Origin of the sequence: Winogradskyella psychrotolerans, assembly GCF_018860545.1 — a bacterium.
Lineage (GTDB): Bacteria > Bacteroidota > Bacteroidia > Flavobacteriales > Flavobacteriaceae > Winogradskyella > Winogradskyella psychrotolerans_A.
Map to the genome: position 1 here is coordinate 230,687 of NZ_JAHKPN010000002.1, position 209,967 is coordinate 440,653.

General features: G+C 33.9%; 186 protein-coding genes and 1 tRNA gene (1 of these 187 running past the window's edge). 89 read left to right on the forward strand and 98 right to left on the reverse strand.

Features of this window, described 5'->3' with window-relative positions:
• The 8 genes from KO515_RS00945 to KO515_RS00980 all read left to right on the forward strand — a co-directional run.
• Positions 1–274, forward strand: partial view of an MATE family efflux transporter gene (locus tag KO515_RS00945; RefSeq protein ID WP_215934502.1) — the 3' end only. Its footprint begins 1,031 nt before the window's first position; only the last 274 of its 1,305 coding nucleotides appear in the window; the start codon falls outside the window, past its left edge; its stop codon occupies positions 272–274.
• A gap of 14 nt (positions 275–288) precedes the next feature.
• Positions 289–1,197, forward strand: coding sequence for a sulfotransferase family protein (locus KO515_RS00950; protein WP_215934503.1), 909 nt, complete (start codon positions 289–291; stop codon positions 1,195–1,197).
• 6 nt (positions 1,198–1,203) lie between these two features.
• Positions 1,204–2,595, forward strand: coding sequence for an O-antigen ligase family protein (locus tag KO515_RS00955; RefSeq protein ID WP_215934504.1), 1,392 nt, complete (start codon positions 1,204–1,206; stop codon positions 2,593–2,595).
• A complete protein-coding gene (locus KO515_RS00960) occupies positions 2,582–3,385 on the forward strand; it encodes a glycosyltransferase (protein WP_215934505.1) in 804 nt (267 codons plus the stop codon). Before KO515_RS00955 ends, KO515_RS00960 begins: the two co-directional genes overlap by 14 nt.
• Positions 3,382–4,584: an O-antigen ligase family protein gene (locus KO515_RS00965; protein WP_215934506.1), complete on the forward strand. Its 1,203-nt coding sequence runs from the start codon at positions 3,382–3,384 to the stop codon at positions 4,582–4,584. The genes KO515_RS00960 and KO515_RS00965 overlap by 4 nt, the downstream gene beginning before the upstream one ends.
• The gene (locus KO515_RS00970) at positions 4,577–5,716 is read left to right on the forward strand and encodes a glycosyltransferase (RefSeq protein WP_215934507.1); all 1,140 of its coding nucleotides are present in this window, start codon (positions 4,577–4,579) and stop codon (positions 5,714–5,716) included. Before KO515_RS00965 ends, KO515_RS00970 begins: the two co-directional genes overlap by 8 nt.
• Positions 5,717–5,918: 202 nt before the next feature.
• On the forward strand, positions 5,919–7,265 hold the full coding sequence (locus KO515_RS00975) for an exopolysaccharide biosynthesis polyprenyl glycosylphosphotransferase (RefSeq protein WP_215934508.1): 1,347 nt from the start codon (positions 5,919–5,921) through the stop codon (positions 7,263–7,265).
• A 91-nt stretch (positions 7,266–7,356) separates the two neighbouring features.
• A complete protein-coding gene (locus KO515_RS00980) occupies positions 7,357–8,769 on the forward strand; it encodes an exopolysaccharide biosynthesis polyprenyl glycosylphosphotransferase (protein WP_215934509.1) in 1,413 nt (470 codons plus the stop codon).
• Here KO515_RS00980 and KO515_RS00985 read toward each other — a convergent pair.
• Together KO515_RS00985 and KO515_RS00990 are read right to left on the reverse strand one after the other, a co-directional pair.
• Complete coding sequence (locus KO515_RS00985; protein WP_215934510.1) at positions 8,766–9,926, reverse strand: glycosyltransferase family 4 protein; 1,161 nt, start codon at positions 9,924–9,926, stop codon at positions 8,766–8,768. The genes KO515_RS00980 and KO515_RS00985 overlap by 4 nt on opposite strands.
• A 7-nt stretch (positions 9,927–9,933) precedes the next feature.
• Entirely contained in the window at positions 9,934–11,244 is a 1,311-nt protein-coding gene (locus KO515_RS00990) for a phenylacetate--CoA ligase family protein (protein WP_215934675.1), read from the reverse strand.
• A 246-nt stretch (positions 11,245–11,490) separates the two neighbouring features.
• Here KO515_RS00990 and purD point away from each other — a divergent pair, with 246 nt between their 5' ends.
• Positions 11,491–12,762 carry a phosphoribosylamine--glycine ligase gene (purD, locus tag KO515_RS00995; RefSeq protein ID WP_215934511.1) on the forward strand — a complete coding sequence of 424 codons (1,272 nt, stop codon included), beginning with the start codon at positions 11,491–11,493 and terminating at the stop codon, positions 12,760–12,762.
• Positions 12,763–12,914: 152 nt separating this feature from the next.
• On the opposite strand, the gene KO515_RS01000 is transcribed toward purD, so the two are convergent.
• Entirely contained in the window at positions 12,915–13,142 is a 228-nt protein-coding gene (locus KO515_RS01000) for a DUF6341 family protein (RefSeq protein ID WP_215934512.1), read from the reverse strand.
• A gap of 69 nt (positions 13,143–13,211) precedes the next feature.
• On the opposite strand from KO515_RS01000, the gene KO515_RS01005 reads away from it, so the two are divergent.
• Positions 13,212–14,129 (forward strand): DUF6427 family protein, encoded by a 918-nt coding sequence (locus tag KO515_RS01005; protein WP_215934513.1) that lies wholly within the window; start codon positions 13,212–13,214, stop codon positions 14,127–14,129.
• On the opposite strand, the gene upp is transcribed toward KO515_RS01005, so the two are convergent.
• A complete protein-coding gene (upp, locus tag KO515_RS01010; RefSeq protein WP_215934514.1) occupies positions 14,118–14,777 on the reverse strand; it encodes a uracil phosphoribosyltransferase in 660 nt (219 codons plus the stop codon). The two genes, KO515_RS01005 and upp, sit on opposite strands and share 12 nt — an antisense overlap.
• 209 nt (positions 14,778–14,986) lie before the next feature.
• Here upp and KO515_RS01015 point away from each other — a divergent pair, with 209 nt between their 5' ends.
• Together KO515_RS01015 and KO515_RS01020 are read left to right on the forward strand one after the other, a co-directional pair.
• Positions 14,987–15,595 (forward strand): DUF4254 domain-containing protein, encoded by a 609-nt coding sequence (locus KO515_RS01015; protein ID WP_215934515.1) that lies wholly within the window; start codon positions 14,987–14,989, stop codon positions 15,593–15,595.
• A gap of 88 nt (positions 15,596–15,683) precedes the next feature.
• Positions 15,684–16,700, forward strand: coding sequence for a glycosyltransferase family 9 protein (locus KO515_RS01020; RefSeq protein WP_252723743.1), 1,017 nt, complete (start codon positions 15,684–15,686; stop codon positions 16,698–16,700).
• Positions 16,701–16,931: 231 nt separating this feature from the next.
• Here KO515_RS01020 and KO515_RS01025 read toward each other — a convergent pair whose 3' ends face one another.
• Positions 16,932–17,990: a ferredoxin--NADP reductase gene (locus KO515_RS01025; RefSeq protein ID WP_215934516.1), complete on the reverse strand. Its 1,059-nt coding sequence runs from the start codon at positions 17,988–17,990 to the stop codon at positions 16,932–16,934.
• A 140-nt stretch (positions 17,991–18,130) separates the two neighbouring features.
• Between KO515_RS01025 and KO515_RS01030 the strand changes: the two genes are divergently transcribed.
• From KO515_RS01030 to KO515_RS01140, 23 genes are all read left to right on the forward strand, one after another.
• Positions 18,131–18,463: a PadR family transcriptional regulator gene (locus tag KO515_RS01030; protein ID WP_215934517.1), complete on the forward strand. Its 333-nt coding sequence runs from the start codon at positions 18,131–18,133 to the stop codon at positions 18,461–18,463.
• A gap of 49 nt (positions 18,464–18,512) precedes the next feature.
• The gene (locus KO515_RS01035) at positions 18,513–19,160 is read left to right on the forward strand and encodes a hypothetical protein (protein ID WP_215934518.1); all 648 of its coding nucleotides are present in this window, start codon (positions 18,513–18,515) and stop codon (positions 19,158–19,160) included.
• A gap of 55 nt (positions 19,161–19,215) precedes the next feature.
• The gene (locus KO515_RS01040) at positions 19,216–19,905 is read left to right on the forward strand and encodes a hypothetical protein (RefSeq protein ID WP_215934519.1); all 690 of its coding nucleotides are present in this window, start codon (positions 19,216–19,218) and stop codon (positions 19,903–19,905) included.
• A gap of 51 nt (positions 19,906–19,956) precedes the next feature.
• Positions 19,957–21,435 (forward strand): DUF5687 family protein, encoded by a 1,479-nt coding sequence (locus tag KO515_RS01045; protein WP_215934520.1) that lies wholly within the window; start codon positions 19,957–19,959, stop codon positions 21,433–21,435.
• A gap of 22 nt (positions 21,436–21,457) precedes the next feature.
• A complete protein-coding gene (locus tag KO515_RS01050) occupies positions 21,458–22,180 on the forward strand; it encodes an ABC transporter ATP-binding protein (RefSeq protein ID WP_215934521.1) in 723 nt (240 codons plus the stop codon).
• A gap of 510 nt (positions 22,181–22,690) precedes the next feature.
• Complete coding sequence (locus tag KO515_RS01055) at positions 22,691–25,207, forward strand: tetratricopeptide repeat protein (protein ID WP_252723744.1); 2,517 nt, start codon at positions 22,691–22,693, stop codon at positions 25,205–25,207.
• 17 nt (positions 25,208–25,224) lie between these two features.
• Positions 25,225–25,659 (forward strand): bactofilin family protein, encoded by a 435-nt coding sequence (locus KO515_RS01060; RefSeq protein WP_178986365.1) that lies wholly within the window; start codon positions 25,225–25,227, stop codon positions 25,657–25,659.
• The gene (locus tag KO515_RS01065; protein WP_244954718.1) at positions 25,643–25,861 is read left to right on the forward strand and encodes an AtpZ/AtpI family protein; all 219 of its coding nucleotides are present in this window, start codon (positions 25,643–25,645) and stop codon (positions 25,859–25,861) included. Before KO515_RS01060 ends, KO515_RS01065 begins: the two co-directional genes overlap by 17 nt.
• Positions 25,854–26,246, forward strand: coding sequence for a DUF6168 family protein (locus tag KO515_RS01070; RefSeq protein WP_215934522.1), 393 nt, complete (start codon positions 25,854–25,856; stop codon positions 26,244–26,246). The genes KO515_RS01065 and KO515_RS01070 overlap by 8 nt, the downstream gene beginning before the upstream one ends.
• An 88-nt stretch (positions 26,247–26,334) precedes the next feature.
• Positions 26,335–27,510: a F0F1 ATP synthase subunit A gene (atpB, locus tag KO515_RS01075; RefSeq protein ID WP_215934523.1), complete on the forward strand. Its 1,176-nt coding sequence runs from the start codon at positions 26,335–26,337 to the stop codon at positions 27,508–27,510.
• 38 nt (positions 27,511–27,548) lie between these two features.
• Positions 27,549–27,749: an ATP synthase F0 subunit C gene (gene atpE / locus KO515_RS01080; RefSeq protein WP_020896353.1), complete on the forward strand. Its 201-nt coding sequence runs from the start codon at positions 27,549–27,551 to the stop codon at positions 27,747–27,749.
• Positions 27,750–27,847: 98 nt separating this feature from the next.
• Complete coding sequence (locus KO515_RS01085) at positions 27,848–28,348, forward strand: F0F1 ATP synthase subunit B (protein ID WP_215934524.1); 501 nt, start codon at positions 27,848–27,850, stop codon at positions 28,346–28,348.
• Positions 28,349–28,354: 6 nt separating this feature from the next.
• Entirely contained in the window at positions 28,355–28,891 is a 537-nt protein-coding gene (gene atpH / locus KO515_RS01090; protein ID WP_215934525.1) for an ATP synthase F1 subunit delta, read from the forward strand.
• A gap of 59 nt (positions 28,892–28,950) precedes the next feature.
• Positions 28,951–30,531 carry a F0F1 ATP synthase subunit alpha gene (gene atpA / locus KO515_RS01095; protein ID WP_215934526.1) on the forward strand — a complete coding sequence of 527 codons (1,581 nt, stop codon included), beginning with the start codon at positions 28,951–28,953 and terminating at the stop codon, positions 30,529–30,531.
• Positions 30,532–30,643: 112 nt separating this feature from the next.
• Entirely contained in the window at positions 30,644–31,504 is an 861-nt protein-coding gene (gene atpG, locus KO515_RS01100) for an ATP synthase F1 subunit gamma (protein WP_215934527.1), read from the forward strand.
• 291 nt (positions 31,505–31,795) lie between these two features.
• Positions 31,796–32,332: a hypothetical protein gene (locus KO515_RS01105; protein WP_215934528.1), complete on the forward strand. Its 537-nt coding sequence runs from the start codon at positions 31,796–31,798 to the stop codon at positions 32,330–32,332.
• A gap of 122 nt (positions 32,333–32,454) precedes the next feature.
• Positions 32,455–33,915: an oligosaccharide flippase family protein gene (locus KO515_RS01110; RefSeq protein ID WP_215934529.1), complete on the forward strand. Its 1,461-nt coding sequence runs from the start codon at positions 32,455–32,457 to the stop codon at positions 33,913–33,915.
• A gap of 32 nt (positions 33,916–33,947) precedes the next feature.
• Positions 33,948–34,382, forward strand: a complete 435-nt coding sequence (gene dut, locus KO515_RS01115) for a dUTP diphosphatase (protein ID WP_215934530.1) — start codon at positions 33,948–33,950, stop codon at positions 34,380–34,382.
• Positions 34,383–34,519: 137 nt separating this feature from the next.
• On the forward strand, positions 34,520–35,539 hold the full coding sequence (locus KO515_RS01120) for a sugar phosphate nucleotidyltransferase (protein ID WP_215934531.1): 1,020 nt from the start codon (positions 34,520–34,522) through the stop codon (positions 35,537–35,539).
• Positions 35,540–35,579: 40 nt separating this feature from the next.
• Positions 35,580–35,894, forward strand: coding sequence for an antibiotic biosynthesis monooxygenase family protein (locus tag KO515_RS01125; RefSeq protein ID WP_215934532.1), 315 nt, complete (start codon positions 35,580–35,582; stop codon positions 35,892–35,894).
• Positions 35,887–37,248, forward strand: a complete 1,362-nt coding sequence (locus tag KO515_RS01130) for a tetratricopeptide repeat protein (protein ID WP_354668259.1) — start codon at positions 35,887–35,889, stop codon at positions 37,246–37,248. The genes KO515_RS01125 and KO515_RS01130 overlap by 8 nt, the downstream gene beginning before the upstream one ends.
• Positions 37,249–37,251: 3 nt before the next feature.
• Entirely contained in the window at positions 37,252–38,043 is a 792-nt protein-coding gene (locus KO515_RS01135; protein WP_215934533.1) for a DUF4292 domain-containing protein, read from the forward strand.
• Positions 38,043–39,266 carry a murein hydrolase activator EnvC family protein gene (locus KO515_RS01140; RefSeq protein ID WP_215934534.1) on the forward strand — a complete coding sequence of 408 codons (1,224 nt, stop codon included), beginning with the start codon at positions 38,043–38,045 and terminating at the stop codon, positions 39,264–39,266. Before KO515_RS01135 ends, KO515_RS01140 begins: the two co-directional genes overlap by 1 nt.
• A 9-nt stretch (positions 39,267–39,275) precedes the next feature.
• On the opposite strand, the gene KO515_RS01145 is transcribed toward KO515_RS01140, so the two are convergent.
• Entirely contained in the window at positions 39,276–39,785 is a 510-nt protein-coding gene (locus KO515_RS01145) for an acyl-CoA thioesterase (protein ID WP_215934535.1), read from the reverse strand.
• A gap of 340 nt (positions 39,786–40,125) precedes the next feature.
• Positions 40,126–41,064, reverse strand: coding sequence for an SPOR domain-containing protein (locus KO515_RS01150; protein WP_215934536.1), 939 nt, complete (start codon positions 41,062–41,064; stop codon positions 40,126–40,128).
• A gap of 390 nt (positions 41,065–41,454) precedes the next feature.
• On the opposite strand from KO515_RS01150, the gene dprA reads away from it, so the two are divergent.
• From dprA to KO515_RS01170, 4 genes are all read left to right on the forward strand, one after another.
• Entirely contained in the window at positions 41,455–42,558 is a 1,104-nt protein-coding gene (gene dprA, locus KO515_RS01155; RefSeq protein ID WP_215934537.1) for a DNA-processing protein DprA, read from the forward strand.
• A gap of 353 nt (positions 42,559–42,911) precedes the next feature.
• Entirely contained in the window at positions 42,912–43,109 is a 198-nt protein-coding gene (locus KO515_RS01160) for a hypothetical protein (RefSeq protein WP_215934538.1), read from the forward strand.
• A gap of 202 nt (positions 43,110–43,311) precedes the next feature.
• The gene (locus KO515_RS01165; protein ID WP_215934539.1) at positions 43,312–46,569 is read left to right on the forward strand and encodes a T9SS type A sorting domain-containing protein; all 3,258 of its coding nucleotides are present in this window, start codon (positions 43,312–43,314) and stop codon (positions 46,567–46,569) included.
• 115 nt (positions 46,570–46,684) lie between these two features.
• Positions 46,685–49,876 (forward strand): T9SS type A sorting domain-containing protein, encoded by a 3,192-nt coding sequence (locus tag KO515_RS01170; protein WP_215934540.1) that lies wholly within the window; start codon positions 46,685–46,687, stop codon positions 49,874–49,876.
• Between the two features lie 88 nt (positions 49,877–49,964).
• Here the strand turns inward: KO515_RS01170 and trpS are convergent, their stop codons facing one another.
• Positions 49,965–50,933: a tryptophan--tRNA ligase gene (gene trpS, locus KO515_RS01175; RefSeq protein WP_215934541.1), complete on the reverse strand. Its 969-nt coding sequence runs from the start codon at positions 50,931–50,933 to the stop codon at positions 49,965–49,967.
• Positions 50,934–51,118: 185 nt separating this feature from the next.
• Here trpS and KO515_RS01180 point away from each other — a divergent pair, with 185 nt between their 5' ends.
• Positions 51,119–51,877 carry a lysophospholipid acyltransferase family protein gene (locus KO515_RS01180; protein ID WP_215934542.1) on the forward strand — a complete coding sequence of 253 codons (759 nt, stop codon included), beginning with the start codon at positions 51,119–51,121 and terminating at the stop codon, positions 51,875–51,877.
• A 56-nt stretch (positions 51,878–51,933) separates the two neighbouring features.
• Here the strand turns inward: KO515_RS01180 and KO515_RS01185 are convergent, their stop codons facing one another.
• The 6 genes from KO515_RS01185 to KO515_RS01210 form a co-directional block, all read right to left on the reverse strand.
• Positions 51,934–53,517 (reverse strand): hypothetical protein, encoded by a 1,584-nt coding sequence (locus KO515_RS01185; protein ID WP_215934543.1) that lies wholly within the window; start codon positions 53,515–53,517, stop codon positions 51,934–51,936.
• Position 53,518: 1 nt separating this feature from the next.
• Positions 53,519–54,064 (reverse strand): RNA polymerase sigma factor, encoded by a 546-nt coding sequence (locus KO515_RS01190; protein WP_215934544.1) that lies wholly within the window; start codon positions 54,062–54,064, stop codon positions 53,519–53,521.
• Between the two features lie 24 nt (positions 54,065–54,088).
• Positions 54,089–54,532 carry a hypothetical protein gene (locus KO515_RS01195; protein ID WP_215934545.1) on the reverse strand — a complete coding sequence of 148 codons (444 nt, stop codon included), beginning with the start codon at positions 54,530–54,532 and terminating at the stop codon, positions 54,089–54,091.
• A 145-nt stretch (positions 54,533–54,677) separates the two neighbouring features.
• The gene (gene recA, locus KO515_RS01200) at positions 54,678–55,682 is read right to left on the reverse strand and encodes a recombinase RecA (protein WP_215934546.1); all 1,005 of its coding nucleotides are present in this window, start codon (positions 55,680–55,682) and stop codon (positions 54,678–54,680) included.
• Between the two features lie 210 nt (positions 55,683–55,892).
• Positions 55,893–57,197 carry a hypothetical protein gene (locus KO515_RS01205; RefSeq protein ID WP_215934547.1) on the reverse strand — a complete coding sequence of 435 codons (1,305 nt, stop codon included), beginning with the start codon at positions 57,195–57,197 and terminating at the stop codon, positions 55,893–55,895.
• Positions 57,198–57,218: 21 nt separating this feature from the next.
• Positions 57,219–59,624, reverse strand: coding sequence for a TonB-dependent receptor (locus tag KO515_RS01210; RefSeq protein WP_215934548.1), 2,406 nt, complete (start codon positions 59,622–59,624; stop codon positions 57,219–57,221).
• Between the two features lie 675 nt (positions 59,625–60,299).
• Between KO515_RS01210 and trhO the strand changes: the two genes are divergently transcribed.
• The 9 genes from trhO to KO515_RS18850 all read left to right on the forward strand — a co-directional run bounded on the left by trhO (position 60,300) and on the right by KO515_RS18850 (position 68,989).
• Entirely contained in the window at positions 60,300–61,373 is a 1,074-nt protein-coding gene (gene trhO, locus KO515_RS01215; RefSeq protein ID WP_215934549.1) for an oxygen-dependent tRNA uridine(34) hydroxylase TrhO, read from the forward strand.
• A gap of 6 nt (positions 61,374–61,379) precedes the next feature.
• Positions 61,380–62,624, forward strand: a complete 1,245-nt coding sequence (locus KO515_RS01220; RefSeq protein WP_215934550.1) for a peptidase U32 family protein — start codon at positions 61,380–61,382, stop codon at positions 62,622–62,624.
• Entirely contained in the window at positions 62,624–62,854 is a 231-nt protein-coding gene (locus KO515_RS01225) for a ferredoxin (RefSeq protein ID WP_215934551.1), read from the forward strand. Before KO515_RS01220 ends, KO515_RS01225 begins: the two co-directional genes overlap by 1 nt.
• Before the next feature lie 159 nt (positions 62,855–63,013).
• Complete coding sequence (locus KO515_RS01230) at positions 63,014–64,231, forward strand: PSP1 domain-containing protein (protein WP_215934552.1); 1,218 nt, start codon at positions 63,014–63,016, stop codon at positions 64,229–64,231.
• On the forward strand, positions 64,215–64,718 hold the full coding sequence (locus KO515_RS01235) for a gliding motility lipoprotein GldH (RefSeq protein ID WP_215934553.1): 504 nt from the start codon (positions 64,215–64,217) through the stop codon (positions 64,716–64,718). The genes KO515_RS01230 and KO515_RS01235 overlap by 17 nt, the downstream gene beginning before the upstream one ends.
• 5 nt (positions 64,719–64,723) lie before the next feature.
• Complete coding sequence (locus KO515_RS01240) at positions 64,724–67,081, forward strand: penicillin-binding protein 1A (RefSeq protein WP_215934554.1); 2,358 nt, start codon at positions 64,724–64,726, stop codon at positions 67,079–67,081.
• Between the two features lie 92 nt (positions 67,082–67,173).
• A complete protein-coding gene (locus KO515_RS01245; protein WP_215934555.1) occupies positions 67,174–67,878 on the forward strand; it encodes a CoA transferase subunit A in 705 nt (234 codons plus the stop codon).
• Between the two features lie 91 nt (positions 67,879–67,969).
• Complete coding sequence (locus KO515_RS01250; RefSeq protein ID WP_215934556.1) at positions 67,970–68,623, forward strand: CoA transferase subunit B; 654 nt, start codon at positions 67,970–67,972, stop codon at positions 68,621–68,623.
• A 240-nt stretch (positions 68,624–68,863) separates the two neighbouring features.
• A complete protein-coding gene (locus KO515_RS18850; protein ID WP_289846256.1) occupies positions 68,864–68,989 on the forward strand; it encodes a hypothetical protein in 126 nt (41 codons plus the stop codon).
• Here KO515_RS18850 and KO515_RS01255 read toward each other — a convergent pair.
• Positions 68,984–70,675 (reverse strand): ABC transporter ATP-binding protein, encoded by a 1,692-nt coding sequence (locus tag KO515_RS01255; RefSeq protein WP_215934557.1) that lies wholly within the window; start codon positions 70,673–70,675, stop codon positions 68,984–68,986. The genes KO515_RS18850 and KO515_RS01255 overlap by 6 nt on opposite strands.
• Before the next feature lie 166 nt (positions 70,676–70,841).
• Here KO515_RS01255 and KO515_RS01260 point away from each other — a divergent pair, with 166 nt between their 5' ends.
• Entirely contained in the window at positions 70,842–74,837 is a 3,996-nt protein-coding gene (locus KO515_RS01260; protein ID WP_215934558.1) for an immunoglobulin-like domain-containing protein, read from the forward strand.
• 55 nt (positions 74,838–74,892) lie between these two features.
• On the opposite strand, the gene KO515_RS01265 is transcribed toward KO515_RS01260, so the two are convergent.
• The 6 genes from KO515_RS01265 to KO515_RS01290 all read right to left on the reverse strand — a co-directional run bounded on the left by KO515_RS01265 (position 74,893) and on the right by KO515_RS01290 (position 80,781).
• A complete protein-coding gene (locus KO515_RS01265; RefSeq protein ID WP_215934559.1) occupies positions 74,893–75,606 on the reverse strand; it encodes a 3'-5' exonuclease in 714 nt (237 codons plus the stop codon).
• 33 nt (positions 75,607–75,639) lie between these two features.
• Positions 75,640–77,409: a S41 family peptidase gene (locus tag KO515_RS01270; protein WP_215934560.1), complete on the reverse strand. Its 1,770-nt coding sequence runs from the start codon at positions 77,407–77,409 to the stop codon at positions 75,640–75,642.
• 78 nt (positions 77,410–77,487) lie between these two features.
• The gene (locus KO515_RS01275; RefSeq protein WP_215934561.1) at positions 77,488–78,633 is read right to left on the reverse strand and encodes a serine hydrolase domain-containing protein; all 1,146 of its coding nucleotides are present in this window, start codon (positions 78,631–78,633) and stop codon (positions 77,488–77,490) included.
• Positions 78,634–78,644: 11 nt separating this feature from the next.
• Entirely contained in the window at positions 78,645–79,166 is a 522-nt protein-coding gene (locus KO515_RS01280; protein WP_215934562.1) for a PaaI family thioesterase, read from the reverse strand.
• Entirely contained in the window at positions 79,166–79,654 is a 489-nt protein-coding gene (locus tag KO515_RS01285) for a methylated-DNA--[protein]-cysteine S-methyltransferase (RefSeq protein ID WP_215934563.1), read from the reverse strand. Before KO515_RS01285 ends, KO515_RS01280 begins: the two co-directional genes overlap by 1 nt.
• Positions 79,655–79,662: 8 nt before the next feature.
• The gene (locus KO515_RS01290; protein ID WP_215934564.1) at positions 79,663–80,781 is read right to left on the reverse strand and encodes a CNNM domain-containing protein; all 1,119 of its coding nucleotides are present in this window, start codon (positions 80,779–80,781) and stop codon (positions 79,663–79,665) included.
• 134 nt (positions 80,782–80,915) lie between these two features.
• Between KO515_RS01290 and KO515_RS01295 the strand changes: the two genes are divergently transcribed.
• Entirely contained in the window at positions 80,916–81,644 is a 729-nt protein-coding gene (locus tag KO515_RS01295) for a GLPGLI family protein (RefSeq protein ID WP_215934565.1), read from the forward strand.
• Positions 81,645–81,681: 37 nt separating this feature from the next.
• Here the strand turns inward: KO515_RS01295 and KO515_RS01300 are convergent, their stop codons facing one another.
• Positions 81,682–82,089 carry an Lrp/AsnC family transcriptional regulator gene (locus KO515_RS01300; RefSeq protein ID WP_215934566.1) on the reverse strand — a complete coding sequence of 136 codons (408 nt, stop codon included), beginning with the start codon at positions 82,087–82,089 and terminating at the stop codon, positions 81,682–81,684.
• Between the two features lie 86 nt (positions 82,090–82,175).
• Complete coding sequence (hemB, locus tag KO515_RS01305) at positions 82,176–83,168, reverse strand: porphobilinogen synthase (RefSeq protein ID WP_178986317.1); 993 nt, start codon at positions 83,166–83,168, stop codon at positions 82,176–82,178.
• A 132-nt stretch (positions 83,169–83,300) separates the two neighbouring features.
• On the opposite strand from hemB, the gene KO515_RS01310 reads away from it, so the two are divergent.
• Positions 83,301–85,937, forward strand: coding sequence for a DEAD/DEAH box helicase family protein (locus tag KO515_RS01310; protein ID WP_215934567.1), 2,637 nt, complete (start codon positions 83,301–83,303; stop codon positions 85,935–85,937).
• A 67-nt stretch (positions 85,938–86,004) separates the two neighbouring features.
• Here the strand turns inward: KO515_RS01310 and KO515_RS01315 are convergent, their stop codons facing one another.
• From KO515_RS01315 to hemA, 7 genes are all read right to left on the reverse strand, one after another.
• Positions 86,005–86,391, reverse strand: coding sequence for a YchJ family protein (locus tag KO515_RS01315; RefSeq protein ID WP_215934568.1), 387 nt, complete (start codon positions 86,389–86,391; stop codon positions 86,005–86,007).
• A gap of 47 nt (positions 86,392–86,438) precedes the next feature.
• Complete coding sequence (hemF, locus tag KO515_RS18760; RefSeq protein ID WP_252723756.1) at positions 86,439–87,341, reverse strand: oxygen-dependent coproporphyrinogen oxidase; 903 nt, start codon at positions 87,339–87,341, stop codon at positions 86,439–86,441.
• 655 nt (positions 87,342–87,996) lie between these two features.
• Positions 87,997–88,551, reverse strand: a complete 555-nt coding sequence (locus KO515_RS01325) for a GNAT family N-acetyltransferase (protein ID WP_215934570.1) — start codon at positions 88,549–88,551, stop codon at positions 87,997–87,999.
• Positions 88,551–89,321 carry an EI24 domain-containing protein gene (locus tag KO515_RS01330; protein WP_215934571.1) on the reverse strand — a complete coding sequence of 257 codons (771 nt, stop codon included), beginning with the start codon at positions 89,319–89,321 and terminating at the stop codon, positions 88,551–88,553. Before KO515_RS01330 ends, KO515_RS01325 begins: the two co-directional genes overlap by 1 nt.
• Positions 89,322–89,495: 174 nt before the next feature.
• A complete protein-coding gene (gene hemE / locus KO515_RS01335; RefSeq protein ID WP_215934572.1) occupies positions 89,496–90,527 on the reverse strand; it encodes a uroporphyrinogen decarboxylase in 1,032 nt (343 codons plus the stop codon).
• 117 nt (positions 90,528–90,644) lie between these two features.
• Entirely contained in the window at positions 90,645–92,225 is a 1,581-nt protein-coding gene (hemC, locus tag KO515_RS01340; protein ID WP_215934573.1) for a hydroxymethylbilane synthase, read from the reverse strand.
• Positions 92,218–93,465, reverse strand: coding sequence for a glutamyl-tRNA reductase (gene hemA / locus KO515_RS01345; protein WP_215934574.1), 1,248 nt, complete (start codon positions 93,463–93,465; stop codon positions 92,218–92,220). The genes hemC and hemA overlap by 8 nt, the downstream gene beginning before the upstream one ends.
• A gap of 209 nt (positions 93,466–93,674) precedes the next feature.
• On the opposite strand from hemA, the gene KO515_RS01350 reads away from it, so the two are divergent.
• Positions 93,675–94,574 (forward strand): helix-turn-helix transcriptional regulator, encoded by a 900-nt coding sequence (locus KO515_RS01350; RefSeq protein WP_215934575.1) that lies wholly within the window; start codon positions 93,675–93,677, stop codon positions 94,572–94,574.
• Here the strand turns inward: KO515_RS01350 and KO515_RS01355 are convergent.
• Complete coding sequence (locus KO515_RS01355; protein ID WP_215934576.1) at positions 94,571–98,089, reverse strand: TraB/GumN family protein; 3,519 nt, start codon at positions 98,087–98,089, stop codon at positions 94,571–94,573. The genes KO515_RS01350 and KO515_RS01355 overlap by 4 nt on opposite strands.
• A 254-nt stretch (positions 98,090–98,343) precedes the next feature.
• On the opposite strand from KO515_RS01355, the gene hemH reads away from it, so the two are divergent.
• The 6 genes from hemH (at position 98,344) to KO515_RS01385 (ending at position 105,118) form a co-directional block, all read left to right on the forward strand.
• Positions 98,344–99,378 carry a ferrochelatase gene (gene hemH / locus KO515_RS01360; protein WP_215934577.1) on the forward strand — a complete coding sequence of 345 codons (1,035 nt, stop codon included), beginning with the start codon at positions 98,344–98,346 and terminating at the stop codon, positions 99,376–99,378.
• Positions 99,378–100,727: an MATE family efflux transporter gene (locus tag KO515_RS01365; protein ID WP_215934578.1), complete on the forward strand. Its 1,350-nt coding sequence runs from the start codon at positions 99,378–99,380 to the stop codon at positions 100,725–100,727. The genes hemH and KO515_RS01365 overlap by 1 nt, the downstream gene beginning before the upstream one ends.
• 4 nt (positions 100,728–100,731) lie before the next feature.
• Positions 100,732–101,280 carry a CopD family protein gene (locus KO515_RS01370; protein WP_215934579.1) on the forward strand — a complete coding sequence of 183 codons (549 nt, stop codon included), beginning with the start codon at positions 100,732–100,734 and terminating at the stop codon, positions 101,278–101,280.
• 191 nt (positions 101,281–101,471) lie between these two features.
• The gene (locus KO515_RS01375; protein WP_215934679.1) at positions 101,472–102,881 is read left to right on the forward strand and encodes an ATP-binding protein; all 1,410 of its coding nucleotides are present in this window, start codon (positions 101,472–101,474) and stop codon (positions 102,879–102,881) included.
• 55 nt (positions 102,882–102,936) lie between these two features.
• Positions 102,937–103,719 (forward strand): enoyl-CoA hydratase/isomerase family protein, encoded by a 783-nt coding sequence (locus KO515_RS01380; protein ID WP_215934580.1) that lies wholly within the window; start codon positions 102,937–102,939, stop codon positions 103,717–103,719.
• 322 nt (positions 103,720–104,041) lie between these two features.
• Entirely contained in the window at positions 104,042–105,118 is a 1,077-nt protein-coding gene (locus KO515_RS01385) for a PA0069 family radical SAM protein (RefSeq protein ID WP_215934581.1), read from the forward strand.
• A 64-nt stretch (positions 105,119–105,182) separates the two neighbouring features.
• Here the strand turns inward: KO515_RS01385 and KO515_RS01390 are convergent, their stop codons facing one another.
• Both KO515_RS01390 and KO515_RS01395 read right to left on the reverse strand, forming a co-directional pair.
• On the reverse strand, positions 105,183–105,740 hold the full coding sequence (locus KO515_RS01390) for a hypothetical protein (RefSeq protein ID WP_215934582.1): 558 nt from the start codon (positions 105,738–105,740) through the stop codon (positions 105,183–105,185).
• Positions 105,741–106,232: 492 nt separating this feature from the next.
• Complete coding sequence (locus tag KO515_RS01395; RefSeq protein ID WP_215934583.1) at positions 106,233–106,787, reverse strand: hypothetical protein; 555 nt, start codon at positions 106,785–106,787, stop codon at positions 106,233–106,235.
• A gap of 274 nt (positions 106,788–107,061) precedes the next feature.
• On the opposite strand from KO515_RS01395, the gene KO515_RS01400 reads away from it, so the two are divergent.
• Both KO515_RS01400 and KO515_RS01405 read left to right on the forward strand, forming a co-directional pair.
• A complete protein-coding gene (locus KO515_RS01400; protein ID WP_215934584.1) occupies positions 107,062–107,940 on the forward strand; it encodes an AraC family transcriptional regulator in 879 nt (292 codons plus the stop codon).
• A gap of 16 nt (positions 107,941–107,956) precedes the next feature.
• A complete protein-coding gene (locus KO515_RS01405) occupies positions 107,957–108,130 on the forward strand; it encodes a hypothetical protein (RefSeq protein ID WP_215934585.1) in 174 nt (57 codons plus the stop codon).
• A gap of 6 nt (positions 108,131–108,136) precedes the next feature.
• Here KO515_RS01405 and KO515_RS01410 read toward each other — a convergent pair whose 3' ends face one another.
• The 5 genes from KO515_RS01410 to KO515_RS01430 all read right to left on the reverse strand — a co-directional run bounded on the left by KO515_RS01410 (position 108,137) and on the right by KO515_RS01430 (position 111,577).
• Positions 108,137–108,805 carry an HD domain-containing protein gene (locus KO515_RS01410; RefSeq protein WP_436800002.1) on the reverse strand — a complete coding sequence of 223 codons (669 nt, stop codon included), beginning with the start codon at positions 108,803–108,805 and terminating at the stop codon, positions 108,137–108,139.
• 3 nt (positions 108,806–108,808) lie between these two features.
• The gene (locus tag KO515_RS01415; protein ID WP_215934586.1) at positions 108,809–109,789 is read right to left on the reverse strand and encodes an acyl-ACP desaturase; all 981 of its coding nucleotides are present in this window, start codon (positions 109,787–109,789) and stop codon (positions 108,809–108,811) included.
• Between the two features lie 19 nt (positions 109,790–109,808).
• Complete coding sequence (locus tag KO515_RS01420; protein ID WP_215934587.1) at positions 109,809–110,546, reverse strand: lysophospholipid acyltransferase family protein; 738 nt, start codon at positions 110,544–110,546, stop codon at positions 109,809–109,811.
• An 80-nt stretch (positions 110,547–110,626) separates the two neighbouring features.
• Complete coding sequence (locus tag KO515_RS01425) at positions 110,627–111,037, reverse strand: BrxA/BrxB family bacilliredoxin (protein ID WP_215934588.1); 411 nt, start codon at positions 111,035–111,037, stop codon at positions 110,627–110,629.
• Positions 111,038–111,172: 135 nt separating this feature from the next.
• Positions 111,173–111,577: a hypothetical protein gene (locus tag KO515_RS01430; protein WP_215934589.1), complete on the reverse strand. Its 405-nt coding sequence runs from the start codon at positions 111,575–111,577 to the stop codon at positions 111,173–111,175.
• Between the two features lie 131 nt (positions 111,578–111,708).
• Here KO515_RS01430 and KO515_RS01435 point away from each other — a divergent pair, with 131 nt between their 5' ends.
• The 3 genes from KO515_RS01435 to KO515_RS01445 all read left to right on the forward strand — a co-directional run bounded on the left by KO515_RS01435 (position 111,709) and on the right by KO515_RS01445 (position 114,588).
• A complete protein-coding gene (locus KO515_RS01435) occupies positions 111,709–112,497 on the forward strand; it encodes a TerB family tellurite resistance protein (protein ID WP_215934590.1) in 789 nt (262 codons plus the stop codon).
• 94 nt (positions 112,498–112,591) lie between these two features.
• Positions 112,592–113,134, forward strand: a complete 543-nt coding sequence (locus tag KO515_RS01440; RefSeq protein WP_215934591.1) for an RNA polymerase sigma factor — start codon at positions 112,592–112,594, stop codon at positions 113,132–113,134.
• Positions 113,135–113,145: 11 nt separating this feature from the next.
• On the forward strand, positions 113,146–114,588 hold the full coding sequence (locus KO515_RS01445) for a hypothetical protein (protein WP_215934592.1): 1,443 nt from the start codon (positions 113,146–113,148) through the stop codon (positions 114,586–114,588).
• A 297-nt stretch (positions 114,589–114,885) separates the two neighbouring features.
• On the opposite strand, the gene KO515_RS01450 is transcribed toward KO515_RS01445, so the two are convergent.
• The 6 genes from KO515_RS01450 to KO515_RS01475 form a co-directional block, all read right to left on the reverse strand.
• Positions 114,886–116,046 carry a metal ABC transporter permease gene (locus KO515_RS01450; RefSeq protein ID WP_215934593.1) on the reverse strand — a complete coding sequence of 387 codons (1,161 nt, stop codon included), beginning with the start codon at positions 116,044–116,046 and terminating at the stop codon, positions 114,886–114,888.
• Positions 116,039–117,166, reverse strand: a complete 1,128-nt coding sequence (locus KO515_RS01455; RefSeq protein ID WP_215934681.1) for a metal ABC transporter permease — start codon at positions 117,164–117,166, stop codon at positions 116,039–116,041. The genes KO515_RS01450 and KO515_RS01455 overlap by 8 nt, the downstream gene beginning before the upstream one ends.
• Positions 117,167–117,295: 129 nt before the next feature.
• Positions 117,296–118,093 carry a metal ABC transporter ATP-binding protein gene (locus KO515_RS01460; RefSeq protein WP_252723746.1) on the reverse strand — a complete coding sequence of 266 codons (798 nt, stop codon included), beginning with the start codon at positions 118,091–118,093 and terminating at the stop codon, positions 117,296–117,298.
• 47 nt (positions 118,094–118,140) lie between these two features.
• The gene (locus KO515_RS01465; RefSeq protein ID WP_215934594.1) at positions 118,141–119,052 is read right to left on the reverse strand and encodes a metal ABC transporter solute-binding protein, Zn/Mn family; all 912 of its coding nucleotides are present in this window, start codon (positions 119,050–119,052) and stop codon (positions 118,141–118,143) included.
• 91 nt (positions 119,053–119,143) lie between these two features.
• Positions 119,144–119,614 carry a thioredoxin family protein gene (locus KO515_RS01470; RefSeq protein ID WP_215934595.1) on the reverse strand — a complete coding sequence of 157 codons (471 nt, stop codon included), beginning with the start codon at positions 119,612–119,614 and terminating at the stop codon, positions 119,144–119,146.
• A gap of 12 nt (positions 119,615–119,626) precedes the next feature.
• Entirely contained in the window at positions 119,627–121,981 is a 2,355-nt protein-coding gene (locus tag KO515_RS01475) for a TonB-dependent receptor (RefSeq protein WP_215934596.1), read from the reverse strand.
• Between the two features lie 102 nt (positions 121,982–122,083).
• Here KO515_RS01475 and KO515_RS01480 point away from each other — a divergent pair, with 102 nt between their 5' ends.
• Together KO515_RS01480 and KO515_RS01485 are read left to right on the forward strand one after the other, a co-directional pair.
• Positions 122,084–122,737, forward strand: coding sequence for a metal-dependent transcriptional regulator (locus KO515_RS01480; RefSeq protein WP_215934597.1), 654 nt, complete (start codon positions 122,084–122,086; stop codon positions 122,735–122,737).
• A 118-nt stretch (positions 122,738–122,855) separates the two neighbouring features.
• Positions 122,856–123,671 (forward strand): DUF6503 family protein, encoded by an 816-nt coding sequence (locus KO515_RS01485; RefSeq protein ID WP_215934598.1) that lies wholly within the window; start codon positions 122,856–122,858, stop codon positions 123,669–123,671.
• Between the two features lie 232 nt (positions 123,672–123,903).
• Here KO515_RS01485 and KO515_RS01490 read toward each other — a convergent pair whose 3' ends face one another.
• From KO515_RS01490 to KO515_RS01505, 4 genes are all read right to left on the reverse strand, one after another.
• Positions 123,904–124,044, reverse strand: coding sequence for a FeoB-associated Cys-rich membrane protein (locus KO515_RS01490; protein WP_215934599.1), 141 nt, complete (start codon positions 124,042–124,044; stop codon positions 123,904–123,906).
• A 49-nt stretch (positions 124,045–124,093) separates the two neighbouring features.
• A complete protein-coding gene (gene feoB, locus KO515_RS01495) occupies positions 124,094–126,193 on the reverse strand; it encodes a ferrous iron transport protein B (protein ID WP_215934600.1) in 2,100 nt (699 codons plus the stop codon).
• Positions 126,186–126,413 carry a FeoA family protein gene (locus tag KO515_RS01500; protein ID WP_215934601.1) on the reverse strand — a complete coding sequence of 76 codons (228 nt, stop codon included), beginning with the start codon at positions 126,411–126,413 and terminating at the stop codon, positions 126,186–126,188. The genes feoB and KO515_RS01500 overlap by 8 nt, the downstream gene beginning before the upstream one ends.
• A gap of 202 nt (positions 126,414–126,615) precedes the next feature.
• Positions 126,616–127,296, reverse strand: a complete 681-nt coding sequence (locus KO515_RS01505) for an SCO family protein (protein WP_215934602.1) — start codon at positions 127,294–127,296, stop codon at positions 126,616–126,618.
• Between the two features lie 84 nt (positions 127,297–127,380).
• Here KO515_RS01505 and KO515_RS01510 point away from each other — a divergent pair, with 84 nt between their 5' ends.
• The 9 genes from KO515_RS01510 to KO515_RS01550 all read left to right on the forward strand — a co-directional run bounded on the left by KO515_RS01510 (position 127,381) and on the right by KO515_RS01550 (position 139,215).
• Complete coding sequence (locus KO515_RS01510; protein ID WP_215934603.1) at positions 127,381–129,321, forward strand: M1 family aminopeptidase; 1,941 nt, start codon at positions 127,381–127,383, stop codon at positions 129,319–129,321.
• 94 nt (positions 129,322–129,415) lie between these two features.
• Positions 129,416–130,759 (forward strand): RIP metalloprotease RseP, encoded by a 1,344-nt coding sequence (gene rseP, locus KO515_RS01515; RefSeq protein ID WP_215934604.1) that lies wholly within the window; start codon positions 129,416–129,418, stop codon positions 130,757–130,759.
• Positions 130,760–130,852: 93 nt separating this feature from the next.
• A tRNA-Asn gene (locus tag KO515_RS01520) sits at positions 130,853–130,926 on the forward strand.
• Positions 130,927–131,108: 182 nt separating this feature from the next.
• Positions 131,109–131,408: a GIY-YIG nuclease family protein gene (locus KO515_RS01525; protein ID WP_178986275.1), complete on the forward strand. Its 300-nt coding sequence runs from the start codon at positions 131,109–131,111 to the stop codon at positions 131,406–131,408.
• A 238-nt stretch (positions 131,409–131,646) separates the two neighbouring features.
• Complete coding sequence (locus tag KO515_RS01530; RefSeq protein WP_215934605.1) at positions 131,647–132,621, forward strand: FecR family protein; 975 nt, start codon at positions 131,647–131,649, stop codon at positions 132,619–132,621.
• The gene (locus KO515_RS01535; RefSeq protein ID WP_215934606.1) at positions 132,611–133,192 is read left to right on the forward strand and encodes an RNA polymerase sigma factor; all 582 of its coding nucleotides are present in this window, start codon (positions 132,611–132,613) and stop codon (positions 133,190–133,192) included. The genes KO515_RS01530 and KO515_RS01535 overlap by 11 nt, the downstream gene beginning before the upstream one ends.
• A 90-nt stretch (positions 133,193–133,282) precedes the next feature.
• Entirely contained in the window at positions 133,283–136,441 is a 3,159-nt protein-coding gene (locus tag KO515_RS01540) for a SusC/RagA family TonB-linked outer membrane protein (RefSeq protein WP_215934607.1), read from the forward strand.
• An 11-nt stretch (positions 136,442–136,452) separates the two neighbouring features.
• Positions 136,453–137,862: a tetratricopeptide repeat protein gene (locus KO515_RS01545; protein ID WP_215934608.1), complete on the forward strand. Its 1,410-nt coding sequence runs from the start codon at positions 136,453–136,455 to the stop codon at positions 137,860–137,862.
• A gap of 9 nt (positions 137,863–137,871) precedes the next feature.
• Positions 137,872–139,215 (forward strand): alkaline phosphatase family protein, encoded by a 1,344-nt coding sequence (locus KO515_RS01550; protein ID WP_215934609.1) that lies wholly within the window; start codon positions 137,872–137,874, stop codon positions 139,213–139,215.
• Between the two features lie 88 nt (positions 139,216–139,303).
• Here the strand turns inward: KO515_RS01550 and KO515_RS01555 are convergent, their stop codons facing one another.
• Positions 139,304–140,257, reverse strand: a complete 954-nt coding sequence (locus tag KO515_RS01555; protein WP_215934610.1) for an NAD-dependent epimerase/dehydratase family protein — start codon at positions 140,255–140,257, stop codon at positions 139,304–139,306.
• Between the two features lie 170 nt (positions 140,258–140,427).
• Here KO515_RS01555 and KO515_RS01560 point away from each other — a divergent pair, with 170 nt between their 5' ends.
• Positions 140,428–140,955 (forward strand): hypothetical protein, encoded by a 528-nt coding sequence (locus tag KO515_RS01560; protein ID WP_215934611.1) that lies wholly within the window; start codon positions 140,428–140,430, stop codon positions 140,953–140,955.
• Positions 140,956–141,017: 62 nt separating this feature from the next.
• On the opposite strand, the gene KO515_RS01565 is transcribed toward KO515_RS01560, so the two are convergent.
• Both KO515_RS01565 and KO515_RS01570 read right to left on the reverse strand, forming a co-directional pair.
• Positions 141,018–141,734 carry a hypothetical protein gene (locus tag KO515_RS01565; RefSeq protein ID WP_215934612.1) on the reverse strand — a complete coding sequence of 239 codons (717 nt, stop codon included), beginning with the start codon at positions 141,732–141,734 and terminating at the stop codon, positions 141,018–141,020.
• Between the two features lie 93 nt (positions 141,735–141,827).
• Entirely contained in the window at positions 141,828–142,637 is an 810-nt protein-coding gene (locus tag KO515_RS01570) for an NAD(P)H-binding protein (protein WP_252723747.1), read from the reverse strand.
• A gap of 122 nt (positions 142,638–142,759) precedes the next feature.
• On the opposite strand from KO515_RS01570, the gene KO515_RS01575 reads away from it, so the two are divergent.
• Positions 142,760–143,245 carry a CBS domain-containing protein gene (locus tag KO515_RS01575; protein ID WP_215934613.1) on the forward strand — a complete coding sequence of 162 codons (486 nt, stop codon included), beginning with the start codon at positions 142,760–142,762 and terminating at the stop codon, positions 143,243–143,245.
• Here the strand turns inward: KO515_RS01575 and KO515_RS01580 are convergent.
• The 9 genes from KO515_RS01580 to KO515_RS01620 form a co-directional block, all read right to left on the reverse strand.
• Entirely contained in the window at positions 143,242–143,592 is a 351-nt protein-coding gene (locus KO515_RS01580; protein WP_215934614.1) for a hypothetical protein, read from the reverse strand. The two genes, KO515_RS01575 and KO515_RS01580, sit on opposite strands and share 4 nt — an antisense overlap.
• Before the next feature lie 40 nt (positions 143,593–143,632).
• Entirely contained in the window at positions 143,633–144,277 is a 645-nt protein-coding gene (locus KO515_RS01585; RefSeq protein ID WP_215934615.1) for a spermidine synthase, read from the reverse strand.
• A 29-nt stretch (positions 144,278–144,306) separates the two neighbouring features.
• A complete protein-coding gene (locus tag KO515_RS01590) occupies positions 144,307–144,579 on the reverse strand; it encodes a hypothetical protein (RefSeq protein ID WP_215934616.1) in 273 nt (90 codons plus the stop codon).
• A gap of 195 nt (positions 144,580–144,774) precedes the next feature.
• Positions 144,775–145,704, reverse strand: coding sequence for a hypothetical protein (locus tag KO515_RS01595; protein ID WP_215934617.1), 930 nt, complete (start codon positions 145,702–145,704; stop codon positions 144,775–144,777).
• 151 nt (positions 145,705–145,855) lie between these two features.
• Complete coding sequence (locus KO515_RS01600) at positions 145,856–146,392, reverse strand: Hcp family type VI secretion system effector (protein WP_215934618.1); 537 nt, start codon at positions 146,390–146,392, stop codon at positions 145,856–145,858.
• A 355-nt stretch (positions 146,393–146,747) separates the two neighbouring features.
• The gene (locus KO515_RS01605) at positions 146,748–147,461 is read right to left on the reverse strand and encodes a membrane or secreted protein (protein ID WP_215934619.1); all 714 of its coding nucleotides are present in this window, start codon (positions 147,459–147,461) and stop codon (positions 146,748–146,750) included.
• A gap of 237 nt (positions 147,462–147,698) precedes the next feature.
• Complete coding sequence (locus KO515_RS01610; RefSeq protein ID WP_215934620.1) at positions 147,699–148,181, reverse strand: hypothetical protein; 483 nt, start codon at positions 148,179–148,181, stop codon at positions 147,699–147,701.
• A 167-nt stretch (positions 148,182–148,348) separates the two neighbouring features.
• Positions 148,349–148,693 (reverse strand): hypothetical protein, encoded by a 345-nt coding sequence (locus tag KO515_RS01615; RefSeq protein WP_215934621.1) that lies wholly within the window; start codon positions 148,691–148,693, stop codon positions 148,349–148,351.
• 637 nt (positions 148,694–149,330) lie between these two features.
• On the reverse strand, positions 149,331–149,831 hold the full coding sequence (locus KO515_RS01620; protein ID WP_215934622.1) for a hypothetical protein: 501 nt from the start codon (positions 149,829–149,831) through the stop codon (positions 149,331–149,333).
• A gap of 225 nt (positions 149,832–150,056) precedes the next feature.
• On the opposite strand from KO515_RS01620, the gene KO515_RS01625 reads away from it, so the two are divergent.
• The gene (locus KO515_RS01625; RefSeq protein WP_215934623.1) at positions 150,057–150,392 is read left to right on the forward strand and encodes a single-stranded DNA-binding protein; all 336 of its coding nucleotides are present in this window, start codon (positions 150,057–150,059) and stop codon (positions 150,390–150,392) included.
• Between the two features lie 71 nt (positions 150,393–150,463).
• Here KO515_RS01625 and KO515_RS01630 read toward each other — a convergent pair whose 3' ends face one another.
• The 21 genes from KO515_RS01630 to metG form a co-directional block, all read right to left on the reverse strand.
• A complete protein-coding gene (locus KO515_RS01630; RefSeq protein ID WP_215934624.1) occupies positions 150,464–150,847 on the reverse strand; it encodes a cupredoxin domain-containing protein in 384 nt (127 codons plus the stop codon).
• Between the two features lie 31 nt (positions 150,848–150,878).
• The gene (locus KO515_RS01635) at positions 150,879–151,427 is read right to left on the reverse strand and encodes a carboxymuconolactone decarboxylase family protein (protein ID WP_215934625.1); all 549 of its coding nucleotides are present in this window, start codon (positions 151,425–151,427) and stop codon (positions 150,879–150,881) included.
• Positions 151,428–151,572: 145 nt separating this feature from the next.
• A complete protein-coding gene (locus KO515_RS01640) occupies positions 151,573–151,725 on the reverse strand; it encodes a hypothetical protein (RefSeq protein ID WP_215934626.1) in 153 nt (50 codons plus the stop codon).
• A gap of 90 nt (positions 151,726–151,815) precedes the next feature.
• A complete protein-coding gene (locus KO515_RS01645; protein WP_252723748.1) occupies positions 151,816–152,658 on the reverse strand; it encodes a helix-turn-helix domain-containing protein in 843 nt (280 codons plus the stop codon).
• A 307-nt stretch (positions 152,659–152,965) separates the two neighbouring features.
• Complete coding sequence (locus KO515_RS01650; RefSeq protein ID WP_215934627.1) at positions 152,966–153,736, reverse strand: 3-hydroxybutyrate dehydrogenase; 771 nt, start codon at positions 153,734–153,736, stop codon at positions 152,966–152,968.
• On the reverse strand, positions 153,729–154,511 hold the full coding sequence (locus tag KO515_RS01655) for an alpha/beta fold hydrolase (protein WP_215934628.1): 783 nt from the start codon (positions 154,509–154,511) through the stop codon (positions 153,729–153,731). Before KO515_RS01655 ends, KO515_RS01650 begins: the two co-directional genes overlap by 8 nt.
• 26 nt (positions 154,512–154,537) lie before the next feature.
• Entirely contained in the window at positions 154,538–157,015 is a 2,478-nt protein-coding gene (locus tag KO515_RS01660) for a TonB-dependent receptor (RefSeq protein ID WP_215934629.1), read from the reverse strand.
• 157 nt (positions 157,016–157,172) lie between these two features.
• Entirely contained in the window at positions 157,173–158,588 is a 1,416-nt protein-coding gene (locus tag KO515_RS01665; protein ID WP_215934630.1) for a hypothetical protein, read from the reverse strand.
• Entirely contained in the window at positions 158,585–159,454 is an 870-nt protein-coding gene (locus tag KO515_RS01670) for an alpha/beta fold hydrolase (protein ID WP_215934631.1), read from the reverse strand. Before KO515_RS01670 ends, KO515_RS01665 begins: the two co-directional genes overlap by 4 nt.
• Before the next feature lie 83 nt (positions 159,455–159,537).
• On the reverse strand, positions 159,538–161,043 hold the full coding sequence (locus KO515_RS01675) for a class I adenylate-forming enzyme family protein (protein ID WP_215934632.1): 1,506 nt from the start codon (positions 161,041–161,043) through the stop codon (positions 159,538–159,540).
• Complete coding sequence (locus tag KO515_RS01680; protein WP_215934633.1) at positions 161,018–162,529, reverse strand: sodium:solute symporter family transporter; 1,512 nt, start codon at positions 162,527–162,529, stop codon at positions 161,018–161,020. Before KO515_RS01680 ends, KO515_RS01675 begins: the two co-directional genes overlap by 26 nt.
• 188 nt (positions 162,530–162,717) lie before the next feature.
• Positions 162,718–163,278, reverse strand: a complete 561-nt coding sequence (locus KO515_RS01685; RefSeq protein ID WP_215934634.1) for an ASCH domain-containing protein — start codon at positions 163,276–163,278, stop codon at positions 162,718–162,720.
• Positions 163,279–163,703: 425 nt separating this feature from the next.
• A complete protein-coding gene (locus KO515_RS01690) occupies positions 163,704–164,402 on the reverse strand; it encodes a hypothetical protein (protein WP_215934635.1) in 699 nt (232 codons plus the stop codon).
• Between the two features lie 230 nt (positions 164,403–164,632).
• The gene (locus KO515_RS01695) at positions 164,633–165,151 is read right to left on the reverse strand and encodes a ferritin (RefSeq protein ID WP_215934636.1); all 519 of its coding nucleotides are present in this window, start codon (positions 165,149–165,151) and stop codon (positions 164,633–164,635) included.
• 73 nt (positions 165,152–165,224) lie between these two features.
• Positions 165,225–166,127: a histone deacetylase family protein gene (locus KO515_RS01700; protein WP_215934637.1), complete on the reverse strand. Its 903-nt coding sequence runs from the start codon at positions 166,125–166,127 to the stop codon at positions 165,225–165,227.
• A 16-nt stretch (positions 166,128–166,143) separates the two neighbouring features.
• Positions 166,144–168,552: a hypothetical protein gene (locus tag KO515_RS01705; protein ID WP_215934638.1), complete on the reverse strand. Its 2,409-nt coding sequence runs from the start codon at positions 168,550–168,552 to the stop codon at positions 166,144–166,146.
• 4 nt (positions 168,553–168,556) lie between these two features.
• Positions 168,557–170,950 carry a hypothetical protein gene (locus KO515_RS01710; RefSeq protein ID WP_215934639.1) on the reverse strand — a complete coding sequence of 798 codons (2,394 nt, stop codon included), beginning with the start codon at positions 170,948–170,950 and terminating at the stop codon, positions 168,557–168,559.
• A 105-nt stretch (positions 170,951–171,055) separates the two neighbouring features.
• The gene (locus KO515_RS01715) at positions 171,056–173,173 is read right to left on the reverse strand and encodes a Tex family protein (protein WP_215934685.1); all 2,118 of its coding nucleotides are present in this window, start codon (positions 173,171–173,173) and stop codon (positions 171,056–171,058) included.
• 86 nt (positions 173,174–173,259) lie between these two features.
• Complete coding sequence (locus KO515_RS01720; RefSeq protein WP_215934640.1) at positions 173,260–173,970, reverse strand: OmpA family protein; 711 nt, start codon at positions 173,968–173,970, stop codon at positions 173,260–173,262.
• Positions 173,971–173,973: 3 nt separating this feature from the next.
• Positions 173,974–174,444, reverse strand: coding sequence for a lipocalin family protein (locus KO515_RS01725; RefSeq protein WP_215934641.1), 471 nt, complete (start codon positions 174,442–174,444; stop codon positions 173,974–173,976).
• A gap of 156 nt (positions 174,445–174,600) precedes the next feature.
• A complete protein-coding gene (metG, locus tag KO515_RS01730) occupies positions 174,601–176,664 on the reverse strand; it encodes a methionine--tRNA ligase (protein ID WP_215934642.1) in 2,064 nt (687 codons plus the stop codon).
• A 76-nt stretch (positions 176,665–176,740) separates the two neighbouring features.
• Between metG and KO515_RS01735 the strand changes: the two genes are divergently transcribed.
• Positions 176,741–177,766, forward strand: a complete 1,026-nt coding sequence (locus KO515_RS01735; RefSeq protein WP_436800003.1) for a S66 peptidase family protein — start codon at positions 176,741–176,743, stop codon at positions 177,764–177,766.
• Here the strand turns inward: KO515_RS01735 and KO515_RS01740 are convergent.
• Together KO515_RS01740 and KO515_RS01745 are read right to left on the reverse strand one after the other, a co-directional pair.
• On the reverse strand, positions 177,758–178,111 hold the full coding sequence (locus KO515_RS01740; RefSeq protein ID WP_215934643.1) for a hypothetical protein: 354 nt from the start codon (positions 178,109–178,111) through the stop codon (positions 177,758–177,760). The genes KO515_RS01735 and KO515_RS01740 overlap by 9 nt on opposite strands.
• Positions 178,108–178,410: a hypothetical protein gene (locus KO515_RS01745; RefSeq protein ID WP_215934644.1), complete on the reverse strand. Its 303-nt coding sequence runs from the start codon at positions 178,408–178,410 to the stop codon at positions 178,108–178,110. The genes KO515_RS01740 and KO515_RS01745 overlap by 4 nt, the downstream gene beginning before the upstream one ends.
• Before the next feature lie 190 nt (positions 178,411–178,600).
• Here KO515_RS01745 and KO515_RS01750 point away from each other — a divergent pair, with 190 nt between their 5' ends.
• A complete protein-coding gene (locus KO515_RS01750) occupies positions 178,601–178,960 on the forward strand; it encodes a YraN family protein (RefSeq protein WP_215934645.1) in 360 nt (119 codons plus the stop codon).
• A 46-nt stretch (positions 178,961–179,006) separates the two neighbouring features.
• Positions 179,007–179,318 (forward strand): GIY-YIG nuclease family protein, encoded by a 312-nt coding sequence (locus KO515_RS01755; protein WP_215934646.1) that lies wholly within the window; start codon positions 179,007–179,009, stop codon positions 179,316–179,318.
• A gap of 45 nt (positions 179,319–179,363) precedes the next feature.
• On the opposite strand, the gene nadD is transcribed toward KO515_RS01755, so the two are convergent.
• The 3 genes from nadD to KO515_RS01770 form a co-directional block, all read right to left on the reverse strand.
• The gene (gene nadD, locus KO515_RS01760) at positions 179,364–179,942 is read right to left on the reverse strand and encodes a nicotinate (nicotinamide) nucleotide adenylyltransferase (protein WP_215934647.1); all 579 of its coding nucleotides are present in this window, start codon (positions 179,940–179,942) and stop codon (positions 179,364–179,366) included.
• 88 nt (positions 179,943–180,030) lie between these two features.
• The gene (gmk, locus tag KO515_RS01765) at positions 180,031–180,621 is read right to left on the reverse strand and encodes a guanylate kinase (RefSeq protein ID WP_215934648.1); all 591 of its coding nucleotides are present in this window, start codon (positions 180,619–180,621) and stop codon (positions 180,031–180,033) included.
• A gap of 53 nt (positions 180,622–180,674) precedes the next feature.
• The gene (locus KO515_RS01770; protein ID WP_215934649.1) at positions 180,675–181,532 is read right to left on the reverse strand and encodes a YicC/YloC family endoribonuclease; all 858 of its coding nucleotides are present in this window, start codon (positions 181,530–181,532) and stop codon (positions 180,675–180,677) included.
• Between the two features lie 133 nt (positions 181,533–181,665).
• Between KO515_RS01770 and KO515_RS01775 the strand changes: the two genes are divergently transcribed.
• Entirely contained in the window at positions 181,666–182,145 is a 480-nt protein-coding gene (locus KO515_RS01775) for an acyl-CoA thioesterase (RefSeq protein ID WP_252723750.1), read from the forward strand.
• Positions 182,146–182,147: 2 nt separating this feature from the next.
• Here KO515_RS01775 and KO515_RS01780 read toward each other — a convergent pair whose 3' ends face one another.
• From KO515_RS01780 to KO515_RS01790, 3 genes are read right to left on the reverse strand one after another with little or no spacing between them, the layout of a single operon-like run.
• Complete coding sequence (locus tag KO515_RS01780) at positions 182,148–183,284, reverse strand: peptidogalycan biosysnthesis protein (protein WP_215934651.1); 1,137 nt, start codon at positions 183,282–183,284, stop codon at positions 182,148–182,150.
• Between the two features lies 1 nt (position 183,285).
• A complete protein-coding gene (locus tag KO515_RS01785) occupies positions 183,286–184,179 on the reverse strand; it encodes a DMT family transporter (RefSeq protein ID WP_215934652.1) in 894 nt (297 codons plus the stop codon).
• Complete coding sequence (locus KO515_RS01790) at positions 184,172–184,525, reverse strand: arsenate reductase family protein (RefSeq protein WP_215934653.1); 354 nt, start codon at positions 184,523–184,525, stop codon at positions 184,172–184,174. Before KO515_RS01790 ends, KO515_RS01785 begins: the two co-directional genes overlap by 8 nt.
• Before the next feature lie 81 nt (positions 184,526–184,606).
• Between KO515_RS01790 and KO515_RS01795 the strand changes: the two genes are divergently transcribed.
• Positions 184,607–185,854 (forward strand): cation:proton antiporter, encoded by a 1,248-nt coding sequence (locus tag KO515_RS01795; protein WP_215934654.1) that lies wholly within the window; start codon positions 184,607–184,609, stop codon positions 185,852–185,854.
• Here KO515_RS01795 and KO515_RS18855 read toward each other — a convergent pair.
• The gene (locus KO515_RS18855) at positions 185,851–186,570 is read right to left on the reverse strand and encodes a DUF3298 and DUF4163 domain-containing protein (protein ID WP_215934655.1); all 720 of its coding nucleotides are present in this window, start codon (positions 186,568–186,570) and stop codon (positions 185,851–185,853) included. The two genes, KO515_RS01795 and KO515_RS18855, sit on opposite strands and share 4 nt — an antisense overlap.
• Positions 186,571–186,707: 137 nt before the next feature.
• Here KO515_RS18855 and KO515_RS01805 point away from each other — a divergent pair, with 137 nt between their 5' ends.
• Positions 186,708–187,853, forward strand: a complete 1,146-nt coding sequence (locus KO515_RS01805; RefSeq protein ID WP_215934656.1) for a cystathionine gamma-synthase — start codon at positions 186,708–186,710, stop codon at positions 187,851–187,853.
• Between the two features lie 77 nt (positions 187,854–187,930).
• Here the strand turns inward: KO515_RS01805 and KO515_RS01810 are convergent, their stop codons facing one another.
• Positions 187,931–188,716, reverse strand: coding sequence for a THC0290_0291 family protein (locus KO515_RS01810; RefSeq protein ID WP_215934657.1), 786 nt, complete (start codon positions 188,714–188,716; stop codon positions 187,931–187,933).
• Positions 188,717–189,030: 314 nt separating this feature from the next.
• Here KO515_RS01810 and gdhA point away from each other — a divergent pair, with 314 nt between their 5' ends.
• The 4 genes from gdhA to KO515_RS01830 all read left to right on the forward strand — a co-directional run bounded on the left by gdhA (position 189,031) and on the right by KO515_RS01830 (position 196,061).
• Positions 189,031–190,374 (forward strand): NADP-specific glutamate dehydrogenase, encoded by a 1,344-nt coding sequence (gene gdhA / locus KO515_RS01815; protein WP_215934658.1) that lies wholly within the window; start codon positions 189,031–189,033, stop codon positions 190,372–190,374.
• Between the two features lie 120 nt (positions 190,375–190,494).
• Positions 190,495–192,879: an ABC transporter substrate-binding protein gene (locus KO515_RS01820; protein WP_215934659.1), complete on the forward strand. Its 2,385-nt coding sequence runs from the start codon at positions 190,495–190,497 to the stop codon at positions 192,877–192,879.
• Positions 192,880–192,881: 2 nt separating this feature from the next.
• Positions 192,882–193,601, forward strand: a complete 720-nt coding sequence (gene recO, locus KO515_RS01825) for a DNA repair protein RecO (protein ID WP_215934660.1) — start codon at positions 192,882–192,884, stop codon at positions 193,599–193,601.
• A 24-nt stretch (positions 193,602–193,625) separates the two neighbouring features.
• Entirely contained in the window at positions 193,626–196,061 is a 2,436-nt protein-coding gene (locus KO515_RS01830) for a TonB-dependent receptor plug domain-containing protein (protein WP_215934661.1), read from the forward strand.
• Between the two features lie 360 nt (positions 196,062–196,421).
• Here KO515_RS01830 and KO515_RS01835 read toward each other — a convergent pair whose 3' ends face one another.
• Positions 196,422–202,010 (reverse strand): lamin tail domain-containing protein, encoded by a 5,589-nt coding sequence (locus KO515_RS01835; protein ID WP_215934662.1) that lies wholly within the window; start codon positions 202,008–202,010, stop codon positions 196,422–196,424.
• A gap of 266 nt (positions 202,011–202,276) precedes the next feature.
• On the opposite strand from KO515_RS01835, the gene KO515_RS01840 reads away from it, so the two are divergent.
• Positions 202,277–202,750 carry a regulatory protein RecX gene (locus tag KO515_RS01840; protein WP_215934663.1) on the forward strand — a complete coding sequence of 158 codons (474 nt, stop codon included), beginning with the start codon at positions 202,277–202,279 and terminating at the stop codon, positions 202,748–202,750.
• A 171-nt stretch (positions 202,751–202,921) separates the two neighbouring features.
• Here KO515_RS01840 and KO515_RS01845 read toward each other — a convergent pair whose 3' ends face one another.
• From KO515_RS01845 to KO515_RS01870, 6 genes are all read right to left on the reverse strand, one after another.
• Entirely contained in the window at positions 202,922–203,407 is a 486-nt protein-coding gene (locus KO515_RS01845) for a DUF6646 family protein (RefSeq protein WP_215934664.1), read from the reverse strand.
• A gap of 60 nt (positions 203,408–203,467) precedes the next feature.
• On the reverse strand, positions 203,468–204,328 hold the full coding sequence (locus tag KO515_RS01850; RefSeq protein WP_215934665.1) for a cupin-like domain-containing protein: 861 nt from the start codon (positions 204,326–204,328) through the stop codon (positions 203,468–203,470).
• 1,226 nt (positions 204,329–205,554) lie between these two features.
• Positions 205,555–206,025, reverse strand: coding sequence for a hypothetical protein (locus KO515_RS01855; protein ID WP_215934666.1), 471 nt, complete (start codon positions 206,023–206,025; stop codon positions 205,555–205,557).
• Positions 206,026–206,043: 18 nt separating this feature from the next.
• Positions 206,044–207,468, reverse strand: coding sequence for a flotillin family protein (locus KO515_RS01860; RefSeq protein ID WP_215934667.1), 1,425 nt, complete (start codon positions 207,466–207,468; stop codon positions 206,044–206,046).
• A 48-nt stretch (positions 207,469–207,516) separates the two neighbouring features.
• Positions 207,517–208,155 (reverse strand): hypothetical protein, encoded by a 639-nt coding sequence (locus KO515_RS01865; RefSeq protein ID WP_215934668.1) that lies wholly within the window; start codon positions 208,153–208,155, stop codon positions 207,517–207,519.
• A gap of 829 nt (positions 208,156–208,984) precedes the next feature.
• Positions 208,985–209,293, reverse strand: coding sequence for a GIY-YIG nuclease family protein (locus tag KO515_RS01870; protein WP_215934669.1), 309 nt, complete (start codon positions 209,291–209,293; stop codon positions 208,985–208,987).
• Between the last annotated feature and the right edge of the window lie 674 nt (positions 209,294–209,967).

Sequence of the window (209,967 nt, forward strand, 5' to 3'; positions counted from 1 at the left end):
CCAAATACCACTTTTAATCATTTTATTTGGACAGTTGTTTAACTCGTTATGTGGCCCTGTAGGAATCTATATGAACATGACAGGAAAACAGAATAAGTTACAAAGAATGCTTATTTTTGGCTTAATAATTAACGTTGTATTAAATATCATTTTTATTCCTAAATATGGTATGATCGGAGCAGCATCATCAACTGCATTTAGTATGATTTTGTGGAAATCTATGGCTGCGATTATAAGTTATAAGAATGATAAAGTGAAGACGTTTATATCTTAAAATTAAAACAACGAATGAGCCTACCTAATTTTATTGTTTCTGGTTTTCCTAAATGCGGATCTACAGCGCTACATTATTATTTAAATGAGCATCCTGAAATTTATATGCCAAAGCAGAAAGAATTGCATTTCTTTACCAATCATATTTTAGGTAAACAGAATCAAGGTCCTGGTGATAAAGAAATAAAAAAAACACAAATTAAGTCGCTTAAAGCTTATAAAACCTGTTATCAGAATGTTACAAATGAAGTCGCAATCGGAGACGCTTCGCCATCATATATAAATTATCCTTCTGAATTTGAAAAAATTAAAAAAGAGTTAGATAATCCTAAGATAATTATCTTGTTACGAGATCCCATCAAAAGAGCATATTCTAATTATTTGCATTTAGTGAGGGCACATAGAGAAACACTAAGTTTTTATGATGGCTTAATGGAAGAAAACAAACGTAAAGAATTAAGTTATTCAGATTTTTGGTACTACACCTTCAATTCGTTGTATTTTGATAAAATAAAAGCTGCTCAGGCTGTTTTTGATGATGTATTAATTATTACTCAAGAAGAGTTATCTAGTAACACCGAGTCTACAATACGTAATGTCTTTCAATTTTTAGGAGTCGATAGTAATTTTGAGCCTTCTAATTTAGACAAGAGATATAATCCGGGCGGTTCATATGAGAGTAATTTTATTACTAAGATGATCTTTAAAGAGAACAAACTTAAAACCGCAATTAAAAAGAATACACCAGTTCCAAAATGGGCTAAGCATTTAAAACAAAACATAATTAAAAAATTTAAGGTAGATACACCTGAAATTGATAATAAAACAGAGGAATACTTAATTGAAGTTTTTAAAGCAGACGTTAATAATTTAAAAACATTAAACGTAGATGTTTCAAAATGGAACTTTAAATATTTTCAATAACTTATAATGAAGCCAGTTACTAATTTAAGAAAAATAGCGCTATGGCTGTTTCTATTAGGCCTATTCTTTATACCATTTAATTCATTTGAAGGTTTTGGGATTTTAGGAGAATATGATAGAGACTCTTGCGTACTGTTTTTTTTATTGTCTTCTTTGTTTGTCTTCTTCACTGGTAAAATTAAAATACCGTATAAAAATTTAATTTTTCAACTATTAATTGTAATGATTGCTTGGTTTGTTATTTCCGTAGCATTTAATGGTTATGATTTAACTCAGTATTATTTTAAACACACCTCTGGGATTTCTCGCTTTGTTAGGCAGTTAATCGCTTTACTTATTTCAACTATTGTCCTTTTCATTACATTCTATAATATAATTGAAAATGCTGATTTAAAAGAAATTTTTTTTAAGGTTAGAAAGGTGTTTTCCTATTCTTTATTTATTGTTGTCGTTTATGGTAGTATTGAGTTTTTAATTGTGAAGTTGAAAATGGATGGCCTGCGGCCCACATTACATCTTTTTGATTATTTTCCTTTTACATCTGTAAATATTGATAAATGGACCAATCGTATTTCCTCCGTTACATTTGAGCCTCCAGCTTTAGCAACATATTTACTCAGTATTGCAGGTTGGATGTTTAGTTATATTCTTACAGGAAAAACATTTAAGCGTTTCATACCAGGCTTACTTGTTATTGTTTTTTCGTTTTTGTCAGAATCTAGAGCGGTATTTTTTATCATTATTGTACAGGCCTTTGTATTTGTTTTATATTTAATTAAAGACAGAAAATATAATAAACTCTTTGTCAAAATAGTACTAATATCAGTGTTTGCCGGCTCGGCAGTGCTGATCTTTTTTATGAGAACAACTGTAGATTATGTTTATAATGAATTCACTTCTTTTAAAATTGATGATGGTGTCCACTCTACATCAAATAAAACGCGGTTTGGTATTCAAATCGCTATGTTTGACGTTTTTTTAGAAAACCCAGTTGTAGGAGCAGGTTATGGGCTTCAGGCTTTTGAATCTAAAGATAAATACCCAGAATGGGCTACCGTAGACAATTGGGAGTTCAGGCTAAAACATTTAAACGAAGATCATGCTCCATTTCCTCCTGGTTTTAATTTGTATCTTAGAATATTGGCGGAAACAGGAATTATAGGGTTTATCATTTTAATTTTATTTCTAATTAGTATTTTGCTTTGGTGTTATAATAAAACATTTAAAAAGCAAAACGAGCACACTATTATCGCGCTTGTTATAACAATCTCTATGGTAGGTTTTGTTTTTAATTGGTTAAAAACAGATACATTTAGAGTTTATGCCTTCTGGTTATGCTTGGCATTTATAATGGTAATGATTAAATCAAACAAAAAGTTAATTAATGAATCAAAGTAGACTAATCCTCGTAATGGCGCATTACAATAACCCTAAAGGGTTAGAAGAGTCACTGGCATCAATAAATGAGCAAATAGATATAGATATTCTAGTTGTTGATGATGGAAGTGACTATAAGCCTAATGAAGACGCGTTATGCCAAATCTATAACTCTGGAAAAATTTACTTTGAGTACTTAAAAGAAAATAAAGGTGTCGGTGTTGCGGCCAATCTTGGATTAGACGTGGCGTTGAAAAAGAACTATGAGTTTATTGGTCGTTTTGATTGTGGAGATATCTTTATGAAAGATAAATGCTTTAAACAAATTAATTATTTAGATCAAAATAAGGAGGTAAAACTACTAGGCACTTGGGCAAATGTCATTGATGAACATGGAACATTTTTACACGAACTAAAGCATCCTACAGATTACGAAACGCTAAAGAAAAAAATGTATTTGAACAGTATGTTTTTAAACCCTTCAGTGATATTCTATTCTGAAATTTTAGAAAAAGTTGGTAATTATCCCTTTGAGTATCGAAGAGCCTCACAAGATTATGCGTTTTTTTTCAAAGCGCTAAAGCATTATAAGGTTGAAAACTATCCGGAGATATTAATGTATTATGTCTCTGACCCTAATTCTATTTCAACACAAAAAAGAAGGCTTCAAGTGTTAAATAGAATTCGTATCATTTTAGATAATTTTTATTTCGGTTTTTATCCAATTTATGGATTGTTTAGAAATATTCCGTTACTATTTGTATCAAGAAAACTGACAACCAAATTGAAGAAAAAATTCAAATTGAATTGAGATTACTACACAACATATATCACTATCTGTTTTATGCATTGGTATTTGTCATTCCGTTTGAAGATGATATTAGGGCGGTTCCAAATATTCTTATCGGAGTATTATTTGCCTTACTTCCCTTTGTAGATAAGCGGTTTATTAAAAGACTCCTAGCACACAAAATATATATTACAGCGATTGTAATTATACTTTTTATAGCGTTATCATCACTAATTATTGGTACAGTTTCGGAGGATCTGTACGTTATAAAAAAATTACTTATTACAGGCGCAGTATTAGTATTATCCCTTCCTGTAAAAGTGAACTTTAAGCTACTGTTAGTTTTTATACTATCGGTAACTTTAGGTAATTTTATTTCTATATTTAATCTCGTCAACTACACTTTAAGAGTGGAATCATTTGAAATTGCATCAGGGCAACATATCAATGATTTATTATTTATAGAACGTCTTTATTTTGGGTTCTTAAACTCCTTAAGCGTTGCTTTTTCTCTAAAAATATGGTCTAAAATACCTAAGAAATATAGGCTGTTTCTTACGGTTAATATGTTATTAAGTGCCTGCCTTTTGTTTTTAGTGGTGTCTAGAATGGCAATCATAACGGTTTTATTATTATTTATGATAAAAATTTTTTATGAAACAAGTTTAAGAAAATCACTGATAACAGTTACATTAATATGTGGTACGGTTGCGGCGTTTTTTTTATTCAACGATAATTTAGCGAAACGTTTTATGTATGTGGATAAGACAAATGATTTCTTCTATAAAATAAGAGAGTGGGAGCCAAGATATGTTATTTGGAATTGTGCGTTCTCGCAGGTAACTAGCCCCGAACACAAATTACTTATAGGTGATGGTTTTAATAAAACACAAGAAAATCTCAATAACTGCTATAGCCATTCAATGTCTAAAAAAGAACGTGTAGCCTATTTTTTAGACACACGATTTAATACTCATAATCAGTATTTAGATTTATTATTAAGTAAAGGAGTTATTGGTTTAGCCGTTTTTTTGTTTTTAATTTACAGTCTTGTAAGACTTAATAATAAGGATGTTAATCAACTAAATATTCTTCTAGTATTGGTTTTATTTGCTTTAATTGAAAATTTATTTCACAGACAAATAGGAGTATATTTGTTCGCGTTAATTTTAATTGTGTTAAGCCCAAATACATCAGAAGATAATTTATTAGATGAGTAAAAAAAAAATTGTACATATTCTTCATTCGGTAGGTGGTGTAGATACTTCTTTAAGAGTTTTAATAAAAGCTATCGACTCTTCAAAATTTGAGAATATTGTTATACATGGTACAAAAGATAATTCAAATTTTTTAGACGATACTAACAACTACGTAAAGGAGTACAAAATACCTATTGAGCGCGATATAAATGTTTTAAAAGATTTTAAATCTATTATTAAGGCTTATAAAATAATTAAAAAAGAAAAACCAGATCTCATTCATGCGCATAGCGCCAAAGGTGGATTAGTAGGCAATTCCATAGGGTTTATCTTAAATTCTATTAATGTTTTACATACTCCACAGGCGTATTCCTTTTTAAGTGCTAGTAATGGTCTTAAACGTCGTTTCTATGTGTTAATAGAACGAGTGCTTAAGAATAAAAAATCGATTTTATTGGCTTCATCTAATTCTGAATTGGAAAGAGGTATAAGCGAAATAAAATATAAGAAAACTAAAACTGCACTTTTTAATAATTGTATTTCTCCTATTACACTAGATTCTGAGTTTAGTGATATTTCACAATACAACCTGCCAGAGGAGTACATCTGTACTGTTGGAAGGCCATCATATCAAAAAAATATTGAGTTGATGGTTGAGGTATTAAAGGAGGTTAAAAAAGAAATTCCGAATGTTCATTTGGTCATAATGGGTATTGGAGTGGTAAGTCCGAATACAGAAAATGTAAAACAATTAATAAAAAGCTACGGTTTAGAGGCTAATACGACTTTGATAGAATGGACTGAACGCGAAAGAATTTTTCATATTGTTTCTAAATCAAAATTGTACATCACTACGGCCAGATACGAAGGACTACCTTATGCGGTAATTGAAAGTCTTGCCTTATCTAAATCAATAATCGCAACCGATTGTGATGGAAATAGAGATCTCGTTTTTGACGGAAAAAACGGATATTTAGTAGATGCAGAAGATATTAGTTTGATGAGTAAGAGAACCATAGAGCTCATAAAAAATGATTCTCAAAGATTGGAATTTGAGAAAAATTCACTTGAGATTTTCAATCAAAATTTTAACTTAGAAGGAAGTATTAAAAATCTAGAAGCCCTATATTTAAAATATTGTATAACGAGATAGATTCTATTTTTTCTTATGTTAGTTTATAACATTGAGACCATATAGATAATCGTATGTCTTTTGACTGAATAGTTCTGGTTCTTTCACTAATTTGTGTGTTCCTCTTAAGTTTTGAAATTTATACTCAATTTTATCCATATTACTTAGATTCAATTATATTTGCTTTAGAAACTTCAGTTGTTATATAGATTAGAGGATTATTATGAATGATAGATTTTATACACAATTACTACGACCTGTTCTGTATATTATCGATTTGCTGTTAGTTTGTTTGCTATTAGTTAAACTTTTAGCAGTAGATATCAATATAATAATTGCACCAATTCTTTTCTGGACGATACTTTCCTTGTTTTCACCTTTAAAAAATGGAAATAAAACTTTAAGAATTATAAGAATTATTTGTGTAACCTTAATCGTTAGAGTTTCTCTTTTTCTATTATTAATTCTATCGTATTTCTATATTATAGATTACAAAATAGGTGTTTTTAAAATAGTTAATTTTTACTTTTCCTTATTTTTTGTTCTCTCTCTTTGGAGAATACTCGCCTTTATTTTAATCAAGCGATACTTGCGTTATAAAGGCATTTATTATAATAATGTAATAATTATTGGTCACAATGATTCTACTAAAAAGCTAGAATATTTTTTTGAACATAATAAAGATCATAACTATAAATACAAAGGATTTTTTACGAATAAAGAGACAAAAAAGAAATTAGGAAATATATCAGAATCTTTCAATTATATTAAAGAGAATAAGATTGATGAAATATACTGTTCTGTAAAAGAATTGTCTGATGAGCAAATGACTGAATTGGTTTATTTTGCTGATAACAATTTAAAAACATTAAAGCTTATTCCTAATAACAAATATGTCTTTTCAAAAAAATTAAAGTTTGAAAATCACGACCTTATCCCAATATTTTCGTTAAGTAATATCCCTCTTAAGGATAACTTAAATATAATTATTAAAAGGACTTTTGATATTGCATTTTCGCTCTTGGTTATAATTGGGTTTCTGTCATGGTTTACACCACTAATTGCGTTATTAATATTATTTGAATCAAGAGGTGATGTTTTCTTTAGGCAATTAAGATATGGAGCCGATTTTAAGCTATTTGCCTGTTATAAATTTCGCTCAATGAGTGCCAATAAGGAGTCTGACAGTCTACAGGCATCTAAAAATGACATGAGAATAACTAGGGTTGGAAAGTTTATAAGAAAAACTAGTATTGACGAATTACCACAATTTTATAATGTATTGTTTGGAAGTATGTCCGTAGTAGGACCTAGACCTTTATTATTGAGTCACACTAATGATTATAAAAACAAAATAAACAAGTTTATGGTTAGGCATACCGTAAAACCTGGTATTACAGGGTTAGCTCAAGTTAGTGGATACAGAGGAAATATAGAAAAAGATTCTGATATGCATAATAGGGTTAAATATGATATTTTTTATATTGAAAACTGGTCTATGTTTTTAGATCTGAAAATTATTATTAAAACCGTTTTAAATGTTATTAAAGGAGAAGAAAAAGCCTATTAAATAATACTATTTATTCTTAAATTATGAACGCATTCCAAGTAAGTTTTCAATTATAAATCCACAAGCCCCTTTCTAAATAGATCAATAAAATATGGAATATATAAGAGGAAGATATTCATGGGTTTTAAGACCGTTTTTAATTATATATGATCTCTTTGTCATAAATTTTCTTGCATTTTACTTATTAAACTTTAATAGTCAAGAATTATACTTTTTCTCATATGAGTTGTTCAATAATAAAAATATATTATACTTATTATACTCCATCGTATTTTGGCTTTTATCAACCCATTTTTTAAAATTTTATAAAGTTTATCGATACACGTCTTTGTTAGATATTCTTTCTCTAATCATAAAGCAATTTGTTGTATATACCTTTTTAGTTTATGCCTTTGAAGGATTTTTTAGAAGTATTAACATAGAGGTTTCTGTGACATTAAATTATTTAGTTTATAGTTTTTTAGCCATTAGCTTTGTTAAGTTATTAAGCTATTACATTCTAAAATCTATTCGAGTATATTTAAAAGGAAACTTGAGGAATATTATTGTTATTGGTGATGGAGAAAGCGTTAACGCATTAAAGAAAATATTTCTAGAAAAGAAAGAACTAGGCTACAGTATAAAAGCTATTTTTAGTAAGTCGCTAGAAGAGAATAATTCTGGTTCTATAGAAGACAGTTTTGCTTATCTAGAAAGTAATAATGATAATATTGATGAGATTTATTGTTCAATTTCAGATTTAACAGAAAAAGAACTCAATGAGTATGTGAGGTATGCCAATGTTAATCATTGTAACATCAAATTTATTCCAAATACAAAAAAGCTAATAAACAAGCGCTACAAAACGGACTATTACAACTATATTCCAGTATTATCTATTCAAGAAGTTGCATTAAATAATGAAGTAAATAAAGTTTTTAAACGTGTATTTGATATTGTGTTTTCACTATTAATTATAGTTTTCTTATTACCATGGCTTTCAATTATTTTGTTTATTTTAATAAAATTAGAATCCAAAGGGCCATTATTTTATAAGCACCAAAGAACAGGAATAAATTATAAAGTATTTAATTGTTATAAATACAGATCATTGACCACAACCCAAGAATCTAAAGGGACTTATGTGAGTCAGAACGATACACGTGTCACTTCTATTGGTAAATTTATAAGAAGAACAAGTATTGATGAATTACCGCAATTTATAAACGTTTTAAAAGGAGAAATGTCTGTTGTTGGTCCAAGACCACATATGCTTACGTATACCGATGATTATTCTAAGAAAATTAGTAAGTATAACTTTATCTATAGACACAATGTTAAACCAGGCATAACCGGTTTAGCACAAATTAAAGGGTATAGAGGTGAAATTAAACGCGATAAGGATATTATCAATAGAGTGAAATACGATATTTTTTATATCGAAAATTGGTCACTTTTACTCGATTTGAAAATCATTGGTTTAACTATAATAAACGTTGTTAGAGGCGACGATAAAGCTTATTAAAGGATCTTTTTAAGCGACTCTAATTGTCTTTCAAAATCAAATTGAAGTCGAGCCGTATCTTGAATAGCTATTTTTAAGTCATAATTCAAGTCTTTGGCTGTTATTGATCTTAATGTGGTATTTAAATGCTTGTAGTTGCCTTCTCTTGCAACCCAACCTAGCTTGTTTTTCTCAATAACAGTTTCACCCTCACCTCCTCCAAAATAAAGCATTGGTAAGCCTAATTTTGCGTATTCAAATATTTTGGAAGGTACGGAGCCATAAATTCTATTTAACAACGGAATAATGGTCATATCATAGTTTAAAAGTACTTTATGTAGCTCATTCCTATTCACTCTGCCATGAAAATAAAGTGGTAAGTCTTTCTTAGAATTAATTAAATGTTTAATCGTTTCTTCTTCAGCACCAGAACCATAGATATGAAACTCAATAGCAGTATAATCAATTTCATTACAGAGTTTATATATACCTTGAGCTACGCCTAAAAGTCCGGCATAAACGAGCTTTACTCTACCATCAGACGATTCCTTTTTAGTGAGCTTTGGATACTCAATCTCAGGAAAATTTCTATATAGAAACATTTCAGGTTTTGTTGTAATAGTTTTAACATGAGTAAGAATTTCATTGCTTTGCCCTAAAATAAGATCTGCCTTTTTATAATTGAAAGCCTCCAGTTTCTTAAGCATTTTGTAGGCAAAACCTTCTTTTAAAGCTCCTAATTCTAAACCTGCACTTGGCCATAAATCGCTTACATTCAAAATTAATTTTCTTCTTTTAGATCTTAAAAAGAACATACATGTAAATGAGACTAATAGCGGAGGGGATTGAACTATTACTTTATCCGGAATTTTATTCCAAATAAAAAAACATATCAAACTAAAACTATAAGAAAGCATGGCTATTAAACGCAAAAATTTATTCTTAGAAACCGAAGCGTATATCCATAATCGATTAATTTTAATACCGTTTTCCTCGGTTTTAGCACTGAATTTCCCTTTGTAAGTTGCAAAAATTTTACCTGTCGGATAATTAGGGAGTGGAGTGACCACACTAACTTCATAGTCATTTTTTAAGCCTTCCGCCAAGTGATAAATGCGATTAGAGGCCGCACCAATCTCTGGTGGAAAATAACTGGTGATAATCATTAATTTCTTCAAGAATACTTTAGTTTAAATGAGATGTAAATTGTTTTAACTTCCCAGATTTTGAACGTCTAAGCTTTTCAACACGTCGAAAGTTAATTGTAATATGAGGTTCTAAATAACGGATGACTTCAGTCTTTATAATTGATTTTTTAACCTCAGAAAGTGCTGTTTTACTAACATAACTAATTATAAACGTATCTAAAAGAGATTGTTCAACAATAAATTCTGTAACATTACCATCATTTTCAATCACGCTTTTTGTAATGTAATAAAAGGTGAGTCCAGCGGCTTTCTTACCACTTGGTAAAATGACGATATCATTAGTTCGGCCTATCAGCTTTTTAAGAACAGGCTTCTTATAGGTGCTGTGTTCAGACAATATACCTATGTCGCCAATATCGTATCTTATAAAGGGATGTGCTTTATTGTAAAAAGAGGTCACAACAATTCTACCTTCTTCACCATAGGGTAAAACCGTATTATTTTTATCTAGAATTTCAACATACAAGGTTTCACTATTAACTTGCCATTCATCCTTTAGATTTTGAAAAGCAATTAAATCTAGTTCTGACGCTCCATATTCGTTCACTACAGGTACACCAAAATAAGTTTCCATAAGGGATTTATCATCATCAAATAACATTTCTGAAGTCACAATACAAACTTTTAAATTTGGGCAGATTTGAGTTAAAATCAAATCTTTTTGTTTTAAAAATTTAGCAAATTGAACTATTGAACTGGTGTAACCGTTGATGAAGTCAAATTCAGAGTTTTTAAATTTTGTCAAGGCATTTTCAAAAGCAGCATCACTCAAGTCAAACACCGAAAACCGAAATCGATTGCTAAAATAGTCCTTCAATCGTTCCTTATAATAGCCTTTTTTGTCTAAAGGAATCCCATAAAATCGGGCTTGTTTGGATGTGTTAAAGTCTATACCATACCAACCAAACCGGTTCATAATTTCTGCCCAAGTCAACGCATGGCACCATTTGTCTTTTGCAAAAATAAAAGGATCGCCAGAGCTTCCAGATGTTTTATTTATATAGACATTTTTAGGTGTAAATCCATCACTTAAGCGTTGTTCTAATGGTTGCTGTAAATGTTGTTTTGTAATAATTGGTACTGAATTCCAATCGTTGAGATCAATTGATTTTCCTAAGGTTTTATAAAAGGAGTTATGCTCTAAATGATACGTAATAATGGCTTTTTTCTGATCTTCAATATAAGTTTCAAACTCCAAATCATTTTTCGCTTGAATTTCAGCCAACGCCATTTTAGCCTTGTCAATATCAAAGCCATTTACTTTTAAGGTAAAATCGAATAATCGCAAAGTGTTTTTGCCTTTAAGGTTTCCGTAAATTAATTGTTTTTTAAACTTAAAACCAATTATTTTTGCAGAGAACTCATTTCGACTTTTAATTTTAATCCGAAAATTATGGCTTTTGTGTTCTAATGAAATCATTTTTTGATTGCATAGCCAAAAGTTACGGAAGCTAAAAATGGTAAAATTAGAATGCAAAATGTATGATTTGCAGGAAAAAGGAAAATTTGAGATGAGTTTTTAAAAATTTTAGACATGAATATTTTAGTACTTGGCTCAGGAGGAAGAGAACACACATTTGCATGGAAATTAGCACAAAGTGACCGATGTAAGGGACTTTTTGTAGCTCCAGGAAACTCAGGAACAAAAGCAATTGCAACGAACTTAAATATTGGTGTTACCGATTTTAAAGCCATTAAATCTGCGGTTTTAGAACATAAAATAGATTTGGTAGTCGTTGGGCCAGAAGATCCATTAGTACAAGGTATTCACGATTTCTTTTTACAAGATGAAGCCATAAAGGATGTTGGCGTTATTGGGCCACAGCAAGCTGCAGCAGAGCTGGAAGGCAGTAAAGAGTTTGCTAAAGAGTTTATGATGCGTCATAACATTCCTACAGCAGCTTATGAGAGCTTTACTAAAGCCAATGTAGAAGACGGTAACAAATTTTTAGAAACGTTAAAATCACCATACGTTTTAAAAGCTGATGGTTTAGCAGCAGGAAAAGGAGTGTTAATCCTAAATGATCTACAAGAAGCTAAAGATGAACTTAAAAGTATGTTGGTAGATGCTAAATTTGGTGACGCAAGTACCAAAGTGGTTATAGAAGAATTTTTAGACGGTATTGAACTGAGTTGTTTTGTATTAACTGATGGAAAAGATTATAAAATTCTACCAACAGCTAAAGATTATAAACGTATTGGAGAAGGAGATACAGGTTTAAATACAGGTGGAATGGGAGCGGTGTCACCGGTGCCATTTGCAACAAAAGAATTTTTAGATAAAATTGAAAATCAAGTTGTCATACCTACAGTTGAGGGTTTAAAAAAAGATAATTTACCATACATAGGTTTCATTTTTATTGGCCTTATTAAAGTGGGTGATGATCCCAAAGTAATTGAGTACAATGTTAGAATGGGTGATCCTGAAACTGAAGTCGTTTTACCAAGATTAAAAACGGATTTAGTTGCTGTTTTTGAAGCGATGGCGAACCAAACCTTGTCAGAAGTAAGTATTGAAATTGATGAACGCGCTGCAACAACGGTAATGTTGGTATCTGGTGGTTATCCTGAAGCTTACGAGAAAGGCAAAGAAATAACAGGATTAGAAAATATCACTGACTCGATCGCTTTTCATGCAGGTGCTGTTGAAAACGATGGGAAAATTATAACGTCTGGTGGGCGTGTAATAGCCATTACATCTTATGGCAATACGTACACTGAAGCCATAAAAAAATCTTATCAAAGTATAGAAAATCTACATTTTGATAAGATGTATTATCGTAAGGATATTGGTTTTGATTTATAAACTTGTCTAAACTTTTATTCACAATCTAGACGTTTGTTTTTTGTACACTAATAAAATTCAGTTGTCTTAACGTAGAAAACCACGTTGCTTACAAATGATAAACTAGTGTGCAAAATTTAAATTTCGCAGATGAAATAAAAAGTTAGAGACGTTTAAAGAAAAGAATGTGAAGATATACTCTTATCTTCTTCATTATTATCATTAAATTTTTGAAGCTGTAGCATCCAATACACAAATGCAACGATGCCAATAAACATAAATATCCACGACATAATATTAGCAGCAAACCAGCTTTCTAACTCTAATGCTTTAAGTGCATCAAATGGTGCAAATAACACGTTTACAAATAAATCCGCTATTCCGTTAAAGAAATCACTCATAACTTTATAAATTTACACCAATTCTAATTTTCGAATTGGGATTGAGCAGCAAAAATACAAAAAGAGTTAATGATTACAAGTATTTTTAATAAATCTAAGCCCATAAACTTCATAATTATTGCGGTATATGTTTCCCTCCTTTTTGTAATCACGAACTATAACGTACTTTTTTCGGAATTAAACACGTCTTTAGCAACACTTTTTAAATGGGGTATTACACTATTTCTGGTTTTTTTAATTGACTTTATTGTCTCTAAAAACAACTTGACACAACGAAATAGTTATGCTATAATGACCTTTGGTTTATTGTTTGGTTTGTTTCCAGAAGCAATGACACGTACCGATATTTTATTGGCTAACCTGTTTCTAATTTTTGCTTTAAGACGATTAATAAGCTTACATTCTAACCTTCATATTAAAAAAAAGTTGTTTGATGCAGCCTTCTGGATTGCTTTGGCTACCTTATTCTATTTCTGGGCGATTTTGTTTTTTGCTTTAGTGATTGTAGCATTAATATATCATTCTCAAAATGATTTTAAGAATGTTATTGTTCCTTTTATCGGGGCAGCAACAGTAATACTATTACTTTTAGTATATAATATTATTATGGATGATGTTTACCTAAAGCCCGCTAATTTTAAACGGTATGCAAGTTTAGATTTTACAGCTTATGACAGTAAAGCACATATTCTAAAACTCACAGTGCTGTTTACGTCGTATGTGTGGACGCTTGTTTACTTTTTTAAAAGTATTCCAGATAAAAATAAGAAATTAAAACCCTCATATTTTTTAATCGCTTGGGCTTCTATAATTGCTATTTTAGTGGCTATTATAGCTCCTACCAAAAACGGAAGTGAATTTCTGTTTTTATTTGCTCCGTTTTCAATAATAATGGCAAACTATATCGAAGTGATTTCAGAACGTTGGTTTAAGGAAGTTTTTGTAGCGCTTTTAGTCATTGCACCCATTGTGGGTTTATTGCTGTAGCTTATTACCAAAAGCTAAATCACCGGCATCACCTAATCCTGGAATGATATATCCTTTTTCGTTTAGGTTATCATCTACTGCGGCTATCCAAAGTTTAACATCTGCACCAAAAGCATTAGACACATAGTCAACACCTTCTTGAGCACCTATTATACTTACTAAATGAATCTCTTTGGGAGTGCCAAAGGGTTTTAAAGCTTCAAATGTCGCTACCATAGATTGTCCTGTGGCTAACATAGGGTCTGCTAATATTAATGTTTTACCTTCCAAACTAGGACATGCTAAATATTCGACTATAATTTCAAAACTTTCAGGATCATGTTTATGATGTCTGTAAGCCGAAATAAAAGCATTTTCTGCAGCATCAAAATAATTTAATAATCCATTATGAAGAGGAACACCTGCTCTTAAAATGGAGCATAACACAATATCATTGTGATGTAAAACGGTTTCAGAAGTTCCAAGTGGTGTTTCAACACTATGAGCTTCAAACTGGAGTGATTTACTTAATTCATAACCCATTATTTCACCGATACGTTCTATGTTTCTTCTAAAGCGCATACTGTCTTTTTGAATTATTTTATCTCTCAATTCAGACATATATGTATTTAAAATTGAGGGCGTCTCAGAAAGGTTGTGAATTTGCATAATATGGAATTTGGTTCAGCGGTTAAAGTTAATAATTCCTATTCTATTTTTAGTGGAACCAAGTATAAGATTTATTTTGAAATGTTAAGTTATAAAGATGAAAATCCCAAAAAGAATCACTGTTGTAGTGCCTAGAATATTTAAGTTGCTCTAAAGAATTTGAACTTAAATATTTCACGTACTTTTGTAAATAGTAAATCAATTTCATTATGTTTTCAGAAAAAGCAAACGCCATATTTCAAGAGGTGATTAAAACCTATAAAGTTTTAAATACCGTAGATCAGCCTTTTACAAATAAGTATGATAAAAACGAAGATCTTATCGCGCATTTATTATATAGAAAATCGTGGATAGATACTGTTCAGTGGGCTTACGAAGATATTATTAGAGATCCAAACATAGATCCAGTTGCCGCTTTAAAATTGAAACGAATGATTGACGCTTCTAATCAAGACAGAACAGATACAGTTGAATATATTGATAGTTATTTTTTAGATAAATATAAAGATGTCACTGTAAAACCGGATGCTAAAATCAACTCTGAAAGTCCTGCTTGGGCCATCGATCGATTATCAATTTTAGCACTAAAAATTTACCATATGCATCTCGAAACGGTTAGAGATGATGCTAGTGATGCACATAAAGCAGCTTGTCAAACAAAACTTAATGTTTTATTAGATCAACGTGTAGATTTAAGTACAGCAATTGATGATTTGTTGAATGATATTTCAAATGGAGACAAGTACATGAAAGTTTATAAACAAATGAAAATGTACAACGATGATGAATTAAATCCTGTTTTGAGAAGACAGAAATAACTTTTTTTAAATAACCTGTTGTGTTTACAAAGCTGATAAGACTTAGTAGGTTTTAAAAACCTTGCAGGTCTAAGTCTAGATTATTTAAATGCCAAAACCAAAACACATACTCGTCCTTAGGTTTTCTGCTATGGGAGACGTAGCAATGACAGTTCCTGTGTTGCGAGCACTAACAGCGCAATATCCCGAACTTAAAATAACAGTCGTTACAAGATCCTTTTTTAAACCCTTTTTTCAAGATTTAGAAAATGTAAGCGTTTATGAACCTGATTTTAAAGACAAGCATAAAGGTGTTTTAGGGCTTTATAAATTATCTAAAGAACTTAAAGCATTAAATTTTGATGCTGTAGCTGACCTGCATAATGTTCTACGTAGTAAAATTTTAAAGTTTTTTTTCTCGGGTAAAAAAATGGTGCAATTAGATAAAGGTCGAGCCGAAAAAAAGGCGCTTACGACTGGTCAATTATTTCAGCAATTAAAAACCACACACCAACGCTATGCTGATGTTTTTGACGCTTTAGGGTATTCGTTGGATATCTCTCAACCTACATTTCCTAGTCCTAAACCGTTATCAGAAAAATTTAATGTTTTTATTTCAAATAAAGACTTCAAAACTATTGGAATTGCACCTTTTGCCGCACATGAAAGTAAAATGTATCCTTTAGCTCAAATGGAACGTGTTATTGAAGCGCTTTCTAAACATTATAATATCATTTTATTCGGAGGAGGAGCAAAGGAAGTCGAGATTTTAAATCGACTTGAAACAAAGTTCAAAAACGTAACATCCGTAGCAGGAAAGTTAAATTTAGAAGAAGAACTACTTCTTATTTCAAATTTAGATCTCATGCTGGCTATGGATTCTGGTAATGCACACATGGCTGCCATGTTGGGTAAAAAAGTAATCACCATTTGGGGAGTAACGCATCCTTTTGCTGGTTTTGCACCTTTCAATCAGCCTATAGATTTTGCGCTTACCGCAGACAGAGAAAAATTTCCTTTAATACCAACATCTATTTACGGTAATAAATTTCCTGATGGTTACGAGAATGCAGCAAGTAGTGTTTCTGAAGTTGAAATCCTTTCGAAAATTGATGAAGTTATATAAAACTTCTCAATACAATTTTTCCGTGCCTCAATAATTACTCGAAGTGACATTATTTCTTTTAATCACTTTTCGTCAGATTGAGTGACATTCATTTTTTTAGAATTTCATATCGAGAACTTTTGATCATAAAAAGACCTTTCAGGTTTTTAAAACTTGAAAGGTCTAAGGTTTTTAAAATTTACGTAAAATGATGTTTAGATAAATAAGAATCCAATGATCCAAAAATCTAAATTAAACATCATCATAGTCCACAGCAATAGTAGCCGACGTAGGGTGTGCTTGGCAAGTCAAAATTAAACCTTCAGCAACTTCACTATCCGTTAAAATATTATTCTGACCCATTTCTGCTGTACCTTCCGTAACCTTCGCAATACAACTACTACAAATACCACCTTGACAAGAATAAGGCGCATCAATATCTTGTTTTAGTGCCGCATCAAGTATGGTTTGTTTTTGAGACATATTGAATTCAAATTCTTCTTCATCAACCACCACTTTAATTTTTGTTTCACCTGAAGGTAAATCAGTAGCAGTATCAGAACCCGCTTCAACAGGAGCTGTAAATAATTCAAACTTAATCGCTTTTTCCTTTACACCATTTTCGATTAAAACATCTTTAACGGTATGAATCATTTGTTCTGGACCACAGAGGTAGAAGTTTTCAATCGTAACTCCTTTGTATTTATTCTTTACGAAAAGGTTAACCGTGCTTTTTTCGATACGACCAAATAAAGCATCAGTTTCTTGTGATTGACTGTAAATAAAATGCGCATGAAAACGGTTATCATATTGTTTTTTTAATTGCAATAATTCTTCAATGAACATCGCATCAGCTAACGTTTTGTTACCATAAACTAAGATGAAATTACTAAACGGTTCTTCCTCTAAAAGAGTTTTAGCAATACTAAGCACTGGAGTAATTCCACTTCCGGCAACAAAGGCAGCAATCGTTCTAGTTTTGGCAGCATTAGCTTCAAATACAAAACGACCATTAGGTTCTGCAACTTCCAATACGTCACCTGCTTTTAAGGTAGTGTTGGCGTAAACAGAAAATATTCCACCTTCAACAGCTTTTATGGCAACAGTAACGTTTCCGCTATTTTGAGACGCACAGATAGAATAATCTCTACGAATGTCTTCGCCATTAATAGTAGTTTTTAAGGTAATATATTGTCCGGCTTTAAAGCTGAACTTTTCCTTAAGGTTTTCAGGGATATCAAAGGTAATGGCTACTGAACTGTCCGTTACTTTATCAATTGATTTTATAGTGAGTGAATGAAATTGTGACATTAAAAAATAATTTTTCGCAAAGATAACTAATCTTCTACAGACCTAGGAGATTTTTAAAAACTAGCAGATTTAAAATTTTAATAAAGCATCATACCTAAGTTTCTTATACATAAGAAAATTATGTATATATTTGTAATACAATGAGCAATTCAAAATTATATAAAGGGAGTTTAACAACTATTATTTTAAAGCTGTTAAATGAGCACGATAAAATGTATGGTTACGAAATTACCCAGCACGTAAAGGCATTAACAAAAGGTGAACTTAAAATCACAGAAGGTGCTTTATATCCGGCTTTACATAAGTTAGAAGCGGAAGGTTTGCTAGATGTTGAGGTCGCAAAAGTGGATAACCGGCTGCGTAAATATTATAAACTCACCGAAACCGGAACCAAAGAAACCGTCAACAAGCTTGAAGAATTAGCCGAGTATATCAAAACGATGCAAGCTCTAGTGAACCCTAAATTAGCATAAATACGTATCCTGCAAGGTTTCAAAAACCTTGTAGGTATTAAAATTTAAAATGAAACTAACCAAGGAAGACATACAATTTATTGATACGTATCTAGATAATTCTGATGTCGTTTTTGCCGATATTAGAATGGAAATGGTAGACCATGTGGCTTCAGACATCGAAGAACGAATGGCAGCTGGGGACACGAGAGGTTTTTATAATGTCTTTAAAGGTTATATGGTTGAGAATAAAGCCCAACTTTTAAAGGGTAATAAACAATTTTTAAAGTCTGCCGATAAGAAGATATGGAAGACTTTTTTAAAGGAGCTTAAAAATCCGATAACCCCTTTATTATTTTTAGTGTCTTGTATAGGATTTTATGTTCTATATCAAAACTTTACTTTAGAAACGTTTAGATGGTGTTTATCAATTGTCCCTTTAATTGGTTTAACAGGATTTATATTAACCTATGTAGTTTATCAAGGTGTCAAAGACAATAAAAGGTTCTCAGTGGTTGAACGCTTAGCATTTCCATTTTTAGCCTTCTACCAATTACCTAATATTTTTTTAATTAGAACAAGAGAATTAAAAGACACAAGTGATTTATTTTGGACAATTGGCGGTGCGAGTTTAGCGCTTACCTTAATGTTGGTATTGGTAATTATAAGTGTGAAACTGTTCTTGAGTTACGAAAAACGATTTAAAAATATTGCTTAAAATAGAAGTGGACCTGGCAGGTTTTAAAAACCTGCCAGGTCTAAAGTGAATTAAAATGAAACTAACCGCATCTCAAATACAAGACCTCTACGCCTTTACAAGACAACATTTTGTAGAGCACTATGACTTACAAACCGAACTTGTAGACCATTTAGCGAATGATATAGAAATGATGTGGAAGTCTGAACCTAAATTTTCATTTGAAGAAGCCAAAAACAAAGCCTTTAAAAAGTTTGGCATTTTTGGCTTTATGGATGCCATTGAGCAGAAACAAAAGGCCATGAATAAGCGTTACAGAGGTTATTTGTGGAATGAAATTAAAAAATGGTTTGAGATGCCACAAATCGTTGCAACGATAGCGTTGTATTTGTTTTTTTATATAACGTTTTCTTCAAAATTTACCGCCATCTTTTCCCTCATTTTTTACATTATAATTTCAGGGTGGTGTATTTATAAAAGCACACAATTAAACAGGCAATTTAGAAAACGAAAAGAAATCTCTAATAAAAAATGGATGTTAGAAGAGCTTATTTTTAAGCAAGCAGGTGGTGCATCTTTAATCTTTATGTCGCAACTCTATAATGTGTTTACAATTCCCGATAAGTTTGAAATTAACACCTTATTTTTATTTCTCTTTTCTTTAGCTTTTACCGTCTTAACATTAATAAATTATATCAGTTTAGAAGTGATTCCAAACAAAGCCGAAAAATTACTCAACGACACCTACCCAGAATTTAGTTTGTAACAAATTTCTGTTTTTTAATACCTATTACATAAACCAACCCATCATTACATTATGATAAAACATTTTCTCAATCTCGAATGGAAACAATATTTCCGTTCGTCTTATTGGCAGAAAAATATAGCGATTAACATCTTTATGGTGTTTTTTGCGCTTTATTTTATTGCTGTTTTTCTTGGATTAGGTATTGGCTTGTTCTTTTTATTGAAAGAAACTTTTCCAGATCAAGATCCATTTGTTATTGCGAATAGCTATCTGTTTTATTGGATTATTGGCGACTTATTAATGCGCTTCTTTTTGCAAAAGCTACCAGTAATGAGTGTAAAACCACTTTTAACGCTTCCAATTAAGCGATCAACCGTGGTGAATTATGTTTTAGGGAAATCAGCGCTTTCTTTTTTTAATTTTCTTCCCTTATTTGCAGTTATTCCTTTTAGTGTTGTACTTATTAATCAAGATTACGATACTGCTATGGTCCTCACTTGGATGCTGGCCATGATTATTACAGTGCTCATTATTAATTTCCTAAATTTTATAATTGAAGCCTTTTCAGCGGAATCAGAATTGTCATTTCTACCAATAATGGTAGTGGTCAGTGTTTTGTTTGGATTAAATTATTTTGAAGTTCTACCAATGACGTCGCTCATAGGTAGCGGATTTCTAGCCATTGCGAATCATCCCATTTTTATTCTAATTCCTATTGCAGTTTTAATCGGTTGTTATGTCTTTAACTATAAGACGTTAATAAAGAAACTGTATTTAGATAGCTCATTAAAATCGAAAGTTGCTGAGGTGAATGCTTCCGATTTATCATGGACTGAACGTTTTGGTGACATTGCACCATTTATGAAGCTCGATTTAAAATTAATCTGGAGAAACAAGCGTACAAAATCAATGACCTTTTTGTTATTAATAGGGGTGTTGTATGGATTGTTTTTCTATCCACAACCTATGTATAAAGAAATGACCTTTATGTCCGCTTTTATTGGGATATTTTCAACAGGATTTTTTCTAATCAATTTCGGACAATTCATTCCGGCTTGGGATAGTGGTTATTACAAACTGCTAATGAGTCAGAATATTAAATACGAACAGTATTTACGTTCTAAATTTATTTTAATGGTGATTAGTGTGGTGCTGCTTTTTGTATTAGGCATTCCGTATGTGTATTTCGGATATAAAATTTTAATAGCACATTTTGCTGCAGCCATTTATAATATTGGCGTTAATACGCACGTCATACTATGGGGAGGTTCTTTTAACCGTAAAAAGATAGAGTTAGATAAAAAAGCAGCCTTTAACTATCAAGGTACTGGTGCTGTGCAATGGTTAATTGGTATTCCGCTTATGTTAGTGCCTATGGGATTATTTGGATTGGTGAATTGGCTTGCTGGTTTTGCTGCAGCAATAGCTTTATTAATTGTTATCGGAGTTTTAGGCATTGTATTTCATAAAAAATTAATGAAAGGCATTACTCAAAAATATCTCAATTCAAAATACAAAATGATTGACGCTTTTAGTCAAGATAATTAATTAACCTTTAAGATTACACATCATGATATATACAAAAGACCTTTCAAAAACATATAACGGAACCACAGTTTTAAATATCGAAGAATTAACCATACCCAAAGGCCAAAGTTTTGGTTTGGTTGGGAATAATGGAGCAGGAAAAACAACGTACTTCAGTTTATTACTCGATTTAATAAAACCGACCACAGGAAACATTACTAGTAATAACGTTGTCGTAGATGAAAGTGAAGACTGGAAACCTTTTACATCGTCGTTTATTGACGAAAGCTTCCTCATAGGCTATTTAACGCCAGAAGAGTATTTCTATTTTATTGGAGAGCTTCGCGGACAAAATAAAGCCGATGTCGATAATTTAACATCAAAATTTGAAGATTTTTTCAATGGTGAAATCATAGGTAAGAAAAAATACCTGAGAGATTTAAGTAAAGGAAATCAAAAGAAAGCTGGTATTGTAGCGGCACTTATCGGAAATCCTGAAGTGATAATATTAGATGAACCCTTCGCTAACTTAGATCCTACAACACAAATTAGGTTAAAACAAATTATAAAAGATTTGGCCGAAAAACAAGGAGTTACCGTTTTAGTCTCTAGTCACGATTTAATGCATGTCACAGACGTTTGCGAGCGTATTGTTGTGTTAGAAAAAGGAAATGTGATTAAAGATTTAGAAACCAATCCTGCGACATTAAAAGAATTAGAAGCGCATTTTGGAAGTACAGCCATAACTTCTCAAGAAGAGGAATAAAAAATATAACAGATTTAAATCAGCGTAAGAACACTAAGAGGCTTGTTCCTATAACGTTCAATCCGAATGTATGGCTGTAAAGCGCTATTTATTTTACAAATAATTCTAATTGGCATGAAAATTATTTTCATGTCAATTTTTTTTATGCAATACTAAGCCTATGCGTTTCCGCGACTTCGCGTGAATATTAATTTTTTAATTCATCTAATAATCCCAAACAAACTACAATCAAGTCTTTATTCTTGATTCTAACAGCGAAGCGGTCTAATATCTTCTAAAATTCAGCCTCAAATTCAAAAAGATCCTTATTTTTACCACATAACACACTAAACAGGGTGTTTTTAAGTTATCTATAATACGATATTTCCATGTTAAATTGGATGTCAATCTAAATAGAACCAACGTTTGAAAACCTATTACAAAATCATATTGTCTCTATGTTGCGTGGTGATGCTTGCTCAAAGTTGTTCGCGTAAAAAGGATAAATTTATAAACCGAAAATTCCATGCTATGGGCACAAAATACAATGTGCTTTATAATGGAAATATTGCGTTAGAGCGCGGAAAAGATGGAGTAAATAATGAGTTTACAGAAAACTTCTGGGAACTTTTGCCTGTGGAGCGAATGAATGTATCCGAAGATATCTTTTTGCCAGGACAAACAAAAAATGCCGATTTTGAACGTGCCGAAGAAAAAGCGATAAAAGCAATTCAGGTGCATGGCATGAGTTTCGATGGAAAAGAAAAAAACACGCAGATAGATGAGGCGTATTTACTTTTAGGTCAAGCGCGTTATTTCGATCAGCGTTTTGTACCAGCAATGGCTGCCTTCAATAATATTTTGAATAAATACCCAACTAGCGATAAAATTAATCAGGTTAAAATCTGGCGCGAAAAAACAAGTATGCGTTTAGATAATGATGCAGGTGCTATAGAGAAACTCAAACGCTTATTAAGAGAAGAGGAAATTGAAGGGCAAGATTTAGCAGATGCTTCAGCAGCTTTGGCTCAAGCTTATCTTAACATAAAATCTAAAGACAGTGCAATAGCTCAGCTTACTATTGCGGCAGAAAACACTAAAGTTAAAAGAGAAAAAGCGCGTTACCATTTTATAAAAGGACAATTGTATAATGAATTTGGAAAAAAAGATAGTGCTAATTTAGAATTTGATGCTATTATAGACATGCACCGCCAAGTTCCAAGATCATTTTATATTAACGCACATATTGAGAAGTCAAATAATTTTGATGTTTTAGATGGTAATCAAATTGAGTTCGAAGAATACCTTACAGAACTCGAAGAGAATAGAGAAAACAGACCATTCCTAGATAAAATTTATTACCGGATTGCAGAGTATCATCGCAATAATACATCAGATAGCATTTCTGAAGTATATTATAATAAATCACTTAGGAAAACAACTTCAGATAAGTATTTAAGAGCGCTTAATTATGAAACTTTGGGGAACATGTACTTTGATAGAAATGTTTATAAAACTGCAGGAGCGTATTATGATAGTACAATGACCGCAATGGTCGTTAACACAAAGCCATACCGAATCATTAAAAAGAAGCGCGAGAATCTTGATGACGTTATATATTATGAAGGTATTGCGCAAACCAATGACAGTATTTTAAGAATGGTAAGTTTGCCAAAATCGGAACAATTAGCACTTTATACAAAACATGCAGAAGACCTTGAGGCAAAAGCTTTAGAAGCGCAAAAACAGAAAGAGGAGGAGTTAGAAAGACAAAAAAATCAGGCCACTCCAACGACAGGATTAGACCAAAATAATAAAACAGCTTCAAGAAGTTTAAGAACTCCACCAGGAACTTCTAGAGTAACTCCTTCTAGCGGCATAGGTAATAGTACGAGTAGTTTTTATTTTTATAATACCACCACTGTAGCATATGGTAAAAGTGAATTTATAAAACTTTGGGGAGAACGTAAACTTCAAGATAATTGGAAGTTTAATGACCAACGAGCATCTGTTGCAAATAACACAAAAGATGATACGTTAGTAGATAAAACGATTAAAGATAAACGTTTTGATCCAAAAACCTATTTAGCATCACTACCAACAAGTCAAAGTGAAATTGATAGCATCGCTACAGAACGAAACTATGCGTATTATCAATTAGGGATTATTTATAAAGAAAAATTTAAAGAGTATCAACTTGCAAAATCTAAACTAGAAAATCTTTTAGTAAACAATCCTGAGGACCGATTAATCTTGCCTTCAAAATATAATTTGTACCGTATTTATCTAGAATTAGGGCTAAGCCAAAAAGCAGAAGTAATGAAAGCTGCGATTATCCAAGGTTATCCTGAGTCGCGCTATGCTGAAATTCTATTAAATCCACAATCTGAATTATCTAAGGACGAAAACAGTCCTGAGGCCATTTATACCAAACTCTACGAACAATTTGAAAATGAAGAGTATGCTGGAGTAATTACAGGGGCAGAAGCACAGATTAAGCGATTTGAAGGAGATGATTTTGTCCCGAAGTTCGAAATTTTAAAGGCCTCTGCAAAAGGCCGACTTTATGGATTTGAAGCCTATAAGGAAGGGATTAACTATATTGCATTAACGTATGCTAACACTGAAGAAGGGAAGAAAGCGCAACAAATTTTAAAAGATGCTATTCCTGTTTTAGCAAAAAAGGAATTTGTTTCAGATGATACTGCCGATAAATTTAATGTTATATTTAAATTTGAGAACAATTCAGGTGAAGATATTGAAGCTTTTATAACGACTTTAAACGAAGAGGTGGCGAAAATAGAATACTTTGATCTTACGGTATCAAAAGATCTATACGATAAAAACACAACTTTTGTGGTAGTGCATGGTCTTAAAAGTATAAATGGAGCAAATGGATTTGGAGAATTGCTTAATTCGGGTGAAAAGGATAAACGAGGACGATTGTTAAAACCGAAAATCACCAAACCTTATTTTGCTATTTCATCACCTAACTATGCAATTATTCAACGACATAAAAACTTAAATTCGTATTTAGAGTTACAGTAATTTAAAACTATATTATCATGTTTTCTCCAGACAGAAAAAAACAAAAAGACCAATCAACTATGGAATCAACTACACAGCAAAATATTATAGCGCAAGGCACTAAAATTGTAGGTGACATTGCAAGCCAAGGCCCATTTAGAATTGACGGAACTGTTGAAGGTAACGTAAAGACTTCTGGTAAAGTGGTGGTAGGAAAATCAGGTTATATAAAAGGAACGTTGCAAGGTGAAAATGCAGATTTTGAAGGTAAATTTTCTGGTAAACTCATATTGTCTGGCACATTATCATTAAAATCTACAGCGCATATTGAAGGCGAAGTCCACATCACAAAATTAGCTGTAGAACCAGGTGCAACATTTAATGCGACCTGCAGTATGAAAGGCACTGTAAAGTCATTATCCGAGCCAGTTAAACAGCAATCTACACAAGCACAAAGTGTCCAAAGCAAATAAAGGGCCTAACAAGTTTATTAGGTTTACATCTGTTGCGTTTCAAATGGGGGGCACTATTTTTCTTGGAAATTATTTAGGACAATGGTTAGACGCAAAATATGATAAGGATTACTTAGAAACTACAATAACACTGCTTTCTGTCTTTCTATCCATGTATTTGGTAATTTCTCAAGTTATTAAAATGTCTAAAGAAGATGATTAAATCATTACTAAGCTATTTGGTATCCTTTGGGATATTATTTTTAATTATTCATTTTTCGCAAGCCTACCTTATTCGTCAGTCTGAAACTACTATTAGATTTAATTTGTGGGACACCAATGTTTTTTTTGCTGTAGCCTCATTATTAATATGTGTCCATTTTCAATTCTTCTCACTTGTTAAAAATTTAGAAACACAGTTGGGTTTTATTTATTTACCCACACTTTTTATCAAAGGTGTTCTGTTTTATTTGGCGTTTAAAGATTCTGTTTTCAATATTAACGTGTTAAGTATGCCAGAACGATTGAGCCTTTTAATTCCATTACTCTTATTCTTAGGACTAGAAGTTTATTTTATCGTTAAAATTCTATCAAAAATCGACAAATAAATAATAGCTATAAAAACATATTGTTATTTTAATAAATTACGTACTTTTGCACGGAATTTGAGAAGAGTATTTTTTAGAGTTTATTACAATGAAGATAGTTCAACGCAGTTTAAAATGTTTAGCAATAGCAATTTTGATGTTTTTACCAACATCTATTTTTGCATTTAATGCTGGTGAAGATGGTGGTCAAGTTTCTGGAAAACAGGAAGTAGAAGCCTATATTGTACATCACTTAAAAGACTCACACGATTTTAATTTATTTTCCTACACCGATGATTCTGGTGAACGTCAACATTTTGGTGTTGCTCTACCGGTAATACTTTGGTCTTCAGAAGGATTGGTGACTTTTATGTCTTCTGAGTTTCATCATGATGACAATGGGCACGTCATTGTTGAGAAAGACGGCCTAAAATTCACAAAGATCCATTCAAAAATTTACGAATTAGAGAAAGGTGCTACTGCGGTTAGTTTTGATGCAGATCACCATGCTACCAATGCATCTAAGGTGTTAGATTTTTCAATCACTAAAAGTGTTGTTGGTATCTTATTAATAGGTTTATTAATGTTATTCTGGTTTTCTAGATTAGCTAAACAATACAAGAAAAAACAAATTCCTACAGGTTTCGGACGTATTTTAGAACCTTTAGTGTTATATGTGCGTGATGAAATTGCGCGTCCAAATATTGGAGAAAAGCACTACCGTAAATTTACAGGCTACCTATTAACCGTATTTTTCTTTATATGGATATTAAACTTAGCAGGTTTAACGCCGTTAGGTTTTAATGTTACCGGTCAATTAGCTGTTACAGCATGTTTAGCAATCTTTACACTTATTATTTATACCGTAAGTGGTAACAAAGATTATTGGATGCACATCTTATGGATGCCAGGAGTACCAATTTTTGTAAAGCCAATATTAGCGGTAATCGAATTGGTAGGTGCGTTTATCATTAAGCCTTTTTCATTATTAGTACGTTTGTTTGCAAATATTTCTGCGGGTCACATTGTATTAATGAGTTTAATTGCTATTATGTTTACACTTAAAGAATCTTTAGGTGTTGTTGGTGCAACAAGTTTATCGTTTGTATTATCATTTTTCTTGTTACTAATTGAATTATTAGTAGCGTTTTTACAAGCGTATATTTTTACTATGCTTTCCGCTTTATTTATTGGTATGGCTGTAGCAGAACACGATCATGAGCATGAAGAGCATGCTCACGAAATTTCTTCAGATGTAGAAGATGTGAGAGGAGATTTTATTTAACAAGAATTTTTTTAATTTAATTATATATATCAATTTTTATGGAACCAGTAACTTACAATTTAATTGGAGCAGGATTAATCGTAATCGGAGCAGGTATTGGACTTGGTCAAATCGGTGGTAAAGCAATGGAAGGTATTGCTCGTCAACCAGAAGCGGCAGGAAAAATCCAAACAGCAATGATTATTGTTGCAGCACTTTTAGAAGGTTTAGCATTTGGTGCTTTATTCTTAGGAAAATAAGAACCGAATCAAAATTACAAAAACACTATCCTGTAACGGTTGGTTGCAGGACGTGTTTTTAAATTAAAAAAAGAATTAACACCTAATTAGTTAATAGGATGGAAACATTATTAAACGATTTTTCACCAGGATTATTTGTAGTCTCAACAATATTGATGTTGGCGCTAATAGCATTAATGGTGAAGTTTGCTTGGAAACCAATTTTGACGTCTTTAAATGAAAGAGAAGAAGGTATTCAAGGTGCTTTAGATGCAGCAGAAAAAGCAAAGCGTGAAATGGCTAATCTTCAGGCTGATAACCAAAAGTTATTGCAAGAAGCAAGATTAGAAAGAGAAACTATGCTTAAAGAAGCACGTGAGCTTAAAAGTAAGATGATTGCAGATGCTGAAGCACAAGCACAGTCACAAGCGAACAAAATGATTTCTCAAGCACAGGAAGCAATTGAAAGTGAAAAGAAAGCAGCTATGGCAGAATTAAAGAGTCATGTTGCAGGTTTATCTTTAGAAATTGCAGAAAAAGTAGTACGTAACGAATTATCTAACAAAGACAAGCAAGTAAAATTGATTGAGGATATGTTAGGTGAAGCAACTTTAAACTAATTAGTTATGTTAGGATCAAGAGCAGCCATAAGATATGCTAAAGCAGTTTTAAGTTTAGCAACAGATCAAAAATCTGAGGAAGCGGTAAGTGGTGATATGAAATTAATCACAGATACAATCGCCCAGAGTGAAGATTTAAGTCAAATGCTTCAAAGTCCTGTAGTAACATCTTCAGATAAGAAGGCTGTATTGTTAGCTGTATTCAAGGATACAAACGTTGCCACTACTAATTTAATAGATACGTTAATCGCAAATAAGAGATTACCATTATTAAATGATGTGGCATCAAGTTATATTTATTTATACGATGAGCAAAGAGGGAGCCAAGTAGCCACGGTTACAACGGCAATTCCTTTAACTGATGCGTTAAAAAGCAAAGTTTTAGCTAAAGTTAAAGAGCTGACAGGTAAAGATGCAGAATTAAAAAATATTATTGATGAAAGCATTTTAGGTGGTTTCATATTAAGAGTCGGGGATATTCAGTATAATGCTAGTATTTCAAACAAACTGAATACATTAAAAAAAGAATTTACATTAAATTAATAAGTTATACGTCGGTAGCTTTCTAAAAACTAACGACTAAAAACTAAAGACTAAATAAGATGGCAGAAGTAAATCCAGCTGAAATATCAGCAATCTTAAAACAACAACTTTCAGGTTTTGAAGCAGGTGCTTCATTAGATGAAGTGGGAACAGTATTAACTGTAGGTGATGGTATTGTACGTGCTTACGGATTAGCTAACACACAATATGGTGAATTAGTTGAATTTGAAGGTGGTGCAGAAGGTATCGTACTTAACCTTGAAGAAGATAACGTAGGTATTGTACTTTTAGGAACTTCAATAGGAATTAAAGAAGGTTCTACAGTAAAACGTACAGGACGTATCGCCTCTGTAAAAGTAGGAGAAGGTATTGTTGGTCGTGTTGTTGATACGTTAGGTAATCCAATTGATGGTAAAGGACCAATTGTTGGGGACACTTACGAGATGCCATTAGAGCGTAAAGCACCAGGGGTTATTTATAGAGAGCCTGTAACAGAACCATTACAAACAGGAATTAAAGCGATTGATGCTATGATTCCAGTGGGTAGAGGACAACGTGAGTTGGTTATTGGTGACCGTCAAACAGGTAAAACGGCTGTTTGTATTGATGCTATTTTAAATCAAAAAGAATTTTACGATGCAGGTGAGCCTGTATATTGTATATATGTTGCTGTAGGTCAAAAGGCTTCAACAGTAGCTTTAATTGCTAAAACTTTAGAAGAAAAAGGAGCTTTAGCATATACGACTATCGTAGCGGCGAACGCATCAGATCCTGCAGCAATGCAAGTATGGGCACCAATGACAGGAGCTTCTATTGGTGAGTATTTTAGAGATACAGGTAGACCAGCGTTAATTGTATTTGATGATTTATCAAAACAAGCTGTTGCCTACCGTGAGGTATCTTTATTATTAAGACGTCCACCGGGACGTGAAGCTTATCCTGGTGATGTATTTTATTTACACTCAAGATTATTAGAGCGTTCTGCAAAAATCATTAATAATGATGAGATTGCTAGAGAAATGAATGACCTTCCAGAGGTGTTGAAACCAATGGTAAAAGGTGGTGGTTCTTTAACAGCTTTACCAATTATTGAAACGCAAGCAGGTGACGTTTCAGCATATATCCCAACTAACGTAATTTCAATTACAGATGGTCAGATTTTCTTAGATGGTGATTTATTTAACTCTGGTGTTCGTCCAGCAATTAACGTAGGTATTTCTGTATCTCGTGTTGGTGGTAACGCGCAGATTAAATCTATGAAAAAAGTATCTGGTACATTAAAATTAGATCAAGCACAGTATCGTGAATTAGAAGCGTTTGCTAAGTTTGGTTCAGATTTAGATGCTGTAACTTTAAACGTAATTAATAAAGGTAAGCGTAACGTTGAAATTTTAAAACAAGCGCAGAACGATCCGTTTAAAGTAGAAGATCAGGTAGCAATCATTTATGCGGGTTCTAAGAACTTATTAAAAGATGTTCCTGTTGAGAAAGTAAAAGAATTTGAACGTGATTACATTGAGTTCTTAAATGCAAAGCATAGAGATACTCTAGATTTACTTAAAGCTGGTAAATTAACTGATGAGGTTATTGATACATTAACAAGTGTAGCAAAAGATCTTTCAGGAAAGTATAATTCATAAAGTTATAAGTTTAGAGTTATGAGTTAAAATTTAGCTTACTCATAACTCTAAATTTAAATTATTAAGCTAATGTCACTCAGCGCTTAGGCAAAGAGTCTTTATCATATAAAGAATGGCGAATTTAAAGGAAATTAGAAACAGAATATCATCAGTGTCTTCAACGATGCAGATTACTAGTGCCATGAAAATGGTATCTGCTGCTAAGTTAAAGAAGGCTCAAGATGCTATTACAGCAATGCGTCCTTATTCTAATAAGTTAACGGAATTGCTTCAGAGTTTAAGTGCAACTTTAGATGCAGATTCTGGAAGTAAGTATGCAGAGCAACGTGAAGTTAAAAATGTACTTATAGTTTCAGTGACTTCTAACAGAGGTTTATGTGGTGCGTTTAACTCGAACATTATTAAGCAAACAAATAACTTAATCAATAACGTTTACGCTACTAAAAACGTCTCTGTTATTGCTATTGGTAAAAAAGCTAATGATGCATTTGCGAAACAAAATAGAGTCATTGCAAACAAAAGTGATATTTATGACGATTTAACCTTTGACAATGTTGCTGAAATAGCTGAAATGCTAATGGAGAAATTCGTTTCTGGTGAATTTGATAAGATTGAGATTGTTTACAATCACTTTAAGAATGCTGCAACGCAAATTATATTGACAGAGCAATTCTTACCAATTGTACCTATTGAAAGTGACGATAATGTAACTTTAGATTACGTTTTTGAACCTTCTAAAGTAGAAATAGTTGAAGAGTTAATACCAAAGTCGTTAAAGACACAATTATATAAAGGTATTAGAGATTCTTTCGCTTCCGAGCATGGTGCACGTATGACAGCAATGCATAAGGCGACAGATAATGCGACAGAATTAAGAGATCAGCTTAAATTAACATATAACAAAGCAAGACAAGCAGCTATTACTAACGAAATCCTTGAGATTGTTGGTGGAGCAGAAGCTTTAAATAACTAACAAAACTGAATACACTGCTGTAGAATCTAGCTCGTGTATTGTAGTTCATAAATAGTAAAGCCTAACTTTAATGAGTTAGGTTTTTTTATGCTTTTATATTTCAAAATTTTTTCAACCTTCCTTTCTTTTAGATGTTCATCATATGATAAACTGGTGAAAATCAGTTTTAAATGCTTACTTTGTAAGTTTTTTCCTTCCATTTACATCATATTAACCGATTTATTTGTTTTTTAAAGTGTCTAATTTAGATATTTTTATATATTGCAGTCCCAAACCTTAACCTACTTTATAATGAAACTATTAAGAAAGTCGGCTTACGCCATTGTTTTTACTATTATTTGTGGTGCAACTAACCTTTGTGATGCCCAGAATAATAAGATTTCAACTACATTTCAAAAACAAGCTCCATTCGAAGTTAATTCTCCTTCTTTTCAAGAATGGTATGCAGGTATCAAAGTTGGTGGAACCGGAATTAACATATTCCTACCTATCACTGATGTTGCGCAAAATGTTGAAATCACCGAAATTTATTTTAGAAACCTAAAAGGTGACCTTATTAAAGTTAATGGGACCTACTCAGCACAGCTTAAGAATAATTCACCGTATTATACGTTTAAAAAATCTGAACCTACGGAGGATTATCCTTTTAAGCTAAAGGATACAGAATGTGTGGTAGCTTATACTGAAAATGGGCAATCAAAATATTTTAAGATTACCAATATTACTGAATTTGCAGGAACATATTATGAAAATGGACCACCTCCAATTTACGTAAAGGAAAATGCAACAGATCTTGTGTCTGTTGAGGACCAAGAAGTGGATAATTAGTAATTAAAATACGTTATATATTCAGCCTTGCCTAAAAAGCAAGGCTTTTTTATTTCTTTATTTCAACCAAGTCGATGGTTCATTAATATTTAATACTTTTGAAGTCTATAATTTAAGCAAGATTGAGCGGATTCAAATCACTTTTTAAACAAACATTTATTTACGGCTTAGCGACTGTGCTACCTAGAATGTTGAGTTTTATTTTAGTGCCACTTTATACGGATCCAGCAGTGCTTTCTGTGGAAGAATATGGTCGTGTATCATTCATATTTGCATATTTTGTATTGTTTAATGTTGTTTTGGCGTATGGTATGGAAACCGCATTCTTTAGGTTTTTTAATAAAGAAGAAAGTCAAGAGAACGTTACCAGCACATCTGCAATTTCATTAATAGTTAGTTCAATCGCATTATTAGGAATTGCTTTTCTATGTAGACATCAAATTTCAAGTCTCATCAATATAGAACTTCAGTATCTCAATTTAGTTTTTATCATTTTACTATTAGATGCTTTGGTAATTATTCCTTTTGCGTGGTTACGAGCTACGGCAAAACCAATGCGTTATGCCGTAATTAAAATATTAAATGTAGCTGTGAATTTAGGGCTCAATGTCTTTCTGTTATTATATTTAAAGGATTTAGCTGATGGTAATTCCGTTTTTAACGCGATCTATAAACCAGATTTTGAAATTAATTACATCTTCATCTCTAATGTCATTGCAAGCGGATTAACACTGCTTCTATTACTGCCATTTTACACCCAAATTACATTTAAGTTCAATACAGTTCTATGGAAAAAAATGATGCGTTATGCCATGCCTGTGCTTGTTGCTGGAATTGCCTATTCGGTCAACGAAACTTTTGATCGTATTTTATTAGAAAAATTATTACCAGCAGATATTGCTGACGAACAAGTTGGTATGTATTCTGCTTGTTATAAGCTAGCCTTATTTATGACGTTATTCGCTACAGCTTTTCGTTTAGGTATAGAGCCGTACTTTTTTAGCCATTCTAAAACAGATAATCCGCAAAAGAATTATGCGAGAATTTTAGAATATTTTGTAGCCTTTGGTGCTGTTATATTTTTAGCTGTCGTAGTATTTGCAGATGTTTTAAAACCTTTTATTATCCGGAGTGAAGCCTATTATGAAGCCATGTGGATTGTGCCTTTTATACTTCTAGCTAATTTTTGTTTAGGTATATATCATAACCTTTCAGTTTGGTATAAAATAACAGATCGGACTAAGTTTGGAGCTTATATCTCAATATTCGGTGCTATTACAACTTTAGTATTAAATTATGTGTTAATTCCTAAGATTGGTTTTAAAGGGTCGGCGATTGCAACACTTTCAGCCTATTTAATAATGATGTTATTGTCCTTTTATTACGGAAAAAAATACTATCCTATTCCTTATAATCTTAAAAAGATAGTCTTGTATTTTGGGCTTTCAACAATGTTTTCAATGTTGTACTTCTATGTTTTTAGAGGAAATTATGTTATTGGAATTGGTGCATTAATCGTATTTTTAACCCTTGTTTTTCAACTTGAAAAAAAGGAATTAAAACAATTATTAAAACGAAACTAACTTGTCATTTATACAGCGAACACATTTAATTCATGAAAATTAAAATAATAAACAAATCCAATCACGCTTTACCACATTATGAAACTATCGCATCAGCTGGTATGGATTTACGCGCTAACTTATCGGAATCTAGAATTTTAAAACCGTTAGAACGTAGTATTGTTGGTACTGGTTTATATATGGAATTACCGGTTGGAATTGAAGCACAAGTCAGACCAAGAAGTGGATTAGCCGCAAAAAAAGGAATTACCGTACTAAATGCACCAGGAACTATAGATGCTGATTATAGAGGAGAAATAGGTGTGATTTTAGTTAATCTTTCAAATGAAGATTTTGAAATTAACAATGGTGAACGTATTGCGCAACTAGTCATCGCCAAGCACGAGCGTGCCGAATGGGTAGACGTTATAGAATTATCTGATACCGATAGAGGAGAAGGTGGTTTTGGAAGCACGGGAGTCTCGTAGGAATTTCCTGCAAGGTTTTAAAAACCCTGTAGGTATTATTCGATTTTAGATTAAGTTATTTAATCGTAACCAAAAGCATAAATAAATTTTAACAGAATAGATTTCCGTTTTCACGGAAACGAAAAACAAATTTTTCGATGAAAATAATAGTACCAATGGCAGGTCGAGGATCGCGCCTTAGACCACATAGTTTAACTGTACCAAAACCTTTAATTCCTGTTGCAGGTCAACCAATAGTACATCGTTTAGTAAAGGATATCGCCAAAGTGTTAAAGCAACCGATTGAAGAAATTGCTTTTGTTTTAGGTGATCCAGCATTTTTTGGAGAAGATGTTGTAGAAAGTTTAACAGAACTTGCGGAAGGCTTAGGAGCAAAAGCGTCGATTTACAGACAAGATCAGCCTTTGGGAACAGGGCACGCGATTATGAGTGCAGAACCATCGCTTTCTGGACCTGCTGTAATTGCTTATGCAGATACATTGATTAGAGCTGAATTCGATTTAGATCCAACAGCGGATAGTGTGATTTGGACAAAATGTGTTGCCAATCCCGAAGCCTATGGTGTTGTAAAATTAAATACTGATCAAAACATAGTAGAATTAGTTGAAAAACCGGAAACCTTTGTAAGTGATCAAGCTGTTATAGGCATTTACTACTTTAAAGATGTTGCCGTTTTAAAAGAGAAATTACAAGAAGTTTTAGACGAAAACGTTATGAATGGTGGAGAATATCAAATCAATGATGGTATTAAACGCATGATGGCAGACGGAAAAATCTTTAAAACTGGAACCGTTGACGAGTGGATGGATTGTGGAAACAAAACCGTGACTTTAGAAACGAATGCTAAAATGTTAGGCTTCCTAACGGCAGATAAAGAAGAGCAATTAATTGACGACTCTGTTGTTTTAGAAAATTCAAAAGTGATTGAGCCGTGTTATATCGGAAAAGGAACAGTTTTGAAAAACACCACTGTTGGACCTAATGTTTCTATCGGAAAGGGTTGTGTATTAGAAAATTCAACCGTTAAAAATAGCTTAATACAAAACCAAACCATCATTAAAAACGCTAATTTAGACGAAGCTATGATTGGTAATCATGTAAAGTATAATGGTGAGTTTACTAAGATTAGTATTGGTGATTATACAACAATGGAATAGTTATTGACATCGCTAATCACAGTATTTAAATTAAGAAATTATGTACGTTGTATTGTATTCAATTGTCATAAAACCTGAGCAAGAAGACCAATTTATAGGAGCTTGGAAAGGGTTAACAACATTGATTTACAAATACGAAGGAAGTTTAGGATCGCGATTACATAAAAAAGATACGCTAAACTTTTTTGCTTATGCGCAATGGCCAGATAAAAATACGTTTGATAATGCTGGTGGAAATTTGCCAGAAGAAGCCAACGAGCTTAGGGACATTATGAAGGCATCTTGCGAAAAGTTTGAAGTGTTAGAAAAGTTTGAAATGATTGAAGACCTGTTAAAGCAACACCAAAGTGAATAAGAAATTTATTTTGATATTAGTTTTTATCTTCGGAATGATAATCGTTCCGCAGACGACCTATGCCCAAGTTGATTTCAATAAACGACCAGATGATGATTTAGGCAATGTGGAAGACGAATTTCAAGAACATTTCTTTGAAGCTTTAAAGCAAAAAGGCATTGAAAATTATGATCGTGCTGTAGAATCTCTTCATAAATGCTTAAATCTCGATAGTAAAAAACCGGTCATCTATTTTGAACTGGGTAAAAATTACAACAAGCTCAAAAACTTTGGTGCAGCAGAAGAACATCTTAAAAAAGCTATCGAAATGCAACCTGATAACGTTTGGTTTTTAGATGAACTTTACGATGTCTATTTTCAGCAAGATGATATTAAGAATGCCCTAAAGACTATTAAGCAATTGGTGAAATATCATCCTGATTACAAAGAGGATTTAGCGGCACTTTATGTTAGAGAAGAACGATATAAACAAGCCTTAGATTTACTAGATGAGTTAGATGCCGAATATGGTTTGAGCGAATCTAGAGATGCTATGCGAAATGATATTTATAGTGTTACAGGTAATGCCGATGATCGTATTGAAAACTTAGAACAGCGTATAGCAAACAATCCGAATAATGAGGATAATCATTTAAAGCTCATTTATAGATATAGTCAAACAGGCGATCAAAAAAATGCGTATAAAGCGGCTAAGAACTTATTAAAAGTAAAGCCAGATTCTAAATTTGTGCATTTAGCCTTGTATAAATTTTATCTACAAGATGATAAGGTGGATGAAGCCATCAGTTCTGTTAAAACAGTATTGACAAGTCCAGAAATCAATGCAGATGCTAAAGCCAAAGTCCTTAAAGATTTTGTGGCTTTCGTCGCTAAAAATCCTGAATACGAAACGGATCTTATCGATATTACTTCACTAATAGATGGTGATAAAGATGCGCAAACCCATAGTGAGTTAGGACAATATTATTTAAAAGCCGGAGATAAAGTTAAGGCGCTTACTAACTTTAAAGAAGCCTTAAAACAAAGTCCTAATGACTTTAAATTAATAAAAGATGTCTTACTACTTCAATTAGATATAAAGGATTACAATTCGGTTATAATAGACAGTGAGCGTGCTTTAGAATTATATCCTGCCCAACCAATTTTATATTTGGTAAATGCTGTGGCCCATAATAATTTGAACGCATCGAAGAAAGCTATTGATAGTTTAGAAATGGGATTAGATTTTTTAATAGACAATCCTAATATGGAAGCTGATTTTTATTCCGAATTAAGCATTGCCTACAAAGCCTTAAATAATATTAGTAAATCTGAGACGTTTGCTAAAAAGGCAAAAGCCTTAAAAGCCCAATAAATAATGAAGTTACCTCAAGTATATAAAAATTTTAAACTGACCCTATGTGTAATTTTTATAACATTAGCATTTAGTTGTGGTTCTACTAAAAGTATTATAGCTTCTGGTGAAGCAAGTGATAAACTTTCTGCAAAACAGGTGATTAAACAGCATCAAAAGAATGAAGTCAATTTTAAAACCATGAACGCTAGGGTTGCTATTGATCTCATTCAGGGTCAAAAGGAACAAGGCCATACCTTTAACTTACGAATGGAAAAAGATAAAGTAATTTGGTTAAGTGCTTCATTTGGTATGGCACGTATGATGATTACTCCAAATAAAGTGCGGTTTTATAATAAACTCGATAACGAATATTTTGATGGAGATTATAAACTATTGAGTGATGTTGTAGGTATAGATTTAGATTTCATGAAGGTACAAAACATTCTTTTAGGTCAAGCGATTTACGATCTTAACGACCAGCCTTATCAGGTTGCGGTTAATAATAATTCTTATGCTGTAAGTCCAAAAGATCAAAATGCATTGATAGAGTTGTTCTACCTAATTAATCCTTCACATTTTAAGATGGATAGTCTGCAAATGCAACAAACGCTGAAAAAAAGAATGCTTCAAGTAGATTATTCTTCTTATCAGAAAGTAGATAAGCAAATTATACCAGAAAACATTAGAATTATTGCAGTTGAAGATACTGATGAAGTTGCTATTACCATGGAATTTAAATCGGTATCTTTGAATGATGAAGTGCGTTTTCCGTTTAATATTCCTTCAGGTTATAAAGAAATTGAAATCAAATAATGACTAAAAATCGGTTATATATAATTTTAGTGATTGGGCTTTTAATGTCCAGTTTTTCACTTGTTGCTCAAAGCGATAGGCAAAAAGAATTAGAGGCGCAGCGTCAGCAAAAGTTAAGAGAGATTAAGCAAATTAATGCTTTATTATTTACTAAAAAGAAAGAGGAGAAATCGACCATTACGCTTATTGAAGATATTAATTACAGAGTCAATGTTAGAAAAAATTTAATTAGAATTACTAACGAACAAGCCAACTTATTAACGCGTGAAATCAACGCCAATCAGAAAGAAATAACCAGTCTGAGAACACAGCTACAAGAATTAAAAGATGATTATGCAGCAATGGTTGTAAAATCCTATAAAAGTAAGTCTGAACAAAGTAAAGTGATGTTTTTATTATCGTCTAGTAATTTTCAACAGGCCTATAAACGATTACAATATATAAGACAGTATAGAGAATATCAGAAAGAACAAGGTGAATCCATAAAGCTTAAAACTAAAGAATTACAGGAATTAAATATTCAGCTATCTAAACAAAAGGAAGATAAGCAGAAGCTAGTTGAAGAAAACCGGGTTGCTAAACGCGAACTAGAAGGCGAATTAAAGCAACGTGAAGTTTTAATGGCTTCTATTAAGACGGATATGGGCAAATTCGCGACTCAGATTAAACAAAAACAACGGGAAGCTGACCAATTGGATAAGGAGATCGATCGCTTAATTGCTGAAGCTATTGCGGCATCGAATAAAAAAGTTGGTAAAAAATCCTCTGCAGGAAAATTTGTCTTAACACCTGAAGCAAAAAAACTAGCCTCTAGTTTTGCTGCGAACAAAGGAAAATTGGGATGGCCAGTTGCACGAGGTGTTATTAAAGGTAAATTTGGTAAAACACGTTCTTTAACAGATAGTTCAGTGGAAGTTAATCATTCTGGTGTAAAAATAGCAACAGAGCAAAATGCAGAAGTCAGAGCGGTTTTTAATGGTGAAGTTTCTAAAATTCATCTAATGAAAAGAGGAAATCCAACCATTTTAATTAGGCATGGTGATTATATAACGATTTATCACAACCTCTCAAAGATTCATGTAAAGAAAGGAGATAAAATTACCACTGGTCAGGTTATTGGTGAGGTATTTACTAATAAAATATCAGGAGAAACCCTTCTGGATTTTAGAATTTACAAAAATAATCTAAAACTGAATCCAGAATCTTGGTTGGCACGCCAATAAATCAAAGGACTATTCAAAAAGCGCCTTTAACTCAGTAGCATCAGCAGGTTTCATTTTTCCGGCCAATACCAAACTCAATTGTTTACGACGTAAAGCCGCATCAAAACGTTGCTTCTCTAATTCTGTTTCGGGTACCAATTCAGGGACTCTTACAGGTTGTCCCATTTCATCCACAGCAACAAAGGTGTAAATCGCCTCATTAGCTTTAACACGGTCACCAGATTCTCTGTCTTCGATCCAGACATCCATATACACTTCCATAGAAGACGAAAATGCTCGAGATACTTTAGCTTCAATCATTACCACACTTCCTAAAGGAACAGCTCTGTTAAATGCAACATGATTTACGGTCGCTGTTACCACAATGCGTCTAGAGTGTCGTCTTGCGGAAATACTAGCAGCTCTATCCATACGGGCTAATAGTTCGCCACCAAATAAGTTGTTGAGTGGGTTCGTTTCGCTTGGTAATACCAAATCGGTACTAATGGTTTTAGATTGAAATGCGGTTCTAGAATGCATAAGAATTTTAAAATTTCTGCAAAGATAGAGCGATTTTAAGATGAAGTAGTATTATTATAAGTAAAAAGTAAAAAGTAAAAAGTAAAAAGTAAAAAGTAAAAAGTAAAAAGTAAAAAGTAAAAAGTGAAAAGTAAAAAGTGAAAAGTAAAAAGTAAAAAGTGAAAAGTGAAAAGTGAAAAAAGTCTTGGCGAAATATAATGAGAGATTAAACTATTTAAATTTTTAAATAACGTCTGTCTAATTATTTCTCTGTGAATCTACGTGTAAACTCCATGAATTTCTGTGTAATAATTCACGTTAAGCTAAACGCAAGCATTGGTAAAACTCGGATCTTAAAAGTCTATTTAAGCGTCTTAATCAACAACCAAGCATCACGATTATGCTCACGACGAATCTTAAAAAGTTCACTTTGGGCTTCTGCTCTAGTTTCAAAACTGCCATAAACTACTTCATGTAAACCATAACGATTCGCACCAATTTGACGTGCTTTAAAACCTTGTTCTCTTAATTGTTTGACTTTCTTTTCAGAATTTTCTTCTACTCTAAAGGCGCCAGCAACAATATGGTAATTACCACTTTGTTTTTCAACAGACAACGTTGCTGCAGGTAATGGGTTACTAATTATAAAAGTTGCTTCTTGCACTTTAGCATCAAGTTGCTCATTGGCTTGCTCTTGTGCTAGTTGGTTATGGTTTTCAATGGTATTATTATAATACGTTGCAGCTCCAAAACCACCTAAACCTAATAAAACAACTGCGGCAGCCGCATATTTAAACCAGTTACGATTAGATCGTTTTTCAGGGGTTAAAGCAATTGGTGCAGTCTCTTCTATAACTTCTACAGTTTCTTTGTAAACTTCGCGGGTAACGTCTGTTGAAGAAAAATGAGATAACCCAAAAGAATCTGTTAAATAGTTGATGTGGCTAGACGGATCAAATTGAATTTTACCATCTGCATTTAAAACCAACTCACCAATATTTTTAAATTGAATAGTTTCTCCTTCAACCAAATAGGATTTGATAGACTTTATTTGCTTAGAAACTTGACTTAACGCAGTCGCATAAGGTATTTTTTCAACCTCAGCAATGTAATTCGCCAATAGGCCATCATTTTGTTGTAATTGCTCGTTAAAAGACAAGGCTTTTTTCGGAGGGTAAAACGTATGGGTGGTCTCGTGTATTTTTGCCGAAACACGACGAGTTAAAAACGCTCCAAATTCTGGAACAGTAACACAATCGTATCGGTATAAAAGGTCGCTAATGTAAGTATCTAACTGCATATGAGAGCAAAGTTAAAAATTTTTATTTCTGAAAGAAGTGAAGTATCGTTTATTTATTAACATCAAATTAAATTTTTTTCTATGCCTTTGATTTTCTTTGAATTCAGAATTAATTTTATTGTAATTCTATACTTTTTTATCTAAAGCATAACTATCAAAATTTTCTATATGCTATTGGTGTGGATTGTCCTCTTGGGGGGCTTTAGGGGTGTTTTTGCATGAATATTATCTTTTTTATTTATAGTATGTCGATTGATTTTTCACGACAATTATTTTTCCATTCTAAGAATTATATTATTAATAGTGTCTTTAATAAAAGTCCAAATCATTCAGAATTAAATAATTATATTCGTAAACAGTGGAATTATTTTCTTAAGTACTTAGCGTTCAATGACAGATCAACAACTTATTTATGCATTAGCCTTGCAACATGTTCCAAAAATTGGGGCGACTACGGCCAAGAAACTTATTAATCATTGCGGATCGGCTGAAGCGGTTTTAAAAGAAAAGAAATCAAAGATTTTAAAAATTGATGGTATTGGAACCATTACAATTCAAGGCCTTTATGATAAAATTCATCTCGAAGAGGCACAGCAAGAATTGAAATTTATTAAAGATAATGATATTGCTGCTAATTACTTTACGGAAGAAACCTATCCAGAACGTTTAAAACATTGTATTGATGGTCCCATTGTATTATTTCAATCTGGAAACATCAAAATAAAGCAACAACGTATTATAAGTATTGTTGGAGCTCGAAAAATAACCACTAATGGTATTGCGTTTTGTGAAAAGTTAGTAGAAGCCTTATCTCCGTTTAATCCTATAATTGTGTCTGGGTTTGCATACGGAACCGATATTACCGCACAAAAAGCAGCTGTAAAACATAATCTCCAAACTATTGGTTGCTTAGCTCATGGTTTAAATCAAATATATCCTAAAGTGCATAAAAAGTATGTGGCTGATATAGAAAGACATGGTGGTTTTTATACGGATTTTTGGAGTACAGACAATTTTGACCGCAATAACTTTTTAAAGCGTAACCGAATTATTGCAGGACTAAGCGAAGCAACGATTGTTATAGAATCTGCGGAAAAAGGTGGGAGCTTAGTCACGGCAGATATTGCGAATTCCTATAATAGAGAAGTCTTTGCTGTACCAGGAAGAACTACGGATAGTCAGAGTATTGGTTGCAATAATTTAATAAAATTTCAGAAAGCTCATTTATTATCCAATCCTTTGGATGTCCCGTATATGCTAAATTGGGAATTAGAATCCAATAAAAAGCCAGTCATTCAGCAACAATTGTTTGTTGAACTTGAACCCGACGAAAAGATCATTTATAATTTTCTTAAAGAAAATAATAAAGAACTGTTAGATGTTATTGCCTTTCGTTGTGAAATGCCAACCTATAAAATAGCGGGTATTTTACTTAATATGGAATTAAAAGGTGTTGTGAGGCCTTTACCTGGCAAATTGTTTGAGGTGATTTAGTTAACACCTAAAATAAATTGTTCAAATCGTAGTAAGTTTTATTTGGTGTTAGTTGTTCATTTAAAGTATCGATGTTTACGAATGTTAAGTTTTAAATCAGTGTAATTGGCAACCTCTAGTCTTAAAAAGGAGTTCGAGATTCCATGTGTATTCACGACACTATTATGTGATTTTTATGTAGGAAATATTTAAAAAATTACACTTTGTCGAATATATTATGCTTTTTGTCGGATTTTTGTTTGGTTATTCCAATTACTTTCATCATATTTGTAGTCCCTCTATAATACATAAAATTAAAAAATACTGTTCTACCAATTGTGGTCGTATGGTTAAACTTAATAATGATCCTACTTATGAGGTTACAAACTACACCCATTCTGAAGCATTCCGATGCCTACCAGTTTTTTATCCAACACATAGCCCTATTATTTCAATGTCAGGTGCTGAAAGAGACTACTAATACGTTGTTTTTTGCACCGTTTATGAATAGTGGTACATTTCATCCTAACTTTAAGAAAATTGAGAATAGTGAAGCAACTGAACGGTCTTAAAAGGCACGATTTGTGTGTTTTACAGTGTCGCGAAGTGCATTTAAAAGGATATTAACGGCACATCAACTAATTTTTTTTGCGCATCCTATAAACTGCTGCACTTTTGCAGTGTTAAACCCAAATTTACACTGAATAGATATTATCATTAGACTTAGTCTTCATTAATTAATGTCTGTTCAAAAGAATTATAATAATATAACCTATGAATACAATTTTATCCTTCGTCTCATCTAAAAAAGTAATGACTACGCTCTTACTTTTATTAAGTGCTTTGTCTTTTTCGCAAGTTGTTACGGATATTTTTCCTACACGTGTAACAACAAGTAGTAATATTACTATTATTGGAACAGGCTTTTCTTCAGGAGATCAAAACAATATTACTATTACTGGAATTAGTATTAACTCTAAAGAGTTTGTTAGTGCTACCGAAATGAGATTTAAAGTTACTAGAACAGGTAGTAGCACAACAGGGCAACTTTCTGTAGGGGTATCGGGATATTCATATACTGTGCCAGATAGAAATATTGAATATGTTCAACCTACAAGTAAAACTGTAAGTTCAAACTCACAAAATAGAGTAAGAGAAGTTTATACGTCTTGGGATCAAAATGGAAATGGTGAGAATTTTTGGAAATCAGGTGATTTTTTAAGTAGTAATACATCGACATGGCCAAACGATAGCCATGAGTTGCTAGGTTTTAAAATGACATATGGAAGTGTAGATTATATTTTTTCTACTGGTGTTGATGATACGATGCTTGAAAGTAAATTAACAAGCTTAGGTGTAGATGGTGTTAATGTTATATATATGGCACAAGAATTTAAAGCGTATTCTACTAATGGGGTTAGTGGAACACCTAATAGTAACAACTTTATTGGAATGGCAGATCTAATAGACGGTTATTCTGGATCGATAAACTTTAATGATGCCGTTAGAAAAACAGTTTATGATGTTATTATTGATGGAGATAATGGTCTGGATTTAGGGACTGGTATTGCAAATTTTAATAATGATGCAGATATTAGATTTTACAGTGGTAATGGTAGTGAAGGAACAGCGGATGATGGCATCCCAGATTTAATAATAACTCAGATGGCTCAACCCGGAGGGACAGATGTTTATTATTATGCAGATGTTGAAGGTAATGTCGTTGGTAAACCAATTAAAGTGGCGTTTCAAAACTATGATTCGTTAAGGTTATTTGAGTGGTATGTAGATTTTTATAAAATGAACACTTCTACGAACTTTGACGCCTCTTTATCTACTGGTAATGGGTTTTCAAGCGGTGGACATAGAGGATATAGAATGGCTGCATTTCAGTTAGATGATTTTCAAATTGATGATACTAATATCTTATTGATAGATAATATTAATATGGGTGCTGGTGGTTCATCAGATATGTCTTTTATGGCCTATAACCAATCAGCTTTTGCAATTAAATCTCCAATAATTGATAAATCACCTGTGTCTCGTTTTATTTGTAGACTACCGTCTCCAAGTGATTCTAGTCTTACATTTAGTGTATTAGGAAGTGTTGATGAACCTACGGGATCTACATCTGAAGACATTAAATATGAGTGGTTTAAAAATCATACTAGTTTATCTGAAACAACAAGTTCATATACTATTAATGGAAGTTTAGACGTGTCAGATATAGAAAATGTAACATACAGGGTTAGAGTGTCTAATGACTTTGGTGCTGTAGACTTACCTTTTACCATTAGCGAAGGAGGAACACCAGCATATTGGAATGGTACAACTTGGGAGTTACCATCTGTATATACGCTTAATAGTATTACTGTAGATGATAGAGATAGAAGCTTAATCTTTTCTGAACATTACAGCAAATCTTCCGATTTAGTGGGCTGCGATTGTACAGTAACAGCAGGAAAGGATGTGGTAATTCCTTCTGATTCATCCATAACGCTTTTTAATTCCTTAACAGTTGAAGACGAAATTCCTGCAACAACAGTTGATGGTGAAACTACAGAGCTAATACCTGCTGGTACCTTTACTTTAGAGGATGATGCTAGTCTCGTACAAATTAATGATGTGGAGAATAGTGGCAACATTATAAAGAAAAGAACGGTTGATGGTACGACACTAAATGGGAATGATTATATCTATTGGTCATCTCCAGTTGAGGATGCACCATTCTCTTCGATTCCTGGAAACCTTATGTATGAATGGCATACTAATGATTCTAATAATATAACTGGAACTACTGGTAATTGGGCCAGTGCTAGTGGTACAATGTCTGTAGGTAGAGGCTATATTGCTCGTGTACCACAAGCTATCGATTATACAGCGACATTTAATGGTGTACCAAATAATGGAAATATTGAATGGGATGTGTATAAAACGAATACTGTTGGGTCTATGTCGACAGTGGAAATCGATTGGAATTTAATAGGAAATCCATATCCTTCTTCTATCAATGCTAAAAAATTCTTAGAGGATAATACTGATATAGAGGGTAGTGTGTATTTATGGACACATAATCGTGCTGCTACTAGTTCGGAAAGTGATCCTTTTTATGATGACTATGGCATAAATTATGGAGATCAATATGTGGCGTATAATGATTTAGGTTCTTCAAATCCTTCAGGTTTTAATGGATATATAGCTTCAGGGCAAGCCTTTTTTGTTCAGATTAATGCGGCTGTTAGAGGTGGTTCAGATTTTAATGTTACATTTTCTAATGATATGCGTTACGATGAAAACGAATTTGCTCATGATAATTCTCAATTTTACAGAAGCAGTTCAGAAGAAACTATAGCTTTAGAAAAACAGTTAGTTTGGCTGAGTTTAGCGAATGAAAACGATAAGGCAATTAGTACATTAGTAGGCTACGCAAGTGGAGCTACAGAAGGAAAAGACAGACTTTACGATGCTTACACTAATAATGAAGGGTTCAATTTATATTCTTTAATTACAGAAGAAGAAAAATTAGTGATACAAGGCCTTCCATTACCTTTTGTAGATACCAATACAGTGCCCTTAGGTATTGAATTAAATGCAAGTGGAATTTACAAAATTGCCATTGGTAAAGTAGAAGGAAACTTATTTGTAGAACAAGAACAAGGTATATATTTAGAAGATACGTATACAAACGTTATTCATGATTTAAGAACATCACCTTACAGTTTTACAGGTGAAGCCGGTGAGTTTAATGATCGTTTTATTTTAAGATATACACCATCTTCAACGCTTTCAATTTCTGAAGTTTCGGTAGCAGATACCTTTGCGTATATTAATAATGCAACCTTGCATCTTAAATCATCTAACCTTATTGAATCGGCAACGGTATACGATATGAATGGTAAACAAATTACCAATTATAACGTAGATAATCGTGATAATTCTTTTGATACAGAATTTAGATTCTCTAAAGGTGTATATATCGTCGCTATTACATTAGATAATGGTACTGTAGTCACAAAAAAGCTTATTAACTAAACTCTTTTTATTTAAATACCTCCCTAGGTTTAAATAGCATATTAATCATTTTATTAAAACCAACAGAATCTCTAAATAGCTTAGAGACAAGACTTTTATTTTTAAACCTTAACGTATGAACTTAAAAATTACTTTTAATTTAAAACCGCTTAACACACTCAAAATGACTGTTTTTGCGCTTTTTTTAACAGCTTCAGCCAATATATTTGGCCAAACTGTTACTGAGGCTTTTCCCTCAAGGATAACTACCAACTCTAAAATTACGGTGTTAGGAACCGATTTTACAGAGAGCACTTCTATTAGTATCAATGGTATCAACATCAATAGCAGTAGCATTACATTATTAAGTGATACTGAAATGTTATTCGCTATTTCACATACAGGATCGTCAGATGTTTCTGGTGAACTTGTTGTAGGTGGTGTATCTACAGGAATTAATATAGATTATATTAGTCCTTCTCACAAAACGCTTAAAAATGGAGAAACGAGTAACGTTACTAAAATTACCGAAATATTTACAACGTATAATGGGTTTTGGAGGTCGTCACAATGGAAAGCAGACCCTACTAATAACAGTTTAAAACCTAATACGAGTCATGATCTATTGGCGTTTACCTATAACGGAGTTACCTATTCTACAGGTGTAGATGATCAGGTGCTTACTGATAATGGAGTGACGTTTAGCACACAACTATTTTATGCGTATACAACTAATGGTGTTGATGGAACCACTTATGGATCTAACTATTTAGCTATGGCGGATTTAATAGATGGAGAAGTTAATGAAGGCACTGCTATTACGTCTGAAGAAATTTTAGGTACAACAATTTACGATGTTTTAATTGACGGAGTCAATGGTTTAGATATCGGTACAGGCGTTACTAATTTTAATGCCACTGCAGATGTTGAATTTTATAGTGCTGGTGGACAACTAGGTGCTTTAAATGATGATGTACCAGATTTTTTAATCTCACAAATAGCTATGGCAGGTAGCACAGATATTTATTATTATACAGATTCTGAAAAGAATGTTGTAGGAAGACCTGTGAAATTGACCATATTAGATGAAACTGATACGCAAGGTGATGCGTTATTAACACAGTGGAGATTGGATTTATATAATTTCACTAATGGTGTTAACTACGGTATAGCAACGCCGCAATCTAGAGCTTTTTCTAATAATGAGCAGCGTCCTTTACGAATGGTAGCTTTAAAATTTGAAGATTTTCAAATTACAGACACTAATATTACAGATATAAATAACGTGAATATGGTAGCCGGTGGTACAGCCGATCTTGGTTTCCTTGCCTATAATAGAGGGTCTTTTGATATAAAAACGCCTGTCTTTACGGAATATCCTGCTGCTAGGTACGTTTGTCAATTACCAAGTGAGTCTAGTATCTCATTTTCTGCTACTGCTACAGTTTCTGGTGGTGCCACTGGTGCACCTGAAGAAACGTTATCGTACCAATGGTTTAAGTATAGCGATCCTATTCCTGGAGCGACATCTAGTACGTACACGCTTCCTAATACTATTGATTCTGAAAGTTTAGGGATTTACAAATTAAAAGTTAGTAATTCGTATGGTGCCGTTGTAGTACCTGTAAGTCTTTCATTAGGTGGAACTCCTGTTTATTGGAATGGAACGGATTGGGAATTACCTCCAGTGTATCAAAATGCAGGCGTGGTCGTTGAACCACAAGATAGAGGTTTAGTATTTTCATCTAATTATAATGAAGTTGGAGATATAGAAGGGTGTGATTGTTTAGTGCCTTCTGGTAGTAATGTTACTATACCTTCAGGATCTACACTTAAACTTTATGGTGAAGTTACAGTGGAATCGGGTGGTTCATTAACATTTGAAGATAGCGCGAGTTTAATTCAAACTAAAATAGTATCAAGTAATGAAAATGTTGGTTCAATTAAAGTAAAACGTAATGTTACAGATCTACATGATAATGATTATGTATTGTGGTCTTCTCCTGTAGCTGGCTTTGATGTTTCTAATATCACATCCGAGTATACAACTGATGCTTTTAATTGGGGTGTTAATACGGCAAATTCTAATGGTATTTCTGGTGATTGGGCTCTAACTACTGGAGCAATGAATTCAGGTTTAGGATATGCTGTTAATGTACCAACGGAACTTGTTACAACAGGATTTACAACAACCTTTGTTGGAACGCCTAATAATGGAGATATTTCTGTAGATGTTTATAAATCAACAGGAAATCAGCCAAATCTAGAAGTGAGACATAGAAACCTTATTGGTAACCCATATCCTTCTGCGATAAGTGCAGAGCAGTTATTAACTGACAATACCTTATTAGAAGGTAATGTGAAAATATGGTCACATAATTCAGCAATTCCAAATGCAACAACACCATTAACGAGTTCTGCTTATCAAGCTTTAGATTACAACTATGCTGAGCAGTATGTAAGTTATAACTTTACAGGTGCTAATCCACCAGAAAGTACTAATGGATATATTGGTTCTGGACAAGGATTTTTTGTTCAAGTTGATGATAGTGCTTCAGAAGGTTCAGTAACGTTTACAAATGCGATGCGTTCTAACGATGATGATGTAGCATATGATAATTCTCAATTTTACAGATCAGAAGAATCGACTAATAATGATTTAGAAAAGCACCTCGTTTGGTTAAGCTTGATCGATGCTACGGATGTTTCTGCAAGTACTTTAGTTGGTTACGTAGAAGGAGCAACGATGGCAAAAGATAGACTTTTTGATGCCTATTCTGATGACAACTCAATGCGTATCTATTCTATAGTTGATAATGCAGAAATGGTTATTCAAGGGCGTTCGTTACCATTTGTAGATACTGATGTGGTGCCGTTAGGAATTGAATTGCCTGAAAGTGGTATTTTTAAAATAGCTATTGGCGATTTAGCAGGAACGGTTTTTGCAGGTGGTACACAAGGTATTTATCTTGAAGATACGGTTCTAAATACAGAACATGATTTAATAGCGTCTCCTTATTCTTTTTCTGGAGTTGAAGGAAAAATTAATGATAGATTTAACTTACGTTATACAACTACTTTATCCGTTGATGACGTTGCAATGTCTAATACTTTTGCTTATGTAAAGGATGGCACATTAAATGTAAGATCTGGTTCAGGTATTAAGGATGTTAAAGTCTATGATATAAACGGAAGACAAGTAAGTTCTTATGCGTCTAATGGACAGGACAATACGTTGAGTGAAAGCTTCAGGTTTTCTAAAGGAGTATATTTAGCAACGATTACTTTAGAAGGTAATGTAACTGTAACTAAGAAAATTATAAACTAAGGATTAATTTACTTAATCATTAAACTATAAAGACCTCTATTAAATTAATAGAGGTCTTTTTTTATTTAAAATTTTAAAAAGTAGCGAATTAATAACCCACTTTTTCTCTCACGCGTTTTAAAACAGCGTCAGCAACAAGCTTAGCTTTTACGGCACCTTTGGTTAAAGCAGCATCAACTTCTTCAAGATTATTCATATAATAATTGTAGCGTTCTCTTTGTTCAGAAAAACGTTCTAATACTAATTCATATAAGGCTTGTTTGGCGTGACCATAACCGTAATTGCCTCCTTCATAATTAGCTTTCATAGCTGCAATTTGAGCATCAGAAGCCAATAAACTATAAATTGCAAAACAGTTACAAGTCGCCCAATCTTTTGGTTCTTCAAGTGGCGTACTGTCCGTCTCAATAGACATTATTTTTTTACGCAGTTGTTTTTCAGGTAAAAAGATATTGATAAAATTCCCTCTACTCTTACTCATTTTTTCTCCATCAGTTCCAGGAATAAGCATGCCGTTTTCTTGTATCTTACCTTCAGGTAGTACAAAAGCATCTCCCATCTTCGCATGGAAACGAGATGCGACATCACGAGTCATTTCAATATGTTGTAATTGATCTTTTCCCACCGGAATAATTTCAGCATCATACAATAAGATATCTGCAGCCATAAGCATTGGATAGGTAAATAAACCTGCATTGACATCTTCTAAACGATCTGCTTTATCTTTAAAACCATGTGCTAATGTTAAGCGTTGGTATGGGAAGAAACAGCTTAAATACCACGATAATTCCGTAACTTGAGGAATATCACTTTGTCTATAAAACACTGTTTTTTCAATATCTAACCCGAAAGCAAGCCAAGTAGCAGCAACAGAATAGGTGTGGTTTCTTAATTCGTCTGCATCTTTAATTTGGGTTAGCGTGTGCAAATTTGCAATAAATAAAAACGATTCGTTTTTAGCATCATTTGCCATGTCTATTGCTGGTAAAATTGCTCCTAAGATGTTCCCTAAATGCGGTGTTCCTGTACTTTGTACTCCTGTTAGTATTCTTGCCATAATAATGCCTGCGAAAGCAGGTATCTCTTTAATTGCTCCTTAATTTTACGAAATTTCAAATTAAATTTAGTAATTGAAGTAAGCAGAAATCATTTTTAAATTAAACTTAAATTGTAAAGAACAAAGGTAAATTTTTTAGCAGAACTATTAGAAGTCATTTAATTTAATTAACTAGTTTTGGTGCTATGGCATTTTTAAAATATCCATTTTGGCTTTTATATCGTATTTGGTTCTACATTTTAGTTGCCATTCCGATTATAGTATTATTCCCTTTTTTGATTATTTCTATATCAAGAGAGCAATGGTATCCATACTTTTTTAGGTTGGCACGTATTTGGTCCAAGTTTATTTTAATAGGCATGGGTTTTGGATATAGGATTAAACGAGAAGACACGCCCGATCCTGAAAAGAGTTACATGTTTGTGGCCAATCACACCTCAATGGCAGATATTATGTTAATGTTAGTTGCCGTTAAAAACCCTTTTGTATTTGTAGGAAAACAAGAATTAGCTAAAATTCCACTATTTGGTTTCTTTTATAAGCGTACTTGTATTTTAGTTGATAGATCGAGTGCCAAGAGTAGGCAAGCTGTATTTTTGCGTGCGCAACGTCGCTTAAAACAAGGTGTAAGTATTTGTATTTTTCCGGAAGGAGGAGTGCCCGATGAACATATTTTATTAGACGAATTTAAAGATGGAGCATTTCGTTTGGCAATTAACCATCAAATTCCTGTAGTTCCAATTACATTTTACGATAATAAAAAACGATTTTCATACACATTTTTTAGTGGGAGTCCTGGTAAAATGCGAGCTAAAATTCATCAATTTTTACCAACAATAGGTTTGGAGACTGCAGATACAAAAGCTTTGAATGAAAAAGCGCGATTGATAATTTGGGATGAATTGACTCGTAATCAAATCACAAAAAAAAGCCACTCTAACTAGGAGTCGCTTTTAATCATTATGGCATTTTTATGGCGCATGGCACGCAATAACCTAACTTAAAATTTATAACTTAAACCAGTGTATAATCCAATAAAGAACGGTTTATAATCTCCTGTTGTATCATTGAATGTATTAATTTGATATTTAAATGTCGGTTCAAGATTTATATTCCATTGTCTTGAAAGTCTGTAATCCATTCCTAATCCAAAGTTGGCACTAAAACTAGTATCATTAATATTATTAGCTTCTCCAATTAATGCTGAACTTCCATCAATATCAGCATAAATTTCATTTTCACTTAAAAAGAAGGTACTAAATCCTCCAATAACATTAATTCCAAATTTAGTGTCTAATAATCTGTATTCTAATTCTAATGGGATTTCTATAAATCCAAAACGTTGATCGATGTTACCGGCAACTTTCGTATTAAATAACTCTGGAGTTGACGATCTATTCATCATTTTCGCACTCATAAGCGATATTTGTTCTTCTTCTGAGCTAAATGCAATATTACTAAATGAAGCATCTACTCCTCTAGCTGCAGTTACTGGACCTACAAAAGCAAACACATCTGAAGTGGTTTGATTAAGATTAACACGATTAACACCAGCTCTAATTTTTAGTTTTTTAGAAATCGCATAACTACCAGCTATACCATAACTCATATTAACGTCAGAGCTTTTAGAGTTTTCGTTAAATTGTTTGTCTAGTGAAGACCCTTGACCTAAGGAGTTAAAATAAACAGGCGCAACATTTGGGGCAATGCTCCACCTGCTTTGTTCATCTTCTTTTTCTTCTTCATCTATAGTGTCGTTATTTTCTGCAATAGCATTTTCAATGGTCTGTTGTTCTGGAATTTCAATAATTGAATTTTCAGATTCAACAGCATTTGTTTTGTTTATCTCAGATTTAGAAGTATCAGCGTTTAATTGTTTAGAACTTGTATGCTCGGCTACAGCTGCGCTTGTGTCTTCAATGCTCTTTTTAATAGCAGATTTTTGTTCTGCTTCAGATGCTAATTGTGTTTTGGCGTCTGTTTTTAAATTAGAGTTCGATGGTTGGCTTTGATTTGCAACCTTAGTATTATTGGCCTTATCAGCAATTTTTGACGATGTTTTTTCCTTTAGGGATGATTTTGTTTTGTCTTGATGCGTGTAATTAGCAATAGCGTTCGATCTTTCAGTGGTGCTATTAGGTGATGCTAATTGACGGGAAGGATAGTTTTTCTGAGATATTTCATCTTCAGAATCGTTTAAATTTGATTTTTCTTCAGCATCTAAATTAGAGTCAACAATTGTGGTCGTTTCATCTTTAGCTGTCTTAAGATCATTGTGATTCTTATCGGTTAATGTATTCGTGTTATCCTTTTCTCCCTTATTTTCTATAGCTTCAGTATTTACAATAGGAAAATCTTGAGAATTACCGTTGTCTGAATTGAAAACAGTAACACCCACAGTAAACAACAGAGCAATAGCCGCTGCTACACCTCCAATTTGCCACCAAAGTGCAATAACTCTACGCTTTTTCTTTTTATGAGGAAGACTTTCGTTTATACGATCCCAAAGTGCATCGTTAGGTGCAACTTCAAAATCCTTAAACTTTTCTTGAAAAAGTCTATCTATGTTTTTTTTATCACTCATTTTATAAACTCTGCGAATTTGAACTCGCGTTGTAGGTTTCTATCTTTTCTTTTAAAATCATTCTTGCTCGTGCTAGATTAGATTTTGAGGTGCCTGTTGAAATTTGAATCAGTTCACTAATTTCGACATGAGAATAGCCATCTAAAACATATAAATTGAATACCAATCTATACCTATCTGGTAATTCTTGAATGATTTTTAGTAAAAAATCAATAGTCACACTGTCTTCATTAATATCTACAGAAACATCTTCAATATTACCTTCATTAACAATATCATATACGCCAACATCTTCTCTGTAGCGTTGTAATGAAGTGTTAATGGCGATGCGTTTTAGCCAGCCTTCAAAAGAACCTTTATTATTATACTGTCCTATTTTATTAAAAACAGTTATAAATGCATCATGCAAATTATCTTCTGCTTCTGCATAATTTTTAGAGTACTTAAGACAAAGCGAAAATAATTTACTTGCGTATAGCTTGTATAATTGGCCTTGAGCTTGTACATCTTGTTCAATACAATTTTTTATGAGCTTGTCTAAACTCACATTAGTTATGGGATTAATTAATAATTAGTCTAATACTGTACTTTCAGGACCTTGTCTCTCACTTATAACAGGTACTTCTGCTAAGTAATACTGGTCTTCACCTTCATCATCATGGCCTTGATAAAACTTAAAAAGATACGTTTCTGTTCCGGTGACCATAAAATTTAAACTCACTGTAACGGACTCTTCTTCTTCAGTACAAGATGAATCTGAGTACACTGAGTTAATCACAGCAACTGTGCGCTCATTTCCGTTAATATCATATAAAAAATTATAGAATTGGTAGCACGTTGAAGGTCGGTTATAAGTAATCATTATCTCATAACTTTCACCATATACAAATTGATCTGGTATATCAATACTCTCTATGGGCATAACTTCTGTACCAACATAGCTATTATCCTCATCTACACTACATGACATAAGCGTTGTAAGAATAATAAAGACTAAAAGGGCATTTCTTTTCATGGGGTTTTTATTTCTATTTTATTCGCGGAACTCTGTTATTCTGCAAATAAAAATAATCAATCTCACCTTATAGATGCAGAAATAGTAAAAGGGTTGCGTCTAAAAACAAAAAAATCCTGATTTTATTCAGGATTTTTTTAGTTTACTATTTAGACTCTTTAATAATTGTCCTAACTTTTTCTTCTAGTTCGTCCATCAGATCAGGATTATCTTTAATAATCATCTTAACGGCATCACGACCTTGACCCAGTTTTGTATCACCGTAACTAAACCATGATCCACTCTTTTTAACAATGTCATGCTCTACAGCTAAGTCTAAAATTTCTCCGACTTTAGAAATACCTGCTCCGTACATAATGTCAAATTCTGCCAACCTAAAAGGTGGTGCCACTTTGTTTTTAACAACTTTAACTCTGGTTTTATTACCCATTACATTACTATCGCTATCTTTTATCTGTGTAGAACGTCTAATGTCTAAACGTACAGAAGCGTAGAATTTTAAGGCATTACCACCTGTAGTTGTTTCAGGGTTACCAAACATAACACCAATTTTTTCACGTAATTGGTTAATGAAAATTACGGTACAATTTGTTTTACTAATCGACGCTGTTAATTTTCTAAGGGCTTGAGACATTAAACGTGCGTGTAATCCCATTTTAGAATCTCCCATTTCACCTTCAATTTCACTTTTTGGTGTTAGGGCTGCAACTGAATCGACAACAACAATATCAATAGCTCCAGATCGAATTAAATTATCAGCAATTTCTAAAGCTTGTTCACCGTTATCTGGTTGAGAAATAATTAGATTGTCAATATCAACGTTTAACTTTTCAGCATAAAAACGATCAAAAGCATGTTCTGCATCAATAAATGCCGCAATACCACCTGCTTTTTGAGCTTCTGCAATCGCATGAAGTGTTAAGGTTGTTTTACCAGATGATTCTGGTCCGTAGATTTCGATGACACGTCCTCTTGGATAGCCACCTACGCCTAATGCAATATCTAATCCTAATGAGCCAGAAGGTATAGCTTCTACATCTACTACTGCCTGATCGCTCATTTTCATTACTGTTCCTTTTCCGTAAGCCTTGTCTAACTTGTCTAAAGTTAATTTTAGAGCTTTTAACTTTGCGTCTTTTTCACTACTCATATGTTCTGTTTTCTTAGAATTCCTTATTAATTATAATTCAAAAATACCACTTATTTTACTTAATAACATTTCTCTTCTCAAATTACTACAAATGCTAGTGATTTTTTTAAGTTTTAGAAACCGTTTCGTGTTATTTTGGAATAATTGGTTATATAAAAAGCCAGAATAATAATATATTCTGGCTTCATTTATTAAATCAATTAATTCGTTTTAGAAAAGTCCAATGTATGATGCATCGGTAGTTCCTGTTTCTAATACAGCACCTGTTGTAAAACCATCTGCACTTGTAGAACTAGGATCAAAAATGTAAACATTACCTACACCACCTAAAGATGCTAAAGCCATATACAATTTACCATCAATGACACTTGCCCATTGGTATTGACGCAACCATAAATCTAATGGAATATTCATTTTTACGGCTGTTTTGTTATATACATCGACGCGAACAATATCCCAATTAGAACTTGCACTATCTCCTAAATCTGTGTTTAAAACAGGGACATAACCAATGCCGTTTCCAACGTAAAACCATCCTGTATTTGCTTCTGCATTATGACCTAAAAGTGATTTTATATCAAATTTACTATAAGCGGTGTCATAAGCGCCATTACTTATTTTCATTATAGAGACATCTCCACTCGTAACGAGTTGGTAGGTATCTCCATTTTCGTCTTTATGTGCCACTGGAGTTCTGTAACCATTTGTAGATCCTTGTGCTAATGTAGATGTTATTGTTGTTTCGTTTTCTAAAGAAGGGTAGTCAACCACTAAGGTTTCAACGTTATCATAAATCATGGTGCCATTTTCACCTGTTAAAGCGTCATAAAATCGTTTAGCAACACCGTAATAAAGTTTACCGTTGGCAATTACCGGAGCATCAATTCTAAACGTATGAATACCTTCTGTAGACTCATCTTCATTATAAGGAAATGCAAACGATGCGTTTTCTAAAACGGTCATCGTACTTAAATCTACACGTGCTAATGTTACGGTCGCATTAGTTTTTACATAAGGAGACGTCTCATCTGTAGGATCTTCGTAGATGTTTTCTGTAGTGACGTTGTGCAACATTGCGTAGTTATCATCAATTTTTGTCCAACGTGGATACGCTGTGCCCATAACCGCTTGGATGTCGGTTGTTAAAAGTAGGTTATAGTTTTGTCCGTTGATATAATCATATTTTGCGATATCACCTCCACCATAATTTAAGTTGTAAACTGTTTCTCCGTCATCAGAGGTATATAATCTTGCCGTTCGTGTTGATGGAATTTCCTGACCATAACCATTAAAAGTAAATGTTTCGTTAGGGTCGTTTAATTCTTCAACAGTTACACCTTGTGTGTAGGTTTCTGATTCACCAGTAGGACTAGAACCAATGACTAAGTGGTAGGGTCTGTAAGCTGAATCTGAAGAGCCTGAAGATGGAGTATCATCTTCACTACATGAAAAGGAGCTTAGAGTTAAAGCCGATATACAGGCGATATTTAAAATAGATTTGATATTGAAGTTCATAATTTTTAAATTAAAGTTGTTTTATAAAATTGTAAATGAAAGTTTGCCATAAAACCCTCTTCCAGGTTTTTGAAGCGCGTAATTATCGAATATTTGATTGTTTAATATGTTTTTAACGTCGAAACTTAAAGTGACTTTATTTTTAGGAAACGTGTAAGCAAAACCGGCATCGAAAGAAACTTGTGTTGGTATTATCGTTTTTCCAGATCCACCAAGGACACTACTCCCTCTAAAAAATTCATGTACGTAGAGTAAGTTCGTATATGTAGACAATAGGGATCCTTTTTGAATGAGATTCTGTGTTTTATATTTTAAATTATAATTCATTGTAAAATACGGTGTGTTGGCCAGCCTTTCGTAACTTGGTGTTATTGGGTTGCCATCTACATCATATGTTACGTTATAATCTCTAGCATTGAAAAATGAGGTGTTTCCACTAAAGAATAGTTTTTCATTATAATTATAGTTTACTGTGAAATCAAAACCTTCTGTATAGATTTTACCGACATTAGAGTTCTCAAAAAACTCTTCATTACTTCCCGTAGGAAATTGCATAATTAAATCATCAGTATCTCTAATAAAGATATTGGATGTGACTCCAAACGTGTGTTTTTTGAATGTTATATTATCGTATGTAAAACCTAGATTATAATTATTGCTATGTTCTGGTTTTAGATTTACTGAAGCATTTACATTGGCAGCAACATTACCAAACACCTCATTGGCTTCAGGTAGGCGAATTGCTTTTTCGGCAGAACCAAACACGGTGAATTTGGGTGAAAACGTATATGAAATGGCTCCACCATAGCCGAAGTCGTTAGAATTGACGTTATTTTCTTCAATAATTATAGTAGAACTTGATGTGTTAGAACTTCGTGTGCGTAATTTAGAAGTTCTATCCATATAGTAGGATTTTGCAAAAACAGAAGTTCTTAATTTCTCGTCGAAGGCTTTATTTTCGAATGAAAGTGTCAAAATTGATTTTAAATACTCTCGCGTTTCCTTTAGCGCATTTTCAGCAGCAGGAAGCATGGGGTCATCAGAATCTCTGGTGAAGGTATTTAATAAATGATTTAACTGAATTATATTATTGTCATTGATGTTATAGGCTAAATTAGTACGTGCGTTAACTGTTTCGTCAATATCCTTTTGTAACGTTGGATCTCCAGCTTCTGCCCCTGATGCCCATACGTCAGGGTCGTTATAATAACTCGTAGGATAACCCAACCAACTATATTGCGTAGCAATGGTATCTATAGTTTTTCTATTTAACAGAGAATAAGATGCAAAAGCACTGACATCTAAATTTTTTACGATCCCTTTTTTAGCATAATCCAAACTATACATATTGGTATTTTGTTCGGTGAATCGATTACCATAAACAATTTCCATGGTAGCACCAGTTTGAATTTGTTGGTCCATGTTAGAGAGTAAAACCCCTGCTAAAAATTTATCTGCCCAACTGACATTAGTGTAGCCAAATTCAGCCTTACCTCCTTGAGATCTGTAGCGATCATGAAAACGTTTCGCTCGTATATAAACATCAGGTGTTCCTGCAGAAAGTGCTACTGCAACTTGGTCTCCCCAAACCTCATAATCGTTATCTGCATAGTTTACAAAGGCAGACCCTCGAGCTGTGAATCCGTTTTTGTTATTTCGGTAACCACCATTAATATCAGCTCTATAGGTTCCAAAAGAGCCTGCAGAAATAGACGCTTTTAGTTCATTTTTAGTAATACCATTTAATACAATGTTTATGGCTCCACCCATGGCATCATCTGATAAATGTGGAGGAACAACACCTTTATAAACTTCTATACGTTTAATTAATGAAGTCGGAATACTGTTTAAAGAAAAGGAAGGTCCAAAATTTCGGATGGGAACACCATCAATAAAAATCTTAACGGAATTCCCAGTCATTCCATTTAAATTGTAATGCGCATGAGATCCTAAACCACCAGATTGGCGTACTCTTACTCCAGCAGATTGGTCTAATAATTCGTTAACCTGAATTGATTGTACAGCAATCTCTTTGGTCTCTATAACATTAACAGCAAAACCTTTTTCTTCAATTTTTTGCTGAACTGTTTTAGATTTTACAAAGACTTCATCTAATGCTGCGACTTCTAATGTAACATTTACCTCTTTGTTTTTTGAATCTAGTGCTACGTTAACAGTTTTTGGTTGCTCATTTAAAGAGTAAAATGCAATAGTATAGTTTCCGTAGGGTATATCCTTAAAAGTAAAAGCCCCATTAATATTAGAGTTAGTTTCTTGTTTTACGTTGTTACCGTTAAGAACAATAAATGTAGACACCGCAGGTTCGTTAGAATCGTATTTTACCTTTCCGTAAAAATTTCCATTCTGACTAAAAGCTGAAACACTACATAAGAATAATATAAAAACAGAAAATATCTTGAATTGCAACACCTTTAAATTTTTGACAAAAATATCCTTATTTTTATTCATTCCAAATAAAAATAGAGTTTTTTGGAATAAGTTTTTTTTATGTCTGAATAAAAGTGAGTTATGGCCAAAAAAACCTATCATAATTAAATATTACAACACGGTTAAATGAAAATATTTACTCCATCATTTTTAAAATATATCAATTATTTCATGATGTTTTATACGTTGTATTCAAGTTTTAAATAATTTAGTATCATCATTTTATCATGTGTTTGAGATGCGAAACGTTATATAAAGATGAAAAGGAATTATATTTTTTCAGCTTTACGACGCAACCTTTTTACACTTTTTACATCTACTAAATGAAAAAGGAAATAATTGCTATGAAAAACGCTACAATCAACTCTGAAGTTAGCTTTAGAGTTGAGTAGCGAATTTTTTCAAAATGTTTAATTAAAATTAAAAAGGTTAGTAAGATATTAGGTGTTTCAGTTACCGTTTGTTTTCCCTCAGTAATTGTGAAGCCGATGTAGATTAACTTTTTAAGTTAAGTTTTAAGTTAGTAAGTTAATCTAAAAGCACTTTGATTTATCAAGGTGCTTTTTTGCGTTTATTTTGAAGCCTTTTCAGTAAAAACAATACCTTTGCAACTTATTATTTATTTAATTCTTTAACCTTAAAAATTAGTATAGCATGCAACTGTACAATAACTTAAGTGCTAAAGAAAGAGCAGAACTTATTGAGCAAGCGGGAAAAGAACGCTTAACCATCTCTTTCTACAAGTACGCCAAAATTAACAATACCGAAATTTTTAGAAATCACTTATTTCTTGCTTGGGACCAATTAGAGGTTCTAGGAAGAATTTATGTGGCAACTGAAGGGATTAATGCCCAATTGTCTGTGCCTGCAGAAAATTTTGAGCCTTTCAAAAATCATTTAGATACCATTTCGTTTTTAGAAAATGTAAGATTGAATATTGCCGTAGAGCACGATAATTTTGCCTTTTTAAAGTTGAAAGTAAAAGTGCGAAACAAAATAGTCGCAGACGGATTAAACGATGCGTCTTTTGATGTAACTAACAAAGGGGTTCACGTTAACGCTGAAAAGTTTAACGAACTCATAGAAGACCCAAATACTGTTTTGGTGGATATGAGAAACCATTACGAAAGTGAAATCGGTCATTTTAAAAATGCCGTAACGCCAGATGTGGATACTTTTAGAGAATCTTTAGATTTAATAGAAGAAGATTTAAGAGAACATAAAGAGGATAAGAAGTTAGTCATGTATTGTACTGGTGGCATCCGTTGTGAAAAAGCAAGTGCCTACTACAAGCACAAAGGTTTTAAAAACGTGTTTCAGTTGGAGGGTGGAATCATTAACTACGTGCGTCAAATTGAAGCTGAAGGTTTAGAGAATAAATTCTTAGGTAAGAATTTTGTCTTCGATGAAAGACGATCAGAGCGCATCAGTGATGATGTTATTGCTCATTGTCATCAATGTGGAGAGCCTGCAGATTTGCATACCAATTGTGCAAATGAAGCCTGTCATTTATTGTTTATTCAATGTGATTCGTGTAAAGAGAAAATGGAAAACTGTTGTTCTTCAAACTGTATGGAAATAAATAGACTGCCATACGAAGAGCAAAAAGCACTGCGAAAAGGACAGGGGAATAGTAATGATATTTTCAAAAAAGGACGTGCAGACCATTTGCCTTTTAAAAAGGACTTAAGAAACATCTTTGAGACTTTAAAAACTGACAAAATCTAAATTCCGATGCAAAACATTGAATTAATGGCACCTGCGGGGAATTTTGAATCCTTACAGGCGGCTTTAGATAATGGTGCAGATTCTGTTTATTTTGGTGTAGAGCAACTCAATATGAGAGCGAGAGCTTCGATTAATTTCACATTAGATGATTTACAAGAGATTGTAAAGCGTTGTGAAGCTAAAAACGTTCGTAGTTATCTGACTTTAAATACCATAATTTACGATCACGATTTATCAGTTGTAAAAACCTTAATAAAAAAGGCCAAAGAAGCTAATGTCACGGCTGTTATTGCTATGGATCAAGCGGTGATTGCTGTCGCTCGCGAACATGGAGTTGAGGTACATATTTCTACACAAATTAACATCACTAATATTGAAACGGTAAAATTCTACTCCCTTTTTGCCGATACGATGGTTTTAAGTAGAGAGTTGAGTTTACGCCAAGTAAAGCACATTACTGAGCAAATTGAAAAAGAACAAATAAAAGGCCCTTCTGGCAGATTGGTTGAAATTGAAATTTTCGGTCATGGTGCACTTTGCATGGCTGTTTCTGGTAAATGTTATCTGAGTTTACATTCTCATAATTCTTCAGCAAATAGAGGTGCTTGCAAACAAAATTGTAGAAAAAAATATAAGGTTATCGATCAGGAAACTGGTTTTGAAATGGAACTGGATAATGAATATATCATGTCTCCTAAAGATTTATGTACTATAGATTTTTTAGACGAAATTACAGATGCAGGAGTAAAAGTTTTAAAAATTGAAGGTCGTGGGAGAGCTCCAGAGTATGTGGCTAAAGTTATTAAATGTTATCGCGATGCTATTGATAGTGTTAAAAACGAAACCTATAGTAAAGACAAAGTGATTTCTTGGATGCAAGACCTAGAAAAAGTCTATAACAGAGGTTTTTGGAGTGGCTATTATCTAGGGCAAAAATTAGGCGAATGGAGTACAGGTTCGGGTTCTCATGCGGTACAGAAGAAAGTGTATTTAGGCAAAGGCACACATTTTTACCCTAAAGCGAAAATTGGAGAGTTTAAAATTGAAGCTTACGATATTACCGTTGGAGATACGATTTTAATCACGGGCCCAACGACAGGAGCTAAAGAAATGGAGGTTGTTGAAATGATGGCAAATGACGAAAAAACCAACAAAGGAACCAAAGGAGATTTGGTAACTATTCCTATGGATTTTAGAATTAGACCTTCGGATAAGCTCTATAAAATTGTTGAAAACAAAGTGGAAGCTTAATGGTGATTGTGACCTTACAACGGCAAAAATGTATTGGCTGTAACTACTGTGTAGAAATGGCACCTCATCAGTTTCAGATGTCAAAAAAAGATGGAAAAACGGTTTTATTAAATACGACAGAGAAGAAAGGTTTTTATACGTTAAAATCAAATGATTATGCCATATTAGAAGCTTGTGAAAATGCTTCAAAAGCGTGTCCTGTAAACATTATTTCCGTCAAGATTAATTAGTGAATAGCTACGTCATATTAATAGATTTACTGGTTATGGATAGCTCGGAATAACAAATGAGATTTTAGTAAACTCAGGAAATAATCTTATCTTTACTCATTAATTATTTACGAATCCTCTATTTAGACACTTAAGGTCTAAATTTAATATATAAATTTTATGGCTTGTAACAGTTGTTCAACTGGTAATGATGGCCAACCAAAAGGATGCAAAAACAATGGAACTTGTGGTACAGATAGCTGCAATAAACTCACTGTTTTTGATTGGTTAGCTAATATGTCGCTTCCTAACGGACAAGAACCATTTATTGGTGTCGAAGTACGTTTTAAGAATGGCAGAAAACACTATTATAGAAATACAGAAAACCTCACATTAAGCATTGGAGATATTGTGGCAACACAGGCTAAGTCTGGTCACGATATTGGTATGGTAACGCTAACCGGCGAATTGGTGCGTGTCCAAATGAAGCGCAAGAAAGTAAGACTTGATGACGCTGAAAATGTTTTAAAAATATACCGAAAAGCATCACAAAAAGATATTGATATTTGGTCAGAAGCTAGAGATAGAGAAGAACCAATGAAGGTGAAAGCACGTCAGTTTGCGATTGATTTAAAACTGAAAATGAAAATTTCAGATATCGAATTTCAAGGTGATGGAAGTAAAGCTACATTTTACTATACAGCAGAAGAACGCGTAGATTTTAGAGAGTTAATTAAAGTATTTGCACGCGAGTTTAGAACACGTATCGAAATGAAGCAAGTTGGCTTTAGACAAGAAGCTGCAAGACTTGGTGGTATTGGTTCTTGTGGTAGAGAATTATGTTGTTCTACTTGGTTAACAGATTTTAGATCGGTGAGCACTTCAGCTGCACGTTACCAACAATTATCTTTGAACCCTTTAAAATTAGCAGGACAATGTGGGAAACTAAAATGTTGTCTTAATTACGAGTTGGATTCTTATTTAGATGCACTGAAAGCGTTTCCTAAGTCAGATACTAAATTATATACAGAAAAAGGAAATGCGGTTTGTCAAAAAACCGATATTTTCAAAGGTTTGATGTGGTATGCTTATGAAGGGGAATGGATGAATTGGCACATTATCACTACCGAACAGGCTAATGAAATCATCTCAAAGAATAAGAAAAAAGAAAAAGTAGCAAGTCTCGAAATGTATGCAGTAGAGCATATCCAAGACACTAAAACCGAATTTGAGAACGTTGTAGGTCAAGATAGTTTAACGCGTTTCGATAATCCAAAGTCGAATAAGAAACGTAAAAACAATAAGAACAACCGAAATAATAACAAAAACAAATCTCGAAATCGCAATCGCAAACAAAATTCTAATACAAAGTCAAGGCCAAATGCTAAGAAAAATTAAAGGGCTATTTCTTGTAGTTGTCAGTTGTTTTCTGATTACAAATTGTGATTCTAATGCTGTTTTTGACACGTATAAATCAGTGCCAAACCAATGGCATAAAGATTCGATTGCAGCTTTTAATTTTAAAGCTCCAGACACTTTAAATAGTTATAATTTATATGTTAATTTAAGAAATACGGATGCGTATAAGTTTAATAATTTATTTCTTATTGTAGAGATGAATTATCCTAACGGAAAAGTTGTAAAAGATACGCTTGAATATAAAATGGCAGCACCAAATGGTGAACTTTTAGGTACAGGATTTTCAGATTTAAAAGAAAACAAATTGTGGTTTAGAGGTTATAAAGAGCCATTTGTTTTTAAAGAAGAAGGTGATTACACGGTTAATATTCAACATGCCATGCGAAATAATGGAGTTGTTAATGGTGTAGAAAATTTACAAGGTATAACAGATATTGGTTTTAGAGTAGAACAGGCTCAAAAATAGGGAACATGGCAAAAAAGAAGACAACGAAAGCTAAAACAGAAACGTTAGATTTTTCAAAATATGTACGATGGTTTTGGATCGTATTTTTAGGAGGTGTCCTAGCTTTTGTATTATTATTTCTATTCGCTTCGTGGGGATTTTTAGGAGAAATGCCTGATCATACGAAATTAGAAAATCCTGAGACTAATTTAGCAACCGAGATTATTTCTTCAGATGGTGAAACTTTAGGTAAATTCTATTTTGATGATAATAGAACACCTATTGGATTTAATGATTTGCCTAAAAACATTGTAGATGCTTTAGTCGCCACTGAAGATATTCGTTATTATGACCATTCAGGTATAGACGGTAGAGGAACATTAAGAGCTATTTTTAAATTAGGAAGTGGTGGTGGAGCCAGTACGGTTTCTCAACAACTAGCAAAGAATTTATTTACTAAGCAAGTGTCGTCAAACATTATTGAGCGTTTGTCTCAAAAAGTAAGGGAATGGGTCATTGCTATTCGTTTAGAGCGCCAATACACCAAGGAAGAAATTATAGCAATGTATTTCAATATTGTTGATTTCAATAATAATGCAGATGGCATAAGAAGTGCTTCTAGAATTTATTTTGGTAAAGAACCAAGAGATTTAGATATTAAAGAATCTGCAATGATTGTTGGAATGTTAAAAAACCCATCCTTGTATAATCCTAGATCTCATAAAAATCCAGTAGGAACAAGGAATAGACGTAACGTTGTCTTAGCTCAAATGTATAAATATGAGTATATATCGGAAGCCGTTAAAGATTCACTTCAAAAAACAGAATTAGATTTAAATTATTCACCAGAGTCGCATCGTGAAGGTATTGCCACCTATTTTAGAGAATACCTCAGAGGTTTTATGAAAGAATGGGCTAAGGATGAAGATAATAGAAAGCCAGATGGTAGTAAGTACGATTTATATACAGATGGACTTAAGATTTTCACGACCATAGATTCGCGTATGCAGCAATACGCAGAAGATGCGATAGGGCAACATATGCCTAGGTTACAAGCAGAATTTGATAACCAGAATACACCAGATCGCAACAAAACAGCACCATTTTTAGAACTCAGTACTTCTGAAATTAATAAATTATTGAAAGATGGTATGAGGCGTGGTGAGCGTTGGAGGATTCTTAAAAATCAAGGGAAATCTGATAAAGAGATTGAAGCCTCGTTCCAAGAGCCAACAGATATGACTGTTTTTAAATGGATAGATGGTAAACCGGGTGAAGTTGATACCGTTATGAAGCCTATAGATTCTATGCGTTACTATAAGTCATTTCTGCGTCCTGGTATGATGTCAATGGATCCACATACAGGTCATGTAAAAGCGTGGGTTGGTGGTATGAACTATAGACACTTTCAGTATGATATGGTGAAACAAGGGAAGCGTCAAGTCGGTTCTACTTTTAAACCCTTTGTTTATGCTACAGCAATAGATCAATTACAATTATCGCCTTGCGATGTATTTCCAAGAACACCAATTACTATTGAGGCTAATAAATTTGGAAATCCTGAACCTTGGACGACGAAAAACTCTGATGGTAAGTATTCTGGTGAGCAATCATTAAAAGATGCTTTGGCAAGTTCAACAAATACAATTACGGCGCGTTTAATGAATGAAGTTGGGCCACAACCTGTAGTTGAAATGGCACAAAAATTAGGAATAACCTCAGATATTTTACCAGTTCCAGCTATTGCTTTAGGTACAGCGGATATAAGTGTTTATGAGATGGTTGCGGCCTATTCTACGTTTGCTAATAAAGGTGTGTACAATAAACCCGTAATGGTGACACGTATTGAAGATAAGAATGGTACTATTCTATACCAATTTGCTCCGGACAGTAAAGACGTTTTAAGTGAAGAAGTTGCTTATGTTACTGTAAACCTTATGGAAGGTGTTACAAAAGCAGGTTCAGGAGCGCGACTAAGACATAATTCAGAATGGTTAAAAAACTCCGCCATGTATAAGGAAGTGATGACGGGTTATCCATATGAACTTACTAATCCAATTGCTGGTAAAACAGGAACCACACAAAATCAAAGTGATGGATGGTTTATGGGTATGGTACCCAACTTAGTAACTGGTGTTTGGGTTGGAGCAGAAGATAGAGCTGCACATTTTAGATCCATTACTTACGGACAAGGTGCTTCTGTGGCATTACCAATTTGGGGATTGTATATGAAAGCTTGTTATGCCGATAAAACTTTAAACGTGTCAACAAGCGAATTTGAGAAACCTTTGGACTTAACAATTGATGTGGACTGCACAGCTAAAGACGAAGGAGACATCACCGATGAATCGGATCCAGTTGAAAATATCGAATTTGATTTCTAAGAATCGTCAAAAGTCACACCCTTATTTTATGACTATTAATTATAGGTTTTGGACTTAGTTTTGTATTTTTCAAAAGCAAAATTATTCTAAATATGATTAATAAAAAAGTGGACAATATTTCTGAAGCCTTAAAAGGAGTCAGTGATAATATGACCTTTATGTTCGGTGGTTTTGGCCTCTCTGGAATTCCTGAGAATGCTATAGCAGACCTCGTAAAACGTAATATAAAAGGACTCACCTGTATCTCTAATAATGCAGGAGTCGATGATTTTGGTTTGGGCTTATTATTACACCAAAAGCAAATTAAAAAGATGGTCTCATCTTATGTTGGCGAAAACGATGAATTTGAACGTCAAATGCTTTCGGGAGAGTTAGATGTTGAGTTAATACCTCAAGGTACTTTAGCGGAGCGTTGTAGAGCTGCACAAGCCGGATTTCCTGCAATTTATACACCTGCTGGTTACGGGACAGAAGTTGCAGAAGGTAAAGAAACTCGAGAATTTGATGGAAAAATGTATGTTTTAGAACATGCCTTTAAAGCCGACTTTGCTTTTATAAAAGCATGGAAAGGTGATGCTGCAGGTAATTTAATCTTCAAAGGAACCGCTCGAAATTTTAACCCTGTAATGTGTGGAGCCGCAAAAATAACAGTTGCTGAGGTTGAAGAATTGGTGCCAGTTGGAGAATTAGATCCTAATCAAATTCATGTGCCAGGGATATTTGTACAACGTATATTTCAAGGTGAGACCTACGAAAAGCGAATTGAGCAACTAACGGTAAGACAAATGAGTACCTAGAATTTGTCATTCCTGTGAAAGCAGGAATCCACTACCAAAGATAAAGTTTTAATTAAATAGATTCCTGCGTACACAGGAATGACAGAAAAAGATGTTAGATAAAAACGGAATAGCAAAACGCATTGCAAAAGAAGTACAAGATGGTTACTATGTTAATTTAGGAATAGGTATTCCAACACTAGTAGCAAATTATGTAAGAGATGATATTGAAGTCGAATTTCAAAGTGAAAATGGAGTTTTAGGAATGGGGCCATTTCCTTTTGAAGGTGAAGAGGATGCCGATATTATTAATGCGGGAAAACAAACTATTACTACATTACCAGGAGCTTCGTTTTTTGATTCAGCCATGAGTTTTGCAATGATTAGAGGTCAACATGTTGATTTAACGATACTTGGAGCTATGGAAGTGTCAGAAAATGGTGATATAGCGAATTGGAAAATTCCAGGAAAAATGGTTAAAGGCATGGGAGGTGCTATGGATTTAGTGGCGAGTGCAGAGAATATTATTGTAGCTATGATGCATACCAACAGGGCAGGAGAATCTAAGTTGTTGAAAAACTGTTCTTTACCTCCAACGGGAGTGGGCTGTGTAAAGAAAATAGTAACAAACATGGCGGTTATAGAAGTGACACCAAAGGGGTTTAAACTTTTAGAACGTGCACCTGGAGTCTCTGTAGAAGACATCAAAAACGCGACTGAAGGAGACTTAATTATTGATGGTGATATTCCTGAAATGAAATTCTAAGGAACGTTATCATATAATTATTGAGCCGCTAATTTACAGCGGCTTTTTTGTGCGTAAATTCCTCATATAATGTGTTAAATGTTAAAAATAAGTGTATTTCATCGATTTATAATGTATTTAAGCAGATTAATTCAGAATATGTTTCATATTGCAGTACCCAAACAAACCTAATTTATTAACCTGATTTAACATAAACCGAAATTTACCTTTTTGCCCTAAATCTACCATGAATTACTGCTTATGAAAACTAAATCAAATCTACCAGAACCTACTTTAACTGAAGATCGCGGATTTTCAGCATTAGAAAACACTTTGGAGTTAGTCTCAAATGTTTTTAAACTAGCCAAAAGAGTATTCATGCTATAATCCTTTCGGAATAGCATGAATAAGCTTTTTTGTGTAAGCTTGCTTTGGAGACGCGTAAATGAGATCTGCATCTCCAATTTCTTCAATTTTGCCTTGATTCATTACGAGCAATTGATCTGCCATATATTTTACAACCGCCAAATCGTGTGAAATAAATATATAGGTAAATCCAAATTGTGCCTTTAAATCATTTAATAAGTTTAAAACTTGCGCTTGTACAGAAATGTCTAAAGCTGAAACCGATTCGTCACAAACTATAAGTTGAGGTTCTAAAGCAATTGTTCGTGCAATACCAACACGTTGACGTTGACCACCAGAAAACTCATGAGGATAGCGATCAAATGCAGAAGCATCCAGTCCCACTTTTTCTAAAATAGATATTACTTTTTCTTTTCGGGCTTTGTAAGAGGTTCCAATGTTATGAACAGTCATAGGTTCTAAAATAGCATTTCCAACAGTTAAACGCGGATTTAAAGAAGCGAAGGGATCCTGAAAAATAATCTGAATATCTTTTCGCATCGTCCGCATTTCAGAACAACTTAAATTAATAATATCTTTTCCCTTATATAAGATTTGTCCTGCTGTGGCTTTGTCTAATTGTAGAATGGCATTTCCTAAAGTTGATTTTCCACAGCCAGATTCTCCCACCAAACCCAAAGTTTCACCAGGAAACACTTTAAAACTTACACCATCCACAGCATTAAAGGGTTGGTCTTTTGTAAACCATCCCGTTTTTGAAAAATAGGTTTTTTGGACGTCTATAACTTCCAATAAAGGTGTCTGTTCATATAGTTTTTCGTGATTTTTTGCTCTTTCAGTATCAGAAATAATTGTTGTACTGACGTTATCAGTCATAAAATCCGAGATCGTTGGTAATTTTTTTAATCTAAATTCTGTTGAAGGTCGCGCTCCAATCAGCGCCTTGGTATAGTTATGTTTTGGATAATTAAAGATGGTATCCGTTGTGCCTTGTTCTACTATTTCACCCTGATACATAACTAAAACGCGATCGGCTAATTCGGAAACCAAAGACAAATCATGTGAAATAAATAAGATACTCATTTTTGTTTCGGTTTGAATGTTTTTGAGTAATTCTAAAATCTCTTTTTGAACGGTTACATCTAGTGCTGTGGTTGGCTCATCTGCAATCAATAGCTTTGGTTTACAAGCAATCGCCATAGCTATCATAACCCGTTGTTTTTGTCCACCGGAAATTTCATAAGGGTAAGCTTTAAAAATCCGTTCAGGATTAGGCAATTTTACTTTCTCGAAAAGTGATATAACTTCCGACTTCATTTCTGAATCCGTTAATTTGAAATGTTGTTTCAAGATTTCTTCAACTTGCTTACCGCAACGCATCGACGGATTTAAAGAACTCATAGGTTCTTGAAAAATCATCGCAATGTTATTCCCTCTAATCGTTTGAAATTCTTTTTCAGAAAGTCCAACAAGGTTTTTATCTTCAAATAAAATGGAGCCTGATGTAATTTTAGAAATCCGTTTAGGTAATAAACCCATTAAGGCTAATGAGGAAATGGATTTACCAGATCCAGATTCGCCAACGACTGCTACGATTTCATTTGGTTTGATATGAAATGAAATATTACGGATAATTTTTCTTTCCTTTTTCTCCTTATAAAAGGAAATGTGTAATCCTTCAACTTTTATTAAGTTTTCATTTGTCATATGTAAATGTAGTTATTTTCTTCAATAGTGCTGTGGTAAAACCGTAACTCTAGAAAAGTTGTTCACATTGTCGCGAAAACGTTTTCGTTAAATTGTGATATTAACAAAATTTTAATACTTTGAAGGAAATAAAAATAAGTTTAACCCCAAAAAATTAATAATAGGTATGAGAAAAAATTATTTTAATAGTGTTTGTGTAATGGTGTTTATGCTGTCAATTTTTACAGTGTATTCACAAACCGATCTTCAAAAAGAACAGATAACGAGTCGTTACGACAAACAAGCGATTCAAGAATTAAGCGAAAATTTTGATAAACAATCTAAAGCAGAAAAGGCTTTTGCTACGCAAATGGCATTAGTTAATGGTTGGCCACTTATAATTAAAACTGAAGATGCTTATATGGAACTTCAAAAAATTTCATCGGAAGGTCAACCTATTTATTACAGAACATTTAATGTTGCTGCTGCCAAGTCTACAAGAGCGAATCATTTAAATTCAGGTGGTTCTTTAGGCTTAAGTTTAGATGGTCAAAACATGGAAGCACATGTTTGGGATGGCGGTTTAGCACGTGCCTCGCATCAAGAATATGATGGAGCAGGAGGTAATAACAGGTTTTCAATTGGAGATGGAACTTCAACCTTAAACTATCATTCCGCACATGTTACAGGAACCATAATTGCATCTGGCGTCGTTGCTAATGCAAAGGGAATGGCACCTCAAGCGAGTGCTGTAGGTTACGAGTGGAATAATGACACATCTGAAGCAACTTCTGCGGCAGGAAATGGGATGCTTATTTCAAACCATTCTTACGGTTATGCAGCTCGAAATGCCTATGGTCAAGCACAACTACCGAGTTATTATTTTGGTGGTTATATAACAGATTCTAGAGATTGGGATGAAATTATGTATAATGCACCTTATTACTTAATGGTAGTTGCTGCAGGTAATGATGGTTCTGATAATTCTGCAAATAGTTCACCTTTAGATGGCAATACATCTTATGATAAGCTTTCTGGTCATGCAACTGCTAAAAACAATATGGTTGTTGCCAATGCTAATGATGCTAATATTGATGCTAGTGGAAACCTTGTAAGTGTCACCATAAATAGCAGTAGTAGTGAAGGACCAACGGATGATTACAGAATTAAACCAGATATTACAGGAAATGGAACTTCTGTATATTCTACATACGAATCAAGTGATACAGCATATGCTAGTATTACAGGTACGTCTATGGCATCACCAAATGTGGCTGGTTCTTTATTATTATTACAACAACATGCTAACAACATTAATGGAAGTTTCATGAGAGCTGCAACGTTGAAGGGTCTAGCACTTCACACTGCAGATGATGCTGGATCTAATGGACCTGATGCTGTTTTTGGTTGGGGTTTAATGAATAGTAAGCGTGCTGCTGAAGTAATTACAAATAATGGTAACGCATCTATAGTTGACGAGTTAACGTTATCTAATGGACAATCGTATCAAATCACTGTAGATTCTGATGGTATAAATGATTTGTATGCTTCAATTTCTTGGACAGATAGAGCTGGTACAGCATCAACATCTGTAAATTCTACAGCATCTAATTTGGTTAATGATTTAGATATAAGAGTTACTAAAAGCGGCACAACCTATACTCCTTGGAGATTAACAGGAGTGACTACAAACGGACAAGGTGATAATACTAAAGATCCTTATGAACGTGTCGATGTGGAAAATGCATCAGGAACGTACACGATTACCATAACGCACAAAGGCTCATTAACAGGTGGAAGTCAAAATTATTCATTAATTGTGACGGGTTTGTCAGCAACACCAGTAGTATGTAGCGCAACAACACCTACAGGATTATCAATTGATGGATTTGGGTCTTCCACAGCAACAGTATCTTGGGATGCTGTGTCAGGTGCGTCTTACGATTTTAGATATCGTGAAGTAGGAGCTTCTACATGGATTACATCTTCAGTTTCAGGAACAGCAACGTCTTTATCTGGTTTATCGCCAGAAACGTCTTATGAGGTTCAGGTCCGAAGTCAATGTGCAGATAGTTCTACATCAAGTTATACAAGTTCAGTAAACTTTACAACAACAGAAGTGCAACTCAATTATTGTACATCTACAAGCAGTAATGTGAATGATGAATACATTAGTGGAGTGCAATTAGGAACTATTAATAATACATCAGGAGCACAATTTTATTCAGATTTTACCAACCTTTCAACAAATTTAACTCAAGGTCAAAGTTATACAGTAACCGTGACGCCGACCTGGACAGGAACACAATATAACGAAGGGTATTCCGTATGGATTGATTATAACCACGATGGTGATTTCTCAGATTCTGGAGAACAAGTTTTGTCGCAAGCAGCAACACAAACCACTCCTGTTAGTGGAAGTTTTACAATTCCATCAGGAACCTATTCTGGAGCGACACGAATGCGTGTCTCTATGAGTTATAATGAAATTCCTACTTCATGTCAATCATTTACTTATGGTGAAGTTGAAGATTATACGGTTAATTTAATTGCTGGAACTGCAGACTCTACAGCACCAGTAATTACCTTAACAGGAGCATCAACCATTAATTTGGAAGTTGGTGATACTTATACTGAGTTGGGAGCAACAGCTACGGATAATATTGATGGTAATTTAACGTCTAGTATTGTTATAACGGGAACTGTGAATACTAATTCTGCCGGAACATATACTAAATATTATAATGTAAGTGATGCCGCAGGAAATGCTGCTACTCAGCTCACAAGAACTGTTATTGTCACACAGCCAGCGGATACCACTGCACCAGTAATTACGTTAACGGGAGCATCAACCATTAATTTAGAAGTTGGTGATACGTATAGTGAGTTAGGAGCAACTGCAAGCGATAATGTTGATGGTAATTTAACAGCAAGTATTGTTATTACAGGAACGGTGAATACAAGTTCTGCCGGAACATATACCAAATATTACAACGTAAGTGATGCCGCAGGAAATGCAGCAACACAACGCACTCGGTCTGTTGTGGTAACCCAACCATCTACAGGTGATTGTTCAGGTGGAATTTCAACGTTTCCATATTCTGAAGGTTTTGAAAATACTTTAGGATCTTGGTCTCAAGGTTCTGGTGATGATTTTGATTGGGCAACAGGAAGTGGAACTACTCCATCAAGTAATACAGGTCCTTCCAGTGCGGATTCTGGTTCCTATTATTTATTTATGGAATCGTCTTCTCCTAATTATTCGACAAAAAGAGCCATTTTGAACTCTCCTTGTTTTGATTTAGGAAGTGCATCTCAAGCGACGTTTACGTTTAAATATCATATGTATGGAGCTTCTTCAATGGGAAGTTTAGCTTTAGAATTAAGTACAGATAATGGAACATCGTGGACAAGCGTATGGAGTAAATCTGGAAATCAAGGAAATTCTTGGTTAACAGGTGGTGTAGATTTAGGATCTTACGTAGGATCTTCTATTCAATTACGTTTCAATGGCATTACAGGAACAACGTGGCAAGGAGATATGGCTATTGATGCTGTTGGTTTAACGACAGGTGGAGGCTCTGGTTTATGTTCTAATGTAGCATTGTCTATTACTTTTGATAATTACCCAGAAGAAACCGCTTGGAGTTTAATAGATGCATCAGGTAGCACAGTTGCTTCTGGTGGAACTTACGGTTCTCAGGCAGATGGTTCAACATTAAATATTAATGTGGGATGTTTAGCAGATGGCTGTTACGATTTTGTAATAACAGACGCTTACGGAGATGGCATTTGCTGTTCTTATGGAAATGGCTCCTATACTTTAACGAATTCTGATTCGGGAATAACATTAGCTTCTGGAGCATCATTTACAAGCTCTCAAACTACTAATTTCTGTTTAGGTAGTGCAGGAAATTCAGTATTAGATGTAAATCCTGGAGTCATTGCAGATAATCCTAATCAACATTTTAAAGTACATCCAAACCCTGTTAAACAAACACTTCATGTGGATTTAATTGGCTATGAGGCTCAAACTTTTGAAATTGTAAATATGTTAGGACAAGCCGTAGCAAAAGGACGATACACCTCAGTGATTGATGTGTCTCAATTTGATAGTGGTGTTTATATATTAAAATTAAATATTGGTGAGAAAACCAAAGTAAAGAGATTTGTTAAGGAGTAATATCTTAATGAATTAGTTAAAAAAGGAAAAGTCCAGATTTTAAATCTGGACTTTTTTATATATGTTTTATTTCATTATCATGAAGCAATTCATCTCCTCTTAATCTTAAGAAAATTTGAGCAACGGCAATCGTATCTTTTTCGCAATACACAACAATTCTGTCAATCTCTTTTTCTTTGTAGTACACACGATAGACTTCACTACCATCAATATCATCTTTTGGTGATGGAATGCCTAACACGTTAGTTAATAATTTTAAAGAGGTATAGGTTTTATAATCTCCGAATTTCCAAAGTTCTAAAGTATCGAGATGTGGCACTTCCCAAGGTTTTTTGCCGAATAAATTCAGTTTATACGGTAATTCTATGTTGTGGATAATCATACGTCTTGCGATGTATGGAAAATCGAATTCCTTACCATTATGCGCACACAGTAAATGTTTGTTTGAGCTAAAATGTGAAATCAATAAATTTTTAAAATCCTTTAATATCTTGATTTCATCTCCATAAAATGACGTGACTCTAAAGTTTCTAGATTCTCCTTGCATTTTAAAATAGCCTACAGAAATGCAAACAATTTTCCCGAACTCAGCCCAAATGCCTGCTCTGTCATAAAATTCTTCAGCCGTAAATTCTTCTTTACGTTGATAGCGCGATTTAGCATCCCAAAGCTCTTGTTTAGTTGTATCTAAATCAGAAAAGTTTTCTGTTTCTGGGACGGTTTCTATATCTAAGAATAGAATGTGTTCTAGGTTGAGTTTACTAATCATGTTCTATTTTCAACTAAAGTTAACATTTTTAAATTAATCTTTAATTGAATTTGGTGTGATTGTTTGTTTTTCAATGAGTTGTATGGCTTTTTCAAGCGCTTCATCACGTCCATTTTTAATACCTTCGATAGTTGGTTTTACTTCAATATCTGGAACGATACCTATGCGTTGTGTTTCTGAACCATCTGGATAAAGAACCCCAATGCCTGATATTGCAGTTGTTAACCCTCCAGGAAGCAATATAGCTGAGATATTACCATCTGCACCAGCCGTTGTGCTGCCAATTATGGTTGTTTTGTCTCCAGCTCTAAAGGCCATGGCCGTATATTCTGCTTGACTCTGAGATATTTCATTTACTAATACTATTACCTTTTGACCTTTGTAGGACCAACTTTTAGAAAGTCCAACTTTCAGATTGTCTTTATAATTAAATTCGCCTGGGTTATTTAAGTTGCCTTTTGTGAATTTTACAAAATCAGCCCTATTATTATTTAAGAAATTTCCTAATTCAAAAAGGACAAAAGTTGAAGGGTAATTTCTAATATCTACGACAATTCCTTTTAAATTTTGAAACTCTTCTTTTATAGATTCGATATCTTCTTGTGTGATATTTTGTAAGGTTATATAACCAATATCATTATTTACTTTTTTAAAACTTTTCTCAGTTCTTTTTTTGTACCAACTATAATATCCTTCAATACTATCTTTTTTATATAAATCTAGTTTTAAGTCCGAAGTTTTACCAGCGCGTTCAATTTTTAACTCTATACTGTTTTCTTTTGATCTCAAAATATTAAAACTAATATCTCGTAAACGCGTGGGTTGGTTAGATGCTGGATAGTAGGGATTCTTGTCTTTTACTACGTCATCAGTGTGTTTACCGTTAATATGCGTAATGATATCGCCTATTTTTAATTCGCTGGTTTTGTTTTCTGGGTCATTAAATAAATCATCTACAACGAGTTTGTTTTCTATGAATTTAACATGAATTGGTGCATAATAATCGCCTCGTTGTTCTTGTATTTTATTATTTCCACCCCAAAGATTAGCATGTGTGTCTTTAATATCTCCAATAATTTGAATGGCGGCTAGTTCATATTCTAACTCATTTTTAGCGTTGATGAATTTTGGGATGTATTCTGCCAAACAGGTGTCCCAATCCTTATCTGTTAAATGTCTGTAAGGAAAATAATAATTTATAATATTCCAATATCTAAAGAGTGATAATAGTCTAAAACCAGCATCTGGATAAGGCATATCTTCATAGATATCTTCATTTTTAAATTCTGGATTTCCAACACCAGGCTTCATAGCAATATAATAGTGTTCACCTTGATGTCTATTGCTTTGGATATATAGTAATTTTTCACTTAAATCTGTAGAAATATTAGTTGCTGTTATCCATTCTAAAGCCGGTTTTAAATGAGAGTCTTCAGAAGTTGGTTTGCATTTTCTACAGCGTTCTACCATTCCATAGCGCTCTATCCAAGATAAAAGTAAATTATCGCGTTCTATTGTTGTAATCACTTTTTGGTATTCAGGAAGAAACCTAAAAAGTTCATAATCCCAATTATAGTTTCCTTTTCCAATTTCGGGATGATAGTATTTTAAAAATCCCCAAACACGTCCTAAAAGCTCAAGGTTTTTTATTTGATTTTCATCCAAGGCATTGAAAGTAATAGCTGAACCTTTATCGAATTCAGTGTCTCTATTTAAGGTTTCAAGATCTACGTGGTGATTGCTTTGTGCAGTAATGTTTAGAAATGTAAATAGCAGGATAAGAGTAAAATAAAGTTGCTTCATGGTTGGTTGGTTGGTTTTACTCAAAAAAAGAAATAAAATTAGAGACCTATAACTAACTATTTGTTAAATAACATAATATTAAGACTTTAGATTTAGCATTGCATAGGCTTCATCTATATAAACATAAAAATCTTCAGGGAAAGAATTGATTGTTTCAGTACTTCTATGGTGGCCCAATCTCACCACCATCAAATTATCTTCCGGAATTACGATAACATACTGTCCTAAAATTCCTCGCATGGCAAACGTGTGTTTACCATGATAATCACTTATCCAGAAACCATACCCATAAGGCTGACCACTAAATCGAGATGTGGTCGCTGTGGCCACAAAAGTAGAATCTAGTAATTGCTTACCGTTCCATTTCCCATGATCTTTATAAAGCTTACCAAAGCGTGCAAAATCGCGGGCATTACTAGAAATACAACAAAAGGCTTTAGCTAGTTTGTTTTCATCATCATCTAATTGCCACAAGGCGTCATTTTCAGCGCCTAAGGGTTGCCAGAAACTTTCGGAGAGATACTGCGGTAATCGTTTTTTTGTTGCTTTTTGAATCACCATGCCTAGCAATTGCGTGCTGCCGCTTAAATATTCAAATTCTTTACCAGGTGTTTTTACCACCTTTTGATTTAATATTGTTTCAGCTAAGTCATCATCGTAATTCGCTCTTGCTGTAATAGAAAACGGACTTGTGTAAGACTCAACCCAATCTAAACCAGAAGCCATGGATGATAAGTCGCCAACGGTTGTTTTTGTACCTTCAAATTCTTTATAAAAATCACTAACAGGTTGGTCTAAATTTTTAATATAGCCCTCCATAATTGCCTTCCCAAGTAATGATGAGGTTATACTTTTAGCCATTGAAAATGAATTGGTTTTAGAAGCTTTATCGTAATTCTCAGCATACTGTTCGTAGTAAATACTGTCATTTTTTATAATGAGATAGGCAATAGTACCAAACGCGTCATTTGTTGTGTTTAGCCTATCTGTTGCATTTATAGTATTGTAATTTTTATGTAAAGGCCAAGCATCGATTGTTGTACCTTTTTTGATGGTATCATTTTCAAAATACGGATAATCATCAATAAATGCTGAAGAGTGTCCTGTAAAATAAACCACACGAACCCCTTTTAGAATGTAGTCGTAATCAAAAATATAAGAGGCAATTACAAGCACAGCAATAATTCCGATGAGCCATTTTAATAGTTTTTTGATAAATTTCATTGCGTTAGATGTTAATTATTTGCTTTGCGATTTTTTAGTTTTTCTTTATAAAAAGCTTTGTTGGCGATATAAATAGTCTTTTTAAAAGTAGCAATTATATGTTGTTTGTCGTCCACTAAATTCATGGTTTTAACAATATCAATTTCACTAGTTTCAATAACAGATTGTTTTATAGTGTCTATCTCTTCTTTTGTAAATATAAATTCGCCATAAATTGTAGTTTTACCTGGCCTTTTATAGCGTGCTTCAACAGATTTATCCCAAACTACATAATCATTACCCAGTATTTGAATGAGTTGAATCATGTAAATAGGATCTGTGGCGGACAACATGCTACCACCAAAAATGGAACCTGCATAATTGCGGTTTTTCCAACTAGGTTTTAATCTAATTTTTACAAAAAGAAAATCGTCACTAACCTCTATAAGTTTAGCAGTAGTTCTGCGGTACATTGGAGACCAGTTGAAACCATATTTGTATATCGTTGAGGTTTTAAAAAAACGTTTTAAAAATTCGGTTGCTATTTTATACATTAAAATAAGGATTGTTGTTTGCAAACACTTTCATGATTAAGCAACCATTGTTTTCTGTATAGGCCGCCAGCATAACCCGTAAGACTTCCGTTGCTACCGATGACTCTGTGACAAGGTACAATAATCCAAAGTGGATTTTTACCATTGGCACTTGCAGCCGCTCGTATGGCTTTTACATCTCCTAATTGTTTGGATAATTCTAAATACGAAATGGATTGTCCAAAAGGAATCGTTTCCAATTGCTTCCATACTTTTTTCTGAAATTTTGTGCCTTCAGGATTTAATTTTAAATTGAAAACTTTACGTGTTTCGTTGAAGTATTCTTTAAGCTGAGTGACACAATTGAGCAAGGCTTCAGGAATGGTGTCTACTAATTTTTCATGTGTATCTACTAGTGATACCGATGTAATGCCGTCTTCATTTCCGCTAATTTTTGCATATCCAAGAGGAGTTTCAATATAACAGATTTGTAGAATTGACTGTTCCAATATGAGATTTAGTTATCAGGATTATCATTTTCAATGATACCCAAACGTTTTGCTCTAGATTCCCAGCTTTTTCGGGCTAGTAATTGTAAGTCAGAGACATTATCACTCTCATCCATAATTTCGAGTCCAAGAAGGGTTTCTATGACATCCTCCATAGTGACTAAGCCACTCACTGTACCATACTCATCTACCACTAAAGCCAAATGATTACGACTTTCTATGAGTTGTTCAAATAGCGTCGGAATCGGTAAACTACGGTTCACAATAATGATACTTCGTTTTATATCAGATAACAGTTTAGAGCCATTTCCTAATGCCATTTCTTTAAAAACTTCAGCTTTTAAAACTAAGCCCGTAATATTGTCTGGATCATCTGTATAAACGGGAACTCTAGAAAACCGGATATTAGAATTGACTTTGAAAAATGCTTCAACCGTCATACTTTCGTTTTCAATTTTCATTACTGTACGCGGTGTCATAACGTCTTTGGCTTGTACTTCTTTGAAGCTAAGTAAGTTTTTAATAACTTTACTTTCATTTTCTTCAAATACACCTTCTTCCTGTGCTATTTCAGCCATGGCAGCAAAACTTTCTCTACTTAAAACACTACCATGTCCTTTGCCTCCAATAAGTTTTGTGGTGAGTTGGAGTATCCAGAGAATACCTGTCCATTTTAAAGGAAATATTAAAATATTTAAAGCTTTAGCTGTAAAATTTGATAATTGTCTCCAATACGTAGCTCCAACCGTTTTTGGGATAATTTCGGAAGCCACTAAAATTAGAATCGTCATAACTGTAGACACAACAGCTACCATAATATCTTCAGTAAATTCGAAACCTAAAATACTGCGTTTCGTTGTGCCATATAGCTCTGCATAAGCGACTTTAGCTTGCACCCCCACTAATATGGCTCCAACAGTGTGAGCAATAGTGTTTAAGGTAAGGATGGCTATTAGAGGACGATCGACATCTTGTTTTAATTCTTCTAATTCAGCAGCATAAGCTTTACCTTCTTTCTTTTTAATATTAAGAAAAGTTGGAGTAATACTTAAAAGCACAGCCTCTAAAATAGAACACAAAAATGAAAAGAAGATGGAAATGACAGCGTAAAAAATGAGTAAGCCCATTAATGTTTTGAAGTTTTTAGATGTACAAAGTTACGAAATGAATACTAATTTAAAGCTAGCTATTTTTTTAGTTATTACCAAGTTATGGTTGGTAAAGAAAAAGGACGTGTCAAAAAAAATTGTAAATTCGAATTATGAGAACTATATTTTTGATACTCGTCTTACTAGGGACTTACTGTTTATCAGCACAAATAAAGGGAAAAATAACATATCGTCTCGAAACCGTTAAAGATAGTGTAGAACAACCTTTTGAAAATCCTGAGAACACCGAAGCTCAAAATGAAGTCTATGCATTGATACATGATTCGCAACCCGTAGAAGGCTATTTGGTATTCAACGATAGTATTGCAATTTATAATGTAGAGCCTAAGGTTGATATTCCTGGATGGAATAATGGCAGTGATGGGCTCATTATTACACGAAGTAATATTAATTTGTCATGGATGATGGCTGGAGGTAGTTCAACCTATTACAATGATTGGAGTCGCGATTATAGTATTACTCAAAATGCGATAATGGGACCAACCAAACGAATCATAAAAAAACCAAAAGAATGGACTATTACAGAAGAATCTAAAGTTATAGATGGCTATACGTGTTATTTAGCAACCATAGATAAACGCAACGATAAGAAAGTAAAGGCATGGTTTACACCGGAAATCCCTGTAAAACATGGTCCAAGAGGTTTTAATGGATTGCCAGGTTTAATTATGGAAATTAAAGATGTGGTATTGCTATGGACAGTCGAAAAAATTGAATTTGATCACTTTGAAGCTGATGATATCATAGAGCCTATGGAAGGAGAATTACTAACGCAAGAAGAATATATAAAGTTTAGTGGTAACCCTTTTGGTGATAATTAAAGTATGTAAAGTTAATATTACTGGTTTTTAGAGATCACTAACTTTCTAAAATAATTCGAGTATTAGGAACTCCATACTGAGAAATGCGCTCCAACAAAGTCACTAAGTCTTTATTACTTTTAAAATAGGCTAAAATACACAGACTATCTTCTCCTGTAATGCGATCGCAACGTTGTACTTCGTCTAAGTATTTAATTTGATTATAGGCTGTTCTTAAAGTACTCGATTGATGGATTTTTAAATTGATATAAGCTTTGACTTGAATATCGAATTTTTCATGATTAAGTCGAAGGGAATACCCTAAAATAAACCCTTTATCTTCCAATTGTTTGACACGTTTTCCAACAGCAGGAGCCGATAGATCTACCGATTTTCCGATGGTTGCAAAAGACTCCCGTGCGTTGGCACTGAGTATTTTTATGATTTTCTCGTCAATAGCGTCCATGTTTCAATTCGGAATCAACTTTTTGGTATGTCAATTGATTCGGAATTAAATGTAATAAAATTATTTTGATTATTAACTATAATTGACTAACCATTAAGTAGTTTAACAACATCTTTAGCAAAATAAGAGGTGATGATATCCGCACCAGCGCGCTTAAAAGCCATCGTGGTTTCTAGCATTACCTGATCGTGATTTAGCCAACCTTTTTCTGCGGCTGCTTTTATCATGGCGTATTCACCAGAGACTTGATACACGGCTACAGGTACATCGACTTCATTTTTAATATCTCTTAAAATATCTAGATAGGACAGGCCTGGTTTAACCATGACAATATCGGCACCTTCTTCAATATCTATTAAGGTTTCTCTAACCGCTTCTATGCGGTTACCAAAATCCATTTGGTAGGTTTTTTTGTCTTTAGGGACATCAACTAAATCTACTGGTGCAGAATCAAGAGCGTCGCGAAAAGGACCATAAAACGAAGAGGCGTATTTTGCAGTATAAGCCATAATACCCGTATTTTTATAGCCTTCTTGTTCTAATAATTGACGAATTTGTAACGTTCTTCCATCGTTCATATCGCTAGGGGCTACAAAATCAGAACCTGCTTGAGCGTGTGTTAAGGCCATTTTTGCTAGCACTTCGGCCGATTCGTCATTAATAATCATCCCGTTTTGTACAATACCATCGTGACCAACGGAGGAATAAGGGTCGAGTGCAACATCCGTCATCACTATCATATCCGGACAAGCATTTTTTACCGTTTTAATAGCGCGTTGCATCAATCCATCTGGGTTTAATGCCTCTGTACCTTTATTATCTTTTAAATTATCCGGAACTTTTACAAAGAGTAATACCGCTTTTAAACCTAAGCTCCATAATTCTCTGACTTCATTTTCAAGTAAATCTAAACTGTACCTAAAATAGTTGGGCATAGACGGAATTTCATCTTTTACGCCCTTGCCTTCAACCACAAAAAGTGGCACTAAAAAATCATTTGGAGTAATGTAGTTTTCTCTAACTAAACTTCTTATAGCCGCGTTAGTTCTTAGTCTTCTATTTCTTCGTAATGGAAACATGTTTGTATGTTTTAGACTTGTTAGGCGTTGTGCTGAATTTAATTCAGTATCTAAAACCTGACAGGTTTTTATGTATGAGGATTATGATTACTTTTATCAAATACAAAGTTAACGATTTAAACCCATTTCTGAGTGCTCAAATCCCTAGATGATTTAGAATTTATTTTTCCATGGAGAAGCTATCAAGCGGAACTTTTAAAGCATTTTAGCACTCATATTGAAGATCATCATTTTCATGTTATTGCACCTCCTGGTTCTGGGAAAACCATCTTAGGATTAGAAATCGTTAGAAAATTAGGAAAGAAAACGTTAGTCCTTGCACCAACACTAACCATTAGAAATCAATGGGAAGACCGATTACAAAACTTTTTTACTGAGAATTGTGATTTTGAAGCCTATTCATTCGACATTAAAAAACCAAGCGATGTTACGTTTTCTACATATCAGTCGCTTCATGCGTTTTACAAAACCTTTGAAGATAAAAACGACTATTACCAATTCTTTAAAAAACACAATATTGAAACCTTAGTTTTAGATGAAGCCCATCATTTAAAAAATGCATGGTGGAACTGCCTCATGGACTTAAAACGTAATGCTGAGTTTTATATGGTTGCGCTCACGGCAACACCACCTTACGATAGCAGTAGAGCCGAAGTGTCTAAGTATTTCACGCTTTGTGGTGAAGTTGATGATGAAATTGCGGTGCCAGATTTGGTGCGTGAAGGCGATTTAAGTCCACATCAAGATTTTGTGTATCTCTCCAAACCTGAAGATTTAGAGATAAATTTTATCGTCGATTACAGACGGAATATTGCCGATTATAAAGATGAATTATTAAAGGATGATGCGTTTATCAACTTTTTAATTGAGCATCGTTTTTATAAAAGCCCGAATTGGCATTTGGATGAACTCTATGCAAATACCGACTATTTTTCTGCCATTCTTATATTTTTATATGCTTGTGGCTTTGAAATCGACCATCAAAAATTAGAAGTTTTAGGGTTTGAAAAACAAGAAATGATTCAGTTTCCTGAGCTCGATTTACATTGGTTGGGAATTTTATTTCAGAATCTATTAGTTTCCGATAGAGAACAATTAATTGAGCAGGAAAAGTACATTGCAACATTAGAAAAACGATTACGAAAACTCAATGTTTTTGAACGTAATTCGGTCGATTTTATTGGAGAACAGTTACTATATAAATCACTTTCAAATAGTCCGAGTAAATTAAAAAGTATTGTTAGCATTGTTAATGCTGAAAGGAAAACTCTAAAACGCGATTTGAGATGCGTAATTCTAACGGATTATATTCGGAAAGAATTCTTAACCATCAAAGAAGCTGAAATAGAAAACATAGACAAAATTGGTGTGCTTCCTATTTTTCAATATGTACGTCATTATTGCGATAAACCCGAAGAATTAGCGGTGCTTTCGGGCAGTATTGTTATCCTTCATCAATCTATTTTAGAGGCTTTTGAAGCGATTGAATCATTGGATAATTTTTCGTTTTCACCATTACAAATAGGCGATTCATTCTTACTAGTAACTTCAAAAGGTAAACCCAAAAATTCCATTGTCAGCATTATTACACAACTTTTTGAATCGGGACACATTAAAGTGCTCATTGGTACAAAATCCTTGTTGGGTGAGGGTTGGGATGCACCATCTATTAACAGTTTAATTTTGGCATCTTTTATTGGCTCGTTTGTATCGTCTAATCAAATGCGCGGACGCGCGATTAGAAAAGATGCCGATTCGCCCAACAAAACCGGAAACATTTGGCATTTGGCTTGTGTGGACCCAACGGCTTTAGATGGTGGAAAAGAGGTTGATACTTTAAAACGACGCTTTGAAGCGTTTGTAGGTGTTACCAATAGTACCATTCCTTTTATTTCAAATGGTTTTGAACGCTTAAATATTCCTGACGAAATTAATGTAGAATCGATAGAAACTTTAAATACTTCTACAATAAATCGTGCTACAAAACGAAACCTCATCACCGAAAAATGGAATAACGCAATCGGAAAAGGAACAAAGTTGACCAAAGAGGTCAAAATTTTACATTCAGGAAAACGACCTTTTAAAGCTCAAAAACAGATTTATTATTTTGATGCGCTTCGCTTTTTTGTAGTAGAACTATTATTTACCATGATGCTCTTTTATGTAGAATTTGTTTTACAAAGTTTCCATCTTATTTTACAACGCGGTGTTGTCTATTTTATTTATACACTTCTAGCTGGTTTCATTGGTGTCTTTGGTTATAAGTTGATTAAAGCTCTAAAGCTATTTATACGTCATGGTTACCTCTATAAAAAGATTGGTAAAATGGGATTAGCAATTCTTGACACTTTGAATGACTTAGGCTATATCACTTCAAATAGAAATGATATTCAGGTAAATTCCTATCTATTAAGAAAAGGTGATGTGGTTTGTAATTTGGTTGGTGCCAATGCGCTCGAAAATTCATTATTCGCCAAAGCTTTAAGTGAACTTTTAGAACCGATTGAATCGCCTAGATATTTAATTATAAAATCGAATCTTTTCAGAAAACGTTTAGATGTTGAAAATTTCTATCCTGTTCCAGAATTGTTTGGCGATAAAAAGGAAAATGCATTAGTATTTCAGAAGTATTGGAATTCTTACTTTGGAAAAACAAAACTCATATTTACACGTCGTATAGAAGGTCGGAAACTACTTTTAAAAGCACGATTGTTTCATGTGTATAATGCTTTTAAAGAGGTGACCAAGGAAGTTATGGTTTGGAAGTGATATTATGATTATCATGCAGACCTGCTAGTTTTTTAAAACCTGCAAGGTCAGGGCTTAGTTTTACTGTTTAGTCACTCAACCCTAAATAAAACCAATGCCCATTCTCTTTCACAAAGGCCGATTTTTCATGGATGACCTCTACGTTTCCATTTTCAAAAAAATAGGCGTTAAAGGTTACCGTGCCTTTATTGTCTATTTCCGTTCCGTTTGTGGTTTCTAAAACCTCTAGTCGTATCCATTGCACAGATTTTGCCCATTTTACAATGGCTTTTTTGTCTTTTGTTGGTCGTGTAGAACTGTGATGTGTTACCATTAAATAATCGCCATTGGCAAGGACAAAAGCGGAATATCTAGAACGCATCAGTTGTTCGGCTGTGTCTGTTTTTCCGTTGTTGCGATGGAAAACTTCGCAGCACTCTTGGTAGGTTTCGGTATTTCCGCAGTGGCAGTTCATTGTTGCTGTTTTTTAAGACCTGCTAGGTCTGAGATAGTGTGAACTGTTTATACCCAATCCACAGGGTTTTGTAAGACCTTAATCAGTTTTTCTTCTTCACTTCCAGTTTCTGGTTGATGGTCGTAAACCCATTGTACATGTGGTGGTAAACTCATTAAGATACTTTCTATGCGTCCATTGGTTTTGAGTCCGAATAAAGTGCCTTTATCGTGAACTAAATTAAATTCTACATAACGTCCTCTTCTGATTTCTTGCCAATCGCGTTGCGCTTTGGTGTAGTCTAGCGTTTTTCGTTTTTCAACAATTGGTACATAAGCTTCAAGGAAACTATCTCCAACTTCAGTGACGAAGTCGTACCAATTTTGCATGCTCATGTCGTCTGTAGCTTTACAATAATCGAAAAATAAACCGCCTAAACCACGACCTTCATTTCGATGAGCATTGTAAAAGTATTCATCGCAACGCGATTTGTATTTTGGGTAAAACTCAGGGTTATGTTTGTCGCAAGCCGTTTTGCACGTTTGATGAAAGTGTTTGGCATCATCTTCAAATAAATAGTAAGGCGTTAAATCTTGTCCACCACCAAACCATTGGTCAACAATGTTTCCGTCTTTATCATACATTTCAAAATAGCGCCAATTGGCATGTACTGTTGGCACCATCGGATTTGTAGGATGTAAGACTAAACTTAATCCACAAGCAAAGAAATCAGCGTCTTCTACACCAAAGTATTTTTGCATAGAATCTGGTAATTTGCCGTGAACACCAGAAATATTAACGCCTCCTTTTTCAAAAACATTTCCATGTTCTATAACGCGTGTTCTTCCGCCGCCACCTTCAGGGCGTTCCCAGATGTCTTCTTGGAATTTGGCTTTACCATCGATTTCCTCTAGTTTAGAAGTGATGGTGTCTTGTAATTGGTGGATGTAGTTGAAGAATTTGTCTTTCATTGAAGACCTAGCAGGTTTTTCAAACCTAGCAGGTCTAGAATCATCATCATATTCCATATTTAATTCTGTTGATGTTTTATTACTATGTGTTGACCTAAAATTTTCTAAAGTATCAAAAAGTTGAATGATATATAATTTTTTTCTACTGATTAATGTTTCTTTTTCAGAAAAGAATGATTTATATGAAGAAAACTTATAAGTTTGAAAATCTTCAACAATCTTATGATTTTCTGGATTTTTATGAATATATAAAATGAGTTGTTTCAGGTAATTTTCATCTTTAATTTGTTTTCTTTTAAAAGGGCGTTCAAACAAAGCGCCTGTTCTAAAATTCTGCTTATTATAGGCTTTAGTGTAAGCATTAAACAAATTTGAAAACGCTTGGTTGACTTCTTTGGTTTCTGAAGTCACTTCAATGGTGAAATGAAAATGATTGTTGAGTAGACAGTAGGCTAAAATATTAACTTTTGGGCTTAAATATTTAGATACTAATTTTAGAAAATAAGCCATATTATTTTCATCCTGAAAAATAGTTTCGCTATTGATTCCACGATTATAAATATGATAGTAATTTTCTTTTTTTAGTAATTCCATATTGTTAGAGGATTAGTCTTGTTTTGTGTAATGACCAGACCTGCTAGATTTGAAAAACCTGCTAGGTCTTAGTTGATTCACTTGGATTGTATAATTCATACAACTCCATATCCAAAGGCGCTTCTCCTGTTGGTGTAAACTCATTAATTAAAGTTTTAACCCATTTAAAATTAGTTTTCAAAGCCACTTTTACGCTTGGTAAATTGTCTTTATGTGCAATAATTTGAAGGGTTTCTAATCCTAAATTAGTAAAAGCGTAGCCCGATAAATGTTGAATTGCTTTAGAAGTTAATCCTTGCCCTTCAAACGGATAGCCAATGCAATAGGCAAATTCACCTTGTTTAGTGTCCCAATCGAGTTCTTTGATGTAAATGAGTCCTGCGAGTGCTCTTGTTTCGGAATGTTTTAAAGTGAATAAAAATTCTTCGTCATTTTCAAATTGCTTCACTTTTTGTTCTACAAACAATTGTGATAATGTTGGGGTAAGGTTTTGTTCTAAGGTTTTTGGGAAATAACGTTTTAAGCGGTCTTCGTTTGCGATTATGAAATTACAAACTTTCCAAGCATCGCCTTCGTGAATAGGATGAATCTCAAATGTATCAAATTTGGCAATCATTATACTGTGATGCTATTTTGATTCAAGAATCTTTCTTGTTCTAATAATTTCACGGTATTCACAGAAGAGGCTGTTACGCTTAAAGGTAAAACCAAAATAACACCAATAACCGGAATTAATAAAAACAACATAAAGACCATTCCATTTCCTATAGCAATGCCTTTATATCGTCCAACAAAATTGATGCTCTCTCTGTATTTAAAATGACGTTCTAAGGTGTAATCCATATTACCAAAACCCGCATAGTAGGATTGCACTAAGAATAATATTACAGATGAAGCGATGTTTCCAATTAATGGGATAAAATTTAAAAGTAAAATAGGAATCGTGACCAATAGTTCTTTGGCTAAATTCCGGATATTAATTCTTATCCCACGCCATAGCTGGTCTTTAAAGGATGTGTTTCTGTGATTGTGTTGTTCTATTCCTGTTAAATGTGCTTCGATTTTTTCTGAAACCGGACTCATAAATGGCGCGGATAATGCCATGATGATGTGTTTGTATAAAATTAAGCCGATGGCAATTACAACAATACCTCCTATAAACGTTGAGATGGTCGTAAAGGTTTCTTTTCCCCATTCCCAAAACCAAATTTTTGCAATAAATCGACCTATGTTATCAGATAATCCGTAAGCAGATAGACCAATTATAAATGCCGTTATAACACTAATGATTATAGGAATGGCAAAATATTTCCAAAGTTTTAATTTAGAAATTAAAGCGAAAGCTCCTGTGTAGGCTTGTATACCTTTTAATATGTTATTGATCATATTATTGTTTTTGATGATGATTACTTAAAAGACGCAAAAACAGGCTTTAAGTTACAATAATTGATTGTCTAAACTCATTATGCTTTAAAAGTTCATTTCAAAGCTAAGACTATTTAAACACTTTTTTTAAATGAGTAAGCCGGCTGACTTTGAGTTCCTTCCCAACTGGGGAGGCTAGGATGGGCTTTTATATTCTTTTACCGCATCAATAAATGCCTTAGCATTATCTAAAGGAATATTTGGTAAAATACCATGACCTAAATTAACGATGTATTTATCTTTTCCAAACTCATTAATCATTTGGGTCACCATCTTTTTAATCTCTTCTGGTGGCGAAAATAAACGCGTAGGGTCAAAATTACCTTGTAAAGTGATATTCCCACCAGTTAAGTAACGAGCGTTTCTTGCAGAGCATGTCCAATCGACTCCTAAAGCTGAAGCTCCAGATTTTGCCATCGAATCTAATGCAAACCAACACCCTTTTCCGAAGGCAATAACTGGTGCATCATCTTTTAAGGCATCAATAATTTGTTGAATATATTGCCATGAAAATTCTTGATAATCTACTGGTGATAACATACCTCCCCAAGAATCGAATACTTGTACAGCATTACAACCCGCTTTTACTTTTTCTTTAAGATAAGCAATAGTGGTATCTGTAATTTTTTGTAATAATTGATGTGCTGCAATTGGATTGGTGAAACAAAATTCTTTAGCTTTATCAAAGTTTTTAGACCCTTGACCTTGCACGCAATAACATAGAATTGTCCATGGTGAACCTGCGAAACCAATTAATGGAATCTCATCGTTTAGTTTTTCTTTAGTCGCTTTGATAGCTTCGTAAACATAGTTTAAAGCCTCTTTTACATCTGGAACAATGACGTTATCTACATCTTTTTGAGAACGAATAGGATTTGGTAAATAAGGTCCAAAATTAGGTTTCATCTGTACCTCAATATTCATCGCTTGAGGAATCACTAAAATATCTGAAAACAAAATAGCAGCATCCATGCCGTAACGACGAATCGGTTGAACTGTAATTTCACTTGCTAATTCTGGTGTTTGGCAACGTGTAAAGAAATCATATTTCGCTTTGATTTCCATAAACTCAGGTAAATAGCGACCTGCTTGACGCATCATCCAAACTGGTGGACGTTCTACAGTTTCACCTTTTAATGCTCTTAGGAATAAATCGTTCTTTATCATATTTCTGTCATTCCTGCGAAGGCAGGAATCTATTTAATTAGACTTTATTATTTTGGATTCCTGCCAACGCAGGAATGACAACAGTGGTGCTAACAGCTAAAGGCCAAAAGCCAACAACTATTCATAAAACGCATTCACCAGCTCCACAACACTCTCAACCAAAGGTACTTTAGCAACCCTCACCTCTTCAAAATACTTTCTAGCTTCTGTTGCTGTCGTTTCTCCAATACAAAATGCAATACCTTTTGCCTTATTCTGCTTTAAGAAACTTTGAACGGTAGAAGGACTATAAAACATAACTCCATCTAAGTCTCCTTCCACTTTTTTTGCGTCAAGCTTTGTTTCATAAGCTTCAACTTCGTTAACTTTAATATTGTTTTCAGATAAAATATCTGGAATAGTATCTAATCTCAAATTACTACAGAAATAGGTGGCTTCGGTACCATCCATGTATTCAGCCATGTGCTTGGCTAAATCTTTAGCGTATTGCTCGTAATGTTTTACTTTTCCAATACGTTTTTCAACCATGCGCTTAGTCTTTCGACCTACACAATAAATATTTTTGAATTGTAATTCTACAGCTGAAAAATTAGTAAGTAATGATTCTACAGTATTTTGACTCGTAATAATAACGTTCTCAATTTCGTTACGAATGATAGTTTTACTCAGTCGATTAGGATTAATTTTAATATCGTCATTACTTTCAGCGACAACATCATCATGAAACAACGCTTTCTGATCGTTAGTTAATTGTTTGGTAGAATAAATATTCGTGATTTTATCACCCTGTGTTAATTCGTCAATTAAGACTTTACCACCTTTTCCAATGATATAATCGGCACAGAATTCAGCAATGTTATGGTGACTTCCTAAAGCAGCAACTTTAGTAACTTCAATCTTTTTACTACCATCCTTACTTAAAAGAATACCTTTAAAATTAACTTCTTCCTCTTTGTTAATATAACATATGGCTCCGATAGGTGCTGTACAGCCACCTTCTAGGCGATTTAGGAATTCGCGCTCAATTGAGGTGCAAATTTGAGTAACTTCGTCATTAATTTCCGAAAGAATTGCTCTGGTCTCTTCATCGGATTCTAAAGCCGTAACCATAACAGCTCCTTGTGCTGGCGCAGGAATCATCCAACTTAAATTAATTGAATTTTCTGGTGTAAGGTTTAAACGCCCTAAACCTGCTCCTGCGAAAATGGCTCCATTCCAATCGTCGTTAGTTTCAAGTTTTTCTAATCTAGAATTCACGTTGCCGCGCAAACCAACAATGGTATGCGTTGGGTAACGGTTGAGCCATTGTGCGCGACGTCTTAAACTTCCGGTGGCAATGACGGCATCTCTAGCCGATAAAAATTCTTCATTATCTTTAAAAACCAAAGTGTCATTGATGTTGCCTCGTTTTAAAACAGCGCCTTGTACAATCCCTTTTGGTAAGACGGTTGGGACATCTTTAAGCGAATGCACCGCAATATCAATACTGCCTTTGAGCATGGCGATATCTAAGGTCTTCGTGAAAATTCCTGTGATACCTAGTTCGTACAAAGGTTTATCGAGAACTAAATCTCCTGTTGATTTTACAGGGACGAGAACGGTTTTGTGACCTAAATGTTCAAGTTGAGATTGAACAGTTTTTGCTTGCCACATAGCGAGCTGGCTGTCGCGTGTGCCAATGCGAATTATTTTAGACATTATCGGTAGTTTCTAACTGAAATATTTTTTTGATAAGCTCAATGCTTTCGTCGGAAGAATTACTGTCTTCTCTTAAGTGATGTGCAAACTGATTTGTGATTTTCTGAATCAAATTATTTGTAATCAATTCGGCTTGATCTTCATTAAAATCAGCCATTTTTTTACGTTGTGTATTGAATTCAGAATTTTTAAAATCTGTCAATTTATGTTTTATAGCCTGAATGGTTGGAACGAATTTCAAAGTATCTAACCAAGCATTAAATTCGGTTGTAATGTCTTCTATTATAGATTCGGCATCAGGAATAAATGCTTTTCGTTTTTCTAAAGTATCATCTGTGATTTTAGCTAAATCGTCTAAATGAACTAAAGTGATATTAGAAAGGTCTCTAATATCTTCGTTAACATTCTTTGGAATTGATAAATCTAAAACCAATAAAGGTTTTTCAGTTGAAATTAAAGACTTATATACCGTTGGGTTTTGTGCTCCTGTAGCCACAATAACGATATCTGAAGCATTAAGTTCTTCGGTTAAATTGTCGTAATCTTTTACAACTAGATTAAATTTACCAGCAACTTCTTCAGCTTTCGTTTTTGTTCTGTTTATTAAGGTAATATGAGAATTTTTAGTGTGTTTTACTAAATTCTCACAAGTATTTCTTCCTATTTTTCCTGTTCCGAAGAGTAGAATATTCTTTTCAGAAATGGTTTCTACGTTATTCATGATGTACTGAACAGAGGCAAAAGAAACCGATGTTGCGCCAGAAGATAATTCCGTTTCGTTTTTAATGCGCTTACTCGCTTGAATTACAGAATTCACTAAGCGCTCCGTAAATGAATTTAATAAACCGACTTTACGAGAGGCTTTCGCACCAAATTTAAGCTGACTTATAATTTCAAAATCGCCAAGAATCTGACTATCTAAACCAGAACCTACACGAAACATGTGGTTAATGGCGTCTTTGTTTTTATGTACGTAGGCCACCTCTCTAAATTCTTCAACCGTTCCTTTGGTGTTATCACATAAGAGCTGAATCAATTGAAAAGGGTGTTCTGCAAAACCGTAAAGTTCAGTTCTGTTACATGTAGAAATCGCCAATAGGCTTTCTACGCCATTTTGTTTCGCTTGAGACAAAACGTTTTGTTTTGCATCATCACTTAAACTAAAATGACCACGTACGCGCGCGTCAGCTTTTTTATAGCTGAGACCTATAGCGTAAAAATATTTGCTTCTGTTTGGCATGTGTTGCTTTACTCGTTTACCTGACTTAGGAAAGTAACAGCGCAAATGTAATTTTGATATTTATAAAAAAATAACGCTAGAAGAACTTTAAGTATCGATTGTGGTTTTTTCTAGTGCTTTTTCGGTGAAAGGTGATAAATATCATACTTTTGTAGAGAAATCAGGGCTTTTCATAGTCTTAGTTTAGAACCAATCTAAATAGTGTGGAAATGAAATCAGAAAATTCGGCTTTAAAAAGTAACGCTCAAGGTACTTTTGATGAAATTAATATTGAAGACGGTTTTATTGTATTAACCAGCAAAAATGATAGTGATCATACTAAAGTTATTGAGCGCGAGATTGATAGTAGTTATATTCAGTTTCATTTTTGTAGTAAAGGTTCTGCTGCTTTTATGTTTAATCAAGGTAATTATACCTTGAATATTGATGAGGAAACGTCTTTATTATTATACAATCCGCAACGTGATTTACCGATTCATTTAGAATTGAAACCACATTCTTGGTTGGTGTCTTTGGTAATTTCTATTAAAAAATTTCATGGTTTATTTTCTAACGACGCCAATTATGTCACCTTTTTAACTGATGATAATAAGGACAAAAAATATTACAAAGACGGCAAAATATCACCTTCAATGGCTGTGGTTTTAAATCAGCTCATCAGTTTTAATCTTAATAGTTCTATTAAATCCTTATACTTTAAAGGGAAAGCGTACGAATTATTAAGTCTGTTTTTTAACCGAAGTGAAGATGCCGATATTGAACAATGTCCTTATTTAGTAGATGAGGTTAATGTGGCGAAACTAAAAAAAGCAAAAGACATCATTATCGCTAATATGGCAGAACCACCAACGTTGCAAGAGTTAGCAGATGATATAGGTCTAAGTCTCAAAAAATTAAAAGAAGGGTTTAAGCAGATTTATGGCGATTCGGTTTTTAGTTTTCTATTCGATTATAAAATGGAAGTGGCACGTAAACTTTTAGAATCTGGCGATTATAATGTCAACGAAGTGGGACTAAAAGTAGGGTACAGCACAGGAAGCCATTTTATTGCGGCTTTTAAAAAGAAATTTGGGACGACGCCTAAAAAGTATATTACGGCTTCGAGTTAATAATCATAATACCCATCACCACCAGTTGGTGTTACACGTTGTCTATCCTTATAAATCGCTAGGTTAAGAATTTCAATATATTGCTCTTCTAGTTCTTTTGTCTTATCTACGACAGTACCATAACTTTCAGATTTAGAATAATAATCTACAACCACTTTATTTGGGTCTTTTGGTTTAATAAATGAGATGTAATGTAAGGCTTCAACTTTGCCAGAATACTCATCGTCTTTATCTATTTTAAAGAAATACATGACAGCGTTTTTGCCTTTATCGGTTACAAAATCGCGTTTAAAAAGAAACGCAATAGAGTCTTGTTCTTTTTCGAAATTAGCGTCAGATAAGAGTTTAGATTTGGCAAATTGTTGTTGATTGATATTCAGAGATTTTAAACTTTTTAAAAGTTTTGCGTCGTCTAATTCTTCTAAAACTAAATATTGATTTTCCTCATCGTCTAAGAGCTTTTCGTTTAGTCTAGCCGGAATTGGCTCTTTAGCTTTAGTTAGTAGAATGTAATATTTTACTAAGGCATTGACGTCATCGACACTCATTAGTTTTTCAAAAAAGTCTTGGGCAGTGCGTTCTTTTCTATATGGAAAAATTAGTCTTACATAAGTTGACAGGTTATGAGAATACGAATTATAACCATAATTATTATAGGTGCTTAAATTCCGCTTAATTTCCATTTTAGCATCATTGATCAGCTGATTTTTATATTTTTTATAGGTCTTTTGCTTTACTAATCCACTGTCTTTTACTTTGGCAAGTAAAGTGTAAAGTGGTTGTTTGTATTCTTGTATGGTGCTGTATTCTAATATCTTAGGGAATAATGAGGCTTTTAAATCCAAAGAATCTTTGCCTTTGTAATTATAGAACATGCTGCCAACACTTCCTAAAGGTAAATCGCGCTCCATTAATTCTAAAGCAATCGCGTAAGACTCCTTTGTATTAGAATCTAATAAGCCTTCTAAAATAGAAATTTGAGTTTGCGGATCGGAATAACTACCGTGATACAATTGCTTTAGAAATGGTAAATTATTGTTTAAATCAATGCTTATAAGTTGTTCTACGAGATACGATTTGATATCTAAACGGTCTTTGTCAAATTCAAAATCCTTCAGAATAGAAACAATGTCTTTAACATTATGCTTCTTAAATTTAATAAGGTCATAAGATTCTAATATAATACTATCTTTTGCTCTTAAGGCTTCAAAAAATTGATGGGTTTTATCGGTTAATACACTCTTGCCTAAAAGGGTGTCTTTTGGTGTGAATGACTCGTAAAATTCAGTCACAAATTGAGAAGGGCCACTTATGGAATCTATTAGCGCTTTCAGTTCAAAAAGAACTCCTTCTTTTAGAATGTTTTTGACCAAGACTTGCTTAGCACTTGAAGAATCTGTGTAACTAAAGCTATGCGTATAATTACCATCATCAGTTTTAGTGGAAGATCGATTGGCAATATGAAATGCTTTTTCTGTTTTGTAATAATGTGATTTATAATTTACTTTTTCTTCTAAATCGTTCCAAAGACTATCAACATTATGAAACATCTGTAAATCGTGAAACTTTGTTCTGTAGACAAAAATTTGCTCGTTAGCGTCAGTAGAATAAACCGTTTCATTCATCGTCTGTTCATAATCCTTCGCTTTTTTACCGTTATTGTAATTATAGTTGTACGGATTTGGTAAAGGTGCTTTACCACTGGTGTTAACAGAAAAATGTAAGGAGGTGTCAATCACTTTTTCAAAACCTGAATAATCCGTTTTATTAAATTTAAACGATTTGAAAAAGTCCGATTTGTCCGTAGCATTTGTACCAACATAACCTAACAAATAGTAGCTCCCATCTTTTACAATGGTTTTTAGATATAACCTTTTGTCAGTGTCTGCATCTAAAATAGCATTAGACTCATACGTTTTATAGTCGCCAGCTTTGAAACCTCCTTCGGCTTCAGTTAACTTGTAATTTTTGTATAAGGCATGATGAAAATATTTAGCCTCAAAACTATCTTCTTCTATATAGGTTATATCATTTAAAACAGCTTCTTCAAGAAAATAGTAGGCATCGTCTTTATAGCCTTCCAATAGCTTTTTTCCATAATTATTCATATTACTAGAAATGTAATATTTAGGAAAATTAACTTGAAATTTTTTCTCAGGAGACACAAATAATTGAGTTTCGTTAGAAGGTTCTTTTAGGGTTAATGAATTGAAGATTTTTGCTTCATGTTTTAGTACAAAATCACTACGTCCTGCAAATTTAATGACAATAATTTCTAATGGAGTTTGGTAGATATGATACTTCTGAAATTCTCCTTTTTTGGTTTTATTAACGATACTAATGCCAGGATAAGGAGTGGTTAATTCTTCTTTTTTAATGATATCACCAGGAATATCTTCGTATAGTAAATGGTCAATTTCTTTTAGTGTAATTGTTGCTTTTTCGTTAGGTAAATAGGCAAAACGACTAATTCTATTTAAAGTCAAATAGGCGCCATTGGTCATGTCTGGATCTAGATAATATTTTTGTCCTCCATAAGACAGTTCACGTAACTCATCGTAGGTATTGATGCTTAAAAATCCATCTGGAGTGCTGTGATTTTTAAGTGCTGGTGTAATAAAAAGACTATCGAGTTTTGTTTTCTCCGTTTTGCTATAATCGGTTTGCTCAGACGTTAACGCTTTTACAGTATAACCTCTTTTACGCAACATATTAATCATACCATGTTCACCAGGTAAGTGTGCTGCACCAACGCCTGCAAAAACGGATTTCGTTGGCATTAATTTTTCTAAAGACACCACCATATTTTCGTTACGGATATACAACATGTTTTCTCTAAAGAATTCTGTATTGACACCAGCACCAATAGAATCTAACAAGTCCAAATTTCGATCGCGATATAAGTTTTCTTGAATTAAATAGGCATTTTCTTTGGTATACAATTTTTGAACCCAAGGGTCTATTTCTTTTTTATTCGCATTATAAGCGGCTTTAGTGGTTAGGTATCGTGACTCTTCCAAATCTTCTAAAGCATATATGTTTTTATCGTTTTTCTTTCCTGCTTGAAAAATAAACATATCTAAATAGGTTTCTTCTTCAAAATTATCTGAAGCGCTACTTTTACGGTATAGATAAGCATTCACAGCATTATTATCCATACGAACGGAACCTCTAATCGCCATTTCTTCAGGATGGGTTAGTTTAAAAAGATTGGTATAGAAATCCTCGTTGTAATTGTTATAAGCGCCCATTTGGCCAACCATCATATCATAATTAAAACCTGGCCAAGTTGTCGGATCGGATTCTAAGGCAATACAATCGCTCTGATTTAAAGCTTTATAAAACACATCGTCTAATCTAAAAGCTACTTTTTTGCTCACGTGCATAGTGCCATATAGGTAGGATGGTTTTTCGAGACCATTTCCGGTAATTTTCCAAAGTAGACTCTGATATTGTTGCTGAGAAAAGGCAACTATGGTAAATAAAATAAGAAATAATGAGAAGTATTTTTTCATAAAAAAGTAATCAAGACTTGTAAAGTAATTTAAATCATTTAAACAGCTTTAAAGATTTTGTTAAACTCGATAAAAAGTAAGTCATAAAACTATTCAATTAGTGAGTATAACTTAAAAGTAACTAAAATATTTTAAGATACTAGAATAAATAAAAGCTATACAAACTCTTATGAGGTATTACAATTAGTATCGTATTTTTGTATTAGAAAAAGAAAAGCATAAATCTCTTTTAAGAGATACTGAAATAATTCAGCATGAAAGGAATTTTATTAGTTAATTTGGGCTCTCCAGATAGTCCAAGCCCTAAAGATGTTAAGAAGTATCTTGGTGAATTTTTAATGGACGAGCGTGTTATTGATGTGCCACTTTGGGCTAGAACATTATTAGTAAAAGGTATCATTTTAAATACGCGACCAAAGGCATCAGCAGCTGCTTACCAAAAAATTTGGTGGGAAGAAGGGTCGCCGTTAATTGTATTGTCTGAGCGCCTTCAAGGAAAAGTTCAAGAAAAGGTAGCATATCCTGTGGCATTAGCGATGCGTTATGGTAGCATGACCATTAAAAATGGATTACAAGAATTGGTGGATAAAGGTTGTACCGAAATAAAAACAATTCCGCTATATCCGCAATTTGCTATGGCTACCACAGAAACTATTGATGTTAAAGTGGATGAGTTGGTTGCTGAATATTTTCCCAATGTAAAAATTACTAGAACTCCAGCGTTTTATAACCGCGAAGATTACATCAATGTGCTCTCAAAAAGTATTGGTGAAACGTTGAATGATTTGGATTATGAACATGTTCTTTTTAGTTATCATGGAGTTCCTGAAAGACACATTCGTAAAAGTGATATTACCAATGGTAATTGTAAAATGAACGGTAAATGCTGCTTTAAAATGGGCAGTAAGCAACACGAATTTTGTTACCGTCACCAATGCGAAATTACAACTGTAAATGTGGCAAAAAAACTCGGTTTAAAAAATGGTACGTATTCCACAACGTTTCAATCTAGACTAGGTTTTGACCCATGGTTACAACCTTATACAGACCGAACAATTGAAAGAATGGGGAAGGCTGGCACCAAAAAAATGGCGATTGTAACACCTGCATTTGTAAGCGATTGTTTAGAAACTTTAGAAGAAATTGCAATGGAAGGTCAGGAAATTTTCCACGAAATGGGCGGAGAAGAATTTACTGTAATTCCTTGTCTTAACGAACGCGACGATTTTGCTGAGGTACTGGCCAATATTATTGAGGAATGGACAACTGATAAAACTACTGCCGTTTAATGGCTAATATATCGTCACAAGATTTAGGAAATCAGCCGATAGGAAAATTACTAATTAAGCAAGCCGTACCAGCATCTATTGGTATTTTGGTGATGTCGCTTAACATCTTGGTCGATACTATTTTTGTGGGTAATTGGATTGGTTCAACAGCTATTGCTGCAATAAACGTTGTATTACCGGTGTCGTTTTTTATTGCAGCACTTGGTATGGCTATTGGTATTGGTGGATCGTCCATAATTTCACGAGCATTAGGTGCAAACAATACTGTTAAAGCCTTAAAAACTTTTGGGAATCAGCTCACGTTAACTTTACTATTTACCGTCACATTTGCGGTTTTTGGATTAATTTATGTGGATACGTTAATTCCAGCATTCGGAGGGAAAGGTAATATTTTCGATCCTGCCAAAGTCTATTACGAAATCATTCTCTATGGTGTGCCCATCTTAGGCTTTGTAATGATGGGAAATAACGTGATTAGAGCAGAAGGGAAGCCAAAATTTGCGATGTATGCGATGCTTATTCCTTCTGTAGGAAACTTGGTATTAGATTATATTTTTATCAATATTTTAGATTACGGCATGGCTGGTGCAGCTTGGGCAACTACAGGGTCCTATGTGGTGGCCTTTTTATTTATAATGTGGTATTTCTTATCTGATAATTCGGAACTGAAAATCAATTTTTCGCATGTTAAATTAGAAAAATCAATTGTATCTGAGATCGCCTCACTTGGTTTCGTTACGTTAGCAAGACAAGCTGTTGTGAGTGTCACGTTTTTATTAGTGAATAATGCACTGTTTAATTTTGGTGGAGAAACGTCGGTTACCGCATACGCTATTGTAGGAAGAATGATGATGTTTGTGTTGTTTCCTGTATTTGGAATCACACAAGGCTTTATTCCTATAGCAGGTTTTAATTATGGGGCAGAAAAATACGGACGTGTAAAAGAATCCATTTATACAGCTATAAAATATGCGACGATTTTAGGAACAATAGTCTTTGTTGGTTTAATGTTTTTTCCTGAAATCATCACAAAATGGTTCACGAGTGATGCCGCTGTTATTAGAGCAACTCCAAGTAATATGCGATGGGCTTTTGCGGCTGTACCTATTTTGGCACTACAACTCATAGGAGCTGCTTATTTTCAAGCGGTAGGAAAAGCATTGCCAGCATTATTACTAACGCTTACAAGACAAGCAATCTTTTTTATTCCACTCATATATGTCTTACCTTTATATTTTGATGAATTAGGGATTTGGATGTCGTTTCCAATCTCAGATGTGTTATCAACTATTGTGACGGGTTATTTTTTGAAAAAGGAAATTGATAAAACTTTAATCGATAAAATTTAATCGTATGGAATATTACAATTACATAAAATCACTGCACCTTATTTTTGTGATTACATGGTTTGCTGGGTTGTTTTATATTCCAAGGTTGTTTGTGTATCAAATTGAAGCTTTTCATAAATCATCACCCGAAAAAGAAATTTTAGGCAAGCAATTAAAATTAATGGCAAAGCGTCTTTGGTTTATAATCACATGGCCTTCTGCAATTTTAGCAACCTTGTTTGCCATTTGTTTAATGATTTTAATGCCAAGTTGGTTTCAAATGGGATGGATGCATGTTAAATTGCTTTTCGTGTTTTTATTGTTTATTTATCATTATAAAACACATATGTATTTCAAACAACTTCAAAATGATGAGGTAAAAGTGACGTCTAGTTTTATGCGTATCTGGAATGAAGGGGCAACATTCATACTATTTGCTGTCGTTTTTTTAGTGATTCTTAAAAGTACAATCAATTGGATTTTTGGAATTATTGGTTTGGTCGTTTTAGGAATCTTAATTATGTTAGGTTTTAAATTGTATAAAAATATACGGGCTAAACATCCGGATGCTTAATAAAAAATTCTAATCCCAAATCCCAAATTCCAAAAAGAACGTAGTGTTATTTTGTTTTTTGTAATTTGAGATTTGTGCTTCGCACTTTTGGATTGATTATTGCTATATTTAAAACTTTAAATTCCGTTTCTAAGCACATTTAGATGATTATTAATAAACGCCTATCCTTAAGAGCTCGAATCAATTTAGCGATGATACTTTTAGTACTTGTCGCTTCCGTTTTAATCGCTGCTGTAACTATTTATCAATATAGCGAAGAGGCTAAGGAATATCATAAAGAACGTTTAGAGCGTAAAGAAAAGGCCATTAAACAGAGTATTGATTTTGTTATTGGTGAAACAACTTACCCTGTTACTACGGAGAATATTCCTTTAATTTTTAAAGATGAAATTTTTGAAATTGACGCTATCCATAATTTGCAAATCAACCTTTATGATTTAGATGGGAAGTTACTAAAAAGTTCAAAAAGAACCATTCATAGAGACACGACTAACCTTTGTTTGGATGTTGAAATATTAAATACACTTTCTAATACTTTAGAGCATCGTTATGTAGTGAAAAATAATGTAGCGGGACAAACGTTTCAATCGTCGTATAGCTATATAATGGATGAAAAATTTAAGACGCTAGCTATCTTAAATTTACCCTATCTAGAGAATGATGATTTTTTTAATAAAGAGCTAAAGGAATTTTTAAAGCGTTTGGCTTATGCGTATTTGGTATTGATTTTAGTCGCTATCGTAATCGCTTATTTTATATCTAAATACATCACCAAATCACTGAGAACTATTAGTGATAAGATGAATGAAACACGATTGGAAAAACGCAATAAAAAAATTCAGATAGGATCCTCAAGTGAAGAAATAGAAACTTTAGTGAATTCATACAATAGTATGATAGATGAGCTCGAAGCCAGTGCTGTCGTTTTAGCCACTAATGAACGCGAGCAAGCTTGGCGCGAAATGGCAAAACAAGTGGCGCACGAGATTAAGAATCCGTTAACACCAATGCGATTAACCGTTCAGAGTTTTCAGCGTAAGTTTAACCCTGAAGATGAAAAAATTTATGAAAAAGTAAATGAATATAGCAATACGTTGATTCAGCAAATCGATACCATGAGTTCTATTGCTTCTGCATTTTCAAACTTTGCGAAGATGCCAGCGCAGAAAAGTGAAAACCTCAATGTGGTACATATCGTAAAGTTGGCACTCGATATTTTTAATGAAGACTATATTGAATTCTATCCTGAAACCGAACAAATTATAGCCAAATTTGATAGAACACAGTTAATACGCGTGGTTACTAATTTGGTTAAAAATGGGATTCAAGCAATTCCAAGTGATGTTGAAAATCCTAAAATTGAAGTCCGTGTATTTAGTGAAGAAAATAATGTGAATATTACGATTAATGATAATGGTGCTGGAATAAATGAAGATACAAAAGATAAAATATTTGAGCCAAAATTCACTACTAAATCAAGTGGAATGGGACTAGGTTTGGCTATGGTAAAAAACATTGTGGAAACTTATAATGGAAGTATTACCTTTACAACACAATTAGGAAAAGGGACTATTTTTACGGTATCATTTCCTAAAAATTAATGAACTAATAATGTCACACTGAGCAGAGTCGAAGTGTATTTTAAAACATATAGTAATGAACTACGAAAACATACTTTCAGAATATTCTAACGGAATTACAACCATTACAATCAACAGACCAAAGAAATTAAATGCCTTAAATAAAGGGACTATCCAAGAGTTGCATGAGGCTTTTGAGGATGCAGATAGAGATGCAGATACTAAAGTAATCATTATTACAGGAAGTGGTGAAAAGGCTTTTGTAGCCGGAGCCGATATTAGCGAATTTGCCGATTTTAGCGTTGATGAAGGTGGGGAATTGGCAGCACAGGGTCATGAGATTTTATTTAATTTTGTTCAGAATTTAAGTACTCCAGTTATTGCCGCTGTTAATGGTTTTGCACTTGGTGGTGGCTTAGAATTGGCTATGGCTTGTCATTTTAGAGTGGCGAGTAGTAACGCTAAAATGGGATTGCCAGAAGTATCCTTAGGCGTTATTCCAGGTTATGGAGGGACACAACGTTTACCACAATTAGTAGGAAAGGGTAGAGCCATGGAAATGGTAATGACCGCAGGAATGATTGATGCTAACCAAGCTTTAAATTATGGTTTAGTTAATCATGTTGTAGAACAAGACGAATTACTACCATTAGCGGAGAAAATAGCGAGTAAAATTATGCGAAATTCTTCTGTAGCGATTGCCGAAGCAATTAAGTCCATTAATGCTAATTATGAGGATGGAGTTAATGGTTTTGAAATAGAAATAGAAGCTTTCGGAAACTGTTTTGGTACTGAAGATTTTGTAGAAGGAACCACTGCTTTTTTGGAAAAGCGTAAGGCGGATTTTCCAGGGAAATAGATGAATCCTATCTGACTACCGTATCTTTTGATAAGATTTTATATAGGTAATAAATCGGAGCTATTAAAATGAAGCTTGCTACTATAAGTGGACTCATTACAAGTAGTTGTATTTTAAATAATTGGTACATAATTTAAATAAATAATTTTTGTCAAAGTTATTGCGTATTGTAATGCTGAAAAACATAAATCTTACCTTATTACTACTCAAAATTGATATTGAAAAAAATCTTAAGTGTTATATCGTAGTTTGTGAATAATCATAATCATTAAAACTACAACCTGTAGCCACGCTCAGCCATTTTTCATATTAATTTTGGGGTATGATACATCCCAAATCCACAATTAAAGGTAGAGGTGCACAACAAAACACGCACAATCGTTTTTTTGAGTTGTCTTACGAAATGCGTGATGATTTTCTAGAGTTTTGCCATAAAGAAGGTGAAACTGTAGATAAAAACAAAACCCAGTATCGTAATGTATTTCCAAAGACAATTGTCAATAAGGTAGTAAGTCCAGATGTTGGTATGGCTTATTCTATGAATATGTACCAAGGTTGCGAACATGGTTGTATTTATTGTTACGCTAGAAATTCGCACGAATATTGGGGTTATAGTGCTGGCTTAGATTTTGAACGTAAAATATTGGTTAAAAAAGATGCTCCCAAATTATTAGAAGCCCATTTAAAAAAGAAAAGTTGGAATGCGCAGACTATTGTTATGTCTGGTAATACGGATTGTTACCAGCCAGCTGAACAGCAATTTGAACTTACAAGACAGTGCTTAGAAGTGTTTTTAAAGTACAAACATCCTGTCGGAATCATTACCAAGAATGCTTTAATCTTACGTGATATAGAGATTTTAAAAGCGCTCGCTAAAGAGGATTTAATCGCTGTAAATATTTCCATCACTTCACTTTCGGAAGATACTAGACGAATTTTAGAACCGAGAACTGCAACTATTAAAAAACGACTTCAAGTTGTAAAGGAGTTGAGTGATAGTGGGATTCCTGTTAATGTGATGTTGGCACCTATAATTCCTTCCATAAATAGTCATGAAATTCTACCCATGGCAAAGGCCGTTTCAGAAGCTGGAGCTTTAAGTATTGGGCATACTATAGTACGATTGAACGGAGCTATTGGAGAACTTTTTACGGATTGGATAAAAAAAACCTTACCAGATCGCGCCGATAAAGTATTGCGTCAAATTGAAAATTGCCATGGAGGCACACTTAACGAAAGTAGATATGGAGTTAGAATGCGTGGCGAAGGTCAAATTGCACAGCAGATTAATGATTTAGTAAAATTGGCACGTTTAAAATATTTTAAGAATAAAGCCATGCCAAAGCTAAACGTAAAACTTCATGAGCCTTTTAAAGATGGCCAAATGAAACTCTTTTAAACAAAAAAAAGTGGGCTCTCTACAACCCACTTTTAACTAAATAAACTAATAAATAAACAATAATCTAAATTTTAAAATTTTCGACAAACACACGATCGTTTGCTCTAATAATCGCGGTATAGTTGCCTTTAAGGTTTTGGTCTAATTTGTAAACTCGGTTTAATATATCTTCACCTTTAATAGTTTCAGAATGAATAAGTTCATCTTTAAAATATAGTTCAACCGTCATTTTGTTGGTATCAATCGCTAACTTAGAAATGATAATTTGAGAATTATTAGTTCTAAATACAGGCTTAAAAATCTTTTTGTTTGAAGTTTCTAAATAAGTAACTGAATGATCTTTTACTTGGATAGAATTAATTTCAATTTCAAAAGCCTTGTTTACTTCAACAGTATAGATACCATTTTCTAATTGTGAGAAATCATAAAGCGTTTCAATGTAACCGTTATAGTTAATAAGGCCATTATAAACAATTTCTCCAGAAGCGTTAGCTACTGAAATTTGATCTCCTTTACTCACCATTGCAGAAGAAGGTGTAGCGTCTAACGTTGCATTTGCATAACTTGTAGAGGCTCCTAACAATACTGCTAATACTAATATATTTCTAAATAATGTTTTCATAATTTTCTTTTTAATCATTTAAAAGCTGGAAATTTAATTTGGTTGGTAGCAATATTTGATAGCAATTTTTTATGCTCCAGCTTTAAACGATTTGATACTACAAATTTATAGCAGCTTTGTCTTTTGAAAAACAACGAAATTGGTCTATTTATATACAATATTAACCCAAAGGTTATTTGGGGTAATCTTATAGGTTAATATAGTATATATTATTGTTAATCTTCTATAGGTTTATCATATTCTCAATTTTGAGGGCTGAAAATCATAATATCTCAATGAATTAATGCCGACTATATAAATAAGATCTATAGGTGTGTAATTATATTCTTCTTGTCCATGAGGTTTACATTGTCAGTGTTATTATGTATGGCATTGCTAAGAAAGTTTAATCTGGATCTGTATACCTTATTTATATAATGACACTATTTTAAACAAAAAAAAAGTGGGCGCTAATGGCCCACTCTTAAGTCAAATATTTTCATTTAAAATAACTTATATTTTAAAGGTTTCAGTAAATACTCTACCGTTAGATTTAACTACTGCTGTGTATTCTCCTTTAACAGTATTATCGAATTTATATACTCTATTCAATATGTCGCTACCATTTGCCATTTCTGAATGAATTAATTCATTATCATAATAGAGCTCAATTTCCATTTTAGAATTGTTTAAAGCTATTTTGGAAATCATCAGTCTATTATTCTCAGTTCTAAATACTGGTTTGAAGATCTTTTCACTTTTTTTATTTAGAAAATTAACGTTGTGGTTTTTTACTTCTACAATGTTAACTTCAATTTCAAAAGCTTTTTCTACTTCTATAGTATAGATACCATCTTTTAGTTGCGAAAAATCGTAAAGATGACTAATATTTCCATCATAATTAATAAGACCGCTAAATACGACTTCTCCAACGGCATCAGTAACAGAGATTGAGTTTCCTTTTTTTACACTATTAAAAGTAGGTACTTCTAAAGATGCATTTGCGTAGCCTGTGCATGTTCCTAACATCACCGCTAATACTAAAATGTTTTTAAAGAATGTTTTCATAATGTTTCATTTTTTGTGGTTACACTGATATTTAAAATCTACGTCTCTTTAATTGTGGCGTAATATTCTTCTAAGTAACAGTTTAAATGATTTTACATTACAAAGATATAGTGGATGTTCTTTGTTAAAAACATGCATTTTGGCTAATTTATATACATAATTAACTTAATACGTCACTTTATTATTATATTAGGTTAAAATGATATATATTATTGGTAATCTGCTATAGGTTTTCAGATTTAATACATTTAACTTTGCATCTATTAATGATGTTATGAATACAAGAAAACCTACTTTAGAAAAGATAAGTCCTGAATTTGGTAGTTCAATATTAGTGCGAAAACACAAAATTGATGCTTATAAAGGAGAAAAAAAACCATTTTGGCATTTTCACCCAGAAATAGAATTGGTTTATGTCAATAAGGGACAAGGTAAACGCCATATTGGTAATCATTTATCTTATTTTAATAACAGCCAGCTTTTATTATTAGGCTCTAATTTGCCGCATAATGGTTTTACTGATCGTTTAACTATTAACGGTTCTGAAACTTTAGTGCAGTTTAAACCCGAATTTTTAGGTAATCATTTTTTTGATATTCCAGAAATGGAAGCGATTAATAAAATGTTTGAGCTTTCAAAAAAAGGAATTCTCTTTGGAGTTAAGACTAAACAGAAGTTGGGAAAGAAAATTGAAAAGCTAAATGAAAAAGAAGGCTTTAAAAAAATACTAATTTTATTAGAGGTCTTACACGGTTTAGCCAAATCAGAAGATTATACCATATTAAATGCCGATGGTTTTGCTTTTGAAACCGAACCACAAGATAGTGCTAAGATCGATGTGATTTTTAAACATGTTAACCAGAATTTTCAAGAGCATATTAGTTTAGATGAAATTGCAGACAAGGTGAGTATGACCGTCCCTGCATTTTGTCGCTACTTTAAAAAAGTGACGGGGAAAACATTTACAAAATTGGTTAATGAATACCGTATTGTACATGCTACTAAATTACTATCGGAAAGTCAGATGAGTATTGCGGATGTTAGTTTTGAGTGTGGCTTTAATAATTTTTCGCATTTCAATAAGCTATTTAAAGAATTTACAGGTAAGAGCGCCTCTAAATATAGAAGTGAGTTAAAATTAATGGTACAATAATTATAATTTAATTCTTATGGGTAAGAAAATAGATACTGCAATCCAATATTATTCTAAAAAAGGCCAGGACATTTTGGATATTGTCAATTCTAAAACAGATCTATCTGCTGATGAAATAATTCACTATGGTGAAGAGATGGCTGCTATTGAATATAAGTTGACGGCTTTAGAGGTAGCCAAAGAGAATTAATACATTTTATTTTTTGCCTTCCCATTCCGCAAAAAACTGGCTTAGAAAACCTTCCATATACTTATGGCGTTCTTCAGCAAGTCGTTGGCCTGTTTTGGTGTTCATCTGATCTTTAAGTAACAATAACTTTTCATAGAAGTGATTTATAGTCGGTGCTTCTGAGTTTTTGTATTCCGATTTTGTCATTTTAAGGTTAGGCTTTACTTCAGGATTATAAAGTGGCCTATTTTTAAATCCTCCATAATTAAAACAACGTGCAATACCTATGGCTCCAATTGCATCTAAGCGATCGGCATCTTGTACAACTTCCATTTCTTTAGATGTAAACGATGTATTTAAATCAAACGAGTTTTTAAAAGACATGTTATCAATAATCTGAGTCACATGCTCAATAATTTCGCTATCTACGTTGTGTTTTAATAAAAACTTACTCGCAATTTTAGAACCCAAAGCTTCATCTCCATTGTGAAATTTAGGATCCGCAATATCATGCAGTAGCGCTGCTAAAGAAACGATTGTGATATTTACAGGTTCATGTTTAGCAATGAGTAAACTATTTTTGTAAACACGTTCTATATGAAACCAATCATGACCACCTTCGGCACCCTTAAGTTCAGTTTTTACGAAATTAAGGGTGGCTTCAATAAGTTGAGCATCTGAAATTGTCATACTCATGTATTACGCAGGATCGACCCATTTAAATTGAAATGAATTTTCAGGAATTTTTATACGTTCAGACAAGCGATACATTCTAGGTGGTAATTTCATTAAGTAATCTCTTGCTTTCTCGGCTTCATCATTTAATCCTGTAATCTTATCAATTTCCCAACGGTCCAGTAATTTTTGTAAAATGTCAACATAATCATTAGAGGTATAAACTCCGATACGTTGTGCGGTATTAGAAAATTCTTCAAAAGCGGTACCAATACTTTCTCCAGATTCTCTTAAGAAATGTGCTGGCATCGCAATTTTTCGTTTCATCATATCGTAAAAAGCCATCATCATTTGGCTTGGGTCTACCGTAAAAATACGTTCTACAAACTCAGAGTAGGCGTGGTGGTGACGCATTTCATCACCCGAAATAATTTTACACATTTTAGCCAATTGCTTATTGCCTTTTTGTTTGGCAATTTTAGCAACACGATTATGAGAAATATAAGTAGCTAATTCTTGAAAGCTAGTGTATACAAAGTTTTTATAAGGATCTCTTCCGGTTCCGATATCAAAACCATCATTGATTAAATGCTGTGTGGTTCTTTCAATTTCTTTCATGTTCACACGCCCAGAGAGGTAAAGGTATTTATTAAGGACATCTCCATGTCGGTTTTCTTCACCAGTCCATTGTCGCACCCATTTAGACCATCCGTTGTTTTCAACTTGGTCTACGCCAACCACATCCATTAGCCAAGATTCGTAAGTAGGTAAAGCCTCTTCAGTAATCATATCACCAACTAATACGACCCAAAAATCATAAGGTAATTCTTTAGATAGCTCTCTAATTTCTCTAACATCTTCGTAAAAAGATTCTTTTGTAGAGTCTGGTAAGAAGTCTGTTGGTTGCCAAATGGTTTCAACAGGAATTAAATATTTTTGAATAAGTGCGTCAACATCTTTTTCAAGATGCTGCATCACTTCTAATCTTACATTTTTTAATGACATCTAAATGTTTTTTTGATGATTATTTCTCGATAGCTTCAACAATAGTTTCTTCAACATGTTGAATTAATTCGACCTTATCAGTAAAGTTAGTAATTTCTAAGGGCTTATGCACGGTAAATTTCATATGATTTCCTATTCCCATCGGGAAATTTCCGTAACGTAACATTTTCCAAGAGTTGTTTATAGTAATAGGAACGATGAGTGCAGAAGGGACTTTTTTTATAAGCATTTCCAAGCCTTTAGTTTTAAATGGTCTTGGTACTCCATCTTTACTTCGTGTGCCTTCTGGGAAGATCACAGCTGCTCGTTTTGTTTTTTCAATATAATCTCCAAATTTCATCATAGCAGATAACGATTGCCTCGGATTTTTTCGATCTATTAAAACAGAACCTCCATGACGTAAATTAAATGATATACTTGGAATGCCTTTTCCTAATTCTTGCTTTGAAACAAATTTAACATGATGTTTACGCAAATACCACATTATTGGTGATATGTCGTACATACTTTGGTGGTTAGAAACAATAATTAAAGGTCGGTCTGTACTGATTGTGTAAGGATTGTAAAATGAGATTCTGGTGCCTAAAAGATTAAGACAGCGCATAATAAAAAATTGAAGGCCATCGACACTAATTTTGAGTCCTTTATAGCCAAAGACATTAAAACTAACCCATTGAATAACATGAAATATTACCAAGGTTAACCCAAAGCATAAATAAAATATAACCGAAAGCGGATAGGCTAATAGTTTTCTCATGGAACAAAAATAATCAATGCAATTTAGGAACAAAAAAACCACGATAAAAATCGTGGTTTAAATACGTCATTTTTTAATTTTTAGCAGTACTCGTTATAAGCATCCTTAAGGTTCTCTGCAATTAATTCTGCAGGACGACCTTCAATATGGTGACGCTCTAACATGTGTACCAATTCTCCATCTTTAAATAAAGCCATACAAGGCGAGCTTGGAGGAAAAGGAACCATGTGTGCTCGCGCTGCATTAACAGCTTCTTTGTCTACACCTGCAAAAACAGTTACGATATGGTCTGGTTTTTTTGCATTGTCTAAACTTGTTCTAGCACCTGGTCTTGCATTTGCTGCTGCACAGCCACAAACCGAATTTACAACCACTAAAGTTGTACCTTCTTTTGCTAGTGCGTTTTCTACAGCTTCTGTTGTATGTAATTCTTCAAAACCTACGTTGGTTAAATCCTCACGCATTGGTTTTACTAATTCTGCTGGATACATATTTTTTATTTTAATTAATCTTAATTTGAAGTGCAAAGATAATGAAAAATAATAGCGCGTCTGCAGTAATCGGTTAGCAGTTTAAATGCGGTTATTGTGGTTTTCAATGGTGTTTAGAAATATTTTAAATTAAAGCTATTTACTCAATGTATATTTAAAACCGTCAGAAACCATACCTTCATCTAAAATCAGTTGATTAGTGGTTAAACTTATAATTCTTAAATCTGCATTATCAATAACTAAAGTCGTGTCGTTGGCAGTAATTAGCACGTCATAATTGTAGGTTCCTGATGGGTAACCACTATGTATTACACTAGCTGTGTTAGAATTGGTAATCGTAATTTCAGTGGGATCAGTATTAAAATTCCATGTAATTATTCCAGATTCAAAATTATCATCAACACCAGCAAAACCTCCAGAAACATTTACTAAAGACCAAGAACCGCTAAGTACTGGGTCTGAATTTTGCTGTGCATCGTCATTGCTGTTGCAACTTAATGTAAAAAGCAGTACGGCAAGAAAATAAAATGTAGATTTCATAATTTCACAGTTTTAGTTATACTCATAAGATACGATTTTATACAAAAGTTTGCTTACAAAACGTAACAAATTACAATTTCATCCCACTTACATATAGTATATTTACATCTTTATTATATCAAATATAAAATATGAGTTTTGCAAAATGGATTGGTGGTGCTTTAGGTTGGTCATTTGGTGGTCCAATTGGTGCTATTATAGGATTAGCTTTAGGTAGTTTTGTTGATAATTTAACAGATAGCGGTACACCATTAATTGGTGATCGGCAGGCAGGAAGACAACGCGATACCTATAGAAAAGTACCAAATTATAGTGAAAGAACCTCACGGGCACAAACACAGTCTGGTGATTTTGAAGTAAGTCTCTTAATTTTAGCGTCTATTGTTATTAAAGCCGATGGCAAACAAGACCAGCGTGAACTCGATTTTGTGCGTCAGCAATTTACTAATATGTATGGTAAGGATAGAGCTAATAAAGCTTTTGAATTGTTTAAGCGTATTACTAAACAAAATATTTCTACACGCCAAGTATGTTTGCAGATAAGGCAAATGATGGATCATGCATCACGTTTACAATTGCTTCACTTTTTATTCGGAATAGCAAAAGCGGATGGTTTGGTTACAGAAGACGAATTACGCCAGATTTATACCATTACTGGTTACTTGGGCATTAGTAATAGAGATTTTGAAAGTATTAAAGCCATGTTTTATAACAGTAGCGATAATTCGTATAAAATTTTAGAAATTGATAAATCGGTCTCTGATGCTGAGGTAAAAAAAGCCTACCGTTCAATGGCGAAGAAATACCATCCAGATCGTGTTGGGCATTTAGGTAAAGAGCATCGCGAAGGTGCCGAAGCTAAGTTTAGACAAGTGCAAGAAGCTTATGAGCATATTCAGAAGGAGCGAGGGTTTAAGTGATATTTAGTCGCAGTTTCTTACTGTTACGGCAAATTAATTGAAAAAATTTGGGTGACCTTTTTAGAAAAAGAACATTAATAAATAAACCACTCTTATGAGCGACGAAAAAATAATGTTACTTTTTAAAAACGGTCAACGTGATAAAGCGTTTAAAGAGTTGTACAAACTCTATCCTCGTATTGAAAAACTCATTCTTTCCAAAGGAGGCACAAAAACAGATGCTAATGATGTATTTCAGGAAGCATTAATAATTTTAAATAGAAATCTCGAAAAATTAGATTTTAAACTTACATCTTCATTTTATACTTATTTATATTCCGTATCTCGATTTGTTTGGAAAGACACTCAAAAACAATTTTCAAAACAAGAATTACACAATTTGCAAGGTGAAGAGGTCTCTATCCTTGATGCTGTTTTAGAAGAACAGAAATATCAATCTGCTGAACGTGCGTTTCGCGAATTAGGAGAACGATGTCAACGATTACTTCAACGGTTTTATCTCAAAAAAATGTCTTTTAAAGCCATTGCCGTGGCCATGCAATTTAAAAGCGAAAAAGCGGCAAAAAACCAAAAGTACAAATGCTTGCAAAAGGCCAAAGACATCTACAGAAATCAATTTAAAACGCTTCAATCTTAATTCGGGAAATCATGGAAAAATATATAGATTTAATTAATGCGTATTTGAATAAAACGCTTTCAGAGTCGGAGGTGTTAGAGTTTGAAAATAGGTTAAATGCAGATTTTGAATTTAATACTATTTACAATGAACATTTAATTTTTTTAAAGGGAATTGAAAGAATCCAAATAAAAGAAGAAATAAGAGAAGCTAAAAGTAGTTTTTTTCGATTTAAGTGGCTGAAGTCAGTTGGAAGTATAATAGGCGTTTTAATATTAGCTGTTCTTGTTTGGTCGTTATTTTTTAATAACCACATTCCTAAGGATGAACTTAGAGGGGTTTTGAATTCTGAAACAGAATTTGTTCAACATTTTGAAGTTTCTTCTGATAGTATAATCACAATAGAAGGAGAGGAGGGAACTCGATTGACAATAGATCCTAAGGATTTAGAATTTCCATCTAAGCAACCTTTAAAAGGTGAGGTGCTAACTATACAATTAATAGAATTAACTAATAAGCAAGATTTACTTATAGCGAATACCCAAACAATATCTAATGATGAGTGGTTGATTTCTGGAGGAGCATATAAGATTGATATAAAAGCAAATAATCAAACATTAGTTTTAAAAGAAGGAAAAACTATTGAAGCTAAGTTTCCTAAAAATACTCAAGAGGAAAATATGCAAGTATTTTATGGTGACAGAAATAAAAATGGTTATTTAAACTGGAATTTGAGCAATGTTCAACTTCAAAATGAAAAGCATTTCACTATATTTTGTAAGGATTCGATAGTTTTGGATGTCGAAATGACTAGTAGGTTTGGCGGTGTCGAAACGATGATGCATCTATTAGAGATAGATACTTTGGGTTTTTTAACTCAGGATGAATTAAATTCGAGATTTCCACAAATAGAAAGTTTTGGTAATCAGGTAGATACTGTAATCGTTCTTCAGGAATATATATATATTGAAACAATTGATTCATTTGCTGAATTATCGGCTCTTAGTATAGATGATTATAAAACTCTGATAAACCAAAGATATCTTACCAAGGCTGATTCTTTACAGTTGAAAAAGAATTACGAAAAGAGAGATTTATTTTATGAAGCAATTGAAATTTCAAAATTAGGCTGGATTAATATTGATCAATATTATAAGATGGAAGATAGAATAACTATAACTTTTGAAAATAATAAAGATGTCAATTTTAACACCTTTACAGAAGAAGCTTATTCTGAAAATTCAAAATGGCATGAAACCTATCTTATAGACAACGAAAACAACACCATTTTAAATGTTTATTCTAATTCTATTGAAATTCCTAGAGGAAAGCCATTTACGATTATTTCTTTTTGTGTAGTTGAAGATATCTTTTATGTAAGTCGTAAGACTATCAATTTTAACGAAGGTGAAACTGTTATCCTTAATTATAAAAAACGTAATAAGTCTCAAATAAAGTCTCTTTTACGCTTGTGAATTAACAATTGAGCGCATTCTCAAAATATGATTACTAGATGTTATATCTTAATAAAAACTAACTTTATGAGAATATATTGAGCTATTATCTACTCAATGCCTTTCTCCTTTTCTTTTTGCTTTTTTTCAATGTATCTAAAGTAGCGCTGGGTTTTGTATTTGTTATAGATAAAAACACATAGCACTATAAATCCTACGATGATTAATCCATTTTTTCCTGTAAAGTAATTGAGAAGTGCCATAGCTATTTACAATATTTAACCTCTGTCGTAAGTAAGGTTGAAATCTTTCATTGTTTTAGCCTCTAAATAAAAAGAAATCATCCTTCATATCTTCAATCTGCGCATCTTCGTTGGTCATAATATAGTCAATGGCCTTAGATGTGAATTCGTCCCCTTTTGTTGTTAAAGACACAATATTTTTTTCAATATGAATCATATTATTTTTTTGTGCTAAATCGAGAACGGTTTTAGCACGTACTTTTTGCCAATTGATATGTTCTCTTAGGTGATTAACATGGCGTTCTTCAAGTTCATCATGATTCTTTAAGTGTAATAAAAATGTCAATAAAGACACTTCGGTACGTTGTTGCTTTTCTCTATACATTACAGCGATAATACCTTTTGAAGGAGCAAATAAGTACACTACTAAAAATACCAATCCAAGAACAGATGTTATAGAGCCAGCAATAGACGCATCGAGCCAATGTGCTACCCAATAGCCAAAAATAGCACTAAAGATTCCGAACCCTATTGCTAAAGCAAGCATTTTCTTTAAATCGGTGGTGAGCAAATAAGCCGCAGCTGCAGGTGCAATCATTAAAGCGACTACTAAAATAGCACCAACGGCATCAAAGGCTCCCACAGTGGTTACTGACGATACAGACATTAATCCGTAATGGATAATGGCAGGTGAAAAACCAAGGGAAGCCGCTAAGCCTTTATCAAACGTACTGATTTTTAGCTCTTTAAAAAACAGGATTAAAAGTGCAACTGTAATTAACAAAATGGTGCCAACTACCCAAAGGGATTTTGGACCCACGTCAGCGCCTCCAATTAATAAGCGGTCAAAAGGAGCAAAGGCTAATTCGCCTAGCAAGACAGCATCGACATCCAAATGGACATCATTAGCGTTTTGAGCAATAAGAATCACACCTATACTGAACAATGCAGGAAATACCAATCCGATGGCGGTATCTTCTTTTACTAAGCCTGTTTTTTGAATGTATTCTACTAAAACTACCGTTATAATTCCGGTTAATGCCGCTAGAAGAATTAATAAAGGTGAATTTAAATCTTGTGTAATAAAAAATCCAACAACGATTCCTGGTAAGATAGAATGACTAATAGCATCGCTAATCATGGCCATTTTTCTGAGGACTAAAAACGTTCCTGGAATCGCACAAGCTACTGCAACTAAACTCGCAATCAATTGTATTTCAAGTTGTGCATTACTCATCTTCAGTAGATTGTTTAGTGTACAAATTAGCAGCCGCTTCAAAACCCGTTTTAGTTAAACTCCACATGTTTCCATTGAGATGCACGTAATCTTTATCTACTAATTTTTGAAGCGTCGATCGTGTATACCCTTGAAAATTATTTAAAAGTTTTATGGTGTGTGGATGCGAAATATTTTCATGAGTTTCGGCAATATGATGCATAAAGGCTAATGTTTTGTGCAATTCTAAATCACGTCTATTTTTTATAAAGCGAATTTGTTTAAACAACAAGCCACGACTAGGTGAAAATATAAATGAAAACACTACGAAAACTCCAGCTACTAATACAATCACTGGACCTGTAGATAAATTATCTTGACTCGCACTTATGGCTGTGCCAAATACGCCAGAAAAGGCTCCAAAAATAGCCGCTAAAAACACCATAGTAGATAAGCTATTTGTCCATTGCCTAGCTGCAGCAGCAGGTGCTAAAAGCATGGCGCTCATTAGAACTACACCAACCGTTTGAAGTCCTAAAACTATAGCCAATACAATAAATGTTGTAATGAGAATATCGATTAATTTGGTGTTAAAACCGAGTGTTTTGGTATAGTCGGCATCAAATAATAGGATTTTGAATTCTTTCCAAAAGGTGAGCATGACTAGTAAACAAATGCCTGTAACAATCGCCATAAGCCAAACATCACTTTCTACTAGCGTTGCAGCTTGTCCAAAAAGATATTTATCCAATCCTGCTTGGTTGGCATTGGGTTGCTTTTGGATAAAAGTCAATAATAGCATTCCAAAACCAAAAAATAAAGACAGAATTAAACCTAAAGCGGTATCTGATTTTAAATGGGTTTTGGTGACAATGCCTCTAATCCAAAACGTACCGATTAAACCACTGATTAATGCACCAATTAATAAGGTGTTGCTGTCCTTTGCACCTGTAATTAAAAAGGCAATGGCAATACCTGGTAAAGCCGCATGTGAAATAGCATCACCCAATAAACTCTGTTTTCTGAGTACCGCAAAACTACCTAACATTCCCGTTACAGCACCTAAAATTGCGGTTCCGAGTGTGATGGTTCTTAAAGTGTAGTCTGTGAAGACTAGTTTTATGTATTCTGTTATGTCCATAATTCCTGCGAAATGGGAATCTCCCATTGCGCAATAGTTTACTTTGCTTTGTCATTCCTGCGAATGCAGGAATCCACTTATAACTCTTTATTTCTTTTATTTAGATTCCTGCCTTCGCAGGAATGACAGCTACTCCTGTATACTCACTTTATAATTAATACCATAAGTCTTTGTCAGATTATCATCATTAAAAATATCTTTCACAGGTCCTGTGGCAATTTTTTTCACGTTTAAAAAGGTCACCCAATCAAAATATTCGGGTACGGTTTGTAAATCGTGATGGACTACAATTACGGTTTTACCGGCTTTTCGTAATTCTTTTAAAATGTTTATAATGGCAATTTCGGTTGTAGCATCAACTCCTTGAAACGGTTCATCCATAAAATAAATAGATGCGTTTTGTACTAAGGCTCTGGCCAAGAAAATACGTTGTTGTTGTCCACCAGAAAGTTGACTTATTTGTCGACTTTTAAAAGCTAACATACCGACTTTCTCTAAAGCTTCAAGTGATGCTTTTTTTTCTTTTTGCCCAGGACGCTTTATCCATCCTAAACTGCCGTAGGTTCCCATCATTACCACATCTAAAGCTGTTGTCGGGAAATCCCAATCTACGCTACCTTTTTGTGGTACGTATGCGACGAGTTGTCTTTGTTTTTCGTAAGGTTTGTCATAAATAGAAACACTACCAGCAATGGGTTTTAAAATGCCTAAAATAGATTTTATGAGTGTTGATTTTCCGGCGCCATTGGGGCCAACAATAGCCATAAGAACACCTTCAGGGATTTCTAAATCAATATCCCAAAGTACAGGTTTGTAGTTGTAGGCAACAGTCAGGTCGTCTACTTTTACGGCTATGACTCTTGCGGAAGCAGAAGTCTTGTCACTAGGACTACTGTGTTTTATATTTTCGTATGACTCGTTTTTCATTTTAGAATTGAACTAAGTTTCATGAGATTCCTGCTTTCGCAGGAATTTTATTTTAGTGCATTCACTATAGTATTCACATTATACTCAAACATCCCAATATAAGTACCTTCTACGGTTCCTGAACTTCCTAAGGCATCAGAATATAACGTGCCTCCGATTTTTACATCATGACCTTTAGATTTTACTGAGGCTTGTAAGGCTTCAATGGTCCGCTTAGGCACTGAACTTTCTATAAATATAGCTTTAATTTTTTTCTCAATAATGAATGCCGCTAATTTTTGAACATCTTGCACACCCGCTTCAGTGGCTGTGGATATGCCTTGTAAGCCAACAACCTCAAATCCGTAAGCTTTTCCGAAATAATTAAAGGCATCATGTGCTGTTACTAACACGCGTTTTTCTTCCGGAAGGGTTTCAATGGTTTGTTTTATTTTAGTTTGAAGCGTTTCTAATTTAACAAGGTAAGTGTTTTTATTTTTTTCAAATTTATCTGCATTTTCAGGATTCTTTTCCGATAGAATAGTGGCCGCTTTTTCTGCAAATTGCTTGAAGTAGTTAATGTCAAACCAAACATGTGGATCAAAATTGGAAGCAAAATATTCTGAACCAATAAGTGTGTTCTTATCTAAAGCATCTGCTAAGGCTATTGGTGTTTTTGTTTGGCTTTCCATTTTTTCAAAAACTTCTACCAGTTTTCCTTCCAAATGTAAACCGTTGTAAAAAATTATATCGGCGTTGACGAGCTTATTTACATCTCCTTCGCTGGCTTTGTATAGGTGTGGATCTACACCACTTCCCATTAAACCTTGTACGTTAACCATATCGCCTCCTATATTCTGTACCAAATCGGTAATCATGGTGGTTGTGGTTACAATATTTAGTTTGCCGTTACTTTTAGAAGCCTCTTTACAAGCTGTGAAAGTGAGGGTGATAGCTAATAAGAAAATTATTTTTTTCATATATCTAAATATTTATTACGAAAGTACTAAAAATTGAAATAATTAAGATTAACTTTTGAGTCAATTTGCATAACAGGAACAGTGTGCAAATTTAATTCAGCATTTCTAATAATTGCTTGGAGGTGTAGTAATTGTATATTTTCTGTTCAATTGCAAAATTGCGATTTAAGATTAAGGTTGCAGGAAGTGTAAAAGGTTCGTTTTCTTGTGAAGCTAAAAGCAATGGTAACTCATGTATACCATTCCGTTTGGTTTCTGCTTGTTTGTTGATGAACGTAACCCCATCAAAAACTATAGTATCTAACGATTCAACATTCATTTCAACAGCATAATAATTTTTGTTCAAGGTCTTAATAACTTCTTTTTTAGTAAAGACGTCACGCTCTAATTTTTTGCAATACACACACCATTCAGCATTAAAATATATGAATACTGGTTTCGGCTCTTGAGCGATTGCTTTTTCGAGTGCGGTCCATGTTTTCCACTGAATAGTGTCATCATGTTGTGATAAAACCGTTTGTGAAATGAGCAAAATGAATAGTACGGAAAGAACGTATTTCATGTTTAGATGTTTTTAAAAGTCGCCAAATTTAAGTCCAATAAAGAATGTTCTTGGTCGGTTAGGTCCATAAATATACGTAGAATCTCTTTCTGCACCACTGTCAAAATCACTCTGATAACTATCAAACATATTTTGAACACCTCCGCTTAATTCGATATGAAAATTCTCAATCGGATCAAAATGATAGGTCAGTTTTGTGGTCATGTCAAAAAACGATTCGGTATCAATTAAATCTACAAATCCAGATTCGCTAACCACAAGTGGAACAATCATTGAACCTGTATAATTTCCTGTGACATCTAATTTAAGTGATTCACTCATTTGCCAATTAGTAGTTAGAAATCCATAGGTGTTTGGTGATCTTACAAATTTATCAAGACTAACATCTTGTTCTTCTGGTATAGTGCCATCGGCTTCAAATAATACTTGATCTTCATTATATATTGATTTTTGTAACGTTACACCTGCTTGGAAAAATAATTCTGAACTTGGTGACACACTTAATTCTATATTGGTACCGGCTACATATGCTCCTGAGCCGTTTCTAGTTTCTTCTAAAATAGAGCCATTAGATAAAGAGGCGCCTGTGCTTACAATAGTAAATGGGTTTTCTAATGTCGTATAAAACCCTTCAACTAAAAGGTTGGTTTGTGTTTTATTGAAATCTTTGGTATAATCAAAAGACGCTGTATAAGCGTTTGAAAATTCACTTTCCAAATGGTTTGATAATATAACAAACCGTTGTTCTCCTCCAACAGAAGAAATATGAAGATCTTCATTAAACGCTTGTGGTGCTCTAAATCCTCTTGCATAGCCACCTCTAAATTTAAGTTGGTCAGTTATATTATAGAGTAGGGTAATTCTTGGACTTATTATAGTTTCTGAAACATCTGATGAACGCTCAATAGCTTCAATGGTATAATAACCATCTACATCTACATGATCTAAACGCGCTCCTATGAGTGCGGAAAATTTATCGGTGGGTTTCCATTCGTATTGACCGTATACCCCAAGACTCTTTACATTCTGATCTACAAGACGATTATATCCTATAATGGCATCTTCAGTGTCATTTAGTTGGTATTCTAAGCCAGCAGTCACACGATCTTTATTTTTAAACTGATGGTTAAATTTGGCACCTGCAACAAAAGCTACATCTTTGGTGTTTCCGAAAGCGCTATTGGCAGCTATAGAATCTTCTGCGGTTCTTCCGCCTCCGAGTCCACCGTAATAACTGCCTCTATCTGTGTGTTGCAACGAGGTGTAAACGCTTAATATTTTGGTGTGATCATCGTTAAATAGTTCATAATCTAAACCAGTAAAAATGGTGTTATGATCTAGTTCTTCTGTAACATCTGTAAACTGAGGTGATAATTCTAATTGGTCTCCACCACGCCTATATTCTCGGATTGCAGTAAAATCTAAGCCAATTTTACTATAATCATTCGGTCTTAAAAATGTTTTTAATCCCAATGAGTTATTTTTTAATTCTGTAATCTCACTAAAACCATCACCATTAGCGTCATAAGCATCGCGATCTCGGAATATGCCATATACAGTCACACCACTTTTTAAATCTTCACTAACAACGGAACCGTTGAGGTTAACATTACGATCTGCAGTTTTACCATCAATTAAGGCTAGAGATGTGCTAATTTCCCAGCTGTCAATAACGGGTTCTTTAGTGATAACATTAATGGTACCTGCAATAGCGTTAGAGCCAAATAATGCTGAGCCTCCGCTTCGGATAACCTCTACACGATCTATACTACTAACTGGGATTTGCTCTAGGCCATAAACACCATTTAGAGCACTAAATACAGGGCGACTATTCACCAAAATCTGTGTGTATTGGCCTTCTAAACCATTCATGCGTACTTGGGTGAAACCGCAGTTTTGGCAATTAGTTTCTACACGAACGCCAGGTTGGTAATTTAAACCGTCTGCTAGGGATATCGATTGTGTGGCATTAAAGAGTTTTGGACTTAATACTTTGACGATTACAGGAGCTTCTTTTTTACTAATTCTGTTTCTAGTCGCACTAACCACCACTTGGTCTAGGCCAAGTATATCTTCAACCATTTCAAAATTGATAGTTTGGTTAACACCTGCAGTTAAGGTCACTATTTTTTCTTGTGTTCGGTAGCCTTGCGATTTCACTACGAGTATAATCGTTCCTGAGGAAATGGTTATTTTATAAGCACCATTGTTGTCGGCATCTGTGCCTTTTGTGCCATCTTTTACGTAAACACTGGCGTAGGGAACAGGGTGTCCTTCAATGGTGATGTGTCCGGAAATAGTACTTGTGTCATTTTGTGCAGACATTAAAGTGACCATAAATACACTTAAGAGGGTGAAGTATTTCATGTCGTTTAAAATATTATTTAGTGTTATGTAACTTATAATTTAGACAAAACTAAAAATATGTTTTTAATAAAAAAAATATATCTTTACATAAATTAAAAACTTGTGACTTTAGCAGAAGAAAATTATCTAAAAGCCATTTATCATTTAGAGCAGCAATTTCCAAAAGGTGTATCTACTAACGCCCTTGCTGAGGAAATGAAAACTAAAGCGTCGTCGGCAACCGATATGGTTAAAAAGTTAGCAGAAAAAGACATGTTGACACATATTCCTTATCAAGGTGCAACGCTATCTGAAGCTGGTCGTGGTTATGCTGTAAAAGTGATTAGACGTCATCGCTTATGGGAAGTGTTTTTAGTAGAAAAGCTAAATTTTTCATGGGATGAGGTGCATGAAGTTGCAGAGCACTTAGAGCATATTAATTCAGATAAGTTAATTGACGAACTCGATGCCTTTTTAGAATTTCCAATTTATGATCCTCATGGAGATCCCATTCCAGATAAGCAAGGTCATTTTAAGCATATTGAAAAAATAGTATTAGCAAAAGCAGAGGTTGGGTCTACTTACAAATGTGTAGGAGTTGATGATACGTCCTCTAAGTTTTTAAAATATTTAGATAGTAATGCTATTGGGCTTGGTACTATAATGACGATCAAACACAAAGAGCCTTTTGATAACTCTATAAAAATTGCTTTAGAACATTCAGAAATGGTGGTATCTCAAAGTGTGGCTAAAAACCTGTATTTAAAGAAGGTTTAGTGGTTTGCGTGTTCAAATCTTCCTGAAATGCTAAAATTATCTTAAAATAGTGAGGTCTCAGCGCTTAGGTTCTTTTTACGCTCTAATTTTGATGGTGTTCTAATTTAATAAAAATTCTATGGTGTCCCGTATATTTAAGTCTAGTTTGGTTTGTGCGTTACTTTTAACGCTGGCTACAAGTTGTAAAAGTGAAAAGAAAGAAACGATTGAAGTTGAAACTTCTGAACCTACTACGATTGAATCTAAAGAACTAACCTTAGTTGAAACTATTGAAAAGGCTTATCATAAAGATCTCTTTTTAGCTAAAGACGCTATAGAATTAGATATGGTTATCAGTTTTGGTGGTAAGGAGCGCTTAGATGCTAAAATGACGTATTTAACAAATTCAACCAAAGGAAAAATTGAGTTGAAAGATGGTACGTTTATTTATTACGATGGTGATAAGGTATTTCACTCTCCGGATTTTAAAAATGAAAAAGCGGTTCGTTTTGATGCCTACACTTGGATGTATTTCTTATTGTTTCATACTAAGATGTCAGATCCAGGAACTATTTGGACGACTATGGAAGCTCAAGAACTTAGAGATAAAACGTATAATGCTCAACGCTTAACGTTTGAAGCCAATACGGGTGATGCGCCAGATGATTGGTATATTGTTTACAGCGACCCTGAAACACATATGATGGATTATGTGGCTTATATTGTTACCGTAAACAAATCTACTGAAGCAGCCGAAGCCGATCCACACGCTATTGGTTATTCAAATTATAAAATGATTGATGGCTTACCAATTGCTCATAATTGGGAGTTTTATGAATGGTCTAAAACTGAAGGTATAGGAAAAGTAATTGGTGAAGCAACTATAAAAAATGTAAAATTTATAACTCCAGAGACTGATACCTTTACAATTCCTGAAGGTTTTGTTGAAAAATAGACTCCCTATTTTAAACTCTATTTATTTTGAATAAAGGCTTTTAATGCAAATAAGAGTATAAGTTCTATGCCTACGTAGAAAATACCATGGACGATTGTTAGATTAAACATCGTAATGAGCACTATTGCAGACAAAAAAAGTGCTGAGCAAACGATTATGCCACTTAAGACATCTTTTAGAAAAGAGGATTGATTTGATTTATAATCAAAATAGAAGGCAATTAAAATAACTATTAGTGACATCCGCAGCCATCATCACCTCCGCAAGCCTTTGTGGATTTCTTCTTAGCAGGTAAGAAATATTTCTTCGCCAAGAAGAATACGGCTAAACCTACTGAAGTAAAAACTAATATGTTTTGAATAATAGTATTCATAGATTATTTTCAGACCTAATTGGTATTTAAAACTTGTAAAGTCTAGATTTTAGATTAAAATTTGATACGCTACTAAAGCTACAATATACGCAAAAGCACTCATAATTACTAATTGATACAACGGCCATTTCCACGAATTGGTTTCTTTTTTTACAATAGCTAGGGTGCTCATACATTGCATGGCAAAGGCATAAAATAAGAGTAACGAAATTCCAGAGGCGAAATTAAATAATGGACCTCCAAGAATTGGGTTGACTTCGCCTGCCATTCTGTTTTTTATGGTTTCTTCCTCGTCACTTCCTACACTATAAATGGTGGCTAAGGTGCCAACAAACACTTCACGTGCAGCGAAAGAACTTACTATGGCAATACCAATTTTCCAGTCGTAACCTAAAGGTCTAATGGCTGGTTCAATAGCATGACCTGCAATACCAATAAAGGAATGTTCTAATTTGTGAGATTCTATTTTTTGGTTTAATTCATCTTCAGATAAATTTTCAGAAGCGTATTGTGCTGTAATTATGCTTTCGGCATTATTAAAATTATCACCTGGCCCGTAAGAAGCTAAAAACCATAGTACAATTGAAATCGCTAAGATTATTTTACCAGCACCAAAGACAAAAGCTTTTGTTTTTTCTAAAACAGTTAGGGCAACATTTTTTAATAAGGGTAATTTATAGTTAGGCATTTCTACGACAAAGAAACTTTTGCTTTTAATTTTAAGCACTTTGTTTAAAATCCATGCCGAGCCTACAGCAGTTCCAAAACCAATTAAATACAAAAGCATTAAGGTTAAGGCTTGGTAACTTAAACCAAAAATGCGTCCTTCAGGTATAACCAAAGCAATTATAATAAGGTACACAGGTAATCTAGCTGCACACGTTGTAAAAGGCGTCACTAAAATAGTGATGAGGCGTTCTTTCCAGCTTTCAATATTACGCGTTGCCATAATTGCCGGAATCGCACACGCTGTACCAGAGATTAAAGGCACAACACTTTTGCCGCTCAAGCCAAATCGCCGCATAATACGATCCATTAGAAACACAACACGACTCATGTAGCCGCTCTCTTCTAATATTGAAATAAACAGAAATAAAAAGGCTATTTGAGGAATAAAAATAACAATACCACCTAGTCCGGAGATTATACCCTCAGCCAGTAGGTTTGTAAAGGCTCCTTCTGGTAAGGTGTTTTTTGTCCACTCACTTAATGAGGCAAATGAACTATCTATAAAATCCATTGGAATACTGGACCAATCGTAAATAGCTTGAAAAATTAGTAACAGAATGAGACCAAAAATCAAATAACCCCAAACTTTATGCGTTAGAATTCGGTCTAGTTTTATACGTAAATCTTTAGCCGCTTTTAGATCAATTGTTTGACCTACTTTTAAGGTTTCATTTATAAATTGATACCGCTTAATCGTTTCCTTCTGCTGCAGTCGTTTTAAATCTGCGTTAGATTTGGTTTTAAAGTCTTCGACGGCTTCAAATGTTTTTCGGTCTGTTTTTCCGAAGTTGACATCTTGAGTAATCACTAACCATAGCTTATATAATAACTGATTAGGAAATGCTTTACGTAAGTTGTCAAAATAGGCTTTATCAATAGATGAAGCCTCTAAGCATGGTTCTGTAGAAAGCTCTTTATAGTGTGTAATTAATTCCTTGAGCTCTTGGATACCTTTGTTTTTTCGGGTACTTATTAAAGCAATTTTGGTTTTTAATTCTTGTTCTAAATGATCGATATCTAATGAAATGCCTTTGTAAGCCATTCTATCAGACATATTAATGACTAGGATAGTTGGAATCTGTAAATCTTTAATTTGCGTGAATAGTAAAAGATTCCGCTTTAAATTTTCAACATCACTAACAACAATAGCAAGATCTGGATAATCTTTATCCGTTTTGTTGAGTAATAATTCAATAACGACATTTTCGTCTAAAGACGAGGCATTTAAACTATACGTACCTGGTAGATCAATGATATGCGCTTTTACTCCACGAGGTAATTTGCAAATCCCTTCTTTCTTTTCAACCGTAATACCAGGATAATTACCAACTTTTTGGTTTAATCCAGTGAGGGCATTAAAGACAGATGTTTTTCCTGTATTGGGATTTCCAATTAACGCAACGTTGATTTGCTTACTCATGCGCAGTTTCAATTAAAATATGAATTGCCGTTTCTTTTCTAATCGCTAAATGAGAACCATTAATATTAAGATACATGGGGTCTGCAAATGGAGCCACTTGCACGAGCTCTACTGCATTACCAGGTAAACAGCCCATTTCTAGGAGTTTTAAAGGGATGTGAATAGAAGATACATCAGTGATAATACCTTGTTGCCCACGTTTTAGATCTGCTAATGTCAACTTTTCGCTTATTTAGAATTGTTTTAAAGAAGCAAAAGTAATGGAAATTTATTAGCTTAAAAAGTAAGATAATAGATATTTAGTTTTGCGGGGTTTTTCTAAGAAAAGAAAGTTAGAGTTTAGAGATGAGAGACGAAAAGAAAATGTGGTTAACAATTAAAACTTGAACATTTTACTTCAAACTGATTACTGATCACTAACCTCACTTACCATCAAAATATTTTAAAGTCTCTATATCTTTTAATATTTGCTCAATATCTTCAGGATTGGTACCATCGTAAAAGCCTCTAATTTGACGTTTTTTATCAATCAGCATAAAGTTTTCGGTATGAATCATATCAAATTGATCACCATTACCATCTGTTTTCACAGCTAAGTAACTCTTTCTGGCAAGTTCGTAGATGTCTTTTTTGTCTCCTGTAACCAAGTTCCATTTTCGATCTATTACTCCTTTTTCTTTAGCGTATTTTTTTAGTTGCTCCACACTATCGATTACTGGGGTTACAGAATGCGACAATAACATTACATCGTCATCATTAATAATTTCTTTTTGAATTTGCGCCATATGATCTGTCATGATTGGGCAAATGGTTTGGCAGGTGGTAAAAAAGAAATCTGCTACATAGATTTTATCTTTGTAAGTATCTTGTGTTACGGTCTCTCCGTTCTGATTGGTTAAACTAAAGTCCGCAATCTTATGGTATTTTAATTGGTGTTGAATGGTACTATCTACAAGTTCTTCGCTTACCATACCAGGCTGGTAAATAGGAAGTGGTTGTTTAACATTTAAGACGTTATAAATGATAGTTATGATGATTACACAAAGTATAAAAAAGAATATTCCGAAATTTTTATAGCCTTTAAAAAATGAAAGAAATGACATTCTGTAAGTGTTAACGATAGTTGAATGGCAAAAATACGACTGAATCTCAATAAAAGCTTTATTTTTAACATTAAAAGAGGTGCAATGAAACAATTTCTAACGAGTATATTCTTAATTTTTGTTATACAAATAAATGCTCAAGACTACAACGAGACGTTAAATGCCATTCGTGCTTCTGAAGCGAACTCTGCATTACAGCAAATAATGAATAGCCAAAATGCTAATACAGGAAATTATGACGTTAAATACCATCGTCTTGAATTGAATGTAGATCCTTCAGTAGCCGAAATATCTGGTGATATTACTACATATTTTGAAGCCAAAGAAGCCATGGCGGAAATTACTTTTGATTTGGCAGATAATTTGACGGTGTCTCAAGTTTTGCAACGCGGTAATAGTTTAAGTTATAGTCAAAATTCGGATGATGAATTGGTCATTACATTGCCTGTTACGCAGATGGAAGGAGTGTTAGATTCCCTTACCGTAAGTTATTCAGGTAATCCGGTGAGTTCTGGTTTTGGTTCTTTTGAACAGACCACTCATGGTAGTGATAATGATCCTATAGTTTGGACACTTTCGGAACCATATGGAGCAAAAGGTTGGTGGCCATGTAAGCAAGATTTAATTGATAAGATTGATGCTATAGATGTCTATATTAGGACTCCTCAATTGAATCCATTGAACAAACCTTACGTTGCTGTCTCTAATGGTTTAGAACAGAGTCAGACGGTCATAGGTACTGAGAAGGTTACACATTTTAAACACAATCATCCTATTCCAGCTTATTTAATAGCCATTGCTGTTACTAATTACGATGTATATTCACATGAAGTGCCAAATAATGGAAACCCTTTTGATATTGTAAATTATGTCTATCCAGAAGATATTGTTACAGCTCAAGCAAGCACAGGTATTACTGTAGATATTATGAATCTCTTCACGGATTTGTTTGAGGAATATCCGTTTTCAGACGAAAAATATGGTCATGCCCAATTTGGTTGGGGTGGAGGTATGGAGCATACTACCGTTTCGTTTATGGGGTCCTATAGCAGAGCTCTAATAGCTCACGAGTTAGCACACCAATGGTTCGGTAATAAAATAACTTGTGGTAGTTGGAAGGATATTTGGTTAAATGAGGGGTTTGCTACGTATTTAGCTGGTTTGGTGATTGAAGATCTCGATGGAGAGGACAGTTTTAAATCTTGGAGACAGCAGACGGTTGCTAATATTACGTCTCAAACAGGTGGTGCAGTATATTTAACAGACCAAGATACTACAAATGTTAATCGGATTTTTAGTAGTCGTTTAAGTTATAATAAAGGAGCTATGGTATTGCATCAATTACGACGAAAACTTGGTGATGTCGATTTTTATCAAGGTCTACAAGATTATTTAGAGACGCCAGAATTAGCTTTCAATTATGCGAAAACTCAAGATTTTATAGATGTGATGGAATTATCTACAGGACAGAATTTAGACGAATTTTTTAACGATTGGATCTATAACGAAGGTTATCCAAGCTATAATGTGAACTGGAATCAAGATGAAACCCAATTGCAACTTATGGTGTCTCAAAGTCAAAGTGATGCCTCTGTTTCCTTTTTTGAAACTCTTTTGCCCATTAGGATTTTGGGAACTTTGGGAGAATCATTAGATGTTGTTTTAGATCATACAGTTAACAATGAGCAATTTTTAGAAACCGTAAATTTTACAGTACAAGAGGTGTTAGTTGATCCTGATTATCATTTAATTTCGAAAAATAATGTAGCAACTTTAAGTACTTCTGATCTCGATTTTAATTCTGAAATAATTATATATCCCAATCCAACAACTTCGGTAATAAACATTATAAAACCTGAATTTATAGAGGTTAAAATGATTAAAATTTATAATAGTTTAGGTCAAGTATTAATGCAACAAGATTGGGCGGCTGAAGTGGATTTAAAAACCTTGGCATCAGGTGTATTGTTCGTTCAAATTCAAACAGAAGACACGATTATTAATAAAAGAATTATAAAAAACTAGACAGGTTAACGTTTTAACGTAATGCTAAGTTTTTTTAAATATGTGTTTGATATAAATATCTTACTTTTGCAAATCGAAATTTGAAAATGATTACATGGAATTTGTTATAAAAATATCGCAGTTTTTACTTAGTTTATCCTTACTTATTGTATTGCACGAGTTAGGACATTTTGTGCCAGCAAAGCTTTTTAAGACTAAAGTCGAAAAATTTTACCTCTTTTTTGATGTGAAGTTTTCGCTTTTCAAAAAGAAAATAGGAGAAACAGAATACGGTATTGGTTGGTTGCCCCTTGGAGGTTATGTAAAAATCGCCGGAATGATTGACGAAAGTATGGATAAAGAGGCTATGGCACTGCCACCACAGCCTTGGGAATTTCGATCTAAGCCAGCATGGCAACGTTTAATAATTATGCTTGGTGGTGTTACGGTTAACTTTATTTTGGCCTACTTTATTTACGTTGCGATTTCTTTTACGTACGGAGATACCGATGTGACTACCGACAGTATGAAGGATGGTTTCTGGATAGAGAACAAACTACTTTTGGATGTTGGTTTTAAAAATGGGGATAAAATATTAGCGATTAATGACGAAAAAGTAGATACTTATTATGACGTTAGAAAGAGTCTAGTAAATGGTGAAAAATATTCGATCGTTAGAGATGGAGAAAAGCAAGAAGTTGTGCTTCCAAAAGATTTCTTAGGTCAGTTGTCTTCAGCAGAGCGCAAGAATGGGACCTTTAAGTTACGTATTCCATTTATGGTTGGTAGTGTGCCAGATACATCTATAAATGCTGGTGCTAACCTAAAAGAAGGTGATGTCTTATTAACTGTTAACGGAAATGAATTGCGTTATTTTGACCAGTTTGAATCGCGATTATCAAACTACAAGAATCAATCTATAAATACAACTTTTTTAAGAGATAAGGAAAAGATTGATGTAACTCTTAAAGTTGATGATAACGGTAAGGTTGAAATTTTCCCAGCGTCACATAATTCAAGATTCGCAGAATTAGGGTATTTTGATATTATTCATAAAGATTACACCTTCCTAGAAAGTTTTGGAGGAGGAGTAGATAAGTTTAAAGAACAAGTTTCAGGTTACTTTGATCAACTAGGCAAAATATTTACACCAAGTACAGGCGCTTATAAAGGTGTCGGTGGCTTTAAAGCAATTTTTGATGTGTTCCCAGATCAATGGATTTGGCAAGATTTCTGGGGTTTAACAGCCTTTTTATCTATTATGTTAGCGATACTTAACTTATTACCAATACCAGCTTTAGATGGTGGTCACGTGGTGTTTTTATTATATGAAATGATTTCTGGTCGTAAGCCAAGCGAAAAGTTTTTAGAGCGTGCCCAAGTGGTTGGTTTCTTTATTTTAATCGCTTTGGTGCTATTTGCAAACGGTAACGATATTTTTAAAGCGGTCACGAATTAACTTTTTTTAATTTTAACAAAAAAAAATAATAATTCGTTTTGTAGAATTGAAAATAGTATATATATTTGCATCCGCTAACGCGAAAAATAACCTTCCTCTTTAGCTCAGTTGGTTAGAGCATCTGACTGTTAATCAGAGGGTCCTTAGTTCGAGCCTAAGAAGAGGAGCATACAAAGCCATTACGAAAGTAGTGGCTTTTTTGTGTTTTATAATAAAGACTAGATTCTATTGTTTGGAGAGTCAAGATTGTTTGGTGAGTCTACTGTGTAGATTAGGCATCCTGCCAAGTAATGGCGTGAAGGGGCTGTATGGGAAAGCAGAAGAATAATTGTTATACCTTTAAAGACATATGAATCATTGCTGCTACATTCTTCATTCCAAAAAACTTTTGCGTTATTATGTGGGTTACAGTTCGAATTTAGATCTTCGACTAATTTTTCATAAAAACTCAGAACCTAGAAAATATACTTACAATGCCAAAGATTGGAAACTCTATTATAAAATTGATTGCAATAGTAAAAAACAAGGAATTGCAATTGAAAAGCATATTAAAAGGATGAAAAGTAAGGTGTATATTGAAAATCTTCTAAAATATCCTGAGATTACCATTAGGTTATTGAAGAAATATGAAGAGTCGCCAGGCCATTAATCAGAGTCCCGAAAGCTTTCGGGATTAGTTCGAGCCTAAGAAGAGGAGCTTATTTAAATTAAAAGCCTTTACAGAAATGTAGAGGCTTTTTTGATTTTCTAAACTTCCCAAAAACAGCTCCACGCTGAGTCATTCTTCGTAATTAACATTTACTTAATAATTCCTTGTCAATCTCTTGATGTCAATCACTGAGGGTATTTTCTAATTTTCTACTCATAGTAGTAAAAGGGAATACTCCATGACGGAAATGACTAAAAATGAAAGAAAATGCGTTCGATATTTAACGCAGGAATTGTCTATAGCTGCAAAAGCGATATTCGAAATAGAGCTGACTTTAGATTATGAATTAAAAGCAACCTTTGATAACTATAAACTTATTTGGGATAATTATCCTGAAAGTTTAAAAGCCTATGAAGCGCAAAAAGACTTACAATTAGAATCCCATGATATTCATAAATCTCAGCGTTCAAAACGAAATATTATAACTCGTGTTGCCTATAGTTTGGCGGCATGTGTTGTACTTTGTTTAGCCTACGGTTACTTTTCGCATTCCGATGAATTAAGCTATACAAACCAAGTCACTACAAGTAAAGGACAGCGACAAACCGTATATCTTCCAGATAGCAGTTTGGTGATTTTAAATGCATCTAGTGAAATCCAATATAACTCAGATTTTATTACGAAACGTCAGGTTTACGTCAAAGGAGAGGCGTATTTTGACGTTACGCATAATAAAGAAATTCCGTTTGTTGTCCATACAGAGGATTTAAACATTACCGTTTTAGGAACCGCTTTTAACGTTAATACTGTCTTAGATAATAAGTCGGTATCGTTAGAAAGAGGTAAGGTCAATGTCCTTATTAAGACCTCTAAAAACAGTCTTAATTTATTACCAAGGGAAGAGCTAATTTATAACACCAAAACTTCGGATGTTACTAAAAGAAACTTCAATGTTACTAAGACTTTAGCGTGGAAAGATAACATGTTAATTCTCGATAATTTAATATTCAAAGACGCCTTATATAAAATAAATAATTTTTACGGGGTAAGCTTCAAGATTACTGATGAAGAAATTAATCAAAAAAGGATAACAGGTGCTTTTAAAGAACAAGACCTAGAGGCATTTATTCATTCCATAGAATTCATCGCAGATGTTGAAATAAAGAAGGTAAATCATAACGAATATCTAATAACTCAAAATCATGAAGATTAAAAGCATTCGTCATTCAGTCATCCCAAGTGAAGATCTTTTTCTATTTGAACAAATTCAAGAAGGTGATACCAAGGCACTCGATGTGTTTTTTAAAAAATACTATGACAAACTGTGCAGATTTGGTGTTTTGTTCGAGTCTAACATTCATGTTATAGAGGAAAAAGTAGACGATGTTTTTATTCAATTATGGTCTAATCGAGACCAACTTAATAAAATTAAAAATCCAAAATCATATATCTATGCGATACTAAAAAACGATCTCCTAAGAATTAAGAACAATTACCAAACAAGACCACTACAAAACGACGACCAGTTAAATAGCAGTAGCCTGTATCCAAGTATAGAGGATGAAATCATTGCTAACGAACAAAAAGAAATTAATAAAAATGTCATTAAAAATGTTTTAGAATCCATACCAAAACGTACCCGTCAAATTTTTGAAATGAGCAGAATTGACGGATTTAAATACAAAGAAATATCAGAACTATTAGACATAAGCCCAAAAACTGTAGAGAATCATATAGGGTCAGCCCTCAGGCATATCAGCTCTAATGTAAGCAAGCTAAAGTAGAACGATTCACTATTGAGCAATGTTAGCTTATGCTTTTAATCCCTTAAGATTATATCAACCACAACTAAACAACAAAAAAATCACAACTTTATGAAACACCAAAAATTCATATTAAGTACTGTCATTATCTTGGCAAGTTTATTAAATGTTTACGGAAGTACACATACAACATACAATACTGAGCATTATAATATTAATACTAACACTATTAATTTACAGTTAAAAGAAGCGTCTTTAATTCAAGTGTTTAATTTAATTGAAAAACAAACAGATTTAAAATTCATTTATATTTCTAACACACTTTACCAAAACACAAAAGTTGATTTAAATGTCAATAATCAACCTTTAGAAACCGTGTTAAAGACGTTAAAGCAAAAATCGCCAATCGATTTTAAAATTACAGATAATGGCATTTTAGTTAAGCCGATAACCCAAACGGTTTCTAAGATTAATCAAGAGAATATTACCATAAAAGGTGTGGTGTACGACGAGACTAATACGCCTGTGTTAGGAGCTAATATTTACGCTACAGCTTATAATATTGGTGCTGTAACGGATTATGACGGCCAGTTTACAATTACCGTTCCTGCGGATACGAAGATGTTAAAAATCACTTACATCGGATACGAAGACGTCGATTTTCCTTTAGATGGTCAATTAGAAATTGTAGTGAATTTAAAACCTCACTTTGCAGCATTGAACGAAGTTGTTATTACAGGGCAAGGTGCTAGTGTACAGCGAAAACGGTTATCTAGTAATGTTGAAGTGCTTAAGTCTGAAGATTTAGCCGGTTTGCCATCGCAACGTATAGATCAGTTGATCGCAACAAAATTACCAAATACGCAGATTAATTTTACCGGAGGCCAGTCCGGAGCAACAACATTAATTAGATCTCGAGGTATTAATTCAGCCTTTCTTAGCTCAACACCAGTATTTTATATAGATGGTGTGCGTATGGATAACTTAAACACCACTAGTGCTTTAGGTGGTGGTAGTGCACAAGGTGCTGCTATGAGTTCTATCGCAGATATTCCAATGGATAATATAGATCGTATTGAATACATTAATGGTGGAGCCGCAACCACATTATACGGTTCAGATGCCGCGAACGGAGTAATTCAAATTTTTACCAAAAAAGGAAGCTCTAGAGGAACACAAATTACAGCTTCAACTCAAATGGGCATCATAGCGCCAACTGCAGATTTCCTTTATTTTGATCGCTCTAAAGACTTATTATTTGAAACAGGAACTTATCAAAAATACAACTTAAGTATAAGTGGCGGTAACTCTGAAGGTTTTGGCTATAGTTTTTCTGGAAATTTTTTAGATAACACCGGAGCTCAAATAGCGGATAATAATGCCAACAAGAAAATAGATTTCAGCACTGGTTTTAAAGCGAAATTAGGAGAAAAAGTAACCTATAATAGTTCTTTTATTTATGTGAATAATGTCTACAACAGAAACCGAAATGGTAACCAAGGAGGGTATACAGGTTTGTGGTTTGCAGAAAGTGGTGCTTCGGTTTTAAAAGGGTTTAACAATAGGTTGGACGACCTTAGTGCTGCCGAGTTTAGTGAAATTAAAGATTTTGTGAATACTGCTGAAGAACTACAAGACAACGAAATTTCAATAAATAGATTTACAACCTCTCAAAGTTTCGCTTACAAACCTGTAAATAATTTTGAAGCTAAATTTGTTGGAGGTATTGATTATAGAGTTCAGAATGATCAAACCATTCAAACTAACGAGTATTTATCACATACAACTCAAACTCGTGTTACAGACGAAGGCAATATATCTAATGTAGAACGTAAATATTTTGGTATCACTTTAGAATTAAGTGCACAGCATAAATTTGAAATGGGTAACTTTTCGTTTATCTCAACTCTAGGTGGCCAGTTGTTTAGAAACTCAGATCATCAAATTCAGTACACTGGTACAAATATTAGAGATGGAGCCGAAACCATTAGCGATGCGGCTATAAAAACAAGTGAAGAATATTTATCAGAAGTGCTTAACTATGGTTTCTATTTTCAAGAAAATATAGGGTTTAAAGATAAGTTGTTCTTCGACTTAGGTATTCGTGGCGACCGTAACCCGTCATTTGGTGATAATATCGGTACACAATATTACCCTAAAGCTGGTGTGTCTTATTTAGTAAGCTCAGAACCTTGGTTAGAAAATGCAACAGCTATAAATTCTTTACGATTACGAGGAAATTACGGTGTCGCAGGTAACTTACCTCCAGCATTTGTAAATGAAAGAACTATAGATTTTGACGGATTTTTAGGAGAACAAGCGGCCTTTTTTGGACAATCTGGAAATCCGGATTTAAAACCTGAAAAAACCAGAACTTTTGAAGTTGGTATAGACGCAGCCTTGTTTAATAATAGAGTAAACTTATCGGTAGGCTATTACAATGCAAATACCAAAGATGCCCTATTCTACGTGCCGCCAACACCATCTAGTGGCTATGCAAGTAGTCAATTGTACAATATCGGAGAGATCGAAAATAAAGGATGGGAAATAAACGCCAACTTTATTCCGATTCAAACTGAAAATGTAACCTTATCGCTTAATGTATCTATAAATACTTTAGATAACTTAGTAGTAGATTCCGGAGGTGTGGCGCCATTTAATATTAACGGATTTAGTGCCAGAACCATTCAAACGGTAGTGGAAGAAGGGTATCCTATCGGTTATATTAGAGGAAATTATGGAACTTTCGATGAGAATGGTGTTTTAGAGTCTACAACGGCACAATCGTATTTAGGGACTACGATTCCAGATTTATTTGGTAATCTAGGAATGAACTTCGCTTATAAGAACTTCAGTTTCTATGCCAATGGTAGTTACCAAAAAGGAGCTTACGCTAATAGTTTCGATCAACAGTTTAGATTTCTATATGGTGCTTCAGATGATATTGTACCAGCAGCTGAGGTTGAAGCTAACGGCACCTCAAATTGGTTGAATTTCACAAATTTATTTACTGAAAAAACTGATTTTATAAAAATTAGAACCATGGGAATAAATTACAATTATATCCCTAAAAACACCAAAACTATTAAATCCGTATTAATTGGTTTTAGTGTGAATAATCCACTCAATTTTACAGCATCGTCATTTGATCCTGAAGCTACAATCAGTGGTTCAGCAACGGGTCAAGGTGGTGCTTCTACTGGTGGTATTTCTTACGCTACGTACTCTGCGCCTAGAGAATTTTTAACCTCATTAAAAATAAACTTCTAAAAACAAATAACATGAAAACAGTATATATATACATCACCGTTTTGTTTCTGACACTTACCGCTTGTGTCGATAACCCTAATGTTACCGAAGAGGATTTCTTGGACAATACTAACTCTGCAACGAGTTGGATAGTGGGTATTAAAAGGCAACTTGCCTTAACCATGAATGAGATCGTCATCAATTCTGAAATGGTATCGGATAATTATTTTAACAATTATACGCTTTATAATAAAGTCTATGATATTCCTCAAATTGATTATACAGATATCGATGGGAATAGTATGCAAGTTGAAATTGGAGCCTTAAGAGAAATGGCAGAATATGCTTTAGAAACCGTATTGCCTAGCGATCCAGATGCAACAGCACAACAATGGTCTTATGCTTATTTTGCTAAAGCTTACGCCTTAATATTATCTGGTGAAAATTTCACAGGTTTACCAATGAACAGTAATGGTGAGGCTTATTTGCCAAGCGAATTATTAGACGCGAGCCTTAGTTATTTAGATCTTGCGATTGAAAATGAAAGTGATGCTGAAACTATTTCAGCGTACCAGTTATTAAAATCTAGAGTGTACCGTAGTTTAGGAGATAGAGCGAACGCAAAATCTTTTGCTCAAACTGTAATTAGCAATACTAGCTTGTTGTTTACTGTAGAATTTGATGGCACCAATGGTGTTTCTAATGAAATTCAAAATGCCACGTTTACAGCTAGCGAAAATAGATTTGCACCATTACCAAGGTTAGACTTTTTAGACCCTAAATTTTTTGATATAGGTACGGCTGCAGAAGATCAAAAACCAATGGCTCTTGCTAAAGTAGAAGAGGCGTATTTAATTTTAGCCGAAGCGTATACGGCTGAAAATAATATAGAAATGGCAACAGCTACATTACATGATTTAATAGATAATGTGCTTAGCGCGAGACCTGTGATGTATTTAGATGATAGTGAAGAATTAAGAAATGGAACCAACAGACAAGATTATCCAACTACAGCGGTAGATGTTCGTTTTGAAAGCGGACAAGAATTTAGATCGGGTTATGTCTTAGACAGACAAGCAGATCTTATTCCTGTTTACACTGTTTCTGGAACAAGTGTTTCACATCTGGATATTGATGCAGCCGAAAATGTAGATGATGTATTATACCTTATTTACTTAATGCGCCAAGAGATTTTTATCAGTGAGGGTAGACGTTCAAATGACTTAGGTATTAAGTTTCCTGTGTCTCAAACCGAACAGTTAAACAACCCTAATATTTCAGATGAATTTACCTTACCTGTGATTCCTAGTTTTATTCCTATGGATCTTGGTTTAGATGATTTTACTGTAGATGAAACGACAGGGAATGTGACGATGCTTTACGATATGAATGGTGTGTTGGTCGCCAATAAAACGTCAACTCACGTATTGCCTTTTAATTAATTTAGAAATATGAAAAAGCAATTGAGATATATTTATGTTCTGATATCAGCGTGTTTTGGTTTTAACCTTATCGCTGCACAAGAGGCAAAACACCTGGTGATTATTAGTATCGATGGGTTTAGACCAGATTTTTATTTGCAAGACCAATGGCCCACTCCTCATATTAAGGATTTAGCTCATAACGGTATTGCAGCTAAAGGGGTTAATGGCATTTTTCCAACGGTGACCTATCCATCGCATACCACTTTAATTACGGGTGTGGGTCCAGATAAACATGGGGTTTATTACAATACTAAAGTTTCGGAAGAAGGTACAACAGGTAACTGGTATTATGATTTTAATTCTGTAAAAGCGGAAACTTTATGGGAAGCTGCTAAAAACGTCGGATTAAAAACAGCTTCTGTGTCATGGCCTATTACAGTAAATGCCAATGTTATTGATTATAACATCCCCGAAATTTGGTCTTTTGATAATCCGAGAGACCGACGTGGTGCGACTCAAAAATATGCAACGCCTAAAGGTTTGTTTGAAGAGGCTATAGCGAACGCGACAGGGAATTTAGATGTGAATGATTATAACTTAAGTTCCTTAAGTATGGATCAAAATTTGGGTCGAATAGCAGGCTATATTATCAGAACCTATACTCCAAATTTATTAACGATTCATTTGCCAAATACCGATGGAGCACAGCATAGAAATGGACGTGATGGTGTTGGTGTTGAAAAGGCAATTGCTGGTGCAGACCAAGCCGTGAGTACGATAATGGATGCTTTAAAAAAAGCTAATATTTTAGAGCAAACTAATATTATTATCACTGGAGATCATGGTTTTTACACGGTACATTCTAGTATTGCTGCCAATCTATGGTTAAAAGAATTAGGAGTATTGGATAAAGACACCTTCTTTATAAGTACTGGTGGTTCGGCTTTCTTACATATGAAGGATAAAAACGATACAAAAACATTAAAAAAAATTGTAGAGAAACTCGAAGGTTTACCTTTTAGTATCAAACAAGCGTTTCGAATTATCTCAAGAGATGAGATGACTTCTAGAGGAGCTAATCCAGGTGCTGTTTTGGCTTTATCTGCAAACGATGGTTTTAGTTTTAATAATGATAGAGAAGGAGATTTGATTAAACCGGCACATGGTGGTAAGCATGGTCAGTATCCAGACACTAAAAATATTCAAACGGGTTTTGTGGCCTATGGTCCAGATTTTAAAAAAGGTGTAGTGTTTTCTGAAATTCAAATGGAAGATATTGCAACTATAGCTGCTTATGTCCTAGGAACGCAATTAGAAGCTTCTCATGGCATTGTATATAAGAGCATGCTAAATGATAACAGTAAAGATTAATAATTCCGATTATTAAATTTTTTAAAGTAAAAAAGCAAGAGTTCGGTTTCTCTTGCTTTTTTTTATGCGGTTATATTTTATTTTAATGTTATGACTGATACTTTTTCTTCAACTGCGTTAGCATTTCTGAAGTCATTTTTTTAAGGTCAAAATCGTGGGACCAGTTCCAATCTTTTCGTGCAACGCTATCATCTATAGATGTTGGCCAACTGTCCGCAATAGCTTGTCTGAAGTCTGGTTTGTAGCTCATTGTAAAGTCTGGCATTTCAGCTTTAATACTTTCTGCAATCTCTTTTGGTGTAAAGCTCATAGCCGCTAAATTGTAAGACGATCGGATGCTAATATTTTCAGAAGGTGCAGCCATAATTTGAGTGGTCGCTTTAATAGCGTCATCCATAAACATCATCGGTAGATTGGTGTCTTCAGATAAAAAACTCTCATATTTACCTTCTTTTATGGCTTCGTGATAAATTTCGACTGCATAATCCGTTGTGCCGCCTCCAGGCATAGCTTTATGGCTAATAATACCAGGGTAGCGAATACTTCGTACATCTACACCATATTTGTCGTGATAATATTCGCACCAACGTTCTCCAACTTGTTTGGTAATACCGTAAACCGTAGTTGGCTCACAAATGGTATGTTGTGGAGTGTTTTTATTAGGAGTTGTTGGTCCAAAAACAGCAATACTACTTGGCCAAAATACTTTTTTTATTTGTCCGCCTTTGGCTAGATTAAGGACATGGAATAATGAATTCATATTGAGATCCCATGCTTCCATCGGATACTTTTCACCTGTAGCACTTAAAAGTGCAGCCATAAGATAGACGGTATCTATATTATGGTTAATGCAACAATCTTTAATGGCATTAAAGTTTTTAGCATCTAAAATTACAAATGGACCAGCATTAACCAACTCTAATTTACGAGTATTAATATCGCTAGCAATAACGTTATCTACACCATGGATGTCTCTTAACTTAGTCGTTAATTCTGTTCCTATTTGCCCACAGGCACCAATGATTAATATTTTTGAAGACATGAGCTCTTTTTAAATTATCGGCAAAAGTAATAAGATTTAGGGCTTTGTAATATTAAAATTTTCTGAAAATGCGAGTTATATTATGAATTCTTCAATTTAGTTTCAAAATCAGATACTAAACCATTAAAATAGATAGTTTAGTATCTTTACAGTCAAATTAATTATTACTTATGAAAATTAGATTCGTCGTTTTAGTTTTAAGTTGTATTATGGTTATGAGTTGTGACGACACTGCCACTAGCGATAGCACAGTGGAAACAATTGAGGAAACAGATCAGAATAAAAAAATTTCGGCTAAAACGATTCAAGATATCGATTATAATGATTACGCCTTGAGTAGTGAAGCTGAAAGTAAAACCGTAACTTGGGATACGTATCATGAATTAGCGACACAACTTAGCTATTTAAAGAAAGGAGATTTTTCTTTTTTTAACGGTGATATAGACCTCTTAAAAAAGTTTATTTCAGAATTTAAAACCCAAATGCCAGAAGAGTTTAAAACGAACCTTATTATATCTCGAAATGCTATTATTGAAACAGAACTTTTAAAGCTAAATGAAAATTTAACTATAGATAATATTAGTAGAGATGAGAAAATATTAAATATTAAAGCGCTTTTTGTGTCTTTTTCTAGCCTTAATTACCTCATTAATAAGAAACTTGAGGATGATTTTTACGGTAAAATTCAACCAGAATAAACATGAAACTAAAAATGCAGCTCATTGAACTGCATTTTTAATTTTATATAATTGGAAATGTTTTAGCCTTTTTTCTCAGCTGCTGCTTGTTGTGCACGTTGTGCTTTTTGAGCTTCTAATGCTTCTCTGCTAATCTTTGCTAAATTAAAATTAGGATCAATAGCTAAAGCATCATTCATTAATTTTAGAGCAGCATCCATGTTAGCTGTTTTATTTTCTGTAAAAGTTAACAGCCCTTTTAAATAAGTTAAAGCTGCTTTCAAAGACGTTTCGTAAGGTTGTTGCTTTTCGTAAAATGCACGCTTCATGTCGTCTGTAACATTAGCCATAGCGTAATCTATATTCAATCGCGCGCCTGCTAAATCGTTAGTCTGAATTTTCATATCAGCTATTTCGTAAGCTAAATAAGGATTTGGATTACGTTTGTAAAGTACTTCAAAATGCTCTAATGCCATAGCAACTTGATTTAGGTTTTTTAATGCTAAGGCTTTAACTTCTACATTCATATCAGAATCGGTAGCGTTTTTATCTACACCAATAGTATTTAAAGCTTGCATATATTGTCCTTCAGAAAGGTAGATGTATGCTAAAGTGTCTTTTCTTGCTACAGAAGGCTCCAAAACATCGAGGTGTGTCATAGCATTAATAACACCTTGTTTATCACCTTGCTTTTTCATTTGCTTGTAATACGCTTCAAAATGTGCTTTTAACGCTGTATCAGTCTGTGCAAATACACCTACTGAAAATAACATAAGTATGGCAATTGTAATCGTCTTCATTTGTTCTTAATTTATTGTTCTTTAATTATTTTATCTTTAAAGGGCTAAAACTATAAAAATTAATAAGAAACGGTCTTAAAAATCTATTAATTTCTATGGTACCTCTTTAAACTTGTAATTCAAAAGTTGTACCATAATTTTACTTTCTATAATTTTACCTTTGCTGTCTTCTGATGAATTAAATTTTGGAAGTGGTAAATTATGGCGTTCACAATAGCTTTCATAATAAGCTTTTTTATTGGGATGTGCAGGATGAGCTGCGTTTAAGGTTACATTCCAAAAGTCATTGTTCAGAATAGCACTTATAATCGCTATACAATCTGTTTTGTGGATTAAATTAATGGGGGCTTCAGGATTGGAAATGTTAGTTTTTCCCGATAAAAATGTTGAAGGATGACGCGTTTTATCGAACAAGCCACCAAAACGTAAAATAGTAGTTTTAAAATTAGAATTAGCCTGAAGCATTTCTTCTATGGCTATGAGTTGTTTTCCACTTTCTGAACTAGCATTTGGGTGGGTTTTAGCTGTGATAACCGGGAAATTTACTGTGTTCTCAAATACTGAAGTAGAGCTGATATAAAGTACATTTTTTATTTTATGCTTTTCAATTTCGTACATAAAATGTCTTATCTCTTCAACATGATTTTTAGTCGGTTTTTTTCTTAATCCTGGTGGAATATTAATGATCACGGTATCACTTCCTGTTAAAAATTGAGAATATGAGCCAGAAATAGAGGTTTCAGTTAAGGTGACTAAAAACGGATTTATGCGCTGCTTTTGCAATGCTTCTAACTTATCCGTTGAGGTTGTAGAACCATTGACGATATAGTCTTCATTAACTAATTTTTGGGCTAAAGGCAAGCCTAACCAACCACAGCCCATAATGCTTATTTGTGTTTTCAAAACGAACAGAAAAATATTAAGGTTAAAAATACGGAATTTATATGCTCTAGTGTTTTGATTTTTTTAAGTGGTTAATTTTCAGTATTTTTAGTTATCTCTAACCCTTAAAAATCATTAACGTTATGGCAATAAAAAGTTTTCAGGGAGCGCGTAAGCAGCAAAATGCTACGGACTCAGTACAGTTAAAAGTAAAAGATTATATGTCTACAAAACTTATAACGTTTAGACCAACTCAATCGGTTCAAGAAGTTGTAAAGGCTTTAATTACAAATAAAATTTCGGGTGGACCTGTGGTAAATGAAAATCAAGAATTAATTGGGATTATTTCTGAAGGAGACTGCTTAAAACAATTAAGTGAAAGCAGATATTACAACATGCCTTTAGAGCACGATACGGTTGATAAACGTATGGCAAGAGATGTAGAAACTATTGATGGCAATATGGACGTGTTTGATGCAGCAAATAAGTTCTTAAAATCTAAAAGGAGGCGGTTTCCAATTGTAGAAAACGGAAAACTTATTGGGCAAATTAGCCAAAAGGATATTTTAATAGCAGCATTAGAATTAAAAGGAGAAAATTGGAATAGCACCACCAAACGAGGTTCTTAATCGTCGCGCTTTACTAAAGCATAATACTCTCCTTCGAGAGGTAAGTAACCTTGGTCGTATACAAAATAATAAATAGTGCCAGCTTTGGTCGTATATATACTTGTGAAATAATTAAAGTCAAAACCTTTCTCAATCATTTTGGCTCTAGAGCATTTCATTTTTTTATTGGGATTGAGCGCCTCTAAGATTCTGTAATTTTTTCTTAATCGGTTATTTGTATTTCTAATTAAGTTTTTGGAATCTTTATTTAGGCGGTTATTTTGTGTGTTTCTACAGCCATCACTACAGTATTTTTTATCTATTCTGCCGACGATTACATCACCACATTCTGGACATTTTTTCCGCATAACTTTAAATTAAGTCCTTACAATATAGTAATTTATAACGTTATAAAGAACTCGTAATGATAACAGTATTGGTATTATTTACTTTTTCATAGACGTCTACCTTATAAACTTTTGTTCTAAGGTAGCTGACTAAAGTTTTAACTTTGTCTAAATCAAATTCCTTTACCGAAGCATTAAAAAGTAGTGTGCCTTTTGAAGATTTTGATGTGAGCACATGATCCCAAAATGCTGTGCTTAAAAATTTATCAGGAACCGAAAGATCGATGTAAAGATCAATGATAATTAAGTCGAATACTTTGATGTTGTCTTCCACAAAATTAAAAGCATCTGCACAATGAATTTTTAGATGTTGATTCTCTTCAATTCCAAATTCTGATTTTGCAATGTCTATAATAACAGGATCTAATTCTACGGCTTCAATAGTGTTATTGTAATTAAAATCAGTGCGTAGTGTTTGAATAACACTTCCGCCTCCCATGCCTAAAACTAAGATAGAATTGATTTTAGACAGTTCAATTTTTTCTAATCCATATTTTAATATGCGCTGTAAGGAACCATAACTATAATTGGCATTTTTAGAATTGAGATGTTTTTTCCCGTTATACCATGTAATTTCTAGTGTTCCGCTGTATTCTGAATTAATCTTTTTGGTAACAGGATAAATGTAACTGAGCAGTTGCTTCATAGTTACTAAGGTAGGTTTATTTCGTGATGTTAGTCCTGCTCTGCGTCTTTATTTTTGTTGTATTTGGTATAGCTTATCTTTTTCTTTTCTAGAATAGCGTAAAATTTACGCGGAGAGATTTTTAAGTCTTTGGTAACCTCACTCACTTTTTTCTTCCCTTTCTTATAGAGCTTTAAATTTTCATTGACTTTCTTATTGAAGTAATAATCTTTCAGTTTTTCAACAACTTGAAGCTCTGTTAAATTAGATGTACTGGTATAGTTTTCTATTTCTGTCTTTATGTTTGATAAATTAGTTTTCATGAGTGGTATTTTAGTCCTTAGCAATCGAAGATTGATGGCTTTAAAGTATACTAAATTAAAAAATAAATACCAATTCTGCCAATTTACACACAAGAAGCGTGCTAAGGATAAGGTTCAATTTTTCTAGAGTACACCAAATAATTATTTAAAAAGCTGATATAAAACGTATTGATTTGTTTTTAGTTTATATACGTATTATTTCAACATCCAATCTATTAAGTCTTGAATATCCACAATGGCCCAACTATGGGGATGTCTATCTCCATTAGAGCGATAGCCTTTATCTTTAGTTGCTATGTAGGCTACATCTTTAAATTGCAAGGTTTGCAAAGTTTCTGAGAGCTTTTTTATGTAAAAGGCATTTAAGTCCTCATATTTTGCCATGGTATTTTCATTCCACCAAAGTGTATCTGGCTCCGTATAGAGTCTAACTTTTGTGTGCTTTAAGTTTTTGATAGTGTTGATGTTATTGGTTTTAGAAGTAAAAACAGCATATTTCTCATAACTAGAAATACTATCGTTTGGATTTCCAAATTTAGTACCTAAAGTTTCAAGTAGCCACGTGCTTTCTTCCACAGCAGAATCTGAAAAATGACGTTCTACATTTTTCTGAGCAGTATTGTACAACGCGACTAAATCTACAGGAGAATCGACTATAAAAACACCTTTAGGAATGATAGTAGACGGTAGATTGGTCATAAAATCACTAAGTAAAAGCGTCACATTGCCTCCACTTGAAAATCCACCAATGTAAACATTATCAGAGGGTAATGTATTTGCTTTAAAAATATGCTGAAGCTGTTCTGATAATTGGGATAGTTCATTCTGCTCTAGCCATATTTTTCGGCTATAGTTCATATACAAGACTGAAATGTTGTGGTCTTTTGCGCTTTCTAGTATTTTAAATTCGCGTTTGATGTCTTTGGCAGTTTCAGGAAAACCACCAAACAGCACTAATACGGCGTTTGCGTTTTGAGAGGATTTGTGTAATTCGTAGTCCTCGTCTATAATGTCTTTAACGGTTGTTTCTGTAACGCATTCTTGCTTTTTGCGTTCCTTGTTTTTACAAGTCATGGTGATACTAGCAATGACTAATAGTGCTAAAAATTGTTTTATGTATAACATAGCGTCGTTTTGTATGTAAATAACGTTTTCTATTTTAATTCGAAAAATAGCTCAAACCTTTCCTCTTTCAAGTTAGAATGGCATTATAAGGGAAGGCTGTAATACAAAATGTAATGTATGTAATACGACGTAAATTATTCTAGACTACTATTTAAGAACGCTCACTATTATCAAATGTTACTTCATGTTGGCCTTTAGCTTCAATGTATTTGATTGTAATTTTTTCAAAAGTTAAAGAAATAATTTCTTGACGATCAGAGCTAGCATCTATTTGATGTTTGCTAATCACAAGATTTTTAAGTGAAATGATAAAGTAGCCTTTCTGTACCTTATTGACAGACTTTACTAAAGTTATATCTGCATCACTATACGATTTACCTTGTAAATTTGCCAACATTAAATAAGGTGTTGCGGCATCAATCTTTTTTACTAGAGTTATTGGAGATACCGCAGCTGTTGCTCTAGCTCTTCCTGTTCCTGTTTTATTTTCTAGTTCAATTAAAGAGGCCAATCCAAAAATCTCTATTTGATCTTCATAAAATTTTGTTTTTGATTCTCCTTCTATGTCACCAATCTTGAGGTAACCAATGGTGTTTTTTGAAGTCATGGGATCTTCTTGTGTACTCTGAGCGTTTACTGGTATTGAAAATAAAAATAAACTGACAATTACTATTTGGATTGTTTTCATGATAATTTCATTTTTTATAATTCTGTTGATAATTAGTACAAAATCTAACTTTAAAATACAGTTAGCAGACACGTGTAATTTTATTTTGATTAGTTGTAAGTATTTGGTATTGTTTGGGTTAAACTTACTAAATTGTTGTGAGAATTCAGGAAGTTTTGAGTGGATGGCACCTTTATTCTAGTAAATGGTGATTTTTTATGTGTAGATGGTATTTTCTATCTCGACAGAAAATAAAGTGTAGAAGTATGAATGTAACAGCGCTAGCTATAACATGATGGGATTAAAACGTTATCCTACCATAGGAAATAGCAGTGCGACGTTTAATTTTTTTCATTCTAAGATATGACCTTGTTATTTATTGCTCTCTTAAACTCCAAATTTCGTTTAGTGGATCTCCTTTGCTAGAAAACCCGGTGTGGTTCCAGTCTCCATCAGTTAGTTTATAATTAAATTTTAAAGACGCACCGGCTCTAGAATCATCCTTTGAAAAGAATTCTATGTTCTCGGTGTATTCTCCATTTATGGTGGTGTAGGTGCCGCCGCCTGTTCCCATAAATTGTTTTGTTTCTGTGTTATAGGCAATCCATTGAAAACGGGTTCCAGATAATATTTTCATGGTTTTTCTTGGTCTGCTGGTATCTCGTGTTTGTGTTTCACCGTTTCTTACTCTACCAGACATTAGCCAAGCGCCTTGTAATTTCCCTGGTTCACCATTATCTATTCTATTAAATTTTAAGTCACTATCTATCATTTCAATTGTGGTCTCAGTAATAGAAACTTTAAAACTAATTTTAGTGCCAACGCGTTTAGAATTATCGGAATCGAATTCTACGGTTTCGGTTAACATATCTCCTTTTAGGCTCCAAGAGCCACCATTACTGTGTATAAATTTTCCTGTTGTTGCATCGTAGGTTGTAGCGACCTGATAGCTTTCCGTAAAAATAACCACGGTTTTTAATTGGTCTCCATTTTCTGGTGTTGTATAATTTTCCCAAGCTCCAACGATGCTTTGAGCTTCAATACCCAATGAAATTAGCGTACAAATAAGTAATCCTATTAATTTTTTCATGATGCAATATGTTTAAAGTTGCCTTTATTGAAAGCTAATAATTGTGTACTAAATTTAAGGAATAAATATGGAATATTAAATGAGCAACATGCTCATTGCGTGAATTTAGCAACAGATCTTCCTTAATATGTTATAAGTTGGATACTATTGTTTTAGGACTTCTTTGGCTAGCTCATTTTCTGCTGTATGCAATTTAGCGATTCTTTAAACAATACTAATGCCGCATAAAGAAAGCTTTCAACGCCGAAAAACACCTTGTTTTTTATCTGGTAAAGGAGTGCTGTTATATTCAAACGCTGAGGTCCAATTTAGTCGCGATGCTGAAAATCCATCAAAGCATTCAAGTGGTATTAAATCAAAGGCGCGTAGTGCCATTATAAAACGCTCTAAACCTCCAAAAGGATAATTTCCAGTTGAAAACTCTACAATAGAAAGGTTGTTCTTAAAATTTTGAAGATTATCTAGATCGATCTCAAATCCGTATTCTAAATAATTTAGAATGGCATTTGAATCCTCTTTACTGAGGATCTCAACGTTATTGCGGTCTTGTTTATAAAAGCTTTGTATAAACACGCTAGCATAGTGTGGTATGAGTTTCTGGAACCTCATAAAGTCTAATGTATCGCGTTCGCAATAATCGAGTAGTGTATCTGTAGCGGCTTCGATCTCTTCGGTGGTCATATGATCCCAATCAAATTCAGGTGGTTCTTCGTCTTCCATTTTAAAATTAGGTTGTCTTACCCTGACCATATGGTCATACAGTCTTTTAAAATCGTTATACTTTGAATCGTCTTGTATTTTGAATTTGATATATAGCATTTATTGTATAATAAGCTGAATTTACACTTGGGAACTATGTTGATGGCACACGTTTTTTATTTCCAATTTTAGAAAATCAGATGTTCGAGTTGATTTCTGAATGAGAATAGAAAAATCAAAATTAAAAGTGCAATTAAATTTGTTTTGAATTTTGTATATTCTTGTCTACCATGTTCTTTTATTATTTTATAAACCAAAAATCCACCAACGAGTATAATCGGTAAATAATTCAAAATAAAATCAACGTACCACAATTCCGAAATTCGACTTGCACCAGCTCCTGAACCAAATATTAGGAAAAAAGCAATTACCTCAATCAAAATCAGAAGTATCAGAATCCCGAAAAAAAGAATTGACCTAATTCCAATTCCGAGATAATTTGTCTTTATTTTTAAAAATTCAGTTGTTTTCAATTCGGGTAGTATATGGTATTTATTCACTTGGGATTGTCGCTAAATCTAATGAGTACAATCGTTTAACTTTTCCAACTGTCTTCCACAAATTTTCCGACATTTGAAGATAAAATATCGTATTTTAAATACATATTCTCCAAACTCTAAAAAATGAGATAATCATTGCTAGAATAGAAATTAACATAGCAATGGATACCAATAATCTATTTTCTTTTTTTCTTAAATAGTTGGCTGAAATTATAAAGACAATTAAAGATATAATTCCGAAATAATACTTATAGCTAAATTTCAATTCCGACAATCCAAATAATGCTCTTGTTTTTCCAGTTGATTGCATATAATCTTGATAGGTGTTTATGTTCACTTTAACAGAGAAAATTAAGCAAATAATACTAACGACTATTATCAAATAAATTATCTTTTTTCTATCCATAAATTTTACTCAATACTTGTTATTTGATGTGTTCCGAGAGTTTTCTCAAATGCACTATGGTTAGTTGCGTGGTTAAGCAACTAAGTTAGTAAACTATAACGAACCCGTGGAAATTCCGCAGGAATTTTCGCAAGTAGGCAAGAACCTAGCGATTAATTATACACGGTGTTAGCAAACGTTATTTTTTCCATTAAGTCCATCGCACTAATTTGATAAGGGTCTTTTAAATAAGAATACAAGTGTTCTTCTTGAAATTTTTTCGAATTGTAAATTATCTAAAGCATATTCTTTTGGTATCAAATATTGTATATCGTTATGTGTTTTTAGCACAAAAACTGTTGTTATTTTAAATTCCGAATCTGACTTATAATCAATTTTTTCTTTTAATGTTTTTCGTTCGGGATTTCCTGTATAGGTTTTTAATTCAATTTCCTTTGGCTTGAGTGTCAGAATTGAATCGGTTAGATTAAATTTTCCATAGTATTTTTTAAAAGTGCTTTTTCCTCCATAATCACTAACGTAATTATCTATTTTGATAAATTCGTCATTATTCAATAGAATAATTTCACGATAATTATTAAAACCATTACTCTTGAAGGAAATAGTGTCAACTTTTTTAACTAGACCTTTTTTCAATTCAGTCGATTGTGCATTGACATTGTTAAATCCTATTCCGAAGATTAATATGATTATCAGGTTTTTCATCTAATGTTTGCTAACACCTAAATATACGCAATATATCTATGATTTTAAAAACACAGCAACCCTAATCATAATCAACTATTAGCCATTTACAAACGAAAACAATTAATTACAAACGAATGTAAGTAGGTAACTACCGAATAATATTTGCAAGCCTCTACATCTTTGCAGTGTCGAAACATTAGAACTCGATAGTATTAACTGTTTAACCATTAAAAATTAGAAATTATGAACACACTTAAAAACAAAGTACAGTTGATTGGTAACTTAGGACAAGACCCAGAAATCACCAATTTTGAATCCGGTAAAATCTTAGCTAAATTTTCTATCGCTACTAACGATAGTTATAAAAATGCACAAGGTGAAAAGGTCACAGACACACAATGGCATAATGTTGTTGCTTGGGGGAAAACGGCTCAGATTGTAGAAAAATTTATTACTAAAGGCAAAGAAGTAGCCATAGAAGGGAAGCTAACCTCAAGATCTTGGGAAGATAAAGATGGCATAAAACGTTATATCACCGAGGTGGTTTGTAGCGAGCTTTTAATGCTTGGAAATAAATAACATTTATTTAGATATAAAACTAAAAAGAGCAGCCCAATAGGTTGCTCTTTTTATATTGGTTCGTACGCAATTTATTTTACGGTTAGCGTGTATTGTGGTGTTGGATTTAAAGGACAGAAATACACATATTCTCCTTTTGCTAATGTCGTAATATTACTAGATTCCGACGTGTTATTCTCTACAGCTTTAGTGACATATGCCGTTTTAATATGGTTTTCTGGTTGAGACACATCTGCTCCTTTTGGGACTAATACAAAACCAACTTGGTGGCCAACATTGTTATTCGCAATTTCAAAAATGTAATCTCCTTCTTCTAAGGTTAATGATTCCTGAGTAAAGGCACCTGTGGTTTGTTCTAAAGTCACAGTTGTTGCTTTAGTTTTCATGTGGTCTTGCGCCTGTCCTGTTAATGTAAAGGTTAATACAAGCACGATAATTGTGATAATTTTTTTCATCTTTTTAAATTTTGTGAGGTGTTGTTTTAAATTATATAGTTTCTAATACTAAAGGTTGTGCTACTGGGAAATCTACAGGGACTTGCGTCGTACTATGTACATAATTAGAAATTGTTTTGTCACCAACTAAAGCAATAGTATCTATTAAATTGCCTTTGGTATACCCAACATTAAAGAAATGTTCTAATACTGTTGCGTCTGTTTTACCTCTGTTTTCCGTAATGTTTTTAGCCAATTTAGCTAACGCATCTATTTTGTCGTTTACAGTAGAATATCCAGCTCTCAATTCTAATATTTGTTGGTCTGTAAAGCCGTTCATTTTTCCAATGGCAGTGTGTGCAGAAAGACAATAAACACAATCGTTTACTTCACTCACAGCAAGATTTACAACTTCTTTTTCTTTAGCAGATAAGGATGTTTTTGCGTTAGTAAATGTTAAGTAATTTTCTAATGCAGTATCACTATGGGCATAGGTTGCAAATAAGTTTGGTACAAATCCTAAAGCTTTATTTAGGTTATCGAAAATGGCTTGGTTGGTAGTACTTACGTCTTCTCTGGAAGGCACATTAAATGTAGTCATAATTTTAATTGTTTATCCTGAAATGTATTCAGGTGTTTATAGTATATCTTTTGATTTTTTTTGTTGGTACAAAGTTGAGATAGAATACAGCTGTAAAGAATGTGTGAAATTCCTTTTAACATGTCATTTTTTCCCTTGGTGGTTTTTAGCCTATAAATGGCTTTTCGGCATCACAGTAATAATCATGAATATGATTTTGATCACAATGCATTTCTGTGCTAATAGTGTTTGCTATTTTCTTTGGATTGTTTGTAAATATCTCTATGAGATTGAATATGGATTTGATTTTTAGTTTCATCTTGTTCTTGTTTTAATATTACAATGCAAAGATGCGAGGAAAGGGGATGCTATAAAATGAAGAAATTGCCCTTAGGCTTGTCAATTTTTCCTAACGCGAGGTTTTTAAGCGTTTTTTGTAGTCTGAAGGTGACATGGAGGTGCTCTTTTTGAATAAACGGCTTAAATGTGAGGCGTCTTCAAAACCAATATCGTAGGCAATTTCTTTTGCTGTTTTATCGGTGTAGACTAATTGACGTTGTGTTTCTAATACAATACGGTTGTGTATAATTTGTAATGGGCTTCTGTTGAGTTTGGCAAAATTATTAGATAGGGTTTTGGGTGACCTAAATAATTTTTCAGCATAAAACGCGACACTGTGTTCTGTTTTAAAATGTTGTTCTACTAGAAAATTAAATTCTCGGAGTAAATCGACTTTAGAACTTTTTGGAGATTCTATAATGCTTTCTTTAGCTTTTAATAAACGTGTACTCTTTATAATAAATCTTGCCATTAACATTCGAAGCATTTCGGCTTGTATGTTGTCTTCAGTTTCCAATTCGTCTATAAAAACGTCATGAAGCGTATCATATTTTTGTTGCTCGGCTTTATCTAAATGAATCATTGGAATATTAGTATTTCCAAAAAAGAGAATACCAACACAACTCACTTCTTGATCATGATCTTTAATGCAGTAAAACTCACTATTAAATTGATACATTATAAGGTCATTACCTCCATTATATTGCAGATATTGAATAGGCGTTAATGCTAAGATGCTATGTGGCGGAATCGTAAACGGAACGCTGTCAATAGTTAAGTCTATAGCTTCAGATTTCGCCCAAATAAACGTGTATAACTCACATTGTTTGGCTGTATTAAAGGAATATAAATTTGTTTCATTTCCAATATTGAAAATGGCGTTTGTAGAAAATTCTTTAAAAGTATGAGTCATAACCACTAAGTCTGATAAGTGGATTAAAAATTACAAAAAAAGAAATTTAGTTACGTGTTTGCCTGATATGTCATAAAAAAGGCATCAGATTTTTGACTAACACTTAAAAATTTTCTGATGCCTAATTTTAAATAAAGTATGATTTCTTAAATAGCAGATTTTAAGAAACACATACTGTAATTATCAATTTATTTTAAGGACAAAAATTATTTGCCATTTTTTATAGAAACAAAATTTTCCATCTAACCATCTAACCATCTAACCATCTAACCATCTAACCATCTAACCATCTAACCATCTAAACCTCTTACTGCGCACTCCAGCCTCCATCTAAAACAAAGGAGGTGCCTGTAATGGTTGTGGAACTGTCTTTAGCTAATAAAATCGCCATATCTGCAATAGCTTCAAGTGGTACAAATTGTTTTACAGCTTGTTTCTTTAGCATTACTTTTTCTACAACGTCTTCTTCCGTCATGTTGTGCGCTTTGGCTTGATCTTTTATCTGACCAATAACCAAAGGTGTTTTTACATAACCAGGACAAATCGCATTACAAGTAATATTAAACGGCGCTCCTTCTAAGGCCATCACTTTGGTCATCCCTATAACTCCATGTTTTGCTGTAACATAAGCCGATTTAAATTCTGAAGCTCTAATGCCATGTACGGAAGACACATTGATAATGCGACCAAAGTTTTGGGTTTTCATCTGTTTCCATGCGGCTTTTGACGCGTAGAACACAGCATTCATGTTTATGTCAATAATGTTTTCATATTTCTTATTTGGAAAGTCTTCAATAGGAGACACAAATTGAATACCTGCATTATTAACTAAAACATGCAAACTCCCAAAGGTATCTATTGTTTCGTTTACTAAATTCTCAATCGCTTCGGATTGTAATAAATTAGCATTAGAAAACCCGACTTTAATATCGTGTTTTTTTGCGACATCATTAGCAATATCTTGTCCGTTGGGTTCTAAACCATGAAACATAATATTATAACCTTCTTTGGCAAACTGATGTGCGATGCCTAAACCAATTCCGCTAGTGCTTCCTGTGATAAGAACGGTTTTACTCATGATTTAAAAATTTTTGAAGTTCTAAATTGAAAGCGTCTGGTTGATCAATAACAACGCCATGTCTAGAGTTTTTAATTACAACTAATGAAGCGTTTTGCATTCGTTTTACATAGTCTGCTTTAAAAGAAACAGGAGTATAATCCATATCTGAACCCACAACTAAGGTTCTCGTTTTTATATCTTTAATTCGGTCTCCTAAACCCCAATCCATCAGAGTGACAAACGATTTGTAATACGCATTGTAATCATTGGTTTTACAGCGTGCTTCAAATTCATGTCTCAAAGCGACTTGATGATCTTCTGGAAACATATTAAATGAAATCTCTTTTGCCAAAGCAACTATTCCTTTAGTTTCAAGATATTTAGTTCGGTTGTTTAAAAGATCTTCTCCAATTTTGCCCATATCATTAAAATCTGGGCCAGAATTTACAATCACTAAATTCTCTAAATACTCAGGATGTTTTGCGGCCATTTCAAAAGCGACTGCTCCTCCCATTGAAAAACCAACAATGGTTACTTTTTTAATATGGAGTTGGTCTAATAGTTGCTTTACGTCTTCGGTCATTAGTGCTACACTATATGCATCTTGAGGCTTTGTAGAGGCTCCATGACCTCGTAAATCTACAGCAATAACACGATGGGTTTTTAAAAAGAAAGGGACTTGTGCGTCCCAATCTTTTTTAGTGGATCCTAGGCCATGAAGTAGCAGAAGAACTTTCCCTTTGCCGTGATCTTCATAATCTAGTTCTATATCGTTCACTTGAATTTTTAACATGTCTTAGAAACTTAGTTTACAGAGGTCTACTTTTGTTTAAGACTGAATTGGTACTTTAATTCAAAAGAAACTAAGGTTTCTATAATTGGAGAGGCAACAAACTCTCTGTTTTTAGCATTTAATAAGTTGGTGATGCTTAGTCCCATTGATAATTGGTCCGTAACGTTGTAGCCTGCATTGGCATCTATAGTAAAACCTCCTAATTGCCCGTAATTCCAAGTTCTTCCGACTTGGGCGTTTTCAACAATTTCATTTACACCATCTCCATCTTGATCTTGTGTTTCTGCCGCGACGTTTATACCCGAGAAGAAATCGTATTTTTCAACAAAACGTCCGTAAAGCGCCCCATAAAACTTTCCTTTGTTATAATGAAAACCAACGCTAAATTTGTGATTTGGGGTATTAATCGGTAATTCACTTTCTAAAACTTGTCCGTCTAAATTTCCGTCATTGGCAAGGTCATCTGTATCTAAGTTACGACCGAAGTACGAATAGTTAACAGTCGTTCTAAAGTTGTTGCTGAAATAATAATTTAATCCAATATCAGCACCATAGGTATCTACATGACCAAAGTTTAAATAGGTTAAAACAAACGAGCCATCAGAACCTTCTACAAGATCTCCAATTGGAGTGTTACCCACATGAGTGACATTATTTCCATTTGCAGCATCGGCGACATTTACTAATGGACTTATAAAATTATCCGATTGGTTATAGTAAGCATTAACATCAATAAATAATTTTTCTGATAATTGACCTTTGTACCCAATTTCATAAGAATTAATGGTTTCTACATCTAATCTCGGAATTTTAGTGCCATCAGTTAATGTAAATCCTTCACCATTTCCTATCACTAATCCACCAAACAGGTTTCCTTTTAGGTTTAAGATGGAAGGAACAGCAATTCCTTTTCCGTAAGTTACTCTAAAGGTTCCGTTATTTACTTTTTTAGTAACGGCCACTTTTGGGATGAAGTTAGAACCATATAAATCGTGATTATCATAGCGTCCACCTAATAAAAATCCCCATCCAGAATCGTCTAATTTATATTCTAATTGTGTGTAAATTCCTGTTTGACCTAAATCAATGCCGTCTTCATCAAAAAGATAAGTGCCTTTAGAATCTGCCATGTCTAATTGGTATTGCGCTCCTAAAGTAACATACAGTTTGTCCCAATTATTATTGTATTGTGCTTCCGCATTAAAACGTTGTGAGTCATCTTTAAAAAGGGCACCACGCTGTAATGGAATGCCATCACCTTGGTTAGGACCAAATTGAAACCATTGTTCTGTATACGACCGTTCGCGCGCTTCAGCTTCAGAAAACCCATTTTCTATAAACGACACATAATTTTGTGTTCTTTGGTTCATGGCATAGGTGTCTTCTGTTTTACTCCAGGTATAATAGGTGTTGGCAAAAAAATGCTTTGATACAAATTTTAATTGTGCCACATCAATAGTCCAATCTTTTATTTGATTTCGTCCAGCACTTGTTATACCAATATTATTATTATTACTATGGCCATAATACCCAATAAGCTCTGAAGCTTTTGTAGGCTTGTAATATAAAGAAGCACCATATTTTGAAGATTCAAAATCGCGATCTAAATCTAATTCTTTGTATGCATTTGTGCCAACGTAAACACTGTCTACATAATTGAATTCCTTACCTTGAGAATGTTCAAAATGAAACTTATAAGCAAATTTTTCATTGATGGCTTCAGCATGTCTTAGTCGTGTTGTAAAAACACTTTGGTTACCAAATCCTAAGGCTACAGTCGTCCCTTCAGACTGTCTGGGGTTTTTAGTAATGGTACTTACTAAGCCGTTGTGTGCATTAGGTCCGTAAAGGGTTCCGTTAGGGCCTAGTAATATTTCAACACGTGCAATGTCGTCTTTGGTCACTGTAGAGAATGAGCCCATTGGCAAGCCGGTTGCAATTAATGTCGATAACCTATCGTCTGTAACTTGTAAATTTTTAGAGTTGAAGGCCGAGTTGAATCCTCTAATGTTAATGCCTGTACCCAAAACACCACTTCTTACAAAATCAACTCCTTTTTGTCTAGCCGCTAATTCACCAATATTAAAACTTGGGAATTCTTCGATATCTTTAGCCGAAATGACATTAACAGTTGCTGGAACATCTGTGATTTTTTGTGGTTGCTTGTTGGCTGTTAATACCACTTCGTCTAATACGCTATTAGATTCATTTAAAGTAATATTTAAGGTGGTTGCATTTCCGCCCGTCACCGAAATACTTGTCGTTGATGTGCCGTATCCAACATAAGAAACCGAAATGTCATAGGTGCCTTCAGCAATGTTATCTAGTGTAAATTTACCATCGTAATCGGTAATTGTTCCTTTGTCTAAGGCTTTAATATGTACGGTAGCACCAGATAATGGCATGCCACTTTCTTCAGAAATTATTCCTTTAATGCTACCCGTTTCTTGAGCAGTCACTATAAAAGAACTAATGAGGGTTAATAAAAAAAATAAGTTTTTCATAATTAGAGACTATTGATTAAGTTAGTTTGAGTGGCAATCTATTATGAAATTTAAACTCAACATTGCTAAATTGACAAGCTTATTAGTGTGACTTTTTTAAAATAAAAGCTATTAAATTATGAATTTAATAATAAAACTCTGTTTTTGCTCTAAAATCCTATATGTGTGACTTTAATTTTAAAAAGGCTTCAGGAAGGTTGTTTGAGAGTCGATTAATCACCTTAATCATCAATTGCTTTTGATTTTTTGTAGGTTGAATGTCTTTAAGTGGAGCTTTTATTTCGTCTAATAATCGTGAAGAATTAATCTGTCCTTCCATATATCTTGAAAGTGAAATACTCCATGAAATATTGGGGACGTAGTTATTCTGTTTTTGGCGTTCACTTTCCTTTTCTGTAAGGTTGAATTTTGAAGCTAATTTTAAAATATCATCGTATTTTTCTAGGATAATTAAGACGTTGATAAAAGACGTAAAAAAATGATGCCAACGATGGTTGAGCACTTCATTTTTATACTGTCGTAAAAACGTTTTTGCAGTAGCTTCTGCTAATTTATTTCTCTGAAGCTCAGCCAACACACGGATTTGATACGAGCAATAGCCAATTTTTTGATGGTAGTTGTGTGTTTCTTTATATAGATCATGGTGTTTTTCTAAAAGGCAGAAGGCTTTTTCAGGTTGGTGATTTCGTAATAAAATGGCGACCAAATTGTTCAAGTACATTAAAACATCATTGTTGTTTTGTCGTATGGATAAATAGCCATAAAACTCAGCTTTTTCAAACTCATCTTGTTTAGAGTGTAGTAAAACCCGACTCGCATAATAATTAGATAATAACCGTCTGGAGTACATTTCCCCTTGACTGAAATAATAGTCTATTTGGTCAAAAATGACTTTTAACTTATCATTCTCATTATAGTTGGTGTACATAAAAGCCAACAACACAAACGCCTGATATCGGTTTTTACCATCAATATGTTCATCTTTAAACACTTGAAGTAACCACGTTTCTAAGTGTTTTGTTTCGTTATTGTTACGAGTATATTGGTTGGTGATTTCGGTTGTGGCATCGTAAAGTTTGTCTTTTGTCGCTTTGGCTTCATTATAACTATCACTATAAGCATCTAAAAAATCGGCCACAATTTTATGATCTTTATAGCGCATTCTTACTAAGAGATACGATTTGTACTCTTTAGCAAGATCATATAAATTCTGAAAATTAAACTCTATATTTTTATAGGTTGAAATGTAATGCAGAAAGGCTTTTTCTTCGTGTGATGCAATGGCATCGGTTAGAATTTTTTTTTGAAGCGACATAATCCAAGCAATAGTGGCATCAACATCTATGCTGGCTAATTTTTTTTCAACCCAATTTTTAATGTAAGAATATTTGCGCTTATCAATGTTATCATAAAAATCTACACGTTTATTATGAGATAATGCATTTGCGATGAGTAGCTCAATTATGTTAAGCTTTTCATCATCTGTAAATTGATATCGCGACTCTAAATATTTAGCTTCATTAGGAAGAATGGTTTTGCTAAATTCTGTAAATTTTTTAAGCTTTGTTTTCATTCTGCAGCTACAAATTCCTGAATAAGGGTATTAACTTCGGTTGGTTTTTCATACTGTACAAAATGTCCAGCATTTTTTACAAAGGTGACGTTTGCAGAGTTGATTTGCTCTTTCGCAATATCTGCTACAGCTTCAATGGTTAAATCTGGATTAAAATACCGATTGGGAATTAGCATATCCTTATCACCAAAAATAACTAAAGTCGGTTGTGTAATTTGTTTAAGCTCTTTAAATACAGTGTCATCTAACATTCCAGAAATACTGTTAACAATGGCTTTGCAATGGGCTTCAAAATCGGATGCGTCTTTAATTTTCTTACGATCATTTACCATTTTAGAAACATCCTCTGGTTGCGCGTAAAAATTAAGGGCATAATTTTTTTCAATTTGCTCATCCGTGGTGTTTTCTACGGATTCTGGTGTAAAATAAGCTTTCATAAATTCAGCGTTTGTTTCCGAAAACTGTTCTAATCCAGCTGGTGCAACTAAAATTAGTTTTTCTATAGCTTCAGGATAGATCGTTGCTAATTTAATGCTCGCTTGTCCTCCCATAGAATGTCCAATGAGGATGGTGTTTTTTAAGTCCAGTTTTTTAATGAGTTTGTATATAATTCCGGCGAAATACGTTGGAGTATAGGTAGCTTTAGGTTTGGAAGATTTTCCGTAGCCTGGTAAATCTAATGCAATACACGTGTAGTTTTTTCTTAATGTATTGATGTTTTTGGCCCAGGCGTCAGAATTACTGCTTAGTCCATGTACAAATAGTAATGTCTTTTCTCCATCTCCTTTTTTAATGAAGCTTATTTCTAAACTGTCTATGATTGTAGATTGGGTTTTAAAATTGTATTCTGAAAGTATGTCTTTCATGAGTGGTTTAGAATTTTGGGAAAATACAGTTGTGTTAATCAGTAGAAATAGAAATAGTATACTAAGTGTTTTCATGGTTTTGATTATTGTTCTGATTTAATAGCGTTAAAATATTTAAAGAGTTTCTTTCGGGATACTTTGCCTAAACTCGTTAGTGGAATGTCGTCTAAAATAAATATATACTTTGGGTGTTTAAACGCTACTAAGTCCTTTGTAAGTGCTTTACGTATGTCTAAGACAGAAAGGACTTCACTTTTTGAAGTTACAAATGCTATGCCGCATTCTCCCCATTTTTCGTCCTTTACGCTTAATACAACTGCTTTTTTTATGTCCTTAATGCGCTCTAATTGTACTTCTATTTCTTGAGGGTAAATGTTTTCTCCTCCAGAAATATACATATCGTTTTTACGACCTTTCATATATAAAAATCCGTCAGTATCACTATATGCAAAATCACCTGTAAACAGCCATCCCTTTTTTATTTTGTTACTTGTTTTAACTGAATTGTTCCAATAGCCAGGCGTCACAATATCTCCTTTTATACAGAGTTCGCCAACTTCATTTGATTTAACGGTTTCTCCATTTTGATTCACTATTTTTAAATCCAAATAGAAATTAGGCTTACCAATAGAGTTGGGTTTTAATTCTGCCATATTATGGTGTAAAGAGGTGATGCTTGGTCCGGCTTCTGTTAAGCCATAACCTGGTCGGATATAAATGTTTTTTTCGTTTTTCCAGAAGCTCACGAGTTCTGATGGTACTTTCTCACCCCCAGAAATGATGTAACGTAATTTTTTAAGATTAACCTCTTTAAAAACTGGTGTTTTTTGCATCATCAATAACATCGTTGGTAAGGCCATAAATAAGGTCGTTTTATTAAGCTCTAAAAGGCATAATATTTTTTCGGCATCAAATTTTTCGAGCATTCCAATATGTGCACCTTTGTGTAATAATGGTGTGATGAAAACATTCCAACCAGAAGTGTGGTAAGGAGGTAAGGTGTTTATTGTGGAATCTCTAAAGGTAATTCCCAATTGCATTGAGGTGTTCAGGCTATTCCAAAAGAGCATCTTGTTGGTGTAAATTACCCCTTTTGGAGTTCCTGTAGTACCAGAGGTATAGAAAATAAATAAAGGGTTATCTTCTTTAATCTCGAAGGTTTTGTTGACCGAGTATGCTGAGTTTTCAACATAATCGGCTAATACTTCAAACGTTAAAACCTCTAAATTTTGAATTGGTAACTGTTGAGCTTTGTCTTTGTGGTTGCTATTATGAATAAACAATCGCGGTGTACAATCTATAACTAATTTTGAAATTTCTGTAACAGATTGGCGATAATTTAATGGCACAATTACCAATCCCATGCGTTGGCAAGCCACAAAAAGTACCATGTATTCTAGGCCATGATCTGCTAAAACAGCAATGCGGTCTCCTTCTTCGAGATTGCGTTCAGTAAATTTATGGACTAAACGATTGGCATAGGTATGTAAGTCGCTATACGTATAACTTTTATTAGTGTCATACGATGTAATAGCAATCTTATCAGGCGTATAATCTGCCCATTTAGCGGTCCAATCTAGTGTGTCCACGTTCTATTTTTTTAGTGTCTAATTTGTAAATACTATAACCAACGATTAGTGATGTTATAATGCCGATGGCTGCTGAAACTCCTGGATTGTTAACAGGCTCTTGCATGTATGGTGTAATTCTGCCATAATAAATCCCGAAATGCACTACAATGGCTGTGATACTTGCTATAAAAACCGATCGGGTAGAGACATCTTTTAAAAATGTACCAAACAAAACCGGAACAAAAGCAGCAGCAAAATAAGCATACACACCGTTTTGAGCAAAAATAGCCACACTCACATCTGGGTTTTTAATCTGTTCCCAACTCAGTAAAAAACTCACTATGCCTAAAATAATAATCACTATTTTATTAATGGTTATAGTGTTTTCGGTGAATTTATCTTTAAACAGTGGATTGATAATATCTGAAGTAATCGTAATAGATAAGGACTGAATTAAACTCTCTAAAGTGGATAATCCTGCGGAAATTAATCCAACCACAATGACCAAACCAACTCCAACTGAAAATTTGGTTACGACGTAAGTTGGTATGATTTCATCCATTCGTAGTTTTTCTCCGTTAACCATAAAATCTGGAAAACTGATGCGCGCATATAAACCAACAATTACGACTAAAAAGAACACAATCATAAAAGCAATGCCACTAAACAAATAGGTGTTTATTTTACTTGAGTCTTTTAATAATAGCGATTTTGTAATAATGTGTGGCTGGCATACAATAGCAATACCAATCACGATTTGGGTGGCGATGATTTCAAAATAATCGCGAAACAAAAAGCTTTCTGTATTTGTGGGTTTTGTAAGATTTGGGTCAATGGCATTTAATTTATCAAGGAAACCAGTGATGCCATCTGCGAAATAGTCGGAACCTGAACCTATTAAAATTAAGGCTACAATACACATTATTATCGCCTGAATGGTATTGGTGTAAACCATAGAATTCGCTCCGCCAAACATCATATATCCAAATACAAAGGCTGTAATGCCCATTAAAACATAAAATGGGTCAGCATTCAGAGATTTTGAAATCACTTGTGTTAGTCCAACATTAATAAGCACAATAAACGTGATGAGTAAAAGGGCGATGATACCAAAGAAAAAGGCATATTTTTTACTGTTATAGCGTTTGCCAATCCATTGTGCCATGGTGGTTGCTTTTACGGCATTACCTTGTTTTATGAAGCCTTTTGTGAATACAATTAGTGAAACAAAAGCAGCGAGAGGTAAAACAATGGCAAAAGAAATCACTCCTGAAATTCCGTAGAGTGCAATAAATCCTGGGTTAATAATAAAGGTTGCAGCACTCGTCATTGAAGCTGCTAACGATAAACCAACCACCCACGATGGAAAGCCAATATTACCAACGGCATAATCGTTTATATTCGTGTTTTTTCGAGCACCTCGAATCACGAAAAATAAGATGACGGCAGCGTACACTCCCAATAAAATCCACATGTAAGTTACCAATTGGTCTGATGCAATCATTTAATAAAGTCTTTAAAACAAAGAACAATCTTTATATTATTTTTAGTGCTATTATTTGATTTTATAAAGGTGTGACTTTAGTAAATAACCATGCTGAAAATAGCATTATGCTAAATATAACAATAATATCATTAGGTGTGACTTTAAATTAACTTTAGACATTTTTAACAATTTTGAAGTGTTTTGAATTATTCAGGCCAAATAGTTTCAAATTCTTCACAAACGATAAGCAGGTCTTCAGTAGGTGTTTCACCACTTTCTACCATGGTAGTTGAAAAAAAATCCCAATGTGCATTTTTCCATTTTTGAAGCGGGTCTGTTGTGGTGCCCATATCTAAGGCAGCATATGCTTCTGAAATTTTATGAAAAGGAATGGTGTCCACTTTTTTAATTTCAATTATAGCTTTTGCTTTTCCATCGAAATCAGTAATAATATGTTTTAGTCCTGTTTTTGGTAAGTCGGCATCCGCTTCTTTATACCAAGCGTATAAACCGGATGCTGCTTGTTTTTTACCGCTGAGAACTAAATTGGCTAACCGGTTGGCGTCGGCTTTATTATTATGAAAATACCAAGATTCCGGAAGCTCGACGTTTTGGAATTCTGGATGAGATGCGGTATAGTTTTGCCACATGTTATAAACAGAGTTGTCAATTTCGTTTTCTGTTAGTGCTTCGGTTTGAATTTCTGGTCTTGTTTCGTTTTTGCAACCCGTAAAAATTAGAAGTAGAATAATTGTGATGTATTTCATTATCCTAAATTACTAAAAAAACAAAAACAGCAACCAAGTTGGTCACTGTTTCTCGTTTATAATTTATAGTAGATTTGAAGTGTTTTATAATGCCAGATGTGTAACTCTATTAAATTAAGCTACCTTTTTTAGCAAATCAAAACAAGGGCATTTTTTACAACGCTTGTTTTCGGCTTTCTTGTATTTTTTACAGCACTTGGATTTTACGTTGCCAAGTGTGTCCATACCAGAAGCCTCCAGAACTTTAATCCGTTCTTTCTTTAGGTTTTTATTTTTCTTCTTTTTGCCCATCTTTAGTTTCCTAGTAAAAGGAAATCTTTAAGTTTTCAAGGCAAAAATAACTATTTATATTTATCTAAATAAAATTTAACATTTGAGGATCATCTATTTAGCCATCAGTTAAGATAGCGCTAATAAGTCCATATTTAATTCATTTTAGGATCTGACCTAAGAACGCCAGCATTGGTATGTACGTTTCCTACTTCCGTAATAACAACACCTTCTGGACCTGCCATTTGCCAATGAGGTGATTCAGCCTCAGCTAGTGATGCAAAATCTCCCTCATGGGCTTCAATAATATGATTGGTGGTTACTTTTCCATCCCAATGATTTTGCGGAACTACCACTTGTGGAAACTGATCGCGATTGTTTTCGCCAACACCTACAATATAGCTTTTTCCATGTCGTACGAGCCAACCTTCCATTTTTACAGGATTACCTTCTGCGGCAAAATGCATATGCTCTCCTAACATTTGGCCTGGTAAAAGAAAGATGTCCATGAGCATATATTGGTCTTCCTCATTATTTACGAACATAACTGAAGCCAACCCTAATTCTGCATAGTTACCTTGATTATAATCGGTTAGCCATATTTTTTCGCGTAGACCTTCAAAAATGGGATAATCATGATATTCTAGCATTTCCATTAAAGCGTCTTTTGCCTTTTCTTCTAAGAATTGACCTTCAGCATCATAAAATTGCGCATTAGAGAATTTTAATTCTTTTTTATTGGTAGGTTCAACAACTTCTACTGTATCTATCGTTTTGCTTTTTTCGTTCTTATTAGCACAGTTATTGAATAATAGAGCAAGCATTAAAACGGTTAAAAAACTTCGTGTTTTCATAAATAATTATTTTAAAATTTAAAGGAGATCATAATGACTTTAAATATAACGTAACTAAATATGAATATTTTATGCTTGTTTCAATTTATAATAGAATTTTTAGAGTCGCTATTATTACCACCATTATATTTTTAATTCCTAAAAATTTTAAGTAAAAAAAAGTAGAATTGATAATGCTGTTTTAGAGTTTTTTGTCTAAAATGACTATGTAAAACCGATGAGTTTAATAGTTACGCACTTGGGTTATCAGCTGCTGAGCTTACGGTTAGTTGTTGTATGTCTCTATCAAACAAATACAATCCGCCTTTATCATCTCCGATCATCTTTACTTTATCTAAGATGGTTCTTGCCATCGCTTCTTCTTCAATTTGCTCTGATACATACCATTGTAAAAAGTTATGGGTGGCATAATCTTTTTCTTGTAAAGAAATGTGTACTAGTTCGTTGATGCTTTCGGATACAAAAATTTCATGTTCTAAAAGTTTTTCAAACATAGCTTTATAGGAAGAAAAGGTCACACTTGGTGCTTTAAGTTCAGAGACATGTGCATGGCCACCACGTTCATTAATAAACTTTACGAGTTTTAGCATGTGCTCACGCTCTTCATCTGATTGACTGTACATAAAATTAGAAATACCTTCAAGTCCTTTCACTTCGGCCCAAATGGCCATGGCTAAATAGGCTTGAGATGATTCTGCTTCGATTCTTATTTGCTGGTTTAATGCGGCTTCAATAGATTTTGATAACATAGATTGTAGTGTTTTAAACAAATATAAGCATAGTTAAATCACTTTTGAAGCTTTTCTACTTGAGAAATTAACACTAAAAGTAAATGTCTTGTGCTAAACGAAACGTATTGGCATGGGCAGTTACAATGGTTTTAATGTCTGGATAATAACCTCCTCTCATGCTGCACATTACTGGGATTTGATTTAATTTACAGTGCTCTAAAACAAAACGATCTCGCGCTTTACAGCCTTCAATAGTTAGGCTAAGTTTTCCTAGTTTATCGGTTTTAATAACATCAACTCCGCATAAATAGTAAATAAAATCGGGTTGCTGCTCAGCAATAAGTTTTGGTAATGTGTTTTTTAAAAGGCTTAAATAGGTGGAATCGTCAGTATCATTTTCTAAAGCAATATCTAAATCACTAGTTTCCTTTTTAAAAGGGTAATTGCTTTTACCATGCATTGAAAAGGTGAAAACAGAAGCGTCATTCTGAAAAATTTCTGCGGTACCATTACCTTGATGCACGTCTAAGTCTACAATTAAGACCTTTTTTACGAGTCCTTTACCTTGGAGATAACGTGCCGCAATAGCTTGGTCATTCAGCATACAAAATGCTTCTCCACGATTGGAAAAGGCATGATGTGTGCCACCTGCAATATTCATAGCAATGCCATGTTGTAATGCAAATTCACTCGCTTTAATGGTGCCATCTGCAATAAGTGTTTCGCGTTGTACTAAAGCTCGACTTAGTGGAAAGCCTATTTTACGCGCATCACGTTGATCTATGGTGATATTTATTAAGTCGTAATAATACTCAGGGTCATGAATGGCGACGATATATTTATCATTAGGTTGTTGGGGTTCAAAAAAATTACGGTTATCACAAGTGCCTTCATGACGTAATTGTTGTGGTAATAGATCATATTTTTCCATAGGAAAGCGATGACCTCTTGGCAATGGGTGATTGTAGATGGGGTGAAACGCTATTTTTAGCATTTAAAACTTTTATGATTTACTTTAAGGATAACGTTTTTTCTTCTACAATAAATACACCATCACGAGTAATTCCCTCCATATACAAAGTGAAAGGTGCTGTGTAGTTGGGTAATTTAATGGTCGCATTTCCTTTGTTATCAATTTTAACTTCAGGTTGCCAATCTATAACACCGTAGGATTGGTAAAAGGAACTATCTGTGTTATTGTATTTTGGAGCATAATAGGTCTTTTTAGGACTGAAAGCTATTGGTAATTTAAACTCACTCGTCGTAGTTTTATTGTAACTTAATGCGGAGTTGTATTTGTTTAGGTATATTTTAACCACTCCACTGTCGCCTTGTAACCCTTGGGCTATACCTGTTTTGTTAATTTCTAAATAGTCAATTTTAGAGATGTCGAAATCCCTTAAAATACTTGTGTCTACTAATAGCATATCATCTAAATAAAATAACATTGGATTTTCTGAAAACGAAGAAAACACATTGAATTGAAGGGGAGGCGCAAGTTCTCCATTATCATAATCATCATTGATTCGCAACCCTTTAGATGTGAGGAGATGCGTTAAGGTTGCATTTTGTGTTTTAATCTCTTCATCTACCACTATAATCTTACCGAATGCGTGTCGATTTAAGTGCTGAGCGCGTTGTTTCTCAGAAGTGATATTACCCTTTACCGTAACTTCATCTAGTTTTTGAACGCGATTGAATGTGTTGGCATCAAAATGACTTCTATATTCGCTTAAATTTTCGATTGGTTTGTAATCAAATTTAGGAACTAATAGTTTCTTCTTGTCGTTTAAGACAGGGATTTTATTTGGAAAATATTGTAAATATAATTTAGCCGCAACCAAGCTGTTATAGGCGGTTCTTTTGGATATTTTTAAAGTGTTATTCTCCTCTAAAAATAGATTCTCTATTACAAAATAAAGATCTCCTTTCTTAACTTGAAAAATACTAAAGCCTTTTTCCGTGTAAGCATGCATTTGAAAACTTAAATCGGATGGCACTTTTAAATCATTAGCAGTTAAATTTGCTTTTACAGTTATACCTTGCTCAAAAGCATGAGTAAAGTTGTGTGTATTATTAAAAATTTCTTGCCAATTATAACTGCTCCAACCTTGCGTTATGAGTAAATTATCTAGTTCAAATTTCTTTTTAGCATTGATGTTTGTAAAGTAATATTTTGCATCTTCAATAGTGCCATTGACATAAGGTGCTAAAAAGTTATAAGACAAAAAGTTGTGGTGCTTATTATACGATTTAGTTTCTTTAGGTAAAATAGAGATACTTAAAGTATTAGAGGTGCTTGTGTTAATACCTTTAAAATTGATATGTAAAGTCGTTGAGTCTTTAGTTTGTTTAGCTGTTATGGTGTTGGTCTCTGCAATAGAAACTCCTTCATAATTAAAGAATAACCGTTCTGCTATGGGTTGGTCGTTTTCATTAAAAAGTGTGAGTATATTAATGCCTGTAGCCGTATTACTATATTCAATAGTTTTAATGATTTCTGTAGTATCTGTAAAATAAACATCCATAATATCAAACAAATCCCCATTATGAATCATTAAAGTGTGTCTCTTGTTTTTAATTGTTTCAAGTGTTTTTTCATTTGTTATGAGCGACACAAAGACTTTAGAATTTAAGCTTTTAAGGGAGATGATGATGCCTTTATCTTCTATGTTTTGGTTAATGTTAAACGTAAAATCTTTATTAGTGCTTTTGACGTTCACTTTATAATGGTTCCCAATTTCTGGCAATAATTGAAATTTTCCAATACCAAACTGGTTGGTTTCAAAAGACGTTAGTAATTCATTGTTTTTATCTACAACTTCACATTTTGCATACGGCATACCAAATCCATTTTGATCTTTAATGACAGCACCAATAACATTAATAACTCCATTTAGTAAATGCCCACTTTCTGGTAAAAATTTTGCATCAATACTGTTTTCTGTCCTTTGTTCTTCTGTAGAGTCTTCGGTTTCAAAATCAATAATTTTAATGGATTCAGAATAATAATTTTGCTCATTAAAATTAAGCATCCAATTGGTATACGCTTTTATTTTATAATGGCCAGAGGAAAAAAGTGAATCAATTTCAAAGGTGTTTGAGGCAATACCATCGACGACTTTGATTAATTTTTGCTTTAATACCTTGTTATCTTTATCAGCAATACTGACGTATAAATTTGTAGTAAGAAAAGAAGGTTTTTTATCTTTTTTATCTAAGACATATGCTGTGAAACCAATATTTTCTCCTTTGATATAGGTCGATTTATTGAGGTGTAAATAAACCACCTCTCGTGCAGCTTCGGTGTACCCCTCGTAGCTATCCAAAATTTCAGAATCTTCTTGGGCATTAAGCGAAGGGATATACGCTAGAACTATTGTTAATACGGTTATGAATATGGTGTATTGAAATCTCATAAGCTTAGTTTAAAATTAATGTTTTCTCTTCAATTATAAAAGAGCCATCATTAGTAATACCATCAATATATAAAGTAATAGGTATGCTAGGACTAGTAATTTTTAAATTTACATTATTATTTTTATCTAAATCGTTAAAGGTTTTCCAATCTACAACACCATAAGATTTATAAAACGAATCACCAGTATTTCTGTATTTTGGCACGTAATATTTTTTTTCTGCACTAAATGCTAGTGGTATTGTATAGGATTGTAGTTTAGTTTTGTTTGTATTTCGTGTATCTTCCTTGTGGGTATAAAGACGTACAGCTCCAAACGAATCATATAAACCTATTCCAGACATTGATTTGTGAATTTCAAGATAATCGATTTGAGATAAATCATAATCTCGTAAAATATAAGTGTTAAGTAATTGTTTACCGTTCATATAAATAACCAGTGGAATAGGATATCTTCCACTAGTACGAACACTAAATCCATATATAGACTCTGATACGATAAGACCGTGAGAGCTTAAATAATTGGTCAATGTTCTATACGTCTTTATGTTTTGATCATCCATAATTGTGATTTTTCCAGTTGCTAATCGACTTAGCTCTTCTTGCCTTTTTTCGGTTATACTCTTAGTTGACACAGTAACTTCATTTAGTTTCTGTACTTTATGAGATAATTCAAAAAAATAATAACTACTTTCTGTTTTAAAGCTTTGCTCTAATATATACTGGGATTTTGGTGGTAATACATTGTCTCTATTTTTTAATGGTGGTATCATACGAGGAAAATATTGCAGGTATAACATTGCTGGTTGAAGCCCCTTATTTTTAGTAACTTTAGAAAGGTTAATTACATGATTGTCCTCAGGAAAAATGTTTTCAATCACGAAGCTTTTATTTGGTTTCTGTACATTTAAAACTTTAGGCGCATCATTATTTACGGCATGTAGTACATAATTAAGATCTGACGTATCTTTAAAATCCTTATCAGTAAGGTTAGCTTTAACGGTAATGCCTTGTTCAAACGGATCATTCAATGGCATTTTATGATTAAAAATGGTATTCCAATTATAACTGCTCCAACCTTGTGTTAGTAGTAAATTATCTAGTTCATGCTTCTTTTTATCATCGATATTTGTAAAATAGTATTTTGCTTGTTCAATAGTACCATTAACATAAGGTTCTAAATAGGTATATGAAATAATATTGTGATGCCTGTTATAAGATTTGGTTTCTTGTGGTAAGACGGAGATGCTTATAGCGTTAAATTCATCTGTATTTATGTCTTTAAAGCTAAGGTTTAAGGCTACTGAATCTTTTGTTTTTTTTGCAGTTATACCGTCTGATTTTATAATGTTTAGGCCTTCATAATTAAAAAACAAACGCTCTGCTATAGGCTGATCATTGTCGTTAAAGAGCGTTAGCGTATTAATGCCAGTGGCTACATTGCTATATTCAATAGTTGTAATAATCTCTGTTTTATTTGTAAAAAAGATATCCTTTGCATTATATTCATCTCCATTATGAATCAGTAAAGTGTGCTTTTTATTTTTTATCGATGCTAGCGTGTTATTATTAGTTATTAGCGACACAAAGACTTTAGAGTTGAGACTTTTAAGAGAAATTAAAATGCCTTTATTTTCAATGTTATGATTGATAAGAAAGCTAAAATCTTTATTGTTATTTGAAATGTTTACCTTGTAGTGATTACCGATTTCTGGTAATAATTGAAATTTCCCAATACCAAACTGGTTGGTTTTAAAAGTCGTTAAAAGCTCATCATTTTTATCTACAACCTCACCTTTTGCATATGGAATACCAAAACCAAGTTGGTCTTTAATAACAACACCTACAATATTAATAACACCGTTTAATAAGTGGCCGCTTTCTGGTAAAAACTGAGCATCAACTTTGTTGTCTATTCTTTTTTCACTAAGATCATTTTCATTATCAGGATTGAGTATTCTAATAGATTCTGAAAAATAATTTTTTTCATCAAAATTAAGCATCCAATTGGTGTATGCTTTTATTTTATAGTTTCCGGAAGAAAACGTTGAGTCCACCTCAAATGTGTTTGAAGCCACACCATCTGTTACTTTTATGAGTTTTTGTTTTAAAACCGTTTCATTTTTATCTTCAATACTTACGTATAAATTAGTGGTGATAAAAGACGGTTGTTTGCTTTTTTTATCTAAAACGTAGGCTGTAAAACCAATGGGCTCACCACTAATATATGTAGATTTGTTAAGGTGTAAGTACACCACTTCTCGAGCAGGCGTTGTATACGCTTTATAAGTCTCTACAATTTGTGAAGATTCTTGAGCTTCTGAGGTATTAATCGAAAAAGAAAAAATTAAAAGTGTGGTAAATAGAATTCTAACCGAGTTGAGTAAAGTTTTTAGCATAGTGATTGGTTTTAGAATTTAAAAATGTTAAAAAATTAACACTTCAAATACTATGCCACCAAAATTATAATTACTGCTATTTCAGTTAAATAGGTGAACGGTATGTTACTTATGCAATTTAAGCTGAATGCGTTTTCGAGTCACATCAACATCCAATACCTTAACAATAATTTGCTGGTGCAGATGCACATGTTCATTAACATCTTTTACAAAGCTGTCGGATAAGTTTGAAACATGAATCAGTCCACTTTCCTTAATTCCAACATCTACAAAGCATCCAAAGTTGGTAATGTTATTGACGATGCCAGGTAACAATTGCCCTTCGTGTAAATCGGTAATGGTTTTTATATTTTGGTTGAAGGTGAAGACTTTGGCGGTCTCTCTAATGTCTAATCCAGGTTTTTCAAGTTCTTTGATAATATCTTGAAGTGTTATGAGTCCAATATCTTGCGAAACATATTTTTTTAAATCTATGTTTTGTAGCCTTGTTTTATTGCCAATTAAATCTTCAAGAGCTACTCCTTCGTCTTTAGCCATTGTTCTAATAATAGCGTAACGTTCAGGATGTACTGCAGAATCATCCAAAGGATTTTTTGCTCCTTTAATTCGAAGGAATCCAGCACTTTGTTCAAAAGCTTTGCCACCGAGACGTGGGACTTTTAAAATAGCTTTTCGCGATTTAAAAACACCATGTTCTGTTCTGTATTCAAAAATATTTTCAGCCAATTTAGGCCCTATTCCTGAGACATAACTTAATAAGGATTTACTTGCCGAATTGATATTAACTCCAACCGCATTCACACAATTCTCAACAACCGTATCCAATTGTTTTTGAAGTTTGGTCTGATCTACATCATGTTGATACTGTCCAACTCCAATGGATTTGGCATCAATTTTCACCAATTCTGCCAGAGGATCTTGTAAACGTCTACCTATAGAAACAGAACCACGAACCGTGACATCGTAATTAGGAAATTCATCGCGTGCAATTTTTGATGCTGAATAAATACTAGCACCAGCTTCACTGACCACAAAGACTTGAATTTCGTTTTTAAACTGAATTTTCCGAATTAAAGCTTCCGTTTCTCGTGAAGCGGTTCCGTTTCCAATAGCAATGGCTTCAATTTTATACGCTTCTGCTAATGATGAGATCTTTTTTATAGCTCCAATACTATCGTTTTTAGGTGCATGCGGATAAATTGTTTCGTTGTGTTTTAAATTGCCTTGTGCATCTAAACACACCACTTTACATCCCGTTCTAAAACCTGGATCAATGGCTAAAACACGTTTTTCACCAATCGGCGAACCTAACAATAATTGCTTGAGGTTTTTTGCAAAAACAGTAATGGCAGATTCATCAGCTTTTTCCTTCGCGTTACTCAAGGCTTCGTTACTTAACGATGGAAATAATAGACGTTTGTAAGCATCAGAAATCGCTAATTCTATTTGATCTGCACAGGCATTTTGGCTTTTTATGATTCTATGATCCATACGCTCCAAAACTCTAACGTCATCAACTGCAATCTTCACCCGAATAAAACCTTCGCTTTCAGCTCTTAAAATAGCTAACAATCGGTGTGATGGAATCCGTGATAACGACTCCGACCAATCAAAATAATCTCTGAATTTTTGCGCTTTCTCATCATCTTTTTTAGCCTTTATAACTTTTGTCGAAATTTGAGCACGACGCTCTAATTCATTTCTGAGCGTATTCCGAATATCTGTACGTTCATTAATCCATTCGGCAATAATATGTCGGGCTCCTTCTAAAGCGTCTTCCGCAGTTGCAACATCTCCTTTTGCATATTTTAAGGCAATAGATTCGATATCATTTGCCTTTTGGCTCATGATGATTTTAGCCAAGGGTTCTAAGCCATTTTTACGAGCGGTTTCAGCTTTGGTCTTTCGCTTTTTCTTATAGGGTAAATACAGATCTTCAAGTGTTGTTGCGTCTTGTGCTTGTTCAATCTTCAGTTTTAAGTCGTCAGTTAAAACGTCTTGTTCTTCCAGAGCTTTTAAAATGGCGATTTTTCGTTTCTTTAAAGCTTCAAACTGCTCTTTATATTTTACAATATCTCCAATTTGCACTTCGTCTAAATTTCCTGTGGCCTCTTTCCTGTAGCGCGAAATAAAAGGAATGGTGCAGTCTTCATTCAGTAATTGAACGGTACTTTTTATACTGCTTTTAGGTAATTGGGTGAGTTGAACTATGTAATCTATCATCATAAAAAAAGACCTTATACATGTTTGAAGTATAAGGCCTGTAAGATATTTAACTCGACAGTAATTGCCGAATAATTTAACAAAAGTTATTCATTAATTGCAGCTTCTTGTTTGGCTTCGTTAATCATGGTTTCGTTAGGAACGATAGCAATGTTTACACGTCTGTTTTTAGAGCGTCCCTCTGCAGTTGTATTATCGTACATAGGTTGTTCTTCTCCAAACCAGTGGGTTGTAAATCTGCCGTTACTTAAGCCTTTGCTCATTAAATAAATGGTTACCGCTTCGGCTCTGTTTTTAGATAACGTCATGTTATAAGCGTCATTACCCGAACTATCTGTGTGGCCAACTACTAAAATATTGGTCTCTGGATATTCCGTAAATACACTAGCTAAGCTATTCAGTGTTTCTTGTGATTTGGCGTTGATATTATATTTTTCAGTATCAAAATAAACACCACTTTGTTCATCAAAAGTTAGTACGATACCATCATCAACACGTTCTACGGTAGCTCCTGGAATTTCATTTTCAATTTCCTGCGCTTGCTTATCCATTTTATTTCCAATTAGGACTCCAGCACCTCCGCCAACAACGCCACCAATGACCGCTCCTAATTCGCTATTATTGCCGTCTCCAACATTATTTCCAATAATGGCTCCTAATAAAGCTCCACCAGCTGCTCCAATAACTCCACCTTTTTGCTTGTTATTGGCATTATCTACAGCCTTGCAACTCGTCATTAGTACTAACAGTAATGATAGTGTTATGGCTAAATTTGTTTTATAATTAAATGTTTTCATCGTTTAAATTTTTGTAAAGTTCATGGTAATCGTGATGGGCTTTCCATCTAAGGTCACTACCTGTTGCCACTGCATGGCAGTTTCAGAAAGTGATGTGAGTTCTAATCTAAATCCTGCGTTGGTTTCAGACCTGCCTTTTTCGTTTGTAGGTTTTAATAGGAAGTTATATAAACCTGTGTCTTCATCTACTTCGTCTATTGTGAATGCGAAGTAGCGTTGCTTGGCCTCACAAGTTAATCCTGAAAGCGTATAAGTCCCGGTATTATTATTCGGTATAAACTGCCAAGTACTATTTTCGAAGCAGGTTTTTTCGGTATCGTTAAGTAGTGTGATTTTTAAATCACCTATGGCAGAAGATTTAATAGAAGTTAAGGTCCAATTTCCTTTGATTACTTTCTTAGATTGACGAACAGTCTTTGAGGTTCCACAGGCCAAGAAGCAAAGGGTTAAACATAATATTGCAAATTTCTTCATAGTCTTTAAGTAATGATTTAAATCAAAATTACTTAAAGGACCGTGTGCGGATTACTTGAAAAGAAAAAATTGTTGATGCAAATGCAAACCTGAAATGAATAAAAAAAGAGGTACTACAATATGTAAAACCCCTTTTTATAAAATGTATGATTGTTGTTAACTTATTTGAAGACCGTTGTTTACATTGTCTTTGTCTGGATTCACAAACACCAAATTACCGCTTTCATCCTCAGTCATTAATATCATGCCTTCACTTTCAACACCTCGTAATTTCCGTGGTGCTAAATTGACTAAAACTGTTACACGTTTTCCAATGATATCTTCTGGTTTAAAACTTTCTGCAATACCAGAAACGATAGTGCGTGTATCAATACCTGTGTCTACTTTTAAGATGAGTAGCTTTTTAGTTTTTGGCATTTTTTCTGCTTCGAGAATGGTTCCTACACGTAAATCTAGTTTGGTAAAATCTTCAAAAGTGATTTCTTCTTTTTGCGGTTCAGCTACTTTATTAGCAGCTTCGTTAGCTTTTTTACTCGCAATTAATTTTTCAAGTTGCTTATCAATTTCAGCATCTTCAATTTGAGAAAATAGTAAATCAGCTTTGCCTTCTTGTAGTTTATGTTCTGCAGGAAGTAGAATATCTTTTGTTGAAACATCTTCCCAAGAAGCATCATTATAATTTAAAATACCTTTCAGTTTAGTTGAGGTAAAAGGCAAAAATGGTTCCGATAAAACTGCTAATGCCGATGCAATTTGTAAGGCGACAAACATTACAGTTTTGGTACGTGCTTCATCAGTTTTTATTGTTTTCCATGGTTCCTCGTCTGCTAAATATTTATTTCCAAGTCGTGCTAAGTTCATCAATTCTTGGCTCGCTTCTCTAAAACGGTAACGCTCAATAGAACTTGAAATTACAGCCGGATAGGCTTTAACAGCTGCTAATGTTTCTTCATCAATAGCTAAATATTCACTAGGTGTAGGAACACTACCATTGTAATATTTGTTGGTTAAGACGGCTACACGATTGATAAAGTTTCCGAATATAGCCACCAATTCATTGTTGTTTCTCGCTTGAAAATCTTTCCACGTAAAATCGTTATCCTTCGTTTCTGGCGCATTTGCTGTTAAAGCATAACGCAATACATCTTGCTGATTAGGGAAGTCTATTAAATAATCTGGTAACCAAACAGCCCAGTTTTTAGAAGTCGATAATTTTTGACCTTCTAAGTTTAAAAACTCATTAGCAGGTACGTTTTCTGGTAAAATATAAGAGCCTTCAGCTTTTAACATGGAAGGGAAAATAATACAGTGAAACACAATATTATCTTTTCCTATAAAATGCACCAATTTAGTGTCTTCATCTTTCCAATAATCTTCCCAGTTTTTACCTTCGCGTTCCGCCCATTCTTTAGTGGCAGAGATGTAACCAATTGGCGCATCAAACCATACGTAAAGGACTTTGCCTTCTCCTCCTTCTACAGGCACCGGAATTCCCCAATCTAAATCTCGGGTTACTGCACGTGGACGCAAACCATCGTCAATCCAAGATTTTACTTGACCGTAAACATTCGGCTTCCAATCTTTTTTATGACCTTTTAAAATCCATTCACGTAAAAATTCTTCATGCTTATTTAAAGGTAAAAACCAGTGTTTGGTTTCTTTTAAAGTCGGTACATTTCCTGTTATGGCCGATTTAGGATTTATTAAATCCGTGGCATTTAAACTCGAGCCACAACTTTCACATTGATCACCATAAGCTTCTTCATAGCCACATTTAGGACACGTTCCGGTTACAAAACGATCGGCTAAAAACTGATTTGCTTCTTCGTCGTATAATTGTTCCGTGACTTCTTCTACAAACTCGTTTTTATCGTAAAGTGTTTTAAAGAATTCTTGAGCGGTATCATGATGAATTTTGGCTGTCGTACGCGAATAGTTGTCTAGTGAAATACCAAAATCCACAAAAGATTGCTTAATAATAGCGTGGTATTTATCTACAATATCTTGAGGTGTCACGCCTTCTTTTTTTGCTTTTATAGTAATGGGCACACCATGCTCATCACTTCCGCAAATAAAAGCAACGTCATTGCCTGTTAATCTTAGGTATCTAGAATAAATATCTGCAGGCACATAAACACCGGCTAAATGTCCGATATGAATTGGGCCGTTTGTATACGGTAATGCTGCTGTTATGGTATATCTTTTCGACATGGTTTTCATTTTTTTGAAAGCTACAAAAGTACGTAATATATAAGGGATTTAGAAAAAAAATGTACTTTTACCAAAAGCAGTTTTTATGACTTTTAGACATCACTTAATGTTTCTTATTTTCGCTTTAATTTTAGGAATACCACCTAACGTGCAAGCGCAAAGAAAAACTAATTCATCTACGGAAATGACTTCAAAATTAATTCAACCACCATATTTAAAAGCGGGAGATACAGTGGCTATTGTGGCTCCTTCTGGGATTTTAAAAAGTCGTGAAGGAGAAGTACAACAAGCTGTTGCACTTTTAAAAAGTTGGGGATTGCATGCTGTTGTAGGGAAACATGTATTTAGTAAAGCTAATCATTTTGCTGGTGCGGATGAAGAGCGTTGTGAAGACTTGCAAAATGCGATGGACGACCCTAAAATTAGTGCTATTTGGTGTGCAAGAGGTGGTTACGGAACGGTTCGGATTTTAGACAAATTGAATTATACTAAATTTAAGAAACATCCAAAATGGGTCATAGGCTACAGTGATATTACCGCTTTACACAACCAAGTACATAATGAAGGGTTTGAGTCCTTACATGCTATAATGTGTGTGAGTTTGACTACTGATTTAACTAAGATTGCAGCATCGGTAGAGACCTTTAAAACTGCATTATTTGGCAGTCCAACAGATTACACTTTAAAAGGATCTGACCATAATAGAGTCGGTGAAACTTCTGGTGAATTGGTTGGTGGAAATTTAACCATGCTACATACCATGTTAGGCTCTAAAGAAAGTCTTGATACCTCTGGAAAAATTCTTTTTATTGAAGAAATTGGGGAGTATAAGTACCATATAGATCGTATGCTACAAAGTTTGAAACGTGCTGGTTATTTTGAAAATTTAAATGGCCTTGTTGTTGGTGATATGTCTAGAATGCGAAAAAATACCACACTTTGGGGAACTTCTGTTGAGCAATTGATTCTTGATGCATTAGAAGATTACGATTTCCCGATTACCTTTAATATGCCTGCAGGTCACGAAAAAGATAACCGAGCTTTGGTTTTGGGTAGAACAGTAGAATTAACGGTGACAAAAGAGCAATCGACTTTAAAATTTTCAGAATAACTGTTTTTGAAACCTTAGAAATAATAGCGCACCGAAAAAGTAGAGCCCTACATCGATTATGTCACTAGTGTAACGCATGTTTATATGAGGCATTATCCATTCAAAATAGATTGAAAAGTAAATTGTTAAGGCTAAAACAACACTGATAGGAACGTAAAGTGTTTCGGTTTTTTTAATGATTCTTAAAACTGCTAAGCATGTACTTAAAACAATTGGCATACATAAAAAGTCATTGATATAGAAATACACCCAATTAGGAAGTGGCACTTCAAAACGGTTTGCTAGGTAAACTGTAGAAGCTAATAATACACTGATATAGAAAATGGGATGTTTTAAAATTTTCATGCTGCAATAGCCGTTATTAGCCAGGCGATAAACATTCCGATGGCTACAAATCCCATCCAAATAGAGTGTATAATTTTAACAAATACACGTACTATTAAAAACCGATGGTCTCTGTGCTTTTCATAAAAGGAAGGTGATGTTTCTTTTTGAATGCGCTCACGTTCACGACGTTCTTTTTTGTCTTGAGCAAAGGTTAGTTCGCGTCTTTTTTTGTATGACAATAGCGTATTGCAATTGGTGCAATAGTCTTCATTGGTATTATATAGACCACAATTTGGGCATTTAATATGACTTGCCATGTTACGTGTTTTACAGCATTACAAAGATATGGTTAATAGCAGGAATTTATGTGCTCAAAACTAAGCTGCTTTAGCTCAGATTGATTCATCTTTCAGTTTGATACCTCAAATTTTGTATATTGAAGCTTACTATGAAGCAGTTCTAATTTTTAGACTAAAAATTGCGAAGTGAAGACTGAAGATTAAAAAAATGGCAGAACACAACGAACTTGGTAAATTAGGAGAGCAACTCGCAACAGAGTACCTGATGAATAAAGGCTATGAAATTGTAGTTCGTAATTATGTGTTTCAAAAAGCCGAAATAGATATTATTGCCAAACACAATAATTCAATGATTTGTGTCGAGGTAAAAACGCGGAATTCTGATTTTTTTGGCGACCCTCAGGAGTTTGTGTCGCCAAGTAAAATTAAGTTGTTGGTAAAAGCTATGGATGCTTTTATCATAGAAAATGATATTGATTTAGAAACCCGTTTTGATATTATTGCTGTTTTGAAAAATAAGAAAACAGAGCAATTGACGCATTATGAGGATGCGTTTTATCATTTTTAATTTTTGTCATTCTGAACGAAGTGAAGAATCTCTAAAATAAAGAGTAATGCACAAAACACTTGGAACACATAATTACTACGTCTATATTCTAACAAATAAGAACAAAACTGTGTTATATACTGGTGTGACTAATGATTTAAAAAACCGATTGAGCTTTCATAGAGAGAATACAAGCTTAAATTCAAATGCATTTACATCAAAATATAATTGTTTTTATTTAGTTTATTATGAGCACTATAATTCTGTAGAAATTGCGATACAGAGAGAGAAACAGATTAAAGGATGGAAACGATTTAAAAAAGATAACATGATTTCTGAATTTAATAGTGACTGGAAATTTCTTAATGATAGTATATAGAATTTATTTAAAAAGATTCTTCACTGCGTTCAGAATGACATGAAACTACCTATAAAAATTCATCTCATCAATAAATTGCCACACATTTTCAGGTAACATCGGACGCACATTTTTACCGTCTTTTATTTCATTTCTAATAAATGTTGATGAGAGTTCCATAATTGGAGCATCAACCTTAATAATTTTTGGATGGTTATTGAATTGCGTGTCTATCTTACCTTTAGAAATTCTTGGATAGACGTAAATATGATGGTTTTCCAAAATGAGCTCATAATTTTTCCACTTATGAAAACTTTTTAAATTGTCTTCTCCCATTATTAAAGAGAACTCATTTTTTGGAAATTTCTCAAATAGATACGTTAAGGTATCAATAGTATAATTAGGCTGTTTTAAGCCAAATTCTATATCGCTCGGTCGTAATTTGTCGTAATCTTGCGTTGCCAAATGAACCAACTCTAAACGCTGATAATTATCTAATAAACTACTTTTCTTTTTAAACGGACTTAAAGGTGTTACTACAAACCAAATTTGATCTAAGTCGCTATGCTCTGCTAAATGATTAGCAATGGTTAAATGCCCAACATGAATTGGATTAAACGTCCCAAAATATAAACCTACTTTCATTTATTCTTGCTGTCATTCCTGCGAAAGCAGGAATCTTTTTAAACTAGATTAATCACTTTAAATGTTTCCGTTTGCAGGAATAAAATGTTTATTCCTTTATAAAATCGGACACCAATTTATAAGCATTGTCTAAAGCCTCATCTAAATTAGAGTTAAGAACAATCTCATCAAAAAGTGGAGCAGTGGCTAGTTCTGCAGGAGCTTTTGCCACACGCATACTTATTTTTTCAGCACTTTCTTCTCCACGATCTTTTAAACGTCTTACGAGTTCATTTAAATCTGGTGGTTTTACAAAAATAGCAATCGTTTGCTCCGGAAATTTTCTTTTTATTCTCAGTCCGCCAGAGACATCAATATCAAAAATAACGTGTTTTCCTTTGGCCCAAATACGTTCAATTTCAGTTTTTAAAGTACCGTAAAAATTATCTCTATACACTTCTTCCCATTCTAAAAACTCATCATTTTTAATGCGGTTTTTAAACTCTTTTAGAGATAGATAATAGTAATCTTTTCCATTGACTTCATTACCGCGTTTTTCGCGCGATGTTGCCGAAATTGAAAATTCTAGATTAAGTTCTTTTTGTTTTAATAAATGACGAACGATGGTTGTTTTTCCTGAACCAGATGGTGCTGAAAATACAATGAGTTTGCCTTGTACTTCGTTTTTAATTTCTGACAAAATAAATTGGTTTTACTGTTTACTGTATAGCGCGACTATGACTGTCAACTATTTTAGAGTACGTTTAATAATTGTTCTTTAATTTTTTCGAGTTCATCTTTCATCTGAACGACTAATTTTTGCATTGGTGCATAATTAGATTTTGAACCAATAGTGTTGATTTCTCTTCCAATTTCTTGAGAAATAAACCCTAATTTTTTACCGTTAGAATCTTCAGAATCTAAAGATTTTATGAAATAATCTAAGTGATTTTCTAATCGTACTTTTTCTTCAGTAATATCAAATTTCTCAATATAATAAACCAATTCTTGTTCAAAACGGTTCTCATCTACTTTCTCTTTAATATCAGCAATACCTTTTTCTAAACGTGCTCTTACGCCATCAATACGTTCCGGATCCATAGTAATAACTTCCTCTAATAAACGTCTCAACGTAGTAATTCGGTCTTCAAAGTCTTGTTTTAAAGTTGCTCCTTCGTCTTTTCGATATTCTACTATTTTTGAGATAGCTTCATTAATCTCGTTACTAATAAGTGCCCATTCATCTTCATCAATATCATCACGTTCTGTAGTGACAGCATCTGGTAAACGAATCGCCATTTTTAATAATTCAGTAGCGTCACCATCTACAACTTCTTTCAGCTGTTTAATGTATTCTTTAACAACCGTTTTATTAATTTTAGAACTGGTGTCTTCACCTGTAATCTCTACAAAAAGTGAGAAATCTACTTTTCCTCTGACAAGGCTTTTAGCAATAAGTTTTCTTATGTCTAATTCCTTTGCGCGATACATGGAAGGCATACGAGCGTTGAGGTCTAAACTTTTACTATTTAAAGATTTTAATTCAATAGAAATCTTTTTTGTTGGGAGCTGTAGTACAGATTTCCCATAACCTGTCATGGATTGTATCATTAAAACTTTTCATTTAAAGTTGGGCAAAGGTACAAAATTGAATGGTTTTAGAGATGTTTTAAAAATATTACAAACAGTTATGCATGCATAAGATACTTTCTTAACTTTGTTTCATAATAGTAAAGTTATGAAGATGTACAAAAAACAATTTGAAATTCGTTGGAGTGATGTTGATGCCAATGGTCATTTAGCCAATTCTGCTTATACTAATTTTATGAGTCATGCGCGTATGGCTTTTTTTTCTGAGCAAGGATTTTCAATGCCTGAAATTATGAAATTCAATGTAGGGCCTGTGGTGTTTTATGAACATATGTATTATTTTAAGGAGTCTTTTTTAGGCACTCCAATTACTGTGACTATTGAAGTATCGGGTTTAAGTGAAGATGGTATGTTGTTTATGTTTGAGCATAACTTTTACAATCATAAAGGTGAAAATTTAGCGTACTGCGAAATGCAAGGTGGATGGATTGATCTAAAAGCAAGAAAACTTACAGGTTTACCAGAGACTTTATTAGAATTAGCACATAAATTTCCAAAGTCTGAAAGCTTTAAGGTGTTAACCAAAGAAGATACACGGAAACATGGTGTACGACCGAAGCCTATGAAGTTATAAGTCTATTTAAAAACAGAATGCTGCTTAAAAGATTTAATCTGTACCTTCTTTATATACGGCTTTAAAACCTGATTTGGTAAATAACGATTGTGTTTGCAATAACACGTTAGTGCCTCGGGTTTTGCACCTAAAGTGCTTTTAATTTCAGAAGCCGTTCGACCAAGATTAATTTGAGTGGATTTTGTTTCAATGCCGAGTCGAACATAATCATTTAAAATCCTTGGGTATATGGCAAATTCTTTATTCTGAGAATAATCAATGCCAATAAAATGCGCATCGAGATGTGTGTCGTTTTGCATGGCAGACAAAAAACCGACGAGTTTCTCTTCTAGAAAATAACCTTTAACTATAAATTGTTCTTTAAAGGTTGTTTTAAGATGAATATAGGTATCGAGATTTAATATTTGAGCATTAAAATTGGCGTTGTCAATGGTGTTTTGATATAATTCTTGTAGTGCATTTTTGTACAATTTAATATCTTCTTCAGACAAAAGTTTGGTAGTTAATGCCTCACTTTTGGCATCTGCTCTATTTGCTTTTACTCTGTATTTAGATTTTAATGCATTGGTATAATCATCAAAAGAATGCCATTCTGGTAACAATGTTATAATCATATTAGGCTCAACTTGCATGGCTGCGTAATCAAAGGATTCTAAATGATTGGTTATAGGAAGTGATTCATTTTTAAAATCTTTAACAAATACCGCTGTTAGTTTTTTTGAAGCTTTTGATACTTGCTTGATACCTTCAGCAATGGCTTTAAAAGTCTCAACTTTATTCTCATTTTCCTTTATAAATGTACCGTATTCCCCACTTAAAAAAACGTTTCCACAGAATAACACTCTAATCTGATTATTACAAAACAAATTGTTTACCGCACGTCTAATTTTATCCGACGATATCGTAATATTTTTGGTAATGGTTTCAATACCAATCGTTACAATTTGAGTGTTGGCAAAGGCAACGGCTTCTTTATTTTTTAGGGTGAAAATATAATTAAACTCAATGTCCGTGTTGGCAAGTTCAAACGTTTTTAAGAATTTTGGTGAATAATAAATATTTGTACAACAGTTGACGCTATTCCAATAGGCTTGTGGAATGGCATCGACGGTTTTAAATATTTCGGAGGTGAAAGGCAAATTAATTAGCGTTTTTGGGTTTTAGGGAGACTAAATATACGCCAGAAAATATAAGAACCATGGCAATAACCTTTAAAGTATCAATGTGATCTGCACCCATAACCATAGCAAAGAGACCTGCAATTACGGGTTGCAAATAGATAAATATACCTACTGTTGAGGCTTTGAGTTTATTTAAAGCTATAGGGTTAAATAAATAGGTGCCAAACGTAGCACCAACCACGACAAACAAAACACAGAAATAGGCATATGGTGTAAATGCTTTCCATTGTACTTCTTTTAATTCTTCATATCCAAAGGGTAAAACCATAAAAAATCCAAAAAGGAATAACCATTTTATAAATGTAAAAGGGTGGTATTTTGCTGTGAGTTGCTTAATTAAAATAATGTAGATACTATAAAAGAATGCATTTAAAAAGACAAAGAGGTTACCTAGAAGTACGTGATCTCCTTCACGATGTGATTCTCCAAATAAGGTTAATGCCAATGCACCAGAAAAAGCTAATGTAACACCAATAACCTTTAAAATAGTTACTTTTTCTTTTAGGACAAGGGCTGATAAAATTAAAATAATAACAGGAGTGATGGTAATAATTGCAGCTGCGTGGATTGGAGTTGTGAGTTCTATACCTTTAAAAAAGAAAAGCATGTTAATGGCAACGCCGAAAACAGCAGCAATAAAAAACTTTAAATAGTCTTTGCGTTCTACTTTTTCTTTGGGTAACCAAATACTAATCAACCAAAACAAAATAGCAGCACCTCCAACTCTTAATACCGTTAAAGCAAAAGGTGATACGAAGTTTTCATTCATTACCGTTTTTGCAAAGGTAAAATTAAGTCCATATAAAATTTGAACCATTAAAAGAGCGAAAATGGCAAAGCCTCTGCTATCCATGAATAGCGGTTTTTGCAGCTTCAACCGTTTTCTTAGAATTACCTATAAAAATTTGATTTCCATATAAAATTACAGGCCGTTTCAAAAATGTATATTGCTCTAAAATATAGTATTTGTAATCCTCTTCAGACAGTGATTTGTCTTTTAAGCCCAATTCTTTATAAAGTCTAGCACGTTTGCTAAATAAACTTTCGTAACTATCTGTGAGTTCTCGCATTTGTTCAATTTGAGATGTAGTAATAGGATCAGTCTTTATATCTTGAAGTTGAAATGTCTCAGGTAAATTGAGTTCTTTTATGATTCTTGTACACGTATTACAACTGCTTAAAAAGTATATTTTGTTCATAATCAAAACGCTTTAATATTCAATATGCAAAGAAACCGTATTTCTAACGAATTTTATTACTTTTAAGCAAAATATCATTCTATGGATTACTATTCTATTGCTACTATTTTAATCGTTCTATCGGCGGTTTTTGGTTATATAAATGAGAAGTTTTTAAAATTACCAATCACTATAGGGTTAATGGTTATCACCATTGTATTTACAGTAGTTTTGGTTGGTATTGCTCAGTTTGATGATACGTTATTAATTCAAGAAAAAGAGTTTATAGCCCTTATAGATTTTGAAACCGTTCTTTTAGATATTATGCTGAGTTTTCTCTTGTTTGCAGGTGCTTTGCATACTAATTTCAATCAGCTTAAAGTACAACGATGGCCTATAATGGCATTTGCTACATTAGGTGTTTTGGTATCGACATTTTTAGTTGGAATTGTTATGTTTTATGTATTAAAAACAATGGATTTAAATATAGATTTTATCTACTGTTTATTATTTGGAGCATTAATTTCGCCTACAGATCCCATTGCCGTTTTAGGCATTTTGAAAAAAGCAGGTGCTCCAAAAAAATTGGAAACCAAAATTGTTGGAGAATCATTGTTTAATGATGGAGTAGGTGTTGTAGTATTCTTAACCATTTTCGCCATTGCCGCTAAACCTGATGCAGCGATTGAGCTTGCCGATATAGCGACTTTATTTGGGCAGGAAGTTATTGGCGGTATTGCTTTGGGACTTCTTCTCGGTTGGATAACTTACCGACTAATGCGATCTATTGATAGTTATGAAATTGAAGTGATTTTAACTCTTGCAACCGTTATGGGCGGAACGATGTTAGCGCATCAGTTTCATTTATCGGCTCCCTTAGCTATGGTTACAGCAGGATTGATTGTGGGTAATGATACTGTAAGAAATTCAGCTATGTCTGAAACAACAGAACTTTATGTTGATAAATTTTGGGAACTGGTAGATGTATTGTTAAACACAATCTTATTTGTGATGATTGGTATGGAAATGCTGGTATTAACTTTAGAAGGGAAATTTATCTATGCCGGATTAGTGGCTATACCATTAATATTATTATGTCGTTATGTCTCGTTGTGGTTGCCAATTAAGTTCTTCGAAAAGCGATTAGATTTTGTACCTAAAACAAATCTAATAATGACTTGGGGTGGCTTACGAGGTGGTATTTCTATTGCTTTAGCACTTAGTTTAACGGACGTTATGCATAGAGAATTGTTTTTGGTAATAACGTATGTCGTTGTCGTAGTATCTATTGTTGGGCAGGGTTTAACAGTAGGTCCAATTATAAAACGATTGACAAGAAAAGTGGTTTAGTTCATTTTTAAATAAGATGTCACCTTATCAAAAGGAATCATAAATTCGGTATAGCCTAAATCATAAGACGCTACTTCATAAACATTGTAAATTAAGACTAATCCTTCTTCACTAAAGCCAATATTTTCTGGTAAATGAAACGGTTCTCCAAAGAAGAAATTTTCAATAGTTAATTGATCTTTATTCTTTTCCAAAGATGTAATAAATTGAGCCTTCGCTAACGTTGTAAATCCGTCAATATCATTGATGTAATCATTGATTTCTAATTTGTTTCCCGTTTTGGCATCAAGATTTAATAATTTTATTTTATCATTTCCATGAGCACCACCTTTAAACTCGTATGTGCTTATAGCTATCGTAATAATAGCTTCAGACTGGTAAACAAGTTCTGATTCAATATGAAGCTCCCATGCAGGTTCGTCTATTTCAGCATAATCTTTTTTAAAACTTAAGTATTCGTCATTAAACGCTTTTAAAACATCTTTTAAAATAGTTTTGTTTTCAGATGTATTTAGTGTTGCAATAATTGCATTTTCGACATTAGTGTTAATGGTATTGCTTAAATCGCTACTTCCTGTCGCTTTACTATAAACTGCTGAAATTTTAGCTTCATATGGTTCTTCAACAGTAATAGTATCAAATGTAGCAGGTTTAATTTCAGAAGTACATGAATTTAAAAGGGTGACAACTATTAAAAAAGGAATGATACGTTTCACAGTAATTGAGGTTATGTTTAATAAACACTAAAGGTATTATATAGATTTGAATAGAACGAATTATCCGTTAAATTTGTTATACTACAAAAGCGATAATTCTATTACTATTTTAGAGGGTTACGTTAAATATTCTAATTATGAAATTCAACACAAAAACCATACATGGTGGTCAACAACCAGACGCAGCTTATGGAGCTGTAATGCCACCAATTTATCAGACGTCTACTTTTGCACAAGCAACTCCTGGTGGTCATAAAGGCTATGAATATGCAAGATCTGGAAATCCCACGCGTCATGCTTTAGAAAATGCATTTGCCAGTATCGAAAATGGAACCCATGGCCTAGCATTTAGTTCTGGATTAGCTGCTATTGATACCATTTTGAAACTATTGAAGCATGGAGATGAGGTCATTTCTACTAATGATTTATATGGGGGAACATATCGTTTATTCACTAAAATATTCGAAAACTTTGGTGTTAAGTTTCATTTTATTGGAATGCAAAATGCGAAGGACATTGAAAATTATATTAATGATAAAACAAAACTGATTTGGGTTGAAACACCTACAAATCCTATGCTGAATATTATTGATATTGTAGCAACAGTCAATATTGCAAAGGCACATAATGTGTTGTTGGCCGTAGATAATACTTTTGCCACGCCGTATTTACAGCGACCATTAGATTTTGGGGCTGATATCGTAATGCACTCAGCTACAAAATATTTAGGTGGTCATAGTGATTTGGTCATGGGAGCATTAATTGTTAAGGACAAGGAACTGGCAGACCGTTTATATTTTATTCAGAACGCAAGTGGTGCAATCTGTGGTCCTCAAGATGCATTTTTAGCCTTAAGAGGTATTAAAACGTTACATATTAGAATGCAGCGTCATTGTGAAAACGGAAAGGCGGTCGCAGAATATTTAGCCAAACATCCAAAAATTGAAAATGTATATTGGCCAGGGTTTGAAACTCATCCTAATCATGCGATTGCAATAACACAGATGCGTGGTTTTGGCGGTATGGTGTCGTTTACGACCAAAGGAAACAATTACGATGAGGCTATTAAGATTGTTGAACATCTAAAGGTTTTTACTTTAGCTGAGTCCCTTGGAGGAGTAGAGTCGTTAGCGGGGCATCCGGCAAGTATGACTCATGCTAGTATTCCCAAAGCGGAACGTGAAAAAATAGGAGTTGTAGATTCGCTAATTCGGTTGAGTGTAGGTATTGAGGATGAAGATGATTTAATTGCCGATTTAAAACAAGCCATTGAAGTCCAATAAATGGAAACTAATATAGAGCCTATAAAAAAGACCAAATCGTGAGATTTGGTCTTTTTTATAAGTGTTATAATAATGATTTAATCGAACATAAAAATGTAACCCACGTTAAACCAAGCGAGCCAATCATTTGTTTTGTTGGAATCTAATTGATGGTCTAAACCATCTGTATCATCATTCATAAAGCGTTGAATTCGCAGATCAGCCATTAAATGTGAAACGGCATTAAGGTTATACCTTACTCCTACACTTCCCACAATAGACCAAGTAGATCCACTTGTAGCATCTATAGATCCCGGCTCCCAACTGGGATAAAAATTATTAGGATCGTTTATGTTTTCGTCTCCGTATGTTGTAGAGACACCTGGATTGTAGATAACGTACTGTGCTCCTAAACTTACAAATGGGCCAAATTTATCACCACCTCGAGATAGGGCTCTTGTCGATAAAGGGTAATATTCTAGTTGTGCTCCGATATTAAAGTTTTGAGCTTCTCCTGAATGGGCTCTTAATTTATCTGCGGCCGTACTTGTTCTATCATCATCTACCCATTGCCCAAAATGACTAAGGTTTGTTTTATTCCAAGAAATTTCAGCTCGTACTTTAAAGTGGTTTGTAAAAAAATTATTTCTTGAATACGAATAGTAACTTGTGAGATAATCGAAGTTCATATAATAAACAAGACCAATACCAAAACCTATATTACCAGTGTTCGTTTCAAAGTCATAACGCTCACCGAAATCCGATTGATAAATGATAGGACCAGCAATGATTCCAACCTCGTGTGAGAAACTTTGGGAGTAACTCATTTGCATCGATAAAAGCAATACAAGAGCTATGTATAAATGTTTTATTTTTAGTGTCATGTAATCTTAAAATTGATGCTTTTACCCAGCAAATATATAAAAACTCGACAAACTACCAAATAAAACCGACAAAATGCATGTTTCTGTTTCTTTCATAAAATTTCACTCCTTTTTTTCTTAATTAAGATTATATGTAATCTCACCGTAATAAAAATGATATGTGCTTAATTATTAAAGCAATAAGAAAGCCACAATATATCAAAATATTCTTACAATTAACGGGTTAAAATAAAATATCCTATTATTTAGACAAAAATAGATTATTATTTAGAAATCGTTAATGAATTATTTATTTTAGATGTAAATAAATACGAATGAAAGATGAAATAGACACTTTCTTAGCTGAAGTGCAAAAAAGAAATAGTCATGAGCCAGAATTTTTACAGGCCGTGCAAGAAGTTGCTGAATCCATAATCCCATATATCGCTCAAAGTAAATTGTATAATGGTCAAAAAATTCTATCAAGGATGGTGGAGCCTGAACGATTAATATCATTTAGAGTCAGTTGGATTGATGATGACGGTGAGATTCAAGTGAATAGAGGGTATCGTATTCAGATGAACTCTGCTATTGGACCTTATAAAGGAGGTATACGATTTCATCCCTCTGTAAATGCTAGTATTTTGAAATTCTTAGCTTTTGAACAGGTGTTTAAAAATGCATTAACAACGCTACCCATGGGCGGTGGTAAAGGGGGATCTGATTTTAATCCAAAAGGAAAATCAGACCATGAAATTATGCGCTTCTGCCAAGCTTTTATGAGTGAATTATATAGGCATATAGGGCAGTTTACAGATGTTCCCGCAGGAGATATTGGTGTTGGTGCACGCGAAATAGGGTTTATGTTTGGGACATATAAAAAACTTAAAAATGAATTTACAGGAGTGTTAACTGGTAAAGGCCGAACTTGGGGAGGCTCGTTAATTAGACCAGAATCTACAGGTTATGGAGTGGTTTATTTTGCTCAAAATATGTTGAAATTAAAGGAGGATACGCTAAAGGATAAACGCGTTGTAATCTCAGGCTCTGGTAATGTAGCACAATATGCAACGGAAAAAGCTATAGCCTTAGGTGCGGTTGTACTGACGTTGTCAGATTCGGGAGGTTATATTTTAGACGAAGACGGAATTGATGCGGAAAAATTAAAGTTTGTAATGGATCTTAAAAACGTAAAGCGTGGTCGTATAAGTGAATATGTAAAGCAATATCCAAATGCGACCTATTTTGATGATGAAAAACCTTGGTCCGTAATATGTGATATAGCTTTACCTTGCGCAACTCAAAATGAACTTAACGGAGAGGATGCACAGCAATTAGTTGAAAATGGTAGTATCTGTGTTGTTGAGGGGGCAAATATGCCTTCTACACCAGAGGCTATTCAGGTTTTTCGGGATGCAAAATTATTATTTGCTCCTGGCAAAGCGTCTAATGCTGGTGGTGTAGCTACTTCTGGATTAGAAATGAGTCAGAATTCACTTCGATTAAGCTGGTCTAGAGAAGAGGTGGATACACGACTACAAAATATTATGGAAGCCATTCACGATTCTTGTGTAGCCTATGGAAAAGATGAGAATGGTGCTGTAGATTATATAAAAGGAGCAAATATTGCTGGTTTTGTGAAAATTGCAGATGCTATGTTAGCTCAAGGTGTTGTGTAACTAAATCTAAAATAAAAAAAGTTTCTGTTTCTTTACAGAAGCTTTTTTTATGACATTATATATGATAAGCGCATAAATATCGTTAGTATTAAATATATTTGAGCAAACCTTTATGTATTCATGTATAACACTGTTTTTAAAATCTTTATTTTAGTATTTGGGTTTACAGCTTTTAGCTATAGTCAAGATTTCTCAACGTTATGGCAGGGTCATTATTCTTATAATGATATTGTAGATGTGGTTAGTGGTGAAAATAAAATTTATGCTGCTGCTCAAAATGCTGTTTTTAGTTATGACTCACAAACTAATGAACTCACAACAATTACTTCGGTAGAAGGCCTTTCCGGTGAGCAAATTACAACCCTTTATTACAGTGCGTTGTATCAATACGTACTCATAGGTTATGAAACAGGATTAATTGAGGTGTATTCTGAAACAGAAAATTCGGTATTATCTGTGGTTGATATTTTAGATAAGGTCAACATTACTCCTGTAAATAAGAGGATTAATCATTTCTTTGAACATGAGGGGCAAGTTTACATATCAACAGATTATGGGATTTCGGTATATGATTTAGAGCGTTTAGAGTTTGGTGATACTTATTTTATTGGGGATGGAGGGAGCCAAATAACAGTAAACCAAGTCACAATTTTAGATAACCAAATTTATGCAGCCTGTATCTCTGGGAATGGAATAAGAACAGCAGACCTAAGCAATCCTAATTTAATTGATTATCAACAATGGCAAAACCCAGTGATTGGGAATTATGCAACCATTAATACCATTAATAATAAAGTGTATGGTGTAGCATACAATAGAACGATGTATGAAATAAACGGGACTTCCTTAAGTTCTGTCCTTACATTTCCAATTCTGCCTTTAGATGGAGATACGTCTGACTCCTATATTATTTATTCTACAAGGGATGAGATCTATGTTTATGATGAGAACATACAATTAGTAAATAGCTTTGAGGCTACAGAAGAATTTGATTCCGATTTTACGTCAGCAATTTCTTTAGATGGTGATATTTATATTGGTACTGAGGCTTTTGGTGTCATAAGTTCGTCAATTACTTCTACTGGTTTTTATACAGAAATTAAACCGAATGGTCCATTATTTAATGAAACGTTTAGACTTAATGCAGAATCGAGTGTGGTGTGGTCTAGTTTTGGTGATTACACTGAAGATTTAGTACCTAATCCGATTAGGAGTAGAGGTCTAAGTTATTATAGGAATGATGTTTGGGAGAATATTCCTTTTGATAGTTTACTAGAAGCACGGAATCTAGCACAAATTGCGATAAATCCATTTATTCAAAACCAAGTCTTTGTGAGTTCATTTCAAGATGGTATTCTAGAATTAAATGATTATGAATCGACTATATTATATGATGAAACCAATAGTGATTTAGAATCCTTAGTATTATCCGATTCTCCAGACTATAGAAGTATTAGGGTTTCTGCGACTGCGTTTGATAGTAGTGGACTGTTGTGGTCATTAACGTCGCTTATATCTGAACCTTTAAAGTCTTATGACCCAATTACTGGTAATTGGAATAGCTATGATTTTTCGAGTATCATCCAAAACCCCATTAATGATGAGTTTGGTTATTTTGATCTTGCTATAGATAACAATGGTACCAAATGGATAGGTGCTTATACCAATGGAATTTATGCCTATAATGAAACCATAGCTGATACTCCGCTTCGAAATATAAAAACGGAAGAACAAGGCTTACCTTTTCCTAGGGTAAATGCATTGACTGTAGATAATAGTAATCAATTATGGGTGGGTACATTTACAGGACTACGCGTGCTGTATAATACTTCAGGATTTTATGAAGATTCTAACCCGACATTGAGTTCTATAATTATTTTAGAAGAGGGAATTGCAAAAGAATTGTTAGAAGGCGAAACCGTAACAGATATTAAGGTTGATGGCTCTAATAATAAATGGATTGGAACGGTAGATTCTGGCGTGTTTTATCTCTCTCCAGATGGGCAAACGACCATTTATCATTTTACTAAAGACAATTCTCCATTGCCATCAAATAGAATTAATGACATCTCAATTGATCCTAATAATGGTACGGTGTATATCGCCACAATAAAAGGTTTATTATCTTTTAAAGCTGGTGGTTCAAAAACAGAATCCACTTTAGAAGATGCTTTTGTGTATCCAAATCCTGTACGACCAGAGTATAATATTCTTGGTTTTAACGATCTAAATGATATTACTAAAGGTGTAAAAGTTAGTGGGCTCACGGAACGTGTGAATATAAAAATTACAGATATTGAAGGTAATTTGGTAGCAGAAGCGCAGTCTAATGTTAATTTAAGATCGTCTAGTGCAAATTATAATTTTGCTATCGATGGAGGAACTGCTATTTGGAATGGTAAAAATCTTGGGAATAATGTAGTGAGAACCGGTGTGTATTTAATACTGATTTCAGATTTAGACTCTTTTGAAACTAAAGTGCTCAAAGTTCTAATCGTCCAATAAACATGCTTTCAAAAAACAACAGCATCGTGCTTTCTAAATTAAAATATAGAGATCACGACCTTATTGTTAAGTGCTATACGGAGCAACGTGGAGTGGTGAGCTATATGTTAAGAGGTGTTTTGAAATCTAAAAAAGGACTTTCAAAAACCGTTTATTTTCAAGCGTTGTCTCAACTTCAAATAGAAGAAAACTATAAACCAAATCAGTCGCTACATTTTATAAAAGAAACTAAGTTTAATTATATCTATAAAAGCCTTCATACTAATATCTATAAAAGTGCGATCGTTTTATTTTTATCTGAAATTCTTTCCAATGTATTAAAAGAAGAAGAAAAGAATGACGATTTATTCGATTTTATAACTGCATCACTTCAGTATTTAGATAATGAAGATCAGTTTTCAAACTTTCATTTATTGTTTCTTTTAAAGCTGACACGCTACTTAGGCTTTCTACCCGAAAACTTAGATAATGACTATGCCTATTTCAATTTGGAATCTGGAGTTTTTGAAGCCTCTAATCATGGCATTTACTCCGTGTCTGGTGAAAATTTAACACTCTTAAAACGTCTGTTAGGCACAAGTTTTGATACACTACATACGGTAAGCATTAAAGCAAAACAGCGGCAAGAATTTTTAAATATGCTATTGCATTATTTTGAATTACATTTAGGAAGTTTTAGAAAGCCTAAATCATTGCAGGTGCTTAACGAGGTATTTCATTAAGTCATTTTTGCCAAAAAAACTATAATGATTGTGAGTTCACAAGTGAAGCGCAATAGCGTACATACTATTTTTTTATTTCTTTTTTTACAGTTAACTTTTGGGCAAACCGTTACTGTTTTAACAGCCGATAGTCAAATGCCAATTCCTGGTGTTACACTTGTTAATCACATTAAAAGCAAAACCATTATTACCGATTCAAACGGCCAAGCATCGTTGTCGCTTTTCAATGCTAAGGAAATTATATATTTTAAGGATTTTTTATATGAAGAGGAACACTTCACCAAATCTGAAATCGTAAATAAGCAGGGCATTGTTTATCTTATGCTTAAAGTAGAAGGGCTAGATCAAATCGTTATTTCAGCTTCTAAGTTTGAACAACGTAAGAGGGATATTCCACAAACCATTGTTAATGTCAATGCTAAAGATATTGCTTTGTCTAATCCTCAAACGAGTGCCGATTTATTAGAAAACATTGGTAATATTTACATTCAGAAAAGTCAATTAGGTGGTGGAAGTCCTATGATTAGGGGTTTTTCTACAAACAGGCTTTTAATTGCTGTTGATGGTGTACGTATGAATAATGCTATTTTTAGAGGTGGTAATCTTCAAAATGTTATTGCTATAGATCCATTTTCGATACAACATACAGAGGTCACACTTGGAGCTGGTTCCGTGGTTTATGGCAGTGATGCGATTGGAGGAGTGATGAGCTTTTATACTAAAAAACCGCAGTTCTCTGAAACGGATGCTTTAGATTTTAGTGCTACGGCGTTAACACGATTCGCCTCTGCAAATACTGAAACAACAGGACATTTGGATTTTAATTTAGGGTATAAGAAATGGGCGTTTTTGACGAGTGTGAGTTATACTGATTTTGATGATTTAAGAATGGGAAGTCATGGTCCTGATGATTACTTGAGACCAGAATATGTCACCCGGCAAAATGGGGAAGATGTTATTGTTGCTAATCCAAACCCTAAAGTACAATCACCAACCGGTTACGATCAACTAAATTTTATGCAAAAGGTGCGTTACAAATCTTCTGATGATTTAGATTTTGATTTAGGCTTGTATTATTCTACGACATCAGAATTTTCTAGATATGATAGACTCCTTCGTTATAGAGGAGATGAGCTACGTTCGGCTGAATGGAATTATGGACCACAAGAATGGTTTATGGGAAATTTTACGTTGACTAAATTGAGTAGTCGTTCTAATTTGTATGATAAGATTCAAACGACTTTAGCGTATCAGAATTTTAAGGAGAGTCGGGAGGATCGGGATTTTCAATCGGCTATTCGTGCTGTGAGAGCTGAATCTGTTGATGCCATTTCGTTTAATTTAGATTTAGAGAAAACGTTAAACCCTAAAACAAGTTTGTTTTATGGGCTAGAATACTTACATAATACGGTGCATTCCGATGGGTATGATACCAACATAGAAACGAATCAGAATTCAGTTAGCCTTACGCGCTATCCGGATGGTTCTACGTGGCAGTCTGTTGCTGCTTATGCCAGTTTAAAGCATAAACCGAATTCTAAATTTGTGTTTCAGTCTGGTCTTCGTTTTAATCAGGTGATTGCGAAAGCTGATTTTACGGCCAATAATGTGTTTTTAAATTTGCCTTTTGATGATGCTGAGGTGAATACAGGAGCTTTAACAGGAACCGTTGGTATTACGTGGTCTCCAAGTGATGTCATTCAATGGAAGCTTAATGCCTCTACGGCGTTTAGAGCTCCAAATATTGACGATATTGGTAAGGTGTTTGATAGCGAACCTGGAGCTGTTGTGGTACCTAATAAAGACTTAAAAGCAGAATACGCTTATAGTGGTGAGTTGGGTTTAAAGTTGAATTTTGAACATAAAGTCATTATAGATTTAGCGACCTATTATACCTTTTTAGATAATGCTTTAATACGACGCGATTATGAGCTCAATGGTGAAACCGAAATGGTTTACAATGGAGAGTTAAGTACGATTCAGGCGATACAGAATGCGTCTAAAGCCTGGATTTATGGTTTTGAAGCAGGTATAGACATTAACTTCACCAAACAATTAAAACTCCGTTCGCAGTATAATGTTATTGGTGGTACAGAAGATAATAATGGAGTAGAAGAACCGGTACGGCATGTGGCCCCTAATTTTGGACGCACGCATTTGGTTTGGAAAAAGAACTCGGTATTGTTTGATGCCTTTGTGGTTTATAACAGCACCCTAGACTTTAATCAAATGGCTCCTTCAGAAACGGCTAAGGATTATATTTACGCTTTAGATGCTGATGGAAATCCCTATGCACCGTCTTGGTATACGCTTAATTTTAGAACGCAATATCAGTATAATGACCAGCTTAGTGTCACGGCTAGTTTAGAAAATATAACGGATCAACGTTATCGGCCATACTCTTCGGGAATTACTGCTGCAGGTCGGAATTTTATTCTCGCTTTAAAATATACCCTCTAGTCTTTTGGTGTTTCTCGTATAAGCATCCTATTTATGACGGTTATTTGACTTTCAGCTGACCGAAATATTAGCGGAGGTTCATACGCCTTATAGACGGTTCACATCCGAAGGAGACCTGGAGTAGATGCGGAGTAGACCCGAATTAAACACGGGTGAACCTCATTTATCATCCGCTCTTTATCCGAATATCACCCGAGTATGACCCGAGTATGACCCGAGTATGACCCGAGGTTACTATGGGTGAACCCAAATGAAGCTTTGGTTGGGATTCTTGTTGCGACTTTACCACCTCTGGCCTAAAACAAAATAAGCCGCATTTTTTAGATGCGACTTATATTTCAAAATATATAGCGTGTTTATTTAGTTCTGTTTAATAGCTTTTTTACTGATGACCTGTCCGTTGGATAGGGTTATTTTAGCAATGTAAGTCGCGATACTTAATTTGGATAAGTTATAAACCTCAGTAGAAGTATTGCCTTGTAAGCTATAAATGATGCGTCCTGTAACGTCTATAATAGCGACGTGTTTTATGGTGTGGTTGTTTCCAACTTTAAATTGAACATCGCCATGTTGTAATTCTGTAATCGTTACGTCATTAGCTTCAACTATGTTGTCGTCTATAGAGAGTGTAGTTGGTGTAAATACAATTTCAAAACGGTCGTTGAATTCACCTGTTTCTGAAGTGAAGGTGTAGTCTGAAGTTTTAAGGTTGTGAAATGTATTGAGTTCATTGTCCTTAATGTACACCGCGTTTTCTGTCATAAAAGCACCTTCAAATTGTGCAATAGAAAAGGTATATAATGTAGCAACATCTATAGAAGTATAAAAACCTAATGGAATAACTTCATCCAGTGTTAGACTATTTGGATTTTTACCTTGGATTGCTAATTTTTCATCGGAATCTGGAATTAACGTATAGATTGCAGAATGCGAAGAGGTTATTCCGTTTTTTGGAGCATCGAAATACATACCATCATAGGCATCCGTAGCATATTCTAAATAACCAATTAAAACTTGACTAAACACACCGTTATCTGATGTTAGATTTACCCATAGTTTATTTATGGCATTAGTTTCATTACTGTTTCTGAAAAATTGATTATTATCACCTGTAACGCGCATGGAGTTATTAAAAATTAGGTCTGCTGTTTGTATGTCTTCAGTAGGAACAGGAGATGGTAATACGGTGGTTGAAGTTGCGTTATTATCCATAGAAATAAAGAAACCTTGACCAGAGGGGATAAATCTGCTCGGGATTGTAGAATCGCCTCCATTCTCTTGAGCTGCGGTTTGTCCTGTACCATTAATAATGGCATAGTCTGAATCAGAAAAATTTAGGTTTTGACTCCCATTTGTAGTATCAGAAGGTGCGGTATTTTGAGACCATAAATATATAGCACCTTCAATAATAGGATTAGGTTCGGATATTTCTTCGTCAATAAGCCCTACGTTAGTCGCTAAAAAGACATCTGCACTTATAGCAGAAGGGTATGGGTTGCCAACAAAATTCCAATTGTTATCACCCATTTCTTCGTCATTTCGATATAAAGGCACTGTGATAACACCATTATTAAAAAGACCAGAAAATGTGTAGCGTATTCTACAAGTTGGTCCAGGACATCCAGGGGTACTTGAAAATACACTAGGATCATGCGTTGCTGCATAACCTACTCCAGGGGTTAAATATGTTGTAGAAATACTGCCCCAATCATCGCCATTATCATCAATATCATCAACCCCTGCTCCAACTGTAGCGGTATCATCATTAGCAGTCTCATATGTTGAGTCTCTGAAGTATTCAGCATTGTATTGAAAGCGTTTGTAAGGACTCGCAAGTGCTAAACCATTAGCTGGGGTTTCTTGAAAAACAGGTGAACTCCAGTAGGTGTATTCGTACCAGTTATTAGAAGAGGCTGTGAGTTTGCTAACCTTAAGATTTGTAGGTGTTGTTGCTGTGACATTTCCTAAATCGTTAATTTGAACAAATGAGCCTTGGGGTTCAATCTCAATAGCTCCGTCAGTTCCGTTAACTGTTAAATCGTTTGTGACTTCAACAAAATCGCCATCACCAATAGCTAATGTAACGTCATTTACAATTAAACTACAAGCACTAAAACTACCTTCTACTAAAGTATCATAATTGCCATTAAGGGTTACTGCGCTATTAATAGTTGGTGGTGTTGACCAAGACGTGCCGTCCCATTCGGAAACAAGAACCTCTAGTTTCGCTGCATTAGATGCTTTATAGCAGGTAGCACTATCTTCTCTTAATTGGCAATAGTATTGGTATCCGTTTAAGCCTGTAGAATTAGCGATAGTTAAGGTTGCGGATTGCTGACCTGAGTAATCTGTATTACTCGGTAAAATTTCTGTCCATGTTGCTATTCCAGGGGCGTTGTAATACCATTGGTAGGTGAGTTCCTGAGAATCATCTCCTTCGTCATAGCCTTCTGTTCCTGATATCGTAAAGCTTGCAGAGAATTCACACTCAAAATCGGCATCTACTGGTTGTAAGGTTATAGTAGGAGGTGAACCAGCTGAGAAATCATACGCACCAATATTTGTATAGTCCACAGGGGTCATACTATCCCAATCGTTAGAATCCCAAGTGGTACTCGGAGCTGTAATTCCTGTGTTTTTTCTTCGGTATGTGTAATCGTTGTTTGAGATGGTAAACGTAGTACCCGAAGTATTTCCCCATAAATCTACCCAGGTTTCAGTTGTGCCATCGTCGTGGTAGAGTCTAATATTGTCATTGTCATTAATACCACCAAAAGCATAAAATTCATCCGCAGTATGTCCGCCTTCAGGGTCTGTAGCATCAGCTCCTCCAATAGCAATTACATAGGTTGTATTGTTAGGCATACTTCCTGATAAATCGCCAACATTTCCACTAGCCCCCGCATTACCATTATTATGAATACGAATTTCATAGTGTTCAAGATTGACTGTTGTTCCTGTGCCGTTATACAGTTCTATATAAGAGTGAGAACCAGAACCGGCATCGGTGACTTCACTGATAAATAAATCTGTAGGGGTTATTCCGCCAGACCCTTCGCAAGAACCGATAACATTATCTATTACGGTAAAGGCGCCGTTGCTTTGGCAATTGATTGCGTTGGTAATAACGATATTAGATGAGACGGCTCCCGTTGGAATATTAAACTCTATTTGGGTTGTTGAAATGGATGTATGAGGAATTATGGCTCCATCATATTCTACCGTAGTAGATCCGTCTAAGTTTGTGCCTGTTACCGTTACAGTGGTGTTAATTGGCCCAGTAAGCGGTGTCATTATATTTGATGACGCCTCGCAAATGGCTTCTCCTCTAATTGCAAATTCATAGATTTCTTCACCTTCACCATCAGCACTATCGTTGTTTGTAATTCTTACTGTTGCGTTTCTGGTGCCAGCTACTGAAATTGGGGCAAAAGTAACATCGAATGTTATTTCCGAGTACGGTGTGACAGTTAAAGGCAAACTAGAAGGTAAGGTGACATAAAAATCTGCTGCATCTGTGCCTACAATTTGAATATTACTTACGGATAAATCTACGGCTCCTAAGTTTTCGATAATGAAGGATTTAGTTTGCGATTCTACGGAAACAATTTGATCGCTAAATTCCGTGTTGTCGAGGTAACTTGGTGTGGTATCTCCATTAGCTATATCTGGAAAAGCACCGATATCTCCTTCTATATTTATTTCTGGTTCTAACACTGCACAAGGAGAAATTAAAGTATTTGTACCTGGGCTACCTCCATCAGGGACCGCTTGCCAATTGGTGTCTGTATCTGAGTTGTCTAAGGTTGTATCTATTATATGAAATGTAGACCCGTTACCATCTGTTGAAAAATCATCATTGTCATCATATTGTACGTCATCTATGGTGGTAAAACCATCTGCGGCAACTAAGGTAATTGTAGCACTATCGTTTACAAGTTTGTTTGTGTTGGTTGTAGAAGCAGGAATACCATAGTCTGGAGTAAATGGGCAATCGTTGTTATAAACACCATCTCCATTGCTCCCTAGAGAAACTGTAATACAATCTCCATCAGCAATTATGGTGCCCGTAGAGGGAAAGGTAAATCGGGTTGATCCGTTCACTTCAATGGTATAGTCGTTTAAATATTGTGGACTACCAGAGGTATTACAGATTTCTATCCACTCATCGTCACCACCAGTGGAATTATACATAATTTCTGTTATTACGACATCTGCTAATCCTGGGACATCGTTGTCTGTAATGGTCACTGTATGTGTTGTTAATCCGCCAAGCGTTGCCGCGTCTCCTCCAGTAGGATTGCTAAGATTTAAAATAATGGTCTCATCAGACTCTATATCGGTATCGTCGTTAGAAATATAGATGGTAACACACTGATCTGCGGTACTACCGGGAGGGAATGTGAGTGTTTGAGGAAAGCTAATTGCGGCAGGAGTGCCTGCACCATCGTCGTAATCGGTTCCGTTGGTTGCCGTACTGGCTCCATCTAAGGTGATGTCTACGGTGGTTGCATTGCTTGCTGATTCATTGGCGATAGCGACACAAACATCTATAAAAAGGCCATCTTCTGTTAGTGTAGAGCTCGTTGATACAAAATTTACTTGTGTATCAGTAGAACCTGCAAGAACACTAATTGTGTAGTCTTCCACAGAGCCCCAGCTAAAGGTGCCACATGGTGAAATTGAACTCGCATCCGCACTTTCGTTTTGTACGATTCGCATTCTGTAATCTCCAATTGCTTGCGCTGCAGGTATATTTATTGTTATGTTTTCTGTTACATTACCGCCAGAGACGGCTACATCTACGGTTGTTATTTCTTCATCCGTATCATCAAAATCTCCATCATTATTCCAATCTATCCAAACTCCACCAGCTCCATCATATTGACCGCCGTTATCACAATCACCGAATTCTACACTTAATGTATAACTCCCTCCTGCATTTAAATCTGCACGCATTGCTGTGTAATTGTTAATTACACCGCCAGATCCCCCTGTGCAATTATCGGTAGTATTGTTAGTAATACTTAGAGATTCACCAATTAAGGTTACATTTTCAATTTCAGAATCAGCATTACTTGTTGGGCCTGCATTACAATAGATATCTACTACATCTCCAGTTAAGGAGACTGTTTTTGTTGATGCACCTGTGCTTGTAATATCGACATCGTCTGTATAAGTACCAACCGCTTTTCCTGATATTAATCTTGCATAAATGGTTGTAGAAGCTACTGCACCACTGCTCTCAGTTAAGGTAATAGAGTTTGTAAACCCAGTCCCAGAAGTTAACGAAATTTCAAAATCGGTTGGTGCTGTGATTACAATATCATTGGTTAAATCTGTTCCTTCTACCGTAAAAGTGTCCTCAGAAGAGGGAGGCATATCATAAAAATAATCTAAGCCTGTAATCGTTGTTGGTGCTGCAGTTATAGTTGGGCCAGCTGGGCCTGCTAGTTTGTATAATTGTAATTCTTGTTGGCCAGCATTTCCATAGCATGCAAATCTTGGAGCTGCTGAATTGTAAGACAGTTGTCTTGATGAATTATCAACATTTCTAACGGTAAATTTGCCACTGCTATAAGAAAAAGTCCATCTTTGTTCATCGTCGGATACGGCAGAGACGGCATAGGCGCGATTTTGTGTGCCAGTATATGATACGTATATGCTACTGTCTTCATTAAAAATGGTTCTGCCTGATCCATTGGTTTCAATTTTCCAAACAATTGAGACATCTGGATTTGTAATATCACCACCAACTGGTGAAATAGCCGAATGACCAAAATAATCACCACTGGTATTATTCATAGCAAATTCATCTTCTTGGTTTGTGATAACATAGTCACCATCTGTGAGTTCTGCTAAACTTGTAATCTTAGTATAAGTTTGTCCATAACCAGACAAGCTAAAACATAGGAATGCTATAAAAATAAGGGAGTAGTTTTTTATCATAGGGATAGTTGGGATAATTAATCAATTAATACCGACCAAAGATAAATTAAATAGTCTGTCAGTCAGTGTCTTGAAAAGTAGGTAATTATTAACAAATTGTTATGATTTATAACAAGTTATCTTTGAAGTGCATAAATCACCGATAAAATGTAAGTGGTTGGGTGGTGGTGGTGTTTTGTTGTGCGCTCAATATCTGTTTAATTATGCCTTTTATTTCCATTTTAAAAGACCTTATAATGTTGTAATCTATTGTATTTTTGAACTGCATGGATGTCAATAAAACATATACGGTAGACGAGGCGCGCAAAAAACTAGAGCATTATTGTGCCTACCAAGAGCGTTGCCATAAAGAGGTACGGCAAAAACTGCGTGATATGCATATGATTCCGGAAGCCATTGATGTGATTATGGTGCATCTCATTGAAGATAATTTTTTGAATGAAGAACGCTTTGCTCAGGCGTTTGTGCGTGGGAAATTTAGGATTAAGAAATGGGGTAAAAACCGTTTGGTGCGCGAGTTGAAGTTTCGGGATATTTCTAAATACAGTATTGATACCGCTTTAAAGGAAATTGATCTGGATGATTATTATAGCACCTTAGATGAGCTGGTGCAAAAACGTGTGGCTCAGGTTAAAGAACCTAATGTGTATAAGAAGAAGAAAAAGGTGGCGGATTATTTGTTGTATCGGGGTTGGGAATCGGGTTTGGTTTATGAGAAGTTGCGGGAGTATCTTGGGTGATTGTTAGGAGTTGTGGTTTGATTATGTGGATTCCTGCCTTCGCAGGAATGACAGATATTGTGTGGGAATGATTGTTGGTGGTTGTTGGTTTTACTTTGTAAAATGAAAAAAGCCTTTTCAATGCTGATGTTATCAGGTGAAAAGGCTTTTATTATGTGTTGTAATTAGGGTCTATAGGTTAAATACAGCTCCTAGGTTTAATGTGAATTGGTTGTGTATATCAATGACGTCATCAGCATCATATTTTGCTAAAGGAAAGTTAGCTTCTGTAAAAACACCAAAGCCTTCTGTAAAGAAATAACGTGCGCCAACATGACCACCAAAATTCTTAAGACTTAAATTTAATCCAGGATACAAATCAAAATTTTCATCAATGTTAATCACGTTACCTAGGTTAGCGTTAAAACGTGCTTTTAAATCAAAACGATCTCCGAAATCTAAATCTTCGATGCCATCAGCACCTCCTAAAGAATAAGAAGACGATACACCAACAGAGATGTTTTCACCTAAGCCGTGATCGAAACTTACATTAATTCCTGTAGCGTAATCTTGAATATTAGCACCAACTTGGAATTTCTGGTCTCCTTTACCTTCAAAGGCTTGCGCATTACTAAAACTAAACGCTAATAAAGCGACAATTAGTAGAATATTTTTCATGTTTTTCATTTTAAAATAGGGGTCAAATATACAAATAGTATTTAATTAATGGTCAGAAATTTAAATGAAACGATTGGTGTTGGTTATGGCTTTTTTGTTTTTCCAGTCAATCCATTTTTGACCTTTTAGGCGACGCATGAGGTTATCGTAATTCCGCATGACAAATACATTGTAAATGGCTTTACTGAGGTTCTTAGGATTTCGGGCTATGGCGCGTAAACTCATAGAAAATCCTGGAGTTATATAGCGCATGTAGTGCCAATAGCCTTCTGGCATATAGAGGACTTCTCCGTGGTTTAATTCGCAGGTCCAGCCTTTTGCTTTTTTTAGGGCAGGCCATTTGTTGAGATCTGGGTTGTTAAAATCAATATCCTCTCTAACGATCAATGAATGTGGTACTTTGTATAAGTATTGGTTCTGTTGTTGGTCGAATAAAATGCATTGTTTTTTGCCTTCAAAATGAAAGTGAAAGATATTAGCCAAATCTATATCGTAGTGCATGAAGGTATGTGAATCTTTACCTCCAAAAAATAGCATGGGTAGTGTTTTCATTAAACGCAATCCGAAATTGGGAAATGTAAAATCGTTTTGAAGTTGTGGCACTTCTTTTAAAATATTCCAAAGGAATATGCGGTATTTTGTGGGTTTGCGTTTTAGTAAATCGACATAATCGCTCATTTTCATGGTGGCATGAGCCTCGTTAAAACCGTCTTTATAATCGACTGGCCTATCGTCGTAAAGCGGTACGGTTTTATCGCCAGCAATGTCTTTGATGTAGTCTAAGTTCCATTTGGAATAGGCTGGCCAATCTTTAATGTACTGTTCAATGACCACGGGTTGTTGTGGTTTGAAGTAATGGGTTATAAAATCCTCTTTTGAAATGGTTTTTACGCGAGGAATATCTTGAAGGTTGAGTTTCAAAGGTGAACAACGTTTAGTTTGCAAAGTTAAGGAAAAGGTTTTTGATTTAATGGATTCCTGCTTTCGCAGGAATGACAGTTGGTGTTGTTTTTTTAGGTGGGGTTGGTTGTTGGTTCTTGATGGGGTTTTTAAAAACTTCGTTTTGGTATCTTCAATCAAAAATTATATGACACCCCTAATGAGCTTCGCTCGGTAGCTTCAAAACAAAATGTATTTTGTTTCTCACTAATCCTCAAGGGGACAATCTACGGATTAGACATTTTGGTTAATACTAAAGTAGTTCTCGATTTGATGTTTGAGTTTATGATTGGTTCTTGATACGATTTTTGAAGCTACGTATTGGTTTGTCATTCCTGCGAAGGCAGGAATCCACTTTACTATTTCTCTTTTTCTTTTAGAGCTTTTGTATAAATTGAAAAGGGACTTCTTAAAAATTAAATGGACTGAAAGGTTTTTGATTTAATGGATTCCTGCTTTCGCAGGAATGACAGTTGGTGTTGTTTTTTTAGGTGGGGTTGGTTGTTGGTTCTTGATACGATTTTTTCATGCTTCGAAAATCACTCGCACTGACGTTTGTATGTTTATTTGGTTTTGTCATTCCTGCGCAGGCAGGAATCCACCTTGAAATTAGTATTACTATCTATATATTTTCACTTTAATTACCCTTGGACTTATTAAAAATTTAAAGGACAGAGAGGTCTTAGGTTAAATAGATTCCTGCTTTCGCAGGAATGACAGTTGGTGGTTTTTTTAGGTGAGGTTGGTGGTTGGTTCTTGATACAATTTTTTCATACTTCAAAAATCACTCGAGCTGATGTATGTATGTTTATTTGGTTTTGTCATTCCTGCGTAGGCAGGAATCCACTTCGTAGTTAATTTTCACTTATTTGGATGTGACATAAAATAAACCCAGACTCTCTGAAATTAAATAGACAGAACGATTTTAGCACTAATAGATTCCTGCCTTCGCAGGAATGACAGTTGGTGGTTGTTTTTTAGGTAAGATTGAGGGTTGGTTCTCGATACGATTTTTTCATGCTTTAAAAATCACTCGAACTGACGTTTGTTTGTCTTTCCTGCGCAGGCAGGAATCCACTTTACTATTTCTCTTTTTCTTGTAGAGCTTTTGTGTTAATGTAAACTGGTGTTTCTTAATAATTAAATGAAGAGAAAGGTTTTTTATTGGGTAGATTCCTGCCTGCGTAGGAAAGACCGTTGCTATTAATTTATAGCCATTTGGTGTCTCGTGATGTGGCGTCTAAGACATCGATTTTTAAGGCTGCTGCAATTTGTTTGGCTATATTGAATGCCGTTTCTGTATTGTCGGTTTCATAGGCTTCAATTTTCTGATTGGTGTTATAGAATAGATTGACTTTGACCACAGTTTCCGTTACATTGGTGCTTGCTGTGGAGACCCAAACGCGCGTGGTTTGGGTGGTTTTAAACACGGAGACGTATTCTATTTCAGGAAAGTCTTGCCATTTTCCAAAAGTTAAACCAAATAGGTTGATGGTGTAGCGGTATTTTTTTGTTGTGAGGTCAATTTCAATGCCATCGGTATAGAAAAAGAAAACACCTGCCCCTAAGAACAGGATACCAAAATAGGTATCGATACTTAGTATTCCAATAACGAAAAGACCAATACCATAGATAAACTTTAGTTTTGGTATTGGTCTTTTGTAGGTAATAATAGTCAAGAAAAGATGGTTTTAATATTACAACTTATCAATAGTAGCATCCTCTGCTTCAATTGTTTTTTTATCTTTTCCTTTTAGATATTCAGGTAAATCCATACCAGCCATATTAAACATTTCTTGTAAAGGCGGTACTGATTTGTACATGCCAGATAGGAAGTTAGCTGTTGACGATTTTCCGTCTTCACCAGTTGATCCACTATCCCAAACCGTTACTTTATCGATTTTAATATTCTTAATGGCTTCGGCTTGTGCTTTTACCAATTCTGGCAGTTTATCTGCGATTAATAATAACACGGCATCTCTACTGTTGTTGCCCGCTGCTTTTACAATCTGCTCCATACCTGCCGCTTGCTTGGTTAAGATTTCAAACTGTCCTTGTGCTTCGGCTTGTGCTTTAAATAATATCGCATCGGCTTCCCCTTTTGCTTTACGTCTAATGCGTTCTGCTTCGGCTTCGGCATCAATTTCAACTTTACGTTTATCAATTTCTGCAGGTACAATAATATCTGCCATTTGAGATGAGCGCTCACGTTCTGCTCTCGCGGTTTCTGCTTCTTGTTCTGCTGCATACGATTCTTGTAAGGCTTTTGCAGATTGTACTTTTTCTGATGCGATGGCCACACGTTCTGCTTCTGCTTCACGTTGACGACGTAAGGAATCTGAATTCGCTACCGAAATCTTAGCCGAGTTTTCCCCTTCAACCGCTTGTGCGTTGGCAGCTGCAACTTGGGTTCTTTCATCTTGAACCGCGTTAGCTTCACCAATAGAACCATCTCTGGTTTTCTCTGCTACCGATTTACGAGCGGCGTTAATAGCGTGTGCTGCAGCTTCTTTACCTAAAGCTTCGATATAACCAGACTCATCAACAATATCTGTAATGTTTACGTTGATCAGTTTTAAACCTACTTTCTTTAATTCTGTTTCTACAGATTGTGAAATGTTGGTTAAGAATTTATCGCGATCGTTGTTTATTTCTTCAATATCCATAGAGGCTACGACCAAACGCAACTGACCGAAAATAATTTCCTTTGCTAATTCTTGAACATCTTGAGCTCCTAAACCTAATAAACGTTCCGCAGCATTTTGCATCACTCCTGGTTCTGTAGACACACCAATGGTAAAACGCGATGGTACGTTAACACGAATGTTTTGTTTAGATAAAGCATTAACTAAGTTTACTTCAATAGAAATTGGCGTCAAATCTAAAAATTCATAATCTTGAATGACAGGAATAATAAAAGCCGCACCACCATGAATACATTTAGCTGATTGTCCGCCTCCCACTTTTCCGTAAACCACTAAGATTCTATCCGATGGACAACGTTTGTAGCGTTTTATTAAAATAAGTAGTGTAATCACTATAAATAGCACTACCACTATTATTAGCATTGGTCCGCCTAAGCCTTCCGGATTAAAGCTTTGTTGAATGTTAAGTAAATTCATATTCATTTCGTTTAGATAGGTTAATTATTAAGGTTGGTTTTAGATATATTAATGATCTAGAAGTCTGTTTTTAGCTTCTGGCAATTCGTCGTTAGTTTGTTTTACAGGTTCTATGGGTTTTCGTGTTTGGTCTACTATTAGGATACCGTTGGACGTGACATCGACCACTTTTATAATTGTCCCTGTTTTTAGTTGGGTTAGCGAGTCGGTAAGGGCGTCTAGTTCTCGCATAGTGCCTTGTACACTCACATTGACTTTTCCCATTTTTGAGCGGTCTGCTCCAATAGGTAAATAGACTTCACCAACGGCATCTATGGCATTTTTATAGTTTAAGGTGCCGCTATCTGAAAGTTTGCTAATAAAGAAAAACAGCGCCGCCATAATGACCATCATTAATAATCCGCAGATTATGGAGATGATAACAGTTAGTGGTGTTGAAAGTCCGGCATCAATACAAGCAATACCACTCCAACCAAAAACCGTAAAAAAAGCAACTACGTTTTTGAAGGAAATAAATTGAAATCCGGCTGCATCGATATCAATATCTGAATCCAAGTCTCCGATGTCATCAGCATCTCCACCAACAAAAGCCATGACCATGACGATGGAAAAAATAAGGGATCCTATAATAGCGACTAGCCAATACATTTTGGATAGAAATTCTAAATTTGAAAACCATTCTGCCATAAGCTGCATTTTGAATTTGAGTTAATAAAGATACGACCATTGTAAGATTATACAATCTTATTTTGAAAGTAAATTGGTCACAACATTACCACCCTTAAAGACTTTTAAAATCTTTTGTTTTTTATGACCTTAGGTTTGAATACGAAGGATTCAAAGTTGGGATGTCAAGTGTATGTTGATGGTTTTGAAGTACGGTCGTTTTTATACTTTGGAGCCTCAAAAAAGTTTTGAGTTTGGACCACTTTCAATATATAAGTAGTCATTGAAGGAATTTTGTTACAGGGAAATTGGGAAATATTTTTTTGTGTGTTTTTATGTGGGTATGTTGTGTTCTGTCATTCCTGCGAAGGCAGGAATCTACTTTGTATAGTTGATGTTTGTTTGATTAAATATTTTGAAGAATTGAGAGGGTTGAACACCGAGTAATTGTTTTAAAGGTATTGTGCTGTTGTGGATTCCTGCCTACGCAGGAATGACAAAGTGTGTTGTAGTTTATTACGGGTTAGTTTGGATGTACTTGAAGGTTTGTCTGCTTTAGTAAGAATGACAAAGTGCGTTGAATTTAGATTATAGTATTAATTGTTTTTAGTGGTTGCTGTCATTCCTGCGTAAGCAGGAATCTACTTTGTATAGTTGATGTTTGTTTGATTAAGTATTTTGAAGAATTGAGTGGGTTGAGCGCATAGGGATTGTTTTAAGGGTGCAGTGTTGTTGTGGATTCCTGCCTTCGTAGGAATGACAGAGTGTGTTGTAGTTTATTGCGGGTTAGTTTGGATATACTTGAAGGTTTGTCTGCTTTGGCAGGAATGACAAAGCGTGTTGTTATTTGTTATTGAAAATAAGTCCAGTCTTTGGATAAATCCTTCCAATTAGGATTCTCTTCTTCAATAAGATCTATCTTCCACTGACGTTTCCATTTTTTCATATTCTTTTCCCTTTTAATGGCGTCATTGATATACTGATATGTTTCAAAATATATTAGTCGATCCAGTCCATATTTTTTTGTAAATCCATCTACTAACTTGTTTTTATGTTCAAACATTCTGCGCTCTAAATCGTTAGTAATACCAATGTATAAGGTGCCGTTATACTTGTTAGATAGTATGTAGAGATAATATTGATGTATGTTCTTGTACATTCTTGTAATTGGTATATCATGGTTTCCTGATTTTGCAGGAATATTGAGGTGTAATTATTTAAAATGTGTTGTGGAATGTTTTTAAAGTTATGAATTTTAGCGGATTAATTTTTAAAAGATAGGTGTTTTTTTGTGTTCTGTCATTCCTGTGGAGGAAGGAATCTGATTGGTGTTATTAATGTTGGTTTGATTAAGTATTATAAAGAATTGAGTGAGTTGAACACGGAGTAATTGATTTAAAGGTGTAGTGTTGTTGTGGATTCCTGCTTGCGCAGGAATGACAGTATTTTGTGGATTGGTTTAACAATGAGGTTTTGTTGTGGGTTCCTGCGTAGGCAGGAATCTATTTAGTGTTATTTAAGTAAGTTGTGATTTATAAAAAATGATAGGGTGTGAGACTCATAGTAATTGTTTTAAGGATGTTGTGTTATTGTGGATTCCTGCCTTCACAGGAATGACAGAGTGTGTTGTAGTTTATTGCGGGTTAGTTTGGATATACTTGAAGGTTTGTCTGCTTTAGTAAGAATGACAGAGTGTGTTGTTATTTGTAATGGCTTAGCTTGGATGTAGTTGAAGGTTTTTCTGCTTTGGCTGGGATGATAGAGCGTGTTGCATTTAGATTATACTATTCATTGTTTTTAGTCTTCTGTCATTCCTGCGTAGGCAGGAATCTA

What these genes read in the sequence shown, in the direction of transcription:
- KO515_RS00950 (WP_215934503.1), top strand. Translation starts at nt 289, where the DNA reads ATGAGCCTACCTAATTTTATTGTTTCTGGTTTTCCTAAATGCGGATCT.
- KO515_RS00955 (WP_215934504.1), top strand. Translation starts at nt 1,204, where the DNA reads ATGAAGCCAGTTACTAATTTAAGAAAAATAGCGCTATGGCTGTTTCTA.
- KO515_RS00960 (WP_215934505.1), top strand. Translation starts at nt 2,582, where the DNA reads ATGAATCAAAGTAGACTAATCCTCGTAATGGCGCATTACAATAACCCT.
- KO515_RS00970 (WP_215934507.1), top strand. Translation starts at nt 4,577, where the DNA reads ATGAGTAAAAAAAAAATTGTACATATTCTTCATTCGGTAGGTGGTGTA.
- KO515_RS00975 (WP_215934508.1), top strand. Translation starts at nt 5,919, where the DNA reads ATGAATGATAGATTTTATACACAATTACTACGACCTGTTCTGTATATT.
- KO515_RS00980 (WP_215934509.1), top strand. Translation starts at nt 7,357, where the DNA reads ATGGAATATATAAGAGGAAGATATTCATGGGTTTTAAGACCGTTTTTA.
- purD (WP_215934511.1), top strand. Translation starts at nt 11,491, where the DNA reads ATGAATATTTTAGTACTTGGCTCAGGAGGAAGAGAACACACATTTGCA.
- KO515_RS01000 (WP_215934512.1), bottom strand. Translation starts at nt 13,142, where the DNA reads ATGAGTGATTTCTTTAACGGAATAGCGGATTTATTTGTAAACGTGTTA.
- KO515_RS01005 (WP_215934513.1), top strand. Translation starts at nt 13,212, where the DNA reads ATGATTACAAGTATTTTTAATAAATCTAAGCCCATAAACTTCATAATT.
- upp (WP_215934514.1), bottom strand. Translation starts at nt 14,777, where the DNA reads ATGCAAATTCACAACCTTTCTGAGACGCCCTCAATTTTAAATACATAT.
- KO515_RS01015 (WP_215934515.1), top strand. Translation starts at nt 14,987, where the DNA reads ATGTTTTCAGAAAAAGCAAACGCCATATTTCAAGAGGTGATTAAAACC.
- KO515_RS01020 (WP_252723743.1), top strand. Translation starts at nt 15,684, where the DNA reads ATGCCAAAACCAAAACACATACTCGTCCTTAGGTTTTCTGCTATGGGA.
- KO515_RS01025 (WP_215934516.1), bottom strand. Translation starts at nt 17,990, where the DNA reads ATGTCACAATTTCATTCACTCACTATAAAATCAATTGATAAAGTAACG.
- KO515_RS01030 (WP_215934517.1), top strand. Translation starts at nt 18,131, where the DNA reads ATGAGCAATTCAAAATTATATAAAGGGAGTTTAACAACTATTATTTTA.
- KO515_RS01035 (WP_215934518.1), top strand. Translation starts at nt 18,513, where the DNA reads ATGAAACTAACCAAGGAAGACATACAATTTATTGATACGTATCTAGAT.
- KO515_RS01040 (WP_215934519.1), top strand. Translation starts at nt 19,216, where the DNA reads ATGAAACTAACCGCATCTCAAATACAAGACCTCTACGCCTTTACAAGA.
- KO515_RS01045 (WP_215934520.1), top strand. Translation starts at nt 19,957, where the DNA reads ATGATAAAACATTTTCTCAATCTCGAATGGAAACAATATTTCCGTTCG.
- KO515_RS01050 (WP_215934521.1), top strand. Translation starts at nt 21,458, where the DNA reads ATGATATATACAAAAGACCTTTCAAAAACATATAACGGAACCACAGTT.
- KO515_RS01055 (WP_252723744.1), top strand. Translation starts at nt 22,691, where the DNA reads ATGGGCACAAAATACAATGTGCTTTATAATGGAAATATTGCGTTAGAG.
- KO515_RS01060 (WP_178986365.1), top strand. Translation starts at nt 25,225, where the DNA reads ATGTTTTCTCCAGACAGAAAAAAACAAAAAGACCAATCAACTATGGAA.
- KO515_RS01070 (WP_215934522.1), top strand. Translation starts at nt 25,854, where the DNA reads ATGATTAAATCATTACTAAGCTATTTGGTATCCTTTGGGATATTATTT.
- atpB (WP_215934523.1), top strand. Translation starts at nt 26,335, where the DNA reads ATGAAGATAGTTCAACGCAGTTTAAAATGTTTAGCAATAGCAATTTTG.
- atpE (WP_020896353.1), top strand. Translation starts at nt 27,549, where the DNA reads ATGGAACCAGTAACTTACAATTTAATTGGAGCAGGATTAATCGTAATC.
- KO515_RS01085 (WP_215934524.1), top strand. Translation starts at nt 27,848, where the DNA reads ATGGAAACATTATTAAACGATTTTTCACCAGGATTATTTGTAGTCTCA.
- atpH (WP_215934525.1), top strand. Translation starts at nt 28,355, where the DNA reads ATGTTAGGATCAAGAGCAGCCATAAGATATGCTAAAGCAGTTTTAAGT.
- atpA (WP_215934526.1), top strand. Translation starts at nt 28,951, where the DNA reads ATGGCAGAAGTAAATCCAGCTGAAATATCAGCAATCTTAAAACAACAA.
- atpG (WP_215934527.1), top strand. Translation starts at nt 30,644, where the DNA reads ATGGCGAATTTAAAGGAAATTAGAAACAGAATATCATCAGTGTCTTCA.
- KO515_RS01105 (WP_215934528.1), top strand. Translation starts at nt 31,796, where the DNA reads ATGAAACTATTAAGAAAGTCGGCTTACGCCATTGTTTTTACTATTATT.
- dut (WP_215934530.1), top strand. Translation starts at nt 33,948, where the DNA reads ATGAAAATTAAAATAATAAACAAATCCAATCACGCTTTACCACATTAT.
- KO515_RS01120 (WP_215934531.1), top strand. Translation starts at nt 34,520, where the DNA reads ATGAAAATAATAGTACCAATGGCAGGTCGAGGATCGCGCCTTAGACCA.
- KO515_RS01125 (WP_215934532.1), top strand. Translation starts at nt 35,580, where the DNA reads ATGTACGTTGTATTGTATTCAATTGTCATAAAACCTGAGCAAGAAGAC.
- KO515_RS01135 (WP_215934533.1), top strand. Translation starts at nt 37,252, where the DNA reads ATGAAGTTACCTCAAGTATATAAAAATTTTAAACTGACCCTATGTGTA.
- KO515_RS01140 (WP_215934534.1), top strand. Translation starts at nt 38,043, where the DNA reads ATGACTAAAAATCGGTTATATATAATTTTAGTGATTGGGCTTTTAATG.
- KO515_RS01145 (WP_215934535.1), bottom strand. Translation starts at nt 39,785, where the DNA reads ATGCATTCTAGAACCGCATTTCAATCTAAAACCATTAGTACCGATTTG.
- KO515_RS01150 (WP_215934536.1), bottom strand. Translation starts at nt 41,064, where the DNA reads ATGCAGTTAGATACTTACATTAGCGACCTTTTATACCGATACGATTGT.
- dprA (WP_215934537.1), top strand. Translation starts at nt 41,455, where the DNA reads ATGACAGATCAACAACTTATTTATGCATTAGCCTTGCAACATGTTCCA.
- KO515_RS01160 (WP_215934538.1), top strand. Translation starts at nt 42,912, where the DNA reads ATGAGGTTACAAACTACACCCATTCTGAAGCATTCCGATGCCTACCAG.
- KO515_RS01165 (WP_215934539.1), top strand. Translation starts at nt 43,312, where the DNA reads ATGAATACAATTTTATCCTTCGTCTCATCTAAAAAAGTAATGACTACG.
- KO515_RS01170 (WP_215934540.1), top strand. Translation starts at nt 46,685, where the DNA reads ATGAACTTAAAAATTACTTTTAATTTAAAACCGCTTAACACACTCAAA.
- trpS (WP_215934541.1), bottom strand. Translation starts at nt 50,933, where the DNA reads ATGGCAAGAATACTAACAGGAGTACAAAGTACAGGAACACCGCATTTA.
- KO515_RS01180 (WP_215934542.1), top strand. Translation starts at nt 51,119, where the DNA reads ATGGCATTTTTAAAATATCCATTTTGGCTTTTATATCGTATTTGGTTC.
- KO515_RS01185 (WP_215934543.1), bottom strand. Translation starts at nt 53,517, where the DNA reads ATGAGTGATAAAAAAAACATAGATAGACTTTTTCAAGAAAAGTTTAAG.
- KO515_RS01195 (WP_215934545.1), bottom strand. Translation starts at nt 54,532, where the DNA reads ATGAAAAGAAATGCCCTTTTAGTCTTTATTATTCTTACAACGCTTATG.
- recA (WP_215934546.1), bottom strand. Translation starts at nt 55,682, where the DNA reads ATGAGTAGTGAAAAAGACGCAAAGTTAAAAGCTCTAAAATTAACTTTA.
- KO515_RS01205 (WP_215934547.1), bottom strand. Translation starts at nt 57,197, where the DNA reads ATGAACTTCAATATCAAATCTATTTTAAATATCGCCTGTATATCGGCT.
- trhO (WP_215934549.1), top strand. Translation starts at nt 60,300, where the DNA reads ATGCAACTGTACAATAACTTAAGTGCTAAAGAAAGAGCAGAACTTATT.
- KO515_RS01220 (WP_215934550.1), top strand. Translation starts at nt 61,380, where the DNA reads ATGCAAAACATTGAATTAATGGCACCTGCGGGGAATTTTGAATCCTTA.
- KO515_RS01225 (WP_215934551.1), top strand. Translation starts at nt 62,624, where the DNA reads ATGGTGATTGTGACCTTACAACGGCAAAAATGTATTGGCTGTAACTAC.
- KO515_RS01230 (WP_215934552.1), top strand. Translation starts at nt 63,014, where the DNA reads ATGGCTTGTAACAGTTGTTCAACTGGTAATGATGGCCAACCAAAAGGA.
- KO515_RS01235 (WP_215934553.1), top strand. Translation starts at nt 64,215, where the DNA reads ATGCTAAGAAAAATTAAAGGGCTATTTCTTGTAGTTGTCAGTTGTTTT.
- KO515_RS01240 (WP_215934554.1), top strand. Translation starts at nt 64,724, where the DNA reads ATGGCAAAAAAGAAGACAACGAAAGCTAAAACAGAAACGTTAGATTTT.
- KO515_RS01245 (WP_215934555.1), top strand. Translation starts at nt 67,174, where the DNA reads ATGATTAATAAAAAAGTGGACAATATTTCTGAAGCCTTAAAAGGAGTC.
- KO515_RS01250 (WP_215934556.1), top strand. Translation starts at nt 67,970, where the DNA reads ATGTTAGATAAAAACGGAATAGCAAAACGCATTGCAAAAGAAGTACAA.
- KO515_RS18850 (WP_289846256.1), top strand. Translation starts at nt 68,864, where the DNA reads ATGAAAACTAAATCAAATCTACCAGAACCTACTTTAACTGAAGATCGC.
- KO515_RS01255 (WP_215934557.1), bottom strand. Translation starts at nt 70,675, where the DNA reads ATGACAAATGAAAACTTAATAAAAGTTGAAGGATTACACATTTCCTTT.
- KO515_RS01260 (WP_215934558.1), top strand. Translation starts at nt 70,842, where the DNA reads ATGAGAAAAAATTATTTTAATAGTGTTTGTGTAATGGTGTTTATGCTG.
- KO515_RS01265 (WP_215934559.1), bottom strand. Translation starts at nt 75,606, where the DNA reads ATGATTAGTAAACTCAACCTAGAACACATTCTATTCTTAGATATAGAA.
- KO515_RS01270 (WP_215934560.1), bottom strand. Translation starts at nt 77,409, where the DNA reads ATGAAGCAACTTTATTTTACTCTTATCCTGCTATTTACATTTCTAAAC.
- KO515_RS01275 (WP_215934561.1), bottom strand. Translation starts at nt 78,633, where the DNA reads ATGAAATTTATCAAAAAACTATTAAAATGGCTCATCGGAATTATTGCT.
- KO515_RS01280 (WP_215934562.1), bottom strand. Translation starts at nt 79,166, where the DNA reads ATGTATAAAATAGCAACCGAATTTTTAAAACGTTTTTTTAAAACCTCA.
- KO515_RS01290 (WP_215934564.1), bottom strand. Translation starts at nt 80,781, where the DNA reads ATGGGCTTACTCATTTTTTACGCTGTCATTTCCATCTTCTTTTCATTT.
- KO515_RS01295 (WP_215934565.1), top strand. Translation starts at nt 80,916, where the DNA reads ATGAGAACTATATTTTTGATACTCGTCTTACTAGGGACTTACTGTTTA.
- KO515_RS01300 (WP_215934566.1), bottom strand. Translation starts at nt 82,089, where the DNA reads ATGGACGCTATTGACGAGAAAATCATAAAAATACTCAGTGCCAACGCA.
- hemB (WP_178986317.1), bottom strand. Translation starts at nt 83,168, where the DNA reads ATGTTTCCATTACGAAGAAATAGAAGACTAAGAACTAACGCGGCTATA.
- KO515_RS01315 (WP_215934568.1), bottom strand. Translation starts at nt 86,391, where the DNA reads ATGAACTGCCACTGCGGAAATACCGAAACCTACCAAGAGTGCTGCGAA.
- hemF (WP_252723756.1), bottom strand. Translation starts at nt 87,341, where the DNA reads ATGAAAGACAAATTCTTCAACTACATCCACCAATTACAAGACACCATC.
- KO515_RS01325 (WP_215934570.1), bottom strand. Translation starts at nt 88,551, where the DNA reads ATGATTGCCAAATTTGATACATTTGAGATTCATCCTATTCACGAAGGC.
- KO515_RS01330 (WP_215934571.1), bottom strand. Translation starts at nt 89,321, where the DNA reads ATGATCAATAACATATTAAAAGGTATACAAGCCTACACAGGAGCTTTC.
- hemE (WP_215934572.1), bottom strand. Translation starts at nt 90,527, where the DNA reads ATGATAAAGAACGATTTATTCCTAAGAGCATTAAAAGGTGAAACTGTA.
- hemC (WP_215934573.1), bottom strand. Translation starts at nt 92,225, where the DNA reads ATGTCTAAAATAATTCGCATTGGCACACGCGACAGCCAGCTCGCTATG.
- hemA (WP_215934574.1), bottom strand. Translation starts at nt 93,465, where the DNA reads ATGCCAAACAGAAGCAAATATTTTTACGCTATAGGTCTCAGCTATAAA.
- KO515_RS01350 (WP_215934575.1), top strand. Translation starts at nt 93,675, where the DNA reads ATGAAATCAGAAAATTCGGCTTTAAAAAGTAACGCTCAAGGTACTTTT.
- KO515_RS01355 (WP_215934576.1), bottom strand. Translation starts at nt 98,089, where the DNA reads ATGAAAAAATACTTCTCATTATTTCTTATTTTATTTACCATAGTTGCC.
- hemH (WP_215934577.1), top strand. Translation starts at nt 98,344, where the DNA reads ATGAAAGGAATTTTATTAGTTAATTTGGGCTCTCCAGATAGTCCAAGC.
- KO515_RS01365 (WP_215934578.1), top strand. Translation starts at nt 99,378, where the DNA reads ATGGCTAATATATCGTCACAAGATTTAGGAAATCAGCCGATAGGAAAA.
- KO515_RS01370 (WP_215934579.1), top strand. Translation starts at nt 100,732, where the DNA reads ATGGAATATTACAATTACATAAAATCACTGCACCTTATTTTTGTGATT.
- KO515_RS01375 (WP_215934679.1), top strand. Translation starts at nt 101,472, where the DNA reads ATGATACTTTTAGTACTTGTCGCTTCCGTTTTAATCGCTGCTGTAACT.
- KO515_RS01380 (WP_215934580.1), top strand. Translation starts at nt 102,937, where the DNA reads ATGAACTACGAAAACATACTTTCAGAATATTCTAACGGAATTACAACC.
- KO515_RS01385 (WP_215934581.1), top strand. Translation starts at nt 104,042, where the DNA reads ATGATACATCCCAAATCCACAATTAAAGGTAGAGGTGCACAACAAAAC.
- KO515_RS01390 (WP_215934582.1), bottom strand. Translation starts at nt 105,740, where the DNA reads ATGAAAACATTATTTAGAAATATATTAGTATTAGCAGTATTGTTAGGA.
- KO515_RS01395 (WP_215934583.1), bottom strand. Translation starts at nt 106,787, where the DNA reads ATGAAAACATTCTTTAAAAACATTTTAGTATTAGCGGTGATGTTAGGA.
- KO515_RS01400 (WP_215934584.1), top strand. Translation starts at nt 107,062, where the DNA reads ATGAATACAAGAAAACCTACTTTAGAAAAGATAAGTCCTGAATTTGGT.
- KO515_RS01405 (WP_215934585.1), top strand. Translation starts at nt 107,957, where the DNA reads ATGGGTAAGAAAATAGATACTGCAATCCAATATTATTCTAAAAAAGGC.
- KO515_RS01410 (WP_436800002.1), bottom strand. Translation starts at nt 108,805, where the DNA reads ATGAGTATGACAATTTCAGATGCTCAACTTATTGAAGCCACCCTTAAT.
- KO515_RS01415 (WP_215934586.1), bottom strand. Translation starts at nt 109,789, where the DNA reads ATGTCATTAAAAAATGTAAGATTAGAAGTGATGCAGCATCTTGAAAAA.
- KO515_RS01420 (WP_215934587.1), bottom strand. Translation starts at nt 110,546, where the DNA reads ATGAGAAAACTATTAGCCTATCCGCTTTCGGTTATATTTTATTTATGC.
- KO515_RS01425 (WP_215934588.1), bottom strand. Translation starts at nt 111,037, where the DNA reads ATGTATCCAGCAGAATTAGTAAAACCAATGCGTGAGGATTTAACCAAC.
- KO515_RS01430 (WP_215934589.1), bottom strand. Translation starts at nt 111,577, where the DNA reads ATGAAATCTACATTTTATTTTCTTGCCGTACTGCTTTTTACATTAAGT.
- KO515_RS01435 (WP_215934590.1), top strand. Translation starts at nt 111,709, where the DNA reads ATGAGTTTTGCAAAATGGATTGGTGGTGCTTTAGGTTGGTCATTTGGT.
- KO515_RS01440 (WP_215934591.1), top strand. Translation starts at nt 112,592, where the DNA reads ATGAGCGACGAAAAAATAATGTTACTTTTTAAAAACGGTCAACGTGAT.
- KO515_RS01445 (WP_215934592.1), top strand. Translation starts at nt 113,146, where the DNA reads ATGGAAAAATATATAGATTTAATTAATGCGTATTTGAATAAAACGCTT.
- KO515_RS01450 (WP_215934593.1), bottom strand. Translation starts at nt 116,046, where the DNA reads ATGAGTAATGCACAACTTGAAATACAATTGATTGCGAGTTTAGTTGCA.
- KO515_RS01455 (WP_215934681.1), bottom strand. Translation starts at nt 117,166, where the DNA reads ATGGACATAACAGAATACATAAAACTAGTCTTCACAGACTACACTTTA.
- KO515_RS01460 (WP_252723746.1), bottom strand. Translation starts at nt 118,093, where the DNA reads ATGAAAAACGAGTCATACGAAAATATAAAACACAGTAGTCCTAGTGAC.
- KO515_RS01465 (WP_215934594.1), bottom strand. Translation starts at nt 119,052, where the DNA reads ATGAAAAAAATAATTTTCTTATTAGCTATCACCCTCACTTTCACAGCT.
- KO515_RS01470 (WP_215934595.1), bottom strand. Translation starts at nt 119,614, where the DNA reads ATGAAATACGTTCTTTCCGTACTATTCATTTTGCTCATTTCACAAACG.
- KO515_RS01475 (WP_215934596.1), bottom strand. Translation starts at nt 121,981, where the DNA reads ATGAAATACTTCACCCTCTTAAGTGTATTTATGGTCACTTTAATGTCT.
- KO515_RS01485 (WP_215934598.1), top strand. Translation starts at nt 122,856, where the DNA reads ATGGTGTCCCGTATATTTAAGTCTAGTTTGGTTTGTGCGTTACTTTTA.
- KO515_RS01490 (WP_215934599.1), bottom strand. Translation starts at nt 124,044, where the DNA reads ATGAATACTATTATTCAAAACATATTAGTTTTTACTTCAGTAGGTTTA.
- feoB (WP_215934600.1), bottom strand. Translation starts at nt 126,193, where the DNA reads ATGAGTAAGCAAATCAACGTTGCGTTAATTGGAAATCCCAATACAGGA.
- KO515_RS01505 (WP_215934602.1), bottom strand. Translation starts at nt 127,296, where the DNA reads ATGTCATTTCTTTCATTTTTTAAAGGCTATAAAAATTTCGGAATATTC.
- KO515_RS01510 (WP_215934603.1), top strand. Translation starts at nt 127,381, where the DNA reads ATGAAACAATTTCTAACGAGTATATTCTTAATTTTTGTTATACAAATA.
- rseP (WP_215934604.1), top strand. Translation starts at nt 129,416, where the DNA reads ATGGAATTTGTTATAAAAATATCGCAGTTTTTACTTAGTTTATCCTTA.
- KO515_RS01525 (WP_178986275.1), top strand. Translation starts at nt 131,109, where the DNA reads ATGAATCATTGCTGCTACATTCTTCATTCCAAAAAACTTTTGCGTTAT.
- KO515_RS01530 (WP_215934605.1), top strand. Translation starts at nt 131,647, where the DNA reads ATGACGGAAATGACTAAAAATGAAAGAAAATGCGTTCGATATTTAACG.
- KO515_RS01535 (WP_215934606.1), top strand. Translation starts at nt 132,611, where the DNA reads ATGAAGATTAAAAGCATTCGTCATTCAGTCATCCCAAGTGAAGATCTT.
- KO515_RS01540 (WP_215934607.1), top strand. Translation starts at nt 133,283, where the DNA reads ATGAAACACCAAAAATTCATATTAAGTACTGTCATTATCTTGGCAAGT.
- KO515_RS01545 (WP_215934608.1), top strand. Translation starts at nt 136,453, where the DNA reads ATGAAAACAGTATATATATACATCACCGTTTTGTTTCTGACACTTACC.
- KO515_RS01550 (WP_215934609.1), top strand. Translation starts at nt 137,872, where the DNA reads ATGAAAAAGCAATTGAGATATATTTATGTTCTGATATCAGCGTGTTTT.
- KO515_RS01555 (WP_215934610.1), bottom strand. Translation starts at nt 140,257, where the DNA reads ATGTCTTCAAAAATATTAATCATTGGTGCCTGTGGGCAAATAGGAACA.
- KO515_RS01560 (WP_215934611.1), top strand. Translation starts at nt 140,428, where the DNA reads ATGAAAATTAGATTCGTCGTTTTAGTTTTAAGTTGTATTATGGTTATG.
- KO515_RS01565 (WP_215934612.1), bottom strand. Translation starts at nt 141,734, where the DNA reads ATGAAGACGATTACAATTGCCATACTTATGTTATTTTCAGTAGGTGTA.
- KO515_RS01575 (WP_215934613.1), top strand. Translation starts at nt 142,760, where the DNA reads ATGGCAATAAAAAGTTTTCAGGGAGCGCGTAAGCAGCAAAATGCTACG.
- KO515_RS01580 (WP_215934614.1), bottom strand. Translation starts at nt 143,592, where the DNA reads ATGCGGAAAAAATGTCCAGAATGTGGTGATGTAATCGTCGGCAGAATA.
- KO515_RS01585 (WP_215934615.1), bottom strand. Translation starts at nt 144,277, where the DNA reads ATGAAGCAACTGCTCAGTTACATTTATCCTGTTACCAAAAAGATTAAT.
- KO515_RS01590 (WP_215934616.1), bottom strand. Translation starts at nt 144,579, where the DNA reads ATGAAAACTAATTTATCAAACATAAAGACAGAAATAGAAAACTATACC.
- KO515_RS01595 (WP_215934617.1), bottom strand. Translation starts at nt 145,704, where the DNA reads ATGTTATACATAAAACAATTTTTAGCACTATTAGTCATTGCTAGTATC.
- KO515_RS01600 (WP_215934618.1), bottom strand. Translation starts at nt 146,392, where the DNA reads ATGAAAACAATCCAAATAGTAATTGTCAGTTTATTTTTATTTTCAATA.
- KO515_RS01605 (WP_215934619.1), bottom strand. Translation starts at nt 147,461, where the DNA reads ATGAAAAAATTAATAGGATTACTTATTTGTACGCTAATTTCATTGGGT.
- KO515_RS01610 (WP_215934620.1), bottom strand. Translation starts at nt 148,181, where the DNA reads ATGGAAGACGAAGAACCACCTGAATTTGATTGGGATCATATGACCACC.
- KO515_RS01620 (WP_215934622.1), bottom strand. Translation starts at nt 149,831, where the DNA reads ATGAAAAACCTGATAATCATATTAATCTTCGGAATAGGATTTAACAAT.
- KO515_RS01625 (WP_215934623.1), top strand. Translation starts at nt 150,057, where the DNA reads ATGAACACACTTAAAAACAAAGTACAGTTGATTGGTAACTTAGGACAA.
- KO515_RS01630 (WP_215934624.1), bottom strand. Translation starts at nt 150,847, where the DNA reads ATGAAAAAAATTATCACAATTATCGTGCTTGTATTAACCTTTACATTA.
- KO515_RS01635 (WP_215934625.1), bottom strand. Translation starts at nt 151,427, where the DNA reads ATGACTACATTTAATGTGCCTTCCAGAGAAGACGTAAGTACTACCAAC.
- KO515_RS01640 (WP_215934626.1), bottom strand. Translation starts at nt 151,725, where the DNA reads ATGAAACTAAAAATCAAATCCATATTCAATCTCATAGAGATATTTACA.
- KO515_RS01645 (WP_252723748.1), bottom strand. Translation starts at nt 152,658, where the DNA reads ATGACTCATACTTTTAAAGAATTTTCTACAAACGCCATTTTCAATATT.
- KO515_RS01650 (WP_215934627.1), bottom strand. Translation starts at nt 153,736, where the DNA reads ATGAGTAAAACCGTTCTTATCACAGGAAGCACTAGCGGAATTGGTTTA.
- KO515_RS01655 (WP_215934628.1), bottom strand. Translation starts at nt 154,511, where the DNA reads ATGTTAAAAATTCAAGTGAACGATATAGAACTAGATTATGAAGATCAC.
- KO515_RS01660 (WP_215934629.1), bottom strand. Translation starts at nt 157,015, where the DNA reads ATGAAAAACTTATTTTTTTTATTAACCCTCATTAGTTCTTTTATAGTG.
- KO515_RS01665 (WP_215934630.1), bottom strand. Translation starts at nt 158,588, where the DNA reads ATGAAAACAAAGCTTAAAAAATTTACAGAATTTAGCAAAACCATTCTT.
- KO515_RS01670 (WP_215934631.1), bottom strand. Translation starts at nt 159,454, where the DNA reads ATGAAAGACATACTTTCAGAATACAATTTTAAAACCCAATCTACAATC.
- KO515_RS01680 (WP_215934633.1), bottom strand. Translation starts at nt 162,529, where the DNA reads ATGATTGCATCAGACCAATTGGTAACTTACATGTGGATTTTATTGGGA.
- KO515_RS01685 (WP_215934634.1), bottom strand. Translation starts at nt 163,278, where the DNA reads ATGAAATACATCACAATTATTCTACTTCTAATTTTTACGGGTTGCAAA.
- KO515_RS01690 (WP_215934635.1), bottom strand. Translation starts at nt 164,402, where the DNA reads ATGAAAACACGAAGTTTTTTAACCGTTTTAATGCTTGCTCTATTATTC.
- KO515_RS01695 (WP_215934636.1), bottom strand. Translation starts at nt 165,151, where the DNA reads ATGTTATCAAAATCTATTGAAGCCGCATTAAACCAGCAAATAAGAATC.
- KO515_RS01700 (WP_215934637.1), bottom strand. Translation starts at nt 166,127, where the DNA reads ATGCTAAAAATAGCGTTTCACCCCATCTACAATCACCCATTGCCAAGA.
- KO515_RS01705 (WP_215934638.1), bottom strand. Translation starts at nt 168,552, where the DNA reads ATGAGATTTCAATACACCATATTCATAACCGTATTAACAATAGTTCTA.
- KO515_RS01710 (WP_215934639.1), bottom strand. Translation starts at nt 170,950, where the DNA reads ATGCTAAAAACTTTACTCAACTCGGTTAGAATTCTATTTACCACACTT.
- KO515_RS01715 (WP_215934685.1), bottom strand. Translation starts at nt 173,173, where the DNA reads ATGATAGATTACATAGTTCAACTCACCCAATTACCTAAAAGCAGTATA.
- KO515_RS01720 (WP_215934640.1), bottom strand. Translation starts at nt 173,970, where the DNA reads ATGAAAACATTTAATTATAAAACAAATTTAGCCATAACACTATCATTA.
- KO515_RS01725 (WP_215934641.1), bottom strand. Translation starts at nt 174,444, where the DNA reads ATGAAGAAATTTGCAATATTATGTTTAACCCTTTGCTTCTTGGCCTGT.
- metG (WP_215934642.1), bottom strand. Translation starts at nt 176,664, where the DNA reads ATGAAAACCATGTCGAAAAGATATACCATAACAGCAGCATTACCGTAT.
- KO515_RS01735 (WP_436800003.1), top strand. Translation starts at nt 176,741, where the DNA reads ATGACTTTTAGACATCACTTAATGTTTCTTATTTTCGCTTTAATTTTA.
- KO515_RS01740 (WP_215934643.1), bottom strand. Translation starts at nt 178,111, where the DNA reads ATGAAAATTTTAAAACATCCCATTTTCTATATCAGTGTATTATTAGCT.
- KO515_RS01745 (WP_215934644.1), bottom strand. Translation starts at nt 178,410, where the DNA reads ATGGCAAGTCATATTAAATGCCCAAATTGTGGTCTATATAATACCAAT.
- KO515_RS01750 (WP_215934645.1), top strand. Translation starts at nt 178,601, where the DNA reads ATGGCAGAACACAACGAACTTGGTAAATTAGGAGAGCAACTCGCAACA.
- KO515_RS01755 (WP_215934646.1), top strand. Translation starts at nt 179,007, where the DNA reads ATGCACAAAACACTTGGAACACATAATTACTACGTCTATATTCTAACA.
- nadD (WP_215934647.1), bottom strand. Translation starts at nt 179,942, where the DNA reads ATGAAAGTAGGTTTATATTTTGGGACGTTTAATCCAATTCATGTTGGG.
- KO515_RS01770 (WP_215934649.1), bottom strand. Translation starts at nt 181,532, where the DNA reads ATGATACAATCCATGACAGGTTATGGGAAATCTGTACTACAGCTCCCA.
- KO515_RS01775 (WP_252723750.1), top strand. Translation starts at nt 181,666, where the DNA reads ATGTACAAAAAACAATTTGAAATTCGTTGGAGTGATGTTGATGCCAAT.
- KO515_RS01785 (WP_215934652.1), bottom strand. Translation starts at nt 184,179, where the DNA reads ATGGATAGCAGAGGCTTTGCCATTTTCGCTCTTTTAATGGTTCAAATT.
- KO515_RS01790 (WP_215934653.1), bottom strand. Translation starts at nt 184,525, where the DNA reads ATGAACAAAATATACTTTTTAAGCAGTTGTAATACGTGTACAAGAATC.
- KO515_RS01795 (WP_215934654.1), top strand. Translation starts at nt 184,607, where the DNA reads ATGGATTACTATTCTATTGCTACTATTTTAATCGTTCTATCGGCGGTT.
- KO515_RS01805 (WP_215934656.1), top strand. Translation starts at nt 186,708, where the DNA reads ATGAAATTCAACACAAAAACCATACATGGTGGTCAACAACCAGACGCA.
- KO515_RS01810 (WP_215934657.1), bottom strand. Translation starts at nt 188,716, where the DNA reads ATGACACTAAAAATAAAACATTTATACATAGCTCTTGTATTGCTTTTA.
- gdhA (WP_215934658.1), top strand. Translation starts at nt 189,031, where the DNA reads ATGAAAGATGAAATAGACACTTTCTTAGCTGAAGTGCAAAAAAGAAAT.
- KO515_RS01820 (WP_215934659.1), top strand. Translation starts at nt 190,495, where the DNA reads ATGTATAACACTGTTTTTAAAATCTTTATTTTAGTATTTGGGTTTACA.
- recO (WP_215934660.1), top strand. Translation starts at nt 192,882, where the DNA reads ATGCTTTCAAAAAACAACAGCATCGTGCTTTCTAAATTAAAATATAGA.
- KO515_RS01830 (WP_215934661.1), top strand. Translation starts at nt 193,626, where the DNA reads ATGATTGTGAGTTCACAAGTGAAGCGCAATAGCGTACATACTATTTTT.
- KO515_RS01835 (WP_215934662.1), bottom strand. Translation starts at nt 202,010, where the DNA reads ATGATAAAAAACTACTCCCTTATTTTTATAGCATTCCTATGTTTTAGC.
- KO515_RS01840 (WP_215934663.1), top strand. Translation starts at nt 202,277, where the DNA reads ATGGATGTCAATAAAACATATACGGTAGACGAGGCGCGCAAAAAACTA.
- KO515_RS01845 (WP_215934664.1), bottom strand. Translation starts at nt 203,407, where the DNA reads ATGAAAAATATTCTACTAATTGTCGCTTTATTAGCGTTTAGTTTTAGT.
- KO515_RS01860 (WP_215934667.1), bottom strand. Translation starts at nt 207,468, where the DNA reads ATGAATTTACTTAACATTCAACAAAGCTTTAATCCGGAAGGCTTAGGC.
- KO515_RS01865 (WP_215934668.1), bottom strand. Translation starts at nt 208,155, where the DNA reads ATGGCAGAATGGTTTTCAAATTTAGAATTTCTATCCAAAATGTATTGG.
- KO515_RS01870 (WP_215934669.1), bottom strand. Translation starts at nt 209,293, where the DNA reads ATGTACAAGAACATACATCAATATTATCTCTACATACTATCTAACAAG.